Source organism: Haloferula helveola (assembly GCF_037076345.1).
Lineage (GTDB): Bacteria > Verrucomicrobiota > Verrucomicrobiia > Verrucomicrobiales > Akkermansiaceae > Haloferula > Haloferula helveola.
This window is the reverse complement of record NZ_AP024702.1, coordinates 3,338,118-3,568,803: the sequence shown is the minus strand read 5'-3', so window position 1 is coordinate 3,568,803 and position 230,686 is coordinate 3,338,118. Positions and strand designations below refer to the sequence as shown.

Below are 230,686 nucleotides of genomic sequence, written 5' to 3'. Positions count from 1 at the left end.
CGGTGACCCCGTCGCCAACTGGACCAACAAAGGCACCACCGGCGCCAGCAACGCATTCGCCGCGCTTACCGGCGGCAGCGGTGGCACCAACGGCTTTTTCGTCGCTGGCGGCGGCGACGGGCCGCAGGATGCCGTCCAACTCGCCAACACCCGCTACCAGTTCGGCACCGGCAGCGCAGCCGACGAGTGGGGCAACTCTTCGGCCATCACCGCGTATTTCGTTGTCTGGCAGGGGACCTCCTCCGGCGCGAACTCCTCGCTTCTTACCGACTACGGCAACCCGAACTCCAAGCTGCGCAACTTGCGCGTCGCTGGCGGCTCCGCAGGTGCCTATCTCCGCGATTCCGCCAATCAGACGGTGGTGGTTGGCCATGGGGCCGACGACCTCGCCGACCAGGCTTGGACCGTGATCTTCTACAGCTTCGATCCCACCACCAAGACCGCTACTTGGGGGGAACTGGGCAGCACCACGACGGCGACCAATGCCGCCTTCGATGCGACCACCACTTTCGAGACCTTCACTACCTCCGGCGGACCAGTCACACTCTTCGGCTTCCATAACGGCGACAACGGCTTCGACTTCAACGGCTTCGTTTCCGAGGTGTTGATCTACGATCATGTCCTCGATGCTGCCCAGCGCACCATCGTCGAAGACTATCTGGAGGCGAAGAGCGTTGTTGCAGATGCCGATGGTGACGGAATCTCCGACGAGTACGAACTCGCCCACACCGACCCGCCGTCCGCCACCGCCCTCGTCCCGGGAGACGACGACGACGCGGACGGCCTGACCAACGAACAGGAATTCCTCGGACGGGATGCGGCCGATGCCGACCACGGGTACGGACAGACCCTCGCAAGCGTCGCCGACAGCGATGGCGACGGTCTCAACGATGGCCCGGAAGTGGCCGCGACCGACAACGCCAGCGTGAGTCACGGATACGGCTCCACGAATCCAAACGACAACGACTCCGACGGCGACGAATTGCTCGACGGCGAGGAAATCAGCGGTGCGCTCAACGTCGCGAACTCGAACGAGTCCACCGACCCGAACCTCGCCGACACCGACAGCGACCAGATGGACGACTTCTACGAAATCACCTGCAACCAGAATGGTGGCCTCGACCCCAACACCGACGACGCGGCGGGCAACCTCGACGGCGATCCGGGCGTGAACTTGATCAGCGGTCCGCTCACCAACGTCGACGAATACCTCGGCACGACCCTTGGTGTGCAAACACGTGCCGACCTGCTCGACACCGACGGCGACGGTTACCCCGATCACGTCGAAGACAACTTCGGGTCTTGGGATAGCGAGCTGAACACCGGCACCGATCCGACCAATCCTGATACGGACGGAGACGGGCTGCTCGACGGTCAGGAGAATCCGGATCTGGTGGCCAACAACCCGCCCACCCAATACGCCACCGACCCCTTCGGATCTGACACGGACGACGACGGCTACCTCGACGGTGCCGAGGCAGCGGCCGGGAGTGACCCCACCGATGCCGCGTCCATCCCGGCGCAGCCTGTCGGCGTCGCCCTGCAGATCGATTTCCAGCGGGCGGGTGTGACCGGCCAAGAGATTCAAACGGACTGGGCGGTTTGGGAAATCGACAAGCTCTCTCAACCCGTCTCCGCGAGCAAAACGATCGGGGCGACAACCTTCACACTCACCGCTGGCGGCACCGGAGCCTACCTAACCTCTCGCGGTGGCCCAGATGACGACCGCGCTGGCGAGATCACTGGCACCAGCTTTGATGATGCGGTCGAGGACCTGATCGTGGCACGCGGGGGAGACGGCACCCTTACCCTTGATCTCACCGGTCTCCCGCCCGAGACCGACTACACCCTCATCGGCATCCACAACGACCCCTACACCGTTGTCGGAAACGCCGGCTTCGCGGCCGGCAGTCCGATCATTACCCCCTCGGTCACAGTCGGAAGTCTGATCGGTTCATCCGTTCAGGGGCAGACAACCAACATTCGTCCCGGCGCGCGGACCGACGGGGATTTCCTGAACTCCAGCGTGAGCTTCACCACCGATGTGTCGGGCAACGCATCCATTGTTCTGACCAGCGCCAACCAGTTCGTCGTGTTGAACGGCATCCGGTTGCTGGAAGGTGCCGGCGTCTCCCTCGATCCCAAAGTCGTCTCGGTCTTTTTCAACGGTGACGGTCACTTCGAAGTCGTACTCGACAATCTGGACACCTCACAGAGCTACGTCCTGAAGCGCTCCGCCAACCTGACCGACGGCTTTCCGGACACCGTCTTCGGACCATGGACACCGGCGGCATCATCGGAATCAGCGATCGATACCGCTCCTCCGGCAGGCAGGGCATTCTATCGCTTGGAAGAGGCGCCATGACGACCGGCATCGCGCGGCCCGGACCGGATGGAAGGCAGCTGGCCTGAACTGTCATCCACGTTTCCGGCCAGGCCACAACCCGAATGAGGCAACCGCCGTCCAGACTTCAACAGATCCGCATCATGAAATTCGAAAATCGCTCGTTATCTCGGAAATCCGCTCAGAGGCCCATGTGGCTCGCATTGGCGGCCCTCGTGGCCGCTGAGGGCGTGGCAGGGGCCGCTGTGGTCTATCGTATCGACTTCGAGCGCACTCTCTCGGAATCGTCTGGATCGCCCGGGACAAGCGCCATCACCCAATCGGGCTGGACGTCCTCCGCTGCGAACAACAACGCTCCGACGACAACCACAACCGTTCCAACGCCTGCCGGAGTCACGGTGACTGCCGGAGGAGCCGGTGGCTACTTCCAAGGCCGGGGCGGCGGCACATGGGGAACGGTGAGCGTTACCGATGCCGACTGGGACGATGTCGTGGGCGACACGATCGCCGCTCGTGGCGGCGATGGGACGGTCACGATTTCCTTCACGGGGCTGAACACCGCGTTGGACTACACATTCACGGCCTGGCACAATGTCTCCGCGACCGATAGCCCCAGTTTCTCCGCCGGCTTTTACACCATCACTCCCACGATCACGACGGGCACGCTGGTTGGACTCGCTACAGCTGGCGCCGCGTCCAACATCGACAAGAACGCGATCGGAGTGGTCGCAGCTGACTTCAGCAACTCTGTTATTACGTTCACGCCCGACGGATCGGGCAACGCCACGGTTCTTTTGACCAGCGCGAGCGCGAGCCAGTTTCTGACATTGGGCGGGATGGAGTTGGTCTCCGTTCCCGAGCCGTCGTCGATGGTCTTGATGCTCGGAGGAACCATGGTGGCCCTCGTGAGGCGGCGACGAAGCTAAGAGGGCGTCGCGGTGCTTCGGGAGCAACCGAATTCTCGCATCATTGGGACCCTGTGATGATCACTCTACTTAAGCCGATCCGGAGTGACGGCTATTTCTCAAATCGCTCTGGCCGCGTGAGATTGACGCATTGGCTCGTCTGCCTGCTGATGCCCGCCGCGGTCGCCGTGGCAGTTTCGCCGGTGCAACCGGTAGCTCCCTATCTCGACGGCGCCTTCCCTGCGGTCGCACCCGGATCATCCACAGGCTTCACCACGGTCAACGCGTTTCCCAACCTCCAGTTCATCGGCCCGCTTTGGGGCACCCCCTACCCAGGCACCGATGAACTGGTTGTTGTGGGGAAGGCAGGCCACGTCTGGCGCTTCGAGAACCGTCCCGACGTGATGCCCTCCGAGGTCACCGTGATGCTCAATCTCTCGAAATATGGTACCGGGGTCGATCTTCCAGCCGATGTCCTGCCCGATGCCGATCACCAACCCGCCGTCGTGGGACCGGGCTCCGTGGCCAATGCACCGGACATGGCGTTCCACCAGCTGATCTTTCATCCGGACTTCGGCGTGCCCGGAGCAGCGGCCGAGCATCAAGTTTTCGCGTGCTATTCCCACCTCCCCAGCCTTCCGGGGGCCGACGATGCTCACACGTACTTCCGCGTGTCGCGCTTCACGGTGGTCGATGACCCGGTTGAGGGTCCGGTCCTCGACCCCGACTCGGAGTTGATACTGATCGACCAGTTCGATGCGAACCGCAACCACCAGGGCGGCGCGATGTTCTTCGGCGACGACGGATTCCTCTACATCACGACGGGGGACGGTGGTTACGGGAACGGCTACGAGACCGCCGCCAACACTCCCTCGCAGCGGATTGACGGGGCCCTGATGGGCGGCATTCTGCGGATCGATGTCGACATGCGGGGCGGGAGCATCAGCCACCCGATCCGGCGGCATCCGGACGACCTGGCGCTCGATCCCTCGGTCCGGCCACCCGCAGGCTGGCCGGCCAGCTTCTCCGGCAACTACTACATTCCCAGTGACAATCCGTGGGTGGATCCATCGCCGTCCAGCGACGTGTTGGAGGAATTCTGGGCGATCGGGCTTCGAAGTCCGCACACGATGCAGCGCGATCCCGCGACCGGACAGATCTGGATCGGCGAAGTCGGAGGCAGCGCCGAGGAGATCCACCTGGCCCATGCGGGCGACAACTTCCAGTGGCGCTACACGAACGGCGGCGGCACGCCGAAGCCGAACCCGCTGATCGGGGTCGATGCTCCGGCGATTCTCACCATCCCGCGCTCCGTCGGAACCTGTGTGATCGGCGGCTTCGTCTATCGGGGCAGCGAGTTTCCCACGTTGGTCGGCAAGCTGCTTTACGGCGACCACGTCCGGGGCACGGTCTCAAGCCTCGGATACACGCCGGGAGAAGCGCCCGACGTCGACTTCCTTTGCAATTTCTCCCGCATCGGGCTGAAGGCCGGACTCGGGAACTTCTGCCAAGGACCGAACGGCGAGGTCTTCATGCCGGATCTCGGAGGCTTCGACGACGCCACCGACATTGAGGACAACGACGGCACCATCCAACGACTTGCCGCCACGGCGGTCACACCGGACCCACCCGGCCTCCTCTCCGCCACCGGGGCGTTTTCCGACCTCGCGACCCTGACTCCCCACACGGCATTCCTTCCCTACGAACCGCGCTCGCAATTGTGGTCCGACCGTGCGGTCAAACAGCGGTGGATCGCCCTGCCCAACGACGGCACCCACAACTCCACCGCAGAACAGATCGTATTCTCGGAGGACGACCCGTGGACCTTCCCGCCGGGCACCGTGCTCATGAAGCACTTCGAGCTTCCCGTAGATGACGGCAATCCACTCGTCACCGTGCGACTCGAGACCCGCTTCATCGTGTGCACCGAAGGCGGTGGCAAATACGGTGTGACTTATCGTTGGTTGCCGGACCAATCGGATGCCGTTCTACTCAATGCGTCCGAAACCGGGAACTTCACGGTGGCCGAGGAAGGTGGCGGCACGCGGATCGAGACTTGGACCTATCCGGGACGCAGCGACTGCTTCCAGTGCCACAACGAGGCCTCGGGTCAAGCGCTTGGCCTGGTAACGCATGCGCTCAATCATCCTTTCCCTTACCCCGATCAGCCGTCTCCGGTGAACCAGCTCCGGATGTTCAGCGAACGCGGCATGCTGGATCGGACACTCACCGCCGAAGAGATCGAAGGGTTCATCCGCTCCGCATCGCTAGACGAGACGGACGTGCCGGTCGCGCATCGCGCCCGATCCTATCTGGACATGAATTGTTCCCACTGCCACCAGCCCGGTGCGCCCGGCGATGGCTTCGACGCCCGCCTCAGCGTACCACTGCTTTCCCAAAACCTCATCAACGGAATCCCCCAAGGCTATCCGCTGCTCGGCCCGGACAGCCGCTACGTGAAGCCAACGGACGTCGCCGCCTCCCTCGTCCACTTCCGCATGGATCACAGCCTGCCGGATACCGCCGCGATGCCCCCACTCTCGAAGAACCTGGTGGATACCGCTGCGGTACAGGCGATCGAGGGTTGGATCCAATCGCTCGATCCGGCCGACTACCCCGCCACTCCGGTCCATCTCCATCCGGTTCTCGGCGGGCCCACCACGACGACCGGTGATTTTGTGGCAACCCTCGTCTTCGAAGACAAAGTGCTGGATTTCAATATCGGCGACCTAGCGGTCACGAACGGCATCGCACTTCGCAGCGGTGGCAACGGGGATGTCCATCGGGTCACGATCCGCCCCACCGCTGACCCGGTGACGGTCCAGCTGCCGGCGGACTCAGTCACGGGTGCGAACGTCGGGATTTCGAATGAAGCTTCCAACCTCCTGTCCGTTTCATTCTCCGATTCCGAACCGCCCGTTCCCGCCTTCTCCGGAGTGCCGCTCGATGGAATCATCCATGGCACGCTCGCGCTTGGTCTCGATTTCGGGAAGATCGTCACGGGGCTATCGCTCGATGATTTCGTGGTGACCAACGGATCGGTCGACAATCTCTTGGAGGTCAACGGCGTGTTCTCCTTCGATCTCACACCAGGCGGCATTGGCGAAGTGCGGATCGACCTCATCGCCGACGCGGTCATCGATGGCCTGGGCCGCGGGAATGCGGCGGAGACGGTGATTCTTTTCTCCCCCGCACCGTCGCTCGGTCCACCGGAGCTTGCCTACACCACCGGCCTCGATGTGTGGCTCGATGCCTCCGACATCGATGGCTTGGGCAACACCACCTTGGACGACGGTGACCCAGTCGCCACTTGGCTGAACAAAGGCACCACAAGTGTCACCAACGCATTCGCCGCGTCTTCCGGTGGCGGCGGCGGAACCAACGGAATCTTCATCGCCGACGGCGGCAACGGAGCGCAGGATGCCGTGCAGCTCGCCAACACCCGCTACCAGTTCGGCACCGGTTCCGCGGCTGACGAGTGGGGCGATTCGTCGGCGGTGACCATGTACTTCGTCGTCTGGCAGGCTGCCTCGTCGGGAGCCAATGCCTCGTTGCTCACCGACTATGGCAATCCCACCGCCAAGCTTCGAAACCTGCGCGCCGGCGGCGGCTCGGTCGGTGCGTACCTTCGCGACAGTGCCAACCAGACCGTGGTGGTAGGTCATGGTGCCAACGATCTCGCGAGTGAGGAATGGGCGGTTCTTTTCTACAGTTTCGACCCCGCCACCAAGACCGCCACTTGGGGTGAACTTGGCAATACCGCGACGGCAACCAATGCCGCCTTTGACCCGACCACCACCTTCGAAGCTTTCAGCGGGGGGCCGGTCACCCTCTTCGGCTTTCACGACGGCAACAACGGCTTCGACTTCAACGGCTACGTCTCCGAAGTACTGATCTACGACCATCTCCTCAACGCCGACCAGCGGGCCGAGGTCGAGGGATACCTGGCGGGCAAAGCGAGCAACACCGAGGGGGACGCGGATGCCGACGGCATCCCGGACGCTTACGAGCTGGCCAACACCAACCCACCGTCCAGCACCGCCCTCGATCCCCTGCTGGATGACGACAACGATGGCTTGAACAATCTTCAGGAATACCTCGGTCTCGACGCGGCTTACCAAGCGCACGGCTTCGGGCAAACGCTCGCCAATGCCTTTGACAGCGACGGCGACGGTTACGGCGACGGTTTCGAAGCCGCGACGGGCAGCAACCTCAACGATCCCGGATCGATCCCGGCCCAGCCCGCCGGCGTCGCCATGCGGATCGACTTCCAACGCCTTGGTGCCACCGGGCAAGAAATTCAGCCCGGATGGGCGGTGTGGGAAATCGACAAGTTCGCCCTGCCCAAGACCGTCAACCGCACCAGTGGAGACGTCACGCTCACCCTGACTGCCGGTGGAGCAGGAGGCTACTTCACCTCACGGGGAGGCCCCGGCGACAACCGGGACGGGGATATCACCGGGACATCCTTCAATGAGGTCGTGGAAGACTTCATCGTGGCGCGAGACGGCGATGGCACCGTTCTCCTATCGTTCGAGGGACTCATACCCGGAGCGGCCTACGTGCTCAGCTCCTATCACAACGACCCATACGATTACTCGAACAATCCAGGATTCGCGACCGGGGATCCATCCATCACCCCAGTGGTGACCACCGGAGCGCAAGTCGGCCTCCCGACCGACGGCCGCATCACCAACATCCGCCCCGGCAACCGGACGGACTCCGACTTCTTCAATTCGGTCGTAAGCTTCACCGCCGACGGTTCCGGCCACTCCACCGTGGAACTCGCCAGCACCAACTCCTTCGTCGTCCTCTCCGGCCTGTCGCTCACCGACTACGGCCCGATCGCGCCCCTGCGCATCACCTCCATCGGCTTCAACGCAAACGACGAGATCGAGCTCGTGGTGGACGGTCTCGACCTCGGACGCAGCTATATCCTCAAGCGGTCAGCCAATCTCGCCGATGGCTTCCCCTTCACCGTTCTCGGCCCATGGACTCCCGCAACTCCGGCCGAACTGCTCATCGATCCCTCCCCGCCACCAGGCGAGGCATTCTACCGGGTTGAGGAAGCGCCTTGAGCCGCCTATTTTGTCGCCCCCGGGCCCCACAGAGGTTCCGTCAATTCGCTCTCCCAAGCGTCGAGTTGGGCGAGCATCTTCTTCACCTGCTCCGGCTCCTTCCCGGCGAGGTCGGTTTTCTCCCCGATGTCCGCCGACAAATCGTAGAGCTCGGGCTTCAGGCCGGCCTTGCGGTTGTGGTGGAGTTTCCAATTCCCGAGGCGCATCGACCGGTTGCCAGAGCTGCCGTGCTGGCGCCAGAAGAGCGGGCGCTCGGCCAGGGCTTCGCAGCCTTGGAGGCGCTGGGTCAAAGGAACGCCATCAAGTTTCCATGAGTCCTCGATCGCCGCGCCGGCCGCCTCGACGAATGTCGGGACGAGATCGAGCGAGATGATCGGGTCATCAATCACGCTGCCGGGCTTGATCTTGCCCGGCCAGCGGATTGCCCACGGCACCCGCACGCCGCCTTCGGTCAGCTGCCCCTTCTTCCCTTTGAGCGGGAAATTGTTGGCGCCGAGCTGGGTCTGGCCGCCGTTGTCGTTGGTGAAGATCACGATGGTGTTGTCTTCCAAACCCTCGGATTTCAGGCAATCGAGCACCTTGCCGACATTCGCATCGAGCGAGACCAACAGGCCGGCGTAGTTTCGGCGTCCCTTCTTTTCGATCGATGACAGCTTCGCGGCATCTTCCGGCTTCGGCTGGAGCGGGCCGTGCGGTGCGGTGAAGGACAGGAACACGAAGAACGGCCGCTCCTTGTTGGCCTTGATGAAGTCGCAGGCGGCGTCACCGAGACGGTCGGTCACATAGCCGATCTCGTCGGTCGGTTTGCCATTGCGCTGGATCACCCGGTGAGGCGTCGGCTTCGGCATCGGGAAATAGGGACGCGATCCCTGCAGCAGTCCGTGGAAGAGGTCGAAGCCCCGCTTGTTCGGATGGTACTCGTCCGGATACCCGAGGTGCCACTTGCCGATCAGCGCGGTCTCGTAGCCGAGCTTCTGAAGTCGCTTCACGCCGAAGGTTTCCTCCAGTGAAAGCCCGCTCTCGGTGCCGGGCGGCAGGTTGTTGTCGTAGCCGAATCGTCCTTGGTAGCGCCCCGTCATCATGCCCGCCCGCGACGGCGAGCAGACGCAGCCGCTCATGTAGCCGTTGGTGAGCCGCACGCCCTCCTTCGCGATGCTCGAGATCCGCGGGGTCAACTGCTTCACGTCGTCGCGGCAGTTCGGCTGGAACCCGAAATCGGCGAAGCCGGCATCGTCGGAGTAGAGCAGCACGATGTTCGGAGGCGTGTCCGATGCGGCAGCCGACAGCAGCAGGGTGGCGAAAATGGCGGAGAATCGCGTGAGTTTCATGGATGGCCCGGATACGCACCGGTAATCCGGAATCGTTAGCAAAAATGCGCATGCTTGCGTTTTTTCCGGCGAAACTCCGGGTAGCCGGTGAAAAACCCGGGATTCGCCAATCGAAAATCGGAAGCAAGCCCCCCGGCGACCGACAACCGGATTACCGGTCCGCCGGCAGACCCTCCCCGGACCGACCGATGACATACTCGCGGACCACGCGAAGACACTCATCGCTGTCGGCCTCCTTCAATCCGAACTCCGCCGATACCAAATTGATCATACTTTGCTCGATGAAGGTCCCACTGGCCCTCCGGCTGCTCATGACATAGACAAGCAGATACAAACCGCCTTTCTCCTTCTTCAGCCAAACGGTGATCGGTTCGGCATCGATGCCCTGAAACGCATTTTGTTCAAAAAGTAGCGACGCGGCCGCCAAGTCGTCAGAGGTCAACGAATCTTTGAGAAACCATTCCGCGAAGCTGGAGAGACTCTCAGGCAAATTGGCCCTGTCCGCCGTCTTGTGTTCGACCGTCAGCTTCAACTTCTGATCGCGACTCAAAGTTTCATAACCCCGTCTCAGAACTTCGTGATAATCGTCCGATTCGCCCTTGAGGCTCGGGTCGCCAGCCTGCCTCGCCGTCTCGGTGAATTCCCTCCAGACCTCCAACATCGAGTCGCTTGCCCTCAATTCGAGGAAACCGAGAAGCGAGAGCAGCAGGGGCAGCCATTTCACACATCCATCAGTCTCAAAACGGAGGCCCCCTCGCAATGATCGAGTTGCTCTCGGGGAAGGTATGATAGCCGCTCGCCACCGAACCGGAGTCGCAGCGCAATGGATACCGTTCCACGCTTCCCTCAGACGGCGCCGGGCGATCAGACGCCGGAACCGTGAAGGCAATACGCTGCTTCGGATTGAAAGACGACCGATCCCTCACGTTGTGGGAGCTTCGGACGGTTCGATCAGGTTCGGACAGTCTCCGAGGTTGGCACGACTCCAAATGGACCGGAGCTCCCAAGGGGTGCTCTGCTTCCGCCGGTGTGCTTGTCAAACGACGGTCATCTCAGTTGCTCCAAGCGTGGAATTGCGCTCCCCTCGGCGCATGACCGCCGACGAAATCGCCTCCTCCGCCGCCCAAGATGCCACCTATCCGACCGGGCTGACCGATACCGAAAAGGTGCTGTGGCTGGCCAAGGCCGGACGCTGGGACGAAGCCCATGACCTGTGCCAGGAATTGCCGAATCCGGCAGGTTCATGGATCCATGCCTGGCTTCACCGGCAGGAGGGCGACTACGGCAATGCCTGCTACTGGTATGCCCGTGCCAACAAACCGGCTCCCGCCTCCGGTGCCCCGCTGGAGGACGAGTGGTTCCAGATCGCCCGCGAGCTCGCGCGCTAGGCGGAATACCGGGCGATATCGCTGCTCGTTCGACTGCGATTTGCGCCACCAAAACCGGAAATCGGGTCAGATTTCTGGCAGTACCATTCCCTTCTGGGGTAAAGCTTGCCCGAACGATTCCGATGGCTCCGCATCGGGCAAATGCGTTTCTTTTCCCGAGAAACGTGGCACTATGGGCGGTTAGAACACCGCAAGTGCCTCCGGAATGGCGATCTCGCCACCGCCTGCCCCCGGAGAGGGCCGGATTTACCGTAAAACCTAGCATTGCAACGCGGATTTCCGGCCTCAGAATACATTGCAAACACACGACCCCCTGAAGACCCACACTCTTCCGAACGTCTGATGTACAAAATCCCGCATATGAGATCCTTCTCGTCTCTGGCAAAAAGCTCCCGACGCCAAGGCTTCGCCCTGGTCATCACGGTGACACTGATGCTGCTGCTCACGCTGCTCGCCGTCGGACTGCTTTCGCTTTCGACCATCAGCCTGCGCGCCTCCGGCCAGAGCGACGCGATGGCGCTCGCCCGCAGCAACGCCCGGATGGCCCTGACCATCGCGATCGGCGAACTCCAGAAGCACGCCGGCACCGACAAGGCGGTGACCGCTCCGATCGAACTGGTCGAGCAGTCCCCGGCCTCGCCGCGGCTCACCGGCGTTTGGAGCGCATGGGATCCGCTGTCGGCCGGCGACGGCCTCGCACCGGACTACATCGGGGCAAAAGAGGACCGTTTCGGGAGGTGGATGGTTTCCGACTCCGACCCCGACGCGGTGCTCCGGAAGAACTACGGCGGCCCGAAGGACGAGAAGATCCAGCTCGTTGGCGAAGGTTCCCTCGGCACCAACTCGCCGGATCCCGACGATGAGGTCTTCGCAGGCCGGGTTCCCGTTTCCGCCGACGACCGCTCCGCCGGCGCCTACGCATGGCACGTCGCCGACGAGTCGATCAAGGCGCGCATCAATGCCTACCGCAATCCGGACCCGGACGACTACCTGTGGCGGAAATCATCCCTCGTCGCCGGCCACCGCCCGAGTCCGCTCGACGTGCGCGCCTCGAACGGAGCCACCCTCGACTTCCTCCCGGGCGACACCACCGAGGCGGAGTATCGCGAGGCCGAGACCCTCGTCGGAAAACTGCCGACGCTCGGACAGTTCTCGCTCATGGATGGTGGCGAGCCGATCGGTCCGTTCCGGCATCATGTCACGCCCTACTCCTACGGACTGCTCACCAGTCCGACCCACGGCGGCCTGAAGTTCGACCTGAGCTCGATGTTCGAAATGCAATCGATGCCCGGTCCCTACCGCGGCACCCGGCTCTACGAAACGACCAACGGAATCAGCGGACCTTCCGACCCGTATTGGTCGGCGCTCCAGAGCTACTACGACGTCTTCAAGGACTCGTCGATGAGGTCGCCGACCCCGCTCTACTACAACTCGCCCACCGAGCGGGTCACGCTCGACGGATCCAACGACGCCCCGCGCCAGTTCTTCGCCGGCCCGGTGATCGCCCGGGTCGAAATGCTGTTCTCCGTCGTTGTCCGCGAGGCGCACGGACCGTGGTCGCAGCAGAGCACCGGCCTCCCGCAGGGAACCCGGATGATCCACTTGCTCTACGCACCGATCGTCACGCTCCACAATCCGTACAACGTCAGCATCAAGTTCGACAAACTCGACCTCGACATCAACGGCATCCCGATCGCCTTCAACTTCTACGTCAACGGCCAGGCGCAGAACCGCGATACCGTTCCCTACAACCAGATGTACGTGAACCTGAACGACCGCGCCAAGAAGTCGTTCAACATCAGCATCTCGGACTGGCGCAGCTTCAATTCCGATTCCACCTCACCGATCACCATGCGACCCGGCCAGAGCCTGGTCTGCGGTCCCTACATCGACGGCAACGCGATCTTCGGCAATGCCGGTCACGAGGGCTCGCGGGTGTTCTTCGACTACAGCAACAACCTCACCGGAAACGAGAACCAGCGGGCGAAATGCGCCCCCGGTTTCCTCGGCAAACAGGTGGCCTTCGATATCGACTGGCTCACTCCGGACAATGCCCCCTACTCGACCGACAACCGTCGCGGCGTGCTCATCGTGAAGCCGCGTGACCGGTTCTACATCGAGTATCAGGTCAAGCCGAACGAGTGGGGAGGACGGGTCACCGACAAGATGACGGTCGACGCCAAACTGAAGGCCGGACGCCGCGAGCTTGAGATCGGCGGCCTTGAATTCGCCTTCGACGACCGTTCGATCCGCCGGCACTTCCCGACCGTCTACCGCTACCCCGACTCGCGCAGCCGCCCCAACGAACTGACCGTCGAGAGTCTCTACGAGCCGAACAACAAGCCGATCCGGAACCAGACGAACGTCCGTTCGTTCGCCCTGCTGTCCGCCCGGGCCCGCACGGCCAACGGCGGCGTCTACGACTACGTCAGCCGTGACAAGCTTCCGCGCGGCCAGAACCTCCTGAACGACGGCCGCCTCGCCGGCAATCCGCTGCTCCACCACAACCCCGCGCGGACTCCCACGGTGGTCGACCTCAAGCGCGACCTTCCCGGCCGCTACTCGCACGAGCTCAATCTCGAACCGCTGACCGGAGGCGTCGAAGATATCTACGACATCGACCGTACCAACCGCGGCTACCTTCTCACCGGGAACACCGTCTTCAACGGCGTGAAGTCGGGCAGCTACCTCGAACTCCCGACCGGGCCTCTGCAGACGATCGCCGACTTCCGCCGGTCGAACGCCCTCACCTCGTCGATGCTGCCGAACTTCGTCCAGCCGGTGGCCAACTCCTACTCGTCGCCGCTGATCTCGACCGACAAATATTCGCAGTCCGGCGTGGTTCCCTATCCGCTGCTCGACCACTCGGTGCTGGCGAACAATGCCCTCTACAACCGCTTCTACTTCTCGACCCTGTCGAACTACGGAACCAACCGGACGCCGGACAAGGTGTTCGCCTCCTTCATCGATGGCGAGCAACCGCTGGCCGCGCAGTCGTTCACTCCCTACCTCCCGAGCGGCAGGACCGCGGACAAGGCGAAGTCCGAGCTCTACAGCGGCGGACGCCCGACCGAGGAGGCTTACTGGAAAGCAGCCGGCTACCAGCTGGTGAAAACGCCGTTCAACGTGAACTCGGTCGACGTCCAGGCATGGAAGGCGGTCCTTTCCGCGACCCGCGGCAGTGCCGTCCAGCAGCTCTGGGCAACCAGCGAAAAGCGTGACGAGGACATCTCCGACTGGGTGCCGATGCCCTCGATGTCATTGGTCAACGGCGGCGTGGTCGGCGAATTCGACGCCGCACAGGATGGTCCGAACATCGACAACCAGCTGACCAACGACGTCAACGGCTACCGCGAGCTGGATCCGACCGAACTCGAGCAACTGGCGACCGAGATCGTCGAGGAGATCCGCGCCCGAGGCCCGTTCCTCTCGTTGTCGGAATTCGTCAACCGCAGGGTCGGCCCGGATTCGGCCGAATCGCTCGCCGGCGCGCTGCAGACGGCCATCGATGAGTCGGGCATCAATGACAACTTCCTCGCCGGCTCGGTGATCGACGTCCGCGACGCCGATGTCTCCGACCGCTCGGTCTACAATTTCGCCAACCCGGTGGCCGCCACCGGAAACCCGGCCGCCGGCGCTTCCGGCTGGCTGACCCAAGGCGACCTCATGGACATCCTCGAACCGGGCGCAACCGTCCGCGGCGACACCTTCGTGATCCGCACCTGCGGCCAGGCCCTCGACAGCCAAGGCGACGTCAGGGCGACCGCTTACGCCGAGGCGGTGGTCCAGCGCTACCCCGAGTATGTCGACCCGCGCGACGAGGCCTTCGTCAATGTTTGGGACCCGAATGGCGGCGGCAGAAAGGACACCGAGGTCAACCGCATCTTCGGCCGGAGGTTCGAGATTGTCTCGTTCCGCTGGCTTTCACCTGAGGAAATCTGATAGCCGTCACCCATGATTCGGTTCGCTGTCTTCCTTTCCTCGCTGCTCTGCGGTCTCGGCGCCTTCGCCCAGGACGCGGGTGGCAAGCTCCGCCTGCGGTCGGTCCTCCATGACCCGCTCAGCCCGCAAGCGGACCTCTACGTCCAAGACGAAAAGGGCGCGCTGGTTCCGCTCTACCTCGCGCTTGAAGGACTGACCGAGGCCCAGAACGTCCGGATCACCAACGGCAAACTGCAGCTTTTCGACTCAGCGGAATACGATCCCGAAAAGCCACTCGAGCACTTGGCGGCATCGGTCACCGTGCCTGAACGCACCAATCGCGCGATCGCCTTCCTTTTCCCCGCCGGCGAGGGCGCCAAGCTGCCCTACCGCATCCTGATGCTACCGGACGACTCGGGGGCATTCGGCAAGGGGGAGAGCCGGGTCATCAACATGACTCCTCTTGCCATGGCCATGAAGGCCGGGGAGCACAACGTGAAGCTTCCCTCCGGGAAAGTCGCCGAGGTTCCGAAGGTCACGAAACTGAACGACCTCAACCAGGCGCACACCTCGTTCTACCGGAAAGGTGAAGGTGAGACCGAATGGATCCTGATCGCCGAGCGGCCGATGCAGTTCGACAACTCGATCCGCAACATCGTGCTCGTTTATCCGATGCCGAATACCGGCATCCCGCGTTTGCGGACGATCATCGATCACGAGCTGGCCGCAGAGTAAGCGCGCCTCAATCGAAGAACCCGCGCCGCTTCTCGATCTCGCGGCGCTTGCGTTTGGTCGGTCTCCCCTGCTCGCCCTCCTTGCGGTGGCTCCGGTCGGCCTGCCACAGACGGCGCAGTTCGATGACATCTTCAGGCGTGATGTCCTCGCATGCCTCCCGGGCCAACGGCGCGCCGACCCGTCGTTCGATCAAACCGAGCACCCTCACCACCCGCGTGCCCGGGCCGTCGGAATAAGGAAGCTCCAACAACTCCCCTCCACGCAGCGTGGTCGAGGCTTTGAGCACCCGGCCGTCGCCCTTCACCCGGCCGCTCTCGCAGGCTTTCGCCGCAAGACCGCGGGTCTTGAACAGCCGGACCGCCCACAGCCACTTGTCGAGACGCACGCCCTCCATCAGGCGAGCCTCCGACGTTTCGCGGACCACCGGCGCACGCCTTCATCGGCAACCACACCGAGCAGGATCACCAGCCCGATGACCGCGAACTCGACCTGCTGCTGCTTGGGAAAGACCAGCACGATCATGTTCTTGATCACCTGCATCAGGGCGGCGCCGAGCACCACACCGAGCACCGAAACCTCGCCGCCGCGCAAGCTGCAGCCGCCGATGACCGCCGCGGCGATCGCGTAGAGCTCGTAGAAATTCCCGAAGTCACTCGGCTGGGCCGAGCCGACTTCCATCACGAACAACAGCCCGGCGATCCCTGAGAAGACCGCGCAGACGACGTAGGCGAGGATCACCAGCCGGTCGGTTGCGATCCCGCTGAACCGCGCCGCCTCCTCGTTGTTGCCCAAAGCAAGCAAGTGCCGGCCCGGAACCGTCCGGTGGAAAAAGATCGCGGCGAACACCGAGGCCACAGCGAGGATCAGGCACGGCACCGGCAGCAGGAAATCCTTGGCCCGGACCCCGATGGAAAGCGCGACCACCAAGGCCCCGAGCAACCCGAAGGTCAGCGCCTTCACATCCCGCCTGCCCTTGAGCGCCCGCCACACCGCTAGTCCGACAAGCACCAGCCCGATCGCGAGCAGGGTGAGAAACACCGGCATCGTCGGCAGCTTGCCGGTGGCGAACCACCGCATCGCCTCGAAATCACTGCCGAATCCCTGCGACTGGCTGTTGGTGACACCGCGCATCAGCCCCCGGTAGACGAGCAGACCGCACAAGGTAACCACGAACGGCTGCAGCCGGAGCTTGGTGATGAGCAGCCCATGAATGAAACCGACCAGCGCGCAGGTCGCGATCAGTACGCCAATCGCCGTAGTAGGTGACCATCCCTGGCGCGTCAGCAGCCACGGCAGCCCGACTCCGGCGAGACAAACGACCGACCCGATCGACAGGTCGATACCGCCGGTCACGATGACGAACGCGACTCCCACACCGATCAGCCCGAACAGACCGATGCGCTGCGTGAGGTTCTCTAAATTGCCCGTGCCGAGGAAGGCCGGGCTGAGAGCGGCCGTCACGCCGCACACGATCAAGAGTACCACCAGAATTCCCAATACCTTCTTCATGCGTTCCGGGTTTGTGATCCGTTTGCCGGCGACACTCCGGTCGCCAGAGCCATGACCGACTCCTCATCGGCTTCGTCGCGCGACAGCTCGCCGGCGAGACGCCCCTCGTGCATCACGAGGATGCGGTCCGCCATACCCAGCACCTCGGGAAGGTCGCTCGACACGAACAGCACCGCCTTCCCCCGCTCGGCGAGGTCTTCCATCAGGGCGTAAATCTCGTGCTTGGCACCGACGTCGACCCCGCGGGTCGGCTCGTCGAGCAGCAGCACCTTCGGTTCCATCGCCAACCACTTGCCGAGCGCGACCTTCTGCTGGTTGCCGCCGGAAAGCAGGCCGACCCGCTGATCGGGCGAGGCTTTGATCCGCATGGCGGCTCCGAGCTCACCGGCCCGCTCGCTTTCCTTCCTCGCGTTCCGGAAACCACCGGGTAACCGGTCGCCCCACGCGCAGGCCAAGCTCAGGTTCTGCGGCACATCCATTCCGAGGATCACGCCTTCGGCTTTCCGGTCCTCCGGGACCAGCGCCAGCCCCGCCGAAACCGCCTCACGCACCGAGCCACCGCGCAGATCGCGACCATCGACCGTGACCGAGCCGCCTTCGCGCCGGTCGATCCCGAAAAGCGCCCGAAGCACCTCCGTGCGACCCGCACCGACCAGCCCCGCCACACCGACAATCTCACCGGCCTTCACATCGAAACCGACTTCGTGCTCGGGGTGCGCAGGCGTGCGCAGGCCTCTCACCTTGAGCAACGGCTTGCCGGCAGTCTGAACGCGCCGCGGATAGAATTCATCGAGTTCCCTGCCGACCATCAGCGACACCATCGCATCATGGCCGATCCGATCCTTCGGCAGCCCGCCCGCGTTCCGCCCGTCGCGGAGCACCTCGACCCGGTCGGCGATCACCTCGACCTCTCCGAGCCGGTGGGAGATGTAGATCACCGCCACGCCGCGTGACTTCAGATCGCGGATCACCTCGAACAGACGCTCGGTCTCCGCCAGCGATAGCGACGATGTCGGCTCGTCCATGATCAGGATCCGGGCGTCGACCGACAGCGCTTTCGCGATCTCGACCTGCTGGCGTTTGCCGATCGGCATGCTCGCCAGGTTCGAGTCCGGGTCTCCGTCGAAGCCGGCCATCCTCAGGAACGGCTCGGCCTCGCGATGCATCCGGCCGCGGTCCACCCAGCCCAGACGTCCCGGCTCGCGACCGAGAAAGATGTTCTCCGCCACATCGAGATTGGTCGCGAGATTCAGCTCTTGGTGAATCAACGCCAAGCCCGCCGCCATCGCATCGGCCACCGACCCGAAGCTTACCGGTTCGCCATCGAGGAGGATCTCTCCTCCGTCCGGCGGTTGCACGCCGGCGAGGATCTTCATCAACGTGCTCTTGCCCGCGCCGTTCTCGCCGAGCAAGGCCAGCACCTCACCGGAGGCAAGCTGCAGGCCGACATCCTGCAGCGCCTGCACGCCGCCAAACCGTTTGCCGACGCCACGAACCTCAAGCAGCGGCGCCGAGGCCATCACTTGCCGAGCTTCTGATTCAGGTCGGCCCAGAACTCCTCAACGTTGTCCTTGCGGATCATCCGGGCAGGAACGGAGATGAAGCCGTTCTCGGGAATCACCGAGTCGTCGCCCTTGGCCAAGGCATCGAGCACCTTGATCGACTGGTAGCCATACTCGTAGGGATTCTGGACCAGCGTGCCGTAGACGTGGCCGTCGATGATCCCCTGCAGCGTTTCGTCCGCTTCGTCGAAACCGACGACCTTGACCTGCCCGAGCTTCCCGGCGGACTTCAGCGACTCGAGAATCAGCGGCGGATTGAACACGAACAGGCCGACCGCGCAGCCCAGATCCGGATGGGCGGAAAGGGTGTCATCGACATTCTGTTTGCCACGCACCCGGTCGAACTGGTCGGTCAAAGTACCGAGGATCTCGTACTTCCCTTCCTTGGGAACCTGCCCCGGAGGATCGAATCGGGTCGGATCGGGATCGCGATCGAGCAACTCGTCGATCAGCCCCTGACGACGGCCCTTGGCGTTGTCCTGCTCCAGACGGCCCATGAAAATCATCACCGAGCCACCGTCGGGAAGCGCCTCCTTCACCAGCTGGCCGCACATCCGCCCGGCCTCGTAGTTGTCCATGCCGAGGTAGAACATGCGGTCCGACTTCGGCGCATCGGAGTCGGCGGTGATCAGGCGGGTCTTGGCCGCCGCCTCGTTGATGGCGGACACCTGGTTCTCGGCGTCGATCGGGCTGATCGCGATTCCCTCGACGCCGCGGATCACCACATCCTCGAGCATTTGGTTCTGCTGGACCACACCATCGGGCATCAGCACCGAAACCTCGACACCCAGATCCTTGCCGGCCGTCTCGGCTCCGACCTTGCAGATGTCCCAGAACGACGCGACGCCATTGGTCAAAAATGCATAGGAGCGCTCCGAACCACCGTCTTCGGATTTTCCGCAACCGGACACCAATGCACCGGCAACCAAGGCCGAAAGGCCTGCAATCAGGGTTTTTTGCATGTCAAAAAACAACCGGAACACCCCGCGGGCGTCGAGCCGTTTCCTTTGTGAATTCCCTGATGTTCCGTGGAAAATCGGTCGCCGCGGCTAACGAGAATCCCCTCGCTGCCGTTTGATGGGTTGCAAGGCCCCGGACCGGGGTGATTTTCTCTCATCCGCCGTTGCCCTAGGACGGCTGAAAACCCATTCCATGACCATCCGCCAACTCTTCCCGCTGACGGCCGCGCTGACCTTGCCGCTGCAAGCCACCCAGATCGGCATCAATTTCCACAACTCGGACGTCGGCAGCGGCCATACGGTGACGGCAGGCGACGACGCCGGCCTCGCGCCCATGGACGGCTCGCTGTGGAACCAGTTCGGGTTCGCCTTCGGGGTCGCGACGCTGAATTTCAGCTCCGCCCTCAGCGACAGCGACGGAACCCCGAACGCGGCGACGGTTTCGTTCAATCTCAACCAGTCGTACGTCGGGAACAGCGGCTCCAGCGGCGGCAATCCGGGCGACCGTTCGCTGATGGCATCCTACCTCTCGTGGGATCCGGTCGATGGCACCAACCCGGAGGACACCGGCAACATCGCCATCACCGGACTCGGCAGCGACTTCACCGGTCCCGGATACGACGTCTACGTCTACTTCGACTCCAACGTGAACGACCGCACGTTCACCTTCACCCTGAACGGCGTCGCTTCCACTCCTTGCGCCGACGCCTCGACATGGAACGGAACCTACCGTGGGGCCGACGGCTTCCCGACCGATGGCAACGTCGCGGTCTTCCGCAACCTGTTGGCCACCGATCTCACGCTGGATGCGGACTCGGACACGGGCCGGGCGGCGGTCAACGCGATCCAGATCGTATCGAAAGACCATCCTGGATTCGACGCGATCCATATTGCCTTCCACAACGGCGGAACCACCGCCACGGCCATGGAACCTGCGCAGGCTCCCACCTTGCAGGGTAGCGTGGTCAATACCATCGACGACTACTGGAACAACGTCGTGAACAACGGCGGCGTCACTCTCTCGTTCACCGACTTCCCGCTCACCACGGCAACCGGTCTCGGCTCCGGCTCCGATGTCGACGGCCTCTCCGGCTACAGCGGCTTCAACGGCAACAACTGGGCCAACGGCAGCAAGGACCATGTGATGATGGAGGGTTGGTACGGCTTCCGGGACACCGAGTTCCTTCAGTTCGACAATCTGCCGGAGTCGGTGACTTCCGGTGGCTATCACGTGGTGATCTACGGTGATCCGGGCGGAGCCTTCCGGTCGATGGACTACACCATCGACGACGGCGGTGGCCCGGTGACCGGAAACCTGACGGACAACGCGGTGTTCGCCGGGAGCTTTGACGACGGAGTGAACACCGTCGTTTTCGCCGGCCTGACGGGGTCGTCCTTCAGCCTCGTCGGCAATCCGGGCGCAGGCGACCCGCGCTCGGCAGTCAACGGGATCCGGATCGTTGCCGGCGATCCGCCAAACCCTCCCCAGATCGACACCTTCGCCGCGGATGACCACTACGTGTCCCCGGGGACCACGGTCACGCTCCACTGGAATGCACCGACCTTCGACACCCTCACGCTCTCGTTCGATGCCACGACGATCGATGCCGCCGCACTCACCGCGGGTGGCCTCGGTTCCTACTCCTTCGCCGCGACGGACACGGAAGAGTTCACCCTCACCGCGACGAACGAGGAAGGAAGTGTCAGCCGGACCATCCGTGTCGGGGTCGGCCCGCCACGACCGAACATCCTGTTCTTCCTCGTCGACGACATGGGCTGGCAGGACACCTCCGAGCCGTTCTACTACAATTCCAGTGGCGTTCCGGTCGTCACCCCGCTCAACAACCGCTACCGCACACCGAACATGGAGATCCTCGCCGACCGCGGGATGAAATTCACCACCGCCTACGCGATGCCGGTCTGCACCCCGACCCGCAACTGCTGGATCACCGGGCTGAACTCGGCCCGCCACCACGTGACCAACTGGACGAATCCGGCCGGCACCGAGACCACGCAGAACTCGACGACCACCCACAACTCCCCGACCTCTTGGGAGCGCGGTGGACTTTCCGACACGCACACCACCCTGCCCTCCCTGCTCCAGAATGCCGGCTACCGCACCATCCACGCGGGCAAAGCCCACTTCGGAGCGACGGCTTACGCGAAGGAGCCGCTGAACATCGGCTTCGACGTCAACATCGCCGGCTCGGAAATCGGCCATCCCGGTTCGTATTCCGGCGACTACGGCCAGTCCTCATCACGCCCGGTCCCGGACCTTGAGGAGTATCACAACACCGGCACCCACCTCAGCGAGGCCCTGACCCTCGAGATCAACAAGGCGATCGAGGCCTCGGTGAACGATGGCTCCCCGTTCTTCGCCTACATGGCGCACTACGCGGTCCACACTCCGTTCCAGACCGACCCACGCTTCTCAGCCAACTACCCGGGCCTGTCCGGCCAGGAACTCGCCTACGCGACCTTGATCGAGGGCATGGACAAGTCGCTCGGCGACATCCTGACCAAGCTCGACCAGCTCGGCGTGGCCGAGGACACGCTGGTGGTGTTCATGTCCGACAACGGTGGAGACGCCCCATTTGCGAGCGTCAACGACTCCAATGCTCCGCTGCGCCACAAGAAGGGATCGAAATACGAGGGTGGCGTTCGCGAACCGATGATCGTCTCGTGGGCCCAGCCCGATGCCGGAAACTCCTTCCAGGCCGGGCTGACGATCCCGTCAGGCTCGCGCGAGGATGACATGGTCGCGGTCTTCGACTTCTTCCCGACCTTCGCCTCGGTGTCGGGTGTGCCATTCACCGGCGACATCGACGGCCACGACCTCACCCCCTACTTCCGTGCCGATCCGGGAACCCACCGGCCGCAGGAGCTGTTGATCCACTTTCCCCACGACCATCGCTCCGACTACTTCACGATCTTTCGCGAGGGCGATTGGAAACTCATCTACAACTACGCGAGCGACAGCTATGAGCTCTACGATCTCGCCAGTGACATTTCGGAAGGCACCGATCTTTCCGGTGTAGAACCAGAGCGTGTGATGGCGATGTCGCGCAAGATGGCCCGCCAGCTTGCCGATGCCGGAGCCCAATGGCCGACCTTCTCTTCGGGTGGACCCGATGATCCATACGCCGCGCCGAACCTGCCGGCGGTCGATGTCGACGGCGACGGCATCCCCGACAACATGGAGGATCCGAATTTCAACGGCCTCGTCGATCCCGGCGAGACCGATCCCGACAGCGACAACACCGACGGCGACCCGACGCTGGATGGTGACGAAGTGCGGACCGGAACCGATCCGCTGGATCCCTCGAGTTTCTTCCGGGTGATCCCCGAGCAGGTGGACGGTGATCTGATTCTCGAGTGGCCGTCGGCACCGGGAGCTCTCTACCGGATCGAGTCCGCCGACACACCCGACGCCGCGATCTGGGACGAGATTGCCGATGACGTCCCGGCGTCCGCTGGCACGGAGACGACCTACAATCTCGGAGCCCCCGGCCCCGAGCCGCGGAAGTTTTACCGGATCGTTTTGAAGTAGCCCGAGTGGATCTGCCGGACCGGCAGTTCCAGAAGCCCCGAAGGTGCGCAGGCGGAGCGTGCATCCTGTTGCATTCGCGGAGAGCCGCGAGGCGCCCCGCCCCTAGAAGCCCCGAAGGGGCGCAGGCAGTTAGCCACGGGGTTCACCCCGTGGTTCCGTCCATGCGAAAACATTGGAGCCCCGGAGGGGCGAGGGCGGTGCGGGACAAACCGGTTGCTCGCGACTCCGCCTGCGCCCCTCGCGGGGCTTCATGAATCTCCGAACCATCGATCCACGGGGTAAACCCCGTGGCTAAATGCCTGCGTCCCTCCGGGACTCTACGTGGCGAACGTCCCCGTCACGTCCCAATCCAATCTTTGGATCGAAGTTCGTGAGATCGTCATCGGTATCGAAAACTCCATCCGGACCTGCCGATCGCAATTCCCACTGCGGGTACGGCCCAAGTCCGAGGTAGGTATAGCGATAGTGCTTGTGCCATGGATCGTAGGGCAATTCATCGAGCATCTTGTTCCAGCGCTTCGGCTGTGGCGTATCCGTCGGTTCCACAATCAACGCCTCAAGCCCTTGACTCGTTGTCGGATAGCGTCCGGCATTGATCTCGTACATCCGCAAGCACGCCTCCAGAACGTTGAAATCGACGTCGACACGCGAGCTCTTCGTCGACACGTGAACGCTCCCGTGCCACTGCCCGATGCTATAATACCCAAGCGCCACAAACGAATCGAAGACCGCTGCGAAGGCCGCGAACTTCGCCAACTTCCTGAAGGTCGTCTTCCTCATGCTTCCCCGCGGATAAAACCCGCGGGGAACCGGATTCGCCGGTCAATCCCTCCGCGTCGCCAACTGCCCGCACCCGGCGTCGACGTCGATGCCGCGGCGCTGGCGCACGGTCGACGGCAAACCGGCGTCCTGCAGGATCCGTTGGAAGGCAACGACATTGCCCCACTCGGGCTCGCGACCGTCGTAGCCCTCCGTCGGATTCAGCGGGATCAGGTTCACGTGCACATCCATGCCCCGCAACAGTTCCGCGAGGCGATGCGCCTGCTCGGTGCTGTCGTTCACACCACCGATGAGCGTCCACGCGATGAACACCCGCTGGCGTTTGATCGCCGAGTATTCGCGGCACGCCTCCATCAACTCCGCCAACGGCCAGCGCTTGTTGATCGGGATCAGCGCTCCACGTTCCTCATCGGTTGCTCCGTGGAGGCTCACCGCCAGCGAGTAACGCTTCGGGTGCCGCGCCAGCTTGAGAATGCCGGGCACATGGCCCACCGTACTGATTGCCACCCGCGCCGCGCCGATGTTGAGGCCGCGCGTGTCGGTGATGTTGCCGAGCGCCGCCATGGTTGCGTCGAAATTGTGCAGCGGCTCGCCCATGCCCATCATCACGATATTGCGCAGCTTCTCGCCGTGGTCGCGCTCGAGGATCGCGGCGACAAGCCGGGCCTGCGCGACGATTTCCGCGGCGCTCAGGTGGCGGCGGAAACCCATCTGCCCGGTGGCACAGAACACACAGCCCATCGCGCAGCCGACCTGGGTGCTGAGGCAGGCGGTGAACCGGCCGGGGAAGCCCATCAGGACCGACTCGATCTGCTGGCCGTCGGGAAGCGCGAGGAGGAACTTGCGGGTCGTGCCATCGGCGCTGCCGGTTTCGGACACCGGCTCGAGATCCGTTTTCACACCGCCTCTCGCCGCGATCCACCGCTCGAGCGGCCCGAGGAATTCGGCCGGTTTTCCGGTCTGCAACCAGCGGAACAGCGGCAGCGTGTGCGCGGTGCTCACACCGTCGGCCCGCAGGGCGGCCGCCAGATCATCGAAAGCCAGACCCTCGAGCCCGGCGCCTTCATCTACGACATTCATCGTATCAGGACTTCCTGCCGCCTTGGCGGAAACGCGAGGGCGGCACCCGGTGGACCGACTTGAACACCCGCGAGAAGTGGAACGGGTCGCTGAAGGAAAGCTCCTCGGAGACCTGCTTCACCGAGACGTCTCCCTCAAGCAGGCGGCGGGCGGCGTGCTCCATACGCAGGCGGGTCAGGCACTGGTAGGGTGTCTCGTCCTGGAAGCGGGAAAACAGGCGGCACAGGTAGGCGGCATCGAGTTCGCAACTGCGGGCGATCTCCTCAAGCGTGGTGACCTTCAGGTGGTTGTCCTCGATGAAATCACGAACGCGGCAGAAAGTCCGGAACGCCCGCGTGTCCGCGAGACCGGCGTCGATCGCGTCCTCCTTCGCCATCACCAATGCCTGGCGGACGAGCAGGTCGCACAGCTCGTGCGACCACTTCGACCGGCGCTCGCCGCGCGAGATCATCTCGTCGAGCGCCCGCCGCATCGCATCGATCCGCGTCGACTCGAAGAGGCTGCCCGCCGGCAGCTCCAGTTTCTCAAGAAGTTCGCTGAAACCGTCGCCCCGGAAAACGGCGAAGTACTTCCGAAGGTGATGCTCGGAATCGCTGACGATCTCGTGGGGAACCCCGGGGCCGTAGATGAAACCGACTCCAGGGCGCAGCGCGGTTTCGCGATCGCCAAGCTTGAGTTTGCCGCGTCCGCCGACCACGAACTCGAGCGAATACCACTGGAATCCGGGGCGTTCGATCCGGTAGTCGGACGCGCAGCACTCGTAGCCTCCGGAGACGACGCTGCAGGATTCGCCGTCCGGATTGAACCAAAAGAGGCGGGACGACTCGACCTGCCGGGACACGTACTGCGGTGCGGCGGGATCGACGATCGCGTGGGTTGGAGAAACGCTCAAGGCAGTGGAGGTTGGGGCACGCGCCCGGTTCTCGCGGAGCGCTCGGGCGATTTTCCGATACGGACCCCGGAAGTCAAATCAATCCATTTTTGATCTTTTGAGGGATCTTCGACTCCGCTGATCATCCGGTTTCCCTCGCTATCGGCGTGACTCAACGGACGGATGCCCCAAACTGGCCGCCATGGAGGAGGAAGCGCCCGCGACACCCGGTCTGTGGCGACTGTTCAGGGCAACCTGGCGCTCGATGTTCGTGCTGCAGCTTGCTGTCCTTCTGATCGGCGCCGCGCTCGCCGGCCCGTTCCTCTCCGGATTCACCAGTCTGGCGGTCCGGGCATCGGGCAGCCCGGTGATCAATGATACCGACATTGCCGAGACCTTGCTCAGCCCCGGCGGCGTGCTGCTGATGATCCTCGTGGCGGCGGCGTGGCTGACCGTTCTGCTGTTCGGCTATGCGGCCCAGCTCGTGGCCGCCCACCGGGGAGTCCACGGTGGCGACACGCGGGCGCTGTCCTGCCTCATCTTCGTCGCACGGCACATCCGAAGCGTCACGCTGCTGTCGCTTCGCTTCATCCTTCAAACCACCGCGCTGGCCCTTCCCTTCCTCCTGCTGATCATCGGGGTGCTCTACCTGCAGCTCCGGCAACGGGATATATCGTACTACATCATCGAGCAGCCGCCGGAGTTCCTGCTGGCAGTGGCACTGACCCTCCTGCTGGCGGTCGCGATGCTGTTCGTCCTGATCCGCCACACGATCGACTGGCTCCATGCGCTGCCGCTCGTGCTTTTCCGGAACGAGACGCCGGCCAAGGCGCGGATCCACAGCAAACGGCTCGTCGCCGGCAAACGGGTGAAGCTGTTTTTCTCGCTGCTGCTCTGGGTCGTTCTCCCGCCCCTGCTGATGGCCGCCGCGAATCTTCCGTGGCCGCCCCTCCTCCTCTACTGCGCGGAGTTCGCCGAACACCGGGTCGGCCTGATTTCACTGCTGTTCGCCGTGATCCTCGGCCTGTCCGCCGGCATCGGATTCCTCATCCACTTCCTGTTCATCGCCTTCTTCGCGCTCTATCATACACGCCTCTTCATCCGGACCGGGCACGACCGGAAACCCGAAACCGCCCCCGATGAGCCGCGCAAGTCGCGACTCCCGTGGCAGATCGGAATCGCCGCCGCGGTCGTGATCCTCGGCCTCACCGCCCTGCACACCTACGACTGGCTGGAAGACCTGAAAAAGGATCGGCCGACACTGGTGATCGCCCACCGCGGAGCCTCGTCGGAAGCCCCGGAAAACACGCTGGCCGCCGTGCAGGCGGCGATCGATGCCGGTGCCGACTGGGTCGAGATCGATGTGCAGGAACACCGGAACGGCGAGATCTACGTGTTCCATGACAAGTCGTTCAGCCGCATCTCGGGAAGCGAGTCGCGTCTGCGGGAAGCGAGCGACGAGGAGCTGGCGGATACCGATATCGGGTCGTGGTTCGACAAGAAGTTCAGCGACCAGCGGACGCCGACCCTTCGCCAGGTCCTCGAGCTCTGCCGCGACAAGATCGGCGTGCTGATCGAACTGAAGTACTACGGCGGCGAGGAGAAGTTCGAGGAACGCGTGGTTTCGATCGTCGAGGCCAGCGGCATGTCGGAGCAGGTCATGCTGATGACCTTCGAGCAGGACGGACTGAAGAAGATCCGCAAGCTGCACCCGGAGTGGCCGATCGGCCTGCTGACCACTGTCAACATCGGCGATCTGTCGCAGCTGGATGTCGATTTCCTCGGCATCGGCCAAGGCGCGCTGGGCACCCAACTTGTCCGTCGCGCGGAGAAGGCCGGCATCGACATCTACGTGTGGACGGTCAACGAACCGATCGTCATGTCGTCGGTCATCAGCCGTGGTGCCGACGGACTGATCACCGACCGGCCGCGGGTCGCCCGCCGGGTCAAGGCGGCGCGTTCGGACCTGAACCCGAGCGAGCGGATGCTCATCGACCTCGCAGGTCGCTTCGGCCAGCTCGAGGCCCATCTTTCCAAATGAACCGACTCCTCAAGTTCGCGATCCCCACCCTGTGCTGCACCATCCTCCCGTCCTGCAAGCTTCTGCAGGCACCGGTCCGGGTGGCGGGAGGACTGGCGAGAGGCACGGCGCAGGTCACCGAAGCGGCCTTCAAGGCACCGGGCGAGGCGATGGAGAAGCGCAAGCAGCGGAAAGAGGCCGAAGAACGCGGGCGCGAGGCGCGCGAAAGCGCATCGAGGGGCAGCGGACCTTCGCTGTCGGGCTCCGGGGGCGATTTCGGCGGCAGTCCGTCTTTCGGCAGCGGCGGTGCGACTTTCGGCGACGGCACTCCGATCGAGGGACCCACCTCGCTCGATCCGGGTCTGCCGACGATGCCGGTACGCCCTGACGATGCACCGCTAGTCCCGGTCGGCGACGAATAGCGTGTGGGTGAACCGCTTGGCCTGCGGGTAGGCCTTCGCGCCGACTGAATCGACCCGGCGGAAATGACGGCCCAGCTCGCGGGCGAACGCCTTGTCGCGATTGGCCGACCAGAAGACGACCCTCCCGCGGCTGGCGAGCGCCGACTTCACCCGACGCAGACCGTCGCGACCATAGAGCTTGTCGTTGTCGCCCTGGACCAGCCCGTCCGGGCCGTTGTCGACGTCGAGCAGGATCGCATCGAAGCCGCCACCGGAGGCCCGGTCGATGCACTCCGCCACGTCTCCGACCCGCACCTCGACCCGCGGGTCATCCAGCAAGGCGCCATTCACCTCTCCCAGGTGCTCGCGGTTCCACTCGACGACTTCCGGCAGCAACTCGGCAACCGTCACACACACGTCCGGGCCGCCGATTTCGAGCACCCTGCGCAGAGTGAACCCGAACCCGAGCCCGCCGATCAGAACCCGTCGCGGCTTTCGCTCGCAGGCCAGCTCCGCCATCCGCTCCTCGGATGCGGTGGCGATGGTGCTCATCAAAGTGACGCCGCCAATCTTGAGGAAGTGGTCGCCGTCGTGCTCCTGCAGCACCATCGGCGAGCCGTCGGGTGAACGACAACTCGCCAAGGTCGTGGTCGGCTTCATCCGATCGCCGCAAACCCCTCAGGGCTTCTTTTCCCGCTCGTGCGGAATCGGAGCCGGCTTCATCGCGCGGAACTTCTCGAGGTCCGGCAGCGGGATCCGCGGGTTCGGCTTGTTGTATTTGTCGAGGTTGGCGTTCAGCTCGTCTTCGGTGAGCGGTTTGGAATTCACGCCGGCCTCGGGGACATCCATGCCCGCCATCCAGACGACCGCGTTGAGCACCACCGTGCGGAACGAATCGATCGCCCAGTTCTGGTGGTAGTGACCGCCGGTGAATCCGACACCGCGTCCGCCGTCCTCGCGCTCGATGCCCCACATCAGGGTCTGCGGCTTGCCCATGCCATCGGCTCCGTACCAGTTCCACATGTTGATGTAGCGCTTCATCCGCTCGCGGGTCGGCACCGCGGTCACCAGGTCGAGCACCTTGTCGCGGTCATCGAGGAAACGCATGTGGTAGTAGAATTCGTCGAAGCTCTCGAACTTCCCGGGCACCCCGCGGGCGATCGGGTGGCCGGGCATCACTTCCAGTTCCGCCAGCCAGTGCGGGTTCACCGACCAGTTGTCCTCATGGCAGGCGCCGATCCAGCCGCGCTGGTACTTGTCGGCCATCTCCTTGCTCGGGTGCACGGCGTAGTGCATGCACATGATGCCGGTCCCCTTCTTCGCGAGTCCGTCGAGATACTCCCACTCGCCCTGGATCGCGCTCGATGCATCGCAGTAGATGACGATGCCGTCCGCGCCATCGAGGACCTCCTTGTTTTTCGCCCACTCGACACCGACCACCTCGGCCTTCACGTCCAGCCCGCTCTGCTCGTTGAGGGCCTTGGCGAGAAGCATGCTCCCGGCGCGGAACTCATGCTCGCCGGAAGCGTGGCTGCGGTTGCCCGCGATGAAGACGATCTTCGTGGTCTCGGCCGCGGCGAAGGGACTGGCAGCAAGCACCGACAAGCCGATGGACATCAGGAATTTGGGAACGGTCATGGGGCTGATTCTTACGCCGCGAATCGGCCGTCCTTCCAGCCCCGATCGTCACGAAAACACTTTTCCTCCTAGCCATCCCCCGGGATCGGATTGAATATGTAAGCGCTCAATTCGTTCCAATCCTTAGAATCATGAAATACAAAATCCTCACTCTCGCTGCCGTCGCCCTGATGCCCGTGACCACCAACTCGTGCATGACGACCTACGACCAGTACGGAAATCCGGTCCAATCGGTCAGCCCCGGCGGAGCGGCCGCAATCGCCGCCGGCGCCGCCGCACTCGGTGTGGCTGCCGGACGCAGCTACCGCGGCAACGACGTTTACTACTACGGCGGACGCCCTTGCTACTACCGCGGCGGACGCCGTTACTACGTGCCCCGCGGTCACCGTTGGTGATCGGCCTCAGGCCAACCTGCACAGAACTTCCGCGCCTTCCCGAAGCTTGTCGTCGGGAACGGTGTAGCAGATGCGGAAGTGCGTGTCCTGCTCGCTGAACACCCCGCCCGGGATGATGAGCACGTTGTTGGCGATCGCCTGCTCGACGAAGCTCGTCCCGGTGTGTCCGTCCGGTGCCTTTGCCCACAGGTAGAAGGCCCCGTCGGGCGGACCGATCTCGAAATGCTCACCGAGAATCCCGACCATCAGGTCGCGCTTGTCGCGGTAGGCATCGATGTACGGATGCAGGTCGACCTGCGGGCACGCCAGCGCGGCGAATTGCGTGACCGCCGGCGCGCACACGAAACTGTACTGCTGCACCTTGGTCATCGCCTGGATCACGTCGGCCGGACCACAGGCGTAGCCGAGCCGCCAACCGGTCATCCCGTATGCCTTCGAGTGGCCGGCGAGCACCAGCGTGTCCTCGTAGATCTCGGCCATCGAGACCATTTCGACATACGCGAAGCGTCGGTAGATTTCGTCGCTGACCACCAGCACGCCATGCTTCCGGCACACGGTGGCGATGCCCTCAAGCTCCTCACGGGAGAAAATCCGGCCGGTCGGGTTGCCGGGTGAATTGAGGAGCAGCAACTTCGTCTTCGGAGTGATCAGCGACTCCAACCGCTCGGGATCGACCCCGAAATTGCTGCCGTAGGTGTCGAGATAGACCGGCTTCCCGCCGAACAATCGGACGAGGTGCTTGTACATCACGAAATACGGATCGGGCACGATCACCTCGTCGCCCTCCTCCACCAAGGCGAGCAGTGCCAGGAACAGTCCGCCGCTGACGCCCGAGGTGACCAGCAGTTCCGACTCGCTCCACTCGCGACCGGTGAATTCCTTCTCCTCCTCGAACAGAACCTGACGCAGCTCCGCGGCGCCTTGGGTCGGGGTGTAGGCATTGCGCCCTGCATCGATCGCCTCGTGGGCCGCCTTCTTGACTTCCGGCGGCACGTCGAAGTCCGGCTGGCCGATCGAAAGGTTGATCGGATTCTTCATCGACCTCGCCAGATCGAAGACGCGACGGATTCCGGAGGCATCGATGCGGTTGGTACGTTGGGCGAGTCTGGACATGTCCGCTCTCTGCCATGTCGCGCGCCGCTTGACCAGTCCGTCCCCCGCTATCGCGGAGTGGCATCACCGGCTTCCGCTGATATTCTGCGCCCGCACCCCCTCCTCGCACTCCCCTTGCGTTTCCTTCCCGTCATCCCCTGCCTGCTGGCCAGGCTCGCGACCGCGGCCCCGGTGATCGTCAATCCGGGCTTCGAAAGCGATCTCGACGGATGGACGCATTCAGGCGTCGCGATTGAGACGACCGATGTCCACGAGGGGCTCAAAAGCGTCGATCTGCAAGGCGGCTGGATCGAGCAGGCCGTGACCGGCTTGACCCCCGGCCAACCCCACCTGCTCTCCTTCGCGTATCAGGACACCACAGAAAGCAGCAACGTCCTGTCCCACGCCGCCATCACGATCGACGGGATCGAGATCGCCACGATCCACAACGGGCAGAGCAACGACACCGCTTACGGCAAGGAAAACGAGTTCGTGAGTTGCAACGTCTTCGAGTTCGTTCCGGCATCCGCCACCGCGACCCTGCGGGTGGAGACGCTCGACTCCGCCAGCGAGGGATTCCGGGTCGATAGCTTTTCGGTGACCTCAGGCACGACGCCGCTGCCGCCATCGGCACCGTGGGCGTCGCTCGACGTCATGACGGACGCACGCGGCGGCCGGCAGCTGGTCAACGGCGGATTCGAAAGCACGCTGGCCCCCGCTGCGGGAGATCCGTGCAATGCGGGCCCCGACTACAACCCGCACGTCTCCGGCTTCGCCCTGCCCGGCTGGCGGGTCACTCAGGAAAATGTGGATGTGCTGTTCGCCAGCGGCTCGATCACGGTGGCCGAAGGAAGCCGGGCATTGGACGTCGGCGGTCACGGTCCCGGCGGCATCGCCCAGACCGTTACCGGACTCGTTCCGGGCGCCGTCTACACACTGTCCTTCGAGCACGCCCGTCACATCTACTGGGGAACCGACGACATGACCGGCGAACTCCTCTCGAACGGCCGCATCGTCGCCGATTTGGTCCGAACCATCGACCAAGACTGGAACGATGGATATGAAATCAGGGAAGTGCCGATGCTCGCCGACAGCACCGGCAGCCTGACTGTCGAGATCCGTTCCACCGTCACCGACCGGGGCGGCAACATCATCTACGACGACATCCGCCTGAGCGAAGGTGGGGACGCCCTATCCGCATGGGCCGCGTTTCACGGAGTGACTCCGGATGGAGCGAACCACGACGATGATCCTTTCGACAATGTCTTCGAGTTCCTCCTCGGGCTCGATCCACTGGCAAGCGATTCGCTGATCGTGCCACAGGCCAACGGCGGCGCCATCACACTTGAGATACCGCTCAACGGGGCCGCGCTGGATCAAGGCTACGACCTCCAACTGCTCGCCAGCACCGACCTTGTGAGCTGGCCGGACGCCGCCACTCTGGGCGTTACCGTTTTCAGTGACACTTCCGGGCCGAGCACCAGCGGCAGCCGCACCTATCAGATGCCTTCCGGATCCGGGCGGTTGTTCCTGCGCATGCAGAGAACCGATCCGTGATCAGGAGACCACCGCAAGCGCCCCGGCAAGGTCGCCGAGCGCGCAACCGACGGACTTGAAGAAGGTCACCTCTTCTGCGGTCTTCCGTCCCTGGGCCGAACCGCGACAGAGATCGGCAAGTTCGCCTTCGACCCGGTCGAGATCGAAGACTCCCTCGGTGACCGGGACAAGGATCTCGCCCGCCTCTTTGAAACAGTTGGCGCGTGTGTCGACAAACACCCGCGACTTGAGAACCAGATCGGTGTCGCACTCCCGCTTGTCGGCGTGGTGGTTTCCGAGACAGTCGACATGAGTGCCCGGACGGATCCAGTCGCCGCACAGCAGGATGTCCGGCGAACCGGTCGCCGCCACCACGATATCCGCCACCTCGCAGGCCGGTTCGATGGCCTCGACACCGACAATCTCGACGCCCTCGATCTCCGAATCGAGGGCGCTCGCCAGGTTGCGGGCTTTCTCCGCATTCCGTCCCCAGATCATCACCCGCTTCAGCGGGCGGACACTCGCATGCGCGCGGATCAGATAAGGCACCAGCTTGCCGGTTGCCAGAATGAGAAGGGTCGATGCGTCATCGCGGGACAGGAAGCGTGACGCCAGTGCCGACACCCCCGCAGTGCGCCAGTAGGTGACCGAGGTGCCATCGACCAACGCCAGCGGCGCGCCATGCTGACGGTCGAAGACGAGGATCTTCGAGTACAGCGACGCGTGCGGGGGACGGTTCTCGGGGAAATACGTGAACGCCTTGAGGGCAATCACCCGGTCATTCCAAGCGGGCAGCATCGCGAAGGCATCGTGACCTTCACCGGGTGCCAATGGCAGCACCTGACGCGGGGGCATGGTGAAGTCGCTGGCAAAGGCCTGCTCCAGTTTTCCGATGAAGTCCGGGTAGGAAAGGGCCGCTTCGACGTCCTCCGATGAAAAAATTCTCATGCCCCGGTACAAACGGATCTCCGGCTTCCCGTCAACCGCCGGAATCCATTCCGCCCGCCCGGCTCCCCATCCGATCCGGCCTGCAGCGGATGTGCTCCGAGAATGCCGAAATCCACCAAACCGAGAATGACTCCGCCGGTTGAGCATCTTTCAAACGGAGTGTCCGATATCTATTTGCAGAACTCCATCCGGACGAGACGGTTGTAGTGATGAAAATCCCCCTACTTACCCTCCTGTTGACGGCGACAGCCGCCCTTGCGTCGGACTGGGCGACGCTCTCGAAGATCGGCGACGAGATCGAACTGAAGAAAGGTCAGACGGCCCTGATCGTTTCCGTGTCGGAGCCGTCGTACTTGTCGGTCAAGGACTCGACATGGTCATCGCGTGATCTGCGGGTCCGCCCGTATCGCAAGGACTTCCGTGTCTGGGAGTCGCGTCGCGAGGACTACCCCGGAGAAGTCGAAGTCGGCTGGCGCCAGCCGTTCGTCGTCTCCGGCCCCTGCAAGCTCCGGCTCGGCACTGACTCGGTCGTGACCCTCCGCATGATCGGCGGGCCGCCGCGCAGGTAAGCTCAGCCCCAGCCGAAAGCACGCTCGAAGGTCCAGTAGAGACCGACGAGCGCGATCGCCGCGGAAGCCACCACGGCGACCGGACGCATCCGCTTCTGAACCGCTTGGTCGACGGCATCGGGTCCGTCCGCACGGACCTGCTTGCGCACGATTGCGGCGAGAATCAGCCACACGGCGAATGCGATTGCCAGCACGGCGACTTGCGCCACTTCGACACCTACGTTGAAGCCGACCAACGGAACGAGAAGCGCATCACTCGGCAATTCCAGTTCCTGCATCACGGAGGCGAAGCCCATCCCGTGCAGCAGACCCAGCGCGAAGACGAAGAACACCCGCCAGGGCTTGAGTTCGCGCACCCAGAGGTTCTCGATGCCGACGTAGGCGATGCTCAGCGCGATCATCGACTCGACGAAGCGCGGGTTGATCGTGAAGACCCCGAGCACCACCAATGCAAGCGTGATGGAATGCGCCAGGGTGAAGGCAAGACTCTGAGAAAGCAGGGGGCGGATTCTCGGCTTCAGGAAAAACAGGCCGAGGATGAACAGGATGTGATCGAGTCCCAGAGGAAGGACGTGCTCGAAGCCGGCAACAATCCAACCGAACAGCGCCACTTCTTCCGACTTCTTAGGACCCGCGACCGGATCGATTTCAAGCAACCCGATGGGATCGTCGTGCGGGGCGATCCGCATCACGCGTCGAGCCGGCGGCTTTCCTTCCCTCGGGATGACGACATCGATCGTCAGCGGTTGGTCCTCCGGGTCCTTCCAGACCAACTCCAGCGCCCCGCCGTCACCGGCCGGATAATCGCCCTGCAACTCGATTTGGACCACGGCATTGCCATCCCGATTGAGCTCCAGCTCAGGAGGCACCGATTCGAAACCCGGGAAGGCCATCGAGAAATCGAGACGTTCTCCATTCAGGGTGAGCACCAGGCTCTCCTTCATGAAAACGGACAGCCTCTCACGCATCGCGGTGAAATCCGCTTCATCCAGAGTTGCGAGCCACTCCTTGCCCGCGCTGTTCGGATCGCCCGGCTGGCCCGGCGGCACCTTCGCACCGTCTTCGGGATAGGCCGCCCATGCATCGATCCAAACCGTCGCTTCCCAACTGGAGGGCGATGACTGGATCTCGGCATTCACCTGGTCCATCGAGTGCGCCGAAACCGAACCGACCGACAGCCAACCCATCACGAGCCAGATGGCCGCCCGCCCGATGATCCGCTCCGCCATTTCCATGCAACGACAGGGACGCACGAGCCCACTCCAGCCTTTCGGCCAATCCTCTCATCGTGCGACGCAGGCCGAAGATGATCCCCGTGTCCTCTCAGGGCGATCACCGGACACCGTGCATTCTGAGCGACGGACATAAGTTCCGCATTTCCCTTTCCCCGGTCCGCCGAGCCGCCTAACACAGCGCCCCCATGCAGCAGCAGCCGCGACCCGGACAACGTTGGATCTCGACCTCCGAGCCCGCCCTCGGACTCGGCGTCGTGGTCGAGGTCCCGCACGGCCGCGTGCAGATTGTCTTCCCCGCCGCCGAGGAGACGCGGCTCTATGCGCTGGAGAACGCGCCGCTCGTCCGGGTCCGCTTCAAACCCGGCGACCGGATCGCCGCCCGCGAAGGCGCCGAGTTCACCGTGACCGGTGTCACCGAAACCGACGGCATCCTCCACTACGAAGGTGCCGATACCCCGGTCGACGAAGGTGACCTGCTCGACTCGCTCAGCTTCACCTCGCCGGAAGAGCGGTTGCTCGCCGGCCTGTGCGACGATTATCGCGAGTTCGACCTGCGGCGCCGGGTGCTGAAGTGGAACACGCGAATCCGACGCTCACCGGTGCGCGGCTTCTGCGGCGCGCGGATCGACCTCATCCCGCACCAGCTGGCGATCGTTTCCGAAGCCTGCTCGCGGCTTCATCCACGCGTAATGCTTGCCGACGAAGTCGGTCTCGGCAAAACCATCGAGGCCTGCCTGATCCTTCAGCACCTCCATCTGACCGGTCGCGCGGAACGCATCCTGATCCTCGTTCCCGAGCCGCTGATCCACCAATGGTTCGTCGAGCTCCTGCGCCGCTTCAACCTGCTGTTCGCGATCTTTGATGAGGCCCGCTGCCGCTCAATCACCGAACACCAACCGAAGGCGAACCCGTTCTCCGACTCGCAGCTGATCCTCGCCCCGGTGCCCCTGCTCGCCGAGAGCCCGGAACGGGCCAAGCAGGCGCGCGACGCCGGCTTCGACCTGTTGATCGTCGATGAGGCCCACCACCTCGAATGGTCGCCGGACGAAGTCTCGCCGGAGTATGCGGTCGTCGAAGCGCTGGCCGCCACCACGCCGTCCCTGCTGCTGCTCACCGCGACTCCGCAGCAACTCGGTCCCGAAGGACACTTCGCACGACTGCGCCTGCTCGATCCCGATCGCTACGGCGACCTCGCCGCCTTTCTCGGAGAAGCGGAGGCCTACGCACCGCTGGCGGAGACGGTCGAGGCTCTGAAGTCGGGCGGGATGCCGGAGGATCTCGACGCCATCGCGGAACACTCGCCTGCCACCCGCTCGCTGCTCGACCGCCTGCGTGGTGGCGATGAAACGGCGCGCGACGAACTGGTGTCCGAACTGATCGACGGCTTCGGCACCGGCCGCGTGCTGTTCCGCAACACCCGGCGCCAGCTGACCGGCTTCCCCGGTCGCGAACCGCACCTGCATCCGTTGGAGGAGGGTGAGTCGCCGTATTCGTGGCTGGCATCCTTGCTGAGATCGCTGCCCGAGGACGAAAAGGTTCTGCTCATCACCGGCAGCCCCGAAGCCGCCATCGCGGTGCGGGAAAAGCTGCTGGAGGAAATCCATGTCGAGTCGGCGCTCTTCCACGAAGACCTGTCACTGATCCAGCGCGACCGCAACGCGGCGTGGTTCGCCGATCCGGCGGGCGCACGGATCCTGATGTCATCGGAGATCGGTAGCGAGGGACGGAACTTCCAGTTCGCGCGACACCTCGTGCTGTTCGGATTGCCTCGTGATCCCGAACTGCTCGAGCAACGGATCGGGCGCCTCGACCGGATCGGCCAGACCGGCACGATCCACATCCATGTTCCCTACGGTGTCGGCAGCGCGTCCGAGTATCAGGCGCGATGGTTGCACGAGGGGCTCGATGCCTTTTCGCACCCGCTGCGCGGCGCGACGACCCTCGCCGAGGAACTGCTGCCGGAACTTGACCAAGTGATGCAGTCGCTCGACGCGGCGGCTTTCGACAAACTTCTCAAGAAGAGCCGCAAACGCTGCGGCGAGGTCGCCGAGCAGCTCGACTCCGGCCATGACCGGTTGCTTGAACTGAGCGCGCCGGCTCCGGAAGTCGCGGCCGGACTGATCGAGCAGATTGAAGAACACGACGAGGACGCGTCGTTCGAGCGCTTCGTCATCCGGCTCTTCGACCGCCTCGGTCTCGATGTCTCCGACCTCAGCACCCGCACCTACCAGCTCGCCCGCGGCCAGCGTCTCAGCGAAGCCTTCGCCGACCTGCCGGACGACGGGATCTCCGCGACCTTCGACCGCGAGACCGCGCTCGCCCGTGAAGACCTTCAATTGCTCACCGCCGACCACCCGATGGTGCGCGGATCGGTCGATCATTTCCTGACCTCCGAAACGGGAAACGCGACCTTCGCGCGATGGGAAAGCGGTCTCGGCAAGGGCATCCTGCTCGAGGCGTGCTTTATCCTCGAAACGCTCGCGCCCGGGCGGCTGCACCTCGACCGCTTCCTCCCGCCGACCGCGATCCGCGTCGCGCTGGACCATCAGGGCAAGGACCTCACCGAGGCTCCCAAACCCGCGATGCTGCTGCCTGGCGACGCCCGCCGGCTCGTCACCCAACCGGCCTTCCGCAACGGCATCTTCCCCGAGATGATCAAGCAGGCACGCGCACTCGCCGAGGCCCGCACCGAGGAGCCTTTGGCCAAAGCCCGGGAAGCGGCCGAGTCGCGGATCCGCCACGACATCGACCGTCTCAAGGACCTCGCCGCCCGCAATCCGCAGGTGACGCCCGACGAAATCGCGGGCCTCGAGCACTTCCTCGACGAGACCCTGCAGGCCCTCACCTCCCCGCGTCTCCGACTCGACAGCTTGCGCGTGATCTGGCGAACTTGAGGCTGATGGCCGAGAACCCCTACCGGACTCCGGAAGCCACGCACGTCGAGTCACTCGAGGATATCGGGATCGACAAGTTGCGGCTCGTGGCGATTTGCACGTCGCTTCCGGTGGTCCTCGTTCTCTCGACGCTCCTTGTCGTCCGCTCGAAGTTCGCGCGCATCTTCGAAGAAATGGAGGCAGCCGAATTGCCTTGGCTCACCGTCGCGTTCCTCGGACTTCCGGGCACGATGCTGATCGCGGTCGGCTTGTTTTTCGCCGTCTATCTCTTCGTCCGGGCGATCCGCGGCGAGCCGGTCAGGGGAACCATTCTGACCTTCCTCGTCTTTCTCCTGCTCATCGCCGGCCTCAGCGCCTTCGCCATCTATCTGCCGCTGCAAACGGTCCTTCTCGATGTCGGGCCGTGATGCGGCTCACGCGAGGACCGCGTAGAACTCCGGCGGCTCGGTATTCCAAGTCAGGTGCTTGGTGCCGTAGGCGACCAGACCGCGGCCGTAGCGGCTGCGGGTGCTCACGCCTGAAACCATCCGCGTGATCTGGTTGCTCATGTGCTTTTCCATCAGGGATGGCAGCGCCCACTTCTTGTAGAGCTCGCGGAGTTTGGAGCCGCCTTCGTACATCGAGAACATGCGGCCGTCGTAGAAGTAGTTGATGATCTCTCCCCATGCCTCGTGCCAGTCGAGCATCTCGGCCTCGACCTTGGCGAAGCCCGACGCCAGCCGCTCGGGTTGGTCGAGGACCGCCGGTCCCTTCTTGAACACACGACGGTCCAGCGCGTCCGCCATGTGCATGGCCATGAACAGGCCCGGCGAAAGCATCGGATCGACGAATCCGTGGGAATCCCCGACCGCCACCCAACCGGGGCCGTGCCCGCGTTCGGAGATCAGCTGGTAGTTGGTGTAGGTCATCACGTCGGTGACCCGCTTCCGGCCCTTGCCGGCTTCGCGAAGGATGGGCTCGGCATCGATGATCGATTCGAGCCGCTCTTCCGGCGTGTCTCCGTGCGCCTTGGCGGCCTTGGTGTCGAGCACCACACCGACCGACAGACGGCCCGGCAGCGGAATCCGCCACGACCAACCGTGCTCGAGGATCGAGAGCACCACTTGCCCGTCGACCATGCTCTCGGCTTCGAAATTCTCGTAGTGGGCGAAGTAAGCGACATCGCTCCGTCCTCCGCGCTTCGCCGACAGCTCCAGCGCCCTCGCGAAGAGCCGCGCCCGGCCGGTCGAATCGACCAGCAGCTTCGGGTGTTCGCCACCGAGTTCCGGTGTCGCCTCGAGGGTCTCGGCATCAAGTTGCACCTCACGACCGTTCTCACCGCGTTCCACTTTTGCCCGACGCGTCACGAACTCGACTCCGAGCTCCTCCGCACGGGTCCGGAGCAGGTTGTCAAACTCCGGTCGCGGGATGTTGTACGAGTAGTTCGGCGTCTTCCCGAGCACGCCTTCGGGGAAAAGGAAATCGAGCCGCAGACCGCCACGATGCATGAACGCCACACCGGGCTTGAACTGGGAAAACTCCTTCACCCGGTCCTCGATCTTCAGCCTTCGCATCAGGTCGACCACCGTTGGCAGCAAGGACTCACCGACCAGCAGATCCGGCCGCTTGGCATCGTCGAAAACCACCACGCGAAAGCCCCTCTCCGCCAGAAGCGCGCCCAGCGTGCAGCCTGCGGGGCCTGCCCCGACAATCGCAACGTCCACCGGCTTCTTCACGCCGCCTCCGTATCGCGCCCGCGCCGCTCGCGCAAGTCCCCGCAATCCCCCGTTTGGAACGATGCCGGGTCACCCGGCATTGCCGCCGCCCCGAATCCTGCTTAATTCGCCTCCACATGCTTCGTTTCTCCCTTTTCGGCATTCCGGTCAACGTCCAGCCGTGGTTCTGGATCACCTTGGCCTTGCTCGGAGGCGCCACCGGAATCGACGGCCGCGAGGACGTCCTGAGCGTCGCGCTGTTCGTGCTCGCCGGCTTCGTCTCGGTGCTCGTCCATGAGCTCGGACACGCCCTGACCGGACGCTCGTTCGGTGCCCCCACCCAGATCACGCTGATGGCATTCGGCGGCTTCGCCAGCTTTCCGGCGAACGCCTTCACGCGGAAGCAGGACTTCCTCGTCACCGCCGCCGGCCCCGCCATCCAGATTCTGCTCGGGCTGGTATTCTTCGCGATCTACGCCTTCGTCCCCCTGCCGACCACCGCCGCCAAGATGTTCGTCTTCTGGGGCATGGTGATCAGCATCTTCTGGGCGGTGATCAATCTGGTCCCGGTGATTCCCCTCGATGGCGGCCGCCTCGTCGCCGCGCTGCTGGGCCCTTCGAAACGGGTGCTCGCCCTGCAGATCAGCCTGGTCGCCGCGATCGCAGTCGCCTTGGGAATGTTCTTCCTCATGAAGAGCTTCCTGTTCCCGATTTTCCTCGGCCTGATGGCCTATCAGAACTGGCAGGAGCTGCAGCAGTTCCGGCGTTAGTTCGTCAGATGAGCATCCGCAGCGCCGCCAAGGCCGCGAAGCCGATGATCATCCACTCGAAGACCCGCTGCGGGACCTTTTGCAACAAGCTCTTGCCCAACAAAATCCCGGCCACAATCGCCGGGGCGAGCAGCAGGTTGGTGTAGAGCGTCTGCGAGTCGATCAGACCGAGGTTCCGGTTCAGCGGGACCTTGATCAGGTTCACCAGCAGGAAAAACCGCGCGCCGATCCCGATCAGCTCCATCTTCGGCACCCGCTTCGACAGCAGGTAGAGCTGGAACACCGGCCCGGCGGCATTCGCCAGCATGGTGGTCACGCCCGCCGCCACCCCGGCGCCGGTGCCGAATGCCCGATGCTCGGCGATTTTCTCCAGCACCCCGGGCCGCAGCACGCGTAGCGACTGCAACGCGAGCAGCACGAGGATCGAGATCCCGATGATCCGCTTCGCCACCGGTTCGGGCACGGTTCCAAGGAGATACCAACCGATCCCGAGCCCGACCAGGGTCGCGGGCAAAAGCCGCCACACGTCCTTCCACGAGCCGTGCTTGCGGAAGGCCGGATAGACCAGCAGATCGGCGATGATCAACAACGGCAGCGCAAAGCCTGCCTGGGCCTTGGCGCCGAGCAGGTGGGTGAAGATCGCCACCGAGAGCAGCGAGGTGCCGCTGAACCCGGCCTTCGCCACCCCGATGAAAAACGCCGCCGCCAGCGCCAGCGTCCATGCCTCCGGTCCCTCTAGCACGCCCCTTACCTAAGGAGCGTGCCGGAGCATCGCAAGCGCGCTCACCCGAGGAAGATCCAGAACAGCTGGTTCAGCACGTAAACGATCGGGATCGAACCGAGCACGCTGATCCAGAATGCGGCGATCGCGTAAACACCGATCTGGAATCGTCCGCGCGCCAAAGCCGCTCCCGGAATTCCCAGCAGATGCACGCCATAGAGCGCGAGCACGAAGGCACCGCCGTCATTCGAGTGCCAGACGGCATTCGTGAGCTGACCGACGATTCCGATGATTCCTTCGATCCACATGTAAAGCACCAGCAGCGCGGCGACCGAACCCATGGCGGTTCCGACCACCCAACTCACCTGGGCGGAGCGGGTCACGAGTTCGCTCTCCACCGGGTGCACCGACACCAGTTGCTTCAGCTTCGAATCCGCATCCGAAGGGACGGACCCCGTCACCAGCTTCACGCTGGGGGTGTAGCCGGACTCGCGACGCGGCCGGCGATGCTTGCCGCTCCCCCGGAAGGGGACCGGAGAGGAAGGAATCCCGCGCAGGTTCCTTTGCAGCGCATTGGGCGTATTCATGGCCCCGACATCATCCTCCGACCCGCGGATTCCGCCCATGGGAACCGGATCGTCCTTTTGTAGCACCGAAGGTAGGGACGAGCGCCCCCGCTCGTCCGTGAGGGAAGGGACAGCCTCGCACCCACTGCAAGCGTCGGACGAGCGGGGGCGCTCGTCCCTACCTTCAATCCCCGAGCCGATCCCGAATTTTGAGGTTTGAAATCCGGCATTTCCGCCCTACCCCTCGCCCCGACATGAAGATCGTCGTCGCATACTCCGGGGGACTCGACACCTCCGTCCTCCTTCTCTGGCTCAAGGAAAAGTACAACGCCGAGATCATCGCCTACTGCTCCGACTGCGGACAGGGCGAGGAACTCGACGGCCTCGAGGCCAAGGCGCTCAGCACCGGTGCCTCGAAGTGCTACATCGACGACCAGAAAGAGGAGTTTGCCCGCGACTTCATCTTCCCGATGTTCCAGGCCAACGCGCTCTACGAGGGCCGCTACTTCCTCGGCACCTCGATCGCCCGCCCGTGCATCACCAAGGGCATGATCGATGTCGCCATCAAGGAAGGCGCCGACGCCATCGCCCACGGCGCCACCGGCAAGGGTAACGACCAGGTGCGCTTCGAACTCTCCGCCGCCGCGCTCGCTCCGGACATCAAGGTGATCGCCCCGTGGCGCGACGCCGAGTTCCGCAAGCAGTTCCCCGGACGCGCCGAAATGATCGCCTACGCCGAGGCCCACAACATCCCGGTGAAGGCTTCCATGAAGAAGCCCTACTCGATGGACCGCAACCTCCTGCACATCTCCTTCGAGGCCGGCGCTCTCGAGGATGTCTGGCACGATGCCACCGGCGAGGACGACAAGGACATGTACGTGCTCTCCGTTTCCCCGGAGGACGCACCCGACGCTCCGCAGTATCTCCAGTGCCTCTTCGAAAAGGGCAACGTGATCGGCCTGCAGACCGAAGGCCTTGCCGAACTCATCGCCGAGCTCGGCGACTTCGAGGTGCAGGGCGAGAAGGACGGCTACACGCTGCTCACGCCCTACGGTGTGATGCGGGTGCTCAACGCGCTCGGCGGCAAACACGGCATCGGCCGTATCGACATCGTCGAGAACCGCTTCGTTGGCATGAAGTCCCGCGGCATCTACGAGACGCCCGGTGGCGCCATCCTGATGGCCGCCCACCGCGACCTCGAAACGCTGGTTATGGACCGCGAACTCCAGCTCACCCGCGACACGCTCATTCCGAAATACGCCCAGCTCATCTACAACGGCTTCTGGTTCGCTCCCGAGCGCGAGGCGATCCAGGCACTGGTCACCGAGAGCCAGAAGACCGTCTCCGGCGAAGTCCGCGTGAAACTCTACAAGGGCAACGTCATGCAGGCCGGCCGACGCAGCCCGCACAGCATGTACGACGAACACGTCGCCACCATGGAAGGCGGTCAGGAGGAAGCCTACAACCAGGACGACGCCACCGGCTTCATCGCCCTCAACGCCCTCCGCCTCAAGGCCAACGCCCGCCAGAAGTAAAGGCAGGGTCGGGCGCCCCAGCCCGACCGCCTCCAGCGTCGTCGCTCAGCGGCGTATTCCTTCCACTGATCACCGATCACTGCTCACAGAGCACCTCTTCCCATGTCCAAACCCCAGACCGCCATCACCCCGACCCGTGCCGAGGATTTTCCCGAATGGTACCAGCAGGTCATCAAGGCCGCCGACATGGCCGAGAACTCTGAGACGCGCGGCTGCATGGTCATCAAACCGTGGGGCTACGGCATCTGGGAACTGATCCAGCAGCAGCTCGACCGCCGCTTCAAGGAGACCGGCCACCAGAACGCCTACTTCCCGCTGCTCATCCCGCTTTCCTACCTCGAGAAGGAAGCCGAGCACGCCGAAGGCTTCGCGACCGAATGCGCGGTGGTCACGCACCACCGTCTCGAAACGGTCAAGGACGAGGAGACGGGCAAGACAAAGATGATTCCGACCGGCGAACTCGCCGAGCCGTATGTCATCCGTCCAACCTCCGAGACCATCATCGGCGCCGCCTTCTCGCGCTGGATCCAGAGCTACCGCGACCTGCCGCTGCTGATCAACCAGTGGGCCAACGTGATGCGTTGGGAAATGCGCCCGCGCCTGTTCCTGCGCACCGCCGAGTTCCTGTGGCAGGAGGGCCACACCGCCCACGAAACCGCCGACGAGGCGATCGAGGAGACGCGGATGATTCACAGGCTCTACGCCGACTTCCTGCGCGACCACCTCGCGATCCCGGTGATCCCCGGCGAGAAGACCGAGAACGAACGCTTCCCCGGTGCCGACATCACCCTGACCGTCGAAGCGATGGTGCAGGACAAGAAGGCCATCCAGGCCGGCACCTCGCACTACCTCGGCACCAACTTCTCGAGCGCCCAGGACATCACCTTCACCGGTCGCGAAGGCACGGTCGAACACGCCCACACCACCTCGTGGGGCGTTTCCACGCGGATGATCGGCACGCTGGTCATGGCGCACTCGGACGACGACGGACTGGTCCTGCCGCCGCGCGTCGCCACGCAGCAGATCGTGATCATTCCCGTGACGCCGAAGGAGGATACGAGGGAAGCCGTACTTGAGAGCTGCCATGCGCTGGCCGACACGCTGCGCAACGACCTCGACTTCCACGGCGAGAAACTCCGCGTGCACGTCGATGACCGTGACGTGAAAGGCAAGAAGTGGGAGTGGGTCAAGAAGGGCGCGCCGATCCGGATCGAGATCGGCCCGCGCGACGTCGAGAGCCGCAAGGTCTGCATGAGCCGCCGCGATCGTCCTTCAAACGACAAGGAGTTCCTCGACAAGGAGGAATTCATCCAGCGCGCGCCCGACATTCTCAACGAGATCCACGACACCTTGCTGCACAGGGCCACCGAATTCCGCGACGCCAACATCGCGGACTGCACGGACCTGGATGCCTTCCATGCCCACTGGTCGCAGGACAACCCCGGCTGGCTGATGACCCCGTGGGCCGGCAGCCCCGAGGAAGAGGACGAGCTGAGCAAGAAGCACAAGATCACGATCCGCTGCCTCCCGCTCGACCAGCAGGAGGGCGACGAGGCCGCGTGCATCCTGACCGGCAAGCCGACCAAACAACGCGCTCTCTGGGGCCGCAGCTACTGAGCTTCCCGATGGACCGCGAGCTCCAGCTCGCCCAAGGGTGCGCGGACTTCAGTCCGCTGATTCGGACCGTCGAAGCGGACTGAATTCCGCGCACCATCTCGACGTCCAGCCACGCCCCGAAACCGAGTCTTGGCCGCAGGCGGACCGCGCGAGCCCACTCGCGCATCGATTTGCCAGGGTTCCGGGGCGCGAGTGGGCTCGCGCGGTCCTTCCCTTCCTCAAATTCCACCACCCCCCACTTTTACATTGTGTCACAAAGTGAATTGACTCAGCGTGCCCGCATGTTCCAAAGATTCGGATGGGTGTTCGCCGTCACCCTCATTGTGTTTCCGGCACTCGGACTGCTCGGCGCCGGTGTTTTCGCCTACATCCAGCCCAAAAAATACGAGTCGACGGCGACGGTTCAGGTCCGGCCGGTGAACCCGTCGGCCTTGGTGGTTCCGGGCACCATCACTCCTGCCCCGACCGGAAGCGCCACCTTCTTCCCGACCGAGTTCGAAGTCATCCGCGCGACGAGGACCCTCGATATGGTCATCGAGGATCTCGACCTCACCAACCGCTGGGGTGTTTCGCCAGCCGCCGCCAGACAGCAACTCCAGGGCATGATCTCCACGGAGAACATCCGGGGCACCGACCTGATCGAGATCAAGACGCGGGCCTCCAGCCCACAGGATGCGATCCTGATCAATAACGCTGTGTGCGACGCCTACCGCGAACGGCGGAGGGAACTCGAATACGCCCGTTCCGACGCGGCGATGCAGGACCTTCGGGAAGCCGTGCGCTCGCAGGAGGATCTGGTTGAGGAAAGGCGGAAGGTTCTGACTCAGATGATCCGGAATGAAAAGATCCTCACCACGCGAAACAGCACCAACACACCGGCCGATGGAGCGGCGGAAGCTGCCAAACGCTACGCCCTGCTCGAGTCGCAGCGCATCAAGCTTGAGAGCCAGATTGAGACCCTGCTTCTTTATGACGGCGGGCAGCTCGTCACCTACGCAGCAGGGCTGAACCTTCCGGAAAACGTCGTTCGCACCCTCCACCCTCAGTGGCTCGACGCGAAGCGGCAGTTGGAAGCCTTGAAGCAAGGCGGCCTTGGCGACAGCCATCCGACGGTTCAGCAGCAAACCAAGATCGTCGAAGAACTCCGCGCCGACCTCGACCAAGGGGTCGTCGCGCTCCGTGAAACCCTCCGGGCACAGCTCGCGCTGACCAAGGAGCAGGCCGAAAGACTCAGGGAGAGAAATCCCCCGGAAGAGGGTCTCGTCTTGCCACTTACCCGGCCCCGCCAGTCCTTCGAAGAAGCAAAGTCCGACTTCGACGCCGCGCAATCGCTCCTCGAGCAACTTAAGATCAAGCTCATCTCCGAAGAGATGCAGCGCCGCATCACCGAAGACCCGGTGATCGTCCACTCTGACCCCGTCGAGCCGGAACGCCCGGTTTCCCCGAACATCCCGCTCACCCTCGCCATCGGCGGCGGTGGCGGAATCCTCCTCGGCCTGATCGCCCCCCTCTTCCTCATCCCGATCCTCAACGCCTTCTCCAAGGACGAGGACGAGTAGGCGCCGCAGGCGGACGGCGGGAGCCCACTCCCGCCCCGGAACCCAAGCCGCAGACAAGGAAGTGTCCGAGCGAAGTCCCACATCTGCAAACCCGCGACCGTTGACGCGCTGTCTGACCGGGCTCCTTTGCGGGACCCTCCTCGGCTGGAGCGTCGCACTCTTGGTTCCTCCAGCTTACGAATGTAGTACTCTGCTCCTCAGAAACATCCCGACCGACTCGGTCGTAGCAGGGGAACCTCTCAAGTCCGCCGAGTTGCTCGACCGCATTGTCACCCAACTGGAACTGAGAGACCGGTGGAATCTTGGCCTTGAAGCTGCGGTTGCACGGCTCAACCGGCACGTCGAAATCGAGCTATCTCCCCACTCCCAAGTCATCGAACTTCGGGTGGTGGCCGACGATGCGGGGGATGCCGTAGCCATCTGCGAAGCAGTGGAGCGCAACTTCCGATCGCAATTGGCAGCGTCCATCACCACAAATCGTCAGACGCTCGAAGCCGCGGTGACCGCACAGAGAGCGCGCGTCCGGGAAGAGAGACGAGTCCTTACGCAGATCGAAAGGAACCGCCCATTCGAAAAGGCTAAGGAAGAGAAAGAAGCAGCCCTGCTGAAACTGAGGAACGAAGAACGACTCCTTGCGAACCAGATCGAATGCCTTGAGCAATCCGCCGGTGATGGCTTGGTGTCCTATGCCTCAGCCATCCAACCTGCGGGTCATCACCTTCGTGTTCTCGAAACTCAGCTGCTCCATACGAGGTTCGACATCGCCAATCTCAGGTCAAAAGGACTCTCCGACGGCCATCCCCTTCTGCTCACGTTGAACGCCATTCAGGACGGGGTCGCGACTGATCTTGCGGAAGAGATTGAAGCGATGCGACTTCGGAAGCGGCTACGCCTCACCGAACTGGCCACCGAAATCCAGCAAGTCGAGGCTTCGCCCCCCGATCTTCCTGAGGACACCGGATGCTACGGCTACGACGACCCGGAAGCGAATCTTCTCGAGGCCACGGCCGCGCTGGGCGTGCTGACAGCCAGTCTGGCTCTTGAAAGACACCAACCCGATCCGACTTCGGCTTTTCACAACATCGGCAACTCGTATCTCGTCCCAAAGAGGCTCGGACTTCCCACTTGGATACTCGTCAGCTCCGGAGCAGTTCTCGGAATTATGGTATCTGCCATCGGATGGCAACGGCACAAGATCCACGCCAAGACTTAGGCGCCGCAGGCGGACCGCGCGGCTCCGACCGCGCATTCGATTCGCCGGGGTTCCGGGGCGCGAGTGGGCTCGCGCGGTCCGCCTGCGGCAGCAATTACGCCCCCCATTGGGTGATCATTCCCGAATGACAGCCGCCCTCAGCGCGCCACGGCGCGCTTCTTCGACTTCTTCGACTGCACCTGCGACTCGATCGGCTCACCGCAGTAGATGTCGAAGCAGGCGGCGGCACGCGCTCCGGCCTCGGCGATCTCGCGGGCGTCGAGCCACTCGCAGTCATAGGCGGCATGCATCGCGCCCAGCGCGTACTCGTTGCCCGAGCCGATCGCCCAGAAGCGCTCGATTTCGGTCACCTCGCGGTAGCTGTCGATCTCGTAGATCGCGTCCGGAGTCGCGACACAGAAGCTGAGCTGGGTCGACTCATACGGCTGCCCGCAGCCCCCTTCCGAAGTCTGAAGGTGATACTCGTCCTTCAGGATCTCGTGGACCTTCTGCAGGTCGCGGAAGATCTCGTCCGGGTTCGTGAACCGGAATAGCTCCGGCTTCCGACCGATCAGGTCGCGGATCACCATCTGGTGCGCGCAGTAGCCGACAACACCGAGCAAGTTCCCGTGAGCAGGGATGATTTTCGAGGGTTCGGATTTGTAGGAGGCCGGCTTCTTGGTCGAGCCGGCCGTGCTCTGGGTGTCGGCCGCGATGGCCGTCACCCCCTGTTTCCTGACGACACATACGACGGACATGGTAGTTTGGGGTTCGGTTTGGTTGGAGCCACAGGCCGCATGCCTGGGTCCTGGAGAAATGCCCGGTAGCGGATTCGCACCGCTGCTGCCGCGGTCAAAGCGCGGAGTGCTGACTGTTACACCAACCGGGTCGGTTGTGGAAAATGGCGCACCTGCCGGGACTCGAACCCGGTTCTCCGCGGTGAAAGCGCGGTAGCCTAACCCATAGCTGACAAGTGCATGAAAGTGGTCGCGGCGGCAGGACTCGCACCTGCTATCTCCGACTTCCAAGGTCGGCGGCTCGTCTGTTTCACCCTCGCCACGTGGGGATTTGGTGGGTTCGGAAGGACTCGCACCTTCGTCGGCCGGTTAAAAGCCGGCTGCTCTGCTTGTTGAGCTACAAACCCATGGGATGCGGAAAGTGGAGGAATCGAACCCCTGGGACGCGATGCCCACCCCGGTTTTCAAGACCGGTTGCCGACCCGCCGGCGGCACTTTCCGAAGCGGAGAACTGGGGACTCGCACCCCATCCCTCGAAGGGACCCGACGTTTAGCAAACGTGTCCGGCTCGCTTGTCCGGTTAGCTCTCCCCGACCAGAGCGGGACGGAGCCGGTTGCCTCTGCCGTTGAATGCGGCAACAACAACTCTCAGCCTCCGGAGGAGGAGGCTGGACTTCTGCATGGCCCGAGCGGAGCGAGGGCAACTACGCATGCATTCTTGAAAAGAGGTCCCCTTGGCAGGACTCGAACCTGCAACCTCCCGGTTCGTAGCCGGGTGCTCTGGATCCGCTTGAGCTACAAGGGTATGGATTTGGAGTGCGGCGGCAGAGGGAGTCCTCGACCGGCGGCGCCGCTTTGGGGGCGGTCCGCTCGGGCAACACCTCCTCGAGAGCCGCTCGAAAAGCGGTGTCGCCACCCCTGCCGGGGTTCTGCCACCGCACTCCAAATCTAAACTGGCGGTCCATGCCGGTAACGCTCCGGCGCCTCCTGCCTGACAAACAGGTGTGCTGCTTCTGCACCAATGGACCCGATGGAAAGAGGTAGCGTGCCGGGGTATCGAACCCCGTTCCTCCGGTTGGAAGCCGGACACATCACCTGCAATGCTTGCACGCCATGGCGGCCGGACGGGAGTCGCACCCTGCCCTCGGAGTCTTCAAGACCGCGCTCTCCTGCGTGAGCTACCCAGCCGAAAGTCAGAATGGTACCAGCGCCCGGTACTGCCCCGGGGTCGTCCGCTTATCGGGCGGATGCTCTGCGATTGAGCTACGCTGGAGTTGGTAGGGGCCGGTGGTATCGCGCCACTCGTCGCCTTCCGGACTTCTTTTACGACGGCAGGTTTACAGTCTGCTGACCGGAGCGACCCCTCTGAAAATGGTCGCGGGGACGGGAATCGAACCCGTGTCGAAGGGCTTATGAAACCCTCTGGAGAACCAACACTCTCCCCGCATTTGAAAATCTATAGTGCGACCGCGCCCACATCCGACTGGAGCCTTGATCCCTACGGAGAGCGGCTGATAGGCTAACCCTCTGGCTTCGATCCTCCCATCAACCCAAGCCGCCAAAACCCATGAAATACGGAATCCTCGGGATCTCGACCTGTCTTGCATGCCTTCTCCCCGCCGCCCCCATCACGTGGGGTCCCGCTACCGCTGTCTCGACCGGTCCCGGCAACTCGGCCGATGTCTCGACCAACGGATTCCTCGTCGAGGCCTTCAATGCCCAGGGCGCTTTGGACACACCCGCCACACCGGTGGTGAACAGCGTGCCGTTTGTCGGAGTCGACACCATCCTGCCGGGCGGCAACGGAACAGCCGATGACTTCTGGACGGCAGGGGTGGGAGGTGACAACCCCTACCTCAATCTTCTCAAGGATGTGGATTTCGGCGGCGGCACCAACCTCGTCAGCATATCCATCGGGAGCGGAAACCTGACGGTCGGCTCAACCTACGAAGTGCAGGTCTGGTTCGTCGACGACCGCGCGGCCTTCGACACGCGGGTCACCCCGGTCGGAGATGGCGAAGCCGTTCCAAGCACGGTGGATCTGAATGACCAATATGCGATCGGCACCTTCATCGCGGATGGAACGTCGCAGACCCTCACCCTCGACTCCCCGGGGTTCGGCAACGCGCACATCAGCGCCTACCAGCTTCGTGAAGTCCCGTCGGCCGACGTTTTCACAAGCGCCCTGCTCGACCTGAGCGGCCGTGATGTCGACGGACTCGGTCTGAACGAGTCGAACGGCACCTTCGCCTCGCCGAAAACCTTCGGACCCACCACCGACTTCAGTCTCAACGACGTTCCGTGGTCGCGTGGCGGCCTTTCCGGAAGTTTCGACGTGAGCTTCGTCGCCACAGGTTCGCGCACCAACATCCGTCGCGGCGGCAAAGGAGCTTTCGGAACCGGTGACAGTTCCGGCGACCCTTCGCTGATCGCGCCCGGTGACTCGATCACGCTCGACTCGTTCGTGCTCTCCGATCTGCAAGGGGATCTTGCCGGACGCACGATCGCGGACCTGCGGATTGTCGCGGTCCATCTCGGAAACGAAACCACAGGCGATGGCGCTTCCATCAACGGCGTCAAGGCGGATGGAGCGGGCGGTGGCGACACCAGCGCCGCGATGCGCAACGACATGGTCCCCTCGACATCCGCAGCCATCGTCGGAACGGGCAGCGGCAACGGCTACTCGATCAACGGAATCGAGATCGCCTTCGAGGCTCATCCGAATTCCATCACCTGGGGGCCGGCGACCGACACCACCGGCAAGAGCCAGCTGGTGGAAGGACCCCTGGTGACGGCCCTGAGCGCCGGCGTCGGCGCGACCGTCAGCAACGGCGGAGCCAGCGGGACCTCGAACTACACCTTCGCCGAGGTCGACTACAGCGACCTGGCGTTCGAGCCGACTCCGGGAGCCCGCGTGACCGCCGACATCTCGGAGGGTGCGACAAGTACCGGTGACACCGACTTCGATACGGTTCTCAAGTCGTTCGCCGACTCCGAAAGCGGAATCACCAACGGACTCCAGACCATCGGCGGGCTTAGCGCGGGAACGAACTACTTGGTTCAGGTATTCTACAACGACCAACGGGCCGCCTACAGCTCGCGAGTCATGACCTTTGGCGATGGCCAACCGACGCCGAGCAACGTGGACGTCGCGGCCGCCGGTTCCGGCTGGGGACAGCATGCGATCGGGTCGTTCACCGCGGTCGGACCGTCGGTTCCTCTCAGCCACATCGCCAACGGTTTCGGCAACGTGCATTTCAACGCGATCCTCGTGGTCGAAGCACCTCCCGGACCGACCGCCACCCTTGCAACCGCGAGTGGATCGGTCAGCGGCCCGTTTACGGTCGACCTGACCTTCTCGGAGTCCGTGATCGGACTTGAGGAGTCGGACTTCAACGTGACGAACGGTAGCGTGAACGCCTCCAGCCTGAGCGGCAGCGGCGACACGTGGTCATTCGAAGTGACTCCGACCGCAGCGGGTGCGGTGCAGGTCAATCTCCCGGCCGGGACCGTGACGAACACCGGATTGGACGCCAACAGCGCCTCGAACACCCTGATCGTCACCTACACGCCGCCCGACCTGCCGGAGGCCACGTTGTATGGTGTGAATGCAACCGCGGAAACCAGCTACGAGGTCTTCCTTACCTTCTCGGAAGAAGTTACCGGTCTTGCTGATGGCGACTTCCAGATTACCAACGGCACCGCATCCGGAACTACCGGCAGCGGGCGCTGGTTTTCCACCACCATCACTGCGAATGCTCCCGGAGCAGTCTCGGTGACCCTGCCAGCCGGCTCCGTTACCGATCTCGACGGCGACAGCGCCACCAATCCGGTTTCGAACACGCTCGTCACCCAGTGCAACTCGGACTTCGGGGCACGCTGGACGCTGGACGACCAGTTCACATGGAATTCCGGCACCGACACCACGAGCAATCTCACGATCGTTGACGGCCTCGTAACCCCGACCGCCGATTCGTCCCAGTTCACCAGCATCGTGGCGAGCTACCCGATCCGCCGCCGGCCCGCCTCACTGACGCTCGCGCAGTCTCCCGTGTGGGACAACTGGACCGGGGTTGCCAATGTCGGCCCCGCTGGCGCGGGCGACGCGCCGGTTCTCGTTCCCGTGGGCAACGACAACTATTACTTCCTCGGTTTGGGTGGCACCGGCGGCTACCACGCATGGCACAGCACCGACATGACTACTTGGACCGAGCGCGGTCCGGTCACCCCACCGACCACCGGCCGCTGGGTCACGTCGGCCGAATACAAGGACGGCGAGTTTTACATCTACTCTGACTACTTCAACGACCACACGCCGCGGCTGTTCAAGGACAGCGACCTCGACGACGGCGTCGTCGGCACCGATCTCGGCTCCGCATTCGTGAAATCCGCGAGCGGTTCGGATTGTGCCCTGATCCGCAGTGACACCGACGACCTCTTCCACCTGATCTACGAGGACTGGAGTCCGATCAACGCCTCGACCCATTCGTGGGACTCGCCACTCGCCGGGCACACGTCGAGCAGCGACGGACTGACCGGTTTCTACGCGCACGAGCATCCTTATCCGGTCGACCACCGGACGACTCCGACCGGCACGTTCGGCACCTACAACCATCCGAACGTTCCGAACATCAGCTACGAGATCCACACGCCGGAGCAGGATGCGTTCGGCGATTGGACGGCGATCAAGATCGGTTCGAGGTTCTACCTCTTCGGCGACTACGACGAAGTGGGCGCCGGCATCAAGGTGGCGCGCTTCACCAGCGACTCGATCTACAAGGAGTTCGATCTGGTCGGCTCGCTCGGGTCAGGTCACCCGGACCCGACGGTGGGTTTCGCCGAAGGCCAGTTCTATCTCATCACCCAGCAGAGCACCGACTTTGTCAGTCCGGGCCCGTGGGTGGACGGCGTGGAAGCGAGGGCCGGCGTCGATACCGATGGCGACAGCACCATCGACCAGTGGACCGCGTGGCAACCGGTGGCCGAGCAGTATGACCACACGGCGGGCTACATCCGGGTCGTTACCCTCACCCCGGCGCAACTGGACCTCTCGGCACTGCCGAGTGGATACGGGTTCCAATTCGAGTTCCGGATCGACGACACGGTGGTTGCCACGACTTCGCCCATCATGGATCAGGCCGAGATGGCCTTCGTTCCCACGAACTACGAGTCGTGGGCGGAATCCCAAGGAGCGCCGGTCAACCCGCTGGGTGACTCGAACTTCAATGGGATACCGGATCTCGTCGAGTTCGCGCTCGGACAAGCGACTCCGCCGCAACTCCAACCGGACGGCAGCCTCACGGTGACGACGTCCAGCGACGCGGCGGAGGACGGATACACGGTCGAGATCGAGTTCAGCGAAACGCTGGCACCCGGAAGCTGGCAAACCGCCACGGCCCTGACGACGGAAGTCACGCTCGTCGGATCCACCGTGCTGGGTAACAGCGACGTCGAGACTGAATACGACTTCGACCTCTCGCTCGACAACCTCTTCTGGCGCTTCGTCGTCCGCTGAGGCACTTCTTGGGAAAATTGGTGGAGGATACGGGACTTGCACCCGCCACACCCTGCTTGCAAGGCAGCGTCGCCCCTATGGAACATGCTCCCCCTCTGACGGATCCGTTCTGACCCGGGTCCGCAGGGCACCGGGGGCGGAACTTGCCGCCTCTTGCGTTGCTTTCGCGGACGGTCCGACCTCCCGGTGCGCCGCGCACCCGGGTCCTATGGGGCGGCCGCCATCCGGTTGAACGGCGACCACCCCACGGATACATACCAATTTCGGGAATGATCACCCTTACCGCCCGGGGAGGGCCGTAGCCGCGGGATTTCCCGGCGGACGTTTCGGTGTTTCGTCGGCACACCTCCCAGAAAGCCATTCGGAGCGCCCGCATGGGAGAGCAATGGTATATCTCTTGTTATGAGACATAACTCTCCCGTCGGATCGGAAAGCATAACTTCGGAGCGTCTGTGCGACGCGCGAGAAGCGCTTGCTTTCATGATCCGTGATCCGTTCGTCGATGACCGGAACGGTTCCGGTCGACTGTCGGTTCGGCAGGCTATTTGAAAATCAGGTTCAGGGATCGGATCCCGTGATTCGTGAAAAGTTCGTTTGGATTGAGAATCGAAGAAACGTGGAGACACAAAAAACCCCGCTTCCGGAAGGAGGCAGGGTTCGAAGAAATCCTTGAAAATACGGTATTTCTAGGGCGAACCACTGCCCTGATCATCCTCCATCGCGCCACTCGGGTCCTGAATCGAAGCTCCAGGCTCCGCTGCGGAACCCGGCTTGCGCTCCAGCCCCGCAAAGGCGGCACGGCACACAAGGCCGCCGCCGGGATAAAGCGCCCGGAGCGATTGCAAGCTGTGTGCGTTGGTGAAGGAGTTCATTGAAGGTGGATTCGAAGTGCGCGGATACTTGCTGAAGATATATCTTCCGTCAATACTATATCTCAAATATATCAATTCCCGAAGCGGCGCTCCGGAAGCGGCACGAAACCGGCAGACCCGGGAGCAACCTCATCTCAGTGCACCCGCAGACGCCGGCTGACCTGCATCTCGCGAATCTCGGAGGACCTCAGGTCCGGGGAAAGGAACGAACGGAACATCTCGACCCGATCCTCCATTGCGGTCGATACGAAACCGCGGCCGGTGGCAGGGTCGCGGATTCGGAGACGGCTGCCATCCGTGCGGAGGAATGGCGACAGGTCCGCCGGCTCGCCCTCCTTCCGCGGAGCCACATGGAAGAAAACGCTGCCGGTATCCCCGCAATGACAACCGCAGCAGGTCTGCATCGAAAGCGTTCGCCTGACCTCGGAGTCGCTGAGGCCCCATCCGTCCCAGTGAGCCTCGGCGTCGTTGTCCGGCACGACAGCGACCAGCGTCGCGGTCTTCCACGACTCGCCATTCGCGGAAAAGGAATGGGGCAGTTCGAAGGCATCGGGAAGCTCCCGCAACTCCGGGTCCGGGTTCGTGCGGATCTCCGAAACCTCACGTTTCAGCCAACGGGTCAGCATCCGGTTCGGTTTGCTTCCGCGCTCGAAGAATTCCTCACCCGGCGACCCTGCGAGCACCGCTGGCTTCAGGAAGCCCTCCTCGTCCGGATGCCACTCTCGAAACTCCCAGATCTTGCCCAAAGCCCCATCATTGGTCCGCACCCGCATGAGTTGGGTCGTTTCCTTCCTCGGGATCCGCTCGACAGGTGAACGGGGGCGATCCCCGTTGCCGAGAGCGTGGTTCGCATCGGCATCGACCCGGTCGGTGAACAGGCGCGTGACCTTCGCAAGGCTGGCCCGATAGGTTGCATCCAGATCACCCATCTCACCCAGTTGGTGCCAAGCGAGAGCCCAATCGATCCGGTGCTGATCGGTCGTCCCTTGCAGGCCGTATTCGAAAATCACGGTCAATCCTCCCTCCAGCGGCCGGCCTTGGGCATCCACGGTACAAAAGACCAACCGCCCCTCTCCCATCAGACTCTCGACATCGCTGTCGCTCCCCCCACCCCACGGTCCGAACGCCGGACGCACGGCCTCCTCCACCGGAACTCGACCGAGATCCATCCGGTTCACGATCGCGAGCAAACGGAACGGCGCATTCTCAAGTCTCGGACTCCATGCCAATGGCCCAACCTGATAGCCATCGGCTCGCTTCCAAGACTCGATGATCTTGCTCGTGACTCCGGGACGTGCCGTCACCAACGCAGGATCCTCCGCAGCCGCCGGCCGGCCGCTCGCCCATTCCTCAAGCCACCTCAGCACGACCGTCGGCGCTTCGCTTTTGCCGAAGGCCTCTTCCATCAGGTGACCGAACGACCAAGGCCCCGGATAGAATGCCATCTCGGAATCGACGACTTCCGGCGCGGTGATCAACAACTCCCGATCCATCCGGATCTCGTGCTGTTCCAAGGTCCGAGCAGCGTAGCCCGGTGATGCTGCGCAGACGCAGCCGGCAAGGAGGACGACAAATGACTTCATGGGGCGGTTCAACGAACTCCGAGTGAGTCGTTCGCCGCCGCCCGCTTATTCAAAGCTACCGGGAAATCATTTCTCTCGTCCCGACTTCGCAGCCGGAAGCGACTTGAGCCGGTCCAGTTCCTCCCGTGCGATTTCCGCATGGATCGGATGGAAATTCGGGTTCAGTTCGAGGGCACGATCGAGATGATCCGATGCTTCGGCATGCTGTCCGGAAGCTGCCGCGATCCGTCCGGCGTGATAGTGGAACTCCGGATCCGGAGTCTTGCGCTCCAGGGCCTTCGTCATCATGCGTCGAGCCAACTCGAGCTTGCCCGCTTTGAAAGCGCACCACGCCAGAGCGTCGGCCGACTTCACGTTCGGAAACGCCTCGTAGGCATGTTCCGCCTCATGGAGGGCATCGTGGATTCGCAGGTCTTGGTCGGCCAAAAACTTCGCCAGCTCGTGGCTCCCGTGCCCGTGGGCTCCGTGGGAGTGGGAATGGCCATGCGAATGATCGTGAGCACCATGGAACGCCCTTACCTTGCCCGACCATTCCCGCGCACGCTCCGGTTTCCCGATCAGGGTGTAAAGATCGACGAGCGACGCCAGCGCGGGATGGGTCGGCTCGATTTCGACCGAACGTTCGTAGCACTCGATCGCCTCGGCGTAACGCTTCTGGTTCGCACGCACCGCCCCCATCGCAACAAGCACGCGCGGGTTTTTCGGTGCCAGTCGCATCCCATGCTCGGCCGACCTCTCGGCGGCCGCGATGTCACCGGCGAGGCGCTGCATGTTAGCGAGTTCGGCAAGGCACCATGCCGCATTCTCCGGATAGGGACCACCCATGGCCGCCGCGCGCTCCATCAGTTCGCGGCCCCGCTCGGGCTTGCCCGTCAGCCACAGCAGCTGCGCAGCACGCCCGAGAGTTCCGAGGTCGGTGCGGAGATCGAGCGCCTTCTGATAGTGATCGAAGGCCTTTTCGTAGTCGCCCAGTTCGACCGCTCCATCCCCGATCAAGGCATGGGCCTGTTGCAGGTTCGGATCGACTTCCAGCGCCCGTTTCGCCCACTTCTCTCCATCGGCGAAGCGGTGCTGTGAGTTTCTGACCCAAGCCATCCCCAAGCGGGCCTGCGGATCATCCGCATCGGACTCAAGCGCCTCCCGGTAGGCCTTCTCGGCCTCCGCGAAGTCGTGTCCCACTCGGTCGCGGGCCTGTTGCATCAGACGGTCGCCGCGAGCCACGGGTTCGGATGCGGTTTCCGCGCCGAGCGCATGGCCCGACGCGAAAACCGCGGCAACTACCAATGCCAACAAAAGCACTCTGTTCATCGTATGCTTACAGCTCGGGGTGTGCAGCGACGGAGCAGGATCAGTTCTCGGGCATCGGGGTCTGCCGCTGACTCACGGTCGGACCCGCATGGGGTGTCCCGAGATAGGGGAAGACCTGGTTGTAGAGCTGGTCGTTCTTCGGCACGTTGTCGCCGACGACGATGTTCTCGTCGGTGTAGTCGGGACCGCTTGCCACCGCCGACAGCGCGATGTCGACCACATCGTCCCCGGGACGACGGCCGTTCGGCCAGCCGCCGGCATCGCCACCGAGCACGCTCAGGCGATTGAACCCGTCCTGGCCGGGCAACAGAACCGGTCCGGTCGTCGTGTCCACCCGAATGACATCGGGAATGTAAACCGCGGCGAGATCCGCCCGACCCGAGGTCACCAGCGGGGCCTGCCCGGTCGGATCCTCGAACAGCACGAAGTTGATCAGGAACGCGAGCTCCGAGTTCTCGGCGTAAGTACGATAGTCATCGTCGTTCTCCGGCTCGGTGCGGTTGTAGTTGTCCTTGTCGCGGAGCGGCACGAGAACCTCGTTGAACAACGGATTGGCAAGGCGGTTGACCTGGACCCACGGTCCGCTGGAGCGAGGTGCTCCGTCGTCGCTGATGAGCGTGACCCTTTTCCTGCTCACGGAAGCGTAGACACCGACCCCGGTTTGGGCACCGAGGAAAGGGTTCGCGAAGGCGGCCGGCTCGAGTTCGCTGAGCGGAATCTGGATCCCGTAGCTGAGCACGTTGAAGCCCTTGAATCCGTCAACACCGCCGCCGTCCTGACCGAGTCCGTCCATACCATCACCGTCGTTGTCGATGATCCGTGGATCGAGCAGGTCGAAGATTCCCGGCGTGTCGGCGAAGAATCCGTCCTCCCGGGGACCGGCCCACGCGACCACTCCGTTGGAAAGCTCGCTCACCGCCTGGGCGGTCAACGAATCCAGCTCCATCTCGGATGTCGCGCCGGAAACCGCCAGCCCGTCCTCACCGTTGTAGGCCGGAGTCGTGCGCGGACCGACGTTGGGCGGCGCAACCGGGAGATCGTCGCCCAGCAAGTTCATCTGGACCCGGCCGCCACGCTGACCGAAGAACGAAAAGAACCCAAAGAATCCGCGCCGGCGCGCCCGCGCTTCCGACGGCTTCTCTTCGATCACCGAGTAGGTCTGCGTGTAGTTCTGCTGGGCATCACCGATCATGCCGATCGGCCCGGCGGCGGTGCCGAGCCCGTACGACAGGATCGTATCCGGATTCTTGATGCCGTCGGTGACCGAGGAGAACTCGAAGTCGTAGCGCATCGTTTCCTCACCGGTCACCGGATCGGTGATATGGATGCTGTAGCGCGCATCGTCGGCGAAGCGGTCGTAGATCAGTCCGTCTCCCGGATCGGAAAACGGGCGGACACTCACGATCACATTCAGAACTTCGGTGCTGGGTTCGTCGTACTTCGTGCCGATGAAGGCATAGACGTCGGTGAGATTGGCTTGGGGGTCTTGCTTGATCAGAGGTGCATCGCTGTGGCTGGAGGCCGCGGCGAATCCGGTCAATGCGAGCAACGCGCCGGCGTAGCGGACGGGGCGGAGCTTGCGGGAGGGATTCAGTTCGAGTCGTTTGGTGTTCATGGAATCTTTCGGGTCGGGTTGCGAGGGCAGCAGACCGCTGCGTCCTTCACCCTCATGCAACGAAGGTTCCTCAAATCCGGATTCACCGAATCCAAACGAATGTGAATCGCGTTACTTGAACCGGATGCGACCGACCCTCTCCAACCTTTGCCTGATCGGCGGCATGCTTCTTGTCGCCCTCGCCGTCATGCTTCTCAACTCGCCGGATAGATCCGCGGAATCCGGTCGGCGTGATCTGCAGCCGTCGTCCGTCGCCGCACGCTCCGACCGTCCTTCAAGTCAGCTCCCGACCGCGATTCCCGAACCGATGAGCGCGACCCGCGCGGCCGCACTGACCGAAGCCGAGTGGCGGATTCATTTCGAAACCTACAACACCACCGCCGAAAACCGTCGCAGCATCATCGAACTCTCTGCGGAGATTCGCGATGCGCTGGCAGCCGGTCTCGACCCCGACGGCGAGGATGCCGCGATCTACGGCGAGGCGATGGCGGTGCTGCTGACCGATCGGCCGCGACGCTAGGGATCGCCGAAGGTCGCACTCAAGCGCACCCTCTCTCCTCGCCACCCACCAGTGTCTTCCAGACCGAGAAGTCGGAGTCGAGGATGGCGAGGTCGGCATGGTAGCCGGGTTCGAGTTTGCCGAAACCTTCGAGTCCGAGCGATCGCGCCTGGTTCCACGAGGTTGCCTTGACCAATTGGTGCAGCGGCTGACCGGTCAGCTCCGCCACATGCTTGAGTCCGTGGTTGAAACGCAGCGCCGAACCGGCGAGTGCTCCACCTTCCTTGAGTCGCGCGACGCCGTCAGCCACGACCACTTCCAACCCACCGAGCATCACCTCGCCCTTGTCGATCCACGATGCGGCCATCGAGTCGGTGATCATCATCAGCCGCTCGATCGGCACCCGCTTGAAAAGCAGCCGCAGCATGTCCGGGCAGAGGTGGATGGTATCGCAGATGAGCTCGATCATCAGCTCGTCGTCGAGCAGACCGGCGCCCACCACCCCGATCTCGCGGTGGTGCAGCGGCGTCATCGCATTGCCGAAGTGGGTCAGGTGGGTCAGCCCGGCATCCTTCGCCTCGAACACCTGAGCCGCGGTAGCGGCGGTGTGGGCGGCCGAGCAGGTGATGCCGGCCTCCGATGCCTGGCGGATGAATTCAATCGCCCCCGGGACATCCGGCGCCACCGACACAATCAATGCCGGAGCGATGGCGTGCAGAGCGGCGAGTTCGTCGAAGTCCGGTTCACGGACGAATTCGGGGTTCTGCGCACCGGCCTTGGTCACATTGATGAAGGGCCCCTCGATGTGCAGTCCCGGGCAACGCGTGAACTCGGGATCCGCCGCATACATAGCTACCGTGGTCACAATGCTCTGAAGCTTGTCCTTCGGCTGGGTAAGGGTGGTCGGCAGCCAGGTTGTCACCCCTTCCTGGAGCTTGCGTTTGGCGATATGCCGGACGCCTTCGAGCGAATCGTCGCAGACATCATGGCGGTCGGCGCCGTGGCAGTGGATGTCGAAGAAGCCCGGCATCACCATCCGCCCCCCGGCATCGATCACCGTCTCGGCCGGCCCCAAAGCCTCACCCTCCACCACGCCGGCGATTTTGCCGTCTTCAATCAACAGCGCCCCCGACTCGATCTCACGGTCCGGGGAAATCAGGTGGGCGTTCTGGATCAGCAGGCTCATGGAAGTGTCCGGAAATGCTCCCGATGGCGTCATAAGACGTCAAGGACAAGGTTGGAAGGTGCGTTTCATATCAAAAAGCTGCATTTCATCCCTCCACGGAATGTCGGCTCGCAGCCCCGTGTTCTTGCAGCCCGGGGTCACATGAGAGCCACACGATTCCCAAACCCCAACGGGGTTTTAGCCTGCAGCCCCGGGTTCTCGCAACCCGGGGTCACCCCAGAGGCCCTTGATCCTCGAACCCCAACGGGGTTCTGCCCCGCCTAGTCCCAAACGTATCGCTCGTCCCACTCGATCTGGTATCGCCGGAGCAGCGCGCGGTATTCGTCCTGAAACGTCGTCTGCCGGTGGTGTTCCTCCTGCTTGCGGATGTATTCCGTCGTCTCGCCAATCATCGACTGGCTGACGGAAAAGGCCCCGTATCCCGCCTGCCACGCGAACTTGGAGTCGGCTCCCAGTCGGGATTTTACCCACTGGTTCGACACCCGCTTCAACTCCTTCACCCAATCGGACTGGCGGACGTCCCGACCGAGGCGCGCCAGGAGGTGAACGTGATCGGCCACACCGCCGACGACCAAAGTCGGGCAGCCAAGTTGTTTCGAGACACCTCCGAGATAGGCGTGAAGTTCATCGCGGAGCCCCGGGTTCGAGAAAAACGGGAAGCGTTCCTTCGTCGAGAAGACGAGATGGACATAAACTTCGGAAAGCGACTGGGGCATGGCGGGGGAGGACACAACCCCGTTGGGGTTGATTGGATCGCACGGAAGTTACCCAAGGTAGAGGCTGCGCCTCAACCTTGGGCTGCAATACGGAAACCCGTTGGGTTTCAAACGCCCGACCACCGACCACCGACCACCGACCACCGACCACCGACCACCGACCACCGACCACCGACCACCGACCACCGACCACCGACCACCGACCACCGACCACCGACCACCGACCACCGACCACCGACCACCGACCACCGACCACCGACCACCGACCACCGACCACCGACCACCGACCACCGACCACCGACCACCGACCACCGACCACCGACCACCGACCACCGACCACCGACCACCGACCACCGACCACCGACCACCGACCACCGACCACCGTTCTCGGCTTCGGCTTCGGCTTCGGCTTCGGCGCCTGCCTCGGGTTACTACGGCTCAATGCCGGCTTCATAACCGGCGCTCCATTCCTGACCTCCGTCAGCCGGCGGACTTCAGCAAATTCCGGCCACTCCAGAGATAATTCCCGCCGGAGATCACCGTCAGGGCCAGCGCCAGCCACATCGAGGCGGGCATCAGCCAGCCGCCGAGTTCGGCAGGACGCGCAAGATTCAGTAGCAGTCCGGAAATCGGCCCGGTCTCCGGCAGACGGGAGAACGCCAGCCACACCAGCGCGGTGATGATGAAGATCAACTGGAAGGTCGTCTTCCACTTTCCGAGATGATCCGCCGCCAGCACCTGGCCGGCCTCGATCGCGATCTGGCGCAGGCCGGTGACGAGGAACTCCCGCGCGATGATCACCGCGGTGACCCAGACCGGGGCGAATCCACCGACCGACATGAAGACGAATGCGGCGCAGACGAGGATCTTGTCGGCCAGCGGGTCGAGCAGTTTGCCGAGTGGGGTCACGAGGCCCATCTTGCGGGCCAGATAACCGTCGAGCCAGTCGGTCGCGGCGGCCACGGAAAAGCTGACCAGAGCGGTCATTTTCCCCCCGAGGCCGTCAAATCCCATCGCGACAACAAAGACAGCGGCGAGAATCAGGCGCGACAGAGTGATCGCATTCGGGAGGTTCACGCCGCGAATGTGGGGAATGCATGGCATGATGGCAACAAGGGGTTGCGCCGGAGCCGGGAGTCCCCTACTACGCCGCGGCTGTCATACAGCACAACGTTATGAGCAACAGTGATTTCGGTCTCATCGGCCTGGCTGTCATGGGCCAGAACCTCGTCCTGAACGTCGAGTCCCGCGGCTTCAAGGTGTCCGTTTACAACCGCACGACCTCCATCATGGAGGAATTCGTGTCCGCCCACCCCGACAAGCAACTGGTCGGCGAATCGACTCTCGAGGGCTTCGTCCAGTCGCTCGCCAAGCCGCGCAAGATCATGATCATGGTCAAGGCCGGCGGCCCGGTCGACGCGGTCATCGAGTCGCTCATCCCGCTGCTCGACAAGGACGACATCATCATCGACGGCGGCAACTCGCTCTACACCGACACCGAGCGCCGCGACGCGTGGTGCTCGAAGGAAGGTCTCCGCTTCATCGGCGCCGGCGTTTCCGGCGGTGAGGAAGGCGCGCGCAAGGGCCCGTCGATCATGCCCGGCGGCCCGGCTTCCACCTGGGAAGTCATGAAGCCGATCTTCGAGAGCATCTCGGCCAAGGTCGACGGCGTGCCGTGCGTGACCCACATCGGTCCCGGCGGTGCCGGCCACTTCGTCAAGATGGTGCACAACGGCATCGAGTACGGCGACATGCAGCTCATCTGCGAGGCCTACAACATCTTCAAGGCCGCCGGCTTCTCGAACGAGGAGCTCGCCGACATCTTCGCCGAGTGGAATGCCGGCGACCTCGAGTCGTTCCTGATCGAGATCACCGCGAACATCTTCAAGCAGAAGGATCCCGAAACCGGTAAGGACATCGTCGACCTGATCGTCGACAAGGCCGGCCAGAAGGGCACCGGACGCTGGACCGTGATGGAGTCGGTCGAGCAGGCCGTTCCGTTCTCGACCATCGCCGGCTCGGTGGAAGCGCGGATCATTTCCTCGATGCGCGGCCAGCGGAAGAATGCCTCGGGCATCCTCCAGGGTCCCGACAACTGGGGCTTCGAGCTTTCCGGCATGAGCAAGGAAGACCTTGTCTCGAAGGTCCGCAACGCGCTCTACGCTTCGAAGATCGTTTCCTACGCCCAGGGCCTCGACCTGATCGCCAAGGTCGGCAGGGAGAAGAACTGGAGTCTCGACCTCGGCGCGATCGCCCGCATCTGGCGCGGCGGCTGCATCATCCGCGCGAAGTTCCTCAACCGCATCACCGAGGCCTTCGAGGCCGATGCCGACCTGACCAACCTGATGCTCGCTCCCTTCTTCACCGAGATCCTGAACTCGGGTCAGAAGGACTGGCGTGAGGTGGTGGCACTCGCCGCGACCAACGGCATCCCGGTCCCGTCCTTCGGCGGATCGCTGTCGTACTACGACGCCTACCGTGCCGAGCGCCTGCCGGCCAACCTGCTGCAGGCCCAGCGCGACTTCTTCGGCGCCCACACCTACGAGCGGATCGACAAGCCGGAAGGCGAGTTCTTCCACACGGAAGACTGGCCCGAGCTGATCAGCTGATCGCGCTCACCACGAACCATCCACACAAACGGCCGGGGAGTTCCCCGGCCGTTTTTTCATTCCCTGAAAGTAGTGGTCGCGCGGCGTGCCGTCGAAGTCACCCGACTTCATGCAGCACGCCTTGAAACCGGCGTCCCGAGCCGCAGGGACAGGGATCATTGCGGCCGAGCTTCTCGCTCAGTTCCTTGTCACCGTGAACCACGCGGTGGCCGCGCTTCACGCGGGTTTCGGACGGGAACCCCTTCCGGCGTTTACTGGAACGCTCGTAGAAAGGGGAGGTCTTGGTAGTCTTCGTTCTCGTACATGACGTCCTCCTTGTTAGGTTGAGGCGTCATTTGCCGGTCGATCAGCGCATCCGTCAAGCGCCATGGACCGCGCGAACCCACTCGCGCATCTTCGTTGGCAAAGGCTCCGGGGCGCGAGTGGGCTCGCGCGGTCCGCTCAGCATTACTTCAGCTTCGGAATATTCTCCATTCCGAGAGGCACCCGGCCGGTCGGAGCGCTGCGACCGCTCTCCTTGAGCTCCTTCAGCAGCGCCTGCATCTCCTTTCGCTTCGCCTCGTTCTTGAAATACAGGTTGGTCGTCTCGCCCGGATCCTTTTCGAGGTCGTACAGCTGGCCCGGGGCATCAGGTTCCTTCTCGGGCAACGCGTATTTCGCGAGTTCGCCCTTGTCGTAGCTGTTGCCGCCCGAACCCTTGTGATCGAGATACTTCCACTTCCCTTTCCGGATCTGGAACTCGCCGCGGAAACTCTGTGTGAGCAGATGCGGCCGGACGCTCTTCCCGGACTCCTGCTTGCCGATCATCACCGGCAGCAGGTCGAAACTGTCGACCGCCGCCTTGTCGGGCAGTGGGTAACCGACCACCGAGGCCAGCGTGGCGAAGATGTCGGTGGTGTTGATCATCTGGTCGGTGACCTGCCCGCCGGGAATCCTCCCCGGCCACCGGGCGATGAACGGCACGCGATGTCCGCCCTCCCACGCATCGCGTTTCACACCACGCCAGCCACCCGAAGCATCGTGCTCGTGATCCTCGCGCATCCAGACGACGTGCAGTGTTTCGGGACCATTGTCGGCATTGAAAAGCACCAGCGTCTCGTCATCGACCCCGAGCTGTTCGAGCAGGTCCAACATCCGTCCCACCAAAGTGTCGAGCTCACGCACGAAATCACCGCGCGGTCCCGCCTCGGTCGATCCTTCGAACTCCGGCGCCGGCAGTACCGGCGCGTGGGCGATCTGGGTCGAGAACACCGCGAAGAACGGTTGATCCGGGTGCTGCTTGCGATGGGTGGTGATGAACTCCTTGGTCTTGTCGTAGAACATCAGGTCCGCCTTCACGAACTCGTAGCCGGGCGCCTTCCAGCCTTCGTCGTTGTCCCACCGCCACTTGCCGCCGGGGTTCGGCAGGGTATCGCGTTTGTGGCGCCGGTCGGCCGGGACCGGCACCATTCCATTTTCAATGTAGACGTAGAGCGGATCGGTTGTCGGACAGTTCGGCGTGACGAATGACTCGTCGAAGCCGCGGGCGTTCGGCCCGTCGACCAGCGGCGTGCTCTTCTCGTAATCGATCTTGAGCGAGTTCTCGAACCCGCCACCAAGGCGCTCGCCATTCTCGTCGAGCCAAGTCAGTCCGACGTGCCACTTGCCGAAGATCCCCGTCCGGTAGCCTTTCTCCTTGAGCATGTCTCCCAAGGTGAGCGTTCCGGGTTTCAGATAACTCGGACCGCCCGGCCCTTCGAACGCGCCGCCGCCGCGGCCGGTCGACCGGTAGATCTGCTGCCCGGAAAAAAGCCCGTAGCGCGAGGGCGAGCAGATCGTCGAGGGACTGTGGGAGTCGGTGAAGCGGATCCCCTCGGCAGCCATCCGGTCGAGACGCGGTGTCTCGTAGGCTGACTTCGGGTTGTAGCAGGACAAGTCGCCGTAGCCGAAGTCATCGGCGTAAATAATCAGGATATTCGGCAACTTGCCGTCCGCGGCGAAAAGCGGTCCCGCGACGATTCCAGCCACCACCAGAGCCCGGCCGGCCCCGTTCCATACCTTGCGCATTCCCATGGCCCGATCTAACGAGCGGCCCCGGCACAAGGCAAATTCCGTTTGGGGCCGGTCGGGAGAACCCCTGACGCACAGGGCCGCTGAAACATCGGCTTTCGCGGTCCCGTAGCGGGCCTCGCCCCCCGCGCTCTTGCCTTGCCCCCCTGCAACGCTAAGATTCCGACGCACATGAGGTGGTTCACATTTTCAACGGCAGCCTGGCTGCTGACATCCGCCAGCGCCCGCGCCGCTGAGGAAACCGAGGGAATCATCCCACGCGAGTTCGACTTCATGGAGATCGTCGAGAAGGGCGGGATCATGATGTACCCGCTGGCGGTGCTATCGGTCGCCGCGATGGTGCTGATTCTCCTCTACCTGATGACCATCCGCCGCAACACGGTGGTCAGCGACCGTTTCATGAACACCGCCGAGGCGATGATCCGCAAACGCGACTTCCTCGGGCTGATCAGCTACAGCCACCGGCAGAACCAGTGCATGGCCCGGATCACCCAGAAGAGCCTCGAGTTCATGACCAAAAACAGCTCGGCAACCTTCGGGGAGGTTCGGGAAATCGCCGAGTCGGAGGGCTCGCGCCAGGCCGGCATGCTCAGCTCGCGCATCACCTATCTGGCCGACATCGGCTCGATCGCTCCGATGGTCGGCCTGCTCGGCACCGTGCTCGGCATGATCCAGTCGTTCCTCCACATCTCGCGAGGCGGATTCGAAGGCGTGAAGCAGATGGAACTCGCGTCGGGCGTGTCGGAGGCGCTGGTCACCACCGCCACCGGTCTCGCCATCGGAATCCCGGCGCTGGTCTTCTACTCGCTCTTCCGCGGCCGGGTGCAGAAGTACGTTTCCGAACTCGAGGCCGCTACGACCCACCTGATGGCGATGCTCCATGCGCAGGTCCAGCGGCAGCGTCCCGCCGGCGAAGCCGCTCCGGCGCCTCGCCGAGCCGACGACTATGCGATGCCGGTCCCCTCACCGCTCGCCGATGACCGTCCCGATCTTCACGGCATCTGATGAAATTCCAGAACCGAGAGCCGCAACCCGCGGCGATGCAGATGGCACCGATGATCGACATCGTGTTCCTGCTGCTGATTTTCTTCATCGTGACGTGGCAGTTCTCGCGCGACGAAATGGATCTCAAGATTGCCGTCCCGACGTCCGAGGAAGGCGCCGATCCGAAGCGCGTGCTCGGTGAAATCGTCCTCAACGTCCGCGCCGACGGCAGCGTGTCGGTTTGGGGTGAAACGAAGACCCGGGCCCAACTGAAGGAGACGCTTTCGGCCATCGCGACCCAGCACGAGAACCAGCCGGTCCGGGTGCGTGGCGACTCGACCACGCCGTTTCAGGAAATTGTCGAGGTGATCGACACCTGTCAGCAGGCCGGCATCTGGAACATCTCGTTCGCCACCCAGCGGCCCCAGCCGTCGGAGTAACCGGCTGCGCCACGCCCTCCGAAGACCTCCTGAAGGAGGAACTACAAACATCACTGGCCCGCCACCAGGGTTCGTAGTTCCCCGTTTACGGGGTCCCATGCGGAAAGCCTCCGCAAGGAACCACCACCGACCTTTCGACACCCACCCGAAGGCCTCCTAAAGGAGGAACTACATACATCACTGGCCCGCCACCAGGGTTTGTAGTTCCCCGTTTACGGGGTCCCTTGCGGCAAGCCACCACAATAACCACCGCCGGACCCTCCCACGCGGCTCCAAAGGCCTCCTAAAGGAGGAACTACATACATCACTGGCCCGCCACGAGGGTTCGTAGTTCCCCGTTTACGGGGTCCGGCAACCCCGGCACCGGCACATTTCTTTCGCAAGCGACGGCCCGGAGACCGCTGAGTAGCCAGAGGGGGCGAGGCGTCCGCGCCCGATCCGGGGCCGACCGGGATCGCCCCGTGGCTTGCAAATGCCCTCCGAATCCCGACACTCCGACCCATGCTTCGTTTCGCGATCCTGATGCTCTTCCCGGCCGTTCTGGTGGCCCAGGAAGCGCCCCGGGCACAGCCGGTGGATCCTGCCCTGCAGGGAAATCCCGCCGAGGATTCGTTCCAGCACGCCCGCAACGTCTACGAATCGGCGAAGCGCTCGAACGGAGCCGCACAGCTCGACCTCTACCGGATTTCGGCGGACCGCTTCAGCCGCTACCTGAACCAGTTCCCGGATCACCCGAATGCCGAAGCCGCGTGGTGGTATCTCGGCGAGTCGTTTTACGGAATCGGCCGTGTCGAGGACGCCAAGCGTTGCTTCCACTCGCTGCTCAACCGCTTCGGCAAAGGCCGCTACGCCGCCGCTGCCGCCTACAAGCTCGGCGCCGACCATTTCAACAATCGCCAATACGCGCTGGCCGCCACCCTGTTCGAGAAACTCGCCTCGATCGCCACCAATCCGACCGACCGGCAGCGGGGCCTTTATTACACCGGCAAGAGCTTCGAACTCCAGGGCCGCGACCGCCAGGCCGGGACGTACTACAAGGCCGTCATCGGCGACGGCGATCCGAACAACCCGTATCTCGACAAGGCCCGGATCGACTACGGCAAGCTGTTGTCGAAGGAAGGCAAACTCGATGAAGCGCTCCAGCTGCTCGACAAGGTCGCGGTCTCGCGAGCCTCGCTCGAGTTGCGCGGTGAGGCGGCGCTGCAGGCGGGCGCGGTGGCGGCCAAGTTGGGCGATGCCAAGCGCTCCGACCTCTACTTCGAGATGGTCCTGACCACCTCCGGCATGGAGGAGTTCCGGCCGGACGCGCAGATCGCGATGATGGCCGCGCGCTTCGACCAGAAGCGCTACGACGACGTCATCAGCATCTTCCGCCGCAGTGTCGACCGCAGCGAGGGCGAGCGCGAGGCCCAGCGACTGATGCTGGCCGCCCGCGCCTTCATGATGCTCGACCGCAATGCCGACGCCCTTCCGCTTTTCCGCGAAGTCGAGCGGCTGCAGCCGAAGGAATCCGACCTTGCTTTCGAGGCGACGTACTTCCGCCTGCTGTGCTTCTTCCGGATCGAGGGCCGCCACGTGCTCGACCAGGTCGAGGCCTTCCTCCAGCTCTACCAGAAGACGCATCCGCGCGATCCGAAGATCCACACCGCGCTCCTGATGAAGGCGGAGACGCTCTACTCGGACAAGAAGCTTGCCGAAGCGGCCGACGCCTACCGCGACATCGACCCGGCGACGCTTTCCGAAAAGAACCGCCGCGGCATGCTCTACAAGCGGGGCCGTTGCCTGTCGGAAGCCGGCGACCCGGAAGGTGCCGCCAAGTCGCTCGATGCCTTCATCGAGAAGTATCCCGAAGACGAACGCATCCCGCTGGCCTACGCCGCCCGCGGCCGGGCATCGATGGATCTTGGCCGCACGGCTTCGGCACTGGCGGACTTCCAGAAACTCATCGAGACCACCAAGGACGAGAAGCTGTTGAGCCTCGCCTATCTGGAAAGCGCGGAGATCCACAAGCAGCAGAACGAGCTCGACGCGATGGTGAAGTGCTATCGCGACTTCCTCGGAAACGTGAAGGAGGCCGCCCCGTCTGCCACCGCCAAGGCCTCTTACTGGGCCGGTTGGGGATTGGTGAAGCTCGGCCGTGGTGCCGAAGCGTTGACCTATCTTGAGAATGCCCGGGAACTCGCTCCCGACCTCTACACCAAGCACGCAGGACTGCTGCTGTGCCTGGTCCACCTCGCCGAGAAGAACCCTGAGCCTCTGATCACCGAGGTCGGCAAGGCGATCGAAATGAGCTACGCCGGCGACTTGCCCGAGCCGCTGGTCCGCTGGGCCGCCGACCAGGCATTCAATGCCAAGGACTTCATCAACGCCGCCCGCTTCTACGACCTCATCGCCGATGACGAGAATCCGGAGTTGGTCGTCAAGGAGGTCTGGCGCTTCCTCGGCAAGGCCCGTATCGAATCGGGCGATCCCGGTGGCGCCCTGACCGCGATCGAGCACGCTCTGGCTGCCGAGCAGGATCCGGCATGGCGGGCCGACGGCCTCACCGACAAGGGTCGCGCCCTCGTTAATCTCAAGCGTCTCGACGAAGCCACGAAGGCGGTTGAGGCCGGATTGGAACTGCGCCCGGAGGGTCGGGTCGGAGCCAATCTTCACCTGCTCCGCGGCGATATCCTGATGGCCCAAGGGAAGCCCGATGAAGCCGTCCGCTCGTACATTCTCCCGGTCCAACTGATGGACGACAACGACGAGTTGGTGAAACCGAGAGCGCTCTACAAGCTCATCGATGCTCTGGAGAAATCCGGCAAGGGAGCCGACGCCGAGAAATACCGGCAGGAGCTCAAGCAGAAGTATCCCAAGTGGAAGCCCTGAGCGTTTCCCCAGGACTTCAACGGACAAGCACCCAGCACGTCCAGGCGGCGGCGAGCGCGATCATCACCAGTCCGATCGAACCTGCGATCCGGTCGGTCCCGGTTTCATTCGGCCGCTTGGCCGATGACGACTTCGGAAAAACGGCGAAGGCGTAGAGCATTCCTGCGACCAGTCCGCCGCCGTGCGCACCGTTGTCGATGAAGCGGAACAATCCGATTCCGATCGCCGCGGTGAGGAGCAACGCCGCGAGCAACCGCCGGCGTGAGCTTTCCGGAACCAGCGCCGGATGCATCCACTCGAAGACGAGCAGGAAACCGAGCATCCCCATCAACCCCCCGGATGCTCCCAGCGACGGCATGTTGGGCATGAACCGGCTCGACGCCTCACCTCCGACCCAAGCCGCGAGGATGAAGACCATAACCACGTGCGGCCAACGGACCAGCACCTCCATCCGTCGTCCGAGATAGGCCAGCGCCGCGGCATTGAAAAGAAAGTGGATCCAGTGGCCGTGCAGCATCGGCGCCGTCGCCAACCGCCACCAATCAGCCGGGCGACCGTCGACCTTTGTCAGTCCGCCACGGTCGACCTGCTCCATCAGGTTCGCCGGAGCGAGGATCTGAACGAGCCCGACCGCGACAAGAATCCACAGCATCGTCCTCGTGACCGGCGCCTTCTCATGAATCAGCCACGTCTCGAAACGCAGGGCCGGGACGTCGATCTCCAGACTTCCCTCGACCCACTGCCTGGCCCGGATGAGACGCTTGCGTCCCTGATACCAAGGAATCAAACCGAGAACGATGAACAGCAGCGCCGCCAGACCCAGCGGCCCGAAGGCCAGCATTTCCCTGCCACTGGCCAGCGAGTAAATCGCGATCCCGGCGAAGATGGCCCCGAACAGCATCATCTGACGACGACCCTCGGAGATCTCCCACTCGGCCCAACGGATTCTCGCAGCCTTCAGCGCCGGATGCAGGTCTGCAACTTCCTCGGGCAGGACGAGGTAGTCGGACTGGGGCGTCCAAACCATGTCGACCCGCGCTCCGGCATCGTCAACGATCGCAGCCGAGAGCTCGTCGAAACTCCCCACGGACGTACGGCGGCCTTTGCGATCCACCCAACCCCAGCCTTCGCCAGCCCGCGCGAAAGCGTCGGGACGCGCCCAAACCGGCACTGGAACGGTGGATTCCATCGACATCTCAGGACATCTGTAGCGTCGCACGACCGACAATCTGTCAGCCGTTCGTTGCGACCTACGGCCGGGTGCAGCACGTGCCGCACCAGCATCAGCCTTCGAGAGCGAAGGCCTCAGGGCTGCTCTTCTTCGCCATCGCCCGCAGCAGCAGGCTCTTCCGCCTCACCGGCGGGGGCCTCTTCGGCCGCAGGCTCGCCGTCGGCAGCAGGAGAGTCTTCGTCGCCCGCAGCATCATCCGCCGCCGGCGTTTCGTTCGACTCGTCGCCCGTTCCCTCGGTGGAGGAACCTTCGGACGGAGTCGTCTCTCCCGAGGTTTCGGCCGGCATCTCCTCGTCGGTCGTCGCCGGAGTTTCCTCGGCGGTTCCGCCGTCGGTGGTGTCGGTCGCCGCCGGATCCGTCGACTCATCGGAATCCTCCGTCGTGGCCGAGCCCTCGGCAGGCATCTCCTCGGTTTCTTCGGCAGCGCCTCCGGTCGGATCAACCAGCGATCCCTCGAGGGCGTCTTCAAGCGAACCTTCCTCCTCAGTCGGAGTCTCCTCGACCACCTCTTCCTCGGCCGGTGCCTCGTCCTTGGCGAGCGTCGGCTGGCTCTCGTTCTGGCGAGCGTAGAGAATTGCCAGGGTCAGGGTGAGGACGAAGAAAAGCGTGCCGAGCCACACCGTGCCCTTCTGCAGAACGTCGGTGGTGCGCGCGCCGAACATCTGGTCGGTCATGCCGGAGCCGAAAGCGGCACCGAGACCTTCCTGCTTCGGCCGCTGCATGAGGATCAGCATGCTCATCAGGAGCGCGTCGATTACGAAGACGATCAGCAGCAGCTTGATGCTGATGTCGAGCCAGTCGATAGCGGCGAGAATCATGGGGGCGGGAAACTGTCAGAGGGTTTCCGGGATGTAAAGCGGGCTTTTGCCCTGAAAATCAGGCCGTCGCAGGGCCGGAAAAGCGGGCTCAGCGGCCCGCCCGGACGATCCGGTTCTCGGCGTCGAGGACCAGCTTCACGGGCTCGACCGGCGTCTCGCTGAGAGCGAAAGCCATGATGGTCAGCCGCTCGCCCTGCTTGATCCGGTTGGCGGCGCCGCCATTGACCAGAATCCGCCCGGTGCCCGGCTCGCCCGGCAGCACGTAGGTTTCGAGTCGGGCGGTGGTGTCGATCGAAGCCACCAGCACCTTTTCTCCGGGCCACAGGTCGGCCGCCTCCATGAGATCGCGGGGAATCTCGATGCTGCCCTCGTAATCGACGATCGAGTCGGTCACGACCGCCTTGTAGAGCTTGGACTTGAGAACCTGGCGAAGCATGGCAGGGCGGAACGAATCACCGCGCCCGAAGCGGGTCAAGCGGTAAGCCGGTCGCGACAAAGGTAGCTATATACGGGAATTCGAACCACGAAGGGACGCGAATTCACACGAATCTCGACGAGACCGACGTCCAATCAGGTGGGTCCGCCGTGCCGGAATACCCGGGAGTCGTCGAAGTACGCCGCCGCAAGGCTCCGATGGACCGGCATTTGTGTCCATTCGTGGTTCCCCAAAGAATCCAAGTGAAGATGCCCTGCGATCGCGACAGAAAGCCCCAAGGCCGGACGCAGCCACCGCGTTTGGACCCCGGTGGAGGCGAATTCATCGGCTGCAAACCCCCTGCCGGAGCGGAGAACGAGGCAATCCGAGCCCGGTTCGGCAGAGCTTCGGAGGCCTTCGTCGGACATGAACCGATTCATGACCGAGGACGGTTCGGTTTTCCTGATCTCTGCATGCCCGAGACGCGACCAAAGCGGACTTGCAGGGTTACCCCAGCCAGCGTTTCCTCCCATCCGCCCGATCCACGACGCTGCCCGCGCATGAGAAACCCGATCCTGATCCTGATTCTGGCCGCCTTGCCCGCGGTGGCCCAGCAATCGCCCGACGAGCTTGCCTTCATCCGCAAGGCGAACCAATGGATGACCTCGCTCGAGGCATCGAAACGCCGTGCCGCCTACACCTCGTGGCTGCAGATGGGGCCCGACGCGATGCCGAAGTATCGCGACGCCCTCGATAAGGCCCGCGACTTCCACGACAAGGCGATCGACACGCTGTGCCGCGGCACTCGCGGACGCAGCAACCCTTACGCCGAGCACCAGACGCTGGCCGACCAGCTCGATGCCGAACGCCAGCGGGTCATCCCGCTGATCCGCACCGACTGGAAGAAGGAGCCGAAGAAGATCGCGATGCTACGCGAGGAAATGGACGCGCTCGCCGAGCTCCACACCCGCGTCAACCGTGCCGGCCGCGCGGAAACGAAAAGCTTCGATGCCGCGATCAATGCCCACATTGACGCCATGGTCGAGATCACGCGGGAGATCGAACGATTCGAAGAGGAATCCGAAACCGCCGACCTCTCCGAAGCCGATCTGCGCGACCAGACGGTCCGAAACCACATCGAGGCCCATCATCTGGAAAAGCTCCGGAAACGCTTCAGCAAGACCCGCGAAGCCGTCACGTCCTTCGAAAAGGCCGCCGAAGCCAACAAAACCGCCGGCCCGTGGGCCAAGGGCGCCATGCAGACTTTCGCCGGCATCCTCAACGGCGAACGCGCCGTGCTCGGCCTCGGTCCGCTGCGGCTCGAGGAAAAGCTCTCCGACGCGGCCGAAGGTCACTCGAAGGACATGGTTCGGCTCGGATTCTTCGCCCATGAGTCACCCGTAAAGGACAAGAAGACGCCTTGGGACCGGGCCAGGCTCGCGGGCTTCAAGGGCAACGCCAGCGGCGAGAACATCTACATGGGCTCCGGCAATCCGCAGGCCGCCTACAACGGCTGGTTCGGCTCCGACGGCCACCGCTTCATCATGATGGCCTCCGGCCCCAACGTCCTCGGTGTCGGCATCGCCGGCAACCACTGGACGATGATGACGGGGAGGCAATGAGGAATATCCAATATCCAACAAGGAATTCTCAATTTCCAACGGGTTCGAGGCCGACCTGCATCTGACCTCGGGCACCCTCGGTGGAAGCGACCGTTTGCGGAGCCACGAATCGCCTCCACCACCGGACGCGGTGTCCTTGATCCTTCACCATTCCTTGCTGAATGTTGAATGTTCGAAGGGATCCGATCCCTGCCTACAAGGTCGGCCAAGCTTCTCCCCACTGAAGATTGATCATTCCTTGTTGGATATTGGATATTGATTTGGGCCGTTCCCTGCTTCAATCGCGGGGCCGATGACTTCCTCCACCCGCGAACAACTCCGACTCGAAGGTTTCGAACTGATCGACGAGAACCTGCGGTTTCTCATCGACTGCCTCAGCGACGCCCTCCGTTCGCTCGGCGAGACGGAACTGCTGCCCTACCTGCCATGGTCGGGATCGGTGCCGGAGGAACAGCCGCCGGAAGGCACCCAGCAGCTCTACTCGATCGGCTTCCAATTGCTCAACATGGTCGAGGAACGCGTCGCCGCCGCGATTCGCCGCGAACGCGAGAAAACGCTCGGCCCGGAATCGATCCGCGGCCTCTGGCCTCGGGCGCTGAAGGACATGTCGGGCCTCGGACTATCGCCTGAGGAAATCATCAAGGTGCTTGGCGAAGTCGATGTCCAACCGGTGCTCACCGCGCACCCGACCGAGGCCAAGCGGAGTTCGGTCCGCGAGCGACACCGCGCGCTCTACAACGAGCTCGTCCGCAACGAGTATCCGAAATACACCGAACGCGAACGCCGGCGGATCCGCGAACGCATCGTGACCTCGCTCGAAACGCTGTGGCGGACCGGAGAAATCCACCTCGTCCGGCCCGACCTGTTCCGCGAGCTGCGCGATGCCATCCACTACCTGCGCGATCTTTTCCCCGCCGCGCTCAACCGTCTCGACCTGCACTTCACCGAGGCCTGGCGCGACGCCGGCTTCCCGCTCGAGTCGCTGCGCGCCGCCGGCAACATCCCGCGGCTGTCGTTCGGCACCTGGATCGGCGGCGACCGCGATGGCCACCCGCTGGTCACGCCCGATGTCACCGCGACCGCGCTCAAGATGCTGCGCAATGCCGCGCTGCAACTGCACGCCCGCGAACTCGAGCAGCTCGCCACGCAACTGACGCTGACCCGCCAGCTCAATGAAGTGCCGGAGGCGCTCGACACCCGCATCGACGAACTTGCCTTCGTGCTCGGCGACGAGGCCGCGGCCACCGATCTCCACAACCGCTTCCAGGAAGAACCGTGGCGGCATCTTGTCGCGTTGATGGCCGCAAGGTTGCGCCGTCAGATCGACGGCCACGCCGGTTATCCGAATCCCGAAGCGCTCAGCAAGGACATCGATCTGCTTTCCGACAGCATCCGCGACAGCGGCTGCACGCTCATCGAGGAACAGTACCTGCGACCTCTCCGGCAGAAGCTCGACATCTTCGGCTTCCACCTCGCCACGCTCGATGTACGACAGAACTCGGAGTTCCACGACAACGCGATCTCGCAGCTGCTCGTGGCGGCGGGTGTGCCCGATGGCGAGAGCTACCCGAGCTGGCCCGAGGAGAAGCGTCTCGAAATGCTCAACCGCGAGCTGCAGTCGCCGCGACCCTTCCTTCACGACACCGCCAGCGCCGGCGAACAGGCCGACCTCGTCCTCGACGCCTACCGCGTGCTCGCCACGCACCGCCGCGACCACGGCCAGGGCCTCGGCGCGTTGATCGTGTCGATGACCCGCCAGCTCTCCGATCTGCTTGGTGTGTTCCTGCTCGCCCGCGAGGCCGGACTGACCGAGTCGACCCCGGACGGCCCCGTCTGCCCGCTCGAAGTTGTGCCGCTCTTTGAGACGATGGACGACCTCGAACGAGCTCCGGGCGTGCTCTCCGATTTTCTCAGCCACCCGCTGGTCAAGCGCCGCAAGTCGCCCGAGCAGCAGGTCATGCTCGGCTACTCGGACTCGAACAAGGACTGCGGCATCCTCACCGCCGGTTGGACGCTCCACCGCGCACAAGAGAACCTCAGTGCGGTCGCCAAGGAGTTCGGCATCAAGCTGCGCTACTTCCATGGCCGCGGCGGCACGATTTCCCGTGGCGCCGGCCCGACCCACTGGTTCATGGCCGCCCTGCCCCACGGATCGCTTTCCGGCGGCTTCCGCATGACCGAGCAGGGTGAAACGATCGCGCAGAAGTACGCGAACCTCGCCAACGCCACCTACCACCTCGAGCTGCTGCTCGCGGGCGCGGCCTACACCACCGCCAGCCACAGTCAGCCGGCCTCGCAACCGGATCCGGCCGACCCGCTGCTTCCCGCCCTTTCCGAAGCCAGCCAGCAAGCCTACCAGATGCTGCTGCGCACCGAGGGCTTCATCGAGTTCTACCGCGAGGTCACCCCGATCGACGCGCTGGAGAATTCCCGGATCGGATCGCGACCGGCCCGCCGGACCGGCAAGAAGGGCCACTCGATCGCCGACCTGCGCGCAATCCCGTGGGTCTTCTCGTGGACCCAGGCGCGCTTCTACCTGCCCGGCTGGTACGGCGTCGGCACCGCGCTGGAGTCACTCAAGCAGGAGAGCCCGGAGAAGTTCGACGAGCTCAAGGCCGCCCTGCCCCACTCGACATTCCTCGCCTACACCCTGACCAACGTCGAAACCAACCTGGCCTCGGCCAACCTCGACATCATGAGCGACTACGCCGGCCTCGTCGGAGACGACGCCCTGCGAACCAAGTTCATGGACATGATCGTCGCCGAGTTCGAACGCACCCGCGACCTGCTCGCCGAGCTTTTCGATGGTGAAATGCAGGGCCGCCGGCCGCGCATGGCCAAGACGCTCGAGATCCGCGAGGCACCGCTGCGCGTGCTCCACCGCCAGCAGGTCGAACTTCTCCGCCAGTGGCGCGGGTTGGTGGCCGCCGGCAAGGAAACCGACGCCGAAGTCATGTTCCCCAAGCTGCTGCTGTCGATCAACGCGATCTCCTCCGGCCTCCGCACGACCGGTTGACGTCGGATCGGGAAGCGACAGCGGACCGCGCGAGCCCACTCGCGCCCCGGAACCAAAGGCTTTCCGGGGCCGCTTGAAGCCGGTCCCCACCCAGTTCGAGATCAATACCCCCGTGCACCGGGGCGAGCTGAAGCTCGCGGTCCGTCCTTGGCTTTCCCCCTATCCACAATTCACCCTTTCCCCCGCGGCAATCCCCCGCAAACTTCCCCCCGTGAAAACCCTGCTGCTTCTGCTCGCCCTCGGCATGCCCATCCTCGCCGAGGAAAACCCCATCGCTCCCGAAACTCCCGCCGTCCTGCCCGACGTCGAGGACGGCCCGCTCAAGGAAGCGCTCGAGCTCTTCAACCAAGGCCGCCACACCGCCGGCGTCGAGGCTGCCCGAAAACTCGCCGAAGAAGGCAATGGCGACGCCCTTTTCCTCCTCGGCTACGCTTCCGAAACCGGCCAAGGCATCGAGGCATCGCGAGAGAACGCGCTCGAGTTCTACAAGCAGGCCGCCGCCAAGGATCACAAGGAGGCCACCTACCGCCGCGCGCTGATCCTCCTCAACTCGAAGGACGATGCCGAAAAGCAGACCGGTCGCGAGGCCCTCGAGACCGCCGCCAAGACCGACCCCGGCACCGCCGGTCGGATCCTCGGTGAGGCCTATCTGCGCGGCCTGCTCAGCGAAAAGCCGGACATCGACCAGGCGGTGAAGTGGTGGAGCAGCGCGAGTGAGTCCGGCGACACCGCCGCATTGCTGCTGCTCGCCCGCCTCTACAGCGGCGACTTCGGATTCCCCGAAAAGGCCGACCAGAAGAAGGCGCTCGGTCTTTTCCAGAAGGCGGCCGACAAGGAAGTGGAAGCCGCCTACCTGCCGCTCGGGTCACGCTTGCTGAACGGCGACGAGGAACTGCGCGACGAGAAGAAGGGTCGCGAGTGGCTGGCCAAGGCGATCGAGGCGAAGCAGCCGATGGCTTACCTCGCGCTCGGTGACTTCGAAGAGAACGTGAAGGAGGACAAGAAGGCCGCCTACGCCGCCTACCTCAAGGGCGCGGAAGCGGAACAACCCGACTGCATGCTCCGCCTCGCCGGGATGCTCTTCAACGGTGTCGGCGTCGAGACCGACAAGAAAGCCGCCACCGATTGGCTGGAAAAGGCCGCCGAAGCCGGCAGCGCGACCGCCCACCTCGAACTCGCCCGCCTCGCGTCATCGGTCGAGGAACCGGAACCGCTCAAGATTTACAGCCACCTCGTCGCCGCGGCCGACGGAGGAATCCCGGTTGCCCAGAACGAACTCGGCTTGCTCTACCTCTCCGGCAAGCTCGGCAAGGCTGACGCCCCGGCCGCCGCGGTCTGGCTGACCCGCGCCGCCAAGGCCGGTCTCGCTACCGCCCAGAACAATCTCGCCACACTCTACGAACGCGGCGTCGGCGTGACCGCCAACCTCAACAATGCCGGCGAACTCTACACCCTCGCCGCCAATCAGGGCCACGCCGCGGCCACCGCCGCTCTCGCCCGGATGCACGCTGCCGGCATCGGTACCGAGCCCGACCTCCCGAAAGCCTGGGCGCTGGCCTCGCTCGCCGTGGAACGCGGCGACGAGAACGCCAAGAAGCTGCTTGGCGAACTTTCCGGCAAGTTGACGCCCGAGCTCCTCGCCAAGGCCCAGAAGCAGCTCGAGGCGCTCAAGATGTCGACCCCTGCCGCGGAGGAGGAAACCCCGGCGGAACCCGAGAAACCGGAAGCCGAGGAATCCGCGCCCACGGAACCCTGACCCTTGAAAGTCCTCATCACCGCCGGCCCGACCCGCGAACCGCTCGACCCGGTCCGCTACCTGAGCAACCGGTCGTCCGGCAAGATGGGCTACGCACTGGCCGCCGCCTTCGCGGAAGCCGGACATCACGTGCTGCTGGTCTCGGGGCCCACCGATCTCGACGTGCCGCCCGGCATCGACTTCGTGCCGGTGGAAACGGCGCTCGAAATGTTCGAGGCGGTCGGGCGTCATCTGTTCCGGATGGATGCCGCCGTCTTCGCCGCGGCGGTCGCCGACTACCGCCCGGCCAGCGCGCCCGATCAGAAAATCAAGAAGTCGGGTGAGTCGATGACCATCGAACTGATCCGCAATCCCGACATCCTCGGCTCGGCACGCTCGAAAATGAACTTCACCGGCACGCTCGTCGGCTTCGCCGCGGAAACCGAAAACCTCGAGGAGCACGCGCGCGGCAAACTCGTCCGCAAGCAGTGCGACCTCATCATTGGCAACGACGTTTCAAAGCCCGGCATCGGGTTCGAGTCCGACCGCAACGAACTGCTGCTGGTTTACCCGAACCACAGCGAAGCGATCCCCGAGGACGAGAAGCATCACCTTTCCCATCGTCTCGTCCGCGAAATCGAGGTCCTCGCCGCGACACGGAAAGGGAGTGGCTCCTTGCAGGAGCCATAAGTGGGCGCGGCGGCTTTCAGCCGCGAAGATGCCTCCCGCGGTCGGAGACCGCCGCGCCCACTCATGGCGCTTGGAAAGCGCCACTCCGGGCCGATTTGCCGTTCGACATTTGTCCGTCAGGTCACAGCCTTACGCCGTGACCGTTTTTGAAAGGCCCATCAACGCCTCCCGCTGACCCGGCATGAATTCGACCGCCTCCGAGGAAACTGACCGGGAGTTCCCCTGCCGCAGGAAGGTCCCTCTGCGGTCCTGGATCTGGCAGATCTTTTTCGCCTGCCTGCCGTTTCTCTATTTCGCCATGTGGTTGAACCAGAGAACCGCCACTTACCTGACGTGCACCGTGGTCTTCTCGATCCTTGCCGTCTCCCAGTATAGGACGATGCGCAAGAAACTCGCCGAGCCGTTTCGGGTCGGAACGTTCCGCGCGGGGTTCAGAAATCACATCACGTTCAACTTCGCGGAAGTCTCCAAGATCGACGAAACCATGGATCACATGGACATCCATGCTCCCGGATTGTTCGGGATCACCCGGACCCGTCTGGTGCGCCACTCCTTCCTCCCGACCGATTGGGACGAACTGACCGACCTCGTGGTCGCGCACACCCGCGAGTGGAACCGGACCGCGAAGATCACCCGCGTTGCCGACCGCGTCGACCCCCACCCGTCCGAGAACTGAGGGAGAGCGACCCGGCCGTCATTTGCCGTTCGACATTCGTCATTCACGGCCCAGCCTTTCCCCGTGACCGATCTCGAACTCACTGTCCATGCCGCCACCGAGGCGGGAAAGCTTCTCAAACAGCACTTCGGCAGCGACGCCGCCGTCGACGAGGCCTCGCACCACGACATCAAGCTCGCCCTCGACAAGGAGTCACAAAAACTGATCGAAGGCATCCTGCTCGGCGCCCGCGATGGCGACGCGTTCTACGGTGAGGAAGGCCTGGCCGGGAATCCGGACTCGAATCGCCAGTGGATCGTCGACCCCATCGACGGCACCGTGAACTTCTACTACGGCATCCCGCACTTCTGCGTCTCGATCGCTCTCCGCGTCGATGGCGAGGTTGTCCTGGGAGTGATCCACGATCCGATCGTTGGCGAAACGTGGACCGTCGAGAAGGGCGGGCAGCCGATGCTCGACGGCCGGCCGATCTCCTGCAGCAAGCGCGAGAGACTCGAGGAGTGCGCGCTCTTCATCGGCTGCGGCAAGGACGAGGAAGCCCTCAAGATCGGACTCGAGCGCTTCCGCAAGGCATCGCTCCGCGCCCGCAAGATGCGCATGATGGGATCGGCAGCACTCGGCCTCGCCTACATCGCGAGCGGACGGCTCGACGCCTACGTCGAGTCCCGTATTTCGCTCTGGGACATCGCCGCCGGCAAGTTGCTGGTCGAAGCCGCCGGCGGAAAGGTCGACCTTGCTCCCGCCGACAAGGACGACGTCTGGGCGATCGTCGCAACCAACGGCCTGATCCCTATCGAGGAAGTGCTGTAGAACCCTTTGCCATCGAAGTGCGCGACGGCTTCCAACTGCTCCGGGGCATCCTTCCGGAGAACGAACTCGAGGATCTCCGGGAAGAGGCCGACACGATCCAGAAGGCCGCGGGAAAGCCATGTGTCAGGCGCCTGCTGGCCAAGTCGGATCGAATCCGCCGTCTTGCTCGCGACCCGCGGCTTCTCGGACTCCTTCCCGCGCCTATGACGCCGGTCCGGAGCATCCTTTTCGACAAGACATCCGAGGACAACTGGCCCGTCGCGTGGCATCAGGACCTGACCATCACGGTCTCGGGCAAGCGTGAGATCGACGGCTACGGACCTTGGTCGCGGAAGGACGAGGCGGTGCATGTCCAACCGCCGCTCGAAGTCCTGGAGCGCATGTGGACCCTGCGGATCCACCTCGACGACACCCCCTCCACCAACGGCGCCCTGCAGGTGATTCCGCGTTCGCACAGCGAGGGGAAACTCGATCGTCCGTCGATCGGGCGGTGGGCGGACAAGTCCCCTTTCGTGTGCGAGTGTTCCGCCGGGGACATCCTGCTGATGTCGCCTCTCATTCTCCACGCGTCGGCCAAGTCGACCGCACCGTCGCGCCGCCGGATCCTCCACTTCGAATACGCGGATCCGGACACGCTCGATCCCCGGCTGAGCTTCTCCGAAAGCTGAGCCGCATTGTGGCGACGACATTCGATGCGCGCCCCGACCAAGTCGGGGTTGGACGTTCGATGTTCGATGTTCCAGCCTCCGTCCATGACCGGACTCGGCTACGATATCCACCGTTTCGCGGAAGGCCGCCCGCTGATCCTCGGCGGCGTGGAAATTCCGCACTCCCACGGGCTCGACGGACATTCCGATGCCGACGTGCTTTCGCATGCGATCGCCGACGCCGTGCTCGGCGCGCTCGGTCTGCCCGACATCGGGCATTGGTTTCCGCCGGGGGATCCGTCCTGCAAGGATATCTCGTCGCTGAAAATTCTCGAGAAGGCCGCGGAGCTGATCCGCGACAAGGGCCACGAGCTGGTGAACGTCGACGCCACCCTGATCGCCGAAGCACCGAAGATTCTGCCGCACCGCGAGGCGATGCAGGCCAACATCGGCCAGGCCCTCGGACTGCCGCCCGAGCGGGTCGGCATCAAGGCCACGACCAACGAGCTGCTCGGGGCGATCGGGCGCCGCGAGGGCATCGCGGCGATGGCGGTGGCCGAGGTGAAATAGCGGCAGACCGGCCTCCCAACTTGCCAGGTAGTTCGGCTTTCCGTAGTATCCGCCCGTGGTTCCCTCCCGCCCCCCTCGTCCGTTCCTCGCAAGTTGGCTGCGCCGCACGCGCAAGCAGCTGGCGCCGAGCGGCCGCCTCAGCGAAGTCGCGCTGATCCTTTCCCAGCGCGAGGGCAACAGCGCCGACTACTGGAACGGTTGGCTGCGCCGGGTCCTTGAGGAAGAAGACCTGCTTCCGACTCTCGACCAGCTCACTGCGATCGACGCGATCCTCGCCAAGCCGAAGCCGCGGCAGGTCGCGGCCCCCGAGCTTCTGCTTTTCTGAGAAATCAGAAGATCACGCGCGTCGAAAACCATCCGGTAAGGCCGGAGTAGATCTCCCGGTCCCGCGACTCCAAGCGCTCCCATTCGAGTCCCGCGAGAACCGTCAGGCGTTTCGGGCAGATCGTCCACACGAGTCCGCCGTAGAGCGACTGCAACTCGTCGCCGCGCCCGGCGGCGAGTAACGGAATCCCCTCGTTGGCCGACAGGCCGGCCTCGCGGACATAGCGGCTGGTAAGCTGCACACCGCGCGGCGCCTCGGATCCGACGAATTGATATCGCATCACCGCCTCGAGCCGGTCCTTCACCAACTGATACGATGGCATCACGGTGAATCCGTAGAAGGCTCCACCGGTCGTATTCGACGGGCCTTCGTTCTCTCCGAAAGCGGCACTGACCCTCAATGCCCAGCACTCACCCCGCAGCCTCGCCCACGGGGTGATCACCCACTCCCACGGCGAGTACACCTCGTCACGACCGTCGACGTCCTGCACACCCCCGCCGATCGTGAACAGCGCTTCGTCGAGGCCGAGTTCCTTCGAGAAATCCATCGACCAACCACCGACCAACAGGGTGCCGTCGGTCCAGTTGCCGAACTCGCGCGAGGCATCGGTGGTGTAGAGCCCGACAAGAAACCGATGCCTCCCCAGACTCCCGCTGGTCCAGATCCCGGTGGTGCCGGTGGCTTGCCGAAAAGGCACGAGCTGGGCAGCGAACGACGAGCGCTCGACCGTCAGGATCGCATTGATCGAGGTGTCCATCTCCTCGTTGAGCTCCTTGAGCTTGCGCTTGCCGTAGCCGACCGACCACGTGTCGAGCGGCACGGCTGGCACCAGCTTCTTCAGGTCGAGTTCGGCCCACGCGAGGAACAGGCCTTGGTAGTCGAACTCCACGCCGCCTCCCTTGCGACCTTCGTCCTCGACCACGTTGGCGTGCACGGTGAAGCCGAGGCATCCCAACGCCCAGGCCTGGACCGTGGCACGCATCCGCCGCCAGTCCGATCCGCGGCCATACCAGAAGTCCGATCCGGCGGCTTCTCCGTCGACAAATGCCGAGTGGTGATGCGCGTAGGCACCGAGACGGAGCTGCTGCAACCACGGAGATTCCGGCGAGTTCACCACCACGCCGGCATCCGCGGGAATGCTCCAGCACCAATCGCCTTCGGAGCCGGAAGCGATTCCGACCGCAACGGTCAGAGCGAGCCATGGCCTCATGCGGCGATCCAAGCAGACCCCGTTCCGCAGGCGAAGCGAATGGTCAGATCCCGGCAGCGAATCGCAAAATCTGCCGGATCTTGTCGACTTTGCCCTTCCAAGGCACCTCCGGCCGAAGGATCTCCCAGCCCCGGTCCTCGGCAATCGCCGTCAGCCGCTCGGACGGATTGACCACGGTGCCCTGCTGACAGGCGAGCATCATCGGCAGGTCGGCGGTGCTATCGGTATAACCATGGCTTCCGGCCCAACCCCGCATACCGGGAGTTCCGATGATTTCCGACAAACGTCGTACTTTCTGCTCACCTTTGTGATTCGTCAGGTCGGGGAAGAGCCGCATCGGCCCGTCCTGTTCGACCACGGTGCCGAGCGCGAGGTCGAAGCCAAGGACGCGGCCGACCTCCCGGACGTAAAATTCCGGACTGGCCGATGCGAGCACAGTCAGGTGCCCCGCCGCCTTGTGAGCCTCCAGCTTTTCCACCACAGCGGCGTAGCAGCGGTCGGGCACCCACTCCGCGACCCAGCCACGCACCCACTCCTCGAGCTGCGGCCGTTCGACCCGCCACAGGTAGCTCAGGAAAACCCGCTTCAGACCTTCATCACCGAGGATCTTGTAAAGCGGGGCGAAAAGCGCGAACAGAGCCAGATACGACCGGCGCAGCGGCTCGCGCTTGAGCACGCAGTTGGCGAATATCACCTGCGTATCCCACGGGATCAGCGTCCCGTCGAAGTCGAACAGGGCCAGGCCACGCTGAAACTTTTCGCGATTTTCCTCGGTCACCGCCGCAGGCTTTCAGCCGGGCGCGGACGGGTCAAATCCGGAGAGCGGCTCACTCGCGGACCCTCACCGGAACCGGATCGTCGGCCAGGTTCTGAACCTTCACGTCGACATCTCCGGTGACCGGCACCCCGCCGGGGATCGCCACCATCGGCGCGCGCTCCTCGCTCTCGGTCATGCCATACGGAACTTCCCCGCCCTTTTCCCGGAGGTAATCCTCAACGGTCGGCCACGAGGCCATCCGCAGGTCGATCCGGATCAGGAATACCAGAATCGCCACCCCGACTCCGAGCAGCGCGATTCGCAGTGCGTTGTCGACCGAGGCCGATTTGCTCCAAGGCAGACGCGTCCAGCGAACATCCGTCTCAACAATGTCTTCAGGCCGGATCGTCGCCGGCGGTACATCGCCGGAAACCATCGGCACCTGGATCAGCTTCTTGCAGTGGGGACAGTTGGCCTCTTTCCCGATGTAGCGGGCTTCCACCTCGATGCCTTGCGCACACTCCGGACAGTCGAATCTCATGGGACGCCACCTAGGTAGCGGACAATCCATGGCCACGCAAGCCGACCTCGAAGTGCAACCCTTGGGATAGGAATCGAAAACGGACCGCGAGCTTCAGCTCGCCCCGGAAGTCAGGGAATGCGCCCCAAAACTCGGGGTCCGCACGCAGGTCAACCCATGAAGCCCAGTTTCGAGTAATCCGCCTTCAGCACGGGCTGCGACTTGGTCCGCAGCCAGTCCTCGAGCACCGTCGCGTAGACCGATCGGAAATCGACGTTGAACTTCAGGTCGCCGCGGTCGAGATCGGTCAAACTCGGGTGCTCACCGTAGATGCCCCCCTTCACCGGTGCTCCGGCGACGAACAGGCAAGACGCCTGGCCGTGGTCGGTTCCCTGGCTGGCATTCTGGCCGACGCGGCGCCCAAACTCGGAGAAGGTCATCACGGTCACCCGGTCGGCGTTCCCCTGCGCCTTGAGATCGGCGAAGAACGACTTCAGCGCGCCGTCGAGTTGCCCCAGCAAGCGGTCGTGCGAGTTCGCCTGGCGGTTGTGGGTGTCGAAGCCGCCGTGACTCACGTAGTAAACCCGCGTCGGCATCCGGCCGGCGATCATCCGCGAGACCATGTTAAGGCTGCGCGCGATCGGCGTCCCGTCATACTGCACCTTCGAGCGGTGCTTCGAGGCGATCTCGAGGATCTTCTTCGAGGACACCCGGGCGTCCATCGCGACGCGTTCGAGGAACGCGAGGTTCGACTCGCCAGCCACGCCACCGACCTTGCCCACCGAGGGCTCGGCGATGGAAGCGCCGTCAACCGCGGCATCGGGCGAGTTGAGGGATTCAAAAAACTGCTCGGCCTGCGCCTTCTCGCCGCCACCGTGGATCCACCGGTAAAGCTCCGGCGAACTCAGGCAGACTCCGGGATTCCTCATCGCGCCAAACGACTCCGGCTGGGTCTTGTTGAGCGAGATCCCGACCGTCGGATCCGACCCCGGGCAGGCATTGTCGAAGTAGCGACCGATCCACCCGGTGTTCGAGCGCGCCTGCGGATCCGCGGTTTCCCAAACCGAGGTAGAAACGAAGTGGGAGCGGTTCGGATTCGGATAGCCGACCCCCTGGACCACCGCGAGATCACCTTCCTTGAACATCCTGCCGAGCGTCGGCATCGAGTTGTTCAGCCCGATGCCATCCGCGAGCCTGATCAGGTCCTTCCCCTTCTTGCCGATCTGCGGGCGCGCCTTGTGATAGGCGTCGTCCTCGAAGGGCACCACGGTATTCAGTCCGTCGTTTCCGCCGGCGAGCTGAAGTACGACGAGAATCGTATCATCCTTGCCCGTCACCGCCTGGGTCGCCAGGTCCTTCGCTCCCGCGTGCAGGTCGGCGAAGGTCCGCTCGACAAAAAGCGGCACCGTCCAAACCGACGAAGCACCGAGCATCGTCGACCGCAGGAATTCACGTCTTGTCTTCATGATCTTTTGGAATGGGATCTCAGGTTCGGGAAATCAGCAGAGCTGGTAGCGCGGCGTGCTCATCATGAGGTGGCAGAGCTCGGCAACCTCGTGGTTGGTGAAAACCACGCCCTGCTTCGATTTGGCGTAATCGACAAACGCCCCGCGCTGCTTGTCGCCGGGATCGCTCTGGAAGAAACGGGCGATGAGCGAGCCCACCAGCTTCTCGGGATCCTTCCGCAACTCGCGTGGCGCCAGCTTCTCGTAGTCCGGCCCCTTCCAGTCGCGCATGTTGCGACCGACCAGCCGCGCGACGACTTTCATTCCCGGACCGCCACCTTCGGCCATCTGGTCCATCATGTTCTCCCCGCCGCCCTCGGTGCCCGGCGCATCCACCGCACCTTGGGTGATCACACCGGCGATATTGTAGCGGCTGAGAAGAGTGTTGGTGTTGATCCACGCACGACCCCAGTCCCAGCCGGCCACATTCGGCGGCACGAAAAGCACCTGCCCGAGCTCCCGCTGCGCGAGCTGCTCGTAGCCGCCCGGAAGATCGGGGACCTCGAGTTCCTTGCACATCTGCACGAGGAACTGGATCGGGCTCTTGATCTGGTTGCGGATCACCGTGCTGTCGTAGAAGGCCCGGGACAGGAAGATCTCGCGGAGCAGCGGCTTGAGTTGAAATCCGGATGCCCGGAAGCCTTCGGCGAGTTCCTCGACCACCGCCTTCGGCGGCTCGTCCTCGACGAAGAACATCCACAGCTTACTGGGCAGGTACTCGGCCGCGGCCTGCTGCTCGAAGAGGATGTCAACGACCTGGTCGCCATCGAACTTGCCGGTCTTGCCAAGCACGGTCTTTGATCCGGAGTCCCACTGGAACTTCACGTGGCTCACCTTCCCGTTGAACCGGTTCACGGTGTAGCCGGTGAATGCCCGCGCCGCCTCCTTGATGTCCTTCTCGGTGTAGTTGCCCTCGCCGAGGGTGAAGAGCTCCATCACCTCGCGGGCGAAATTCTCGTTCGGCTTGCCCTTCTTCGACGTCTGCGTGTCGAGGTAGAGCATCATCGCCGGATCCCGGACGATCTCGTGGGTGAGCTTGCGGAAGTCGCCAAGCGCGTATTCCCGAAGCAGCTCGTTCTGGCGCATCATCAACGCCGGCTGACGAACCTTCTGCGACGAGGTCGCGAAGTGGTCATGGAGAAACAGGACCATCTTTTCGCGCAGCGGAGCGCGGGTCCTCATCATCCGGTCAAACCACCATGCGGAGGCCGTCATCAACCGTTGGCGCGCCGTCCTTTGTGCCTCCTGGCGGGCCATCCGCTGCGCTCGCTCGCGCTCCGCAGCCGTCATCGAGCGACCTTCCGTCCGGGACTCGCGCATCTCTTCGAGACGTTCCCGCTGCTCCTCGGCCAGCCGCGCCGGATTGTACCACGACGGCAGCGGGATCGCGTCCTGCGGTTCGTCCGGATCGAGCAGGCTGTCCACCGCCGCCTCGCGCCCCATCGCGTGGATCCGCGCGATCTGGTCGGGTGATCCGCCGAATCCGGCCCGGCGGACGAGGTGCGCCGCTTCCTCGACCGTCCACTCGTTCTTCGCTTTGGGGAGCATGTCCTTGGGTACGCTTGGGTTGCAGGGTGGGTAACAGGCGGCAGCACGGTAAGTTGCGGCCCATCGGCCCGGACCGCCACCCATTTCGTCCGTGCTTTCGCCGGACTCCGGGGTTTTCTTCTCCCGCACCGATGACGACCGACGCCACTCCCGAACTGCTCAGCCCCGCGGGCAACTGGGACTGCGCGCGGGCAGCTGTCGCCGCCGGGGCGGACGCGATCTACTTCGGACTCCCCGCCTTCAACGCCCGGCTGCGCGCCGACAACTTCACCGCCGAGGACCTGCCGGAACTGATGCAGTTCCTCCACCGCCACGGCGTGAAGGGCTTCGTCGCGATGAACACCTTGGTCTTCACCGGCGAACTCGAAGCCGCCGCCGAGCAGCTCCGGCTGATCGCCAGCGCCGGCGTCGACGCCCTGATCATTCAGGATCTCGGCTTGGCGAAAATGGCCCGCGAGCTGGCGCCCGAGGTCGAGCTTCACGCATCGACGCAAATGACGATCACCTCGCCCGAGGGCCTTCGCTTCGTCGAGTCGCTCTTCCCTCTCGACCGCGCCGTGCTCGCCCGCGAGCTCTCGATCCGGGAGATCGAACGCTTCCCGCAATCCGACACGACACCCCTCGAGGTGTTCGTCCACGGCGCGCTCTGTGTCGCCTACTCCGGCCAGTGCCTCACCAGCGAAAGCCTCGGCCAGCGGTCGGCCAACCGTGGCGAGTGCGCGCAGGCCTGCCGGATGCCCTACGAACTCGTCGTCGATGGTGAAACGACCGAGATGGGCGAAGTCCGCTACCTGCTCAGCCCGCAGGACCTCGCTGCGGTCGACGTCATCCCCGACCTCGTCCGCGCGGGCGTGAAATCCTACAAGATCGAAGGTCGGCTGAAGTCCCCCGAGTACGTCGCCGCCGTCACCCGCGTGTATCGCAAGGCGCTCGATGCCGCGATCGACCAAACCGAGTCCGCGGTCACCGATGCCGACCGCTACGCGTTGGAGATGACCTTCTCCCGCGGACTCACCAGCGGCTGGCTGGCCGGCACCGACCACCCGTATCTGACCCACGGCCGCTTCGGCAAGAAGCGCGGCCCCTTGCTCGGCACCGTCACCGAGGCGCAGAACGGATGGATCCGTCTGGACGTCCCGCCCGACGAGCAATCCCCGCCGCTCAAGGCCGGCGACGGCGTGGTCTTCGACGCCGGCGAGAACCGCGACCTCGAACAGGGCGCGTCGATCTGGAAGATCGAGAACGACCGCATCATCTTCCACCGCACCTACAGCGGTATCAATTTCGACCGCATCCGCCCGGGCGTCACCCTCTACAAGACCTCTGACCCAGCCCTCGAGTCCGAGATCCGCAAGTTCTGGAAGAACGCGAAGCTGACGCCAAAGAAGACTGCGCTGCATCTCACCGTCGAAGGCTCGCCGGGCTCACCACTCACTCTCTCCTCTTCCTTCGAAGTTGAGCGTTCGACGTTCGACGTTCGGTGTTCCAGCGAAACGCCGCTCCAGCCCGCGGCCAACCGCCCTCTCGCCACCGAAACGCTCATCGCCCAGCTCGGCCGTCTCGGCGACACCGACTACGAGCTCGCCTCCCTCGACAACCGCCTCCAAGGCGATTGCCACCTCCCGCTCTCCGAACTCAACCGCCTCCGCCGCCAACTCGTCGCGGCACTGCAGTCGGATGGTGCGCGGACTTCAGTCCGCCCCGGAACCCCGGCCGCCACCACCCACCACCATCTCCTTCCGCCTTCCACTTCCCACTCTTCACCCGCCACTCCGGCGGAGCCGGCTTTGTCCGTCCTCTGCCGCACCCTCCCCCAAGTCGAGGCGGCGCTCGAAGCCGGCGTCCAGATCATCTACTGCGACTTCGAAGACCCCCGACGCTACAAGGACGCCGTCGCACTGAAATCCGGTTCGGATGCCGGGCTCCACCTCGCCACACCGCGGATCCTCAAGCCGGGCGAAACCGGCTACCTCAAGCTGATCGAACGCGCCGCCCCCGACGGCCTGCTCCTCCGCAATCTCGCGGGGCTCGAATACTACAAAGACCGTAGCGAGTTCGTGAAGACGGCCGACTTCTCGCTCAACGTCGCCAACCCGATCACCGCCCGCGTCCTGATGGAATCGGCCGGCCTCGACCGGCTGACCGTTTCCTACGACCTCAACATCTCCCAGGTCCTCGACCTGCTGCGCGGAGCTCCTGCCGACTGGTTCGAGCTCACCCTGCACCAGCACATGCCGCTCTTCCACATGGAGCACTGCGTCTTCTGCACCTTCATGAGCGAAGGCACGACCTACAAGGACTGCGGGCGGCCGTGCGAGAAACACGTCGTCCATCTGCGCGACCGCGTCGGCCAGCTCCACCGCCTGCAGGCCGACGTCGGCTGCCGCAACACGCTCTTCAATGGCCGCGCCCAGACCGGCGCGCGATTCCTGCCGGCCCTGCTCGACACCGGGCTGTCGCGATTCCGCATCGAGCTCCTCGACGAGGATCGCGACGCCGCCTCCCGCACCATCGGCGCCTACCAAGCGCTGATCCGCGGCGAACGCGATCCCGCCGACCTCTTGGAAGAAGTCACCGCGCTTGAGAAACTCGGGGTGACCGAAGGGACCCTGAGGTGACCGAGCTCTCCGTCTGGCCGCTCTGAAGGCCCTGACGGTCAAAGCTTCCGGAATTTCGGGCCGGTAAACCGGGAAATGCCCGCCCTTCCTTCATTCTTTCCCCTTGCCATCGCCGAAATTGCCTCCTAGTTTCCGCGCCCCGCGTCAGGCAACCGCGATTTTCCCATGTCCAAGCACAACAGTCTCAAGCTCAAGGGTGGCGCCGAAGGCAAGCGCTCCGTGATGAAGCGCTTCGAGCGCGTCAAGCTCCTCAAGGCCCGTGGCCAATGGAAAGAGGGCCGGAGCCCGATCGGTCTCCCGAAGACCAAGGGCGAGGATTGATCCCCGCCACTCCCGACGATTTTCAAAAGAGCGCGGTTCCCGGTCCGGGGCCGCGCCTTTTCTGTATCGACCCCCGGCCCGATCCGTCCTGACAATCCCTGCCCGCCATGGAATCCGCCACCCGGCTCAACAAGTTCCTCGCCTCCTGCGGCGTCGGATCCCGCCGCGCCTGCGACAAGCTGGTCCAAGAGGGCCACGTCGAGATCAACGGCAAACCCTGCCTGAACCCCGCCGAACGGGTCGAAGAGCGTGACTTCGTCAAGGTCGACGGCCGCAGGGTCCAGCCGAAGGCCACCGGCACGATCCTGATGCACAAGCCGAAGGGCCTCGTCTGCACGAAGTCCGACGAACTCAACCGCGACACGATCTACGCCCTGCTTCCGGGGTCGCTACAGCATCTCCAGCACGTCGGCCGGCTCGATCGCGAATCGGAAGGCCTGCTGGTGATGACCAACGACGGCCAGCTTTCGCAGTCGCTCCTGCATCCCTCGAAGGACCTCGAAAAGGAATACCTCGTCACCTCGAACCAGCCGGTGACCGACGAGCACCTCGACCTGTTCCTCAGCGGCATCTTCACCGAGGACGGAAGGATGCAGGCGAAGGACATCGAACGCGTCTCGCCGCGGCGCTTCCGCGTCGTGCTCACCACCGGCCACAAGCGGCAGATCCGCGTGATGTTCCGGCAGCTCGGCTACACCGTGCAGCGGCTGCTGCGGATCCGCGTCGGCTCGCTCGACCTGCCGGCCATCCCGCCCGGAAAATGGGTCTGGCTCGCGCCGGCCGATATCGAACTCCTTCTCAAGAACCCGACCCGCAAGCGTTCGAAACCCGCGCGCCGACCGGCGAAGAAGGCGGCCAAGAAAGCCGCCCGGAAACCGCCGGCCAAATCGGCGGGATCCGCGCGCTCCGGCGGCTCTCGCGATGGCCGCAAACAGGGGCGGCCCGGCCCGCCGCCCGGACGCGCCCGAGGCTCGCGAAAGCCATCCGGAAATCCCGGGAAACGGCGTAAAAAATGATTCGCGCCCCGGTGCTTTCGTCCTCTAGCGTCGCCCGTCTTTAACCCAGACTCGGAAGACTCCAACCCATGAGCAACAACATCGAAAGCCACCTGGTCGAGGACCGGGTTTTCAAACCCAGCAAGGAATTTTCGAAGCAGGCCCGCATCTCCAGCATGGCCGAGTACCGGCGGATCTGGAAGGAGTCGGTGGCCAATCCCGGGAAGTTCTGGGCGGGTGAAGCGAGCGAGCTCGCATGGCAGACGAAGTGGAAGAAGCCGCTCGAGTGGAAGGCGCCCGACGCGAAGTGGTTCGTCGGCGGCAAGCTCAACGTCAGCGAGAGCTGCCTCGACCGCCACGCCACCGGCGCGCGACGCAACAAGGCGGCGATCATTTTCGAGGGTGAACCCGGCGACAAGCGGGTGCTCACCTACGCGCAGCTCCACCGCGAGGTGTGCAAATTCGCCAACGTGCTGACCGCCCAAGGCGTGAAGTCGAAGGACCGCGTGATCATCTACATGCCGATGATCCCGGAGGCCGCGATCGCGATGCTCGCCTGCGCCCGGCTCGGTGCGGTGCACTCGGTGATCTTCGGCGGCTTCTCGGCGGAATCGATCCTCGACCGCCTCGATGACTGCGGCGCCAAGCACGTCATCACCGCCGACGGCGGCTGGCGGCGCGGCAAGGTGGTCCCGCTGAAGGACAACGTCGATCAGGCGCTCAAGAAGAACAAGACGGTCGAGAGCGTGATCGTCTACAAGCGCACCGGCCAGAAGGTCGCGATGAAGAAGGGCCGCGACCACTGGTGGCACGAGCTCGAGGAAGGTGTTTCCGGCAAGCACAAGGCCAAGGCCTTCGACTCCGAGCACCCGCTCTTCATTCTCTACACTTCCGGATCGACCGGGAAGCCGAAGGGCATCCTCCACACCTCCGGCGGCTACCTCACCGGCGCCTACACGACCTGCAAGTACGTCTTCGACATGCGCGATGACGACGTCTACTGGTGCACCGCGGACGTCGGCTGGATCACCGGCCACACCTACATCGTCTACGGACCTCTGGCGATGGGCGTGACGCAGGTGATGTACGAGGGCGCACCGAACTTCCCCGACTTCGGCCGCTTCTGGCAGATGGTCGAGGAATACGGCGTCAGCATCTTTTACACCGCTCCGACCGCGATTCGCGCATTCATCAAGGCGGGCGACCAGTTCCCGGAGAAATACGATCTCTCGTCGCTGCGCCTGCTCGGTTCCGTCGGCGAGCCGATCAACCCGGAAGCTTGGATGTGGTATCACAACAAGATCGGCGGCGGCCGTTGCCCGATCGTCGACACCTGGTGGCAGACCGAGACCGGCGCGATCATGATCACCCCGCTACCGGGCGCCACCCCGCTCAAGCCGGGCACGGCCACCCTGCCATTCTTTGGCGTCGACGCCGCGATCCTCGATGAGACCGGCCGCGAGTGCAAAGCCAACGAAGGCGGACGCCTCGTGATCCGCCAGCCGTGGCCGTCGATGACCCGCACGATCTACCGCGACAAGGCCCGCTTCAAGAAGACCTACTGGTCCGATTACGACGGGATGTACACCGCCGGCGACGGTGCTCGACGCGACAAGCAGGGCAACTTCTGGATCGTCGGCCGCCTCGACGACGTCCTCAACGTTTCCGGCCACCGGCTCGGAACGGCGGAGGTCGAAAGCGCGCTGGTCGGCCACAAGGCCGTGGCCGAGGCCGCGGTGGTCGGGCGACCCGACGACCTGAAAGGCCAGGCGGTTGTCGCTTTCGTCACGCTGAAAGGCGGGATCGAGGGCTCCCCGGAGCTACTTGGAGAGCTCCGCAACCACGTCGGAACCGTGATCGGAGCGATCGCCAAGCCGGACGACATCCACTTCGCCCCCGCCTTGCCGAAGACACGATCCGGCAAGATCATGCGTCGCCTCCTCAAGGAACTGGTCGGAACCGGAAATGTGACCGGTAACACCACAACGCTTGAAGATTTCGGAGTCCTCGCCAATTTGAAGAAAAGCATCGGCCGCAAAAAGTAGGCCACCCATGACCACGACCCGCTATCTCCTCGCCCGCATCGCGCTTGCCTTCGGCATCAGCCGACGGCAGCGACGTATGGCGGAGGCGGCGAGCGAGACGCACCTGCTGCGCGAAGCGGAGCAGATTCTCGGCGAGCGGGTCTGGGAGCGGGTCGAAACGGTGGAGGAGCTGGGCATCGAGTACTGGACGTTGCGGCGACTGATCGCCGAGAAGTCAGAGCTGCTCGACAAGCACAGCGAGGCCGAGGAGGTCCTGCAAAGCGCCCACGACCAGCGGGCCGCCCTACTCAGCGCGAAGTCGGACGTCACCGACGAACTCGACGAGCAACGGGCTGACCTGCTTGAGGAAATGGACGAGCTCGCCCGGCACCGGGACGACATCGTCCGCCGCGCGCGCGACATCCGCCGGCTCTACGACGGCATCAAGACGAAGCTGGAGGTGCTCCGCGCCGAAAGCCGGGACGACACCCAGACGGTCAGTACCGCCAAGACCCGGATGGAAGAGCTTCGCTTGCAGTTCGAGTCGTTGAAGCACGAGCGGACGGAGATCGCCACCAAGATCGCCAAGCGCAACGAGAAGCTCGACGCCATCGACGAGCGCATCGATGCCGAGCGGAAAAAGCACCGCAGCGAAGCCGCCGAGGCGTTCCAGATGATCGGCGATGCCAACCGCAAGATCTCCTCATTCAAGGCCGAGATCGGCTTGATCGAACAAGAGATGCAGCAGCTCTTCGGCGAGATCGGCCGCCACGTCAGCCGCAACGCCAAGGCCAACCCGGTCTGCCGCGCCGCCACCACCGATTTCCAATCGATGGTCGAAGTCATGAGCGCGCTGCGCAAATCGATCAACCTGAACCACAGGCTGACCGGCGCCTAAGACCGCTCAGAGCGCGAGTCGCTCGAGCAGCTTGCGGTGGATCCCGCCGAAGCCTCCGTTGCTCAACACGGCGACGACATCGCCTTCCACGGCTTCTTTGCCGACCGTCTCGACGATGTCGTCGACTTCCGCGACGTAGCGCCCACGTCCTCCGGGAACCGACTCGGCCACCACCGCGGGATCAAGGCGATCCTCGATCGGCACCTTCTCGGGATCGGGAAGCGCCGAGATGATCGCGAGATCGGCACCGGCCAGGCATTCGGCGAGCTCGCCTTGGAAGACCTTCCGCTTGGTCGTGTTCGAGCGTGGCTCGAAGATCACCCACAGGCGGCCGTCCGGGTGCTGCTGGCGCAGCGCCTCGACCGCTTGCCGGATCGCCGTCGGGTGATGGGCGAAATCATCGACCACCTTCACCCCGCGGACCTCGCCGCGGACTTCCTGACGGCGGGCGATGCCGTCGAAGGATGCGAGCCCTTCCCGGATCTCCTCCGCGGTCAACCCGCCGAGGGTCGCCGCCACCGCGGCCATCGCCGCGTTGCGCACATTGAACTCGCCCGGCATCCGCACCGTGTAGCGCTCGCCTTCAAGCGTGAACGAACTTCCTTCCCGATCATACACCGGGTCTTGGATGCGAAGGTCGCAGTCTTCGCCAAAGCCAACTTTGGTCACCGGACAGGGCGCGTCCGCGACGACGTCGAGGCAGTTCGGATCATCGCCATTGACCACCGCCCTGCCGTTCCTCGGCACCACCCGTAGCAGGCGGCTGAAGGTCAGCTTGATCTCGTCGAGGTTGTTGTAGATGTCGGCGTGGTCGAACTCGATGTTGTTCACCACCGCGACTTCGGGGAGGTAGTGGAGGAACTTCGAGCGCTTGTCGAAGAAGGCGGTGTCATATTCGTCGCCCTCGAGCACGTTGAAGTCGGAGTCGGTGAACTTCGCGCCGCAGCCGAGGTTGCGCGGCAGGCCGCCGATCATCCATCCGGGATCGCGACCGGCGGAGAGGAACAGCCATGCCAGCATCGAGCTGGTGGTGGTCTTGCCGTGCGTTCCGCTGACCACGAAGTTCCGCTTCCCGCGTAGGAAGTGCTCCTTCATCACCTCGGGTAGGGAAACGTAGAGCAGGCGACGGTCGAGCGTCGCTTCCGCCTCCTCGTTGCCGCGGCTGATCGCGTTGCCGATCACGATCGCGTCGGCGTCGGCCGGGATGTTCTCCGCGCGGTAACCTTCGGTCACCTCGACGCCTTCGTTCCGCAGGAAATCGGACATCGGCGGATAGACGTTGGCATCCGAACCGGTGACGGTGAATCCCTTGCGTTTCATGGCCGCGGCCACCGACCCCATGGCCGTGCCGCAGACCCCGACGAAGTGAAAGTGCTTCTTTTCGGGCATGGATCAGAAAGTCGGAGCGGCCACGGTGCCTCGGTCGGTCTCCTCGCGGCGGTTGCGCAGGATCCGGTCGGCGATCTCGCGGACCATCTCGCTCAACAGCAGCCACAGGTGGCTGCCCTGCCGGTAGTCGGCGGGTGCGATGTGCTTCACGCGGTTGGCATGGGCGCAGAGCTGGAAGCACTTGCGGAAGCTGCGGCCGGACTCGTCCTCCGGATTGTAGACCGCGATGCCATGGCCACCATTGCGGGTGATCACCGTGAAGCACGGCACATCGGTCGGACCGTCGCCGACATACACCATGTTCTCGAACGGCACCGGCCGGAGGTCCTGCGGCATGTGGTCGTTCACGTCCTGCGAATACTCGAGCATCCCCTTGTTGATGCGGAACAGGAACTGTGTCTTGGTGGTGTGTGAAATCGCGCGCTTCGGGAACGAGATGTGCCCGGCATCGTTCTCACCGAACTCGCAGCCGAAGATCGCCTTCACCTTGTTGCGCAGCTTCGATCCTTCGAGCAGTTCCTTCAGTCCTGAGGAGATGATGTAGAACTCGATCTCGATGCCCGCCGCCTCGTGGTCGGGCGTGAGGATCCGCGCCGGCAGCTCGTCGAAGATCTCCGGGATGCCGGGGAAGAAATTCAGGCCCGCGCCGAGCTCGCGAAGCTTGGCGTTCGTCACCTGATCCATCTCGAGGTAGTCGAGCAGGCACTTCAGGTAGGCCAGTTCGCCGTCCCACTGCGACTCCTTCACGAGGTTGTTGCACTTCTGCCAGAACTGCGCCGGATCGATCCCGAATTCCGGGAACATCACGTCGTCCTGCATGTAGCGCGGACTCAGGGTCTGGTCGTAGTCGAAGACCAGCGCGATTTTGTTCTGCGGAGCGGCCATGGTAGCGGGAAAAACCCAATCCCCCCGCCGCACGTCCCGCAAGCGCAATCGGCGGGCAACGCCTCGTCATCGATTCGCCCGGCGAGGTGAAGGAACCGCGAAAAACGCGAAACCCACGAATGAATGAATCCAAAGACGTGGGCTTCATCCCGGAAACCCGAACACCGCCGACGCGTTCCGCCGACCCTATCTCCTTCCCAATCCCGTTTTCGCGGATTTTCGCGTTTTTCGCGGTTCCATCCAAGCTACCGAAGGGTCAAACCAGCTCCGCCAACGCCGACTCGAGGGTCGGGTAGCGGAACCGGAAGCCACTGCGGAGCAGGGCATTCGGGACGGCCCGCTGACTGGCGAGCAAGGCGCTGGCGAAATCCCCCAGTCCGAGTTTCAGACCCCACGCGGGCGCATGGAAGAACGCCGGGCGGTTCAGGGCGGAGGCGAGTTTGCGGGTGAATTCGGCATTCCGCTCGGGTTCGGGGGCGGAGCCATTGACTGACCCGTCGAGATCCGCATCAAGCAGATGGACGATCCCTCCCGCGAGATCGGCGACGTGGATCCACGGCATCCACTGCCGCCCGTCACCGAACCGGCCGCCGAGCCCGAAGCCGAAAACCGTGCGCATCTTCTTCCAAGCCGCGCCACCGCTGCCGAGCACCACTCCGGTCCTCAGCTTGACCACGCGGGTCGCGTCCGGGGCCGCGTCGGCAGCGGACTCCCACTCGCGGCAGAGGTCGGCCAGGTAGCCGTCGCCGGCCGCGGCCGACTCATCGAGCACCTCGTCGCCGCGATCACCGTAAAAGCCGACGGCAGAGCCATTGATCAGAACCGGCACCGGCGAGGTCAGCATGGCGCGGGTCAGGATCTCGGTCACCCCGACCCGGCTTTCGTGGAATCGCCGCTTCGCCGACTCCGTCCAGCGCTGGTCGACCGGCTCGCCGGCTAGGTTCACCACCACCCGCAAGCCCGAGAGGTCCGGGACCTCCGACCATTTCCTCCATTCATTGATGCCGTCGCCCGGCTCCTGCGGACTGCGGCTGAATCCGACCACTCGCCATCCGAGGGCCGACGCCTGGCGCGCGACCTCGCCGCCGATGAACCCCGACGCCCCGACGATGCCGACCGTTCGCTTCTCGTCTGCCATACGCCCCCATGATCCCCCGCATCGGGCCGCGCGCAACGCGAACCTGAGTCCGAACATGGAGCGCTCCGCCGCTTTCCACCTTTACTTGAGGCCGGTCTGACCGTCTGATCCTCACCCGATGAGGCTCGCCACCTTCCTGCTTTCCTCCCTGCTCCCGGTCGCCGCCCAGGACCTTCTCCCCGACGAAAACGAGCCCGCTCCGATCGCCCCGGTGGCGCCGGTGCCGCTGCCGACCGATGCCGACCTGCTCGACGCCGAGGAACTCGCACCCGCCAAGCCCGAATCGGTCGCCCTCGAGTTCTCCGGCGGTGCCGATTACAAGAAGGACACCGAGACCCTGACCTCGCGCGGCGCGGTCAGCGCGGTCGCCGACACGGGCATGAGCCTGCGCGCCAACAAGGGCGCCTACGACGGCAAGAACAAGCTGCTCAAGGTTGACGGCAACGTGAAGCTGAAGACCGAGACCGGAGTCGAGATCTTCGCCGATCACGGGGTGCTCGACGACGCCAAGCGCACCGTCACGCTCACCGGCAACGTCAGCATTTACCAAGGTGCCACGCTCCAGCGCGGCGAGCGGGTCGTCTACCTGATGGACCAGAAGAAGATCGACGCCTCGAATCTCCGGACCGGCGTCGATCCGCTGCTGCTCGAAGCCGGCGGCTTCACGGTCGAGGAACGCGACGGTGAGCAGGTCTTCGTCGGCCGCGACGCCGGCATCACGACGCACGATGTCGAGGACCCCGGCTTCTGGGTCCGGGCCGACGAGACGACCGTCTACCCCGACGACCGGATCACCTTCCGCAACATGAAGCTGTATGCCGGAGAGACGCCGATCTTCTGGCTGCCCTACCTGTCGCAACCGCTCGACGGCGACCTCGGCTACCATTTCACCCCCGGTGCCCGTTCGAACTGGGGCGTCTACCTGCTCAACAGCTACGGCATCATGCTGGGCGAAAGTGACAGCGTCAGCGGCGAAGACGCATGGCTGCTCTCGCGGTGGAACTTCGACCTTCGCTCGAAGCGCGGCATCGGCGCCGGCGTCGACCTGATCGACCGCCGCCAGGACGGCAATCCGAACCTCACCGGATTCTCACTATACTACGCCAACGATCTCGACCCGACCCTCAGCCGCACCGGCCTGCCACGGACCGACGTCAACGAGGACCGCTGGCACGCCCGGCTGCAGTACCGCGTGCCGCTGCCTTTCGAGGATGGCGAAACGTGGCGCGTCGACACCAACCTCAACGCGCTCAGCGACAAATACTACCTCGAGGACTTCGACCCGCGCCTGTTCCGCACCGACCCGGCGCCGGATAACACGATCGGCTTGTTCCGCCACAGCGACACCTCGCTCTTCGGCGTCCTCGGCCGCGTCCGCCCGAACGACTTCTACCGCTCCGATTCGCGGGCCGAGATCTCCTTCGACCAGGCGCGGCGCCCGATCTTCGGCAGCCCGATCCTTCACGAAGGCCAGACGACCCTCGGCATCGTCCAGGAGGAAATCGGCAGCGACGCCCAATCGACCGCCCGCGCCCTCCTCGCACTGCCCGCGGCCAGCCCGCTGATCCCCACCCTTTACGACCGCCTTCCCACCTACGAACGCCAGCTCGTGCGCCTGATCCGCGCGCTGCCTCCCGGCAGCCCGGCGATTCCGTCACTGACCACCCAGCTACTGGCTCCGTCGTACAACCGCTTCCACACCTACCAAGAGTTCTCCTTGCCGATGAAGCTCGGCGGGTGGCTGAACTTCACCCCGGAAGTCGGCGCCGGCTTCAGCCGCTACGGCGCTGTCAGCGGACCCGCGACCTCGATCAGCCGCACGCACCTCTACGCCGGCGCCGAAGCGTCGGTGAAATTCAGCCGCGACTTCGGCGACTACCGCGACCGCGACTGGGGTCTCGACGGACTGCTCCACGTCTTCCAGCCCTACGTCCGCTTTTCCTACGTCAACACCGACGACCTCGACGCCCTGTTCCCGGTCATCGACCGCGAGAACTTCACCACCCGGCCGCGGACGCTGGCACCGAACCGCTTCACCGCGATCGATTCGCTGCGCGACTGGTCGATCATCCGCTTCGGCATGCGCAACCGACTGATCACGCGTCGCGACGGCCAGAGCTACGAGTGGCTGTATCTCGACACCTACATGGACGGATTCTTCGAGGACCCCGAGCTGAACCGCAGCTTCTCGAACCTCTACAACGACCTCAACTGGAACCCGCTGCCGTGGCTCGGCCTGCGCCTCGAAACCCAGTTCCCGATTTTCGATGACGGCTCCGGTTTCTCGGAAGTCAGCGCACGGCTCCGCTTCATGCCGAACGAGAACGTCGAGTTCTCGATCGCCAGCCGCAACCTCAACAACCACCCGATCCTCGTCGACTCCAACCGCATCGATCTGCGCGGCTACGTCCGCCTCAACGACAAGTGGGGCCTTGGCGCCACGCAGATCTGGGAGCTCGACGACGGCACGCTCGAAGTCCAACAGTACACCGTCCACCGCGACTTCAACCACTGGGTCGCCTCGCTCGGCTTCACCGCCCGCGACAACCGCGTGGATGAGGAATACGGCGTCGTGCTCGCCTTCACCCTCAAGGACTTCCCGTCCGCCTCCCTGCCCCTCAGCCTCGACGCCCAGTAACAGCGGGGAGCAGGGAGCTCGGAGCAAGGAGTCGGAGATCCGACGGACCGCGCGACTCCGATCGCGCCCCGGAACCCCGGCGATGGAGCGCCGGTTCTGAAACCGGCACCCGTTCGGGTAGAAATTCGATCGCTGGACGACGGAGATTTCCTTCCCGGGCGCGGATACCCACTCCGGTTCTTGACGAATCCCGATGGTATCGCACTTGTCAGTCCAAGGCTCAGCCCTCTTCCCTTATCAAACTCCAAGCTCCTCGCTCCCACCTCCACGCTCGATGTCCCCATCCGATCTCACCACCGCCCTCCAGTGGCGCTACGCCACCAAAGCCTTCGACGCCTCGAAGTCGATCCCGACCGAAACGTGGGACGCACTGCTCCAGTCGCTGTTGCTCGCTCCGTCATCCTTCGGCCTGCAACCATGGCAGTTCATCGTCGTCGAGGACGCCAACACCCGCGCTCAACTGCGCGAAGTTTCGTGGGGACAATCGCAAGTCAGCGATGCCGACAAGCTGGTCGTATTCACCACCCGCACCGACGTCACCCCTGACGACACCAAACGCTGGGTGACGCGTCTCGCCGAAGTCCAGGGGCAAGACCCGGCCGACCTCGAGGGTTTCGGCAAAGTCATCGACGGCTTCGCCAACAACATGACCCCCGAACAACGTCACGCATGGAACACGCGACAGACGTACATCGCGCTCGGCCAGTTCATGACCTCCGCCGCCGTGCTCGGCGTTGACACCTGTCCGCTCGAGGGACTCGATCCGAAAAGCTATGACCGCATCCTCGGCCTCGAAGGCACCGGCTACGCCACCAGCGTCGGCTGCGCCGCGGGCTACCGGTCTCCAGACGATCACTCGATCGAGCGACCCAAGGCCCGCTTCGACATCAGCGAGGTCATCCGGACGGTCTGAAACCCGCCAACCTCCCCGACCATGAGTTCCGATCCCGAGCATCACGAAGTCGATGAACCGGCCGAACGCCCGGGCGCGACCGATGACAAGAAGTTCAGCGAGTTCCTCAAAACCTGGATCACCAAGCTGAGTGACGATGAAGTCACACTCCGCGAGGCCTACTCGAGCCTGATGGAGATCGGCAACTCGCAGGACGAGGTGCCGTTCATCGTACGGCTCACCGAAAACCCGAAGTTCCACCTCGGCGGCCTCGGGTATTTCAAAGGCCGCGTCACGCTCGAGCAGCACGACTACGTGCACATCCTGCTCGGCCGCGGGCTGACACTGATCGACGAGGCCTTCGTGATCGGCTTCACGATGGGAACCACCGACCGAGTGAGCACCGGAGAACGCAACCTCTTCGGGCTGATCAACAAGTACCTTTACCCGAAGCCGTACCGCTTCACCGAGGAGGGCATGAAGGTGTTCAACGACGCGATCGCACTCGCCTACGTGTCCGACTGCGCCGCGCTCGAAGCGGTCGATTTCAAACCGCTCCTCGACCTGCCGCTGCACGAGGTGCGGGAGGCGGTCGGCCTCGAGGTCGATCTGCTGAAGGCCTACTACCGCATCGAGGCGAAACGCTACCCCGACTCGATGCCGAGCCAGCGGCTGCTCGACTGACGGCGGGAGATTTCGGGAATGCGCACCGCGTAACGGGCGTCGAACCGGGCATGAAAGCCATCATCACCTGCCTGCTCGCCGGCACCTCCTGCCTATTCGCCCAGACACTCCAGGACCAGCTCGACGCCCGCTCTGCGGAAGCCGCCAAGAACGGCAACCCGGAGGTCCGCAAGGAATTCGCGAAGGGTATCGAGGCCGTTGCTGAGTCCGGGATCCTCGACAAGGCCGTCGATGTTGGTGACAAGGCGCCCGACTTCACCCTGAAGAATGCAAAAGGCGACGCGGTCACCCTTTCCCACCTGCTCAAGGAAGGACCGGTGGTCCTGACCTGGTATCGCGGCGGCTGGTGCCCGTACTGCAACATCGCGCTGGTCGCGATGCAGGAGAAGCTCCCGGAGTTCAAGAAAGCCGGCGCCCAGCTGGTGGCGCTGAGCCCGGAACTCCCGGACAAAACGCTCAGCACGGCCGAGAAGAACAAGCTCGAGTTCGAGGTGCTGACCGACCTCAACCACAAGGTTGCGAAGGAGTACGGCATCGCCTTCGAACTCACCCCGAAAGTCCGTGAGCTCTACAAGCAGTTCTTCGACCTCACCGAATTCAACGGTGCGGATGCGGGCGACGGCACCCTGCCACTCGCGGCGACTTACGTGATCGACACCGACGGCACCGTCCGCTGGGCCTTTCTCGACGCCGACTATCGCAAGCGCGCCGAGCCCGACGACATCGTCGCCGCGGCACGGAAACTGCAGGAATGACCCGTCGGGGGCGAGAAGCCGGCCCGAAAGTCTTGCGCCGGCCCGGATCTGGGCATTGTCTGTGAAGGTCCAGTCATGAAGCTCGCCATCCTTGTCTCCCTCCCGGTATTGGCTGCACTGCTCCCGTCCTGCACGCCTCTGAGCGACCAGCCGGCGATGCGTGCGGAGCGGGTCATGTACGAATGGCACGACGACTACGGCCCGGGGAAAGTGAAGGTGAACATCGACCTCGGCGAACAGCGGGCGACCTACACCCGCGGCGGACGACCGATCGGCTGGTCCTATGTGGCGACCGGCATTGAAGGCCGCAGGACTCCGTCCGGCACCTTCCGCATTTCCGAGAAGATCGTGGACAAGTACTCGAACCGCTACGGCTGGATCGAGGACGAGTTCGGCAATGTCGTGAACGGCGATGCGACTCCCGGCACCCGCGTCCCGCCGGGCTGCACCTACGTCGCGGCCCCGATGCCCTACTGGATGCGCCTCACCGACTGGGGCATCGGCATGCACGCCGGCCTGATCCCCGAGCCCGGCGAGCCTGCCTCCCACGGCTGCATCCGCCTGCCCAAGCCTTTTGCCCCGATGCTTTTCGAAGCCGTCGACGTCGGCACCCCGGTCCACATCACCCACTGATCTCGGGTACCGCACGCGCTCGTCACAAGGCGCTTTCCACTGGTTCGTAGTTCCCCGTTTACGGGGTCCGCGGAGCACGGAGCACGGAGCTAAGAGCAGGGAGCCAAGCACGGACCGCGCGAGCCCACTCGCGCCCCGCCACGTTGCAACGTTCGCCAAGACTCGACGCCGCCATCCAAAACCCCCTCCTTCGCGACCTTGGCACCTTGGCGGCTCCATCCACAGCAAACGGAAATCGCCCACGCCCTCCCGCTCCGGAAAATCCCTGTCACAATCTCCAATCCGGGCCACAATGCTTTTCCATGAAAGCGTTACTTTGCCTCATCGTCGGCCTGACCCTCCCCGTGATGGCCGCCGACACCGACAAACTCAAAGCCTACCCCGCGCCCGAAGACGGCATGTCCCGCCATGTCATCGACCTTCCGGCGCGGGAGAACGAGGACGATGCCAAGGTCCAGATCATCGTCGGCAAGACGGTCGAAACCGACGGCGTCAACCGCAACTTCTTCGGCGGTGCGCTGGAGCAGCGGACCATCAAAGGCTGGGGCTACAACTACCACATCCTGCCGGTCCTCGGCCCCATGGCGAGCACCCGCATGGCCGCCCCTCCCGGCGCGCCCAAGGTCGAGAAGTTCGTCCCGGTCGGAGGCGAGCCTTACCTGATCCGCTACAACAGCAAGCTGCCGGTGGTCGTTTACGTGCCCGACGGCTGCGAGGTCCGCTACAGGATCTGGAGCGCACCCGCCGATGCCGAACCGGTGCCGGAAGGCTAACAGCCCCTGCGTTGCCAATCTGAAACCGCGAATGGACGGCGATGCACGCGAATGGGAAGAGGTAAGAAGCCCGATCCCGCTCGCCGACTTGCGTCGAATACCAGCACACCGGTCGACCCGAGGCATTTCTGCCCAACCCCATTGGAATTCGCGTCCATTCGTGTGCATTCGCGGTTCTTCACCTCTCTCGTGATGCTCGCTTGCCAACGGCGCCCCCTGCGTTAGGCAAGGGACGCCATGCGTGAAAAGAAGCGACCCTTCCTCGGCCGGCTCGGTGTCGCGCTGCTCGGGCTCCTGATGCTCGTCAGCGGCGCCTATGTCTTCGGCGCCATCTACTTCGACGGACCGCTCGGCACCCCGGCGTCCGCCGGCAACATCGTATTGGCCATCCTTTGGGCGGTGTTGCTGCTGGCGGCCCTCGTTCTGTTCCGGGGCCTCAAACGCCGGCTGCTGGTGTTCGCCTTCGCCTCGGCGCTGGTGCTGGTTCCATGGAGTTTCAAGAAGCCGTCGAACGACCGCGACTGGCGTCCGGAGTTCCGGCAAACCGGATGGGTTGAGGTAAAGGGTGACGAGATCGTCTTCCACAACATCCGTAACTTCGACTACGCGGAGGACGGATCGGAAATCGAACGCTGGGAAACGCGCACCCACCACCTTTCGAAACTCGAGGGTCTCGACTACTTCCACGATGCCTTTGGCGGCGACCTGCTCGCACACCCGATTCTCTCGTTCGACTTTGGCGACGAAGGCCACCTCTGCCTTTCCATCGAGACACGGCGTGAAACCACCGAAGAGTTCTCCACCTTTGGCGGGCTCTTCAAGATGTTCGAACTCCAGTACATCTTCGGCACCGAGGAGGACTTCATCCGCGTCCGCACCAACGTCCGCAACGAACCGGTCTACCTTTACCGCACCCGCGCCACCCAGGCGAAGGCGGCCGAGGTGCTCCTCGAGTCGATCGGCGTGCAGAACGAGCTCGTCGAAAAGCCGCGCTTCTACAACGTCATCACTTCGAACTGCACCACCAGCCTCCGCGCCCAGACACCCGCCGAGGAGCGTGAGAAGTTCGACTGGCGGATGCTGGTCAACGGCAGGCTCGACGAATACGTCCACGAAAAGGGCGCCATCGTCGACGAAGGCATGTCGTTCGAAGAACTCCGTCCGCTCTGCTTCATCAACGAAGTCGCCCAGAAGTCGCCCGGCGGCCCGGAGTATTCCGCCGCCGTCCGAGCCGACCGACCCGGCTTCCGCGAGCCCGCCCCGAGTTCCCGGTGACCCCCATGGACCGCGAGCTTTAGCTCGCTGGTCCGGTCCGGCGAAGCGAGCTGAAGCTCGCGGTCCATCCCCGACCCGCCCCCCCGGAGCCAACCTGATTTCCTCCTCCCCTCCATCGCACCACAACTTCCTTGCGTTCGGTGCCTTCCGCGGTTTCCCAACAACACCCTGCCGTTCCGGAACATTGTAGAGGACAACAGCCATCCCCTTCCTCACCCCTTTGCGACTTCGCGCCTTTGCGGTTCTACCTCCTTTCATCACCCCCGGATTTTTCCATTTTCGCCGTTCCGTAATCCCCCTCCTGCCCTAAACCTCACCCATGCGAAATCTTCTGTGGATTCTCCCCTGCGCGCTCCTTGCCGCCTCCTGTGGCGAAAAGAAGGCGCCTGCCGCCTCAGGCGGATCCGCCCCCTCGGTCCCGCCTCTGGAAGATCCCCACACGCTCGCCAAGTCCTCGGAGTGCATCGAATGCCACAAGGACGCCCACGAAGGTTGGAAGAACTCCCACCACGCGCTCGCCCACCGGAACATCGGCGCGCCGGTCGATGCCGAAGCCTTCGCCGACCGCAAGGTCACCGAAGGCGATGCCGAGTGGGATTTCACCGGCGGCGAAGCGGATCCGATCATCCGCTGGGAAGATAAGAAGGCCGAAGGCGCTGAAGTGATCGAAGGCGAACCGCCGATGGCCATCGGCCTGACCCCGCTGGTCCAGTACCTCCTCGCCCGCGGCGACGGCCGCTACCAGGTGCCGGACATGGCATGGGATCCGGAAAAGAAGGAATGGTTCAGCGTGTACGACGACCAGAACCGGCGGCCCGACGAATGGGGTCACTGGACCCAGCGCGGCATGAACTGGAACTCGCAGTGCGCATGGTGCCACTTCACCGGTCTGCGCAAGAACCACGACACCGAAGCCGACACCTACAAGACGAACTGGGTCGAGCAGGGCGTCGGCTGCGCCCAGTGCCACGGCCCCACACGGCCGGACCACAAGAGCGGCGAGTGCATGGTCGACCCGCAGCAGAAGTTCACCAAGCAGCAGTGGACCGACTCGTGCGCCACCTGCCACGCGCGACGCGAGGAGTTCGATGAGAAGTTCATCACCGGCCGCTCGTTCTTCGACCACTACTCGCTCGCCCTGCCGAGCCAGCCCGGCCTCTGGCATCCCGACGGCCAGCAGATCGACGAGGTCTACAAATACAACTCCCTGCTCATGTCGCGCATGGGTCACAAAGGCATCGGCTGCACCGACTGCCACGACCCGCACGCCGCCGACCCGCTCGGCGGTGACGTCGCGGTCCGCTCGAATGCGCTCTGCATGACCTGCCACGCCGCCGGTGCGAACGAAGCGACGGTCATCGATCCCGCCAAGCACACCTTCCATGACCTCGGAACACCCGGAGCGAGTTGCGTCGACTGCCACATGCCGAAGCGCAACTACATGCAGCGCGACCCCCGCAGCGACCACCGTTTCCCGCGACCCGACCCGCTCCTGACGAAGGAACTCGGCACGCCGAACGCCTGCAACAACTGCCATGAAGACAAGGGACTCGATTGGCAGATCGAGTGGACGCACAAGTGGTACGGCGAGGACATGAACGCCGTCTCGCGCCAGCGCACCCGCGCGATCCACGCCGCCCAGAACGGCAAGACCGGCTCCCTCGACCTGCTCATCGACGCCTGCGAGAAGGAAGAGATCGATGCCTGGCGCGCGACCATGCTGCGCCTGATGGAACCATGGGCGAATGACAGCCGTGTCGTGCGCCTGACCAACAAGGCGGCCGACGACGGTGGCCCGCTCGCCCGCTCCGCCGCCGCGATGCTCATCGCCCGCCGCGGCGAGCCCGGAGCACTGCTCGAAAAGCTGCTCAACGATCCGCTGAAGTCGGTCCGCGCCGAAGCCGCCTGGACCGCGCTCGAGCAGTTGCCTTCCGACCACCCGGCGGTGAAGGAGATCACCGAGATCGCCAGGCACCAGGCCGACCAACCGGGAGGAGCCATGCGGATGGCGCGTCTCGCGATGGTCCGCAACGACATCGCCGAAGCCGAAAAGTGGTTCATGCGCGCCGCCGATTGGGACCGCACCTCACCCGCACCGCGTCGCGACCTCGCCGTCTTCCTCGGAGGTATCGGCCGCACCGCGGAGTCCGTGAAGTGGCTCGAAGACGCCGCCAAACTCGCCCCCGGCAACGCCGAGATCCCCTACCTCGCCGCCCTCGGCTACGCCGAAATCGGTGACACCCTGAAGGCCGAAGCCCGGCTCGGCGACGCCGTGCGTATCGATCCCAACTACGCCCGTGCCTGGTACAACCTCGGACTCCTCTACGCCGGCCAGAACCGCACCGAAGACGCCATCAAGGCCCTGCTCCGAGCCGAGAACGCCGACCCCAGCGGCTCCGACGCACCCTACGCCCGAGCCACCATCCACCTCCGCCTCGGCCAGATCGACGAAGCCCGCGCCGCCGCCGCCGAAGCCCTGCGCCGCAATCCCAATCACCCCCAAGCCGCCCAACTCCTCCAACAACTCGGAGGCTGAACCAGCGGAGAGCGGAGAGCGGAGAGCTCGGGGCCGGGGGTCAGGAGGCAGGAGCCAGGGGTCAGAATGGAGCGCCGGTTATGAAACCGGCATCTTTGGTGAGGTCAAGTCGGTCGCAGGTCGCAGGTCGCAGGTCGCAGGTCGCAGGTCGCAGGTCGCAGGTCGCGGGTCGCGGGTCGCGGGTCGCGGGTCGCGGGTCGCGGGTGGGCGGGATGCGGGATGCGGGATGCGGGATGCGGGATGCGGGATGCGGGATGCGGGATGCGGGATGCCAATAGCCCCGAAGGGGCGACGGCATTTAGCCACGGGGTTCACCCCGTGGATTCGGAGTGGTTGCTGATTCGGAGCCCCGGAGGGGCGCAGGCGGACATGGCTTCATCCCAGAAACCTCGTCTCATGCCGGATCTCCCGGACCTCCAAGACTTCTCAGATCAAGGCGCAGCCTTGATTCATTCCAAACGCTTCGCACTTCGAGTGCGACTTCAACAACTGAGCCGTTCCCGGAACCGAGAACGAGAACGAGAACGAGAACGAGAACGAGAACGAGAACGAGAGGCACACCGCCTCAAAAAGCCCCATCGGGGCTTCATCTCATAGCCCAGGGTAAGCGAAGCGCACCCTGGGTCATCCACCTTCCCGGCGCAGCCCCACTTCTCAGATCAAGGCGCAGCCTTGATTCGCTCCAGACTCCTCGCTCCCTGCTCCAAGCTCTCCGCTCTCATCAAGCGGACTCGTCACTCCGAACCCGTTCGAACCCGCAGCCACGTGCAGGTAGATCTCGGTCGTGGTGATGTCCTCATGCCCGAGCAGTTCCTGAATCGTTCGCAGGTCGGCACCGCCTTCCAACAGGTGCGTCGCGAACGAATGGCGCAACGCATGGCTCGTCACCCGTTTCTCGATTCCCGCATCGACCGCCGCCCGCCGGACCGCATCGCCATACACCTTGGCGAGAAGGTGATGCCGCCGCCGCACACCCGCGTTCGGATCCATCGATGTCTGCTTCGCCGGAAACAACCAAAACCACTCGAAGCTCTCCGCCGCCCGGCGGAACTTCCGCCCAAGCGCACCCGGGATATGGACTCCCGCCAACCCCGCCTCGCGATCCCGGCGCCAGATCTCCCGCGCTGCCTCAATTTGCGCGGCCACCGCTTTCAGCAGACTCTTCGGCAAAATCGTACACCGGTCCTTGTCGCCCTTCCCCTGGCGCACCGTCAGCGTCCCACGTTCCAGATCCACATCCTTGATCCGCAAGCGCACCAATTCCGACCGCCGGAGTCCCGCCCCATACTGCAACCGCGCCGGCAATCCGTAGCGCCCGTCCGACTTCCAAGGCGCTTCGAGCTGCTCGAACACCCGGTGAGTCTCGCGTTTGGAAAGAACCACCGGCACGCGCGTCCCCGACTTGCGTAACTTCACCGCGAAAATCGGATTCTCCACCCCGCACACGTGTTTGAAGAAAAACGCGATCGCATTCAGCGCCTGCTTCTGGGTCGAGTAGGCACAGTCTTCGTCATCCACCACCGACGCTAGGAACCGGCTGGCCGTCGCCACCTGCAGCACTTCCCGCTCATCCCCCGCAAACCGGGCATAACGCGCCGCCCACGCCCCGTAGCAACGCTTCGTGGTCAGCGCCAACCCCCGCCGCGCCCCGGCCGAGCGCACCGCCGCCCGGACCCGCTCGGCCAAACTCCGATGGTCCGCATTCGCCTCCTCGCACGCCGCCAGCCACTTCAGATACCAATGCAGGGCCGATTCCCACTGTTCGAGCTGCCACTGCTCACGCGGGCGACCCTCGCGCAGCACCTCCGTCCGCCAGAACGCCTTCGCCGCATCCCGACCGGCATCGAGCTCGTTCCTCAGTCGGAAATTCTCGAACCATTCGAGCACCAGTAGAAAACCGTCACGCTCCCGCTCCGAAAGCCCGCGGAACTCCGAAAGATCCTTCCTCCAACACCAGCGAACCTGCAACGCGCTCATACCACCATGCCTACGGCCACACCGGTTACCGAGTCAACCGGAAAGTGTTCTTGTGAACACTTTCCCTTGCTCATGTGACCGTCCTCCTTCCGTTCCCGGCAGTCGCCACTTGGAGCGCCGTTATGAAACCGACACCTTCCGTGAGGCAAAGCCAGGGGTCAGGGCCGAGGGGCCAGGGGCTGGAAGTGGAGCACCGGTTTTGAAACCGGCATGTTCTGGGAGGCCGAGCCGGTCATCAGTGGTCGGTGGCCAGTGGTCAGAAATGGAGCGCCGGCTATGAAACCGGCATGTTCTGGGAGGCCGAGCCGGTGATCAGTGGTCGGTGGCCAGTGGTCAGAAATGGAACGCCGGTTATGAAACCGGCATGTTCTGGGAGGCCGAGCCGGTGATCAGTGGTCAGAAATGGAACGCCGGTTATGAAACCGGCATGTTCTGGGAGGCGGCGCCACCGAGATCGCAAGGCACACCTGTTCAAAAAGCCCCATCGGGGCTTCATCCTATAGCCCGGGGTAAGCGTAGCGCACCCCGGGTCATCCATCTTCCGGCACCGCCGCACTTCTCAGATCAAGGCGCAGCCTTGATTCGTATCCCCACCCGTCAGCCCCACCCCAAGGGTCAGATTCCCCCCTGCCCGGGCCGAGTGATATCCAGCCAGACCGAAACTCACGATCCTCACCCTCTGAATCAATCGGATATCACCCTTCCCATTCAGGAATTCCTTGCAACTACAGGACATCCAGCTTCACCCTCCCAACTAACGCCTCCCGGATATCAACCCTCGGGAGGGTATGAATAAATACTGTTCGCCAATAAAATGAAGTATCTCAGCCCAGATGAGATCCGAGGCTTGAAAGAGAGTGGCTACGATCCCGTCCTTCTTGAAGCACGCGCGGATAGCGAACGCTGGGAGGCAGTAAACGGATTAAGAGAGAAGATCGAATCTGCGTTTGCAGGGGTCACACTAGGGGATGGAATAGGACTCATGGAGGGGCGAGGACTCGATGATTACGAAGACGCCGATGTTCTAGCCCAGCTGCATGCCCAAGATGAGCGCATAGACTGGCATCGCTTTTCCTCCGAAACTCTGCTCTCCTACCAGAGTAGCATCAGCTTCACAGATGCCGAGGGCATGCGTTTCCATCTTCCGGCCTGGATGTTTGCCGAATTGCGTGATGACGGAATCGCTGGACTGATTGGGTCGCTTTGTCGTATCTCTCCGCACAATGAGCAGCAGTTCTCGTTGCTTTCACCGGAACAGCGATCCGTTGTCCGGGATTTCCTTGAGTTCATGCGGGACGATCCAGATTACACGCATGAGCGAGCCGAGATTGATGCAGCGATCAAACACATTTGGAGCCAATTGCCACCGCAATAAAATCAAGGCGAACAAGGCGGTGGACTCAACGACCACCCGCCGTCACGCCGCATGCTTGGTCGCTGCGCTCCCGGCATGCGTCGCGCCGTCGGGCAGTCGTGAGTCACCTTGAACGTTCGATTCAGAATGAGATTCCTCATTGCGATTGGGGCCTTGACGTTAGCTTCCTGCGACAAGCACAGCGACGCTATCAAGCAATCGCCGGAGCATCAGGAGGCTCCTTGGGATGAATCCCACCCGTTAGCGTCGCTGTTTTCGTCAGGCGAGGCCATCTACATTGCGCCGGCTGATTCGATTGCCGAGCTTCTTGAGGCGAACGATCTTTTCACGTTTGTCTCTCGGCAGGGACAACTCGCCGGTATGGATTCCGATACAGCGATCATATTTCGATCTGACGGAACCGTAACGCTGTCCGAGATGGGAATGGGCTCGAACGACTATTCGGGAAAGGTGGTCATACAGCCTGACGGCATCATTGATCTCCATCTGCCCCGATACCCAGGTAAGTGGCCGTCAATGAGATTTGAGCGGGTTGGCGACTCCTGTTTTCTCCACCGCGTAGACGGCAAGACGGGGTTCGTTTTTGGCGGGCGATCTGGAGCAGTCACTTCGGGGGACATGAATCCATTCTGGCCTTTCGCACTGCTTGACCACGAGTTCCCGCGCCGGCTGCAACCCAAAGATCAATAATCGAACAAGCCGAAGCAGGGCGACCCCTCACAGCGGCCTTGTCGAATTTCCGCTCAGGTGGTTCCATCAGCTAAGGAGAATCGGGGCCGCCGCCATGAGGGTCGGGGCCGCCTGTTCTCTGACGTTCTGCTGAATATTTCAGAATGAAGCATGCTCTAGCTATTTTCTTCGCTGTCTTGGCGCTACTTGCAATGGTGGATGCGAAGCCGAAGGCTGAGAAGAAGGGCGTTACTTTTTTCGAGCTTGAGTTTCAAGAGAAGCGAGAAGCTATCCGCATCTACAAGATCAAAGGAACGAAGGAGCTCAATCCCACCAATTCTGATCGTATCCGCCGAGCATTTGATGCCAAGGAGCTCGAGCCGCCTGAGCTACTCGATGTGCTTGTCGACTACTTTGCAGTTCGTATTGATGGAGAGCTCCTGTTTGTCGTCGAGATGGAGCATCGGGGCTTTACGGTTTTCCCTGCCAAGGAGTCTGAAGGAGGCATTGAACGACCCATTGCTGGGGCGAGATTACTCGGGAAGCTCCCGAACGTTAAGGATCTTCTGAAGCGTGATTTTCGAGAAGGTGAACCTAAGGATCGGGACAAATGAATGCAGAACAAGTCGGAGATGGCGACACCTTACAGCGGCCTTGTCGAAAATCCGATTTGATGGTTCGTTAGCCTTAATCAGGAAGGGGTGCCGATTTCAGTTCACCGGTGCCGCCATTCCTCTGACGTTCGCTAAAGAAATGTTACCAGGTGTTCCAACGGGCATATTTGCGAGCATCGCCCGATCATCGAAACTTGGTGATCTGCCCGCTATCGTTGCGAGCATCCTCCTTCCGTCCCTCGCGGTCTCCATCTGGATCTCATGGCGAGGAGGGTTGGCGGGCCGAGGTCTCGGGAGGACTTGCACGGAAGCATGGGGTGCATCGCTGCTTTGTGGCTGGGTTTGTGTCTATTTGGTATTGGCCGACTTCCGGAGGACTTCGGACATCATCCTGTCTATCCCGATTGCGGGACTGGTCGCAGGCCTCGGGAGCCTGATTCCTGCTTTCGGCTTTGCACTGATCGGGTATGCTTTCGGCGCCCGGAGGCGGACGTCGATCCACGTCTCGAGGACAGATCCCTCTGAGCACTCTCCCTAGGGCAAACGACAAAGCGAACAAGGCGCTGGTGGACGACCCCTATCAGCGGTTTTGTTGCGTTCTTGCCGCCAGCATCGGAACCTGATTGATTGTCCGTGGCTGCACTGGCGAGGTTACCGGGTCGCCACAGCTTTTACGTTCGCTATCAAAATGAGCCGACCACTTCGGGCAGCGATTCTGGTATGTAGCGTCTTGGGTTTGGTCGCGGCAGTGATCTTCGGGCTGATCCTCCCGAATCGCCCGCTGGACGAGGTCGCAGGTCTTTCGGAATCGACCTTCGATGATGCCGCCCGTGGGGGTTTGCCGCATTCAGCCACAAGGATCATGCGATACACCACCGGGTTCACGGATTCCGCCACATGGACCGCTTACACAGCAGATCGAGCGACGATCGAGAGAGCCAGTGAGGCTCTCACCCGAACGAGAATGGAGGATTGGGCACCGTGGGACCCTCAGCGGGCTCACAGCCTCAACCGACCCGCCCGCGCAGAACGCTTGAACCGTGGTTACTGGGATGTCGACGCCGTAGCCAAGGGCCGCTTTTATTCGTCATTCGACGGCTCGAACGGAGTGCAGGTTCTGATCGACACCGCACGGTGGAGAATCTTTATCCATCAGTTCAGCACCTAACAAAAACAAAGCGAACAAGCCGAAGATGGCGACCCCTCACAGCGGCCTTGTTACGTTTCCGTTCTGGTGGTTACCTACCCCATCGAGAATCGGAGCCCCGCCATGAGGGTCGGGATCGCCATTTCTCTGACGTTCGGCAGAGAATTGCAGACCCGATGAGTGACGATTTGATGTCGAGCGCGTATCGAACTGCCCGAGAGAATCTCAAGGCGGCAGAGTTGGCCACGTTCAAGTCGCTGGATGCCGCGTTCCCATCGGAAGAGTTCGATGCCATCCATCAAGCATCACGGCGCGGAATGCGACTCCGTAGCGAGGCCATAGATCTTGCTCGGAAGGTTTGGGCAGGCTCTATGCAATACGAGAAGGCAGAGGAGATCATTCGCAGCCAGTTCCGAGATTTCCCAGCTCAGACAGTGGATGGTGCGCTGGCTGAAGCATACCAGGAGAACCGATGAAGCAGGCCGCAGTACCCGCAAACGCCGAACAAGCCATGGAAGATCGACGCTTAACCGCCGCCTTGTTGAAAACCGAGCTGGCGGCTCCCAACCTGTCCTTCTCCTCGACCCGCGGCCCTGCGTTCGCGCGTCTTCACTGAGACGTTGTGCCAAAGAATATGACGCGTGATCTCGCAGATCGAGTAAAGCTCGTCAATGAGCCGACCTACTCATTTGGATCCACCGATAATTCGCGGCGCTACGATACGGAGGTCGACCTCACTGATGGATGTCAGCCGTCGTCTATTCACGGTTTGATCATCGATGATCGGCCTACATTGGTAATCGGAGATTCTGGCGGTGCGTCTGGAGTCCATGAGCATTCGCTGCTTCTACTCGAATCACGCGTCTACATTGCGGTCGGGGCGCATATCGTCTGTCTTACCCTCGGGAACCAGGAGCCAGATTGGACGCTTGAGATCGATGACGCCACATGCTTCGGGCTATACTACGCACCAGAGCACGACGCGCTGATCTCCCACGGAGAGCTTGATATTGCGAGATTCAGCCGTAGTGGAGAAGTTCTTTGGTCTGAGGGTGGCGCGGACATATTCAGCGAAGGGGTTTTGTTACATGACGACTGTATCGAGGCCGTGGATTTCAACCACCGGTCATACTTCTTCGATTACGCCACCGGAGAATCAACAAGGCACAACAAGGCGTGGGTGGGCAACCCGCTACCCCGCAGCGAGTCGGAGATTGAGCCGTGACTAGAACCCTTTACCCTGAGTCGGACCGGCGCTCCCGGTAGCGGGTGCCACCACTTCGACGTTGGGCTAGAATTGCGTGAATACCGGCGATGGATGGTGAGAAGCAAGAATGGGACATTCCCGGCTGCGCTGGTGAAGCACGACGTAATACTTGGACCCGGCGCCCTTTCTGGGGTGTTTGGGTGCTGGCCACTCCACTTGCTTGGATTGCTACCGCGGCGTTCACAATCGCCTGCTTCCCAGACCAATCTGGCTTTCAGCTCCTGCCTGATGGCTACGGGTATGCGCTGATCGCTTTGCCGGTATGGGCCCTCGTCTGCATCCTGTTTTCGGCCATTGCTTTGGCTCGGCGGGAACGGCTCGCACGTGCCACCCTGCTTTTGTCAGTGCCGGCTTTGCTCGTTCTCGTCGTCATCGTACTTTGGACTGCAAACCTGATTTGATCGCGCGCCCGAACAAAAAGGCCCAACAAGGCATGGAAGATCGACGCTCAACCGCCGTCTTGTTGAACGCCCCACCGGCGGCTCGCATCGCTCCCATCTCCTCGACGCGCGGCCTTGTGCTCGCGCGTCTTCACTGAGACGTTCGATTCAGAATGAGATTCATCGCTGCAATAGGTGCCTTGGCATTCACTGCATGCGAGAAGCAAAGCGAAGGGCTGCAGCAGCCTGCTGAGGCCCAGGAGGCCCCTTGGGGAGACGACCACCCACTCGGTCCCCTGTTTGCTTCAGGTGATGCTGTGTATGTCGCGCCTGCCGATTCGCTCGGAGAACTCCTTGAATCCAATGAATCGGTGACCTTTCTATCCCGGCAAGGTGAACTCGCCAACATGGACTCGGACACGGCGCTCACTCTTAGGTCGGATGGGACGGTAGTTCTCAGGGAGTCCGGCATCGGATCATTACCATACTCGGGGAAGCTGGTGGTTCGGGCAGATGGCGGAATAGCGCTCGATCTCCAAGGCTATCCCGCGACCTGGCCTCTGATGCGATTCGAGCGCCTCGGCGATACCTGCTATCTTCATCGGGTTGATGGTGAGACAGGATTCATATTCGGCGGGCGAACCGGAGCGGTTACTTCGGCAGACATGAAGCCATTTTGGCCCTTCGCCTTGCTCGACCACGAATTCCAGCCCCAACCCGAATAAGAAACCCAATAATCGAACAAGGCGGCGTAGGTCGACCCTGATCAGCGGCCTTGTTGCGCAGCGAATTGGCGGTTAGCTTCCTCCCAGAAACCAAGGCTGGCCGCCACGACTACCCGGGTCGCCTAGCCTTCAACGTTAGCCATAGAGAATGGGGGGCTCGATCCATGACAACCACCTCGTCGCATACGAAGTGGATAGCCAGGCGAGGAGGATCATTCTTCGGACTGAGTATGCCTACGGGGAGGAGCCGTTTGAGTCGACCGAAGTGATCTTTGGCGGCGTGCTCGACCATCATTTCCGGAATCCTCGAATGCCCGCGATCATCTTTGATGTGATCGAGATTGATCCGCGCGTGATCATCGAGCGCGACAAGTGCTTGATCGACAGCGGACACAAGATCGGCGGATGGCCGTCATTCTGGCGGGATACCGTCGACGCGATGGTGGATGCGATTGCTTCGGCAGGCTGCAAGATGTTCGAGATTTCGTCCTCCTACGGGCTGGATGGCTGGGTTGCCGCTGAGTCGTGCGAGTTCAGGCAAGGCAGCAAATCCCAAGGCTAACAAGGCACGGCTGCCGACCCTAATCAGCGGCCTTGTCGCAGACCGTTTAGGGGGCTAGAAACTGGCCAATGAATCACGCTGGCCGCCATGAGGGTCGGGTCGGCAGCGCTTCAACGTTAGCTCAAGAAAATGGCGGTCGAGTACCAATACGCGAACAAAGAACAGCTTCTCGCTGCCATGCGTGAAGAGTTCGCGTTCCTCGAATCTGAATATGGTTACACTGAACTTGTTGAGCGCCCGGAACGCTACATCAACCCCTATTCGGTTCTATATCGCAAATCGCCTGTAGAGGTTCTCGTCGAGGGAATTAGCTACGGGAGCGGCACGTCGATCATGTTTCGGATCAGGGAGGATCTCAGCCAGCCGCCACAAGATGATTTCTGTGTTTCGTGGATTACCACGATCAGACGCCCGGATTTGCAGGAGTGGCAGTTTCCCGACAAGCGAGGTCAACTCCTCCAACTACCTAGACTGGCGAACGAGCTACGGGCAGTTGCTGACGATCTGCTCCGCGGAGATTTGTCTATCCTCCCCCAAGTCCGGGATGCCATCGCGAAAGCACGAAAGGAAGGAGAGGCTGCTGAGCGAGTTCGGCAGTTTCGCCGCGCGGAGGTTCGATCGCAGGAGGCTTTTCGGAGTGGCGATTACCAACGCGTAATTGAAGAGCTGGAACCCCATCGAGATCTGCTGAATCCGCCATCTCGCAAGCGTCTTGAGATCGCCAAATCGAGAACGTAACAATGAGCTAACAAGGCGGCGCTGACCAACCCGCTACCGCCGTGGAGTCGAAAGCTGAATGAACGCTACATCCCTTAAACACGAGTCGGAGGGGCGCTGCCCGTAGCGGGTGGCAGGCCTTTGACGTTCGCCCTAAAACAAAATGCCTCCGCAACGACTGCTTATCGCTGCCTGTGTCGTTCTCGCAAGCTGCAGCACTGTCTCCGAGCAGACATCAGAGGAAGCACCGACCGAGGGAAGTAGTGGCGACAGAAGCCATCAATACACGACCTATGTAAACCCGCGATTCGGATTCAGACTCTCGTATCCTGCCTCACTACACGCGAGCCCCGAACCTACGAATGGTGCTGGGAGGACATTCACTTCGAGCGATGGCGATTTTAGCGTCTCTGCGCAGGCCCATTTCCTCCAGAACGGCGACGATTTGGACTCGCTCTGGAATGACGCCCGCCGCGATGCAGGATCCTCAGTGAACTACTCACTGAAGCGCCCGACCTTTTTCGTCATTTCCGGATCGGACGCTGGCCGAGAGTATTATCGCAAAGTCTTCACCCGAGGGGGCAACTGGGTGAGGTTCGACATTCTCTACCCATCTTCGAAGCGTTCTCTTTACGACCCCGTCGTCGAGCGGATCGAACGAGATTTTGTTCCATTTCTACCGGGTGACTACGACCGCGCACCGTAATCCAAACAAGGCGAACAAGCCGCAGCACCACAACCGCCTGACCCGCTCCGAGTCGGATTCTCACCGTGATTAGAACCCTCAACCCACAGTCAACGCGCGGCTGCCGTCAGGCGGTTGGTGTGCTATGACGTTCGCCAATAAAATGAAGTATCTCAGCCCAGATGAGATCCGAGGCTTGAAAGAGAGTGGCTACGATCCCGTCCTTCTTGAAGCACGCGCGGATAGCGAACGCTGGGAGGCAGTAAACGGATTAAGAGAGAAGATCGAATCTGCGTTTGCAGGGGTCACACTAGGGGATGGAATAGGACTCATGGAGGGGCGAGGACTCGATGATTACGAAGACGCCGATGTTCTAGCCCAGCTGCATGCCCAAGATGAGCGCATAGACTGGCATCGCTTTTCCTCCGAAACTCTGCTCTCCTACCAGAGTAGCATCAGCTTCACAGATGCCGAGGGCATGCGTTTCCATCTTCCGGCCTGGATGTTTGCCGAATTGCGTGATGACGGAATCGCTGGACTGATTGGGTCGCTTTGTCGTATCTCTCCGCACAATGAGCAGCAGTTCTCGTTGCTTTCACCGGAACAGCGATCCGTTGTCCGGGATTTCCTTGAGTTCATGCGGGACGATCCAGATTACACGCATGAGCGAGCCGAGATTGATGCAGCGATCAAACACATTTGGAGCCAATTGCCACCGCAATAAAATCAAGGCGAACAAGGCGGTGGACTCAACGACCACCCGCCGTCACGCCGCATGCTTGGTCGCTGCGCTCCCGGCATGCGTCGCGCCGTCGGGCAGTCGTGAGTCACCTTGAACGTTCGCTGAAGAGATGTTCTGGAACGGCTTTCGTAACCCTTTGACCGTCGCTTTACTTCTGCAGTTTGCGGTGATCTGCGGAGGGACGCTGATCACCATGGCCATGCTCAAAGTTCATGGCTACCCGGATGCCCCTCATTACATCTGGAATCCGGTTTCAGTGTTCATCAGGAGCTGGGGTTGGTGGGCGATCCTGATTCCGCCCATCTGGCTAGGCGTTCTACTTTGGCGGGGGGCCGATCTAGATGGCCTTCGTGCTGCAATCATCGCCTCGATTGTCGTGGTCGCGTTGATTGCATTCTATTGGTGGACGGCAGCAACCGCTGGGGCGTTCTATTGGACGGCGGGCCGTTGAGGTGTCGGACAATAGACGAAGCGAACAAGCTACTGGAGGGCGACCCCTATCAGCGGCCGTGTTGCGCGCTTGCCGCCACCTTTGGGTGCTGATTGATTGCTCGCAGCGCTCCCGGTGCGGTTACCGGGGTCGCCTCAGTTTTGACGTTCTGCTGAAATGGATGAGCAACCAGCTGTCATTTGTGGTGCGCTCGTCACCGATTTGCGAGGGTGAGCCAGACGCCATCGTGGACTTCGAGATCGATTCCGAGTCCGTTTGGCAGCGTATGAGGCGGCTGGAGCCCCAGCTGATGGCGAGTCCACAAGCGAGCAACCCTGATGGAACATTTGTTGGTGTTTCCGCCTGGATTGTCCGTGGGCGTGAGGATGCCTATCGCACTGGCCACCATCCCGGATACCGAGGGCGCTGGGCTGGCCTACTACCGCTCTTGGCGTGCAGCGACTGCGGTTGGGAGGGCTGCGGCGGGATCTGGACACGAATATTCGTTGGACCGAAGAGGGTGTTCTGGTCCGGGCTAGGCTTCTCCGGCGCTGGAGAGGGATTTAAACCTGTCTATGATCCGACCACGTTCGTCTTCGATCGCAGTGACTACGATGCTACCTTCACGGCGCTCTTGGAGCGTATCCGCTTGGCGGAGTCCGCAGCCGAATAGTCAAAGCAGAACAAGGCGGTGGAGGATCGACGCCGATCAGCGCCCGTGTTGAATCGGAGTCGCCAGACGCGGCCGGATCTGATTGATTCCTACCGGGCGCGGCTTGCGCGTCTCACCTTCAACGTTCGCCAGAAAATGAAGAGCTATCGCGATGCGATCACGGCGGTTTTTGGCAGCGGCCTTATGTTCGGTGCTTTTGGATTCGTCGTCGGATTTCTCCTTGGGAAGTTTCTCCCCGACTATTACCGGACCGTCTTCTCCTCGGGATCGGATCCTGACTTCAACGCAGTTGCAGTCGGAATCGGACAGGGGGTGACGCAAGGCTTCGCGGCGGGGATTGTTGTTGGCATCGTGATCGTGCTGATCAAGGCCTTCGTGGGGCGAGATAGGCCTGGAACAAATGCCACGGACGACTGACACCGGAATCATGAAAGGCGAGCAAGCCATGGAAGATCGACGCTTAACCGCAGTCTTCCATGAGAAGGCAGTCAACTGGGAATTGAGGTTTGCCTCAACATTCGTTCTGGAGTGTTAGGATTGGAAGATGTCCCCCCGCTCCCCGGGGGGACGGGAGGGGCGAAGCCCCCGGATGGGGGTTTGGGGGGGAACCGAGTGTGGTCGAGCTGACCCCAGCTCGGCGGGGTGCGGGGCGGCAGCCCCGTGTCGTTACCGAGCGAGTGCTGCTGCGGCGGTCACGGAATGAAACAAGGCTCCGGGCTTCCATTCGCATTTGTCCGGCCCGCTTCCGTTTGGGGCCGGGTGCATGATTCGATCCTTGCTTCGTTGTTCTCATGGAGAGGGGTGGGACGCTGCCATCTTGTTAGCGCACTCGGGGCCTCTCGGCCTGGTGCTGCCGCGGTGCCGCAGTCGTCCCGAATCTGTTGGGAAGTCGTTTCATCGTGGGAAAAGGGTCGCCGTGCGCGGCGGGTCAGGCCGCTTCGGCGGGTTGTCCGGAATGGTGGAAGGGATCGTAGTCGAGTTCTCCGCGCCAGAGGGTGAGCATCAGGACCGCCAGCTTGCGGGCGACAGCGACGACGGCTTTCTTCTTCGCCCTGGGGCCACCCATGGCGGCAAGTTTCTCCCCGTGGCGTCTGAGCTCGCAGTCGATGCCGAAGTGACCGAGCAAGTATTGTGCGCAACCGATGAGCAGGCGTCTGAGGTAGGCGTTGCCGGCTTTGGAGATGCGCAGTTGCTTGTCGATGTCTCCGGACTGCTCGCGCCGCGGCACAAGTCCGAGGTAGGCGGCGACGTTGCGGTTGGAGGTGAAGCGTTCCGGATCACCGACGACGAGGACGAAGGTCAGGGCGGTGATGGGGCCGACTCCACGAATCTTCATGAGCCGGGCCGTGGCGGGATAGCGTGCGCAGGTCTCCTCGATGGACTTGTCGAGGCGATTGATGCCGGCGTTTAGCGAATCAAGGACCTCCAGTGAGGGTTCGATCATGGCGAGGATCTCCGCGTGTTCTCCGGCCAGGAACTCGCGGCAGCGTCTCGCCACGGCGGGTGTGCTGGATTTCGGAACGCGGATGCCGAGACTCTTGAGGGTCATGCGCACCGAGTTGAGGATGTCGACTCGGCGGGCAACGAGATTGTCACGCAACTTGACCTGAAGGAGGTCGCGCTGCGCCTGCTCGCTACCATGCTCGATGGGGTGGAGCAGCTCGCGGTCGGCGCGTGCGAGGCGGGCGAGCATGCGGGCGTCGTGGCGGTCGGACTTGCGGGTGTTGGCGTAGATGGCGCGAAGCTTGCGCGGGTTGGCGACGATGACCTCGTGACCACGCGAGGCGAGGAAGCGGCTCGTCCACGGACTGTGGGTTCCGACCTCCATGGCGATGGTGGCACCGGGGTGTTTTTCGGAGAGCCTGCGCAGTGACTCGCGATGGTTGGTGATCGTGCGCTCGTCGAGGATCGTGGCTGAGGCGTCGAGCGCGCAGATCGAGTGCTTCCGGTCTCCGAGGTCGATTCCGATGATGGTGGTCGATGATGTGGTATTCATGGCAGCAAGAGCTTACCCTTCTGGCGCTTCCGCGCCCTGCTGCCTTCTCATCTAATCTTGTTGAACAACGTGTTCGCGGCTACGTGAAGACCGAATCCGGAGTCGCACGTACGCTCTAACACTTGAATGCCAGCGCAACGATGAACCTCCGCTCAGTCACCCTCTCCGCCCTGCTCCTCACAACCATTTCGGTCGGTGCCTACTTCCTCGGGAGGTATTCGAGGAACGAAGAAATCCGGGAACTGGAATCCGGGCTGGAATCACTCAAGGACCGGCACCAAGTGCTCCGCGAGCAGTTCGAGAGCCACAACGGCATGAGTTGGGAAAAGCTCGAGTCGATGGATCCGATCACCCGGAAGCACATGATCATGCAGATCTGGTATTCGAGCCAGGCGGCTGGCGACTACTATCTGGGCCGCGAGATGGGACACGAGTGGAGCTCGCGATGGATCCGGAACAACCCGTTGTTCATCCTCGAAGAGCAGACAGACGTCATGGCCGCGTTCCTGAAGGAGTTGAGGGAGTTGGAGAGAGACAATCCTTATCCACAGAAGTATCCGACCGAAGAGACCCGTGATCCGCGGGACGGGTCCCGAATCTACTGGGAAGATTTTCTTGAGTCCGGAGATCCGGAGAACCCCCGGAGGATTTGGTATGGAAAGAGCCGGAACAGTGGGAAATGGATGGCCTTTGAATACGAAACGGGAGTTTTCGAACCCGAGGGCGAGTTGCTGAAGAAGATCTCCCGAGCCGACGAACCACCGGACGAAAACGACGATGTGGACCCGTTCGAACTGTCGGACTGAACCGAACCATCACCCTCGCAGCACCCGCGATTTTCCCGATCATCTGCGGGACCGCGCCTCTGGGCGCGAGCACCTTCAACCTGCGACACCCCTGCAAGAAAGATGCTGATCCGAACGGCTACGAGGCAGGACATGGAGTCCGTGCGTGATATCTACTTGTCCGCTCTCGATGCGGGCGAGCGGGAGTCTATTTCACAACTTGCGGTCGACCTCCTCACACAAGACACCGCCGCGCCGGCTCTCTCGTGGATTGCGGAAGCCGACGGTATCGCGGTCGGCCACATCGCGTTCAGTCCGGTAACGGTCAAGGGGAGCGCGGAGCGCATCGGTTTCATTCTGGCGCCGCTTGCCGTCAGGCCCTCCCACCAGAAGCGCGGGATCGGATCCGAGCTAATCCGCCGGGGTATCGATCGATTGTCAGAAGCCGGACCCGACATCCTGTTGGTGTATGGAGACCCCGGTTACTACGGGAGGTTCGGTTTCGATACCAGCTCCGCCGAGTCCTACATTCCTCCATATCCCCTCACCTACCCCTTTGGCTGGCAGGCGAGGCCGCTGGGAGATTGGACGCCGCCCGCGAGTGCCCTCAGGATCGAATGCGCCGCTCCCCTGAACGAGCCGGCTCTCTGGTGATCCGACATCGCGGATCCAGATTCCATTCTCCTGGCATTGCTTGAGAAAGGCGCGGGGCTCAGGAGCTGTAAACGGATGATGCGCTCCTGTGTCACCATCAGCGCGGCCCTGCTGTTCATCGCCTGCTCCGGGTTTGGTGCCGACGCACCGGCGATCCGGGTCGCAGTGCTGCAGGGAGAAGGCGTGGGACAGAGTTCGGCAAAAGTGGTCGCCACCATGCGAAACGCCAAGGATGGCGGGTTTCAAGTCTCCCGGATCACTGCGAAGGAGATCCGGGAGGGCAAGCTGGGAGAGGTCGATGTGCTGATCCACCCCGGGGGAAGCGGCGGAAAGCAGGCGAAGTCCCTGGGCAAGTCCGGGCGTGAGTCGGTCCGGGCGTTTGTCCGCGAGGGTGGCGGGTTCCTCGGCATCTGTGCCGGAGCGTATCTGGCAACCAATGACTACGATTGGTCGCTGCACCTCATCGATGCGAAGGTGGTCGACCGCCGGCATTGGGCGCGGGGGAAAGGCGAGGTCACGCTCCGTTTGTCTCCGGAAGGCGCGTCGTTCTTCGAAAACGATGGCGATGTGCTGAAGATCTTCTACGCGCAAGGCCCGCTGCTCTCACGTCGCGAGTGGGACGACCCGGAAGTTCCGAACTACGAGTCGCTGGCGGTATTCTCGTCGGAGATCGCGAAGAACGGTGCTCCGGAAGGAGTCATGGCGGGGACATCGGCGGCGGTCCGCTGCAATTTCGAGCGAGGCCGCGTTTTCTGCTTCAGCCCCCATCCGGAGCTGACGGAAGGCTTGGACCATCTGATCCCGCTGGCGGTCCGCTGGACAGCCGGACAAGATGACTGACGCGGCTTGCGAGCGGTGTCGCGGGAGACCCCAGCGCTAAGGCGACACGATCCGCACGAAGTAGACGGGGCCTTCCGTCGAGACATCGATCATTGCCTCGTAGTTGCCCGAACTCGCTGGCGTTTCAGTGATCACCGAGTCGGAGGTCTTATCGTCGGGGAAAGCGTCAAGCGTAGCTCCACCCTCCACCGACCACATCGGCGCCGCCACTCCCGGAGGTCCTGAAAAAGCGACGGAGAGCGAATTGCCGACGCGGGAGACGGAAGTCACCGAGAGCTCGACGGGAGCCGCGACCTGGACGGCTCCGATGGTTGAAGCGGCGATTTCGTATTCGCTTTGCGCGTCACCCGGCATGCCTGGCTTCAACTGGATCGTCTGTCCGACCGTCATCCCGGTCACCGCGACAAAGGTGGTGTCGCCCCAGATTCCCTTGGCGGCGGCGACGTTGTCGCGGGCCCCATCGGCGCCCCAGGCGATGTAGTCGGTCATCGCGGTCGAACTGCCATAGCTTGCGACCGAGTAGAGCCCAAACTCGCCGAGTCCGTCGGGGATGAAGCCGGCCGTCAACTGGAGCGTCAGGACCTGCCCCGGACCCACCGTCAGGGTCGCGGTATCCGAGTTCGCGGCATCGATCTGGCCGGTGCTGATCTGTTGATAAAACGGGCTCCCGTTCTTGCGGTTGCACAGGTAGTAGCCGGTCAGGTCAAAGTTGGCGGCTCCGACATTCACAAGCTCGACCTTGTCTCCCAGAACATCGATCTCGCTGATCACGATTTCGGCCGTGGACGCTGCGGGAAAAGCGAGAAAAACGGCAAATCGGAGCATCTGATTCATTTGGCGGAGGCGTTACTAATGGGTGATACGGAGACGGACGGAATCTGGACGAGTGAATCGAAAGAAAATGCCAGCCCGTCGCCGGGCACCCGGTAAGCGACCGCGATGGGGAGGGATTCTCGCCTGCCTGGTCACTGCCGGACCGGCCATGGCCGACCCCTCGGTGGCGCGGCAGTGGAACGAGGAAAACCTGGCGGCGATTCGGGTCGATGTCCCGAATCCGCCGGTTCACGCGCGCAACCTGTTCCATGTCGCGGTGGCGATGTATGACGCTTGGGCGGCCTACGACACCGGTGGGGCGGTCGGCTACCTGCACCACGAGTCGGCGACGGCGGCCGACATCGAGAGCGCCCGCCGCGAAGCGCTGAGCTACGCCGCCTACCGCGTCCTGAGCCACCGCTACGCCAGCTCCGCCAGCGCGCCGGTGACGCAGGCCTCGTTCGATGCCAAAATGGCGGCGCTGGGTTACGACACCGCGGTCACGGGAACCGCAGGTCCGTCCCCCGCGGCGCTGGGAAACCGCATCGCGGCCTCGATCATTGCTTGGGGGCTCGACGACGGCTCCAACGAGGCCGGGGGCTACACCGACGCGAGCTACACCAACGACCAACCGGAGTTCCGGGTGATCGAAAACGGCGTGCCGCTCGGTGGCTATCCGGCGGGCGCGGATCCGGACCGCTGGCATCCGCTGACTTTCGACGAGGGCTTCACCCAGAACGGGATCGGTCCGATTTTCCTTCAGCCGTTCGTTGGCGTCACCTGGCTGCAAGCCCGGCCGTTCGCACTGCGCCGCGACGACACGGCCGAACCGTGGTTCGATCCCGGCCCACCGCCGAAGCTCCGGGGCGGGCAGGCGGCGGAGTACCGAAGCGAAGCGTTGGATTTGCTGATGAAGAGCCGCCAGCTCGGCGACATGGAGTTGATCGACATCTCGCCCTCGGCGATCGGCAACCATCCGCTCGGCACCGATGACGGCACCGGTCACCCCGTCAATCCTGCCACCGGTCTGCCCTACGATCCGGTCATGGTGCCGCGGGGCGACTACGGCAGGGTGCTGGCGGAATTCTGGGCCGACGGTCCTGACTCCGAAACGCCTCCGGGGCACTGGCACTCGATCGCAAACGAAGTGACCGAGGTTCTGACCGAAAAACGTATCGGTGGCGCCGGGGCGATCGTCAGCGACCTCGAGTGGGACGTGAAACTCTACTTCGCGCTCGCCGCATCGACCCACGACGCCGCCTGTGCCGCATGGTCGCTGAAGCGCTACTACGACTCGCCTCGCCCGATCTCGATGATCCGGTTCATGTCGCTGCAGGGCCAGTCGTCGGACCCGGTTCTGCCGGGCTACCATCCCGAGGGAATGCCGCTCGTTTCCGACTTGGTCGAGGTGGTCACCAGCGACTCGCTGGCGCCGGGTGGCAACCACGAGGGCAGCGGCTTCTCCGTGGGCGAGGTGGTGGTGTTCACCTGGCCGGGCAGGCCGGTGGACCCGACCGTCCAGCGGAGCCTTCCCCGCTGGATCCGGGGGATCGATTGGTTCCCCTTTCAGGACCGAACTTTCGTGTCCCCCGCTTTTCCGGGATACGTCTCGGGCCACAGCACCTTCAGCCGGGCGGCCGCCGAGGTTCTCGCCGCCCTGACCGGCAGCGACTACTTCCCCGGCGGACTCGGAGGATTCACTGCAGGGGCGGGATCATTCCTCGAGTTCGAGTATGGACCGTCGGCCACCGTGGAACTCCAGTGGGCGACCTACTTCGATGCGGCCGACGAAGCCGGGATTTCCAGGCGATGGGGCGGCATCCACCCGCCGGTCGATGACCTGCCCGCGCGCGTGATCGGCTCGGAATGTGGCAAGAGCGCGTGGGAGATCGCCCGGAAGTACTGGGATGGCAGTATTACCGATGAAGCGATGGTCCCCGACATCGCGCGGCTCTCTCCAAGCGTCGCCCGGATCCGCTGGCAGGCTGCTCCCGGGCTTTGGTACCGAGTCGAGAAGACCAGCGACTTCTCCACCTGGCAGACGGTCGAGGGTCCGGTTCAGGCCACCGATCCGGAGATGATTTGGGATGACGGGTCGGCGACGGGGTCGAGCGCGTTCTACCGGATCATCCAGACCGCCGCCCCCTGATCCCCTACCGGCTCCACTTCCCGCGGCGCTTGAGCAGGTCGGCCGGCTTGCCGGAGAAGTAGTCGTAGCCGACCGGGTGGTGCTTCGCCATCTCGTCGAAGCTCCCGTAGATGATCCCGTCGGCGCCGGGGAAAATCGGTTGCCCGGTGACCGGGTCGTAGAACCTCGCCCATCGGCGATCGTTGTCCGTCGTTTCCAGTTCGTGGCTCTCGAACCAGTCGAGTGCCGCTTCGACCGCCTGCCGGACCTCGGGCGACGGGTTCTCCAATCCCATCAGAAAAGCAACCAGCGCGGCGCTCTCTCCGCCACTGAGCGAGGCCGGTTCCATCAGCCGCGCCTCGACCGGCTCAAGCGTGAGCGGGTCGTGCTGCGCGCACCAGACGGTCCGCTCCCCATCGGTCCTGACCTGCGCATCGAGCACACACTCAATCCCCTTCTCGAAGGCCGACCTGACCGCAGCCAGCCGTTTGGGCTCAATGAACTCAGGCGGATCCGCAAGCAGATCGCGAAACAGCTCGAGCACATGCAGCATGGCGTTGTCGTTGAAGGTCACGTGGTCATGATATCCGCCTTCAAGCGGATACACCTGGGGCCAGCCGCCATTGGGAAACTGCGCGACCAGCAGGTAGTCGATGCCTTTGAGAAAAGACTCCTTCGCCGCGGGCAAGTGCTCGGCCACGCCGCGCAACAATTTCAGCTGTTCGGTGGTCGAGCGGTTATCGATCGTCCCGACGTAGTGCCAGCCGGACTCGCCGCCTTGTGCCGTCCAGTGCATCCCCGGCTTGCGTGGCCCCTGATCGAGCCGCACGTGCTTCGACCATCCGCCGGCGGGTGTCTGGAAGGAGATCGCCGCCTCGGCCAACCGGCGGGCCTCGTCGCCAGCAAACCACTTCGCATCCGCCCGCGACCGCAGCTTGAAATCCGGGCCATCCGGAGGAAGCAACGGGATCTTTCGCCCCTCACGCTTCAATTCGGCGGCAAGTGCGGCCCGGTCGGCCTCCATCCGGCGGGCTGATTCGGAAATGTAGCTCTCCCATGCCGGGCGCAGATCGTCCCGCAATGCCGCCACCCTTGCCGGCTCGAGCGTGTGCGGCGCGTCCCATTTCCGCAGCACGCGGTAGGGCGTGACCGAACGGGCCTCGCGATCGGTGAGGGTGCCCGCCCACTTGACGCGCTGCCCGGTGTCCGTACCGCGAGTACGCCATTCGACGTAGCGGGCGGTCTTCTCGTTCTCCGGGTTCCTCCAGTTGTCCCAGCCTTCCGGTCGGACGCGGTCCGACATCTCGCAGTCCAGCCACATCACCGCGCCGTGGGGCCGCCAAGGACGCCCGAGGAAGAACTGCCAGTCCCCTTCGTCCGCGGTGATCCGACATCGGCGGAAGACGAAGCCATACTCGTCCTTCTCCTGCGTCGATGCGGCCGTGATGTAGCCGCTCCCCCGGCAGTGAATCGTGCAGTTCTCGAAGAACGCGGTTGCTTCCCCGAAGATGAAGTCGACGTCGCCTGTGATGAGGCAGTTCTCGAAGTACTGCCGTCCGCGATTGAGAAGCAGGGTGTCCTGGTAACCGACGAAACGGCAGCCATCGAATGCGGCGCGGTCGCCGCTGACATTCACCGCCAGCGCCTGGCTGCCGCGACCGTGGCTGTTTTCGAAGGTCACGTTCCTCGCCCGGAAGCCATCCGACTCGATGAACACGCTCGCGCTACGCGAAGTCCCGATCTTGCGTCCCCGGTCATCCAGTGTCTCCGCGGAGTTGTTGAAAGTGATCACGGTGGTTTCCGCATCATCGCCGAAGAGATGGATCGGTCCCTTGCTTCGCGGGATCATCACCCGTTCCACATAGAGGCCGGGCATCAGGCGGATCCGTATCGCGGTGCTCTTGCCTTCGGGGACTTTGTCGATGGCAGCCTGAAGGGTTTTGAAGTCGCCAAGGCCGTCGGCACTCACCGTCCATGTGTCAGAGGCATCAACGGCGCAGATGGCGAGAGCAAGGGAACAGGCGAATCGGCAGACCATGGAGCCAAGCTACGGGGGCCGATTTCGCGATCCTACAGACCCAAACGGGTTAGCGGGACGGCTGATCCCGAAGGCGGAGCACCTGAGGGGTGCGAGCACTTTGCTCGCCGGGGCTCCGGGGCCGGCTGAAGCCAGCGCTCCATGAACTGCGACACGCAGCGCGACGTGGCGTTCAGGCTCCACGAACCCGGAACCAGCCGGTCACGCTCATGCGGGTGCGCGAAGCCATCTCGACTTCGTGCCAGTGGTCGCCGGCAAGAAAGACGACCAGTGTTCCGAGCTTCGGCTCGACCCACTCCGCCGGCCCCTCCTGCGAGCCGGGTTCGGTCCAGAGCTTGAGGCGTCCGCCGTCCGCGGGCACCCAGCCGTCGTTGAGGTAAAGGATCGCCGTCACCACGCGGTCGGCGGTGCCCCGGTGGCGGTCGAGGTGGGCCTTGTAAAACGCACCCGGCGGATAGACCGCGAAGTGCCCTTCGAAATCGAACAGCCCGAGAAACAGACTGCGGTTGATCGCACTGCGCAGTTCCTCGAGTTTCGCGAGATAGCGTTGCGCGGCGGGACCGGCCGTCCCCGGCTCCAGCCACAGCACGTGGTCGCGGCGGATGTCCTCACGGATCACGCGTTGCTCGCCGCGGCCGACACCGGCCTTGCGAAACTCGCCCGACTCCCATGCTTCCACGCTTTCGGCGGATAGTTCGCGGGCGTCCGTTTCCGAAAGGAAGCCATCAAGGCGCACCCATCCCCGGGCTTGCAGGCCCTCCACCACCGCGGGACTGGAATCGATTGCTGTCGGGCTCAATCAACGGCCACCCGACGGTTGGGTCGGGTCGGCGGACGGCGCTCAAAAACACCCGGCGAAGAATCTTGTCGATCCAATTCGTACGGTGGCCGGGCCGGGCCTGGTCCGCCTTCATGAAATGCCGTCCGGAGATCCGGGCGGAGAAGGGTTGGGTTGGAATGGACCGCGAGCTTCAGCTCGCCCCGTCATGTCGGCAGCTCGGGTTCCGGGGCGAGCTGAAGCTCGCGGTCCATCCGTGCCAGAAAAAGTCAGCTGACTCTTCAAATGTCACATCACTCCGCGAAACATGCAGTCTAGCGGAGGTCGCGAAACGGGAAGGCTCCACCCGCGGCATCCGGGCTCACCGACTCGTCCCGGACCGGCATGTAGCGCGGGGCGACGTTCGACTTGAGCCAGCCCTTGAGCCGTTCATGCAGGCGTGCCGTCAGCTCCGGCATTTCCTTCGAAAGGTCCCGCGACTCGCCCGGGTCTTTCGGAATGTCATAGAGCTCGAGCCGACCGTGCCAATTCCAGATCAGCTTGTGGTCGCCGACGCGGATCGCCGAGTGCGGCGGGAGCGGAATCCCGTCGTCGGGATGCATGACTTTCACATTGAAGGGGTAGTGCCAGATCAAGGTCCGCTCGGCTCCCGGTGAGGACGGATCGGCGAGAAGCGGGAGCATGCTCCGGCCGTCGAGATCGTCCGGGAGCGGGTTGCCGGTCAGCTCCGCGACCGTCGGCAGGAAGTCGGTGCAGTCGACGACCGCGTCGCACCACTTCCCGCCTTCGAAGCGGCTCGGCTGCCAGACAACGGTCGGCACCCTCACGCCGCCTTCGTAGAGGCAGGCCTTGCCGCCCTTGAAGGGTTGGTTGTCGGTCGCAGGAGGATCGGTGTATTCGACGCCGCCATTGTCCGAGGTGAAAATCAGGATGGTGTTCTTCGCCAGCCCGGTCCGTACGAGCGTCTCCCGGATCTCCCCGACCGACGCGTCGAGCCGCTTCACCATTTCCGCGTAGGTCGCGTTCGTCCTGCCGAGGTTCCCACGCTGCTTCTTCGCGTTGAAGTGATCGACACCCGGCTTCGGAGCCTGGAAAGGCGTGTGCACCGCGAAGGGACAGTAGTAGAGGACAAACGGCCGCTCCTTTCCTTTGCGGCTCTCGATGAAGCGCACCGCCCTCAAGCTCAGGTCATCGGTCAGGTAGTCGTGGTCGGTCGGCGGACCGGCCTGCCCGGCTCTGAACTTCCCGGGCATGGTGGGGAAGAAGGGCTTGGTGCGGTTCCAGTCGCCCTGCCAGTTGAAGTATTTCGATCCGCCGGCATCGAAGAACGCGAGTTCGCGGAAACCGTGGGCGGCCGGTTGACGTTCGGGTGCGCCGTGACCACCGAGGTGCCACTTGCCGAGAAAGGCACAGTCATGGCTGCCGAGCACCTTCGGCCACGTCGGGACCGAAGGATCCAGAGCCGTGTTGCTGTGGGCATTGCGCCACGGTAGCGGACCGGGGATCGGGTCCTTGTGGGCGAACGCGTCGTGGGGATCGTAGCCGTCGGGAACCTTCCTACTTTGGTTGTAGTAGGTTTGGGTGTTCGGCGTGGCGGTGGTGACACCGAGGCGCGAGGCGATGCGGCCGGTCAGGATCGCGGCACGCGTCGGCGAGCAGAGCTGGTTCGCATACGACTGCGAGAACGCGATCCCGTCCGAAACAAGCCGATCGAGGTGGGGCGTCTCAAAGTAGAGCTGGCCCTCACCGACCTCGTTGAAGTGACGTGCGTAGGCTCCGATATCGGTGATACCGAGGTCATCCGCGAGGATGAAGACGACGTTCGGCGGATTCTCGGCAGCGCGGACGAGGCCGAGCGTCAGAAGCAGCGGAAGAAGGAGTTTCATGGGTTTCGGGAAAAGAGAAGTGGACTCGATCGGGTGGGCGACCGCTTTCCACACGGCCGGACGACTCCCATGCACTCACCCCTCAGCCCTCACCCTGATACTCAGTGCCGGTGCATTTGGTGCCGTCGTGGAAGCAGCGCCACGGTTCCGGCACACCCTCGACATCGACGTCGATGATGAACGAGTTCTCGCCGCGCTCGGCTTTCTTCACCTTCATCTCTTTCTCGCCCACCATCTTGCGAAGCTCGGCGAGGCAGTCATCGATGACCTTCTGCGGCACCGGTCCGGTCGCTGGCACTTCCTCCGGCTCCGGCTTCTTGTCCGTGACGCGAACGAGCATCTTGTAGTCGGCCGTTTCGCCGCGACGTGCGGCGGCACGGTTCTGATAGACGAGGATCGAATGGTCACCGGTCTTGTAAAGCTGGCCGATGTAGGTCCGCCCGCCGGTCGATGAATTGAAGAGCGCCTCATCGCCCGGTCCCTTGCCGGGGATGAAGATATTGAAATCGGCGCCCTTGCCCTCCGGCAGCACCTGGACCAGGAGGAACTGGCCTTCCTTGGCATTGAGCTTGTAGATCGTGCCGTCGCGGCCGGTCACCTTGCCGGTGACGACAGCTTGGGAGGTGCCGGCCTCGAACTGGATCCGCGTGGTGGCATCTTCGGCAATCGCGGATGCGACCAGAGCGGCGGAAACGGAAAGGGTGGCAAATCGGAGGTTCATGGTAGGTCGGGGGTTTCGGGTTATTCGGCCATGCTCTGCGCCCATGCCGGACCGTTGGCGGCCTCGTACGCCATCACACTGCCGAGCTGCTGGCCGGTGCGGCTGTTGAAGAGCTGCACGGTTGCGGGTCCGTGATTGCCGCGGGACTTCACCACGATCTGCTCCTGCTCGGCATACCAGCGGGTTTCTTCGACGTTCGGACGGGCGGTGGGAATGGTGGCAACGAAGCGGCCACCTTCGCGGATGGTGACGCTTCCGGGGCCGGTCTGAGCAGTCAGAGGCTCGCCGTAGCTCGGCCGTTCGACAGGCGTCAGGCTGTTGTTTCCGGTGGTCGTTTCGGGTTCCTCGACGACGCACTGACAAAGCGGCAGGCATCCGAGAACGGCAAAGGTGGTCAGGAATTTCGATTTCATCACGTGGTCAGGATACAACCCTCCTCAGGGGTAGCACCCGACCGCGATGGCGCCACCCAAAAGCGCGCCTGAGGGCAGTAGTATCCTAGGGTTGGACCACCCCGGCCCTCACGAAGATGCTCGGCACCGGCTGGCTCGGCGCGGCCGTCACCGTGGCAGTCGAATTGTCGATCACTGACGAGATCGTAACGGTCAGGCCGCCGCCCGGACCATCGATGCCGTCACCGGCATACCAATCGGTCAGGTTCGGAGACCATTCGTAGTAGCCGACCAGATCGGTCGGAGGATTCGGGCTGATCGGGTGCGTGAAGCTCAGATTGCCGGCCGTGACCTCGACGCTCGCCAGACCCGGGTTGAACTCGCCCGGATGGGTGCCGAACCACGACTCGAGACCGTTGGCGAGGTTGTCGCCGTCCGGATCGAGATCGAAGCCTTGGTCTCCACCGGCCAGACCAAACCCGGGATCACCGATCCACGTGGCGAATGTCTTCGTCCCGACCGAGTACCAATTGACGATCGCCGCCGTCAGCTCGTTGACGAGCCCCGGATTCGATGCCGAAAGGTCGTTGGTCTCGAACGGATCGATCGCATTGCCGGTCGAGGCATCGAACAGATGATACAGCTCGGCCACACCGGTGGTGAACAGGATCAGCTTCCAGCCGTCGCGGATCGCCACCCGCGACTCGAGCGATTGGCTAGGGTCATTGAGGTCGGCGATGTCATGCGAGCTGTCTTCGGTGAACACCGTGTCGCGCGCGCCGACCGCACCGAGGTCGAGCAGATCGAGGCCGGTCATTTCCGGAGTCGGAACAAGATCGAGCGCGCCAAGGACCGTCGGGGCCAGATCAACCACACTCACCGGCGTGGTAACGATCTGCGGCTCGATCGCGCCGCCCGCCTTGATCTGATCGGGCCAGCGAACGATGATCGGGGTGCGGATGCCGCCTTGGTAAGGCGTCTGCTTCGACCTCGCATCATAGGCGCTGGCATTGTCGCGGTTGATCCAGCCGTTGTCGCAGATCAGCACCACGATCGTGTTGTCCGCGATCCCCGCGGTGTCGAGGTGATCGAGAAGCGCGCCCACCCCGCCGTCGAAGCGTTCGATGTTGGCATAGTACTTCGCGAAGTAGTCGCCCGTCTCGTTCGGCTCGCTGATGAGCGCATCGTACTTGCTGATCAATCCGGTCGGCGGGTCGTGGGGCGTGTGCGGAAGAAACGGCGCGTACCAGAGGAAGAACGGCTGCTCGCCGGTGACCTGGGCATCGATGAAGTCGGTCGCCGTCTGGATCGTGTTGGCGTATGGGATCGGGCTGGCGGGAGCGGCCACGTCGTTCACGTAATCAACCCGGCCGGCCATCAGGCCCCAATCGCCGTGTCTCGCGGTGACGTAGCCCGGCTTGCCGCCGCTCCACTGCGGTGGCTCGGTCCCACCCGCGGTGCTGTTGACGGTGTCGCCGTGGGTGAAGCCGCCGTTGGCGAAGTCGCCTTCCCACCATTTTCCCGTCTGGAAACTCGTGTAGCCCAGCTCGTCGGCAAGCGTCCGTGGAAGCGGATTCATCACCTGCATCCGGTCCTCGACCGCCGTATCCGGCCCGCTCGCCGGATCGTTGCCGGTGATCAGGGTCTGGTGCGGATAGGCTCCGGTCACCATCGAGGCCAGCGAGGGCCGGCAGATCGGCGGCGTGTAACCGTGGGTGAAGACAATGCCCTGATCGGCCAGACTGTCGATGGCCGGCGTCTCGGCGACCTGATAGATCGACGGGTTCATGTTGATCGCCGTCTGCTCGACCGATGGCCGACGCATGAAGCTGTAGTCGTACCACGCCTGGTCGTCGCCGAGGATGAAGACGACATTCGGGCTGAGCTCGCGCGTTTGGAAGTTCCATGTCGTGACGTCCGCATTTGAGATACCGCCGAAGCCGACGTCCGTATAGTTCTTCACCGCGCCCGCATCGATCTGCACCGCATAGGCCCGGTCGGCGCTGAGGAGGGTCGACGGATCGATCGTGAGGACGTTGCCCGAAACGCTGACCTGCGAAGGATCGGTGACCGCGATCGTCTGGGTCGTCGAGTCATCGAACAGGTCCTTGATCACGATGTTGCCGCTGCCGACGAGAATCGGGTCGTCGAAAGTCGCCACGATGTCCGACGCGCGGGAGACATCGATCGCGTCGTCTAGCGGACTCTTGAGCGTGATCACCGGAGCGCTGAGATCCTCCGCAGCGACGCTGAAGGTCCACTGTCCGCCGCTGGTGCCGGCAAAGGAATTCGGTGGCGAGGCGCCGTCCTCGATCGCATCGGCGCTGATCACCACTTCGAAATTGGCGCCGAACTCGAGATTGGTGGACGGATTCACGGTCAGGGTGTTTCCCGCGACCGTAACCTGTCCCGCGTCCGGCAGGCTGATGACCTGGGTGCCGCTTCCATCATCGGTGTCGGTGATCGTGATCGTGCCAAGCCCGGTCAGCACGATGTTCTCGCTGAAAGTCGCCACCAAAGACGACGCGGGATAGACACCCGTATCGCCATCCGGGCTGAGAGCGGTGATCGTCGGAGCCGTGGCATCGGTGTCGTAGCTCTCCGCACCACTGCTGATGATGTTCGCCAGTTCCTGCGTCGTGATGGGGCGGGAGAAAATCGCGATGTCGTCGACCGAGCCGCCGAACGGCAACTGCACGCCTCCCGTGCGCGCCTCGTAGCCGAGGGTCATCTGCCCGACGTTCGTGACGCTGTCGAACCACGCGCTGCCGTTGGTTTCGATCCCGAACGAAGTCACCTCCGCCCCGTCGAGGTAGAGCGTGACGCCCGAGCCATCCTGCACCCACGCGAAGTGATGCCACACGTCGTCGAGGTAGGTGGCGGTCGTCTGGAGCTCAATCAGGTTGCTGTTGTTCTCACGTATGACCAACCGGAGAACTCCGGTGTCCTGAAGTTCGACGACCAGGCGATCCGACGAACTCGTACCTTCGCCGTAGCTGAGAACCGCTCCACGCGTGGCGCTGCTCTTCTTGAACCACCCGCAGATCGAACCTGTATTGAAGCCTCCGAAGGGCGCGAAGTTCGGGACATCGACCCGGTCGAGATCCACAGTGTCGAAACGGTAGGCGGTGCCGAATACCCCCGGCTGGTTGACCGTCGGATCCTCGGTCTCCGCCGAAGCGGAGATGCCGAGGGTTCCCGGACTGGCGCCCGCGGAGTCCGCCGCGGTCTGGCCGCTGGTCTCGTCGAGCTTCCAATGGCTCAACAGGACTTGGGGTGGAGCGTCAAAATTCTCCGCGCCGAACGACATCACGTTCGAGAGCTGCGCGGCATCGAGCACGCCGGAAAAGATCGCGACCTCATCCATCAGGCCATCAAAGAAATCCTGAGCCGCGTCGGCCCGTCCCCCGATCGCGAAATTGGTGGCCGGGGTGTGGGTCGTGCGGGTCGGGTTGGTTCCGACCGGTGCACCGTTGAGGTAGATCGTGGTGCCGTTGGTGCTGTCGACCGTGTAGGCGACGTGCATCCATGTCCCGATGGAGATCGTGCTGTCCGCCGACTCGGTGATCGAGCCTCCCTGCCCTCCGTTCGGCAGAAGATTCAGAAACAGCTTCCGGTCCGTTCCGCCCTGAACCGCGGTGCTTCGGCTCAGGCTGAACACCTCACCTTCACTCCCTCCGCTCTGCCCACCGGCGATCCGTCCGCGATCGTCGCCATCGTCCCAGAAAACCCACGCGGTCAGCGTGCAGTCGGTGATCGGAACCAGCGCACCCGCCGCTGTCGTGATGAAGTCGTCGGCCCCGTCCAAGCTTGCCGCCTGTCCGAACTGCCCGACGGCGTAAGTCATTCCTCCGTTTTCGGTTCCGTCCGCCGACCCCACCGCATCGGTCGCGTCGCCATCGAGCCTCCAATGATGGATCAGACTCTGGGCGGATGCGCTCCCGACCAGCAGAGTCAGCAGAGCGGCACGACCCGCCCTGGGCAGTCGGCGGCGGCGATGGACGAAGGTTCTCATGGGTTGGTCCTCCATACGACGTCCCGCAGCGCGGATCAAGTCACCCTGCCCGAGGCGGAACGCCCGCTTTCCCCGAATCCGGTAGCCGTTCAGTCCCTTGAACCCTGACTCACGGTGCCATCGCCCGCGTCACCCGGTAGAACTCGCGATCCGCGCCGGGAGCTGGCGTGTGGCTGAAGGTGACCGAGGATCCCGTGGGCGGAAGGGTCTCGATCTCGGCCCAGTTCACCGGTTGCAGATCGGGATTTCCCTCGAGCGTATAGACGAATCCGTCAAAGGCCTGATTGACGACGATCTCGAAGCCTCCACCCGGTTGCGGGGTGAATTCGAGCGGCTCAAGGAACGGCCAGAAATCAAGCAGCCACATGGCGGCCCCGTTGCCGATCTGTTGCTGGCCGGTCGCATCGAAGTGCAGGTTGTCCGTCTTCATGCCGAAGCCGTCGGTATCCAGCAGCGCGGTCAGCGAATCCGCCGCCGCGACCGCGTCCTGCGCCGCACGAACCGTCGCGAGACCGCCCGCATTGACCGCCGTTTGTCCGGAGGAAAGCCGGCTGACCACGAACCACAATCCGCTGCCATAGGTCAGGCGAATGTCGGCAATGAAGTTGGTCAGGTTGGTCTCGTAGTTCGCCGCTTCCGACGATCCTGCATCGCGCTCGCCCTGGACCCAAAGCATGCCGGAAACCTCGATCACGGCATTCGGATAGGCCGACGCCAGCGCCGACAGTCCGGCAGTCACCACATTCTGGAAGCCGACGTAAAGCGGGCCGTCGCCGGTCGTTGTGGCGTCACCGCCGGCCACCCAATCGCTGTAGAGATCGGTGCCGCCGCTGGCGTACTTGATGATCGCGACGCGAGTGTCCGGATCACCGCCGAGATTGTCCGCGAGCTTGCGACCCAAGGTGACCTCGGGACCGAACTGCGACAGGGGGCGCAGGGTCGTCAGCCCGCCGGCCTCGTTCTCGTAGAAATCGACGTCGGCCTGCGGTTGCTGGAGATCGACCGGTGAGGTTGGTAGGCCCGACGGATCCGCGCGGCCGTCCGCATTCGATTGACCACCCAGCAGGAACACATGGATGCGCCGGATGTCGGCAGGCCCCGGGAGATCCTCGACCGTGATGCTGGTAGCGGAGGTGATCGCGGAACCCGTGTCCAGAGGGTTGCCTGCCGCGTCATCGAGAGTCGCCGAAGCCACGACTTCGAGCTGAAGGGTTCCGGCGGTGGTCGGCGTGACTTCCACCGTGAAGACACCCGGCGACACCTCGCTGATCGCGCCAATGCTGATGGTCGCCGTTCCGGCGTTGCCGAAGTCGGCGGCATCGACGGTCGACTCGTCCATGTCCTCGCTGAAACTGATCGTAAAGGTGACGGTTGTTCCGACCGTCACCGGTCCACCACCCTGGTCGTCGGAGAAATCACCTGCCCCCAAGGTCGGCGGTGTCGTGTCCGGCGAGTCCACCGTGATCACAGTGGCGTCGGCAATCGCGGCCAGCGTATCGAGTTCGTTGCCGGAGGGATCGGCGAGCACGGCCCCGACATTCACCTGGAGCTGGAGCGTTCCGGCGGAAGTCGGGGTCACCTCCACGGTAAACACGCCGGGAGAGGTCTCGATCACGGCTCCGATGCTGAGTGTCGAGGATCCGGCATTGCCGAAGTCCGCAGCGGTCACGGTCGAATCATCCATGTCCTCACTGAAGGTCACGGTGTACGTCACGAGGTCGCCGACGAGCACCGGCCCGCCGCTCTGGTCATCCACAAATCCGCCCGCCGAAAGCGTCGGAGGATCGGTATCGGGAACGCCGGTGAAGAGTTCGTTCACCTTGGCCGAGTCGATCGCGTTGTCGAAGATGTAAAGCTCGTCGATCTGCCCGTTCATCGAGAACGTCGTGGCACTGTAGGCGTGACCCACCGAAGTGATTGCGAAAGCGCCGCCTTGGAACACGTCGGTCTGTGCCACGTTGTCCCGGTAGGCGGTGATCGTGCCCGCACCGTCCGAAATCACGACCCAGTGATGGTAGCTGCCGTCGTCGGGATAGTCTCCAAAGTCGGCATTTCCCCCTAGGTCATCGCGGAATCTCAATCCCTGCACCTGGCTGGTGCTGTTGGTGGCCCAGATGAAGTCGGTCGTGTTGGTGGTGTCACCCAGAACCATCCCCTGGCGATCGTCCGATCCGGCACGCCGACGCACCCAGAAGGAAACCGACCAAGGGTCCGAAGCTCCGAACGAAAGAGGCGAGATCAGATCGAGAAACTCTTGGTTGGAAGTCGCACTATCGAGGTCCAGCGCTCCTCCGCCGAAGACGTGCTCGCCAGCCGTGGTGGTGATCGTCGGGGTACCGTCCCCCACCACGAGGTGGTTGCCGTTGCCCGAATCATCGCCGAAACCGCTGTCGAAGGAATAGTAGCCAATCACTCCCGGAAGAACCGCACCTGGATCGACCTGGATCGACGTGTCGTCGATGATGGCCGAAGCCGTGTCGAGCGCGTTGCCGGCACCGTCGGTCAGCACCGCTCCCGGATTCACCTGGAGTTGGAGAGTGCCAGTGGAAGTTGGCGAGACCAAGACTTCGAAAACCGCCGGCGAAACCTGGGTCACACTGAGAATGTTGACACCCGATGTACCGGCATCGCCGAAGTCCGTCGTGTCCACCGTCGGAGCCGTCATCTCCTCGCTGAAGGTAACCGTGTAGGTCACCAGACCGTTTTCGATTACGGCAGCACCGCCGCCGCCATCCACAATATCACTGCCGACCAGCGTCGGAGGCGTCGAATCCGTCGCCCCATAGCTTCCCGAGAACAACTCACCCACCGTGGCGACATCGAGGGCCTCGTCGAAGATGTAGAGTTCGTCGATCTGGCCGTCGAAGATCTGGTTGCTCCCGGTGTAGCCGCTGCCAACCGCCTTGATGTCGAAGTCGCTGCCACCGCTCGGCGTGCGGGTGCCGAGGTCGGCATTGTCTCGATACACCCGGATCGTCCCGGTCCCATCAGCGATCACGACCCAGTGGTGGAAGTCAGTGTCGTGACCGGTCGAGTAGTCGTTGTTGTTGCTCGTGCCCACGCCCACCGGGCGGAAGCGGAGTCCCTGGACCACGCTGCTGTTGTCGGGAAGCCAGATGAAGCTGTCGGTGGTTGTATTGTCGCCGACCACCATTCCGGTCGGTGCGGCCGCGCCTGCCCGTCGCTTCGCCCAGAAGCTGACCGTCCAGGAGTCACTGGTGCTGAAACTGAAGTCGGTGGTTGGCGCGAGCCACTCGCTCTCCGCCCTGCTCAGATCCAAGGCTCCACCGCCGAAGACATACTCACCGACAGTGTTCGTGATCACGGGGGTGCCATTGCCCGCCGTGAGATCATTCGATGCACCGGTCGAATCGGTGAAATCGGAGTCGAACGGGTAGTGGGCAAGCAGACCCGCGGAGGCGGTCGATACGCAAAGGGCGGCGAGCCCCGACGACAGGACGTGGAGTTTTTTCATGAATGGAAGTACGGAGAACTTCGTAGTCGGACTCCGCGAAAGGAGGCACGACTCAGCGGCGCCGGCGGACGATCAGAAGTCCGCCGAAAGCGAGCAGCACCAGCGCGCTAGGCTCGGGCACGGCGTTCGAAGAGAAGAGCGAGGAGACCTGTGTGGAGGTCAGGGCCTCGTCGAAGATGTAGAGTTCGTCGATCTGGCCGTCGAAGATCTGGTTGGTCCCGGTGTAGCCGCTGCCGACCGCCTTGATGTCGAAGTCGGTGCCTCCGCTCGGCGTGCTGGGTCCGAGGTCAACGCCGTCGCGGTAGACCCGCAACTCACCGCTACCATTCGCAACCACGGCCCAGTGGTGGAAAGCGGTATCATGCCCGGTCGCGTAGTCGTTGTTGTCGCTGGTACCGACGCCTGCGGGACGGAACCTCAACCCCTGGACCACGTTACTGTTGTCGGGAAGCCAGATGAAGCTATCAGTCGTGGTGTTGTCTCCAACCACCATCCCGGTCGGGGCTCCCGCCCCCGGGCGACGTCGCGCCCAGAAACTCACCGACCATTCATCGGTGGTCGAAAAACCGAAATCCACCGTCGGTTCGAGAAACTCGTTGCTCGCCTTGTCGAGGTTCAGCGCGCCGCCCCCGAAGACATGTTCGCCGGAGGTTGTGGTGATGTTCGGCGTTCCCCCGCCTGTCGTCAGGTCGTTGGAATTGCCCGAGTCGTCCGTGAAATTGCTGTCGAACGAGTAGTGGGCAAGCAGTGCGGCGGAAGCCGGAGCCGCGAGAAGTGCGAGAGCCGATCCGACGAGAGCGGCGAAGGCGGAGGGTTTTTGAATCTGGCGCATGAATCGAAGAGGTCACGGAGCGGACCACCTATCGGTGGAACCTGAACTCCGCAATACCACCCGGCGCTCTCCGAAAACGTTAACAGGCTTTCTCGAAGGTTTTTTCTCCTCCGAAATCCGATCAGCGGCCTTCCGCCGAAGTCACGGTCAGGCGGACCCGGTCGAACCACGCCATGCGTCTGCCGCTCGTAAGCTCGATCCGCAGCGGCAGACCTTCGCCCTGCGGGTCATCACCGGTCAAGAAAGTCGCGCTCCAGCGGACCCAGCGGCCGTCGATCTGCGGCGGAAAGTCGGTCGTTTCGGGATTCAGCAACGCCTCTCCCGGCTTCTCGCCCACGCCCAACCCGAACCCCGGGTTGCCGGGTTCTCCGGCGTAGCCTGCCGCGGCCCGCCAGTCCCCGATGTCGACCGAAAGCACATACGTGCTGTTCGCCTTCAACGGCTCCCCGAGCACCTGGTAGATGTCGCGCTCCGCCGAATAGAAAGTCTGGTCGTTGGCATCGCTGTCCGGAGTCGGAGCGAGGACCTGGCTGAAGAAACTGTCGGGGGCCAACGAGATGATCCCGCCGGCGAGGTCGGGATTCCCCTCCCCATCGCTGAACCGGCGCCAACCCGACGGAACCATGTCTTTGTCGTAGTCGTCCTTGGTGTGGTCCTTCGTCGCCACACTTCCATCGCGGGCAATCACGTCGTCCTCGAAACTGGCATTCGCGATCAGAACCTCCCGGGTGCGGGCCAGTTCCTTCGGGAAAGCCCCCGCCTTCAGGTCCACCGGTTCGAGTACTCCGCCGGCACCGAGACGGAACGCCTCGCCGGCAATCATGACCACGCCGGCCGCACCTTCGGTGAGCGGTGTCGCGCGCACCGACCCCTTGAGCACGTGGACCTCGTCGTCCTTACCGCCACCCGTGACCACCCCGAACTCGGTGCCGAGATCGACGATTTCAAGCCCGGCAGCCTCCACCGTGAATCCGACTGACGAAGGCGGCACATGGAACCACGCCTTGCCCTCGCGGAGCTCGACCTTGTCGGCGGCGGCAACATAGAGATCACACGGCGCCTCGGCGACGAAGTGGACGCCGCCGTCGAACACGCCTTCGATCATTCCGTCGGAAACCCGGACCCGGGAGCCCTCGACGAAACGCCTCCCCTCAGGTGCCTCACCCTTCCCCTCGTAAGTGAGCGAAAACACCGCATCCGACGAGGTCTCGATGGAGCCCAGCTCGACCGGCTTGCGCGGAGCGAGGACCATCCACATCGCGACCCCCGCCAGCACCACGACCGCCGCCGCGGCGATCAACGAACCACGAATCACCCGGCGTTGCTGCGCCGCCATCAAGCGCTTCATCGGGACGATCGAAGCCTTTTGCGAAGCCGTGGCCGCGAAGCGCGATTCGAGCGCGTTGTGAAGCGCCACCATCTCCAAGTAGATCTCCATCGCCGACTCGTCCGCCAGCAGGCGCTCCTCCAGCGCGGCCGTCTCGTCCGGCGACAATCCGCCATCGAGCAGCGCAAGGATCTGGGGTTCGAGCTCCGGCGGGTTCATGCGGCTCCTCCGGCAAGGGTTTCCTTCACGCAGCGGCGCAGCGCCTGGCGGACGCGGTGCAGCGTGACCCGCAGGCTGCCCGCCGTGGTGCCAAGCGTCTGGGCATGAGCCTCAAGCGACTTGCCGGGCGTGTAGCGGTGCTCGATCAGCGCCCTCTGCTTGTCGCCGAGCTTGGCCAAGCACCCCTCCAGGGCCGTCAGCAGCCTCTCGTGCGACGCATCGATCCCCTTCGGCGCGGCGAGGACGTTGATCATCTCGTCCGAAAACGGCAGCTTGGCGTGCTTTCTTACCCGGTCCCGGTGATGCATCACCTCATAGCGCGCGATCCGGCAGGCCCAGGCGAGGAAATTGGTGCCGAGTTTGAACTGCTTCCGCTTCTGCCAAAGCACCAGATTGGTCTCCTGCAAAACGTCCCCGACATCCGGGCTGCCGGGCATCAGTGACAGGATGAACCCGCGCAAGGGCCACTGATGATCGGTCATCAGCTTCACATATTCCTGCAGGAATCCCGCATCTTCATCTCCTCCCGGGCGGCGCATGGATACACCAATCACCCGCGAATCGCGGAAACGTTACAGTTTTTTCATCCCTAGGATCGACATGGGAGCTGCGACACGGGGCATCGCGGAACCCAACGGGGCATTCCGAAGAAAGCCGGTCCGGCCGGGACCCGTTCTCTTCGGAAGCCCGAATGCCCCAGTCTCTTCCACGCCTTTGCCTCGCTCTTCTTGCCATCACGCTTCCGGCGCGGGCCGACGGCGAATCGCTCTACACTCAGACCATCCGCCCGCTCTTCGCGCAGAAGTGCCTGTCCTGTCACGGCGACAAGCCGGAGAAGATCAAGGGCGACTTCGACATGCGAACCCGGGACGGCGTGCTCGCGGGCGGCGAATCAGGGGATCCGGCGGTCGTGCCCGGTCACCCCGAGCGAAGCACGCTGTTGCGGGCGATCACCTGGACGGATCCCGACCTCGAGATGCCGCCCAAGGAGAACGACCGGCTCACCGCGGCAGAGGTCGACGCGGTAAAGAAGTGGATCGAGGCAGGCGCGCCGATGCCGGAGCCCCGGGCCGATCAAGCGGAACTGGCCGCCGGAGAGTGGACGTCGGCCGATGCCTCCGGGCGCGTCCGCATCGGGACCCGTGAGGCCGAAACCGGCGACTGGAGCCGGCGCGGCTATGAATCGGCGTCCGTTTGGGCGTTCCGAACTCCGGAAAGGCAGGAACCGCCCGCTTCCGGACACCCGATCGATGCCTTTCTCAATGCCGCGCTCAAGACCGCTGGCCTGGAGCCGGCCCCGAAAGCGGACGACGCGGTGCTGCGCCGCCGGATCGCCTATGATCTGACCGGATTGCCACCGGCGCCCGAAGACCAGGCACTCTCACCCGACGAGCTGGTCGGGAAGCTGCTGGCCAGTCCCCACTACGGCGAGCGCATGGCCCAGCACTGGCTCGACGTCACGCGTTATGCCGACAGCAACGGCTTCTCGAAAGACGAAATCCGGCACGACGCCCATCTCTACCGCAGCTACGTCATCCGTAGTTTCAACGAGGACAAACCCTACGACCGCTTCGTTCGCGAGCAGATCGCGGGCGACGAACTCGGTCTCGCCGGACAGGAGGCGCTGGCCTTCCTGTGGATGGGCCCGTGGGAAATGACCAACATGACCTCCGACGCCGTGGCGCGGCAGAACTGGCTCGACGACGCGGTCAACACCGTGGGCGTCACCTTCCTCGGCCAGGAACTCCGCTGCGCCAAATGCCACGATCACAAGTTCGACCCGATTCCGATCCGCGACTACTACTCGATGCAGGCGGTATTCGCCTCGACCCTCCACCACCGCAAGGCGGGCAGTTTCGAGATCCGGTCGGCCAAGCCAGATCCGATCCGCATCCTGAAGGGCGGCGCGCTGGAGTCACCGGGCGACGAAGTGCGGCCGGGCGTTCTGAGCGCCTTCGCGATGTCGTCGGAGCATCCCGTTCCGGACGCGGCGAAGGGACGCCGTGCCGCGCTGGCGAACTGGATCGCCGACCCCGCCCACCCGCTCACCGCCCGCGTGATGGCCAACCGCATCTGGCAGTGGCACTTCGGCCGCGGCCTCGTCGACTCCCCGAATGTCTTCGGCGTCGCCGGTTCGCGGCCGAGCCATCCGGAATTGCTCGACTGGCTCGCCGTCCGCTTCATCGAGGACGGATGGTCGGTCAAGAAGATGCAACGGCTCATCCTCTCGAGCGACGCCTACCGCCGCGCCGCCACCCACCCGGACCCCGGGCGACTCGCGAGCGAAGACCCCGACGGCAAGTGGCTTGCCACCTTCCGTCCCCGCCGCCTTGGCGCGGAGGAGATCCGCGACTCGATGCTGGTCGTTTCCGGTGAACTCAACCGCAAGGTCGGAGGCCCCGGCTTCAAGGCGGAGATCAACTGGGAGGTCGCGTTCCAGCCGCGGCTCGCGATGGGAAAACTTACCCCGCCGTGGGAGCCGGAACCGAAGCGCGCCGACCGCCACCGGCGCTCGCTCTACGCGATGAGGATCCGCAATCTCGGGCACCCGCTGATGGAGGTCTTCAACCGGCCGAACACCGAGATGTCCTGCGGGCGACGCGACGACACCACGGTCGTGACCCAGGCCTTCACGCTCTTCCACAGCGATTTCAGCCGCGCCCGGGCACTGCGGCTTGCCGACCGCATCACGAAATCCACCGAGCCCGCCGACCGGATCACGGTCGCGTTCCGCGAAGTGCTCAGACGTTCCCCCGAGACGTCCGAACTGAAGGCATGCGCGAAGCATCTCAACGAGATGTCCGCCCACCACCGCGCCCATCCCCCGGAACGCGACAAGCTGCCGACCAAGGTCGGCCTGCCCGATGTCGAGGAACGCACCGGTCGCGCCAAGACCACCCATTTCACGCTGAAGGGCATGGCGAAATACGAACGCGACCTCCAGGCGTGGGAGGTCGACGCCGAAACACGCGCCCTCGCCGAACTCTGCCTCGTCCTCTTCAACTCAAGTGAGTTTCTCCATGTCTATTGATTTCCATTCCCGTCGCGAATTCCTCTACGGCCTCGGTGCGACCCTCGGCACGGCCGCCTTCAACGCCATGGCCGAGGAGGAGAGGTCGGGACCGCTGGACCCGAAGAAGGGACATCTGCCCGCTAAGGCGAAGTCGTGCATTCTCCTCTACCTCGAGGGCGGGCCGAGTCACATCGACACCTTTGACCCGAAGCCGGAACTCAGCCGGATCGACGGCAAGGGCTTCAAGAACCAGGACAAGCTGACCTCGGGCATGGCCCGCGGCGACCGGCGCTACGTCGGATCGCCCTTCAAGTTCCGCCAGGTCGGCAAAGGCGGACTGTGGATGTGCGAGCACTTCCGCGAGCTGGCCGGCGTGGCGGACGATCTGTGCATCTACCGGGGATGCCAGGGAGAATCGGTCAATCACCCGACCGCCAACCTCCACATGAACACCGGCAACCGGCTCGGCGGTGATCCCGCCATCGGCTCGTGGGTCGGCTACGGCCTCGGCAGCGAGAACCGCAATCTTCCGGGATTCGTCGTACTGCCCGGCACGTACTACCCGCAGTCCGGAGCGGCGAACTGGACGAACGGCTTTCTTCCCGCCCACTTCCAGGGCACCCCGCTGCGGCCCACCGGCGCTCCGATCCTCGATCTCGAAGCACGCGGAAACATCCCGCGAAGCGTCGGGCGCCGGAACCTCGATCTGCTCGCCGAACTCGAGAAGAGCCACCGCGCCCGCCATCCGGAGCACGACGATCTCGCGGCACGCATGCATTCCTACGAACTGATGTTCCGGATGCAGGCCGAGGTTCCCGGATTGCTCGACCTCACCGGCGAGGACGAGAAGACCCGCTCGATGTACGGCTTGGACCGTAAGGAGACGCAGGAGTTCGGCCGCAGCTGCCTGCTTGCCCGCCGTTTGGTCGAAAAGGGCGTCCGGTTCGTGCAGGCTTACTCGTCGGGGTGGGACTCCCATGACGATCTCAAATCCGCCCACGGCGCGAGGATGGCCGCGGTCGACCGCCCGATCGCCGCGCTGATCCGCGACCTGAAACAGCGCGGGCTCCTCGATGAAACGCTGGTCGTGATCCTCGGCGAGTTCGGCCGCTCTCCCGACAATGCGGTCAGCCGCGGCCGGGTCGGACGCGACCACAACCCGAAAGCGATGTCCGTGGTCTTCGCCGGCGGCGGCGTTCCGGCCGGAACCTACGTCGGCCGGACCGACGAGATCGGCGGCGAAGCCGTCGAGGTCGTCCATCCGATCCGCGACCTCCACGTGACCCTCCTCCACCTGCTCGGGCTCGACGACAACAAACTCACCTACCTCCACGGCGGCCGCTTCAAACAACTCAGCCAGACCGGCGGAAACCTCATCCGCGAATTGGTCGGCTAGACCGTTCTCGTTCCAAGCGGATGAAAAAAGCGGCCTCCCGAAGGAGGCCGCCGAAGTGGAAGGGATACCTTCCGGGATCCGGTCACGGATTCGTCCTGCGAACCGTGACGTCGTCGATGTAGAGCCCGATGTAGTTCGCATCGGAGCCCAAGAAGCGGAACTCGAGATAGACGTCGGTGCCGACCGCCGCCGCCAGGTCGAAGGGACCGTAGCTGGTCCAATCCGCCTCGACGGGAGCCACCAGCGGACTGGCGCCGAAGGGCGTGATGGTCGCCAGCAGATTGTCCGTGCCGACTTCACGCACGAGCACCTCGACCGTGTCGCCACCCGCGGCATCCAGCAGAGCCGCGAACTCAAGCTCGGCCCCGGCCGCCGCTGTCAGGCTGATGTCGGGCGAGCGCAGGATCGAATCCGCTGACGCCGTGATCAGCCCGAGATCGCCCGCGCCATCACCGAGGTTCGTCCCCCAGCAATTCACCGAACCGCCGTTGCCGGTCGTGACGTTGGTCAGGTTGACGCCGTTGTCCGAGTTCGGTGCTCCGTATTCCCAATCGTTAGGCGCACCCACGAGCGTGAAGCCGCCGTCGTCGCTCTCGAAGTTGGCGGAGAACACCGTCCCGTCGTTCTGGTTGATCCGGACGAAGAGCGCCGGCGCCGCGAGCAGGCCGGGACTGACGGTTACCTGAACGAGTTCGACACCGTTCGCGTCGGGCCCGGCCGAGTCGTCGAGCACGGCGGCACCATCGACCGTCCACATCTCGAGATCGAAGGAGGTCTCGATATCGGTGAACAAGCCGGTGAGCGCGTCGTCGCGACGGCTGAAGGTGAAGGTGCCAGCGACCGGATCGAACGGCACCTTGATCGGATCCAGATCCGTCGGATCGGTCGGATCGAGTCCGAACTGCCGTTCGTAGTCGTTGCTCTTCCCGTCACCATCGAAGTCACCGTTCGGATCAGCGAGGTCGGCTCCCGGATAAAGGGCCGCCCACGCATCGTAGTCGCCGGATGCGGCGGCGAGACCCTCGACCGCAAAGCTGTCGAAGCGGGTATCATTGGTCGAGTTCGATTGGACGCTGATGTAGTTCTCATCCGTTCCGCTCCACACCGTGGACCCGGTGTATTGCGACACTCCGTTGAGGAAGACCTCGTAGTTCAGGGTGGCGCCGGCGACGGTGTCTTCGCATGTGAAGGTGGCCGACAGCTCGCCGATGCCGCTCGCGAAGGTGACGACATATCCGAGATCCGAGGCTCCTTCATAGATCCGGATCCCGCGCGTGCTGCCGACGTTGTCGAGGTAGACCTGCACGTCCGCAGGATTGCCACCGGTCGACGCACTCGTCTCGCCGCTGATGTCCGCCAGGGTCTGTCCGACTCGGAACCCGGCATAACGGCCGTTTCCACCGGAGCTCTGGGAGGCAATGTCCAAGGTGACCGTGAACTCGCTGAGGCCCGTAAAGTTCTGCTCGACCCATGCCCATGCACCATCGTTGCCATCGCTGTCATCGGTGTTGATCCGCATCGCGTTGCCGTTGATGTCGATCAGCGTCTGCAGGTTGCCGCTTCCCCAGTTGGCGGCGCCATACACGCCGGACTTGCCTTCGCTCGAAGCATTCAGGTCGGTGCTGTCCGGCCGGTTGAAGGTGTCGGCGAAGAGCACCTCGGCGAAGATGCCGGTGGAGAAGTTCCAACTCACGTCATCGGCGAAACCATCGAATGTATTTCCGCTGATATCGGTGACCGCACCATCATCGATCTGCACGGCGTAGTCGGTGCCGCTTCGGAGCCCTCCGGTCGGACTGACCGCCGCGAGACTGATGGTCAGGACGTTTCCGGAGACCGTCACCTGCGAGCTGTCGGTCACCGCGATGACCGACTCCGTGCTCTCCGTCAGGTTCTTGAGGGTGATGTCGCCGGCACCAGCCACGATCGTTTCATCAAAAGTCACGACGAGTTCGGTCACTGCCCCGAGGTCGATCGAGTCATCCGCAGGAGTGAGTGAGGTCACCGCGGGATCGTCGAGATCCTGTGGATCGGTGGTGAAGGTCCACCGCGTGTCATCCGAAATCCCCACGAACGCATTCGGCGTGGAGGCCAGGTCGACAATCGCGTCGGAGCTGATGAGCACCGCGTAGTGGGCGTCGTAGGCAAGACCCGGCGACGGATCGATGGTCAGTTGGTTCTCGTTCACCGTGACCTGCGGGTCCGGCAGCGAGATCACCGTGTCGGTCATCGTGTCGAGATTCCTCAGCGTGACCGAACCGTTGCCGGTCAGGGCGATGAGCTCGGTGAAGGTCGCCACCAGGTTGTCCTCGAAGAACACACCGGTCGACAGGTTCGCTGGCGAGAGGTTGACGTAGGCGGGCGGGAGCGCGTCGGCTCCGGCGACCGCGTCATAGTTCGCCTCGATCTGCGGCTGGGTGAGGATCTGCTGGTCGTAGACCCGGAACAGCCCGATCTGACCGTCGAAGGACTCGGTTCCGGCGTCGCCTCCTCCGAGGCCGCCGGTGTTGGCTTCGCCGCGTCCGCCCAAGCCAACGCCGTCACCGCCGGACCAGCCGCCGCCATTGGCGGCGGTCGCGCTTCCCACGGATTGTCCGTTGATGAACATTTCGGCGGTGCCGTTGGAGGCGAGACGCGTGAGGACGACCTGGAAGAACTCGTCGGTCGCCGGATCGGGAATGAGATCCGAGGGATCGTTCGCCACATCGTAGAAGATCTGCGCGTCGCTAGCGGTCCCGCCATCCTGACTGGTGTAGATTTCACCCGCAGGGCTCAGGAACAGACCGAAGCCGGAGCCGCCGCCATCTTCCCAGATGATCTGCCCGGCAGTAGTCGTCGGAGCGAGGTTGTCCGGCTTGATCCAGAACTCGAGGGTCGCGTCGTTGCTGTGGAAGCCCACTTGGAAGAAGGACTGGGCTTCCGTGGCCAAGCTGCCGTTCGAACCCAAGATAAGCTTGGCGCCGCCAGCGGTTCCCTCTCCCGAACCCAACTGACCTCCGGGCATATCGTAGGCGCGGGTCATCTGGGTCGCGCTTCCGGTCGAGACGCGGTTCACGCCACCGACGGTATCGAGGTAGAAATTGTATCCGGTTCCCTTGACGTCTTCCCATATGTCGTCGCCGTCCGTGTCGAGCCGCGCGTCGACTTCGAAGTCGGCACCACCCGTAGGTCCGCCACCCGGCGGCAGAAGCAGGACGATCTTGCCGTCGATCTCGAAGGTCGACGTGTCCCAGAGACCATCCGGAAGCGTCAGGCTGCCGGCGGATCCCGAAAGCGTGGTTCCGCCCGAGAGGTCGAACAGCGTGAACGCGTCGCCCGCATCCAGGGTTCCCGTCGCCACCTCGACGACCAGGTCGGCGCCGTTGAGGTCGATAACGGATCCGGCGATGTCCGGCGCGTAGCGGTCGGATGCCAGCGTGTCGGCGTTGATCTCGAAGATGTGCTGGATGTTCGCATATTCCCAGCCGCCGCCGAAGCTGCCGTTGGTGAGATCATTCGAGATCGTGAAACCGGACGGACCGTCGGCCGTGAAGTCGGCATCGATCAGCGCGGAGCTTGCCGCGTCCTCGACGAGCACGGTGCCGATCTCCCAGTTCACTCCGGCCGGATAGGTGTTGGCGTCAAAGCCGCTGCGGAATTCGACCGTGACCGTGTCGCCCGCGTTGAGGGTCCCGAGGTCGGCCACGCTCGTAAGCAAAGCCGGCCATCCGAAGCCGGTGGAAGCACCGTGGAAGACTTCCTCGCCGCCTTCCCAGATGGTGTTGTTGACGGTGCCCGTGTAGCCGTTCTGGGTGAACGACGAAGGGCCGAGATAGGTCGCAGGCGCCCCGTTGACGCTGACGAAGACCGCACCACCGTCGTAGTCAGGCTCGAAGTTGTAGCGGTGGGTAAAGGTCAGCGTGACCGGCCCCGTCGCGGTGACGTTGAGGGTCGGGCTGACGATGCCTGAGAACGCGTCGCCGTTTCCGCCATAGGCCTTCCAGTTCGTGTCGACCTGCGTGATCAGCGAGGCGACCCCGCCACCGGTGGTCAGCACTTCGTCGCCGATCACTCCGTCTCCGGCCACCTCCGTGATTGCAGGCGCAACCGAGAAGGTCGCGGTCGAGAAGACCCACTGCGCGGGTTCCGTTCCGGCAAAGGCGTTCGGAGTGGTCGCGGTGTCTTCGATGGCGCTGCCGTCGATCACCACTTCGTAGTTTGCGATCTCGAGATTCGAGGTCGGATCAATGGTCAGCACCGGACCGGCCACCGAGACTTGCGGGTCGGGGAGCGTGATCACCGTGGTGCCCGAGCCGTCGTCAAGGTCGGTCAGGGTGATGGTGCCTCCGGGAACAAGAGCGATGTCCTTGTTGAATGTGGCGACCAAGTCGGCCGCCGGATCGACGGATGCCTCGTCGCTGGGCGTGAGAGACCCGATCTCGACGTGCAGGGTGTCCGCGTAAAGCGTGGCCACGTCGACACTGCTGAGCGCGTTGTCGTAGATCCGCATGTCATCCGCCAAACCCGAGAGAGCCGCTCCGGCGGAAGCATTGTGAGCGAAGAATCGGGAGGCTCCGTCTCCAAGAGTCGACCACGTGCCTGCCCGGCTGGTTTGAACGCCGGCGGTGACCACATCGACATCGATCGCGACGCCATCAACGTACGTGCTGAACTGGCCGGTGCCTCCATCGAGCACCCAGACGAGGTGGTGCCAATCGCCATCGTTCGCGCCCGTTTCGGCGCTGTTTTTCCAAGCGCCGTCCCAGAAGCCCAGACCGTTCTCGGTGCCTTCACCGCTGTTGGTCGTGTTGGCTTCGACCGAGGCGATGAAACGGTTGGTACCTTGGTCGTAGAAATATCCGCTGCCGGTTCCCCTGAACCAGCCCGCGATGGTGTAGGAGCCGGTGGCCGAACTCAGGGAGTCGATGAGGAGACCGTCCGCGCCACCCGTCGCAAGCACGTCTCCCCGGAGCAGGTCGGTCGTGAAACTGCTGCCGGCACCGATCGTGCCGAAGTTGTCGCCGCCCAGCACCGCCTCGGAGTCGGTGGCGGTCGTGCCGGCGTCTCCGTCGAAGGTGTAGTGGACGATCAGGTCGGCGGATCCCGCGGCCGTGAGCCCGCCCCATACGGCGAGCGCCGCAAGCAGGGATCGGCCGGGAAGCCGTTGATTGGATGAAACGCCCGCGGATCTCTCCCGCAGGCCGGTCAGACGCGCCACTCGTGCGGCGCCGGGTTTGGATTTTTTCATGTTGGTGGTTTTTGGATGCCTTCGAAGCTCCTCCCGACGCCTTCAAACCTCAGTTTTCGACGACAAGAATCGTTTCTCTAGATCAGGGCGAGATTCACGAAATCTCCAAACGGAGATCGACTCCTTTTCTCCTTTGAACCATGGCGGTTTACCGACAGGTTGTGCCGTGCTCCCCTTCCGACCCTCTTCCGTGCCGATCCAGGTCGCGCGTCACCTGCGTCGGGAAATCACGGAGGGCCGGCTCAGCGGATCGATGCCGGGCGTCCACACGCTGGCGGCCGAGCTGGGGGTCCATCGGGCCACCGTTGACGCCGCACTTCGCGCGCTGGAGAAGCAGGGGTTTCTGATTCCACAGGGGGTGGGCCGCCGCCGGCTGATCCGACTTCCGGAAGACTCGAGAGCCAAGATCCGACTGCGGGTGGGAATCATGCTCTACGATCCCCAAGACAAGGATCTGCCCTTCATGATCGACCTCCGGCACCGGCTGCTGGAAGCCGGGCATGCGCCCCATTTCGCCAAGCGGACGCTCAGCGAGCTGAGCTTCGATCCGGAGCGTCTGGCCCCTGTCGTAAAGAAAAGCGAGACCGACGCATGGATCGTTCTGGCAGGATCTCGGGAAGTCCTGTCGTGGTTCGCGGAGCGGACGATCCCCGTGTTCGCCATTTTCGGCGGCATGCTCCGGCTGCCGGTGGCGGGAGGCGGTCCCGCGAAGGCATTGGCCTTTCGCCAGCTCACCCGCCGCCTGCTTGAGTTGGGCCACCAACGCATCGTGCTTCTCTCGGACTCTCCCGCGAGCCATGAGGAGCCGGGACTGCTCGCAGGTGCCATTCTCGATGAACTCGCCAAAGCCGGCATCGCGACCGGGCCTTACAACGTCCCCGGCTGGGATGGCTCACCGGATGGTGTCAGGCAGACTTTGGATCGCCTTTTTGCCGCGACCCCGCCGACGGCCTTGCTGATCGACGGCGTCCTTCCATTCGCGACAGCCCAGCAGCACCTGAGTCGCCACGGAATTCACGCTCCGCAGGACGTCTCGCTCATCTGCGCCGATCCCGATCCGCTTTTCGAGTGGAACCAACCCACGGTCGCCCATGTCGGCTGGGACATCGCACCCCTCATCCGGCGCGCGATCCGCTGGGCCGACAACGTCGCCCAAGGAAAACCCGACAAGCGGAAAATCCTGCCCCAAGCGAAGTTCGTCGACGGCGGCACCGTGGGACCGGCACCGCGGTGATGCCGGACAGGGAGGAATGGACTTTACGCTGCTCCGTTAGAGGGCTCCTGCACCTGAAGTTTCCCGGTCAGTGAGTGCCTTTCGCAGCAAGCGGAGTCACCCGCTAGTCCGCCTCTCCGTCTTGCCCGGCACCGTTCATGCGCTTCTGCATGTCGCGCACGGTCTTCTTGAATTCCTCGGGCAGGTTCGGGTCCTTGAGGATCGCGTCGAGGGCGGCGGCGCCATTGCCGCCATTGCCACCATTCGCATTGCCGTTGACCTCGACGTGGACGTCGACCGGCCCCTGATTTCCGTTCATCCTCGCACGGGCGTCCCTCAACATCTCCGCGGCACCGGGCGGCAGTTGTCGCGCGCCGCCTTGGTCATCCTGCGCCGGGCGGGCTTCGAGCGTCACGTCGGTCGTCTTGCGTTCGCCGCGGCGCAGGTACTCCACGGTCACGGTCTGGCCAGGCTGGTGACGCCGCAACTCGGCGCGCAGATCCTCCGCGTCCGAGAGCCTTGCCCCATCAAGTTCGAGCAGGATGTCGTTAGCGCGGATGTCGCCCTTCTCGGCAGGGCTGTCAGCGGCGACCAGTTCCACCACGACGCCCTCGTCCTCCGCCAATCCGATCTGGTCGCGCAACACGCCGGAAGCCTCGGTGACGCGTACACCCAGGTAAGCAGGCCCGTCTCCGGCGTCCTCGTCCGCCTTGTCACCATCCGGATCACCGCCCTCCCTGCGGGTGGTGACCTTGCCATTGGCGTCGGTGATTTCCGTGATCACCTCCTCGCGACCGTTGCGCTCGATGATGGTCTTCTTAATCGTTTGGTTGCCGTTCGAGGTGACGGTCACCGACTTCTTCACGCTCGTCGACTGATTGCCGGATGCTTCCGCGTTTGCCTCGGCAGTGGCTTCGGCAGTGGCGTTCTCCGCCGCCATGCACGGAATCGCAAACAGCCCGAAAGCGAGGACGCCCAGGATGGAAATCGTGTGTTTCATGATTCTTGTTAGGTTAGGTGTGGTGTTGGATTAATCGAAATGAACGGGCCGGCAGACGAGTTCGCGCCGGGTGGTGGCCATCCGCATCTGGATCGGTGAATTCGAGCAGAGCAAGGTGTCGCTGTCCTGCCATTCCTGTTCGGCGATCTCCCACATGCCGCCGTCGTGTTCGAGAACCTCCAGGGTCCGGGTCTCCAACAGCCTTGAATCCTCCATGTGCACGGTGACGACCGGCTGCGGGGCGGAATCGTCCGGCGCTGCGGCGGGCCCGGTGGCATGACGCCAGACCAGGACGACGCAGGCCGCGGCGGCGAGGGTGGAAAGCACGGCCGGCACGCCGCGACGAAGGAATCGCAACCGCGCCGACGTGACGGGTTGCGGCGGCTCGGTCATCCGCGCGGCAAGGTCGGAAGGCAAAGGAGCAGGGACCAGGCTGCGGATCTGTTCTTCAAGTTGCCTGTCGTTCATGGCTGGAGTTCTACAAGGGTTCTGCGCAGGTGATCGAGGGCGTAGCGGTATCGGGAGGTGGCGGTGGGCACGGGAACATCCGTGAGACTTGCGATGGCTGGAAAACTGAGATCACCCCACATTCGAAGGATCAAAACCTCACGCAGGTCATCGGGCAGTTGCTGGATCGATTCAACCAAATGGCGGCGGGTGTCATTCGCATCGAAATCGGGCACGAACCACGAGCCCTCGGGCGTCGCCACGGTTTGCTCCCTGCGCACCCGACGGTCGATGCTGCGTCCCAGATCGATCGAGCGGCGCCGGATGGTGGCCAGAACCACCGCCTTGTCCGGAATCGTGCCCCGGGCCTTGACCCAGGTTTCGACGAGCACGTCCTGAAACACATCCTTGGCATCCGATTCCGAGCGGGTCTGCTGGCGGGCGTAGAGAAAGAACACGGCGCCGTGTTGGTCGAGCCAGGCCTGCCAATCAGGATCAGACGGCGGTTTCTCGGGAGGAACGTTCACGAATGGTTCATCACTTCGGTCTCTCAGTGGGAAGCGGCGCGGCCACCGGAATCGATCTGCGGACCATTGAACCGGCCGACTACTCTTCGATCGTGACCCGCTCTTTATCAGGAGCGCCACCCGCATCCTCGCCCGGCCAGGTCTCGGTGAAGTTGTTTCCGGGAGATCGCCAATCGGCGACGACACTGCCGGTCGAATCACAGACCCGCACCAACACTCCGAGCAAGGTCGAGCGGCCAGATCGCCTGCGCTGCCCGCTCGATGATGACGAGGAAACCGAGATTCCACCGTCTTGCTTCACCACCATCTGGTCGGGATCAAACTCCTCCGTGCTCAGCTTGGCGGTCGCGCCGGACTTGAGCGACTGGGGAACTTCGACGCTCCCCTCCCGCGAGACGGTCTTGTCCATGCTGTTGCGGGCGAAAACCAGATACTTGATCGTGATGCCCTCGACCGGATTGTCCGCCTGGTTCTCGACCTCGATCTGGAAGACGTAGTTCCCGCCGTCTCCCTTCACCTTCTTGGCGGAGATCTCGTAGTCGTGATAAGGGAATGACACCGCGGCCGGCGTTTCCTTCATCCAGCGGCGGATGAACGCCTGATCGTTCTCGGAGAACCTCGACACGGGGACGGTGTGCTTGCGGCCTTTGACCTGGATGACCACCTCGTCGGACGCTTCGCCGGCATGTGACACCAGTTCGGCATCGATGGCGCGCCCCTTGGAGTCATGGAAGGTGCGCGCGGAGAGGCCCGGAACCAGGAGCGATAGCAGGACCGTAGCCCCGAGGATTCGAGCCAATCTTTTCCCGGAGTGTTGGCTTCCGGTGATGGTTCCCGTTTTGGACAGCGAGCGGTTGGTGAGTTTCATGCCTTCAGTCCTAAAGGCGGCACGCCCGGCCGGATCGATGTGCAGATTCTGAAATCGATCTCAACTACTGGATCGGCAGACCGCTCAACCATCCACTCTGGCCGACACGGAGGGATTGCCTGCGCTCCGCTCCGGCCATTCCAGTTTGGGTGCGTGCCACGCACCGGAGGGACGCCGTCGGCATGGCCGACTTTCCGAATTCAAACCCGGTTCGCTGGAGCTCACCAAGCTTCTCAGCCCATCCCAAACGCCATCAGCCCCAGTCCAAACGAGTTGGACTGGGGCTGATGGCGGACAGGGAGGGATTCGAACCCTCGGTACTGTTTCCAGCACACACGCTTTCCAGGCGAGCCCATTCGACCACTCTGGCACCTGCCCTTTGGGAGCGCGGAACCTAGGAAGCACCCGCAGGCTTGGCAACACGAATCTCAGGACGCCGGATGCCAGCAGGACGGGGCGCTTGAGCCACCGGGACGCGACACCCGGACACAGCGCGACAGGCTGTCATGTCCGGGTGCGACACTCTGTCCCTAAATTGGGTGCATTCAGCGGACCCCCACCCTCTCCCTCATCCTGTTTCCCGCTGCCAGTCAGTCAGTTGCGGCGACTCGAAACCCGGTGGCATGGGGTATGCGAAACATTCGGCATCAACTCGTGCCCGCGTGGCGGGCCCAACCATCCAACCTGAAACACGAATTACCCATGTCCAAGATTCTCGGTATCGACCTCGGCACCACCAACTCGTGCATGGCCGTCATGGAAGGCGGCGAGCCGGTGGTGCTTGAGAACTCCGAAGGCGCGCGCACGACGCCTTCCGTGGTCGCATTCACCAAGTCCGGTGAGCGGCTCGTCGGCCAGGCGGCCAAACGCCAGGCCGTCACCAACCCCAAGAACACGATTTTCTCCGCCAAGCGCCTGATCGGCCGCAAGTTCTCGGAACTCTCGGAAGCCGATAAGGCGATGCCCTACAAGATCGTCGAGGCGTCGAATGGCGACGCCCACATCGAAGTGGAAGTCGCGGGCGAAGCGAAAACCTACTCGCCGCAGGAAATCGCCGCGATGGTGCTCGGCAAGCTGAAGTCCGACGCCGAAGCCAAGCTCGGCGAAACGATCACCTCCGCGGTGATCACGGTCCCGGCCTACTTCAACGACTCGCAGCGGAACGCCACCAAGGCCGCCGGTGAAATCGCCGGCCTCGAGGTGAAGCGCATCATCAACGAGCCGACCGCGGCCGCACTCGCCTACGGTCTCGACAAGAAGAGCGACGAGAAGATCGCGGTCTATGACCTCGGCGGCGGCACCTTCGACATCTCCGTGCTGGAGATCGGCGACGGTGTCTTCGAAGTGCTCGCTACCGACGGTGACACGCAGCTCGGTGGTGACGACTGGGACAACGCGCTCATCAAGTGGATCGTCGACGAATTCAAGAGCGACCAAGGCATCGACCTCTCCGGCCAGCCCGACGCGCTGCAGCGGATCAAGGAGGAAGCCGAGAAGGCCAAGATCGCGCTGTCCTCTTCGCAGAGCTACGACATCAACCTGCCGTTCATCACGGCCGACCAAACCGGTCCGAAGCACATCCAGCTCTCCCTGAGCCGCTCGAAGCTCGAGCAACTCACCGACAGCCTGTTCGAGCGCACCAAGAAGCCGGTCACCGACTGCATGAAGGAAGCCGGTGTCAGCACCTCCGACATCGATGAGCTGGTGCTCGTCGGCGGCATGACCCGCATGCCGAAGGTGATCGATACCGCCAAGGATCTCGCCGGCAAGGAGCCGCACCGTGGCGTGAACCCGGACGAAGTGGTCGCCATCGGCGCCTCGATCCAGGGCGGCGTGCTGCAGGGCGACGTCAAGGACGTGCTCCTGCTCGACGTTACCCCGCTGACCCTCTCGATCGAAACGGAAGGCTCGCGCGCCACGCCGATGATCGAGCGCAACACGACCATTCCGGCCAAGAAGTCGCAGATCTTCTCGACCGCGTCGGACAACCAGCCGGCCGTCGACATCCGCATCTGCCAAGGCGAGCGCCCGATGTTCGGCGACAACAAACTGCTCGGCAACTTCCGCCTGGACGGCATCTCCGCCGCCCGCCGCGGCGAGCCGCAGATCGAGGTCACCTTCGATATCGACGCCAACGGCATCCTCCATGTCTCCGCCAAGGACAAGCAGTCCGGCAAGGAGCAGAAGATCTCGATCCAAGGGTCCTCGGGCCTTTCCGAAGACGAAATCGACAAGGCCAAGAAGGAAGCCGAAGCGCACGCCGACGAGGACAAGAAGCGCGTCGAGGCGGTCGACACCAAGAACAAGGCCGAGCATCTCGTCTTCCAGGTCGAGAAGCAGATCGCCGAGCTTCCCGCCGAAGCGCCGGAAGAAATCAAGTCGGGCATCCAAGCCAAGGTCGACGCCCTCAAGGACGCGCTGAAGGACGACGATCTCGACAAGATCAAGACCGCCACCAGCACGCTCGAGAGCGCCCTTCAGGACCTCTACAACGCCGCTCAGGCCGCCCAGCAGGCTGCCGGTGGTGCGGGTCCGATGCCCGAGTCCGAAGCCTCAACACCTGACGGCGAAACCGCGGAGTCGTCCGAACCGAAGCCCGCCAAGGGCAAGGTCGTCGACGCCGAGGTGGTCGACAAATGATGAACCCTTTCCGCTCCCCCCATCCCGGAGCGGCTACTCAACCAACAACCAACAAACCAAAGACAAAACACATGGCCAACATCCAACCACTCGGTCAACGCGTCCTCGTCAAGCGTCTCGATGCTGATGAGGTCTCCGCCGGCGGCATCGTCCTTCCCGACACCGCCAAGGAGAAACCCCAGGAAGCCGAAGTCATTTCGCTCGGCACGGGCGGCAAGGACGAAGATGGCAAGACCATCGAGTTCACCGTCAAGGTCGGCGACAAGGTGCTCATCTCCAAGTACGGCGGCACCGACGTGAAGGTCGACGGTCAGGATCTGCTGATCCTCTCCGAGTCCGACATCCTCGGCATCGTTTCCTGAATCCATCCCCAATCCACCATCAACCATCTCTAAGCATATGGCCAAACAACTCCAATTCGACGAAAACGCCCGCCACGCGCTCCTGCGCGGCGTGGAGAAGCTCGCCAAGGCCGTCAAGGCCACCCTCGGTCCGGCAGGACGCAACGTGATCCTCGACAAGAAGTTCGGTTCCCCGACCATCACCAAGGACGGTGTCTCGGTCGCCAAGGAAATCGAGCTCGAGGATCCCTACGAGAACATGGGCGCCCAGCTCATCCGCGAAGTCTCGAGCAAGACCTCGGACATCGCCGGTGACGGCACCACCACAGCGACCGTGCTTGCCGAAGCCATCTACAAGGAAGGCCTGCGCAACGTGACCGCCGGTGCCAACCCGATCAGCCTGCAGCGCGGCATCATGAAGGCCACCGAGCAGATCGTCGCCCAACTCAAGGCGATCTCGAAGGAAGTCTCCGACACCAAGGAAATCGCGCAGGTCGCCACCGTCTCCGCCAACTGGGACACCACCATCGGCAACATCATCGCCGAGGCGATGGACAAGGTCGGCAAGGACGGCACGATCACCGTCGAGGAAGCCAAGGGCATCGAAACCACCCTCGACGTGGTGGAAGGCATGCAGTTCGACAAGGGTTACCTCTCGCCGTACTTCGTGACCGACGCCGAGTCGATGGAAGCGAACCTCGAGAACGCCTACATCCTCATCCACGAGAAGAAGATCTCGAACCTGAAGGACATGCTTCCGCTGCTCGAGAAGGTCGCCAAGACCAGCCGTCCGCTCCTCGTCATCGCCGAGGACGTGGAAGGCGAGGCGCTCGCGACCCTCGTGGTCAACAAGCTCCGCGGCATCCTCAACATCGCAGCTGTCAAGGCTCCGGGCTTCGGCGACCGCCGCAAGGCCATGCTCGAGGACATCGCGATCCTCACCGGCGGCAAGGTCATCACCGAAGACCTCGGCATCAAGCTCGATTCCGTCGGCCTCGAGGACCTCGGTGAAGCCAAGCGCATCACGATCTCGAAGGAAGACACCACGATCGTCGAAGGCGCCGGCACGTCCGACGCCATCACCGGCCGGGTCAACCAGATCCGCCGCCAGATCGATGACACCACCAGCGACTACGACCGCGAGAAGCTCCAGGAGCGCCTTGCCAAGCTCGCCGGCGGTGTGGCCGTGATCAACGTCGGTGCCGCCACCGAAACCGAGATGAAGGAGAAGAAGGCCCGCGTCGAAGACGCCCTCCACGCCACCCGTGCGGCGGTTGAGGAAGGCATCGTCCCCGGCGGTGGCACGGCCCTCATCCGCGCCCTCACCCTGTGCATGCAAGGTGACGGTTGCTCGGTGGCTTCGAACGCCGACGAGAAGACCGGCATGGGCATCGTGGCCAAGGCCGTCGAAGCTCCGCTTCGCCAGCTCGCCGCCAACGCCGGCCGCGAAGGCGCGCTGATCGTCGAGAAGGTCAAGAACGGTGCCGAAGGCTACAACGTCGCCACCGACACCTACGAAGACCTCATCGCTTCCGGCGTCGTCGACCCGACCAAGGTCACCCGCTCGGCCCTGCAGAACGCCGCGTCGATCGCCGGCCTCCTGCTCACCACCGAGTGCGTCGTCACCGACCTTCCCGAGAAGGAAGAGCCGGCTGGCGCCCACGGCCACGACCACGGCATGGGCGGCATGATGTAACCAAGGAGCGGCACCTTCCAGGTGCCGTCCAACGATTCCAAAAGCCGGACGGGAAACCGTCCGGCTTTTTTTTTGGAGTGCGGTGGCAGAGCCCCGGGAGGGGCGGCGACACCGCTTTGGAACAGCGTTCGGTTCACGTGGCTCGAAAAGCGGTGTCGCCACTCGGAGACTCGCTCTGCCACCGCACTCCAAATTCCTATCTCCCCGCCTCCCAAGTAATCGACCACGCCACCTCGCCACCCTCCCCGGCATCCAAGGTCAGACGTGCGAGCCCGTCATCCCCAACGGCGACTGTTGCCGTTCCCGCCGACGACTTCGCCTCCGCCGGAACCATTCCATTGCCCGCCATCGTGATCACGAACGGCTCACCACCGACCACACTCGCGACGCCGGAGTAAGTCCGTGTGGCGGCATCCCACTTCACGTCCCGCAGATCCAGCATGCCCTGCAGGATGTGGCGGTTCGTCGAAAGGAACTGCGGGTGGTCCACCCTCCGATGAACGGAATACGTCAGCGTCTGCGCCGGCTTCAAAGCCCGCTCGATCGCCTGACCTCCACCGACTTCGCCGACAAACTCGTCGTTCCAGAAGTCATAGACGTAGTAGCTCGCATCCGGATCGTGACCGAGCGATCCGGTATCCGACTGGTCTCCCGATAGCGGCACGCGCAGCTTCATCGGTTGCTCCGAGTTGTTGCACAGGATCACCTGCGACCAGTCCGGATCAACCCGGTAGCAGTAAACCGACGGATCCTTCCGGTCGGGCAGCAGCATGTCCACCGGACGGAACGACTGCGTTCCCCGTAGCACCGGGAACAGTCTCGTGAGGTCATGCTGTTCCTCGGGCGTCATCCGGCCGAAGGAAGTGCCGAGCTCAAGCCGCCCCGAAATCAGTCCTACCACGCTCAGCATCGTCCGCCGCGCGTCCGTATCCATCCCCTTGAACGACTTGCCGTCCGGGTAATAGCCGAACACGCTGCGGTTCTTGTACCAGCGGAGCCCCATGCGTGACGCCATCTCCGGCTCGAAGTGCGACGAGTCGCCCCACACCCGCTGCAAATCGACGATCCCCGCCGTCACATCCAGCCGCGGCGTCCCGTATTCGCCCAGGTTCCGCTCGTGGATGTAGGCATCCGGACCGAGGCCCGCCCGGCACAGTTCGAACACCTTCCGGTAGGCGTTGGTCGTCGAGTATGACGTGTCCTCGAAACCGCCGTCCTTGCACCACGCGGACTCCGGGTAGTCGAACTTGATGCCCTCCAAGCCGTCTTTCCCGAGCCGCGTCCACATCGCCAGCGTGTGTTCCTGGAAACCGGGGTCGGTGAAATCATACTTCACGAACGGCATGTGGTGCCGGTGCTCGGCGTGCAGCCGTGAGATGTCGTTGTTGAGCATCCATTCGGGATGGGCCGCCGCGAAGTCGTTCGACGGCATGTTGCTCTGGATGTAGGTGAACGGGATGCCGCCCATTTCGTGGAGCTTGCCGCAAAACTTGCCGAAGGTCTCGAAGGGCGGCGTCAGCGAGCCGTATTTCGCCCAGTGCTCGTCATCCCACCACCCCTGCTGGGTATCGCCGTAATTACGGTTGCAGTAGTAGTCCGGCTCAAGCCGGATCGCGACCGGCGTGTATTTCAGGATGCCCGATTCCTTAGCGAGATCCATCTGGCCGACGAGATCCTTCGAGTTGTTGATCGGCTTGCCCTCGCCGTAGTGACCGCTCGACACCAGCCAGCCGCAAAGCGTCGGAAAATCGTAGGCATTGGGCTTGGCGTCATTCGCCACCCGCATTGCGAGCCCGTAACGCTCGAGCGACTCGAACGGGTCGGCCGTCGTGAAGTCGAGGAACACCGTGTCGGCCGAGTCGAAGGTCGCGCCCGGCTCAACCGTTTTCCCCTGCGGATCCTCGATGGTCACCGTGAGCTGGTTCTTCTGCCCGTCGAACTGGATGAACCGTAGGAAGTCCCGGTAGCCGAGCCCGCCGACCACGACCGACAAGCGCTTCCCGTCGACTTTCCCGGTGGCGAGAATGTTGTTGTGAGCCTCGATGGCGAGACCGCTTTCGACCCGGTTCGGTTCGGCCCCGGCCCCTCCACGCAGCACTTTCGGGTCTTCCATCTTCTTGCCCGGCAGGAACTTCGCCTTCTCCAGAATGCCGACCCGCGCGATCCGGGCGGGGATCTTGTGAGGATTGGTCACCGAAAACCCGAGGACGGCATACGGGAGCCCGTCGTACACCCGAACATGCAGCGACTTGATCGGCCGGTAGCCGGCGTTGGGCGTCTCGGTGACCGTCAGTCGACGGCCTTTCCCGAACTCGTCCTCGATCGAAGTGGCGCTCCACTCGCGGGTTGCTCCTTCCGGCTGTTTCCAGCCCATTTCATCGACGGTGAACTGCCCGCTCGAGAACACCGTGAGCCCTGCCTTGAGGTCTTCTCCGGAGATCGCGCCCGACTTGAGATCGTAGCCGAGTCGGAAAGATTCGTTGCCGATCAGGACCTTGTTGCCGGACTGGGAAACCTCGACCGCCGATGCTGGAACGGCGCATACCAAGAAAAGCGCTAGAACATGGATTCTCATCATTGGGCTCGATCGATAGGCGAACCGGCTCGGCGAGGCGAGTCGGAAGGGCTCGACCCCAACGCCGCACCATCGGGCGCCGCCCAGCTTGACGGGCGTTGGATTGGAGTGGACCGCGAGCTTCAGCTCGCCCCGGCACTCGAGCTGCCGGACCGACGGCGCGAGCTGAAGCTCGGGGTCCATCGCAGGCAACACGGGTCATGACTCGGGTTCACGGATCCGGCCGCCCGCTACGTGAAGTAGGTGCGGGCCACCCGGATCTGGTCGGCAAAGCCGTCGCCCCCTTCCATCGCCGAGAGTTGCGAGAGCGTTCGTTCCAACTCGTCGGACGAGTCCGCTCCCGCTTCCAGCATCTGCGCCAGTTGGCCGAAACCGACCGCGAGCAATGCTTCGTCCGGCTTTCCGGACTCGGCCGCGCGCTCGCTCGCCGAATCAAAGTGCGCCCGGGCCTTGGCGTGCTCGCCGTGCGCGATGAGCTGTCCGCCGAGCATCCAATGGGCCCGCGACTCGGCAAGCGCTCCACGTTCCAGACTCCGGGCCAACTCCAGATTCCGCTCGGCGGCCCGCAAGCCCGCCTCCAAGGCGTCGGCATCGATCTCGATCCCCGGCTCGTCCCAACCAGGCCACGCAAACGACGCGATGTTGTAGCAAATCGCTTTCGCCTGATGGTGAACCTCCTCCGGAGTCCCCTCCTTCGATTCAAGCATGCGGACGTAGGTATCGAGCGCCGCCCTGCCGACCTTGAGCGCCCCTCCGAGGTCCTTCTTCTCCCAATAAAGATGCATCATCAACTCGGAGCAGAGCTGGATGAAATCTGCATCCCGCTGCAATCCGGCCAGAAAGTGCTCCAACCCCTCCTCGCCGCCCTCATCAAGCGCCTCGATGACTTGGTCCTTGAGCGATTTCATCACTCCTTGCCGAAGTGGAGGATTTGGGGAAAGCCTTCGAACTGATCGCCCGGCTTCGGGGACTTCGCATCGAAGGCATACCGCCACATCTCGATCACCGCCGACTTGCGGTCCGGTGCGATCTTCACGATGCCGTGCCCCGAGCCCTTCAGCTGCGCGACCTTCTCCGGCGGATCGGTGGCTCGCGGATTCAGCCGGTTGCTGCCCTTCTCCGGATTGGCCGCGGCGAGCACGCTGAACTTGTTGCCGAAGGGATCGGTAAAGTCGCCGGTGATGCTTCCACTCTCGGGCCACCACGCACGAGGCCAGCCGTTCGAAGTCCCCGGCACCATCATCGCCCACGGACCGTCACCCCAGTCATCGACCCCTTGCCGCACCAGCAGACCGAGATGCTGGTCGCCGTGAAGCATCAGCGTGTTGTCACCCTTCAGCGGTTCGAGCGCCCGACGCCGGCCCGATTGCGGCCAGCCGTTGCTGTCCCAATCGAAGCGGTTCTTCTTCAACTCCGGACCGGTGTGGGTGTGACCCTTGCAGAAGATCGTCTGCGAAAGAACCAGGCGCACGGGTTCCGCCTCCGTCTTCGTCGACCACTCGCCGAGGAACTTCTCCTGCCGTTCGCCGAGCATGCTCGCGCCCGGAACATCGACCTCCTCCGGCTTCAGCTGCATCCGGTTCTTCGGCAGCACGCTGAGCGGACCTGACTTCCATTTGCGGTCCTCGAGGATCGCGATCGGCACCCCGCCCCAGGTCATCTCGGTGAAATACACACCGATGCCGCCCTTGATCGGCGCCGGATCGACCGGATCCGGCAGGTGCCCGGTCTGGGTGCGCTCGACCGCCTTCACCCATGCCGGCGCCATGATGTAGCCGCCTTCATCAATCCGTTTCACATGGCCACCGCCGGCACCCCACAGGTTCCCTTGGAACACGTCGTGATCGTCCGGGAGAATCACACTCGGCCGGTCCTTCAGAAGCTCACGCCAGGTCCAGCCGAACTGGTAGTACTTCCGAAGGTAATCGAGCGCCGCCTTCTCCACCGGAGCACGCACGACGCCGAATCCACCATATCCCTCGTAGATCTGGTCGCCGGCGAAGAACATCAGGTGGGGATCCTGCACCGCGACGTTGCGGGTCATCGTGGGCAGCGGGAAGGCGTAGCCGTGGTCGCAGGAGAAGACCCCGACTCGGAACTCCCCGCCCTGCCTCGCAGGATCTTCGATAATCCTTCCCGACCACTCCGAAACGCCACCGGCCCATGGGTAGGTCACGCGGTAGTCGGCCGGTCCCTTCGGGACTTCGACGCGGAACAGAGCGGTGCGCGAGAGACCATCGATGGATGCCTTCGCCGCCTCCTTCCACTTGCCGCCTTCCTTGAGCTCCAGAACCGCTTCCTGCGAATCATTCTTCCCCACCGGCCCCATCTGCGCCTGCAGTTTCACAGTCGATCCCTGCCGCGTATACTGCGTCCACAGGATCGGACCGAAGGGTTCGACACCGGTCTCGACCACCCCGTCTCCTCCGACCTTCCAGTCACGGAAGCGCGCAAGGATCGGACCCCGCTTGTCCTCCGCCCTGCGCGGCGACATCGCGGCGAGGCAGAGGTTGCCCTTCAGTTCCGCAGCTTCGCACTTGAGAGAAACGTTCGCCGTCCGCTCACCGCGTGTGCCTTGGAGCGAGAGCTCTCCCGATGCGTAGCGAAGCTCGAGACGGACAGGACCCTTGCCGCCGAGCGGTTTGTCGGAAACCGCCTCCTTGCCGAGGATCAACCGTCCGTCCGCCCGGATCCCCGCCTCGATCCACTCCTTCGCGCCGACCGCGACATGCCGGGGATCGTCCATCATCCCACGCACGCCCACTGCCAGCCCGGCCCAAACCGCGGTCGGATTCGAGACCTTGTCCGGTGGCGCCAAATCGACCTCAACCTCCGCCGAGAAGCCCGTCTCCGCGTTACCGACCTGATGGGTGAGAAGGTGGAGAAGCCGATCCTTGGCGGCATGGGCCACGACGGCACCGTCCTTCGTTTCCCAGTCGTAGAGCGGATTCCCCCAGTATTCCGGGCCGACCCAAGGACGGGTGCCGGACCAATTCGACTTGAATTCGGCGGCTTGGAGAGAAGGCAGCAAAAGGGCCAGCGCGAGGGGGAGGGCTTTCATCATGGCGATTCAATACAGAATCCGGGCCGTTGCGTTAGCGCGAATCGCGACACGATCATCAGGAATCGGGACCAGGATGGATGGGATGGATGGGATTCTGGAGTTTTGATTCGAGAAAGGCTCGGACGAACAACTTCGGACAGCCCCGCATGGGGACTCTCCAAGACCTCCATCAATCTTATCCATCCTGGTCCCCTACCTCCGCTTCATTCCTGCTGGCATCGCGACGCGACCTCGCGCAGGGTCGGGTCATGTGTTGTTTCAGCATCAATGTCCGCTACGTGAACTCGACCCGGATTTTCGCCCGCATGTCGGAGCCCTCGCGGCAGGCGTTGGCCTACCAGATGAACTTCGGTTCGGATGAGGACGTCGCCATGATCCTCCCGCTTCCGGTCCCGCCGGGCACCGGGGAAGACGCGCTGAAATTCATCAACCTGAAGGAATACAAGAGCTTCTTCGGCGACCTCCGCGACGGTTTCCCTTATCCGCGGAGCAAGAAGAACTTCGCCTTGTCCGTGGACGCCGCACCCGAGGCCGGGACCCTCAAGGTCGAGAATGTCGGCAGCTTCGAAGCCTCCTTCGTTCCGACCGCCGCCGACTTCGACCGGCTCGACAAGCGCTTCAGCATTCCGAAGGCGACATGGGACAAGATCCCCGTCTATGCCGATTATGGGTTCGCGGTCTTCAAACTGAAGAAGGGCGAGAACGAAGCGCACCCGATGGCCTTCACCTTCCCGACCCGCCACCCGGACAAGCTGTTCTTCCCCACCGTCCACATCCACGACGGCGAGGTGCACGAGAAGGAGGAGTTCGACCACCAGCTCTACTGCCAGGTGAACCGCACCGGCCTCTTCGCCCTCACCCGATGGCAGGAAAGCGCGAATCAGGCGTCGGCTTTCACCAAGCCGGAGAAGTCAAAGCAGCTCATCATCGCCGACAAGCATGTCTACCGCCGCGAGTATCGCGGCACGCTCGACAACGAGGACGTGTTTCTCGAAACGGCCTGATCACTCGCCCGCTCGGACCCGGGCGAACAGCCGGGGGTCACCGGACGGCAGCGGAAAGGAGATCGGCCCGCCCGTGCCTTCGACGGTTGCCGACTGGTCCCAGCTCGTGAGATCGTCGCACCACTCAATGGTGTAGACGACACCCTCCGCCCCGGGGAAGAGCAGTTCCGGACCACCCGGGCCGTTGCCGACCTCGACCGAGAACTTCGATCCCGGGTCCAGCGGATCGGTGCCGAAGGCCAGCTCTTCCTCGTCCGGCGATCCGTCGTTGTCGTCATCCGGGTCGAAGTCGTCCGCGATCCCGTCTCCGTCCGAGTCCTCGACGAAGGTCAGCGAGACGTTGTCGACCGCCAACCCCTGCGACGGAACACCCGGCGAAACGATGGTCTGACCGTCGTTGAGCGATCCCGGGCTGTGAAAGACCCCCGCATCGAAGCGGACCCACTCGAAATCGCCGGGCGAGGTTCCTGTTCCGGTCCGTCCGATCGCACGCTCATCGACCGGATTGTTCGACGGCTGCGAAACTCCGACGTCCACCGAATCCAGCCCCGACGCCGGCCCGTTCGCCGCTGTGAATGCGCCTTCGTAGGAGATGAATTCGGCCACGGTGCCGCCGATGACCAGCGCCATTCCGTCGGGAGAACCGTTCTGGATGCCCGCGATCTCCTTGGAGAAAACCCGGTGCCCCGATGGCGTCGTATCGCCAAGCAAGAAGGTGTCGAGACCGTGGGCCGCACCATCCGCAAGCCCGTTGGAGCCGTTGTAGAGCTGCAGTTCGACCGTTGCCAGATCTCCGACAAACCCCGGACCCACCACCACTTCGACGAACTCCCCCTGATCGGTACTATCGTTGTCGTAGTGGAACTCGTTGATGAACACGTCTTCCGGAAGCGGCGCGGATCCCTCTCCCGGCACATGGCGGAAGCGCAGGCCGAAAGTTCCGCCGGCAGGAACAGAAAGCCCTTCGATCCGCACCGACTTCGTCTCCGGATTCCCCCCCGCAACCGCGCCTTCGGGCAGATCGGTCCGCGCGACAAACCCGAGTTCCGGAACGGGATAGGCGACACCGCCAAGGATCAGTTCGACTTCAATCGAGTCTTCCGCACCACCCGGCGCCGAACGCCACTGCTCGGCATCGTACGACAAGTCCAGTATCGTAAGGGGCTCCGATGCGCCGTTCGTCACGGTGGTTTCCATCACCACCGATGCCCCCTCACTAAGCACCCCGGGCGCATTCTCGCCGGCACTGCCGTAGGCACGCCCGCCCGGCGTCGCCGAGCCGCCGTCATCGACCCCCTGCCAAGACGGTGCATCCGTCACCCAGGGAGCCGGATCGTGGTCACCCCCGAAGCCGTCGAAGTCTTCGAGCAACGTTTCCCCCGCCTGGGCGAAGGCGTAGCCGGAATCGGCGTCGAGCAGCTGTGCCACGACATCGGCCGAAGCGTAGCCGCTGGCCGACGCCGTGAAGGTAACCGTGCGGGTGCCGTCGATCAGGAAGTTGCGCGAGGTCGAAACGGGCGTCGATGCTCCGGTGCCGCCGACAGGAATCTCGACGCTCGGCAAAACCGGCTCGGCGGCGCTGTCGTTCGATACGAACGTAACCGTGACCGGCACCACCGCGGGTTCCGCGAGGGTCACGGTAAGAATCGCGGCGCTCCCGGAGTCCGACTCGGAGATGGTGGGTGTCGAGATCGCCAGCCCGAGATCGAAGGCCTCCTGATCGAGCTCGAAGTCCGCGAATAAGGCGTAGTGGTCGGAAGCATCCGAGCTGGTCGACGCCGCCAAGGGCGATCCGGTCTTCGGCAGTCCCTCGGAGTTTGAGACGTCGAGGATCGAATTGTAGATCTCGGTGCCGAAGGGACGTCCGGCGAGCCCCGGCGAAACGAGGAACAGGTCGAGGGTCGAACCGGACTGGAAAGTCGCGTCGTCGCCATCGAGTTGGCGCGGATCGAGTCGCGTCGGAACCGGAGTGGTGAAATACGACACCATGTCGGTCGAGTAGCTGACAGGCAGCGAAACGTCCGACCCGAGACTGTAGGTGGTCGGCAGGCCCGAAGGCAGCGAGTTGAAGGTCGTGTTGTTGCCGGACGGGTTGAAATCGCCGAGGACGATGAAGTTTCCACCCGGGGCCAGGGAGAACCCGGCAAGGTACTCGGCCAGCCGCCGCATCTCGATGCTCCTGCGGAAGCGGTCGGACGACGCCGTTCCGGACTTCAGGTGGGTCGAGATGACCAACGGGTCGGCCGTGGTGCCCGGGACATCGACCAGCACCGCCGGACAATGGCGGGCGATCTCCTTCGCGCCGGACGGCGACAGCACCGAGTCGGTCGAGATGAACGGATAACGCGAGAGGATCACGACGCGCAGGCTGGAATCGAAATTGCCGGTATTCGACCCCGGGTGGATGTGGGTCAGGCCCAACACGGCGCCCAAGGCGTCCACATCGCCCTCGTTGATGTCGGACGTGTGAACCTCTTGCAAGGCCACCACATCGGCATCGATCCGCTGCAGGATCGCGGCCACCGAGTCGAAATCGACGGTTCCCGGTTCATCCAGCGCGTAGTCCGGCCATCCGGAGGCGTTCCGATGGGTCTCGATGTTGAAGGTCGCGACCCGCAACTCGACGGCGTGGAGGGCGGTCGTCAGGAGAATCAGGAAAGGCAACCGCCGAAGCATACCGCACCCCTAGCACGAAACGGGCCGCCGTCGATTCCCGGGATCGTGAAACCCCCGTGACGTTCCCAGCGTAGCCCTGCCCCACAACACCATGCGCCGCCTGCTCTTCCTCACCACCCTCGCCCTGTCGGTCGCCCGCGCCGCCGACCGCCCGAACGTCCTGCTGATCTGCGTCGATGACCTGCGGCCCGAACTCGCGTGCTACGGCGTCGACTACATCCACTCGCCGAACATCGACAAACTCGCGGAAGCGGGCCGGCTTTTCGAGCGCCACTACGTCCAGGCCCCGACCTGTGGGGCGTCGCGCTACACGCTCCTGACCGGACGCTACGACCGCAAGAACGGCGGCAACGGCGCTCTTTTCGCAAGGGCCGGAAAGCTGGAAGACCCGCCCGTTCATCCTTCGCTTCCCCGGTTCCTTCTCGATCATGGCTACCAAACCGTCTCGGTCGGAAAGGTCAGCCACCACCCTGGCGGTCGCGGTGGCAGCGACTGGGACGACGACACGAAGCACGAGATGCCCGGGGCGTGGAGCCGGCACCTGCAGCCGACCGGCCCGTGGAAGCATCCGCGGGGCATCATGCACGGCCTCGCCCATGGTGAGATCCGGGTGAAGGCGGGAGACATGGACCTTTACCAAGCCGAGGAGGGCGGCGACGAGATCTACCCGGACGGGCTGATCACCAACACGGCTCTGGGCGAACTCAAGACGCTGGCCGAGGACGACAGGCCCTTCTTCCTCGCCGTCGGCATCATCCGTCCGCACCTGCCCTTCGGCGCTCCGAAGAAGTATCTCGACCTCTACAAGGACACCGAACTCCCGCCCATTCTCCACCCGGAGAAGCCCGAGGGCAAGACGACGTGGCACGGCTCGGGTGAGTTCATGAAATACAACCGCTGGGGCAAGGACCCGCGGAAGGACAACGATTTCGCCACCGAGGTCCGTCGGCACTACGCCGCATGTGTCAGCTACGCCGACGCCCAGGTCGGACGCCTGATGGCCGCGCTCGAGGCGACCGGCGAGCTCGACAACACGATCGTGCTGCTCTGGGGCGATCACGGCTGGCACCTCGGCGAACATGCGATCTGGGGCAAGCACGCGCTGTTCGAGGAATCGCTCCGTTCACCGCTCATCATCCGCTACCCGGACATCCCGCAGCCGGGCAAGAAGGCGAGCGGTGTCGTCGAGACCGTCGACATCTTCGCCACGCTCTGTGACCTCACCGGCCTTGAAGCGCCCGAAGGCCTCGACAGCCGCAGTCTGATGCCACTGATCAAGGATCCCGCGGCAGAAGGAGAAGCCGCGTTGTCCTATCACGGCGGCGCCTCCACCCTTCGCAACGACCGCTACCGGCTGATCGCGCACAAGAATGGCCACTCCGAACTCTACGACCACCAGGCCGACGGCAGCGAGACGAAGAACCTCGCCGAAAAGCACCCGGATGTCGTCAAGGAGATGCGCGCCACGATCAAGGCGCGCATGAAGCCCTGATGCGTGTCCCGGGAATCCCGGTAACCAAACTGTCAGTGCCGGGGAGATTTTGAACCGCAAAGCCGCAAAGGCGCAAAGGCCGGACCGACGCATGTTCCAAAATGAATCTCCCTTGGCGCCTTGGCGCCTTTGCGGTTCACCCATCGGACCGCTCCCTGCGCGCGTTCACTTCTTCTTCCGGCGCTTCGGACCCTCGAGCGCCTTGTAGTTCGGCGACGGAACGTGCTCGCGTTTCATGATCGCCTCGATGCGCTTCACCACGTCGGGGTGCTCGGACGCCACGTCGTCCTTCTCGGCCGGGTCCTTCGAGAGGTCGAAGAGCGTGAGCGTGTCCTTGGTTCCCTGACGGTAGCCCTTCCAGTCACCCATCCGCACCGCCTGCTGGAATGGGCCAGGGCCTTCATAGATCTCCCAGTACATCGCCTCCCGTTTGCTCAGCTCGCCCTTGCCGGTGAGTTCCGGCAGCAACGAGATCCCATCCTTGAGCTCCGGTGGCTTTGATCCTGCGATTTCGGCGCAGGTCGCGAACCAGTCGAGGTGGCCGCAAAGCAGGTCCGACTCGCTGCCGGCCTTCACCGTTCCCGGCCACCACGCGACGAAGGGTGCGCGGATGCCGCCCTCGTGAAGGTCGCGCTTCACGCCGCGCAACCCGCCGGCGCTGTCGAGCGGCTTGACGAAGGGCGGGTTCGGTCCGTTGTCGGACGTGAAGATCACCAGCGTGTCCTTTTCGATGCCGAGCTCCTTGAGCAGGTCGAGCAAGCGGCCGGTGTCGTGGTCCATCAGCGCGACCATCGCGGCGTAGTTCTTCACCATCTGCGTCCACGGCTTCTTGTCGAATGCGGACGCATCGGGGATCACGTACTTGCCATGCGGCGGCGTCCAGCAGGCGTAAACGAAGAACGGCTCGTCCTTGTGCTCGCGGATGAATTTGAAGGTCTCCTCGGCGATCAGCGTGTGGGTGTAGGTCTCCTGCTTGCCTCCCGTGTTGCCCGGCAGCGGCACCTTCTCCGAGTTCCGTATCAGGTGGTCGGGGTAGTAGTCGTGGGCGTGGACCTGGTCGTAGTAACCGTAGAACAGGTCAAAGCCCTGCTTCTCAGGAACGCCCGGCGTCCCGGGATTGCCGAGCCCCCACTTGCCGAAGCCGCCGGTCGCGTAGCCCGCCTCTTTCAGCGACTCGGCCACGGTGAAATCCGAATCGGGCAAGGGAAGCAGACCCTTGAGGCTCTGGTTCGCGCGACGGACACCGTGGCCCGGGTGCTTGCCGGTCATCAGCACGCAGCGGGTCGGCGCGCACACCGCGCTGCCCGAGTAGTCATTGGTAAAGCGCATGCCTTCCGCCGCCATCCGGTCGACGTTCGGAGTCGGGATGTGCTCGCCGCCGTAGCAACCGAAGTCACCGACCCCGGCATCATCGATCATGATGAACACGAGGTTGGTCGGGCGGGCGTCGAGCGACGCGCACAGCGCCAACAGGGAAATCAGTAGGGTTCTCATCATCATGAATCGGCCGCAAGGCTACGTCGCTGTAGCCGCATGTATTGCTGCGTTGCCCGTCAGACAATGCGCCGTCGCCGGCAGCCGTTAGCCGGAAAGGGTGCGGGCCGCTCCCCTGTAAGCCGGATTCTGTCACCTCCGGGGCCTATCCGCCGGAGTGGACGATCATTTGTCTCCCCGCCGAAGCGGGAGCCCCTTGCGAGGCTGCGACTATTACCCGGGGATTCGACGGGCGGGCGACCCTTCCCCTGTTCTGTCTTGCACCGCGCGGGGTTTGCCGTGCCACCGTCGTTGCCTTCGGCGCGGTGGGCTCTTACCCCACCCTTTCACCCTTACCCGCCTTCGCCGAGGCTACGGCGGGCAGGCCCATCGCATCTCGGTTCAAGCAGGCGGTTTGCTTTCTGCTGCACTTTCCGTCCGGCCGCTTTGAAACGTCCGTCCCCCGTTTTCACGAGGCGCGCTGCCCTGTGGTGTCCGGACTTTCCTCGATCCCGCCGAAACGGAACCGCGATCGCCCGGGGAGCGGCGGGCGGAGCTTCGCTCCGGAAGGGCCAAGTTCCAAGGACCAAGTTCCAAGCGGGATTCAAGAACCCCCAGGAGTCCGCACCAAGGGTTCGTAGTTCCGCCTTTAGGCGGTTGGGGCGGTTGGGGAAGACCGCCTGAAGGCGGAACTACAAACTCCTGAAGGTCGGCCGTTTTCGATGCGACTCAACGAACCTGCAGACCACGCCGAAAGAGCCGGTTTCAAAACCGGCGCTCCAAGCGGGCAGCGCTACCCGACGAAGAACACGTCGAAAAAGAACCAAGCGATCATCGCCAGCCCGACGATCAGCTTCACCACCAGCGAAGCCAGCGTGCCGACCGCCGAGCCGACCCCGGACACGACCGCCGGCGCGGTCTCCTGCTTCGCGAAAAGCGCCTCGAAGGCGTAGGCGCCGAGCAACGGCCCCAGAATCAATCCGAAGGGCATGAAAAACATCCCGACGATCCCGCCGACCATCGCCCCGGCCGCACCCCACTTCGTTCCTCCGAACCATCGGGAGCCGGCCGCCCCGCTGATGAATTCGAAGGCTTGGGACGCCGCCAGAAGCGCCACGAGAACCACGAAGGTCCACCATTCCACCCCGGAGTCCGGACGGAAGGCGAAGTAGTGGAAGATCGAGGCGATCAGGATGAACAAATGCCCCGGGATCACCGGGATGAAGCACCCGGCGAGACCGACCAGCAACAGGCAGACCGTCACGGTCCAGCCCCCGACAGCGCCGATTCCGCTCCATCCTTCCCAGCCGACGATCGCGTCCCACATGCGCCGACCGGTAGTCCGGGAGACTCCGAAAGGCAACGGCAAGCTCTCCGGGCAAGCCGGTGGAAATGGCCCGGGATCAACCCTTTACCGACCGTCGTCCAGCACGCCCAACCCGAAGTCGACATACTGGCCACCGTGCGACTGACGGCAGTGGATCGCGATGAGGTTCTCTTCACCCGGCTTGAGTGCCGCCTTGGCATCATCCGGAAGCCGGAACGGCGTGTACTCGGTGACGTAGCCTTCCCGCTGCAACGCGAGCACACCGTTGACATACACTTCCACGTCGTCGTCGTGATAAAGTTCGATCGCCAGGTCCTTCATCTGGTCTTCAGTCAGTTTCGGCAAGGTGAACGAGCGGCGGAGCCAGATGTCCGAGCCATTCCACTCGGTGCCGATCTTGCCGGTTCCCGGCGTGTTCTCCGTTCCGAATCCACCCGGCCGCGCGTTCCACGATCCGGTGTCGGCATCGGGCTTCATCCATCCTTCCGCCGGCTTCTCGAAGGTCACCAGATACTCCTGCGACACGTCGCGGGACGTCGGCACGATGCCGGTAAATTCCGGACCGAACCACTCGAAGCGGTTGGCCTTGGCGATCCACTCGGGGTCGACCTTGAGCTCGCGGTCGTAGGTGAGCAGGCCGTTGATCTCGATCTCCACGTCCGTGAGCTGGGTGTAGATCGCGGCACACAGCCCCTTCTCGTCGCGGAACTCGCGCAACCGTCCGTTGTACTTCGCGTAGAGGTTCTCCAACTCTTCCGCGGTCTCGGTGGTAGTGTAGCCCCAGCCCTTCTTCTGCCACGGGTTGTTGTCGCCGGTCTTGAGCCCGATTCCTCCGTATTCGCCGAGCACGAACGCGACGTGGTCGGGATAATCAAAAGCCCGCGGCGCCGGATACGGATGGAAGTCATCGACATCGCCGACGCCAAGAAACGGACCACCGTGATTCTGGTAACCGCTGTCCTCGTTGACGAGTCGCGTCGGGTCGAGCTTGCGCACCGCCTTCACCAGCTTCACGACGTCATGCTTGCCCTGGCTTTCGTTGAAGACGACCCACATGACAATGGAGGGGCAGTTCTCGAGATGGTCGATCATCTCGCGAAGCTGCGTCTCGTAGGCCTCGCGCTCGATCGCCGGATGCGGATTCGGAGCATCGTAGGAATTGGCGGACGGCATGTCCTGCCACACGAGGAGGCCGAGCTTGTCGGCATGATGGTACCAACGCGCCGGCTCGATCTTGATGTGCTTGCGGGTCGTGTTGAAGCCGAGCTTCTTGGTGACCTCGAGGTCGAACTTCAGCGCCTCGTCGGTCGGGGCGGTGTAGACTCCGTCCGGCCAGAACCCCTGGTCGAGCGGTCCGAACATGAAGTACGGTTTGCCATTGAGAAGCAGCCGCTGCACGCCGTCGACCTCCGCGAGCTCGATCGAGCGCATGCCGAAATAGGTGTCCACCGCATCCACCGTCCTGCCACCGCGGCTCAGCTCGATGGTCATGTCGTAGAGGTGCGGATTCTCGGGTGTCCAGAGCACCGCGTCGGGCACGGGCATGGTGAGCGTGTCACCCGCCTTGCCGCGGACGCTCCGCCCTCCGCAGGTCACGATGAGATCGCCTTGCTCGCCGCCATACAGGTCGACGGTGACCTTCACCGATCCGGACTTGAGATCCGGGACGGCCCGGAAGTCCTCGATGCCGCCCTCGGCCACCGGCTCGAGCCAAGCGGTCTGCCAGATACCTGAAGTCGGCGTATACATGATCCCGGCAGGGTTGAGCGTCTGCTTGCCCCGAGGCTGGCCACCCTGCCGGGTCGGATCGGTGACCTTGACCACCAGATCCTGCTCGCCCGACGGAGTGAGAAAATCGGTGATGTCGAAACTGAAGGGGGTGTAGCCGCCCTCGTGGCCGCCGACCTTGCGGCCGTTGACGAACACCTCGCTGAGGTAGTCGACCGCCCCGAAATGCAGGATCACCCGGTCACCTTTCCAGTCTTCCGGAATCGTCAGGTCGCGCTGGTAATACAGGACCTCGTCCGGCCGGAACGGGCGCTTGACGCCGCTGAGCGAGCTCTCGATCCCGAACGGCACCAGAATCTTGCCCTCCCAGGCATCCGGTTGGTCGGTGCCCGCCGGCACCACCGAGTAGTTCCACAATCCGTTGAGGTTCGCCCAGCGCTCGCGGGTCATCTGGGGACGCGGATACTCGGGCAGGGGCATCGACGGGTCGATGTCCTTCGCCCATCGGGTAAGCATCGGCGGGTCTTTCGGAGCCCACCCCCCATCTGCGGCGGAAATACCGGGTTGGAGGAGCATGGCGAGGGCGGGCAGAATCGGGCAGATTGGGGACTTCATCACGGTGCAGGCTGGGTTGACACGAATACGCGGCGATCGCCTGCCGGGTTTAGCTTCGGCGGTCGAATGACGCGACGGGTGGGCCTCTCACAATGACACAGGTCCGGCGCTAGAGGAAGAGACCTCGAACCGTAAAATCGCTACGGATTGGCCTCGTATCGGGCCACTTCCGTATCCACCGGCCGGAATCAGGAAATCCGCCTGTTCCGGCTAAACTTCATGACCCAATCGTCCGTACCTAGAACCATGCGACTCCCGAAGCTACTCACCCTTCTTCCGCTCACCGCCAGCCTGCACGCAGCCCAGTGGTATGAGGAAATGCAGATCGGCCCCGCGTTCAGCAGCACCTTTGCCGACACCTACCAGGGCGAGGAACGCGTCGCGGCCGTGAAGGGCATCCTGATCGACCTCGGCGACGGCTATCGCGCCCTGTTCGACACCGAAACGCTGCGCTACTCGACCGTCTACAAGGGTGGCCTCCAATGGGGCGGAACCCCGTGGACCGGCGCCCACGGCCAGCTCGTGAAACTCGCCAACGAGGAGGGCAGCCTGCTGACCACCGCCAGCGGCACCGGCTGGGCCGACGGCGCGGGCTCGTTCGAGGACAAGCGCCCGATCATCGAATACACGCTCTACACCCAGAAGCGGAAGGCATCGAAGTCGGAAGGCCCCTACGGCAACGTCGACAACGCCTCGTTCAAGGGCTTCTACCGTCACGGCTCGAAGATCGTCCTCGACTACGAAGTCAACGGCACCCGCATTCTCGACCACCCGGCCGTCGTCGACGGCCGATTCGTCCGCTACCTGCAGGTCGCGCCGCATTCCGAAGCGCTGGTCGGTCTGATCGCCGATGGCAGTGAAACGAAATTCACCACCTCCGACGGAGCCTCGGTCGCGGCCGACAAGAACACGTTGGTGACGATCGCACCGTCGGACAAGCAACTGAACCTGACCATCGCCACCGGCGAGGGTGCCGTGGCTCCGATCTCGCTGGATTCGGCGATCAAGGGCGGCCCGGGTCTGTGGCAAGGCAAGGTCGAGACCGAAGCGGACCTTTCGAAGGACACGAAGTCACCGTGGGTCGTCGACACGATCACGCTGCCCGACGACAACCCTTGGAAGTCGAAGCTGCGCTTCGGAGGGTTCGACTTCATCGACGACAACACCGCCGCCCTGAGCACCTGGAACGGTGACGTCTGGGTGGTGAGCGGCATCAAGGAACCGGGCAAACTCACCTGGACGCGCTTCGCCGCCGGACTGTTCGAACCGCTCGGCGTCAAGGTCGTCGACGGCACGATCTACGTGAACGGCCGCGACCAGATCACCAGGCTCAAGGATCTCAATGGCGACGGCGAGGCGGATCACTTCGAAGCCTTCAACCGCGACGTTACGGTATCGCCGAACTTCCACGAGTTCGCCTTCGATCTGCAGACTGACGCGCAAGGCAACTTCTACTTCTCCAAGGCCGCTCCGGTGCGCCCGGGTGGACGCAATTTCGATGCGATCCTGCCGAACCACGGCACGGTCATCCGCGTGTCGCCCGACGGATCCTCGTCCGAGGTGATCGCCACCGGCCTCCGCGCCCCGGGAGGTGTGGGTGTCGGACCGAATGGCGAGATCACCACCGGCGAGAACGAGGGAACCTGGCAGCCGTGCTGCAAGATCAACTTCATGAAGCCCGACCAGCGCCCGCTGTTCTTCGGCACCGAGCAATCGCGCCAGGACCTCAAGGACGCACCCTACACCGAGCCGCTGTGCTACCTGCCGATGGATGTCGACAACTCCGGCGGCTCGCAGGTGTGGGTGCCGAAAGAAGCCAAGTGGGGACTTCAGGCGGGCGAGATGCTCCACCTTTCCTACGGCCAGTCGACGATCTACCGCGTGCTGCCCGAGACCGTGAACGGAACGCTGCAGGGTGGCGTGGTGCCGGTGCCGGTGAAGCTGCGCTCGTCGGCCATGCGCGCCCGTTTCCATCCGGACGGCTCGCTCTACGTGCTCGGCTTCCGCGGCTGGCAGACGAATGCCGCCAGTGAGTGCGCCTTCCACCGCATCCGCTACACCGGCAAGCCGGTGACGATTCCCGACCAACTCCACGTCACTCCAAAGGGCGTGCGCATCCACTTCGAAGTGCCGCTCGACGAGGAACTCGCGACCGATCCGACGAGCTACTCGGTCCAGCGCTGGGACTACGTCCGCGGCCCGCAGTACGGGTCGGGTGAGTTCTCGGTCGACAACCCGGACGAGGAAGCCCGCAAGGTCGCGCTTGGCAAGGAGTCGAAGGGCCACAAGAGCCGTGACAACGTCAAGGTCACCGCCGCCAAGCTTCTCGACGACGGCCAGACGGTCGAAATCGAACTCGAGGGCCATAAGCCGTCGATGCAGCTCAAGGTCAGCTACGATCTCGAGACCGACGAAGGCGACATCCTGAACTCGTCGATCCACTCGACGGTCCGCGAGATTCCGAACTGATCACCCGGCGACCCGCGTCGTGCCTCGCATGACGCGGGATCACGGCTGACCTCCGCCCGACTTTCGGGTAGGTCAAGGATCCGTGGTTTCCCACCGCACCCCAACGCCATGCGTCTCGCCCTCCTCGCCCTCGCCTGCATTCCTGCCGCCCGCGCCGACCTGACGGCAACGTTCACCTCCGGCGGCGCCACCGACACCCGCACGGACCGCCTGCCGGCAATCTATGTCGAGAAAGGCGAGTCCCCCACCCCGTTCCTCGCCCCGGGTCCCTTCGAGGTCACGTGGACCGGCAAGCTGGTCATCGCGGAACGCCAACGTCTCTACTTCTCCTTTGAAGGCGACGGCTCGGCGGCTCTGACCGTCAACGGTGAGGAGGTGCTCCACGCAGCCGGGCAACTCGCAGCTGAACAGTCGGAGCGGATCCGGCTCAACCCGGGCGAACACGATGTCTCGGTGACCTACAAGTCGCTGGACGACGGCTCCGGGCAGTTCCGGCTGTTCTGGGAAGAGCGCTCGTTCCCCAGGCAGAGCATCCCGCCGACCGCCTTCAAGACGGAATCGAAGTCGTCACCCGAACGGATGGGCCGCGAACTCTTCGCAGCCAACCACTGCGCGAAGTGCCACCTACCGGCCAGCGGACTCGGCTCGAAGCCGATGGCCGAGATGCTCGAGATCGCGCCGATCCTCGCCGACTCCGGCGGACGCCTGACCGAGGAATGGCTGGCGCAATGGATCGCCTCGCCGGCATCGCTCAAGCCGGACACCCGGATGCCCGCGCTCGTCGACGCCTCGACGGATGAAGGCAAACAGCAGGCCGCCGACCTCGCCGCGTGGCTGGTGACCCTGAAGATCGCCGACGCTCCCGCGGCACCCGACGCCGGACTTGCTCAAAAGGGCGGAGAGCACTTCCACCGCTTCGGCTGCGTGGCCTGCCACAACGTGCCCGGTGCGAAGGAACCCGATCCCGGACGCGTGCCGCTCGACCGAGTCGCGCAGAAGTTCCAACCCGGCGCCTTGGTCGATTTCCTGAAGCAGCCCGACAAGTGGTACCCGCACATCGGCATGCCCGACTTCGGACTGAGTGACGACGAAGCGCAGTCGATCGCGGCCTGGCTGCTGGCCGAATCCGGCAAGAACAAGCACAAGGACCACGGCATTCCCGATGGCGACGCCACCAAGGGCGCGGAACTCGCCAAGCAACTCAACTGCGGCGCCTGCCACGCCGGCCTGCCGCTCGATGTCGGCGGCGTTCCATCGCTCGAGGCGATCTTTGAAAAGGACTGGAGCAAGGACGGCTGCCTCACCGCCCGCAAGGACCTGCCGCGCTTCAACCTGACCGATGAGGAAAGTTCCGCGCTGGCGGCATTCTCCAAAACGGGCGCGGAGCCGCTGAAGCGCCACGTCCCGGCGGAGTATGCGTCCGCCAAGCTCGAATCGCTCCGCTGCACTTCCTGCCACGACATCGACGAAGTCCGCTCGCTGCTGGCCACAACACACATCGAGACCAAGGATCTCGTCGCCCACATTCCGGGCGAGAACGAGAAGCTCGACCAGTCACGACCGCACCTGACCTTCATCGGAGAGATGCTGCATGCGTCGTATTTGGAATCGATGATCGACGGCAAAGCCTCGCCCCGCCCCCGTCCGTGGCTCGACATGCGGATGCCCGCGTTCCACTCACACGCCAGCGGCCTCGCTGAAGGCCTCGCGAAGATGCACGGCGTCCCGCCGGGACCACCGGCAAAGCCGGAACCGGATGCGGATCTCGCCGCCATCGGCAAAACCCTGATCAGTGCCGACGGCTTCGGCTGCAACACCTGTCACGCCGTCGGAGACACCAAGGCAACCGCCGCTTTCGAAGTCGAGGGAGTCAACTTCGCTCTGGCCCACGACCGGCTCCGCAAGGAGTGGTTCATGCGCTGGATGGCCAATCCCTTGTCGGTCACGCCGGACACCAAGATGCCCGTCTACAGCGAGAATGGCGAATCGCAACGCACCGACATTCTCGAAGGCGACGCGGCCGCCCAATTCGACGCGATCTGGAACTACCTCCTGAGCGTCTCCGAGTGACTCCGTTGCCGGGCCACTCCAATTCGGCGCCCAATTTCCACTTAGATTCCCGCGGGTTCCGGGGTATCTGTCCACCGACGTGTTCGACGATACCCGCCGCATGCTCCGCCGCATCCCGACGAAACTCCGGGTCGCGTGGCTTCTGCTTGTCGTCGGCATCATCCTGCTCGCGATCGGCCTGATCCGCCACGCGTTGGCCTATGACCTCGCCGGCGCCGCTTGCGTCATCATGGGAATGGGAATCTCGGTGATCGACATGTTTGTCGGCCGCAAGACACGCGGATCCGGCTTCCATGGCGGCATCTTCCTTTCGGCCCTGATCTCCGCGATCGTGGTCGGCTGGATCGTTCTGCCACTCGCCGTCATCGTGTGGGGCATCATGTCGCTGATCCACGGTTTCGAATGGGGACCGACCTTCGGAGTCATCCGCTTCATCGGGATCATCTTCCTCTATCTCACGGTCGCGGGGATCCCCCGCATGGCCAACAACATCGTCGATCCGGTCCTGCCCCAAGCCCGGACCTGACGGTCGACTTTTCCCGACATGGAACATCAAAAGGAAATCTGGAGAACCGTTCGCTGGAGCCTCGTGCTCGGCGCATTCGTGCTGATCGCGTGGCTCGGCGTCCGGTTCTTCCAAGACAGCGCGCGCAGCACCGCGTCCGGAATCGAGCGGGGTCTCGACAAGATCCTCGGCGCGCTGACGAACTCCGACACGCGGATCGTCGAAGGCCGGGCCGAAGTGGTCGAACGCAACGAGATCGCCGAACTCGCGCTCCTCGAACTGCGGATGTCGGCCACGCGCAGCTACGAGAACCAAGCCTTCATCCTGAAGTATGTTTCGGCCGGCACCAAGCAGCTGATCATCCGTGGCGACTACCGTGTGACCGCCGGCTACCGCCTGAAGCCCGGCGTCTCGCTGCAGGTGGTCGACGGCACGCCGGTCGCCAATTTCCCGGAGCCCGAGATCCTCGGCGTGGAACTCATCGACTTCCAGGTGCTCAACGAGAAGGACGGATGGTGGAACGGCGTGACCGCCGAAGACCGTGCGAAGGTGCTCCGCGAGCTCCGACTGCAGATGCGTTCCGAAGCGGAAAAGAGCGGTGCACTCGATGTGGTCGAGGCCACCCTTCGCACCCGCATGAAGGACCTGATCGGCGCCGATCAGGTCCGGATCGAACACGGCACGGAGAAGGAGAGCACCGCGGCCGACTGATCAGACCGAAGCCGGAATCTCGACACCCCTCCGGCGCGCGCGGATCTGGAGGATCACCAGCGCGAAGAAGGCAAACATGGCCAGCATCAACGAGAGCGTCGCGCCCTCGATCAGCGTGGTCGCGAATACCGAGAGGAAGCCGCCGCCGTCACCTCCCGGGCCGAGGACGGGAGAGGAAGCCCCCAGCGACTGGGCGGCACCATTCACCAGCATCACCGCAAACCATCCGGCCCAGAAGTCCGGCGTGAACATGAAAAGCATCGTCACTCCGGGTATCAGCATCGGAAGTGAGATCAGACTGATCGCCATCCGCACCCCCGCTCCGATCCTCACGGCCCTCGATGCCAGTCCGTCCGGATTCGAGAACCAACCCTCGATCGAAGTCACCACGGTGTAGGTCACGATGAATGTGCAGATCGCGAGCACCATGGCCAAGATCGCCAAAGGCGACTCCCACAATTCCAGGTAGAAGAGCGCGATCAAAAAGCTCGGGAGCGCGTTGATCCAGCAGTGAAGGGACCAATAGCGGAGTTGGCGGGGCAGCCGCGCGGTGTCGATTCTCACGGTCGCAGCCTACCGGCGCCACGGTGATCCGCCGATGAAGTTCGGATGAAAAGCAGCCATGCCAGGCGAACGGGCGAATGCCTGATGCTACGGAGCGCCCGCATCTTCCAACTGGAAGAACCGAGCGGCGGCGGAAAGGTCCGTCAGTCGGAACCGGAGCTCCCAGACGTCCCCGCCGAGATCCGTGGCATCGAGGAATTCCAACGGCGGGAAGCTCCAGTTCAGCAGATCGGTCGAGGTCGACGGCACCAGACTGAGGTCATCGCGATCACTCGCCGCCTGAAAACGGAACACCGTCTCATCCGCCGAGAAACCCTCGGCGGTGAGATCCTCGAAGCTGACCTGCTGCGTCGGCCGCGACGTAGGATCCAGCCCGTCCGTGCCAGCGCCGTATTCGCTCCGGTTCGACGCCCCATCGCCATCACCGTCTCCGTCAGGATCGAGCAGCAAGGGGCTGCCTCCGGCCCACGTCGCATAGGTCGTGCCGGACCGGTTGCCCTGCGTTCCGAGGTCCGCGCTCAGCGCGGTCACGACCGACGGGTTGCTTCCCGAAACATCCTCCAGCTCGTAGCGGAACGAGGACAGGTCGTAGAGATCGTAGTCACCACTCGCTTGGATCAGGCGCCAGTCGAGCGTCCGGATGGTCGTCAGCCCACCCCAGCGCGAGTAGGCATGGCTCTTTCCCGGGGCGAACGGATTGCGCAGCATCGGGACCAGCGAGCTGCCGTCCGGGCCGGCCGGCGGCGTGAGCCCGCAAAGCTCGGCGATGGTCGGGTAGATGTCGATGCTCTCCACGACTCCTTCCGCCGGAATCCCGGCAAAGGCCGCCGGGTTGGAGGCCTCGGGCGCGCGGATGATAAGCGGCGACTCGAGCGAACGCTCGAGCACCTTGTGTTTCCCGATCAATCCGTAGTCGTCGAGGCACCAGCCATGATCGCCCCACAGGACCACGATGGTGTTGTCGGCCAGCCCGAGACTGTCTAGCTCGGCAAGCACCTTCCCGACCTGGGCGTCGACGTAAGAAACGCACGCGAAGTACGCGTGACGCAGTAGGTCACGGTCGCCTGCCCCGGTATAGGCATTGATCTCCCCCGAATTGGTCGTGGTCGAAGAATTCGCTCCGGTCGGGACGGACACCGGCACCGGCCCGGGCAGCGTCAGCGGATCGTAGAGATCCCAGTACGCCTTGGGCGCGTTGAACGGCAGGTGGGGCTTGTAGAAACCGACCGCGAGACAGAAGCGCGTGCCGTCGTCGGCGAATTCACGGAGTTTGCCGATCGCGGCCTGCGCCATCTGACCGTCGGGATAGGCCTCGTCAGGCAGGCTCGCGCCACTTCCGTCGACACCGACCTCGTAGGCGGCCGACACATTCCGCACCCGGCCGGTCCCGTCGGCGTACGCGAAGAGCGGATAGCGCTGCGCGCCCCACTTGTCGTGATCATAGATGATCTCATCCCACGAAAAACGCATGTCCGGCAGGGTTGCCCGGCTACGGCCGATGTCGTAGTTGGACGGGAAATCCCATCGGAAGCCGTCCGGCTCGTGGGTCAGTTTCCCCATCGACGCGGTATGCCAGCCATTGCGCCGCAGCAAATCGACCCAGCTCTCCGGATTCGCCGGCAGGCTGGTCGGCATGTTGTTGAAAGCGTTGTTGTCGTCGGTCGAGGAAGTCGGACGAAGGCCGCTCATCAGGGCGTAGCGCGACGCCCCGCAGGTCGGCACCGCAACGTAGTGGTGGCTGAACACCCGACCCTGGCTCGCCAATGTGTCGATGTTCGGCGTAACCATGTGAGAGGCGCCGTAGCACCCGAGATCGGGACGCAGGTCATCAACCGCGATGAACAGCACGTTCGGCTGCTGGGCCAGCGCAACCCCGCTGAAAAGAAGGACGGACAGTAGCGTTTTCATGGCGCCAGGGCGTTGAGGATTTCGAAGCCGTTCATCATCAGGAAGGTGCCACCGCTGCCCGAGTCCGTGGCGGTGACCTGGACCGTCATCGGCCCGGTCCCGTCGTAGCTGAACGGAAACGCCAGTGTCGGGATGTTGCCGTCGTGAATGAAGGTGGTGTTCAAACCCGGCGCACCCAAAGCATTCGTCTGGACCGAGCCCTTCAGGACTCCCCCCACCCGCCCTTCGACGGTGTTCGGCAACAGGTTGGTCGAGCCTTGGGCGAACCCCATGGCGGTCGAATTGAACGGTTCGAGGTGATACGAACGGAACACGTAGTCGCCGGCAGGAAGACCCGTCACTTCGATATCGATCGCACCATCCCGGGTCGCGATCAGGTCGGACACAAGATAGGACAACGAGGTGTCGCCACCGGGAATGTCACGGGAGCCGTCGCCATTCGCTCCGCGGAACTCGAACTCGGTCGACTCCGGCCTCGAGACCGTGACCTGCAGCGCGCCGACCTGCTTGACGTAGGAGTTGGAATTCTCCGCTTGGGTGTTCGATCCGCCGATCACCCGGAATCCCGACTGGCTCGGTGATCCAAGGCTGTCGTTGCGGTTGAAATCGATCGCCACCAACGGCACACCCAGAACACTGGCGGCATCCGTCGGGTCGGTCCCCTGTGCCACCTCGACCCCGTCCGGCGTTCCGTCGTCGTCACTGTCCGGATCGTTCGCATTGGTTCCGAGTCCGCCTTCCTCGGCATCGGTGAGTCCGTCGCCGTCGGTGTCGACCGGCTCGGTGCTGGCAGGTTCGTAGCCTACGCCGTCATACCACGTGCGGGTGTTGCTACCACCGCCGGTCAGGTTGTCGACAAAGACATCGACGTCGTTCCCTCCGGAAACCGTCGCCTGCCCGAGCTTCACGCCGTAGAGCGTGCGCACATCCTCGGTGACCATTGGCGAGTTCGAGAAACTCAGGCCCGCCGCCGCCACCGGGGTCGCGGTGTCACCGGGACCATCGAAGCTGTAGGTCGTCAACGCGCCCGACGCCAAACCGGCCGAGATGGTCCACGTGTTCGAGTTCGGCCCGTCCCAGAAGAAAACCCAGATGTCGTAGTTTCCGTCAGACAGCCCGCTGAGCCGGGTCGTCAGCTCCGGCATCGTGGTGCTGCTGTGAAGCGCCTGGAACACCGTGGCATTGTTGCCAAAGGCGCGGACCTTCCATTGGTCATCGTCGGATCCCGAGCCGGTGTCCGGATTGATCCAAGAAGTGTCGGCTTGAGAGCCGCCCGTGGCGAAAGTGTTTCCCGCCGCACCTTCGACGGCGTCGACGTAAGTGACGTCGCCGCGGACCGGGGCGAACCCGATCGTGACCAAGAGCCCCAGCCGCACGTGGCGACGGAGATTCACGGACTCGGGTAATCCGATCCATCGAATGGGTTTTCTCATGGTGAAGTGTCGGTAACCGTGACGTTGTCGATATACCAGCCCAGATAATCGTCCGTGCCTCCCCCGACGCCGCTCAGACACCACTCGACACGCACCGGTTGGCCGAGGGCGCCGGCCGGAATCGCGATCGGGCCGACGGTTTCCCAGTCAGCCGCCACGGTGTCCGTGTCGGTAATACTGACGATGTCGGAGGCAATCACCGCATCGGTGGTGTCATCGATGATGTTGACGGTCACGCTGTCCCCACCCTCGAGGTCCAAGGCCATGGCAAAGGACAACTCCGCGGCCGTCACCCCGGTCAGATCGATGACGGTCGAGCGCAGGCAGGTGTCGGTCGGGTCGACATAATAGCCGGGGTTTCCGATGCCGGTGCCCCAGCAATTCACCGAACCTCCCGCACCCTCGCTGACCGTCCCGCCGAATCCCGTTGAATCGGGATCACCCCAGGCCCATGCGGTTCCTTGCGTGGTGGCGACGGTAAATCCACCGCCATCGGCTTCGAAGTCGACGCTGAGCAAGGGCGGAGGCAATTGCGCGCGAACGAAGTTCCGGCTTCCTGCCAACGTCATGCGGACGGTGCCGTTGCCGCCACTGTCGGTCGTCAACCGGCGGTCGCCACCGCCTCCCACCGTGCCCGGGTCACCGGGATCGCCCTGCGTCAGACCGGTGACCAAAGCACCGGGATCAAAAACGAGGTTCGCGGACTCGCGGAACTCATACGCGGTGTCAGGAAGCCCTTGAAGCGTCAGCTCCCAGGTCGACCCGCCAACCGGAGTGATCGATGTGATCCGCGAGGAACCGGCAACGAGCTGGTAGCCCACACCGTCGTACCAAGTCCGGTTGATCGACCCATTCGAGAGATTGGAACCGATGTGAACACTGACCGCCGAGCCGCCCGAGACCTCGACCTTCCCGATCTCGACTCCGAACAGGTTGCGGAGGTATTCGGAGCCGTCAAACGCAGCTTCCACATCGACCGGGGAGGTGAAGCTCAAGGCACCGGCATTGATCACGTTGTCGGTCGTCGCGCCTTCCACCTCCGGTTCGCCGGGAGAGCTGTAGGTGGTGAGGGAACCCGAGGTGAATCCCGCCGAGAGCGTCCAATTCTGTGAGTCGCTCACGATCTGATCCCAGTAGAATCCCCAGATGGTGTAGATGCCGTCCGGGAGACCGCTGATCTCGGTGGTCAGTTCCGGCGGCGGGGTCGTGTCGGACAGGCCTTGGTAGAGGTAGTCGCCGTTGGACTCGAGCCCCGAGCGCTCGTTCCACACGGTGTCGCTGCCCCCGCTCGCATCCGGACCGACCCATGTTGTGTCGGCCAGCGTGCTACCGGTCGCGTAGGTGTTGCCCGCGGCTCCCGGGACCGCATCGATGTAAGTGATGTCGGCAAGCGCGGTGACGAAGGTCCAGGCGGTCGATCCGGCAAAACCGGCGAACGCATTGCCCGAAAGATCGGTGAACGCACCGGATTCGACCGTCACGTAGTACGAATTCCCGAGGCCGAGATCGATCGACACCGGAATCGTCACCTGCCCTCCGGCAATCAAGGCCGTCGAGGCGTCGATCGTTTCCACCGGCGTTCCATCGGTGAGATACACGGTAATGAATTTGCCGGAGACCCCGATCACATCCTCGTCGAAGCTCAAGGACAAGTCGGCACCGGGCTGAATCCCGATGGCTCCCGCCAACGGCAGCATGCCGGTGCCGGATGGCGCGGTACTGTCCACGGTGAAGCTCCAAGCCTCGGTATCGCTGATTCCGGGGTAGCCGACCGACGTGATGGCCTCGATCGCATTCGCGTCGATGAGCACGTAGTATTCGGTCCCGGGCACCAGATCATCGGTCGGATCAATGGTTACCGTGTCACCGCTGATCACAACTGTGCCGGGAGGCGTTGTGTCGGTTACCGAGATCACCTCGACGGTCGAATCGTCGCTGGTGCGCTTCAGCGTGACGTTGCCACTCGCCCCGGCCTGGACGGGCACGTCGAAGGTTGCCAGCAGATCCTGCGTCGCCACCGCCGCCGGCTCGTCGTCCACCGGATCGGTCGACACGAGTGCGGGAGGAACGAGCGGCCCGGTGTATTCGTAGCCGACTCCGTCGAAGATCGTGCGGTTGTTGCTGCCAACGCCGAGAAGCTTGTCGACGTAAACCTCGATGGACGATCCGCCCGAAACCGCGACCTGCCCTAGATTGATGCCGAACATGGTCTGGTTGCCTCCGGCCGCGGTCACGCTGGGGGCGTTGCTGAAGCTCAGCGTGTTGGCATCCACCGGGGTGCTGCTGTCGGTGCCGACCACGGGTCCCGCGGAGGAGCTGTAGGAAGTCAGCGAACCCGACGCCAAGCCGGTGTCAATCACCCAGTCCTGCGTTGCCGAAACCGTCTGCTCCCAGAAAAAGACCCAGACATCGTAGTAGCCGTCCGCGAGTCCGGTGATTTCGGTCGTGACCTCCGGAACGGTATTCGGATAACCCGACACCAACGCCTGCATCACGTCGCCTCCGTTGTGCTCGGTCCAGCCCGGACTGCCTCCCGAGCGCTTCATCCAGGCACTGTCATCGACAGCGCTGGCATTGGAAGTGGTGTCGATCCAGCTGGTGTCCGCCAGCGAGCCACCCGTCGCAAAGGTGTTGCCTGCCGCTCCTTCGACGGCATCGACATAGGTGATCTGGGCACGGACAGGCACGAGGCCTGACAGTGCTAGCGAACAGACAGCAAGCAGTGTCTTGGTAATTCTCATGGTCTTGGGTTTTGGATTGGAGTGTTCTGTTAGGCCGGTCATGGACCGGCAACGACCCGCAACCGGACGAACAGCCGGTCGGGAATGCTCGGTCCGCTTGCCGTGGCGGTCACCGTCGTGGTGCCGGGCACGGGCGTATCGGTTGCTCGCGAAAAGCTGACGGTGGTGCCGGAGCCGTCCGTCGCGCCGTCTTCGTGAAAGGTTCCAAGATCCGTCGACCACTGGTAGGCGGCGATCAGATCATCGGCCGGCGTCGGGTTTTCGGGATGGCTGAAAACGAAGTTCGGGCCGCCGGCCGACATCACTTCGAAGCCCGTCGGACCCGACACATCCGGTGGGGTCCCGAGAAAGTTCTCCAAGCCGCTGGCGTTTCCGTCTCCGTCCGGGTCGTCTTCGAACCCGTCCTCACCGCCGACATCATAGTCGCCGATCCAGTCGGCATAATCATTCGCCCGGGCATAGCCGACGCCGTCATACCATGTCCGGTTGCTGCTGCCGCCACCGGGAAGGTTGTCGATGAAGACCTCAACGACTCCCGCCCCGCCGGTCACCGCGACCTTGCCGAGGTAAACGCCGAAGAGATTCCGCAAACCGCCTCCAGCCACCGTCTGAACGCTGGTGGTGAAGCTCAGGGTCGACGCGTTGTAGACCCCATCCGAAGTTGCCCCGGCGACCGCCGGCTCATCCGGAGAGCTGAAGGATCCCAGGCTTCCTGAAGCGAGTCCGGTCGAGACGACCCAGTTCTGCGTGTCGCTGTCGATCTGATCCCAGTAGAAGGCCCAGATGTCGTAGGCACCGTCGGACAAGCCGGTGATGCGGGTCGTGAGCTCCGGCATGTCGTCGCCATCACCTAGATTGTGGATGGCTTGGAAAATCGTGTCACCGTTGCCTTCAACGCCCGTCCGCACCCGCCACTGGTCTTCGTCGGTTCCCGTGCCGCCATCCGAATTGATCCACGACGTGTCGACTGGAGTGCCGCCGGTCGCGAAGGTGTTTCCTGCCGCACCCTCGACGGCGTCGACATAGGTGATCACACGTCCTGTCGGGTCGGGACCGCCGACCGCCTCACCTGAAGGCAGCATATCCCCGGATGTGACCCTGACATTGCTGAAGCTGCCCTCGGTCGCGTTCAGATTGCCGGTCATCAGCAGGGCAACGCTGTCGAAGTCGTAATTCGCGACCGGTTGGTTGAGGAGATTCTGCTCCTGGTCGTACGAGGCGCCATCGGTGAAGCGCGTGATGATATCCAGATTGGCCCCGTTTCGGGCGATCATCAGGCTGAAGTCGACCGGCGTGCCGGCGGGCACCGTGGCGCTTGCCGCCGGCACCGAAGCGAGGACGGTCCCGGATGCCGTCTCGAACGGATGGCTACTGCCGGTGCCGTCGCCGGCGAGAATGCTGGCCGGCGAGGTCGACGGCGCCTCGGACCAGATCCCGACGTAGCCGGTGCCGTCGCCCGCGACCACTGGATCGTCGCCGTCGAAAAGTCCGATGCGGAAGTTCCGCGCCGTCAGCGGAGCATCGAAAGTCACTGATCCCGTCAACCGGATGAACTGGCCGTCCGCCAAGGAAACCGGGGTGAAGTTCGCCGCGATCGCATCCGCGTCGGCATCGGTCGTCACCGGTGACGCGGTCGATCCGCTGCCACCCGAGAACCCCGCATCCCCGAAGATCGCAACCCAGTCGGTGACGTCTTCGGAAGTGCCATGCGGATCGCTGAGATAGCCGAGCGAAACGAGAAACTCGTCCATTTGGAAAACCGTCGCCTGATAGCCGTAGAACGGACCACTCGAGTCACCCGGGACGTCGAAGTTGAAGAAGCTGTGCGGCTCGTCCTGATAAAGATGGAGATCGGAGCGGATTCCCTCGGCCTGCATCAGCGACTGGAAAGTCTCGGCGGTGGCAACGGGGATGAGCGAATCGTTGGTGCCGAGGAAAACCACCGCGGGCGGCGTGGTCGCGTCGATGTTGTTCATCGGCGAGAAGTCCTCCCAGTAGGCCTGCACCTCGGTGTGTTTGTAGCCGCCCGGACCGTTGTCATAGACCGGATTGAATAGCACCATGGCGTTCGGTTTTGAGCTCACCGCCAGGTTCTCCGTCGGCTCGTCGTACGCGGTGAGCGTTCCGGTGGCCGCGGCGACATGCCCTCCGGCCGAACCTCCCGCCGCCACGATCCGGTTCGGGTCGACGCCGAGGGCGGCGGCGTTCTCGCGGACGAAGCGGATCGCCGACTTGCCGTCCCTGACGCATTCTTCCGGCGTCGTGCCGTGGATGCTGCTCACCCGGTATTCGGCGGAGATCGCCACCATCCCACGCGACGCCAGATACTCGCACTGCGGATGGAAATGCGATGCCGACCCGCTGACCCAGCCACCGCCGAAAAAGAACACGATGGCCGGACGGCTGTCGGTCGGTTGGTGACCTTCGGGGTAGAACACGTGCAGATCGAGCCCGACCGGACTGCCCCCGCTATCGACCGTCTGCTTGTACTCGATGATCTGGTCCGGCGAATAACCGGGAATGTCGTAGGCAAGCACGAGCGCAAGCCCAACTGCCAAGGCGCCAACGCCCGCCAATCGAGAAAACTTCATCCAGGGGTCTTTTTCGGGAGACAGGACAACTTGCTCCGGCATCGAACCGGCGCAACAACTGCCCGCTATTGAATCATGTCTCGCCGGCCGGTTTGGTAATCGGCTTTCCTGATAATTCTTCGGAAACCCTCCGAACTCGGTAGCGGGTAAATTTACGAGTTACCTTTTCGCGGCTGCCGACGTGTACTGTCCCGGATGGCCCGTTCTGAAGACTTCGACGAATCGCTGGTGCAGTTGATTGCCGAGCATCAGACGGCGCTGCGCGGCTTCGTGATGGCCATGATGCCGGGCAGTCCGGACGTCGATGACGTCGTTCAGGAGGTCAACGCTCTCGTTTGGCGCAAACGCGGCGAGTTCGTCCCGGGAACCAATTTCAAGGCATGGATGCTCACGGTGGCGCGCTTCCAAGTGCTCAACGCATGGCGACGGCAAAAGAACCGGAAGGAATCGCACGTACCTGAAGAGGTCCTGAACCGTCTGGTCGATCAAGGCATCGAATCCGCGGCCAAACGGGACCAGCCGCGCAAGGAAGTCCTGTGGGAGTGCATCGATGGACTCCGTCCGGTTGACCGGGCCCTGATTCTCAGCCGCTACTTCGATGGAAGGAAGGTCAAGGAACTCGCCGCCGAAGTCGGACGCAGTGCCGAGAGTGTGAAAGTTTCCCTTCACCGGATCCGAACCTTGCTGGCGATGTGCGTGCGACGTCGCCTCCACCTCAGGGAGGAATGCCCATGAACACTTCCGGTCCCAACGATCCGAAAATCGACCTCGCCGCGATGTGTGCGGTCCTCGAGGAGTTCGAGGATGGATCCCTCGATCCTTCACGGACCGACGAACTGATGCGTCTGCTGAACGAGTCGCCCGCGGCGCGTCAGGTGTATCTCGACTACTTCGAAGACTCGGCAGCCCTTCGCGACATCGCCCGCACGCTTGATGAAAAGGGCAAGATGCCGGTGCTCGGCAACGCCTTCACCTCGAAGCGCAATCTCCGTCGCGCGGTGCTCGCCGCGGCAGCCGTCGTGATGCTTGGCGGACTGATTGCAACGATGTTCAAGATCGGGCAGCCGGAGGCACCGGTCGTCGTTTCGACCGCCGCGATCGGAACCGAATGGTCCGTCAACGGTCAGGATCGCGCTTCCGAGGAAGGCGAACTGACGATCCTGCCCGGCACCACGTTGAAGGTCTCGTCCGGGGTGGTCCGCCTGACATTGGACAGCGGGACGCTGATGGTCATCCAAGGCCCGACGACGGTTTCGTTTCCGGCGCTCGACCGGCCCGAACTCCGAAGCGGCTGGCTGTGGGTCGACTCCGGAACCAGCGGAACGGCGCTCACGGTCGACACTCCGAAGTTCGAGGTGAAAGACATCGGCACACGCTTCGGGGTCCGCGTGTCCGACACCGGAGCCACCGAGGTGCATTTGGTCCACGGCAAAGTCGAGGTGACCGCGAAGTCTGACGGAAATGCGGCCAAACTGATGGAGAAGAAGCTGACCGCACTGAGCTTCACCGGTTCTGCGGAACCGAAGGAGCTACCGCTCGGTCTCGACCCGTTTCCCGAACTGGAAGTCCTGCTCGCTGGCGAACCGGGCTACCGGACTACCGTTCTCGGACAATCGCCCGCCGGCTACTGGACCTGCGACGAGATGATCGACCTGAAGCTGGCCAACGAGGTCACGGGATCTTCTACCGGCGGCTGCGGCGAACTGGTGCAGCAGGTCGGCCGGGGTGTGATCCCGCCACAGGGCGGCCACGGGTTCCCTGCGGAAAACCGCGCGCTGTTCCTCGACGGCTCGCCAAACCAATCAGTGGTGTTCGGGATCGACGGACCCAACGGGGTCAGCTCCGAGGAAGGAGCCGTTTCCTTCTGGATCCGACGATCCCCGGAAGAACCCATCCGACACGAGGTCTTGTGGCTGGCCGGAAGCAGTTCCACCGGTGGTCCGATGCCGGAGCGCTCGGTCCTCCACACCCGCCTGAGAAAGTCCGGCCACGTCGAGTTCGTGCTCCGTGGCGCCACCGGGACGACGTCTCTCAAGTCGATCGGCGTCGTGACCGATGGACAGTGGCACCATATCGTCGCCAGCTGGGGCCCGGCCTCCGCTGAGCTCTATATCGACGGCCAGCGCCAAGCCTCCAGTCAGGCACGGGCGGCAACTACAGGCCAACGCCTGAACGGAAGAAATGTCCGCTTCGGAAAACCCAGCTACGATCTGGCCCGCTACTGGGATTCATTCACCGGTTGGGTCGATGAGATCGCCCTCTGGGACCGGCCGTTGGACGAGGCCGAAGTCGCGAGCCAGTTCCGCTCGGCGACCGGCAAAAGGGAGAACTGAAACGGTCCTCCCGACCGGGGAAGCCGAACCTCATGGTCTGGCTTCCCAGCGGAGAAAGGATCAGTGCTCGCGGCAGAACTGCTCGAAGCGCGTGAGACCCTCGTTGAGGATGTCGAGTGTCGTGCAGTAGCTCAGGCGCACGCCATCGTCGTAACCGAAGGCAACACCCGGAACGGCCGCCACCTTGTAGCGCGAGAGGAGCTTGTCGCAGAGGTTCTGCGACTTGATCCCGAGCTGGCCGGTGTAGACGAAGAAGTAGAACGCGCCCTTCGGTTCGACCACGCGGATGTTGTGCACCGCCTGCAGGCGAGCGAGCATGAACTGACGGCGCCCGTCGTACTCCTCGCGGAGGTCGGTGAGGAATTGCTGGTCGCCCTCGAGAGCGGCTACCGCGGCATACTGCGCGAAGCTCGTCGCGTTCGACACCGTGTGGTTCTGGATCTTGTCGATCGCCTCGGCGAGGGCCGGAGGAGCGGCGGTGTAGCCGAGACGCCAACCGGTCATCGAGTAGGCCTTCGAGAAGCCGTTCACGGTGACCGTCAGGTCGTAGAGGTCCTTGCTGAGCGATGCGATCGAGACGTGCTTGGTTTCGCCGTAAACGAGCTTCTCGTAGATCTCGTCGGAAAGGATCACGATGTCCTCGTAGAGCGCCACCTCACCGATCGCGCGGAGTTCCTCTTCGGTGTAGACCGCGCCGGTCGGGTTCGACGGCGAGTTGAGGATGACCATCTTGGTCGCCGGGGTCATCGCCGCTTCGAACTGCTCGGCGGTGAGCTTCCAACCGTCGGACTCCTTCGTTTCGACGATCACGGGCGTGCCGCCGGCGAGACGGACCATCTCCGGGTAGCTGACCCAGTAGGGTGCCGGGATGATGACCTCGTCGCCTTCCTCGACCATCGCCAGGATCGCGTTGAAGCAGGCCATCTTGGCACCGGCCGTCACGCAGATCTGCTTGGCGTCGTACTCGAGGTTGTTGTCCGCCATGAGCTTGGCGGAAAGCGCGTTGCGGAGTTCCGGGATGCCGCCGGCCGGGGTGTACTTGGTGCGGCCGTCCTGGAGCGCCGCGATGCCGGCCGCCTTGATGTGGTCCGGGGTATCGATCTCCGGTTCGCCACCGGCCAGTCCGTAGACTTCTTCGCCACGGGCGGCCATCGCTTTGGCCTGGTTGGTGACCGCTAGGGTGAGGGAGGGATTGACCTTCTCGATTCGGGATGAAATGGAGTCCATGAGAGCGCGCGAATGGTTTAATCGCCGCCGATCGGGCGACATCACATTCTTGTCAGCCCCCCTCCCGGCGGAACGGGGGGCTTTTCTGACGCCCGCCCGCCTCCCAAGCAAGCGATTTCAACCGCCCAATCCGCCTCCCGGGGCGGCTCCGGCCTCAACCGCCCTGCCGGGCGACCAGATCGCCCAGCCAGCCGCCTCTCCCCGGGGGTGGCGGCTGGCGATTGGGACCGGGCTATTCGACTTCCTCGACCTGGATTCGGAAGAACAGCTTGGCGGGATCGCCGATCCGGCTGATGCCCACGCGAGTGGTTCCGGGGACCGGCGTATCGCGCTCGGGAGTGAGGGTCACGGTAACACCATCCGCGAATTCGCCCGAGTCGTGGAAGCTCAGCAGGTCGGTGGACCACTGGTAGGTTGCGACAACGTCGGCGGTGGGCTCCGGCGGGTTCGGGTGCTCCAGAACCAGATCGGGGCCATTGTGAGCCATGCGGAATGCAGCCGGATCAGCCTGGCCTGGGTGGAGACCAAGGAAATACTCGATCCCATTGGCGAGCCCGTCGCCGTCGCCGTCGTCGCCGAAGCCGGTGGGCCCCGGAATGGAGTGATCGCCGATCCATGAGGCGAAGGTCGGGAGAAGTCCTTCCGACACCGGCCGCCCGTCGCCGCCGTTGGAGATGGCGAGAGATTCCACTTCATCGATGGACAGTGCCCGGTTCCAGACCGCGATGTCATCGATGACACCACCCCATCGATAGGCGGAGTGGTTGTAGGAGAACTGCATGACGGTGTCCGACAAGCTGCTGTCGGTGGCATACGCGGGTTGAGCGGATAGCAGCACGCCATCCACGAAGAACCTCTTGCCGGATACCGCGTCCGAACCATCAAAGGCAATGGCGACATGATGCCAGCTGTCGTCATTCTCAAAGCCCGCCTGGGTGGAGGACCAGGGGTTGCCGAATGGACCGAGCTTGAAGTTGTGCAGCCAGATGTTGTTAGTCCAGAAGATCGTGTTGATGTAACCATCCTGTTGCCGAACCCAGAAGGCGATGGTGTAGGTACCGCTGTCGCGGTAGGCCGGCAGCGAGGCGATGCGCACGGATTCCTGTTCCGATTCCTCGAAGTGGAGCGCATTGCCGAATTTCCCGGACTGCCAGTCGGGGGTGCCGCTGAAGACATATCCATGGTTTGCCTGATCGGTCGCGTCGGTCAACTCGGTGCCTTCCGTGGCGTCGAGCGGCCAGTAGCCCACCAGACCGGTGGCGACGTCCTGCAGTTCGTCAGGCGTGCAGGAAGCGGAGGCCTCCGTGGAGAGGTTGCCCGCAACATCCTCCGCTCTGATCTGGTAGAAATATTCGGTTCCGTTGGTCAGACCCATATCGGTGTAGGCGGCCTCGGTGACGCCCGATGCAATCTCCACAAAGGGGCCGCCCGCATCAGGTGCGCGGGATACCCGGTAGCCGTTCAGGTCGGGTTCCGTGTTCGCGTCCCATCGGAGATAGGCACGGCCGAATCCGCCGTCGGCAACAAGGCCGGAGGGGGCGCCGGGTGGCGTGGTGTCAGCTTCCGGCGTGGCCGAAACGATCACGGAATCGCCGGACTGCAGGCCGCCGGTGTCGGTGCTACGAACGAAATAGTAGTAGGTGGTTCCATTACTCAGGCCCTCGTCCTTATAGTCCGTGCCGGTCGTGCTGGCGATCTCGGTGAAGGGGCCGGACTCGGAGAGCGAGCGATAGACCTCGCAGCTCGTGATGTCGGGATCGGTGACCTCCCAGGAGAGAAGCACGGTGCCGGTGGTGGCGGTGGCGACGACCGTGGTGGGAGCGCTTGGTGTGGCGTTGGAGTCCGAGACGGTGTTGCCCGTGCCGCTGTTGTAGAGGAAGCCAATCTCCGCGGTCGTGAGCGGCCGATCCCAGTAAGCGGTGTCGTCAAAGCGCACGTCGGCTTTGTAGTGATCCGCGGAATGGTTGAAGTTGATGGGCGAGTCATTCAAAACCTGGCTCGGATCCGTGGTATCAACATCACCCGAAGCGACCAGCGTTCCATCCACGTAAATCTGTTTGGCTGGGGTGGCGGATGGATCGTAAACCGCCACCACATGGCGCCAACTGTTGTCGTTGCCATTGAAATTGAGGTCGGTGGACGTCCAGGGAACTCCGAATTTCTGCCACTTGATGTCGTTGTTGGAGGCTCCCAGAGCCACAAAGTTCGGCCCCTTGTTGAAGAAGCTGATGTCACGGTAGCAGTCGATGGTGTAGACCCAGAGAGATATGCTGTAGCTGCCGGTCTGGTTGAATTCATCAATGTGAGGGATTTCAACCCGGTCGTCGCGGTAGCCTTTCAGATCGATGGCATTGCCAAATTTTCCGGGGATCCAGGCCGGGGTTCCTTCGATGAAGGATCCATGATTGCCCAACGGACCCTCGTCGGTCAGTTCGGTGCCGCTGGTGTTGTCCATCGGCCAGTAGCCGACCAGCCCCTGAGCAAGCAGGTCCTTGGTATCGGCAAGGGCATAGACGGTGATCTCGACCAGGACGGGTGCGCCGTCCTCCGTCCCGTCGTTGGCGAAGTAGGTGAAGCTGTCCGGGCCGGAATACCCGGGCGTGGGCGTGTAGGTGAGTTCCGCCCCGGTGCCGGACAAGGTGCCGTGCTGCGGATCGGTCTCGATGGCGAATGTCAGGGGGTCTTGGTCTTTGTCGGACCCGAAAAGTTGAACGGCAATGTTGGAGTCCTGCAACAGATACAGGGTCAGGGGCTCCGCCACCGGCGGGTCGTTCACGGAGTTGACGGTGATGTCGATTGTTGCCACGGCGCTGTCCACGAGGCCGTCGTTGACGAGGAAGGTGAAGCTGTCTGCGCCGTGGAAATCGGGATCCGGCGTGTAGGTCAGATCCGGGGCGGTTCCGGAGAGACTGCCGTTGGCGGGGTCGGTGTGGATGGTGAAGCTCAGAACGTCGAGGTCCGCGTCCGAGGCTGTCAACGTGATCGGGAGGGCGACGTCCTCATCGGTCTCCACGTCCTGGCCGTCGGCCACCGGAGGATCGTTGAGGGAGTTCACGGTGATGGAAACCGTGGCGATGTTGCTGTCGTCCTGCCCGTCGTTGATTTTGAAAGTGAACTGGTCGGCGCCGTGGGAATTCGGGTTGGGAGTGTAGGTCAGGTTGGGGGCGGTTCCTGACAAGACGCCGTCTGAAACGTCATCGACGATGATGTAGGTCAACAGGTCGCCCTGGCCATCGCCGCCGGTAAGGGTGATGGGCAGCGCGATGTCCTCGTCGGTGGAGACGCTTTGCGAGTCCGCGATGGGTGGAGTCTGAGGCTGTTCCTGAATGGTTCGGCCAGTGCCGCCGTTGTAGAGCACCAATGATTGGATTTCATCAAGCGACAGCGCGCGGTTCCACATGGCCAGGTCATCCAAAAGCCCACCCCAGCGGTAGGCCGAATGGTCGATTCCCATCCGGATCCATGAAGATCCACTCAGGAGACTGTCGGCGGGCAGGGCGACATTTTCGGCGATCAGCATGCCATCCACATAGAGTTTTTTACCCGTCTCCGGATTCGCCACATCAAAGACGCAGGCCACATGATGCCAGGTGTTGTCGTCGCCGAAGCCGAGCTCGGTATTGTCCCACGCATCTCCGATGGTCATCTTGTGGTTGTTCATCAGGATTCCGGCAGACTCGAGCGGTCTGTTGCCGGATCCGGCCACCTGATTGATCCAGAAAGCCAGCGTGAATGCTCCGGTTTCACGATAGGCGGCAAGGTTGTCGATGAAGACGGACTCCTGCTCCGCCTCAACAAATCGAAGGGCATTGCCGAACTTGCCCAGGACCCAGTCAGGGGAGCCGGTGACGACGTTGCCGTCGTTTTCATTCGCGGTCATGTCCTCGGCCACGGTGCCGATGGCTGCGTCGAGCGGCCAGTAACCGACGAGGCCGGTGGCCACATCCTGATTGGCAAAGGGTTCTCCGCTGATGGCGGCCGGAGCGGATTCATTGCCGGCGATGTCGAGCGCGGTGATCCGGTAGTAATAGGTCGCGCCATTGGCCAGGTTCTCGTCGGTGAAGGATGAATCCGCACCGACCCCACCCAAGAGAGCGAAGGGACCTCCCACGTCGTCGGACCGGTAGACGTTGTAGGAATCGAAGTCGGTTTCCGGGCTGTCGTCCCAGTCGAGATAGACCCTGCGGTAGCCATTCGATGAAGCCAGGCCGGTGGGTGCGGCAGGCGCGGTCGTATCGTCCGCGGGAATCGCAAAGACTTCCGCCGTGGACGCGGAAACTTCTCCGACGACATCCAAGGCGCGGAGGACGTAATAGTAAGTCACTCCGTTGGTCAGTCCGCTGTCGACATAGCTCGTTGCGGTCGTGGTGCCGAGTGATTCATAGGGGCCGCCGGACACGAGAGAGCGCAGTATTTCATAGGAGGCTGTGTCACCGTCGGTGGACTCGTCCCAAGTCAGGACGACGGCCTCGGTCGTGGGCGTGGCGACCAGTCCCGTGGGGGTGGCTGGCGGGTTGTTCAAATCGGAAAGCGTGTTGCCTTCCCCGGTGTTGTAGAGATAGCCGATCTCGTCGGTCGTCAGGGCCCGATTCCAAATGGCGACATCATCATAGCGGGCCGTGGTCGCGTAGGCGGTGGAGTTTGAACTGAAAGCAATGGGATCCGTGTTGAGCGCGGTATCCGAGCCAAGCCCATCCGTGTCGTCCGAGGCCACCAGCACTCCGTTGCAATAGACCTTCTTGGCGGGAGTCGCTGCCGGATCGTAGATCATGACGATATGTTGCCAGGATTCGGCATTGTGCGTGAATCCCAAGGACGACGATGTCCAGGGGCTTCCCAAATGTGACCATCTTGCATCCTGGTTGGTGAAGCCGATCGCAGCCTTGTTCAGGCCCTTGCTGAAGACATTCGCATCCCGGTAGCAATTCACCGGATAGAACCAGAGCGAGATGCTGTAGCTGCCGGTCGTGTTGTAGTTTGCCAAGTGCGGTATCTGAGCCCAATCCTGGCGCTCACTGACGACATCAAGTGCGTTGCCGAACTTGCCGGGCACCCAGTCGGGACTGCCCTGAAGGAAGCTGCCGTGGTTCTCCTGAGCCGTCACATCAATGATGGCGGTCCCGCCAACGCTGTCCATGGGCCAGTAGCCCTGTAGCCCGACAGCCAGCACATCCTTCAATGGAATGAAGGGTGTGGCTTCGACTTCTCTGGAGTTATGGGATTCGTTTCCGCGCGTATTGATGGTGCGCACCACGTAGTGGTACGTGGTGTAGTTGATCGCCGTCGTGTCAGTAAAGCTGGTGCTTGTGAGATCCCCGGAGACCACGGCATAGGGACCCCCGGAAGTTTCGGAGCGATAAACGCGGTAGCCGCCGAAATCGAGGGTGGTGGTGTCGGCATCCCATGAGAGGGACACCTGATCATCGCCCTCCACGGCCGCCAGACCGGTCGGGCGTGTGGGAGGTGTGCTCCAATCGGTCACGATGTTGCCGGCGCCACCGTTGTGGAGGTAGGCGATCTCGGTGGTGGTGATCACCCGGTTCCAAATGGCCACGTCATCGAACAGCGCACTGGATTTCTCGGCATCGTCACTGCTGCCGAAGCTGATGGGATCCGTGTTGAGGGCGGGGTCCGACACGCCATCGCTGTCGCCAGTGGCAACCAAGGCGCCATCCACGTAGAGGTGCTTGGCGGGCGAAGCGTCTTTGTCGAAGGTGAGAACGATGTGGTGCCATGTCGCGTCGCCCATGGAGAAGCCCAGGTTGGCGCTCGTCCACGGAGTGCCGAAGGCGTCAACCGTTGCCGCACTGCCGGTTCCATTGATGGCCACGAGTCCCTCGCCCTTGGCGAACTGGTCGAGCTTGTCGTCACCCTCGACCGAGTGGAACCAAAGCGACAGCGAGTAGGCGTGATTGGCGTTGTAGGCATCGAGGTGGGGAATGAGCGCCCGGTCATCGCGTGCCTGGGAGATCTCGAGCGCGTTGCCGAATTTGCCTGCAACCCAGACTGGAGCGCCTTCGCTGAATGCGCCGTGGTTGGCATAGGGCGATTGATCCCTGACTTCGCTGCCACGGGTCATGTCCATGGGCCAGTAACCCGCGAGCCCGTAGGTGAGTGCGGGATCATCCTGAGCCACGGCCACGGCAATCTCATGCTGATGAGCCTGATCATCGGTCACGCGCAAGGTGAGCTGGCCGAGGTCGCTGATTTCAGCGAAGCCTGTCGTCACCGCTCCCCGGGCGACGAGTTCTCCGTTTGCCTCCCATACGTAGTCATACAGGACGCCTTCCGGATCCGAACTCAGCGAGCCGTCCAGTGACAGCTCGGCCTTGGTCCCCAAGCCACCGATGATGCTAGCCGTTGCCGAGGACGCGTTTGGCGTTTGGCCCGGATAAGGGGTAACCACGCCGTAGGTGGCCTCGTGGAGCGCGATGCTGTTGATCAGCTCGTCGTAGTAGTTCTGAAGCTCCGGGCTGTTGTCGCCTCCGGCGATGGCAGCCGCGATGTCCTCAGCCATCCGCTTCATCGGGTGGATGATGAAGGCACCATCCGCTCCCATGGTGTTCGCCCATCCGTAGAAGCCACGGTGGTAGCTGGGGTTCGCCTTGATCTCGTTCCCTGAAATCCCGGCATCATTGGTCTCCCACTTGGCGAAGTACTGCGCGATGTCGTCCGCGATATCCAGCGGCAGGTCATCCTTGTCGAACTCATCGTAGACCATCAAGGCCCGAACTACCGATTGTGCTTCGGGGTTTGTGTAGCCATCCAAGACTTTGGGCTCATGCAGATCGCGCCCGATGGTTTGAAGGCCTTTGACGTAGTGTTCTCCCCAATCTGCCGGATCCTTGGTCTCGAGAATGAGCGCAAAACCCGCCTGGTAGGAACCCTTGGGATAGACGTGGGCTTCGTTGGCATAAACTTCCGTAAGCCGCAGGAATTCTTCGCCGCTCATGGTGTCTCTCAATCCCGTCATGGCCCAGAATGCGGCTTCGCGCAGCCACCAGTCATCGTGGGTCAGGTAAGGCAGGATGAAGTCCAGATTGTCGCGAACGTCTTCCGGCTCGGCTTTGGACAGGGCCCACAAGGCGCCATCGATTTCCCAGAGGGACGAATCCGGATCGTCGATCACTGCCTTGATCAGGGGCAGGAATTCTTCCGACACGGTTTGAGGCGACAGCGATGTTTTGCTCATGGGTCGAGCCCAACCTTCATACCCCACAATGCCTTCCAGGGCTGCACGGCGTGGCCGTGGATCCGGATCCTGCAGCGTGGCTTTCAACTCGGCAATCGATGCTGCGTCGGCCCGCTGGCTGAGAGTGGTCGCAGCCCTCTGTCGAACCTGCGAATTGGAGTGGTAAAGCAGGCGCCCGAAGTAGGAAGCCGGAAGCTCGTCGGGGTTGTAGAGTTTCCTCCAGATGGCATCGATCCGCTGATCTTCCCCGCCGTAGGCGGCAGGGGGTGCGTCGGCAAGAAATTCGCGGTCGCGCTCGTTGCCCCAGGTGGCGGTGTGGGCTGGATATGGGACGCTATGGGCGGTTTGTGCGGCACCCGTGATGCGCAGAGTCTTGCGAGAGGCCGTGTAAACCATGGCGGCTCCCATGCCATAGCCCCCACCCGTGTACCAGTGACCGCCAATGGTTGTGGGAATCCGGAAGGTGCCATCATGGCGGCGGCAGAGATCGTAATACCAAGTGAGTCGGTCGAGCATGTTGCGGTGCCTGTCCTCATAGGCGGCGGAGGTGTGCATGGCACCGAGTGCCCGCCAGATCACGTTGAAGCCACCGCCAGTGTGACCCACTTCGAGGAACGTGTATGACTCGGCCACGGCCAGTCCGGTGTATTCAGCCGCCGAGACGAAGTCGTCTCCGTCGAGAAGCGACCACAAGCAGGCCACGGATCCATCCTTGCCATTCGAGTTCGGGTCGAACTCGGCGCGGTGATTCCCGTAGGGCACAGGACCATGGCCTGCGTACCGGTAAAGGAAGTCGATCGACTTTTTCCATGTATCCACAGGCACGTTGACACCGCACTCACGCGCCAGCGTCATGCCCAGGACAACGATGTTGCCGGCCTGGTTCAGAGTGCCTCCCTGCACATAACCTGAACTGGGACCCAGTCGGTGACTGTACATGCCCTCGACGTCGCCGGTGTCCGCATGGTCACAGAGTTCCTGAATGCGTGGAAGGACCGTGGCATCACCGGTCCGCAGGTAGTATTCGCACAGGAACACAAGCTGGTAACCGATGGCCCAGCATGAGTCGGAAAGGCCGCCGGCAACCACGTTGTCCGCGATGGACTTCGCTTCGTCGAGGTACTGGTCATCACCTGTTGAGAGCAGGAAGAGCCCGGCGAGCATGGCTTCCAGTTCAATGCCGTTCATGATCGCGCTGTTGCTGATCTCCTGGGCGACCGAGTCGACGATCGCATCCGATTTGGGACAGCTCAGGGGCCACGTTTCCGTGTAGGCGCCGAGCACCGGGATGGTGATCGTCACGTTCATCGGGATGGCACCACGCAGGATGCCGAAGTCGAGCTCACCGTCGAAGGCTTCCGCGGCTCCAATCTGCGTACCCAGGGGAATGCGCGGATCTTCGTCGTCCTGAAGCAAGACGCCATTGACCGAGGTGATGACATCACCCGATTGAAACAGTCCGTCGGAGGGAGACCCCGCCGCGGTGCTGTCAATGGTCACCGTGAAGTCGTCGATCGTGGCCTCGATGCCGGTGACACCGATGATGAAGCCGGTGTAGGTTTTCCCAGACGCGACCCTGGAATCAAGGAAGGTGGGCGCCTGCGCAATGTAGCCGTTTTCGATGACGGCTTCGGCCGCCTTCCAGCCGATTTCCAGAAAGTTTTCCGCGCGGGCATGATAGTGGTAACCACCGCCGGAGGTGAAGGGCTCGCCAGCGTCGTTGTTGCCCCAGTCCTCGCCGATCATGTCGTCGGTGTCGAAGTAGGCTGCGGAGTCGGGGATTTCCGAATTCAGATCGGCAACCGCCGAGATGCGGGCGGCATTCAGCGTGGCGTTTTGGTCCGACGATTCGCCAATGATGATCGGCAGACGATCTGGTATGCGCGGGTCGGCCGCGCGGATCGAGTAAATCAGGTCCTTGAGGTTGTCGGCATACTCGGCCTGCAATTGGGCGGCCGTATATGGGCCACTGTTGAATTGTTCGTTGAAGCCCTGAAACCAGAACACAGCGCACACTTCATAACCGGGCGCTCCGTTGTAGGCATCGAGCACCCCGTTGTCGGCGAGGTCCGTATCGAGGTCATCGAGGAATTCAAGGAAGCGCGTGATGGTATTGCTGTAGTTTACGCCCACCGTGCCACCGCGTGCGGCAACTGCAGTTGGTGGGCGCCAGTCATGACCCAAAGTGGTTCCGCCTTTGTCGGATTTGAACAGAAACAAGGGTGCCGCCACCGAGTCAGCCAGACGATGTCCCATGGACAACTCCGCGCCGAACATCGAGCCGTTGCCTGTCGAGACTCCGAAGCCCGGCGACAGGGGCTGGATGCCGTTGACCAGATCCGCAGGGTCTGATGTGGGCAGGACGTTTTTCAATGTGCTGCTGGTTGAGTCGTAGTGGACGCACCAGGCGTCGGTCCGCGGATCCAGCCATGAGGGGGACAAACTGTCCCCGAATTCGTAGGGCATGTTGCCCAGGTAGGTGGTCGCCGCCGGCGTGCCGCTGAGCAGGAACTCCAGGGACGGAGCGTTCAGGCTCGGATCGGCAAAGGTGAAAGCCTGCCCCTCCATGTTGGACTGGCCTAACAGGAGGATGATCTTGAGATCTCGCTCGCCGGCTTGCGCGGAGAGGCAGAGAGAGGTCGCCAGCAAGGGGACGAAGAGGAAATTCAGGAATCGCAGTCTCATTCTGCTGAGGTGGGTGCGGACAGGGTGAGCTCGCCGCTGCGGGTCTTCTTCGGAACGGCGAAAGACAGGGTCAGCGAAAGCGGCTGTTCCTTCGCGGGAAAGGACTCGGGAAGCTCGGCGCGATAGATGTCGTCGCGGAGATCTCCCGCCGGAAGCTGATGGGCCACGAGCGCCGCGGCGTCATGGATGAGGGGGAGAATGCTGAGCTCGGAGGCGGCAGCGAGCTGACCGTTGGGCATGCTGATCGCCTGGTAGCTCCAGGTGACCGGCTTCCGACCGGATTCTGTAATCCCGATCAGCTCCGGGAGTTGGATCGATCGCTTCCGGTCGTTGGTCGTCCAGCTGAGTTCCGCAGTGACTGGAGTTCCGGGTTTGGCGAAGAGCAACAGCGCGGCGATGTGCAGGCGCGCGGGGTGGACATCGGTGACCAACAGCGATTCGTGGGTCTTACCGTCCGAATGGACGAGGGCGTACTCCAGATCAGCTCGGGTTTCGGCAACGGCGACCGGGATGGTGAGCTGGCGCTTGGCGACATCGATCGTGATCTGGCCGAGACGGAACTTCCCCTCGCCAAGGGGCTCGATTTTGAACTCCTCCGGAATCTGTTCCGCATCAATTGCGACAGGATATTTGCCCGCCCGATCGAGCCGGGCGGGATCAAATCTCGGGTCCCCGGCCGGGTCCTGCGCTCGGAGCGCAACCAGCAACGGGCCGGCGAGCAGCGGAATGAGGAGGATTTTGAGAAATATGGACATAGCGGGCACCTTAACGCCGCTGCTTCTACCATCTTGAATGTTAACAGAAGATGAATTTCGGTCTCGTTCCTGGTTTTCCGAGCCTCTATCTCCCAACCGAGGTCGGGCCTAGGAACTGCTGCCTGCGAAACCCCTGTCTACGCCGGGACAGCCTCGCCGAGGCGCGGATTTGTCGTTGAAGGACGCTCCTTCGGAAGGCGGATCGTGAAGATTGTCTCCCGACCCGGGTTGCTGGCTACGGTGAGCGTTCCCGAATGAGCTGCAACGATGGCCTGGCAAATCGAGAGCCCGAGGCCGATGTTGTAGTGCTTCCCTTTCTTTTGATGGGAGCTGTCCTCCTGAAAAAAGCGGTCAAAGAGCTTATCCAGATTTTCGGGCTGGATGCCGATGCCGTTGTCCACGACTTCGATCACGGAGAACTCCGACTCTTGCCTCGTACGCAACGCAATCATGATCGGCTCGGGATTGTGCTGCAGCGCGTTGTTGACCAGATTGGTGATGACCTGCTCGATCCGGAAAGGATCACAAAAGACATTCCCGCCGTTCAGCTCGGTCACAAGCGTGCTGCCTTTCTCAATCACGTAGGCCTGAAGCTCTTCCGCGAGACCCTCAATGAGCGGGTCCAGTGCCAGCGAATCGCAGCCAAGCTTGTGGCGACCCGAATCGTAGCGCGACAGATCGAGTAGATCTCCGATGATCCGATTGAGACGCTCCGAAGAGCGTTTGCTGCTTTTCAAAATCCCGTCGACCTCGGTCGGTGAGCGGCCCGGTTCCAACGCCAGCGCAAGATTGGCATTCAATGCCGTCAACGGCGTGCGCAGTTCATGCGAAGCGTCGGCAGTGAATCGCACCTGTTTGTCGAAGAGCGACTCGAGTTGCGCGTAGGTCCGGTTCAGTTCGTCCGTCAATTGCACGAGTTCGGCAGACTTGCCCCCTGTGGGCTCGGGAATGCGCTCGGACAGCTCGCCGTTCGCGATCCGCTCCGCCGAGCGCTCGATCACCTGCAGATGTTTGAGCGCGCGGGAGACGAAGAGCCAACCGACGGCGACACCCAAGAGCCAGATACCGAAGGCTCCACCCATGATTCTGCCCCTGAGGGCGGCGAGTTCCTTGTGGAGCCCCTGCAGGTCGAAACCCACGAAAACGATGTCCCGCGGAGTCCGATGCGCGATCTCCCGGTACCGGTTGTCGCGCGTCCGCTTCCAGTACCCGCCCTGTGGAATCGGCGGCGGCTCAATCTCCGGGGCCAGTGACGAGCTGGCCACAACTCCGAGAGACGCGCTGTTCCAAACGATGGCATAGAAGCCATAGTCTCCGAGCTTCTCTTCGAGACTCTCGAAGAGGGTATCGCTGTCTTCGCCGCGGGGTCCGCGCACTTCCAACTGGATGTCGTTGAAATTCACGGCCTCCCATCCTTCGACACCCTTTCTGCTGGCTTCGTCGTCCAGACGGGACCTGCTGACCTGATCTTCGAGACCGGGCCTGCCGGACGGAGGGTCAAAACCGAACGGCGGCCTTCCAGGAGGAGGACGGTCTCCCCTTCCTCCCCTGGGTCCCTTCCTGCCGACCGCGTTCATGATCGGGTGGATCATCTTGTCGAGCGCGTCGTCAAATGCGTCGAGCCTGTGCCGGGACTCGCTACGGTAATAGCCGTAGCTGAGCGCGACCAGAAGCACGGCAAGCATCACCGCATACCAGAGCTGGATCTTCCATTTGAGCGAGAGCGGCCGCATGGACAGTCTTATCTGTGGACTCGATCGATCTGAAAAGCGATTTGCCGCATCTTCCGTGAAACGGGACGCCCGTCACTCAACGGATTCCTCGATCCATATCGTGTAGAAACGCCTGGGCATGCCGGTCTGCGTGTTGAACAGCAACGTGACCCGCTCGTAGCCGTCTCCGAGGTCATCGCTCGTTTCCGACACGGGTTGGTCCGCGCTGTCCAGATCCTCGAGGTCCTCCCAACCGTCCAGATCATCCGAAACGCGGATCACGTAGTCCAATCCGGAACCGACGCCCTGCACCGGCCGAACATAGCGGAGCGAATGCGTGCCTGCGCCGACCTCGAAGCCCGGAAGCCGTGAGCGGTCCACGATCGCATCGCGCGGGTCACCCAACCCGTAAGCGTGGTAGAGAAGGTTCGCGATGCCGTTGCCCGACCAGTCCTCGTCGTCGCCGGAACCGTCGGCGGCAAGGCCATACTGGCTGCGGAACGCGACCAGAGTGGATTCCCCGATGTCCAGAACGGTGACTTCGAGGGTCGCCAAGGGAGATGAGAACCTCCGGTCACTCGCGACCATCCGTAACTCGTAGACGTTATCGCCATCCGCATCACCCGGGTTCTCGAAATCAGGCGCCGAGAGGAACTCCAGCGTTTCCCCATCCGCATGGATCGTGAAAAGGTGGCTGTCGTCACCCCCGGTTATCGTGAAGGTGATGTTGTTGCCTTCGGCATCCGTCGAGAGCAGGGTTCCCACTGTCGTGGTGTTTTCATCGACACTCGTATTGCTCAAGGTTGGCTGTGTTGGCGCGTTGTCGTTCTGATTCCTGACCTCGATCTCGAAGGTCACGCTGGCGGAGTTCCGCACCCCGTCGGTCGCGCGGATCTGCACGGTGTGGAAATTGTCCGCATCGGCGTCCTGAGGGCTCTCGAAGTCCGGGTCGGCGATGAAGGACAGGACGTTCGACTGGATCGTGAACAGTGCGGCATCCACGCCGCCGGTGATCTCATAGGTCACGGAATCGCCATCCGGATCGGTGGCGGCGAGATTGCCGACCGTCCTGTTGTTTTCCTGGATGATCGTGTTGCTCAGCGTCGGCACCGAGGGATCGCTGTCGTTGAGGTTGCCGACCGTGATCGCATACGCCGCAATCGTGCTGTGAACTCCGTCCCACGCATCGACCTGGACTTCGTAAACGTTGTCGCCATTGGCATCCGCGGGAGACTCGGCGTCCGGTGCCGCCACGAAGAACAGCGTGACGCCATCGGGCTCGAGACCGAATTGGCTGCTGTCCGCTCCTCCGATGATCCTGAATTCGGGAGTCGTTCCGTCCCCGTCGGTCGCACTCAGCGCGCCCACGGTCGTCGCACCTTCGTCCACCCCAGTCGCGCTCAGCGCGGGAGCGGTCGGAGCGAATTCGTTCTCATCCAGCACATGAATCGAGAATGCAGCCGGGCTTGATGTGTACTCTGAATCACTCGACCGGACCTGGACATCGTAAACATTGTCGGCACCGGCATCGCCGGGGGACTCGTGGTCCGGAGCGATTTTGAACTGCAACTGGTTCCCGTTGATCTCGAACACTGCCGCATCGTTGCCGCCGACAATTTCAAAACCAACCGTCGCGCCATCACCATCGGTCGCGCTCAGGATCCCGACCGTGGTCGTGTTCTCCGGCAGGCTTGTCGAACTCAACACCGGTACGGTGGGCGTGTTGTCATTTTCATCCAGCACCTGGATCACGAAGGCGGAAACGGAGGAGTTGGTCCCGTCGCTCGCGCGGATCTCGATGTGGTAGCTGTTGTCAGCCCCGGAATCGGCGGGATTCTCGTGATCGGGCGCGGAAGCAAACGAAAGGGCGTTCCCGCTCAGGGTGAAGAGGCTGGCATCGGCACCGCCGTCGATCGTTAGGGTGACACTGTCGCCATCTCCATCCGTCGAGGTGATGGAGCCCACCGCCGTGGTGTTCTCGAGGACCTCGTCACTGCTCAATACCGGCTGGCTAGGAGTGTTGTCGTTGAGAGCTTGGACCGTGATAGAGAAAACAGTGTCCCTGCTATATAGGCCGTCGGTGGCCAAGACCCGGACGCTGTAAACATTGTCCGAGTCATCGTCTGTGGGGGCCTCGAAGTCCGGTGCCGTAATGAACGAAAGCGTTCGGTTGGAAATCTGGAAATGGGCGCCATCGTAACCGTCGGCGATGACGTAGGAGACGGAATCACCATCCGCATCCGTCGACGACAAGGTGCCTACCGACGTCGAGTTTTCGGAAACGGAATCGTTGCTCAGTGTCGGCGCGGTCGGCCGATTGTCGTTATCATTGATGACATCGATATCGAGTATGGCGCTTCTCCCCAGGCCGTGGGCGTCGGTGACAAGGACTTGACATCGATAGCGGTTGTTACGATCGGAGTCCCAAGGCGATTCGTAGTCGGGGAAATCCACCAATTTAAGTGTATGCGTCTCCGGGTCGATCTCGAACCAGTGACTGTCAAAGAGGGTCGTGAGCGAGAAGGAGACCGAGGCCTCGTCCGCTCCATCTGCCGACAGCACGCCGACCGACCTGTTGTTCTCCAGCACGTCCTGGTTGGAGATGCTGATCTCGGGGGTGTCCGCCACCGTCACGGTTCGGTAAACGGTGTTGGTTCGGCCGAATTGGTCGGTCGCCGAGTAGGAGACCTGATAGGTGCCATGGGTCCTCTCTGCGAGTTCCGGGGGAGTAACGGTCGAGAACGTCAGCGGGTTGCCGTAGCAATCGGTCGCGGAGGCGCCCGGCTCCTGGTAGAGGAAAACATCGTAAACCGTCATGGGGTTGTTTCCGCTGAGGCTGATCGTCGGGGCGCTCAGGGAACCGCTGGTGGGATTCTGATGGATGGTCCTGATGGAGCCCGGGCTGGTGGTTCCAGGGCTTTGAAAGAGCCCGGGGGAAACAGCACGGCTGTCGATGTAGCTTCCGCCACCGCCTCCCCAACGCTTGTTGCCCGAATCGTCGTCGTTGCCCGCACCGCCACCGGAAAAACCGCCGCCGCCGCCGCCGCCACAATCGTCGGACGCGGTATGTCCGGCACCACCGCCGGAGAGTCCGAAACCTCCTGCCGGGCCGCTGTCGTGCGGCTCGCCTCCGGTGCCACCGGCGCTCCACCTGTTACCGCCCTGTTGCTCGGCGGCACCGCTATAGATTCCTGCGCCGCCACCGGCCTCGTTTACCCAGCTTCCACCCGCCTCACCATCGGTCGAGCCGGTGGAATGGCTCAAACGCTCACCATCCCTCGTGGTCTTGCCACTGCCGCCCGCGTTGGCAAAGGTGTTGACGACGAGAGTGGACGCCGCCCCGCCTCCACCGCCACCGGCGATCATCAGGATCTCCCACTCCGCTCCCTCAACCGGAGGCCGGTAGAGGATTCCCGTCGCCCCTCCTCCACCTCCGCCAGCCTTGGGGTTTGCGGTCGAGCTTCCGCCCGTGTTTCCAGCAATCACCCTCAATTCCCCGCCCGGCCGAAGGGCGTTTGCCGCTGTCGGATCAACCGTGAATGAGGCCGTCAGCCGTGCCCCGCCGCCACCAAAGGCCGTCTGGTCCGAGCCGACCGATGCCAAGGCTTTGGCAAATCCGCCATCGCCTCCTTTGATGTCAAAGTAGAGCGACCCCGGCCAGGCACTTATCGGAATGTTGTAAATGATGTCCGTGGTGCTCAAGCGACCGGCACCTCCGGTGCTTGTGACGTTGTTCGGAACATCGGGCAAACTGCTGTCGTATGGGAAAGCACTGGCAATCGGTGAGATCAGCAGTGCGGTGAGGATGGAAGCGAGACAATGCGTTGAGCGTTTCATTCGGGACTCCTGGAATCTTGGGGCCGCGGGAGCATGGCTCTCCCCGCGATGCCCATGATAATCAGGAAAGGTGAATGGAAACTAAACCGCCGCCGGTCCGGGAGGCGCCGCCCTGTCGAATCGGCATTGACGCAGGCCCGAGGTTGGACTGGGTAGCCTTGGCCACGCTTGCACCCCGCGATCGAACGGCTGGCACGATTCGACCGGAGAGCCGTCAGGCGTCTGCCGGGATGATGAAACCCTGGCCGCGTTTGTTCTGAAGGAAGTCTCTCCCCAGCCGCTTCCGGATGTTGTAGATGTGCACGTTGAGAACGTTGGAGAATTCCTCTTCATTCTCGATGCCCAACGTTTCGCACAAGTCTTCGCGCGTGACGACGGCGCCTGCCCGACTGGCAAGGTACTCGAGCACGGTGTACTGAGCCTTGGTGAATTTGACCGCTTGTTCATCCTTGAAGACCGAGCGGCTGGCCGTGTCGATCCGCACCGATCCGATCCGGATCTCGTTTTTCACCTGGCCGGTGGCGCGACGGGCAAGCGCACGGACCCGGGCAACCAGTTCCCGGGGCTCGTAGGGTTTGACGAGGTAATCATCCGCGCCGCCGTTCAGGCCCTGAAGCCGGTCTTCAAGCTCGCCTTCCGCGGTCAGCATGAGAACGGGGGTCGTCTTCACTTCCCTCAAGGAAGCCAACAGGTCCCATCCATTCAACCCCGGCAACATGACGTCGAGCAGGATGACCTCATGATTCCAATGGAGCGCCCGGTACAGCCCTTCCGTTCCGTTGTCCGCGACGTCCACACTGAAGCCCGCCTCGCTCAGGGTCCGGACGATCGTCGCACGGACATCGTCGTCGTCCTCAATCACCAATAGCTTCATGCCTCGTTCCGGGATTTGGACGGGCTGGATGCGGTGTTGGAGTCGGCGACCCGCATGAGGTGGCGGAGGTTGAACTATGGCGATCGAACTTCAAGTGTAGAGGCATCTTTCCGGAGTCTCCAAAACTCCGGTCCGGCTCCGCCCGGCCCATGGCACTCGGAATTTTGGCTAGGTCTGCCGGGCGACCAGATCGCTCATCCAGCCTCCGCGGGCCGTCACCCATTTCCCCTTCTTCACCACTTGGGGAAAGCCGAAGCCATGGGCGGCGGCGGCTTCGAACACGTCCCACGCCTGGCTGGCCAGAATCCCCGACAACACGAGATCCCCGCCCGGGCGGACGACTTTGGAAATGACCGGGAACGCCTGAATCAGGACGGTCGAGAAGATATTTGCCAGCACCACGTCGTAGGCCTTGCGCGGCTTCCATTTGAGGATGTCGATCTCCTCGACGCGAATCCCCGGGGTTCCGTTGCGCTCGGCATTGCGCTCGGTGACGGTCACGGCGAATGGGTCGAAATCACAGGCAAAGACCGGATCGGCCCCAAGCTTGGCTGCGGCCACGGCCAGCAACCCGGTTCCACAACCGAGGTCGGCACAGCTCCAGCCCGAGCCACGCTCGCGACCGATATCGACCAGAAACCGCAGGCAGGTGGAGGTCGTCGCATGGTCCCCGGTACCGAAGGCCATCTCCGGCGGAATGCTGATGACCTCCCTCCCGGCATGCTCCTTTGCCAGAGACTTCAGCTTCCTTTCGGAATCCTCCTGGGTGACCAGAAAACGATCGCGGATCTTGAGCGGCGGCGGGACCGTCACCGGTTTCTGCCAGTCAGCATTCTTGAGCCGCTTCACGCGGCCGCCGAAGCGTTCGACAATCGCCTCGGCGTCCTTCTTCGTTTCGCAGAAAACCTCCACTCGGAGGGTCTTGCCGCCCTTGAGCACATGGACCACGAAGTTCGGGTTGCCGTGAAACCGGTCCTCCCAGGCATCGAGCCACTTCGACGCCGACAGTTTTTCCCAAACCCACATGCGCATGGAGTAACCAAGCCGGTGGGGGATTCCAAGCGCGGCGTGCCCGAGCCACCTCGGCTTCCGTCGACCGAGTCGCCATTCATGCAACCCGCGGAGGATTCTGCGCCATTGCCGGAGGATAGCGCGTGCGCTAGTCAGCGGGATGCTTTCGCACCTGCAGGCCGGTCACCGATGCGCCCTCCGTGTCCTCGGCCTGCTCGTGGCCGTTGGTGGTATCGCCGCGGCGCAGGAAAAGGACGCAAGACCACCAAGCGCCCTGTCCGACCTGAAGATCGGCGCCGACACCGCTTCTTGGATGAGTTGCTTCCATCGTGCCGGCAGCGGGCTCGACGGGCTGACCCTCAAGCAGATCTGTATTCCCGGGACCCACGACGCGGGTTCTTACCAGGCCCTCGGAGCCAAAGGGGTCATCGCGTCGCGCTGGGTCATCACCCAGAAGCTGAATCTGCGAGAGCAACTGGAGGCGGGCGCACGACGCTTGGATCTCCGCGTGATGAAGGTTCCGGAAGGAGCGGACGAGGGTGAGCTTGAGGCCGGCTTTTACATCCATCACGGCGGCTTCGCTACCGTCGCGCTCGGCAAGGCCCTCGAACAACTGAAGGCCTACCTCGACTCCGATGCCGCTAGGACCGAAACCGTCCTCCTTGAGTTCAGTCACTTCAAAGGGATGACTCCGGGGCAGAATGAAGGAAGCGACTACGCGGCCTTACTCGGCCAGATTGAGGAAGCCATCGGGAGACACCTTCTGAAGCGACCGGAAGGCGATCATTCCTTCATCGATCTCCCGCTACGCAAGCTCAAGGGCAAGGCGGTGTTGTTGGTCCAAACGGGCTCGTTCTTTGAAGGAGTGCCCGACTCACCGGTGGTCCACCGGCTTCACCGCGACCGGCCGATCTACGACCGCTACGCGAACAAGGACCAGACCGCCGCCATGGTCGCGGATCAGGCGAAAAAGTTCCGGGACTACCAAGCCGACGACAGCCTGTTCCTTCTCAACTGGACCCTCACCCCGGGCCGTTCGCTGCGCTCTACCGGCGGTGTCCGCAATCTCGCGGCCGATGCGAATCCCCAGCTCCTCAAGCACTTCAACGACCCCGCCCTCCCCTTCGCCCGTCCGAACGAAGCGGGTCGGATCATCAATGTGATCAACGTCGACTTCTTCGGCGTCCGCGAGTGCGAAGTCCTCAAGGTCTGCGTCGAAGTGATGCGGAATTCGGCCCGGCCAAGATAGGCCGCCCGGAGCACATTTCCGGTCGCCCCCAATTGGAAAAACCGGCTTCCGATTCCAATCGCGAGGAATGGCTCCGGTGACATGGGTGCGAGGTCCCTGACGGGACTCTACCCAAACCAAGAACCATGATGAAAGTGATTGTGATCGTCGGCCTGCTGGCCGCACTCCTGATCGGCGACCTCTTCGCCGGAACCCTGCAGCCGGACGCCGAGACCCAGAAGAAGTTGACGCCCGAATCGGTGCTCAAGGACCTGATGGCGGGCAATGAACGTTACACCAAGGGCGAACTCAGCGACCCGAACGTGAAGGCACGTGTCGAGAAGGCCGTCGAAGGCCAGTTCCCCAAGGCCTATATCCTGTCCTGCGTCGACTCGCGGGTGCCAGTCGAGCAGGTCTTTGACCAAAGCATCGGCGACATCTTCGTCGGACGCGTCGCCGGTAATGTCGAGGGTACCGACCAACTCGGTTCGATCGAATTCGCCACCAAGGTCGCCGGCGTGAAGCTCGTGATGGTTCTCGGCCACGAGGCCTGCGGAGCCGTCAAGGGCGCCTGCGACCACGTGAAGCTGGGCAACCTCACCGACCTCCTCGCCGAGATCACTCCGGCGGTCGAGTCGGTCGAAGGCCACGAGGACCGCAGCTCGAAGAACAAGGAGTTCGTCGATGACGTGATCGAGGCCAACGTCCGCAAGACCGTCGCCGACCTGCGCGAGCGCAGCGAGGTGCTTGCCGGACTCGAGAAGGAGGGCGCCGTGAAAATCGTCGGCGCCATTTACTCGCTCCACGACGGCAGCGTGACGCTGCTCGACTGAGATTTTCGCGGGCGATTTCCCGGTGGTGAAATGGAAAAGGGCCGCTGGTTCTACCAGCGGCCCTTTATTTGGAGCGGGTGATCAGATTCGAACTGACGACATCAACCTTGGCAAAGTCGCCGAGAACGAAGGAATCAGGGCTGCAGAAGCAAAACTGATGCACGAAAACTGAACTCTTCCCGAAAAAGCACCCAAATTCCGTGGGTAATAGTGTGGATTTTTCGTGGATCTCACTTGCTCCATCGTGTGAAACCAGAGTCTGACCTACAGGATTTGAACCTATGAGGACATCGGCATTCGAGCAGGTCCTTGAGGTAGACATAGAGCGCGATGCCGTGGAGCCGGGCGGTCCCGTCGCGGGTGGAGAGGATGGCCACTTTCTCGCCGATGTTCTCGCCTCCAACAAAGAGCCAGTTCTTCTTGCGGACGGCGGTGGGCCGACAGTTCTCATCTCCCGCTTCTCAACAGGCTGCGGGGCCGAGAGATTTGGGACTATGGCTGCAACGGCTCATTCTTATGGATCGCTAGTTTTCGCTCGATAAAGATGTATTCATTTTTCCGAACCGACTCCCAATCCTTATCGTAACCCTGCGTGACAATCCTGTCAGCGCTTCTGCTCACGACATTCTCGTTAGGACCTAGTCGACTTAAGACCTCTTCGGGACTCATCCCGTAATCTATACCTCGAATGATCGTGGAGTGATTTGAACAAGCCCCCATGACAAGACCGAGGACTAAAAGTAAGGCGAGCCTATACAGCACACCAGGGGCGAATCTTGCTGGGACGCTCACCAGCGAGGATTTGTGGCAACAATGCTTTTTCATCTGCTTAGGAAGCGCTAATATGGTTATCTCTTTAGCTGAAGCCACTCCTCATCTGGCATGCTGACTGAGCCATATTGAGTGCCGTATTCAAATCGTGAAACACCACGAAGAAATACTTCTTGTTCTTTGAACTTCCCATTCAGAAGGATCGCATAAGCATTAACTATTCCCCCCATGCCTGAATCACTCATCTCGACCCTAGAGATCCGAAGATCAGTTCCAGTTTGAACAATGCCAACAACGTTCTTAAAACTTGCCGGATCATCGATATACTGTTTTACGAACGGCTCCGAACCACCTGGTTCACTAAGAGAGAGCTTCTTTCTACCAGTGACTAGCAAGGCAGTCCTAGTCTGATAGACTTGACCAACCCGATAACCTCTCGACAAAACCTCATCGCTTCCTGTTAGGCTCGACAAATCAATTGCGGTGTTTCTAGGTGAACACGAAGCAACGACGAGAATGCCAAGAATGGCGACAAGCCGCGCAATCTCACCAAGGATGCTGTTCAAGATATTTATAATAAGCTCCATCTCCTCCAGATTTTTCGTTCCCAAGTGTATGGCCGCTCACCGGGCCCGACTCTTCTCCATCGGGAAGCCCAACATCCTCTGGACGGAACTTCTCTGCTTCCGGCCCCACCCCCGGAATATCGGATATCTGATTCGGGATTTTCGGGACAATATCTTCAATATTCTCAATATTTCTTGATCCACCAAGCCCATCGGCGCCCACCCTATGCTGCCCACCTAAACCAATGAAGTAGATATTGTCCTTTATGTTTGCTGGGAGCAGCGCAAAGGCTCCCGTTGAGATCGCGGCTCCTTGACTATGAGCCACTAAATGAATTTTGATACACTTCTCTTCACATCCATTTTCAAGCCCTTTTGCATATGCCTTTCTAATTACGTTCGCGAGTCTTTCTGAGGTTATGCTGATCGCTCCAACTGTATCACCAACGATCTGAACGAAGTCACCAAGCCCACCAACCGCCGTCGGGTTGTCGACGTAGGTAGAGTTGGGAACATTCTCGTAGCCCGGAAGTTCTGACGTTCGGTCTCTGTGTTCAGCGTTTCCATTCTCGCTACCGTCACCCTGAGCAACCCCTTTGGTCCGAATTCCGGTTACAGTAATCAGGAACTCACACTGTGTATCATCGAAATTGCTACCAACCACCCGTGCGAGGAATAGATCGCCAGAGAGGATATCGAAAGGTATTCCAAGCATTCTCCGGAGGGCATCCAACGGATTGACGCCGGGCTGACCTTTGGATTTGCTACGCCCGGAAGGGCCACCGTGCCATCCACTACCACCCGGCTTTCTCGGGCTACCCCCAAGAACATCAATCCATCCAATAGGTTCGTTGTATACAAATCCATAGAGATTGATCCCTCCACGTTCTTCAATCGGATCCCTTGATGGCCATCTTCCCATCACCGGGTCGTAGTAACGGTATCCGTAGTAGTAGAGTCCAGTTTGATGATCCAGCGGCTTGGTCGAATACCGGAACCGGAAGAACCCCGTCGCGTCCGTGCTAACGAGCAATGTACCGAACGGATCGTATTCGAAGTGAACCACAACGGCTCCACTCGATTCCAAATATTCGCTGACGTTGCCGTTCCCGTCGTAGGTCGGATAGTAGACCGGAAATGGTGTCGATGACTCGTCACGCATCGAGAGGAGGGCCCCGACCCCACCAGCCCATCGCAACGAACCGTTGAGATCCAGACCCCATGTATAGGTCTTGTCCAGCTTTGGCGCAGAGCTCTCGTCGATAAACTCGAATTCTGCGATCAGATTCCAGCCGTCGTATACGAATACGGTCTTCGTTCCGGCGGCGGTGGCGGTGATCCTCCGGCCCATGTAGTCATACTCGTAGGTAGCCACGACGGCCGAGGAGTCGGCGACCGCGATCAGGCGGTTCTCGGCGTCCCACGAAAGAGTGGCCGTGAAAGCGGTCCCGGAAAGCGACTGAAGCGCGCCGCTGCGCAGCCCACCGGTGGTCAGATTGCCGTCCAGATCATGAACCGGGCTGGACGAAGCGATTGAGCTGTACTGGTTGAGTGCCGTGGGCGTGTAGGCAATGGCTGCTCCGCCTGACGAGCTGGATGTTCCGGACCTCGACTCAAGACGGTTTCCAATCCCGTCGTAGGTGAAGTGGCGGTCATCCGCGGTCTCGCCTGTGCCGGTGTCGCTGTCCGAACTCGTCACCTCGCCATTGGCATTGTAGCCCCAGAGGTAGGTGGGGGCCGAGCTGAAGGCGGTTCCATCGGTCAGGACTCCACCACGTTGTCCGATCTCGTTCACGGTGTGCGCCTCCATGCCTACCACGAAGTCGTAGTCATAGGAAGAACGCAGTGTCGATCCACCGCCCTTGTTCTCCTTAAGCGCCAGAATGTCGCGGCTTGCAAACCAGGAGTTTTCCACCGTGTGCGCAGGGCCTGTCACCTTGCTCAGAAGGCTGGCCGAATTCGTCACGCCATACTCGTACTCGAACGCGTAGGACTTCCCGGTGAGATTCGGAACGCCGTTGGCGGAGATGCCGAGCAACCGGTTGATTCCCGACTCGTAATGGTAGCCCACCGCATGATCCACGTTCGGCGTGTTGGCGGTATCCTGAAGGCTGAAGCCGGATGGGCGGCGGTGGATGCTCGTTCCGGATCCGGACTCGTATGAGCGGTCGATGACCCGGACGAGGTCACCTGCATCGACGGTGTCGTTATCCCCGTTGAGGTCGTAGGAGACCTTCTCGTAATCCAGCAAGAGGTCGCCGGAATTGTAGAAATATTCGTGAGTCTTGACTCCTCCCTGCTTCACCCAATTCATGCGATTTAGGTGATCGTATTCGTACTGTAGATCATCGGTCACGGCGTCATTGTAGGTGACGGTGTGGAGTCGTCCCGCGCTGTCGTAGGTATAGGTTGCCTTTAGTCGTTCGGCCATGGTGGTCGACGGATCTGCCCCATTGATATCCCTCGACCACTCCCTGCTCTTGAGCCGCCCCGCATCCGTGTAGGTATAGTCGATTCCCTTGCCGTCGTCGTACTCCTTGCGGGCCAACCTTCCGAGCGTCGTGTCGTAGAACCACTCGGTGGTCGAGGGACTGTTAGTCGCTCCATAATTCGTGGTGAGCGTCTTCTTGCGCCTAGCATAGTCGTAAGTGTGACTGGTGTCGTACGTTTGGCCACCTGACCGGCTGGCCAAGGTGCCATCCGTGTGGAAACGGCTCGTGATTTCGTTTACGAGGTTGTTCCCAGCTTCATCGTCGGTATCCGGAAGATTCTCTTTCACCATCCGACCTTGGTGGTCGTACGTATATGCTACCGTACCGCGGCCGGGAACAGCGACGCTTGCCACCGTGTCAAGGGTGAGGCTGCTGTAAGTGGTTACGGTCGTCCCGGTCCGGGCATCCGTCACATGGGTTGGACGGTTCAACGTGTCGTAAGTAGTAAAGGTTGTTTGCTCAGTGGGCGTGCCTCCGGCGGATTTGAAGAACTTTACCGTCTCAAGCAGGCCATCTGTGAAAGTCTTCTCCGCGAAAGCATCGGCCGAATCTGTTGAGGTCACCGTCCAATCGCCATCCCCCGCGGTTCCCAAATCGGTAATGGACGAACTCTCCTCGGCATTTGCACCCGGGTAGAAAATCGACCAACTGCCGAGACCGTTGACAGCCACGTCCTCGTGGCTGAGCACCAACGGGGTCGAATCGTCCAACCATACCGTGGTGGCCGTGCGTCGCACCACCGTAGAATGGGCCGAGACCACGGTAGACTCGACGCGGCTGACAATGTCGGTCCCGAGATCGATCCCGTCATTATTGAGATCGATAGCCGTGGTGGTTCGCTCGCCCCTGTCGTTGTATGCGTAGCTGGTCGTCACCCCATCGGCATCGACCGAGCTCAGAAGTTGACCGGTGGTCGAATCGTACGAGTGGCTGGACAGGTGGTCCGGTATCCCGGAATTAGGGCAGGGCCCGCTGTAAACACTGCGACCCAACCAGTCGACGAGCACGATCGAACGTTCCTTCGCGGTGCCGCCGTCGAGATAGGCTTGGGTCGAATATTCGTAGATCCCGGCCGTGGTGGCGGAGTCCACTCCATATTCATAGGTCCTGGCGGGGACAAGGGCGCCCGTCGACTTCTTGATCCTGCCATCCTTGAAGTGATCGGTCGTCTGTGCAGGCCATATGTCCGAACCTCCACTGTCGAGTTCCCGGCGGGTGGTCACCACCCGCATGCCGACGTCACCCTCCAGACCCTGCGTCGGACTGTCGGCCACCGGATTGAGGTAGGTGGTTGTGGAGTCATTGAGTTTGATCAAGGTCCCGGTCTTCGGGGAGACCTGCCGACTCTCCGAATAAGTGCCTGCGAGATTCCGGACACTCCGCGAGATCTCCGTGCCAGCAGTAGGAGCTCCGTTGACCAGAACCCCGGTGTCCACGATCTCGGCATACCGGTGGGTGGACACAGTCAGGCCATCATAGACAGTGTGGGTGGTAACCCCAAGGCGGTTGCTCTTGGTGCGGCGTTTCAGCGCGTCATAGGCGTGGTAGGTGACGACGCCGTAGCGGTCGGTTTCATCGACAACTCCGCAGCAGGCGAAGCTGCGCGAAGTCACGTAGGCACCGCCGAACCACGTATACTCAATCGGGCGCCCCATGGTGTCGCTGTCGGTCACGATGACGTCGTCGGTGATGGCGTTGCTGACTGCGTCGGTTGTCGTCCGGCTGATCAAGTGGCCACCGAGATCGGTGATGGTCAGCGTGGAATCCCCATCGTCGAGCGTGGTGCCGGTGAAGGCTCCGCGCTCCACCCGGACATTGAGATGACCGTTGCCGTCGATAGAGCGGGTGTAGACGGTCCTGGTTCCGTCGGGGTTGTCGACGGAAGCGACCGTGCCGTCGAAGTCGGAGGCATCCCGCCGGAACCACGTGGTCGTTGTCAGGAAGTTGGCAGCATCCGAGTAGCTCTTCACGATTCGGCGCGCGGTCGTCGAATCGATCACAGTCTTGCTCACTATCGTGCTGTCCACCGCCCGGGTCACGGTGGTCTCGTCGCCCACGATCGAGGTCGTCACCTTCTCTTCCAATGTGGATCCGTATTTCCGTTTCACTTCCGTGCCGGTAGTGGTGTAGCTATAATCGGTTGTCTGGCCGGTCGGCTCGACCATCCGCATGACTCGTCCGCGGGCATTGAAGGCAGCCGTCGAGGGGTAGTAGGACCACGTCGTCGTGAGGGCGGCACCGTCCGGATCAATCACCTCTTTGGTCTTGCGATAACCATACGCCTCGGACTTCCACGTGATCAACTTATCGGAGACCGTCTGGCCTGCCTCGATCACCTTTATACGGGTCAGGTAGCTGCTCGGCGTCACCGAAAGCTTCTCCCAGATCGTGGTCCTGAGGCCTTCCTCGACGAGCACGCGTTTCGTGGGGGATACCTCGAAATATTGGTCAACCTCAGTAGTCACCGCGGCGGTGTGGCTATTCGTCCGCGTGATCTCCACCATGTCATAAGTGCCGTTGCCCCACGTTCCGGATTTTTGTTCATACGCAACCTCGTAAAGCAGGGTTCCGCCCGGAGCCGTGTAGGTCTTCGATGTCACGGCCGTCGCACTGACCGGCCCCGCCGTCGTATACCAGTCACCAGTGACGGTGAAGAATAGGCCTCCACCGGGGTTCTTGTCCACCGAGTAACCCTGCCCGGAAGTGCTCACTTCAAGATCGTCGGTATCGGAGGCGTCGCTCCGGAAGGCGTCGACGTCCGACACCTCGGCGGTCACGGCGGCACCCCCGTCGACCCCAGTCGAATCGGAGCCGGCTCCGGTGCTGATCTCGAGGCTTCCGTCCGACTCGTTGATCGACGTCTCGGTAGATTCGCAACTCTCCCCGTCGCACGAATCACAACGGCAACAGAACTCGTAGCGCTTGCAGACGCTCTTGCTGGACGTCTGGCTCCCGAGATAGACAATCTCGATCTCGAACTTGCCCGACTTGTGGATCCGGTTCAGGTCGACCTCGATCGTCGTATCGATACCGTCCGGCGTCATCGGGTCTCCGTCACCCTCGGGGAACACACCACCACCCACCTCGGCACCACCGACGACCACTCGCCAGCCATAGTCGTTGGAGTTGTAGTAACTCAGAATGTCATTGGTGACGATGTGATGGGATGACTGGCCTGTCATCCCCACAGCCTTGAACTCGATCAGGCCGGTATCGTCCTTGCGTAGCTTGTTGCACTCGCTGGATTCATTGGTCGTTTCCATGCGGCCTCCGACGTCCGGATCATCGCGATGCAGCTCGAAAGTGAAGTAATCGCACGGATCGTCCGGGACGACATTGTTGGGGCCGAACTGAGCCCTCAACGCGGGTGCCGCGACGATCAGGGCGATAAATGGCAGGGTTCGTAGAAGATGACCGACGGGTTTCATGGATTCGGGTTCAGGGATTCGGAGAGTTGCGGGGTTGGGTAAAGCTGTAGAGGAAAGACCGCATCGCGAGCGGCTGGCCCGGATCATTGCCCAGGGAAGCGGCGAGCGCGTTGCCGCGTGCAGGATCCAAACGGGCAACGACGGTGACGGCGGCGATTCGGGACGAGACCGAGGATCCGGTCGATGCGAGCTCTTCGGCGAGTGTGAGGAGTTCTTTCGAGCCCGTTGTCAGGGCTCCCTCGGAGGATGCCCGTTGCAAGGACATGAGAGCAGACCCAGCGAAGACACCCTTTCCGACACGGACAGCCTTCAGGAGAGCTTCTTCCGCAATACCACCCGCATGCCCCGCTTCCAGCAGGTGCCCCAGATGCTGTGCAGCGTAGTCCCTTACATTTGGATCCGTTGTGGCGGAGTCGAGGACCTCGGCAAACGCGTTCTCCAGCACCACCGGTGCCGGATCCTGTGCCCGGAGGGCGTTGAACACCTCGTCGGCGAACCAAAGTTCGTGACCAGGGAGGTTCTTGGCTTCCTTGAGGAATCCGAGCATCAGCCCGGCCTGCGACTCATCCAGCCCTTGGAAGGCCATCTCCCGAAGCATGCTGATCCGGCCCACCACGCTCGGTCCGGCTTCGGAATCAGGGGGATAGAGTAGCTCCGGGAGCACTCCCGTATCCACCGCCTCCACCGGCAAAGCCGAACGCAAGCGCCTAAGTTCCGCCTCCGGGTCACGGGCCGGCACCGGTACACCGTCCGCGGTTGCCAGAACCCATGCGTCGGAAAGCGGGCGGGGTTTCCCGCTCTCCACCCGCTTTGTCTCCGGCCCGACGGTTCGCACCCGCTCTTCGATGACGGGCCGCTCGACCGAGTCCCGCGATGGTTGCTGCTTGGTCGGAGCGGGTCGTTCGAACAGGTGAAGCCCGGCAAATACCACAGCGACGACGATCACCAACCGGCCGACCGGATGTGCGAACGCACGACGCCAATGTGATCCCCTGCCCATCATTCCGACCGCTCGAATCTTTCCCGATCAGTTGAAGTAGGCGATCCGCACACCGTCCTGATACACCGCGAAACGGTGGCAGTTGGTGCTGTCGGCTTCCGGGACGAAGTAGTCCAGGTTCATGAACCCGAACTCATCGAACTCCCCGGGGTCGATCGTGTAGCTCGTGGTTCCGTCCAGGAACGTTACTCCTGCCCGGAAGATGTCGGACACCACACTGAGATCCCCGACCGAACCGGTCAGGAATACCGGCATTCGCAGGATGAAGCTTCCGTCATTGAAAGAGTCGACCACTTCCACCCCGGTCTCGGTGCCCGAGTGGATTCCCACTCCCCGGATGTCCGTGGCGGCCAGAATCGGGCCGTGGTAGCCAAGGCGCACGATGGCTTGCCGGGTTTCGGCCTCGGTGACCGCGATGTTGTAGGAGTAACCGCCGCTCGCGAGTTCCACACCATCGTTGACCGAGACCCGGTCATCGATCTGGACGAGGCAACCATCGGGTATTCCCGCGAGCTCGAAGGGACGCTCGAAGCCGACAATGCACACCGGACTCGGAAGCACCGGGCGCCCGACGACCTCGACCGTCAAGGTGCCGGTGCTCAGGAAGTTCGTGTTCCCGTTCGCATCTCCACGGCGGTATCCCCAGTCAATGACGTGGATGCCGGGCGCGTCGAAGTCCACCACCAGCGGATCGTCGATCCCGATGTTGAGATGCTCGACTCCACCGACGGTGATGTCGGCCCGGTGGGCGTTGTTGTTGTTGCCGACCGTCCATGCCGCAATACGCAGCGCGTCACCCTGCCGAATCCGCAGCGTGTCGAGTTCGAGGAGATTGGTGGTTTCCCAAGTGACCGCGAATTCTTCCGAAGCCGCCCCGTTCTCATAGTCGAGCGAGACAAACAGCGGTTGGCCGTCGACCGGGAGCTCCACGTCCGAGAACCATGTTCCGTTCGGGGCCGGGGAAATCTCAAGCGACGCACTGGTGGCAACCAGCTCAGGGTAACGCCCCCGGCCTTCAAGGCAGGCCGGGGAGGTTCGGCTCGACACCTCGGAAAGTTCGGGAACCTCACCCCGGCTCGCCAGAGCGGGAGTGCCGATTCCGTTCTGGAGGCCGATCCTGACCTCGACCCAGTCGGGCGTGCCGCTCGAATCCGAATCGACACCGCTTGCCTCGAGGAACCTCAGTTCGCCGATGCCGAAACGGCGGGAGAAGCGGGTGCTTTCGATATGCATCCGGACGGTATGGTTACCCGCCGACAGCCACGGCGTGATGACCCGGGGAGTGCCGACACCCTGAGCATCAACGGTGACCGGCAACCGCTGCACCCGGGCCCCGTCAATGGAGACGATCAGGTCACAAGCGTCCGCCGTGCCGTCGTTGATCTGTTCGATGAAAAGGGTTTCGAGGGCGTAGACTCCCGGGTCGGTGACCGTGACCTCATACTCGGCCCAGCCGTTGGGCCGGTCTTGGAAGATCCCGTTCGATTCGACGCTCCACTGGTTCCACGTCGCCACCGCACTTGTGCCGGGAATGGTGAACGAAGGGACGAATTCACCGACGTCACCGGCCAAGGCGTCGGAATGGAAGAAGTTGATCTCGTCGTAGTCGGAGATGCCATCGCCATCAGTGTCCGCGAGATCCGGATGGGTGCCCGCGAGATACTCCTCGCGGTTGTTCAGACCGTCACCGTCCGGATCACCGAAGAGACCGCCCTGGTCGAGCGGATACTGAAGCAGTCCATTCGCGGTCTCCCAAGCATCCGGCAATCCGTTGGCGTCCTGGTCACCGGTCGTCGGAAGCACGTGGAAAATCCCGCGGTGCTTCGGAATGAAGTAGCCCACGGTTTCGGCAAGATTGTGAAGGACCTCGTCATCCTGGGACTGGTCCTCGAAAAGCTTCAGCTCGACCTGGCTGTCGGTGATGTTGCGGTACCGGAGAACCGCGGTATCGGTTCCGTTCAGGGTCTGGATGGTTGCGAGGAACGAGGGAGCCACCACCATCCGCTTGTCGAACGTGTAGGTCTTCCACTGGTGGGTAAGACCGGTGAAGAAACCCGCCTGACGGCGGCCGAAATTGTCCTGCAGGAACCCGGGCTCGATGGCCATCCAGGCGACGTTCTCGGTCTTCTCATGGGGACGGAGGCTCTCCTGATCCTGAAGCACCACGCTGAATCCGGCCGGGCTCGTATTGTAGGCCCGGGTCTCGGTCCCGTGGGTGCCGTTGTAGGTGATCGCCTCAGCGAGAACGACCGGCGTGGTCGAGAACGGGCTTGAGAAGGTAAAGGGCGAGCCCTCGGAGGTCACCGGGCCGATTCCCGCCTCGAGTGCGAGACCGTTGCCGAGCACGGTGCGACCTGCCTCGACCACCAGCCATGAGACCTTGATGTTGCCGTTCTCCCAGTCGCCTGTGTCGTATTCGAAACGTTCGAGTTGGAATTCGAAGGAGCGCGGGCCGACGTTCCTCACCCGGGTGATCAGCGGGGAATTCCATCCTCCGCGTTCGGCGGGTCCCACAATCACCACAGGATTCTCGTAGACGCCCTCCGTCCGAATCTTGTGCCAGTACTGCCCGTCCGGCTGGGACACCGTTACATCGCCAACTTCTCCCACGGACTTCGGGTCGAACTTCAGTGGATCCGCACCCTTCTGCCACTCCACGAGCGTCGTGAGATCGTCCAAGTCGTCGTCCTCAGTCCCGGCGCGGGCGGTGATATCACCAAAATGCGCCACCTCCCACTCGTCACTCATGCCATCGCCGTCGGAGTCGGCCGGGTCCCAGTAAGCCCTGCCGTCGATGGAGGCGGTGGCCCACGGATCGTAGTGCATTGCAAGTCCAACAAGGCCGGCCAGCGCCGCACCGCTCGCCAACATCAACGAGGATTTCTTCGGGGTCATGGGTTCGATGGATGTAGGTGTTCAGAACTCGCAGCCCGGTGAGGCTTTTATTCTGACGCACCGATAGGTTGGAGCTTACATCGATCACGTGTTAGATGGTCGAGAGAAAAGAAGTGTCAATTTCCTGCTAACGATTGTCACACAGGGCTCATGCGAGCTTCGAACCCCTGATCGCAATCTGCACGATTGCAGAGTGCTCTCTTGGAACCCGAATAGATGCTGGCCTGCTTCAAGCATCCGCTCGACTGAGGTTCCCAAGGCCTAGAAAGGCGGAACCGAACTGGCCCGGATCAAAGCTTTGCCCAATGCGAGCGCTCGGCGTGTGTCACGCTTCCGGAATATCCCAAATTGCAGGTGATACAGGCTACCGTGGTCGGTCGGCCTCTTAGCGACTTGCTTCAATCGTCGGACTTGAGACAAACAGGTTTGCGCAACACGTAAAACGGCAGTCAGCGATACGAATCAGGAGGTAGCAACCGCAGCCGGAATCGACGGGATGGTGCGGGCGCAGCGCAGCGAGCCACGGTCACGGCGATTGGGGTTGCGGGCGCGGGAGGAGGGAGCCTCTTAGCCCGGGGGCAGATCCTCTTCGCCTCCGAATCCCGCGCAGGCGGGTTTCGGTGCCTCGGCGGGAGGGTGGAGGCGGCACGGGTTGGCCGTCCGGCTCAGGAGCGAGGCACGAGCGAGAGAGCGGCGGACAACCGGTGCCGGTGGCGCGGTGGGTCTTCGGGGCGTTGCGGGGTATCCCCGCTCGATGGGGTAGCGGCGCACGGAGTAGCCGTGAAGGGAACGCTTTTCCCTCTAGGATCAGACATCTAGCCGACAACAGCCCACCACTGGAAATGGTTGTTCCACACTGGCTGAGTCAAAGCTTTGGCAACAACTCGACTTTGGACGCCAATGGACAGGTTCCATCAGGACAGTGGTGATGATTCCGAGAGCTCTACGCGATGGGTGACGACTCAGCTAGGAGTGCCGCAGAAGCACTGAGTCACCTCTATGATCTGCTCGATCAGACCCGAGGAACCCGTTTTAGAAAAAGAAGAAGCGGGCATCCGCTGGGCAACCTTCTACCGGTAACTTCAAGTTTGAAGTGCATCAGTCGGAGCTTTCATGAAGACTTAGGCGGGCGGCGCCGGAATTTGATGAAGAGGGACCTGGCGAGCGACTCGATCACGGAGCCCGACCCGCCTCCATGGGCACTCCGACAGAGTGTCCACCGGCCCACCATCGGCAGTCCAACTTCTCGAACAGCTGAGTCCGGGCATCCTGAGATAGTTCATTCAGAGCACTCCGCTTTCCGCCCTAGGGACATGCCCGACGATCGAGAGACTTCCCTCGAATCCTAGAATTCTTGTTCCGGATGGGTGAGTCGAGTTTCCGCGGAAGAACTTGCCATGCGAACACGACTGAATCGCTGTAGATGCATACCCCACTTTCTAAGCGCTTTTGCTGCCACGCCACCTTTCGAGCTGGTCCGCCATCCGGCCTTCGGCTAATCAGCTAGGCGATCATCGGCCACCCGGCCGATATCGCCTGACCCCCAATCCAACATGACATGTTCACACAACACATTCTGATCGCCTCTCTCTTGGCAATCCTCCAAGTTCCTTCAGTTGCCGAGCCGGTAGCGGCCCGTGACAAGAGCCGGGGCGTGGTCTTGCTCGAACGGGACCCTGCGGAACTCCTGAAACTGAATCAGAGGGCCGCACCCAGAAACTCCAAGCGATCCGCCCTGTTCCCTCC

160 protein-coding genes, 10 tRNA genes and 1 other RNA gene (2 of these 171 only partly in view) are annotated in these 230,686 nt (G+C 63.1%); 82 read left to right on the top strand and 89 right to left on the bottom strand.

The genetic code is table 11. The annotated features are described in order from the left end of the window. The 3 genes from HAHE_RS13455 to HAHE_RS13445 form a co-directional block, all read left to right on the top strand. Window positions 1-2,365 carry the 3' portion of a hypothetical protein gene (locus HAHE_RS13455; RefSeq protein WP_338685132.1) on the top strand. 146 nt of this gene lie to the left of the window's left edge, so 2,365 of the gene's 2,511 nt are visible here — the last part of the coding sequence; its start codon lies beyond the left edge, outside the window; its stop codon occupies window positions 2,363-2,365. Window positions 2,366-2,535: 170 nt separating this feature from the next. Next, entirely contained in the window at window positions 2,536-3,270 is a 735-nt protein-coding gene (locus HAHE_RS13450) for a PEP-CTERM sorting domain-containing protein (protein ID WP_338685131.1), read from the top strand. A gap of 116 nt (window positions 3,271-3,386) precedes the next feature. Continuing rightward, a complete protein-coding gene (locus tag HAHE_RS13445) occupies window positions 3,387-8,327 on the top strand; it encodes a PQQ-dependent sugar dehydrogenase (RefSeq protein WP_338685130.1) in 4,941 nt (1,646 codons plus the stop codon). Window positions 8,328-8,332: 5 nt separating this feature from the next. On the opposite strand, the gene HAHE_RS13440 is transcribed toward HAHE_RS13445, so the two are convergent. Both HAHE_RS13440 and HAHE_RS13435 read right to left on the bottom strand, forming a co-directional pair. Next, the gene (locus tag HAHE_RS13440; protein ID WP_338685129.1) at window positions 8,333-9,655 is read right to left on the bottom strand and encodes a sulfatase-like hydrolase/transferase; all 1,323 of its coding nucleotides are present in this window, start codon (window positions 9,653-9,655) and stop codon (window positions 8,333-8,335) included. 151 nt (window positions 9,656-9,806) lie between these two features. Continuing rightward, window positions 9,807-10,316, bottom strand: a complete 510-nt coding sequence (locus HAHE_RS13435; RefSeq protein WP_338685128.1) for a hypothetical protein — start codon at window positions 10,314-10,316, stop codon at window positions 9,807-9,809. Window positions 10,317-10,746: 430 nt separating this feature from the next. Between HAHE_RS13435 and HAHE_RS13430 the strand changes: the two genes are divergently transcribed. The 3 genes from HAHE_RS13430 (at window position 10,747) to HAHE_RS13420 (ending at window position 15,699) form a co-directional block, all read left to right on the top strand. Further along, the gene (locus tag HAHE_RS13430; protein WP_338685126.1) at window positions 10,747-11,043 is read left to right on the top strand and encodes a hypothetical protein; all 297 of its coding nucleotides are present in this window, start codon (window positions 10,747-10,749) and stop codon (window positions 11,041-11,043) included. A 360-nt stretch (window positions 11,044-11,403) separates the two neighbouring features. Beyond that, complete coding sequence (locus HAHE_RS13425; protein ID WP_338685125.1) at window positions 11,404-14,985, top strand: hypothetical protein; 3,582 nt, start codon at window positions 11,404-11,406, stop codon at window positions 14,983-14,985. A gap of 12 nt (window positions 14,986-14,997) precedes the next feature. Continuing rightward, on the top strand, window positions 14,998-15,699 hold the full coding sequence (locus tag HAHE_RS13420; RefSeq protein WP_338685124.1) for a hypothetical protein: 702 nt from the start codon (window positions 14,998-15,000) through the stop codon (window positions 15,697-15,699). A gap of 7 nt (window positions 15,700-15,706) precedes the next feature. Here the strand turns inward: HAHE_RS13420 and HAHE_RS13415 are convergent, their stop codons facing one another. From HAHE_RS13415 to HAHE_RS13400, 4 genes are read right to left on the bottom strand one after another with little or no spacing between them, the layout of a single operon-like run. Beyond that, window positions 15,707-16,123 (bottom strand): RNA-binding S4 domain-containing protein, encoded by a 417-nt coding sequence (locus HAHE_RS13415; RefSeq protein WP_338685123.1) that lies wholly within the window; start codon window positions 16,121-16,123, stop codon window positions 15,707-15,709. Next, entirely contained in the window at window positions 16,093-17,208 is a 1,116-nt protein-coding gene (locus HAHE_RS13410; protein ID WP_338685122.1) for an ABC transporter permease, read from the bottom strand. The genes HAHE_RS13415 and HAHE_RS13410 overlap by 31 nt, the downstream gene beginning before the upstream one ends. Beyond that, on the bottom strand, window positions 17,205-18,728 hold the full coding sequence (locus tag HAHE_RS13405; RefSeq protein WP_338685121.1) for a sugar ABC transporter ATP-binding protein: 1,524 nt from the start codon (window positions 18,726-18,728) through the stop codon (window positions 17,205-17,207). Before HAHE_RS13405 ends, HAHE_RS13410 begins: the two co-directional genes overlap by 4 nt. Further along, window positions 18,728-19,732 (bottom strand): sugar-binding protein, encoded by a 1,005-nt coding sequence (locus HAHE_RS13400; RefSeq protein WP_338685120.1) that lies wholly within the window; start codon window positions 19,730-19,732, stop codon window positions 18,728-18,730. Before HAHE_RS13400 ends, HAHE_RS13405 begins: the two co-directional genes overlap by 1 nt. A 190-nt stretch (window positions 19,733-19,922) precedes the next feature. On the opposite strand from HAHE_RS13400, the gene HAHE_RS13395 reads away from it, so the two are divergent. After that, window positions 19,923-23,279: a sulfatase-like hydrolase/transferase gene (locus HAHE_RS13395; protein WP_338685119.1), complete on the top strand. Its 3,357-nt coding sequence runs from the start codon at window positions 19,923-19,925 to the stop codon at window positions 23,277-23,279. A gap of 291 nt (window positions 23,280-23,570) precedes the next feature. Here the strand turns inward: HAHE_RS13395 and HAHE_RS13390 are convergent, their stop codons facing one another. From HAHE_RS13390 to HAHE_RS13380, 3 genes are read right to left on the bottom strand one after another with little or no spacing between them, the layout of a single operon-like run. After that, window positions 23,571-24,059 carry a type II secretion system protein GspG gene (locus HAHE_RS13390; protein ID WP_338685118.1) on the bottom strand — a complete coding sequence of 163 codons (489 nt, stop codon included), beginning with the start codon at window positions 24,057-24,059 and terminating at the stop codon, window positions 23,571-23,573. A gap of 42 nt (window positions 24,060-24,101) precedes the next feature. Beyond that, a complete protein-coding gene (gene rlmN / locus HAHE_RS13385; protein WP_338685116.1) occupies window positions 24,102-25,139 on the bottom strand; it encodes a 23S rRNA (adenine(2503)-C(2))-methyltransferase RlmN in 1,038 nt (345 codons plus the stop codon). A 4-nt stretch (window positions 25,140-25,143) separates the two neighbouring features. Next, window positions 25,144-26,031, bottom strand: coding sequence for an AraC family transcriptional regulator (locus tag HAHE_RS13380; protein ID WP_338685115.1), 888 nt, complete (start codon window positions 26,029-26,031; stop codon window positions 25,144-25,146). Window positions 26,032-26,212: 181 nt separating this feature from the next. On the opposite strand from HAHE_RS13380, the gene HAHE_RS13375 reads away from it, so the two are divergent. Both HAHE_RS13375 and HAHE_RS13370 read left to right on the top strand, forming a co-directional pair. Beyond that, window positions 26,213-28,051 carry a glycerophosphodiester phosphodiesterase gene (locus HAHE_RS13375; protein ID WP_338685114.1) on the top strand — a complete coding sequence of 613 codons (1,839 nt, stop codon included), beginning with the start codon at window positions 26,213-26,215 and terminating at the stop codon, window positions 28,049-28,051. Then, window positions 28,048-28,452: a hypothetical protein gene (locus HAHE_RS13370; protein WP_338685113.1), complete on the top strand. Its 405-nt coding sequence runs from the start codon at window positions 28,048-28,050 to the stop codon at window positions 28,450-28,452. The genes HAHE_RS13375 and HAHE_RS13370 overlap by 4 nt, the downstream gene beginning before the upstream one ends. Here the strand turns inward: HAHE_RS13370 and HAHE_RS13365 are convergent. Continuing rightward, entirely contained in the window at window positions 28,429-29,091 is a 663-nt protein-coding gene (locus tag HAHE_RS13365) for a hypothetical protein (protein ID WP_338685112.1), read from the bottom strand. The two genes, HAHE_RS13370 and HAHE_RS13365, sit on opposite strands and share 24 nt — an antisense overlap. 18 nt (window positions 29,092-29,109) lie before the next feature. Beyond that, complete coding sequence (locus HAHE_RS13360; RefSeq protein WP_338685110.1) at window positions 29,110-30,069, bottom strand: ThuA domain-containing protein; 960 nt, start codon at window positions 30,067-30,069, stop codon at window positions 29,110-29,112. Between the two features lie 131 nt (window positions 30,070-30,200). Here HAHE_RS13360 and HAHE_RS13355 point away from each other — a divergent pair, with 131 nt between their 5' ends. Continuing rightward, window positions 30,201-30,464, top strand: coding sequence for a hypothetical protein (locus HAHE_RS13355; protein ID WP_338685108.1), 264 nt, complete (start codon window positions 30,201-30,203; stop codon window positions 30,462-30,464). Between the two features lie 6 nt (window positions 30,465-30,470). On the opposite strand, the gene HAHE_RS13350 is transcribed toward HAHE_RS13355, so the two are convergent. Continuing rightward, on the bottom strand, window positions 30,471-31,577 hold the full coding sequence (locus HAHE_RS13350) for a pyridoxal phosphate-dependent aminotransferase (protein WP_338685107.1): 1,107 nt from the start codon (window positions 31,575-31,577) through the stop codon (window positions 30,471-30,473). A gap of 114 nt (window positions 31,578-31,691) precedes the next feature. Between HAHE_RS13350 and HAHE_RS13345 the strand changes: the two genes are divergently transcribed. Continuing rightward, window positions 31,692-33,113, top strand: coding sequence for a hypothetical protein (locus HAHE_RS13345; RefSeq protein WP_338685106.1), 1,422 nt, complete (start codon window positions 31,692-31,694; stop codon window positions 33,111-33,113). Here HAHE_RS13345 and HAHE_RS13340 read toward each other — a convergent pair whose 3' ends face one another. Then, entirely contained in the window at window positions 33,114-34,040 is a 927-nt protein-coding gene (locus HAHE_RS13340) for an ornithine cyclodeaminase family protein (RefSeq protein ID WP_338685105.1), read from the bottom strand. A 209-nt stretch (window positions 34,041-34,249) separates the two neighbouring features. Between HAHE_RS13340 and HAHE_RS13335 the strand changes: the two genes are divergently transcribed. After that, window positions 34,250-34,609: a hypothetical protein gene (locus tag HAHE_RS13335; protein WP_338685104.1), complete on the top strand. Its 360-nt coding sequence runs from the start codon at window positions 34,250-34,252 to the stop codon at window positions 34,607-34,609. A gap of 2 nt (window positions 34,610-34,611) precedes the next feature. Here HAHE_RS13335 and HAHE_RS13330 read toward each other — a convergent pair whose 3' ends face one another. Next, the gene (locus HAHE_RS13330; protein ID WP_338685103.1) at window positions 34,612-35,862 is read right to left on the bottom strand and encodes a HupE/UreJ family protein; all 1,251 of its coding nucleotides are present in this window, start codon (window positions 35,860-35,862) and stop codon (window positions 34,612-34,614) included. Window positions 35,863-36,029: 167 nt separating this feature from the next. On the opposite strand from HAHE_RS13330, the gene HAHE_RS13325 reads away from it, so the two are divergent. Both HAHE_RS13325 and HAHE_RS13320 read left to right on the top strand, forming a co-directional pair. Continuing rightward, entirely contained in the window at window positions 36,030-38,738 is a 2,709-nt protein-coding gene (locus tag HAHE_RS13325; RefSeq protein WP_338685101.1) for an SNF2-related protein, read from the top strand. A 5-nt stretch (window positions 38,739-38,743) separates the two neighbouring features. Continuing rightward, window positions 38,744-39,145, top strand: coding sequence for a hypothetical protein (locus HAHE_RS13320; protein ID WP_338685100.1), 402 nt, complete (start codon window positions 38,744-38,746; stop codon window positions 39,143-39,145). A gap of 6 nt (window positions 39,146-39,151) precedes the next feature. Here HAHE_RS13320 and HAHE_RS13315 read toward each other — a convergent pair whose 3' ends face one another. Further along, window positions 39,152-40,453 (bottom strand): NAD(P)/FAD-dependent oxidoreductase, encoded by a 1,302-nt coding sequence (locus tag HAHE_RS13315; RefSeq protein ID WP_338685099.1) that lies wholly within the window; start codon window positions 40,451-40,453, stop codon window positions 39,152-39,154. 116 nt (window positions 40,454-40,569) lie between these two features. On the opposite strand from HAHE_RS13315, the gene HAHE_RS13310 reads away from it, so the two are divergent. Next, window positions 40,570-41,202, top strand: coding sequence for a site-2 protease family protein (locus HAHE_RS13310; protein ID WP_338685098.1), 633 nt, complete (start codon window positions 40,570-40,572; stop codon window positions 41,200-41,202). Between the two features lie 4 nt (window positions 41,203-41,206). On the opposite strand, the gene HAHE_RS13305 is transcribed toward HAHE_RS13310, so the two are convergent. Beyond that, window positions 41,207-41,944, bottom strand: coding sequence for a sulfite exporter TauE/SafE family protein (locus HAHE_RS13305; RefSeq protein WP_338685097.1), 738 nt, complete (start codon window positions 41,942-41,944; stop codon window positions 41,207-41,209). A gap of 41 nt (window positions 41,945-41,985) precedes the next feature. Further along, on the bottom strand, window positions 41,986-42,510 hold the full coding sequence (locus HAHE_RS13300; protein WP_338685095.1) for a hypothetical protein: 525 nt from the start codon (window positions 42,508-42,510) through the stop codon (window positions 41,986-41,988). Window positions 42,511-42,743: 233 nt separating this feature from the next. Between HAHE_RS13300 and HAHE_RS13295 the strand changes: the two genes are divergently transcribed. The 4 genes from HAHE_RS13295 to HAHE_RS13280 all read left to right on the top strand — a co-directional run bounded on the left by HAHE_RS13295 (window position 42,744) and on the right by HAHE_RS13280 (window position 48,413). Beyond that, window positions 42,744-44,024 (top strand): argininosuccinate synthase, encoded by a 1,281-nt coding sequence (locus HAHE_RS13295; protein ID WP_338685094.1) that lies wholly within the window; start codon window positions 42,744-42,746, stop codon window positions 44,022-44,024. A gap of 102 nt (window positions 44,025-44,126) precedes the next feature. Continuing rightward, a complete protein-coding gene (gene proS, locus HAHE_RS13290) occupies window positions 44,127-45,641 on the top strand; it encodes a proline--tRNA ligase (protein ID WP_338685093.1) in 1,515 nt (504 codons plus the stop codon). Window positions 45,642-45,922: 281 nt separating this feature from the next. Continuing rightward, window positions 45,923-47,200, top strand: a complete 1,278-nt coding sequence (locus HAHE_RS13285) for a hypothetical protein (RefSeq protein WP_338685092.1) — start codon at window positions 45,923-45,925, stop codon at window positions 47,198-47,200. A 253-nt stretch (window positions 47,201-47,453) separates the two neighbouring features. Next, the gene (locus tag HAHE_RS13280) at window positions 47,454-48,413 is read left to right on the top strand and encodes a hypothetical protein (protein ID WP_338685091.1); all 960 of its coding nucleotides are present in this window, start codon (window positions 47,454-47,456) and stop codon (window positions 48,411-48,413) included. A gap of 137 nt (window positions 48,414-48,550) precedes the next feature. Here HAHE_RS13280 and HAHE_RS13275 read toward each other — a convergent pair whose 3' ends face one another. The 10 genes from HAHE_RS13275 to HAHE_RS13230 form a co-directional block, all read right to left on the bottom strand. Next, entirely contained in the window at window positions 48,551-49,150 is a 600-nt protein-coding gene (locus HAHE_RS13275; RefSeq protein ID WP_338685090.1) for a hypothetical protein, read from the bottom strand. A gap of 59 nt (window positions 49,151-49,209) precedes the next feature. Beyond that, window positions 49,210-49,280: transfer RNA gene (locus HAHE_RS13270), tRNA-Gln, on the bottom strand. Window positions 49,281-49,294: 14 nt separating this feature from the next. Continuing rightward, window positions 49,295-49,369: transfer RNA gene (locus tag HAHE_RS13265), tRNA-Glu, on the bottom strand. A 7-nt stretch (window positions 49,370-49,376) separates the two neighbouring features. Next, a tRNA-Pro gene (locus HAHE_RS13260) sits at window positions 49,377-49,453 on the bottom strand. A gap of 8 nt (window positions 49,454-49,461) precedes the next feature. Further along, a tRNA-Lys gene (locus HAHE_RS13255) sits at window positions 49,462-49,536 on the bottom strand. Window positions 49,537-49,544: 8 nt separating this feature from the next. Continuing rightward, window positions 49,545-49,629: transfer RNA gene (locus HAHE_RS13250), tRNA-Ser, on the bottom strand. 229 nt (window positions 49,630-49,858) lie between these two features. Continuing rightward, a tRNA-Arg gene (locus HAHE_RS13245) sits at window positions 49,859-49,934 on the bottom strand. 149 nt (window positions 49,935-50,083) lie between these two features. Next, window positions 50,084-50,157 (bottom strand) — tRNA-Asp (locus HAHE_RS13240). Window positions 50,158-50,243: 86 nt separating this feature from the next. Continuing rightward, a tRNA-Phe gene (locus HAHE_RS13235) sits at window positions 50,244-50,317 on the bottom strand. A 184-nt stretch (window positions 50,318-50,501) separates the two neighbouring features. Further along, window positions 50,502-50,576 (bottom strand) — tRNA-OTHER (locus HAHE_RS13230). Between the two features lie 120 nt (window positions 50,577-50,696). Between HAHE_RS13230 and HAHE_RS13225 the strand changes: the two genes are divergently transcribed. Continuing rightward, window positions 50,697-54,644 (top strand): Ig-like domain-containing protein, encoded by a 3,948-nt coding sequence (locus HAHE_RS13225; RefSeq protein WP_338685089.1) that lies wholly within the window; start codon window positions 50,697-50,699, stop codon window positions 54,642-54,644. A 1,006-nt stretch (window positions 54,645-55,650) separates the two neighbouring features. Here the strand turns inward: HAHE_RS13225 and HAHE_RS13220 are convergent. The 3 genes from HAHE_RS13220 to HAHE_RS13210 all read right to left on the bottom strand — a co-directional run bounded on the left by HAHE_RS13220 (window position 55,651) and on the right by HAHE_RS13210 (window position 60,022). Beyond that, window positions 55,651-57,099, bottom strand: a complete 1,449-nt coding sequence (locus tag HAHE_RS13220) for a hypothetical protein (protein ID WP_338685088.1) — start codon at window positions 57,097-57,099, stop codon at window positions 55,651-55,653. A gap of 66 nt (window positions 57,100-57,165) precedes the next feature. Further along, window positions 57,166-58,407 (bottom strand): tetratricopeptide repeat protein, encoded by a 1,242-nt coding sequence (locus HAHE_RS13215; protein WP_338685087.1) that lies wholly within the window; start codon window positions 58,405-58,407, stop codon window positions 57,166-57,168. Window positions 58,408-58,447: 40 nt separating this feature from the next. Continuing rightward, on the bottom strand, window positions 58,448-60,022 hold the full coding sequence (locus HAHE_RS13210; RefSeq protein ID WP_338685086.1) for a DUF4331 domain-containing protein: 1,575 nt from the start codon (window positions 60,020-60,022) through the stop codon (window positions 58,448-58,450). A 124-nt stretch (window positions 60,023-60,146) separates the two neighbouring features. Between HAHE_RS13210 and HAHE_RS13205 the strand changes: the two genes are divergently transcribed. Beyond that, window positions 60,147-60,542: a hypothetical protein gene (locus HAHE_RS13205; protein WP_338685084.1), complete on the top strand. Its 396-nt coding sequence runs from the start codon at window positions 60,147-60,149 to the stop codon at window positions 60,540-60,542. 19 nt (window positions 60,543-60,561) lie between these two features. Here HAHE_RS13205 and nagA read toward each other — a convergent pair whose 3' ends face one another. From nagA to pgsA, 3 genes are all read right to left on the bottom strand, one after another. After that, window positions 60,562-61,707, bottom strand: a complete 1,146-nt coding sequence (gene nagA, locus HAHE_RS13200) for an N-acetylglucosamine-6-phosphate deacetylase (RefSeq protein WP_338685082.1) — start codon at window positions 61,705-61,707, stop codon at window positions 60,562-60,564. Between the two features lie 260 nt (window positions 61,708-61,967). After that, window positions 61,968-62,423: a transposase gene (locus HAHE_RS13195; protein WP_338685080.1), complete on the bottom strand. Its 456-nt coding sequence runs from the start codon at window positions 62,421-62,423 to the stop codon at window positions 61,968-61,970. A gap of 480 nt (window positions 62,424-62,903) precedes the next feature. Continuing rightward, window positions 62,904-63,527: a CDP-diacylglycerol--glycerol-3-phosphate 3-phosphatidyltransferase gene (gene pgsA / locus HAHE_RS13190; protein ID WP_338685079.1), complete on the bottom strand. Its 624-nt coding sequence runs from the start codon at window positions 63,525-63,527 to the stop codon at window positions 62,904-62,906. A gap of 71 nt (window positions 63,528-63,598) precedes the next feature. Here pgsA and gnd point away from each other — a divergent pair, with 71 nt between their 5' ends. Next, the gene (gnd, locus tag HAHE_RS13185; RefSeq protein WP_338685077.1) at window positions 63,599-65,032 is read left to right on the top strand and encodes a decarboxylating NADP(+)-dependent phosphogluconate dehydrogenase; all 1,434 of its coding nucleotides are present in this window, start codon (window positions 63,599-63,601) and stop codon (window positions 65,030-65,032) included. A gap of 97 nt (window positions 65,033-65,129) precedes the next feature. Here gnd and HAHE_RS13180 read toward each other — a convergent pair whose 3' ends face one another. After that, the gene (locus HAHE_RS13180; protein WP_338685075.1) at window positions 65,130-65,252 is read right to left on the bottom strand and encodes an SEC-C metal-binding domain-containing protein; all 123 of its coding nucleotides are present in this window, start codon (window positions 65,250-65,252) and stop codon (window positions 65,130-65,132) included. 227 nt (window positions 65,253-65,479) lie between these two features. After that, window positions 65,480-67,084: a sulfatase-like hydrolase/transferase gene (locus tag HAHE_RS13175; protein ID WP_338685073.1), complete on the bottom strand. Its 1,605-nt coding sequence runs from the start codon at window positions 67,082-67,084 to the stop codon at window positions 65,480-65,482. Between the two features lie 168 nt (window positions 67,085-67,252). Between HAHE_RS13175 and HAHE_RS13170 the strand changes: the two genes are divergently transcribed. The 3 genes from HAHE_RS13170 to HAHE_RS13160 all read left to right on the top strand — a co-directional run bounded on the left by HAHE_RS13170 (window position 67,253) and on the right by HAHE_RS13160 (window position 71,376). Beyond that, on the top strand, window positions 67,253-68,086 hold the full coding sequence (locus HAHE_RS13170; protein WP_338685071.1) for a MotA/TolQ/ExbB proton channel family protein: 834 nt from the start codon (window positions 67,253-67,255) through the stop codon (window positions 68,084-68,086). Next, complete coding sequence (locus tag HAHE_RS13165; protein WP_338685069.1) at window positions 68,086-68,505, top strand: biopolymer transporter ExbD; 420 nt, start codon at window positions 68,086-68,088, stop codon at window positions 68,503-68,505. The genes HAHE_RS13170 and HAHE_RS13165 overlap by 1 nt, the downstream gene beginning before the upstream one ends. 501 nt (window positions 68,506-69,006) lie before the next feature. After that, window positions 69,007-71,376, top strand: a complete 2,370-nt coding sequence (locus HAHE_RS13160) for a tetratricopeptide repeat protein (protein WP_338685067.1) — start codon at window positions 69,007-69,009, stop codon at window positions 71,374-71,376. A 16-nt stretch (window positions 71,377-71,392) separates the two neighbouring features. Here the strand turns inward: HAHE_RS13160 and HAHE_RS13155 are convergent, their stop codons facing one another. The 3 genes from HAHE_RS13155 to HAHE_RS13145 all read right to left on the bottom strand — a co-directional run bounded on the left by HAHE_RS13155 (window position 71,393) and on the right by HAHE_RS13145 (window position 73,861). Further along, complete coding sequence (locus tag HAHE_RS13155; protein ID WP_338685065.1) at window positions 71,393-72,571, bottom strand: rhomboid family intramembrane serine protease; 1,179 nt, start codon at window positions 72,569-72,571, stop codon at window positions 71,393-71,395. A gap of 110 nt (window positions 72,572-72,681) precedes the next feature. Next, window positions 72,682-73,425 carry a preprotein translocase subunit SecG gene (gene secG / locus HAHE_RS13150; RefSeq protein WP_338685063.1) on the bottom strand — a complete coding sequence of 248 codons (744 nt, stop codon included), beginning with the start codon at window positions 73,423-73,425 and terminating at the stop codon, window positions 72,682-72,684. Between the two features lie 88 nt (window positions 73,426-73,513). Next, the gene (locus HAHE_RS13145; RefSeq protein ID WP_338685062.1) at window positions 73,514-73,861 is read right to left on the bottom strand and encodes an aspartate 1-decarboxylase; all 348 of its coding nucleotides are present in this window, start codon (window positions 73,859-73,861) and stop codon (window positions 73,514-73,516) included. Window positions 73,862-74,400: 539 nt separating this feature from the next. On the opposite strand from HAHE_RS13145, the gene HAHE_RS13140 reads away from it, so the two are divergent. The 9 genes from HAHE_RS13140 to HAHE_RS13100 all read left to right on the top strand — a co-directional run bounded on the left by HAHE_RS13140 (window position 74,401) and on the right by HAHE_RS13100 (window position 83,931). Beyond that, window positions 74,401-75,462, top strand: a complete 1,062-nt coding sequence (locus HAHE_RS13140; RefSeq protein WP_338685061.1) for a CAP domain-containing protein — start codon at window positions 74,401-74,403, stop codon at window positions 75,460-75,462. A 292-nt stretch (window positions 75,463-75,754) separates the two neighbouring features. Next, window positions 75,755-78,478 carry a phosphoenolpyruvate carboxylase gene (locus HAHE_RS13135; protein WP_338685059.1) on the top strand — a complete coding sequence of 908 codons (2,724 nt, stop codon included), beginning with the start codon at window positions 75,755-75,757 and terminating at the stop codon, window positions 78,476-78,478. 211 nt (window positions 78,479-78,689) lie between these two features. Further along, complete coding sequence (locus HAHE_RS13130; protein WP_338685057.1) at window positions 78,690-80,234, top strand: hypothetical protein; 1,545 nt, start codon at window positions 78,690-78,692, stop codon at window positions 80,232-80,234. A gap of 3 nt (window positions 80,235-80,237) precedes the next feature. After that, the gene (locus HAHE_RS13125; protein ID WP_338685055.1) at window positions 80,238-80,903 is read left to right on the top strand and encodes a phosphopantothenoylcysteine decarboxylase; all 666 of its coding nucleotides are present in this window, start codon (window positions 80,238-80,240) and stop codon (window positions 80,901-80,903) included. Between the two features lie 181 nt (window positions 80,904-81,084). Then, the gene (locus HAHE_RS13120) at window positions 81,085-81,579 is read left to right on the top strand and encodes a hypothetical protein (RefSeq protein ID WP_338685054.1); all 495 of its coding nucleotides are present in this window, start codon (window positions 81,085-81,087) and stop codon (window positions 81,577-81,579) included. 63 nt (window positions 81,580-81,642) lie between these two features. Next, complete coding sequence (locus tag HAHE_RS13115) at window positions 81,643-82,389, top strand: inositol monophosphatase family protein (protein ID WP_338685053.1); 747 nt, start codon at window positions 81,643-81,645, stop codon at window positions 82,387-82,389. Window positions 82,390-82,406: 17 nt separating this feature from the next. Continuing rightward, window positions 82,407-83,057 (top strand): phytanoyl-CoA dioxygenase family protein, encoded by a 651-nt coding sequence (locus tag HAHE_RS13110; protein WP_338685051.1) that lies wholly within the window; start codon window positions 82,407-82,409, stop codon window positions 83,055-83,057. 66 nt (window positions 83,058-83,123) lie between these two features. After that, complete coding sequence (ispF, locus tag HAHE_RS13105; protein WP_338685050.1) at window positions 83,124-83,606, top strand: 2-C-methyl-D-erythritol 2,4-cyclodiphosphate synthase; 483 nt, start codon at window positions 83,124-83,126, stop codon at window positions 83,604-83,606. A 55-nt stretch (window positions 83,607-83,661) separates the two neighbouring features. Next, entirely contained in the window at window positions 83,662-83,931 is a 270-nt protein-coding gene (locus tag HAHE_RS13100; protein WP_338685049.1) for a hypothetical protein, read from the top strand. Window positions 83,932-83,935: 4 nt separating this feature from the next. Here the strand turns inward: HAHE_RS13100 and HAHE_RS13095 are convergent, their stop codons facing one another. From HAHE_RS13095 to HAHE_RS13075, 5 genes are all read right to left on the bottom strand, one after another. Further along, a complete protein-coding gene (locus HAHE_RS13095; protein ID WP_338685048.1) occupies window positions 83,936-85,141 on the bottom strand; it encodes a hypothetical protein in 1,206 nt (401 codons plus the stop codon). 43 nt (window positions 85,142-85,184) lie between these two features. Continuing rightward, entirely contained in the window at window positions 85,185-85,919 is a 735-nt protein-coding gene (locus HAHE_RS13090; RefSeq protein ID WP_338685046.1) for an HAD-IB family hydrolase, read from the bottom strand. 49 nt (window positions 85,920-85,968) lie between these two features. Then, a complete protein-coding gene (locus tag HAHE_RS13085; protein ID WP_338685045.1) occupies window positions 85,969-86,439 on the bottom strand; it encodes a hypothetical protein in 471 nt (156 codons plus the stop codon). A 149-nt stretch (window positions 86,440-86,588) separates the two neighbouring features. Then, window positions 86,589-87,884 (bottom strand): DUF1501 domain-containing protein, encoded by a 1,296-nt coding sequence (locus HAHE_RS13080; protein ID WP_338685043.1) that lies wholly within the window; start codon window positions 87,882-87,884, stop codon window positions 86,589-86,591. Between the two features lie 33 nt (window positions 87,885-87,917). After that, on the bottom strand, window positions 87,918-89,471 hold the full coding sequence (locus tag HAHE_RS13075; RefSeq protein ID WP_338685041.1) for a DUF1800 domain-containing protein: 1,554 nt from the start codon (window positions 89,469-89,471) through the stop codon (window positions 87,918-87,920). A gap of 131 nt (window positions 89,472-89,602) precedes the next feature. On the opposite strand from HAHE_RS13075, the gene HAHE_RS13070 reads away from it, so the two are divergent. The 5 genes from HAHE_RS13070 (at window position 89,603) to HAHE_RS13050 (ending at window position 96,327) form a co-directional block, all read left to right on the top strand. After that, window positions 89,603-92,089, top strand: coding sequence for a U32 family peptidase (locus HAHE_RS13070; protein WP_338685039.1), 2,487 nt, complete (start codon window positions 89,603-89,605; stop codon window positions 92,087-92,089). A gap of 165 nt (window positions 92,090-92,254) precedes the next feature. Next, window positions 92,255-92,410 (top strand): small basic protein, encoded by a 156-nt coding sequence (locus HAHE_RS13065; protein WP_338685037.1) that lies wholly within the window; start codon window positions 92,255-92,257, stop codon window positions 92,408-92,410. 107 nt (window positions 92,411-92,517) lie between these two features. Next, window positions 92,518-93,426 carry a pseudouridine synthase gene (locus HAHE_RS13060; RefSeq protein ID WP_338685035.1) on the top strand — a complete coding sequence of 303 codons (909 nt, stop codon included), beginning with the start codon at window positions 92,518-92,520 and terminating at the stop codon, window positions 93,424-93,426. Window positions 93,427-93,494: 68 nt separating this feature from the next. Next, window positions 93,495-95,450: an acetate--CoA ligase gene (gene acs, locus HAHE_RS13055; RefSeq protein WP_338685034.1), complete on the top strand. Its 1,956-nt coding sequence runs from the start codon at window positions 93,495-93,497 to the stop codon at window positions 95,448-95,450. 7 nt (window positions 95,451-95,457) lie between these two features. Further along, window positions 95,458-96,327: a hypothetical protein gene (locus HAHE_RS13050; protein ID WP_338685032.1), complete on the top strand. Its 870-nt coding sequence runs from the start codon at window positions 95,458-95,460 to the stop codon at window positions 96,325-96,327. Window positions 96,328-96,333: 6 nt separating this feature from the next. On the opposite strand, the gene mpl is transcribed toward HAHE_RS13050, so the two are convergent. From mpl to HAHE_RS13035, 3 genes are all read right to left on the bottom strand, one after another. Beyond that, the gene (gene mpl, locus HAHE_RS13045; RefSeq protein WP_338685030.1) at window positions 96,334-97,716 is read right to left on the bottom strand and encodes a UDP-N-acetylmuramate:L-alanyl-gamma-D-glutamyl-meso-diaminopimelate ligase; all 1,383 of its coding nucleotides are present in this window, start codon (window positions 97,714-97,716) and stop codon (window positions 96,334-96,336) included. A 3-nt stretch (window positions 97,717-97,719) separates the two neighbouring features. Beyond that, window positions 97,720-98,601, bottom strand: coding sequence for a haloacid dehalogenase-like hydrolase (locus tag HAHE_RS13040; RefSeq protein ID WP_338685029.1), 882 nt, complete (start codon window positions 98,599-98,601; stop codon window positions 97,720-97,722). Window positions 98,602-98,857: 256 nt separating this feature from the next. Next, window positions 98,858-99,739: a TIGR01777 family oxidoreductase gene (locus HAHE_RS13035; protein ID WP_338685028.1), complete on the bottom strand. Its 882-nt coding sequence runs from the start codon at window positions 99,737-99,739 to the stop codon at window positions 98,858-98,860. A 118-nt stretch (window positions 99,740-99,857) separates the two neighbouring features. Here HAHE_RS13035 and HAHE_RS13030 point away from each other — a divergent pair, with 118 nt between their 5' ends. From HAHE_RS13030 to HAHE_RS12995, 8 genes are all read left to right on the top strand, one after another. Beyond that, window positions 99,858-102,377, top strand: a complete 2,520-nt coding sequence (locus tag HAHE_RS13030) for an LPS-assembly protein LptD (protein WP_338685026.1) — start codon at window positions 99,858-99,860, stop codon at window positions 102,375-102,377. A 274-nt stretch (window positions 102,378-102,651) separates the two neighbouring features. Beyond that, a complete protein-coding gene (locus HAHE_RS13025) occupies window positions 102,652-103,290 on the top strand; it encodes an NAD(P)H-dependent oxidoreductase (RefSeq protein ID WP_338685025.1) in 639 nt (212 codons plus the stop codon). Between the two features lie 21 nt (window positions 103,291-103,311). Then, window positions 103,312-103,953, top strand: a complete 642-nt coding sequence (locus HAHE_RS13020; RefSeq protein WP_338685024.1) for a hypothetical protein — start codon at window positions 103,312-103,314, stop codon at window positions 103,951-103,953. Window positions 103,954-104,003: 50 nt separating this feature from the next. Beyond that, window positions 104,004-104,708 (top strand): peroxiredoxin-like family protein, encoded by a 705-nt coding sequence (locus HAHE_RS13015; RefSeq protein WP_338685023.1) that lies wholly within the window; start codon window positions 104,004-104,006, stop codon window positions 104,706-104,708. A 75-nt stretch (window positions 104,709-104,783) separates the two neighbouring features. Further along, entirely contained in the window at window positions 104,784-105,341 is a 558-nt protein-coding gene (locus HAHE_RS13010) for a L,D-transpeptidase family protein (RefSeq protein ID WP_338685021.1), read from the top strand. A 302-nt stretch (window positions 105,342-105,643) separates the two neighbouring features. Continuing rightward, window positions 105,644-106,114 carry an ecotin family protein gene (locus HAHE_RS13005; protein WP_338685020.1) on the top strand — a complete coding sequence of 157 codons (471 nt, stop codon included), beginning with the start codon at window positions 105,644-105,646 and terminating at the stop codon, window positions 106,112-106,114. Between the two features lie 237 nt (window positions 106,115-106,351). Further along, complete coding sequence (locus tag HAHE_RS13000; protein ID WP_338685019.1) at window positions 106,352-107,389, top strand: DUF4105 domain-containing protein; 1,038 nt, start codon at window positions 106,352-106,354, stop codon at window positions 107,387-107,389. A gap of 319 nt (window positions 107,390-107,708) precedes the next feature. Further along, window positions 107,709-109,925 (top strand): ammonia-forming cytochrome c nitrite reductase subunit c552, encoded by a 2,217-nt coding sequence (locus HAHE_RS12995; RefSeq protein WP_338685018.1) that lies wholly within the window; start codon window positions 107,709-107,711, stop codon window positions 109,923-109,925. Window positions 109,926-110,579: 654 nt separating this feature from the next. On the opposite strand, the gene HAHE_RS12990 is transcribed toward HAHE_RS12995, so the two are convergent. After that, window positions 110,580-111,902 (bottom strand): integron integrase, encoded by a 1,323-nt coding sequence (locus tag HAHE_RS12990; RefSeq protein ID WP_338685016.1) that lies wholly within the window; start codon window positions 111,900-111,902, stop codon window positions 110,580-110,582. Between the two features lie 814 nt (window positions 111,903-112,716). Between HAHE_RS12990 and HAHE_RS12985 the strand changes: the two genes are divergently transcribed. The 14 genes from HAHE_RS12985 (at window position 112,717) to HAHE_RS12920 (ending at window position 122,305) form a co-directional block, all read left to right on the top strand. After that, entirely contained in the window at window positions 112,717-113,277 is a 561-nt protein-coding gene (locus HAHE_RS12985; protein ID WP_338685005.1) for a DUF6714 family protein, read from the top strand. Between the two features lie 126 nt (window positions 113,278-113,403). Beyond that, the gene (locus HAHE_RS12980) at window positions 113,404-113,967 is read left to right on the top strand and encodes a hypothetical protein (RefSeq protein ID WP_338684825.1); all 564 of its coding nucleotides are present in this window, start codon (window positions 113,404-113,406) and stop codon (window positions 113,965-113,967) included. 143 nt (window positions 113,968-114,110) lie between these two features. Continuing rightward, window positions 114,111-114,560, top strand: coding sequence for a hypothetical protein (locus HAHE_RS12975; RefSeq protein ID WP_338684808.1), 450 nt, complete (start codon window positions 114,111-114,113; stop codon window positions 114,558-114,560). 1,033 nt (window positions 114,561-115,593) lie between these two features. Continuing rightward, the gene (locus HAHE_RS12970) at window positions 115,594-115,728 is read left to right on the top strand and encodes a hypothetical protein (protein WP_338685015.1); all 135 of its coding nucleotides are present in this window, start codon (window positions 115,594-115,596) and stop codon (window positions 115,726-115,728) included. A 155-nt stretch (window positions 115,729-115,883) separates the two neighbouring features. Beyond that, complete coding sequence (locus HAHE_RS12965) at window positions 115,884-116,183, top strand: hypothetical protein (protein ID WP_338685014.1); 300 nt, start codon at window positions 115,884-115,886, stop codon at window positions 116,181-116,183. Then, on the top strand, window positions 116,180-116,323 hold the full coding sequence (locus HAHE_RS12960) for a hypothetical protein (protein ID WP_338685013.1): 144 nt from the start codon (window positions 116,180-116,182) through the stop codon (window positions 116,321-116,323). The genes HAHE_RS12965 and HAHE_RS12960 overlap by 4 nt, the downstream gene beginning before the upstream one ends. 18 nt (window positions 116,324-116,341) lie before the next feature. Next, window positions 116,342-116,932: a hypothetical protein gene (locus HAHE_RS12955; protein ID WP_338685012.1), complete on the top strand. Its 591-nt coding sequence runs from the start codon at window positions 116,342-116,344 to the stop codon at window positions 116,930-116,932. 89 nt (window positions 116,933-117,021) lie between these two features. Then, window positions 117,022-117,375, top strand: coding sequence for a hypothetical protein (locus HAHE_RS12950; RefSeq protein ID WP_338685010.1), 354 nt, complete (start codon window positions 117,022-117,024; stop codon window positions 117,373-117,375). 152 nt (window positions 117,376-117,527) lie between these two features. Further along, window positions 117,528-118,079 (top strand): hypothetical protein, encoded by a 552-nt coding sequence (locus tag HAHE_RS12945; protein ID WP_338685008.1) that lies wholly within the window; start codon window positions 117,528-117,530, stop codon window positions 118,077-118,079. A 148-nt stretch (window positions 118,080-118,227) separates the two neighbouring features. Beyond that, a complete protein-coding gene (locus HAHE_RS12940) occupies window positions 118,228-118,641 on the top strand; it encodes a hypothetical protein (RefSeq protein ID WP_338685007.1) in 414 nt (137 codons plus the stop codon). A gap of 129 nt (window positions 118,642-118,770) precedes the next feature. After that, entirely contained in the window at window positions 118,771-119,379 is a 609-nt protein-coding gene (locus HAHE_RS12935; protein ID WP_338685006.1) for a hypothetical protein, read from the top strand. Between the two features lie 827 nt (window positions 119,380-120,206). Then, complete coding sequence (locus tag HAHE_RS12930) at window positions 120,207-120,767, top strand: DUF6714 family protein (protein ID WP_338685005.1); 561 nt, start codon at window positions 120,207-120,209, stop codon at window positions 120,765-120,767. A gap of 127 nt (window positions 120,768-120,894) precedes the next feature. Next, the gene (locus HAHE_RS12925) at window positions 120,895-121,236 is read left to right on the top strand and encodes a hypothetical protein (protein WP_338684816.1); all 342 of its coding nucleotides are present in this window, start codon (window positions 120,895-120,897) and stop codon (window positions 121,234-121,236) included. A gap of 787 nt (window positions 121,237-122,023) precedes the next feature. Beyond that, window positions 122,024-122,305, top strand: a complete 282-nt coding sequence (locus HAHE_RS12920; RefSeq protein WP_338685004.1) for a hypothetical protein — start codon at window positions 122,024-122,026, stop codon at window positions 122,303-122,305. Window positions 122,306-122,816: 511 nt separating this feature from the next. Here HAHE_RS12920 and HAHE_RS12915 read toward each other — a convergent pair. After that, window positions 122,817-123,884: an IS110 family transposase gene (locus HAHE_RS12915; protein WP_338684835.1), complete on the bottom strand. Its 1,068-nt coding sequence runs from the start codon at window positions 123,882-123,884 to the stop codon at window positions 122,817-122,819. Window positions 123,885-124,024: 140 nt separating this feature from the next. Between HAHE_RS12915 and HAHE_RS12910 the strand changes: the two genes are divergently transcribed. From HAHE_RS12910 to HAHE_RS12900, 3 genes are all read left to right on the top strand, one after another. Next, window positions 124,025-124,690 (top strand): hypothetical protein, encoded by a 666-nt coding sequence (locus HAHE_RS12910; protein ID WP_338685003.1) that lies wholly within the window; start codon window positions 124,025-124,027, stop codon window positions 124,688-124,690. Between the two features lie 102 nt (window positions 124,691-124,792). Continuing rightward, complete coding sequence (locus HAHE_RS12905; RefSeq protein WP_338685002.1) at window positions 124,793-125,323, top strand: N-acetyltransferase; 531 nt, start codon at window positions 124,793-124,795, stop codon at window positions 125,321-125,323. Window positions 125,324-125,398: 75 nt separating this feature from the next. Beyond that, window positions 125,399-126,163, top strand: a complete 765-nt coding sequence (locus HAHE_RS12900) for a BPL-N domain-containing protein (protein WP_338685001.1) — start codon at window positions 125,399-125,401, stop codon at window positions 126,161-126,163. A gap of 36 nt (window positions 126,164-126,199) precedes the next feature. On the opposite strand, the gene HAHE_RS12895 is transcribed toward HAHE_RS12900, so the two are convergent. Then, the gene (locus HAHE_RS12895; RefSeq protein ID WP_338685000.1) at window positions 126,200-126,997 is read right to left on the bottom strand and encodes a hypothetical protein; all 798 of its coding nucleotides are present in this window, start codon (window positions 126,995-126,997) and stop codon (window positions 126,200-126,202) included. Between the two features lie 67 nt (window positions 126,998-127,064). Between HAHE_RS12895 and HAHE_RS12890 the strand changes: the two genes are divergently transcribed. After that, window positions 127,065-129,125: a vanadium-dependent haloperoxidase gene (locus HAHE_RS12890; protein ID WP_338684999.1), complete on the top strand. Its 2,061-nt coding sequence runs from the start codon at window positions 127,065-127,067 to the stop codon at window positions 129,123-129,125. A gap of 4 nt (window positions 129,126-129,129) precedes the next feature. On the opposite strand, the gene pelA is transcribed toward HAHE_RS12890, so the two are convergent. The 10 genes from pelA to HAHE_RS12840 all read right to left on the bottom strand — a co-directional run bounded on the left by pelA (window position 129,130) and on the right by HAHE_RS12840 (window position 145,326). Continuing rightward, a complete protein-coding gene (pelA, locus tag HAHE_RS12885) occupies window positions 129,130-131,142 on the bottom strand; it encodes a pectate lyase (RefSeq protein ID WP_338684998.1) in 2,013 nt (670 codons plus the stop codon). Between the two features lie 172 nt (window positions 131,143-131,314). Then, window positions 131,315-131,941, bottom strand: a complete 627-nt coding sequence (locus tag HAHE_RS12880; protein WP_425510991.1) for a 2OG-Fe(II) oxygenase — start codon at window positions 131,939-131,941, stop codon at window positions 131,315-131,317. Between the two features lie 293 nt (window positions 131,942-132,234). After that, window positions 132,235-133,806 (bottom strand): sulfatase, encoded by a 1,572-nt coding sequence (locus HAHE_RS12875; RefSeq protein WP_338684996.1) that lies wholly within the window; start codon window positions 133,804-133,806, stop codon window positions 132,235-132,237. 82 nt (window positions 133,807-133,888) lie between these two features. Further along, window positions 133,889-134,527 (bottom strand): hypothetical protein, encoded by a 639-nt coding sequence (locus tag HAHE_RS12870; RefSeq protein ID WP_338684995.1) that lies wholly within the window; start codon window positions 134,525-134,527, stop codon window positions 133,889-133,891. Between the two features lie 20 nt (window positions 134,528-134,547). Further along, window positions 134,548-134,940 (bottom strand): hypothetical protein, encoded by a 393-nt coding sequence (locus tag HAHE_RS12865; protein WP_338684994.1) that lies wholly within the window; start codon window positions 134,938-134,940, stop codon window positions 134,548-134,550. 85 nt (window positions 134,941-135,025) lie between these two features. Continuing rightward, complete coding sequence (locus HAHE_RS12860; RefSeq protein ID WP_338684993.1) at window positions 135,026-138,934, bottom strand: sulfatase-like hydrolase/transferase; 3,909 nt, start codon at window positions 138,932-138,934, stop codon at window positions 135,026-135,028. Between the two features lie 109 nt (window positions 138,935-139,043). Beyond that, window positions 139,044-142,409: a sialate O-acetylesterase gene (locus HAHE_RS12855; protein ID WP_338684992.1), complete on the bottom strand. Its 3,366-nt coding sequence runs from the start codon at window positions 142,407-142,409 to the stop codon at window positions 139,044-139,046. Window positions 142,410-142,461: 52 nt separating this feature from the next. Next, window positions 142,462-143,241, bottom strand: coding sequence for a LamG-like jellyroll fold domain-containing protein (locus HAHE_RS12850; protein ID WP_338684991.1), 780 nt, complete (start codon window positions 143,239-143,241; stop codon window positions 142,462-142,464). 121 nt (window positions 143,242-143,362) lie between these two features. After that, window positions 143,363-144,787, bottom strand: coding sequence for a FecR domain-containing protein (locus tag HAHE_RS12845; protein WP_338684990.1), 1,425 nt, complete (start codon window positions 144,785-144,787; stop codon window positions 143,363-143,365). Further along, window positions 144,784-145,326: a sigma-70 family RNA polymerase sigma factor gene (locus HAHE_RS12840; RefSeq protein ID WP_338684989.1), complete on the bottom strand. Its 543-nt coding sequence runs from the start codon at window positions 145,324-145,326 to the stop codon at window positions 144,784-144,786. Before HAHE_RS12840 ends, HAHE_RS12845 begins: the two co-directional genes overlap by 4 nt. Before the next feature lie 152 nt (window positions 145,327-145,478). Between HAHE_RS12840 and HAHE_RS12835 the strand changes: the two genes are divergently transcribed. Both HAHE_RS12835 and HAHE_RS12830 read left to right on the top strand, forming a co-directional pair. Then, window positions 145,479-147,818 (top strand): PSD1 and planctomycete cytochrome C domain-containing protein, encoded by a 2,340-nt coding sequence (locus tag HAHE_RS12835; RefSeq protein ID WP_338684988.1) that lies wholly within the window; start codon window positions 145,479-145,481, stop codon window positions 147,816-147,818. Then, window positions 147,808-149,196, top strand: a complete 1,389-nt coding sequence (locus HAHE_RS12830) for a DUF1501 domain-containing protein (protein ID WP_338684987.1) — start codon at window positions 147,808-147,810, stop codon at window positions 149,194-149,196. The genes HAHE_RS12835 and HAHE_RS12830 overlap by 11 nt, the downstream gene beginning before the upstream one ends. Before the next feature lie 82 nt (window positions 149,197-149,278). Here HAHE_RS12830 and HAHE_RS12825 read toward each other — a convergent pair whose 3' ends face one another. After that, the gene (locus tag HAHE_RS12825) at window positions 149,279-154,423 is read right to left on the bottom strand and encodes an Ig-like domain-containing protein (RefSeq protein WP_338684986.1); all 5,145 of its coding nucleotides are present in this window, start codon (window positions 154,421-154,423) and stop codon (window positions 149,279-149,281) included. Window positions 154,424-154,613: 190 nt separating this feature from the next. Here HAHE_RS12825 and HAHE_RS12820 point away from each other — a divergent pair, with 190 nt between their 5' ends. Next, entirely contained in the window at window positions 154,614-155,657 is a 1,044-nt protein-coding gene (locus HAHE_RS12820) for a substrate-binding domain-containing protein (protein WP_338684985.1), read from the top strand. Between the two features lie 103 nt (window positions 155,658-155,760). Here the strand turns inward: HAHE_RS12820 and HAHE_RS12815 are convergent, their stop codons facing one another. The 5 genes from HAHE_RS12815 to HAHE_RS12795 form a co-directional block, all read right to left on the bottom strand. Beyond that, the gene (locus HAHE_RS12815; protein WP_338684984.1) at window positions 155,761-156,636 is read right to left on the bottom strand and encodes a PDZ domain-containing protein; all 876 of its coding nucleotides are present in this window, start codon (window positions 156,634-156,636) and stop codon (window positions 155,761-155,763) included. Window positions 156,637-156,666: 30 nt separating this feature from the next. Continuing rightward, a complete protein-coding gene (locus HAHE_RS12810) occupies window positions 156,667-157,104 on the bottom strand; it encodes a hypothetical protein (protein WP_338684983.1) in 438 nt (145 codons plus the stop codon). Beyond that, a complete protein-coding gene (locus tag HAHE_RS12805; protein ID WP_338684982.1) occupies window positions 157,101-157,610 on the bottom strand; it encodes a sigma-70 family RNA polymerase sigma factor in 510 nt (169 codons plus the stop codon). Before HAHE_RS12805 ends, HAHE_RS12810 begins: the two co-directional genes overlap by 4 nt. Before the next feature lie 79 nt (window positions 157,611-157,689). Continuing rightward, entirely contained in the window at window positions 157,690-158,478 is a 789-nt protein-coding gene (locus HAHE_RS12800; RefSeq protein WP_338684981.1) for a hypothetical protein, read from the bottom strand. Between the two features lie 288 nt (window positions 158,479-158,766). Continuing rightward, window positions 158,767-158,856: transfer RNA gene (locus tag HAHE_RS12795), tRNA-Ser, on the bottom strand. A gap of 324 nt (window positions 158,857-159,180) precedes the next feature. On the opposite strand from HAHE_RS12795, the gene dnaK reads away from it, so the two are divergent. The 3 genes from dnaK to groL all read left to right on the top strand — a co-directional run bounded on the left by dnaK (window position 159,181) and on the right by groL (window position 163,155). Continuing rightward, entirely contained in the window at window positions 159,181-161,118 is a 1,938-nt protein-coding gene (dnaK, locus tag HAHE_RS12790; protein WP_338684980.1) for a molecular chaperone DnaK, read from the top strand. Between the two features lie 71 nt (window positions 161,119-161,189). After that, window positions 161,190-161,480 carry a co-chaperone GroES gene (locus HAHE_RS12785; protein ID WP_338684979.1) on the top strand — a complete coding sequence of 97 codons (291 nt, stop codon included), beginning with the start codon at window positions 161,190-161,192 and terminating at the stop codon, window positions 161,478-161,480. A gap of 37 nt (window positions 161,481-161,517) precedes the next feature. Next, window positions 161,518-163,155, top strand: coding sequence for a chaperonin GroEL (groL, locus tag HAHE_RS12780; RefSeq protein ID WP_338684978.1), 1,638 nt, complete (start codon window positions 161,518-161,520; stop codon window positions 163,153-163,155). 196 nt (window positions 163,156-163,351) lie between these two features. Here the strand turns inward: groL and HAHE_RS12775 are convergent, their stop codons facing one another. The 3 genes from HAHE_RS12775 to HAHE_RS12765 all read right to left on the bottom strand — a co-directional run bounded on the left by HAHE_RS12775 (window position 163,352) and on the right by HAHE_RS12765 (window position 168,794). Next, complete coding sequence (locus tag HAHE_RS12775; protein ID WP_338684977.1) at window positions 163,352-165,733, bottom strand: hypothetical protein; 2,382 nt, start codon at window positions 165,731-165,733, stop codon at window positions 163,352-163,354. A gap of 227 nt (window positions 165,734-165,960) precedes the next feature. Continuing rightward, the gene (locus HAHE_RS12770; RefSeq protein ID WP_338684976.1) at window positions 165,961-166,638 is read right to left on the bottom strand and encodes a hypothetical protein; all 678 of its coding nucleotides are present in this window, start codon (window positions 166,636-166,638) and stop codon (window positions 165,961-165,963) included. After that, on the bottom strand, window positions 166,638-168,794 hold the full coding sequence (locus HAHE_RS12765) for an alkaline phosphatase D family protein (protein ID WP_338684975.1): 2,157 nt from the start codon (window positions 168,792-168,794) through the stop codon (window positions 166,638-166,640). The genes HAHE_RS12770 and HAHE_RS12765 overlap by 1 nt, the downstream gene beginning before the upstream one ends. Window positions 168,795-169,042: 248 nt before the next feature. Here HAHE_RS12765 and HAHE_RS12760 point away from each other — a divergent pair, with 248 nt between their 5' ends. Continuing rightward, the gene (locus HAHE_RS12760) at window positions 169,043-169,798 is read left to right on the top strand and encodes a hypothetical protein (RefSeq protein ID WP_338684973.1); all 756 of its coding nucleotides are present in this window, start codon (window positions 169,043-169,045) and stop codon (window positions 169,796-169,798) included. On the opposite strand, the gene HAHE_RS12755 is transcribed toward HAHE_RS12760, so the two are convergent. Then, entirely contained in the window at window positions 169,799-172,474 is a 2,676-nt protein-coding gene (locus HAHE_RS12755) for an endonuclease/exonuclease/phosphatase family protein (RefSeq protein ID WP_338684972.1), read from the bottom strand. A 91-nt stretch (window positions 172,475-172,565) separates the two neighbouring features. Between HAHE_RS12755 and HAHE_RS12750 the strand changes: the two genes are divergently transcribed. Further along, window positions 172,566-173,966: a sulfatase gene (locus HAHE_RS12750; protein ID WP_338684971.1), complete on the top strand. Its 1,401-nt coding sequence runs from the start codon at window positions 172,566-172,568 to the stop codon at window positions 173,964-173,966. Window positions 173,967-174,131: 165 nt separating this feature from the next. Here HAHE_RS12750 and HAHE_RS12745 read toward each other — a convergent pair whose 3' ends face one another. The 4 genes from HAHE_RS12745 to HAHE_RS12730 all read right to left on the bottom strand — a co-directional run bounded on the left by HAHE_RS12745 (window position 174,132) and on the right by HAHE_RS12730 (window position 179,109). After that, the gene (locus HAHE_RS12745) at window positions 174,132-175,466 is read right to left on the bottom strand and encodes an arylsulfatase (protein ID WP_338684970.1); all 1,335 of its coding nucleotides are present in this window, start codon (window positions 175,464-175,466) and stop codon (window positions 174,132-174,134) included. A gap of 96 nt (window positions 175,467-175,562) precedes the next feature. After that, window positions 175,563-175,987, bottom strand: an RNA gene (rnpB, locus tag HAHE_RS12740) — RNase P RNA component class A. Window positions 175,988-176,232: 245 nt separating this feature from the next. Next, window positions 176,233-176,766: a DUF456 domain-containing protein gene (locus HAHE_RS12735; RefSeq protein ID WP_338684969.1), complete on the bottom strand. Its 534-nt coding sequence runs from the start codon at window positions 176,764-176,766 to the stop codon at window positions 176,233-176,235. A gap of 84 nt (window positions 176,767-176,850) precedes the next feature. Further along, complete coding sequence (locus HAHE_RS12730; RefSeq protein ID WP_338684968.1) at window positions 176,851-179,109, bottom strand: glycoside hydrolase family 2 protein; 2,259 nt, start codon at window positions 179,107-179,109, stop codon at window positions 176,851-176,853. A gap of 246 nt (window positions 179,110-179,355) precedes the next feature. Here HAHE_RS12730 and HAHE_RS12725 point away from each other — a divergent pair, with 246 nt between their 5' ends. From HAHE_RS12725 to HAHE_RS12710, 4 genes are all read left to right on the top strand, one after another. Further along, complete coding sequence (locus HAHE_RS12725; RefSeq protein WP_338684967.1) at window positions 179,356-181,578, top strand: DUF6797 domain-containing protein; 2,223 nt, start codon at window positions 179,356-179,358, stop codon at window positions 181,576-181,578. A gap of 108 nt (window positions 181,579-181,686) precedes the next feature. Next, complete coding sequence (locus HAHE_RS12720; RefSeq protein WP_338684965.1) at window positions 181,687-183,648, top strand: c-type cytochrome; 1,962 nt, start codon at window positions 181,687-181,689, stop codon at window positions 183,646-183,648. A 79-nt stretch (window positions 183,649-183,727) separates the two neighbouring features. Continuing rightward, complete coding sequence (locus tag HAHE_RS12715) at window positions 183,728-184,174, top strand: hypothetical protein (RefSeq protein ID WP_338684964.1); 447 nt, start codon at window positions 183,728-183,730, stop codon at window positions 184,172-184,174. Between the two features lie 18 nt (window positions 184,175-184,192). Then, a complete protein-coding gene (locus tag HAHE_RS12710) occupies window positions 184,193-184,864 on the top strand; it encodes a DUF4230 domain-containing protein (protein WP_338684962.1) in 672 nt (223 codons plus the stop codon). On the opposite strand, the gene HAHE_RS12705 is transcribed toward HAHE_RS12710, so the two are convergent. The 5 genes from HAHE_RS12705 to HAHE_RS12685 all read right to left on the bottom strand — a co-directional run bounded on the left by HAHE_RS12705 (window position 184,865) and on the right by HAHE_RS12685 (window position 194,101). Then, the gene (locus tag HAHE_RS12705; RefSeq protein WP_338684961.1) at window positions 184,865-185,428 is read right to left on the bottom strand and encodes a hypothetical protein; all 564 of its coding nucleotides are present in this window, start codon (window positions 185,426-185,428) and stop codon (window positions 184,865-184,867) included. Between the two features lie 87 nt (window positions 185,429-185,515). Beyond that, a complete protein-coding gene (locus HAHE_RS12700) occupies window positions 185,516-187,336 on the bottom strand; it encodes a sulfatase (protein ID WP_338684960.1) in 1,821 nt (606 codons plus the stop codon). Continuing rightward, window positions 187,333-188,769, bottom strand: coding sequence for a hypothetical protein (locus HAHE_RS12695; RefSeq protein ID WP_338684958.1), 1,437 nt, complete (start codon window positions 188,767-188,769; stop codon window positions 187,333-187,335). Before HAHE_RS12695 ends, HAHE_RS12700 begins: the two co-directional genes overlap by 4 nt. Then, complete coding sequence (locus HAHE_RS12690) at window positions 188,766-191,510, bottom strand: Ig-like domain-containing protein (protein ID WP_338684956.1); 2,745 nt, start codon at window positions 191,508-191,510, stop codon at window positions 188,766-188,768. Before HAHE_RS12690 ends, HAHE_RS12695 begins: the two co-directional genes overlap by 4 nt. A gap of 38 nt (window positions 191,511-191,548) precedes the next feature. Next, the gene (locus HAHE_RS12685) at window positions 191,549-194,101 is read right to left on the bottom strand and encodes an alpha/beta hydrolase (RefSeq protein ID WP_338684955.1); all 2,553 of its coding nucleotides are present in this window, start codon (window positions 194,099-194,101) and stop codon (window positions 191,549-191,551) included. Window positions 194,102-194,296: 195 nt separating this feature from the next. Here HAHE_RS12685 and HAHE_RS12680 point away from each other — a divergent pair, with 195 nt between their 5' ends. Continuing rightward, window positions 194,297-194,836 (top strand): sigma-70 family RNA polymerase sigma factor, encoded by a 540-nt coding sequence (locus HAHE_RS12680; RefSeq protein WP_338684954.1) that lies wholly within the window; start codon window positions 194,297-194,299, stop codon window positions 194,834-194,836. Then, complete coding sequence (locus HAHE_RS12675) at window positions 194,833-196,434, top strand: LamG-like jellyroll fold domain-containing protein (protein WP_338684953.1); 1,602 nt, start codon at window positions 194,833-194,835, stop codon at window positions 196,432-196,434. The genes HAHE_RS12680 and HAHE_RS12675 overlap by 4 nt, the downstream gene beginning before the upstream one ends. A gap of 60 nt (window positions 196,435-196,494) precedes the next feature. Here HAHE_RS12675 and HAHE_RS12670 read toward each other — a convergent pair whose 3' ends face one another. From HAHE_RS12670 to HAHE_RS12640, 7 genes are all read right to left on the bottom strand, one after another. Further along, entirely contained in the window at window positions 196,495-197,661 is a 1,167-nt protein-coding gene (locus HAHE_RS12670) for a pyridoxal phosphate-dependent aminotransferase (protein WP_338684951.1), read from the bottom strand. A gap of 232 nt (window positions 197,662-197,893) precedes the next feature. Continuing rightward, on the bottom strand, window positions 197,894-207,538 hold the full coding sequence (locus tag HAHE_RS12665; protein ID WP_338684950.1) for a DUF6288 domain-containing protein: 9,645 nt from the start codon (window positions 207,536-207,538) through the stop codon (window positions 197,894-197,896). Next, window positions 207,535-208,293, bottom strand: a complete 759-nt coding sequence (locus HAHE_RS12660; RefSeq protein WP_338684949.1) for a hypothetical protein — start codon at window positions 208,291-208,293, stop codon at window positions 207,535-207,537. Before HAHE_RS12660 ends, HAHE_RS12665 begins: the two co-directional genes overlap by 4 nt. A gap of 137 nt (window positions 208,294-208,430) precedes the next feature. After that, window positions 208,431-210,026, bottom strand: coding sequence for a HAMP domain-containing sensor histidine kinase (locus HAHE_RS12655; protein ID WP_338684948.1), 1,596 nt, complete (start codon window positions 210,024-210,026; stop codon window positions 208,431-208,433). A 72-nt stretch (window positions 210,027-210,098) separates the two neighbouring features. Further along, the gene (locus HAHE_RS12650) at window positions 210,099-213,842 is read right to left on the bottom strand and encodes an immunoglobulin-like domain-containing protein (protein WP_338684946.1); all 3,744 of its coding nucleotides are present in this window, start codon (window positions 213,840-213,842) and stop codon (window positions 210,099-210,101) included. A gap of 214 nt (window positions 213,843-214,056) precedes the next feature. After that, window positions 214,057-214,716, bottom strand: coding sequence for a response regulator transcription factor (locus HAHE_RS12645; protein WP_338684945.1), 660 nt, complete (start codon window positions 214,714-214,716; stop codon window positions 214,057-214,059). 168 nt (window positions 214,717-214,884) lie between these two features. Next, window positions 214,885-215,748: a 50S ribosomal protein L11 methyltransferase gene (locus HAHE_RS12640; protein ID WP_338684944.1), complete on the bottom strand. Its 864-nt coding sequence runs from the start codon at window positions 215,746-215,748 to the stop codon at window positions 214,885-214,887. 139 nt (window positions 215,749-215,887) lie between these two features. Between HAHE_RS12640 and HAHE_RS12635 the strand changes: the two genes are divergently transcribed. Together HAHE_RS12635 and HAHE_RS12630 are read left to right on the top strand one after the other, a co-directional pair. Further along, the gene (locus HAHE_RS12635; protein ID WP_338684943.1) at window positions 215,888-216,976 is read left to right on the top strand and encodes a phosphatidylinositol-specific phospholipase C domain-containing protein; all 1,089 of its coding nucleotides are present in this window, start codon (window positions 215,888-215,890) and stop codon (window positions 216,974-216,976) included. A gap of 125 nt (window positions 216,977-217,101) precedes the next feature. After that, window positions 217,102-217,788 (top strand): carbonic anhydrase family protein, encoded by a 687-nt coding sequence (locus HAHE_RS12630; RefSeq protein WP_338684941.1) that lies wholly within the window; start codon window positions 217,102-217,104, stop codon window positions 217,786-217,788. Between the two features lie 848 nt (window positions 217,789-218,636). On the opposite strand, the gene HAHE_RS12625 is transcribed toward HAHE_RS12630, so the two are convergent. The 4 genes from HAHE_RS12625 to HAHE_RS12610 form a co-directional block, all read right to left on the bottom strand. After that, window positions 218,637-219,125: a hypothetical protein gene (locus tag HAHE_RS12625; protein ID WP_338684940.1), complete on the bottom strand. Its 489-nt coding sequence runs from the start codon at window positions 219,123-219,125 to the stop codon at window positions 218,637-218,639. After that, window positions 219,106-225,045, bottom strand: a complete 5,940-nt coding sequence (locus HAHE_RS12620) for an RHS repeat-associated core domain-containing protein (RefSeq protein ID WP_338684938.1) — start codon at window positions 225,043-225,045, stop codon at window positions 219,106-219,108. Before HAHE_RS12620 ends, HAHE_RS12625 begins: the two co-directional genes overlap by 20 nt. Before the next feature lie 10 nt (window positions 225,046-225,055). Then, complete coding sequence (locus tag HAHE_RS12615) at window positions 225,056-225,991, bottom strand: hypothetical protein (RefSeq protein WP_338684937.1); 936 nt, start codon at window positions 225,989-225,991, stop codon at window positions 225,056-225,058. A gap of 81 nt (window positions 225,992-226,072) precedes the next feature. Continuing rightward, on the bottom strand, window positions 226,073-228,940 hold the full coding sequence (locus tag HAHE_RS12610; protein ID WP_338684936.1) for a hypothetical protein: 2,868 nt from the start codon (window positions 228,938-228,940) through the stop codon (window positions 226,073-226,075). A gap of 1,558 nt (window positions 228,941-230,498) precedes the next feature. Between HAHE_RS12610 and HAHE_RS12605 the strand changes: the two genes are divergently transcribed. Continuing rightward, a protein-coding gene (locus HAHE_RS12605; protein WP_338684935.1) for a matrixin family metalloprotease crosses the window boundary here: on the top strand, window positions 230,499-230,686 show its 5' portion. 967 nt of this gene lie beyond the right edge of the window; the window shows 188 of its 1,155 coding nt (coding positions 1-188); its start codon is at window positions 230,499-230,501; its stop codon lies off the right edge, out of view.

Excerpts from the sequence above, each read along its gene's own strand:
- HAHE_RS13365 (WP_338685112.1), bottom strand. The coding sequence starts at position 29,091 with ATGAAGCCGACCACGACCTTGGCGAGTTGTCGTTCACCCGACGGCTCG.
- HAHE_RS13160 (WP_338685067.1), top strand. The coding sequence starts at position 69,007 with ATGCTTCGTTTCGCGATCCTGATGCTCTTCCCGGCCGTTCTGGTGGCC.
- HAHE_RS13035 (WP_338685028.1), bottom strand. The coding sequence starts at position 99,739 with ATGGCAGACGAGAAGCGAACGGTCGGCATCGTCGGGGCGTCGGGGTTC.
- HAHE_RS13025 (WP_338685025.1), top strand. The coding sequence starts at position 102,652 with ATGTCCCCATCCGATCTCACCACCGCCCTCCAGTGGCGCTACGCCACC.
- HAHE_RS12735 (WP_338684969.1), bottom strand. The coding sequence starts at position 176,766 with ATGTGGGACGCGATCGTCGGCTGGGAAGGATGGAGCGGAATCGGCGCT.
- HAHE_RS12950 (WP_338685010.1), top strand. The coding sequence starts at position 117,022 with ATGGATGGTGAGAAGCAAGAATGGGACATTCCCGGCTGCGCTGGTGAA.
- HAHE_RS12770 (WP_338684976.1), bottom strand. The coding sequence starts at position 166,638 with ATGAAATCGCTCAAGGACCAAGTCATCGAGGCGCTTGATGAGGGCGGC.
- HAHE_RS13410 (WP_338685122.1), bottom strand. The coding sequence starts at position 17,208 with ATGAAGAAGGTATTGGGAATTCTGGTGGTACTCTTGATCGTGTGCGGC.
- HAHE_RS12865 (WP_338684994.1), bottom strand. The coding sequence starts at position 134,940 with ATGAAATCGAAATTCCTGACCACCTTTGCCGTTCTCGGATGCCTGCCG.
- HAHE_RS13210 (WP_338685086.1), bottom strand. The coding sequence starts at position 60,022 with ATGAACACCAAACGACTCGAACTGAATCCCTCCCGCAAGCTCCGCCCC.
- HAHE_RS12905 (WP_338685002.1), top strand. The coding sequence starts at position 124,793 with ATGCTGATCCGAACGGCTACGAGGCAGGACATGGAGTCCGTGCGTGAT.
- HAHE_RS13355 (WP_338685108.1), top strand. The coding sequence starts at position 30,201 with ATGAAATACAAAATCCTCACTCTCGCTGCCGTCGCCCTGATGCCCGTG.
- HAHE_RS12660 (WP_338684949.1), bottom strand. The coding sequence starts at position 208,293 with ATGTCCATATTTCTCAAAATCCTCCTCATTCCGCTGCTCGCCGGCCCG.
- HAHE_RS12910 (WP_338685003.1), top strand. The coding sequence starts at position 124,025 with ATGAACCTCCGCTCAGTCACCCTCTCCGCCCTGCTCCTCACAACCATT.
- HAHE_RS13220 (WP_338685088.1), bottom strand. The coding sequence starts at position 57,099 with ATGAAGTCATTTGTCGTCCTCCTTGCCGGCTGCGTCTGCGCAGCATCA.
- HAHE_RS12610 (WP_338684936.1), bottom strand. The coding sequence starts at position 228,940 with ATGACCCCGAAGAAATCCTCGTTGATGTTGGCGAGCGGTGCGGCGCTG.
- HAHE_RS12745 (WP_338684970.1), bottom strand. The coding sequence starts at position 175,466 with ATGATGATGAGAACCCTACTGATTTCCCTGTTGGCGCTGTGCGCGTCG.
- HAHE_RS12710 (WP_338684962.1), top strand. The coding sequence starts at position 184,193 with ATGGAACATCAAAAGGAAATCTGGAGAACCGTTCGCTGGAGCCTCGTG.
- HAHE_RS13085 (WP_338685045.1), bottom strand. The coding sequence starts at position 86,439 with ATGAGATTCGACTGTCCGGAGTGTGCGCAAGGCATCGAGGTGGAAGCC.
- pgsA (WP_338685079.1), bottom strand. The coding sequence starts at position 63,527 with ATGCCATGCATTCCCCACATTCGCGGCGTGAACCTCCCGAATGCGATC.
- HAHE_RS13325 (WP_338685101.1), top strand. The coding sequence starts at position 36,030 with ATGCAGCAGCAGCCGCGACCCGGACAACGTTGGATCTCGACCTCCGAG.
- HAHE_RS12815 (WP_338684984.1), bottom strand. The coding sequence starts at position 156,636 with ATGAAACACACGATTTCCATCCTGGGCGTCCTCGCTTTCGGGCTGTTT.
- dnaK (WP_338684980.1), top strand. The coding sequence starts at position 159,181 with ATGTCCAAGATTCTCGGTATCGACCTCGGCACCACCAACTCGTGCATG.
- HAHE_RS12775 (WP_338684977.1), bottom strand. The coding sequence starts at position 165,733 with ATGATGAGAATCCATGTTCTAGCGCTTTTCTTGGTATGCGCCGTTCCA.
- HAHE_RS12725 (WP_338684967.1), top strand. The coding sequence starts at position 179,356 with ATGCGACTCCCGAAGCTACTCACCCTTCTTCCGCTCACCGCCAGCCTG.
- HAHE_RS13430 (WP_338685126.1), top strand. The coding sequence starts at position 10,747 with ATGACCGCCGACGAAATCGCCTCCTCCGCCGCCCAAGATGCCACCTAT.
- HAHE_RS12825 (WP_338684986.1), bottom strand. The coding sequence starts at position 154,423 with ATGAAAAAATCCAAACCCGGCGCCGCACGAGTGGCGCGTCTGACCGGC.
- HAHE_RS12670 (WP_338684951.1), bottom strand. The coding sequence starts at position 197,661 with ATGGACTCCATTTCATCCCGAATCGAGAAGGTCAATCCCTCCCTCACC.
- HAHE_RS13320 (WP_338685100.1), top strand. The coding sequence starts at position 38,744 with ATGGCCGAGAACCCCTACCGGACTCCGGAAGCCACGCACGTCGAGTCA.
- HAHE_RS12695 (WP_338684958.1), bottom strand. The coding sequence starts at position 188,769 with ATGAGAAAACCCATTCGATGGATCGGATTACCCGAGTCCGTGAATCTC.
- HAHE_RS13020 (WP_338685024.1), top strand. The coding sequence starts at position 103,312 with ATGAGTTCCGATCCCGAGCATCACGAAGTCGATGAACCGGCCGAACGC.
- HAHE_RS12810 (WP_338684983.1), bottom strand. The coding sequence starts at position 157,104 with ATGAACGACAGGCAACTTGAAGAACAGATCCGCAGCCTGGTCCCTGCT.
- HAHE_RS12765 (WP_338684975.1), bottom strand. The coding sequence starts at position 168,794 with ATGATGAAAGCCCTCCCCCTCGCGCTGGCCCTTTTGCTGCCTTCTCTC.
- HAHE_RS12675 (WP_338684953.1), top strand. The coding sequence starts at position 194,833 with ATGAACACTTCCGGTCCCAACGATCCGAAAATCGACCTCGCCGCGATG.
- HAHE_RS13095 (WP_338685048.1), bottom strand. The coding sequence starts at position 85,141 with ATGAGGCCATGGCTCGCTCTGACCGTTGCGGTCGGAATCGCTTCCGGC.
- HAHE_RS12990 (WP_338685016.1), bottom strand. The coding sequence starts at position 111,902 with ATGAGCGCGTTGCAGGTTCGCTGGTGTTGGAGGAAGGATCTTTCGGAG.
- HAHE_RS13285 (WP_338685092.1), top strand. The coding sequence starts at position 45,923 with ATGTTCCAAAGATTCGGATGGGTGTTCGCCGTCACCCTCATTGTGTTT.
- HAHE_RS12875 (WP_338684996.1), bottom strand. The coding sequence starts at position 133,806 with ATGAAACTCCTTCTTCCGCTGCTTCTGACGCTCGGCCTCGTCCGCGCT.
- HAHE_RS12730 (WP_338684968.1), bottom strand. The coding sequence starts at position 179,109 with ATGAAGTCCCCAATCTGCCCGATTCTGCCCGCCCTCGCCATGCTCCTC.
- HAHE_RS13275 (WP_338685090.1), bottom strand. The coding sequence starts at position 49,150 with ATGTCCGTCGTATGTGTCGTCAGGAAACAGGGGGTGACGGCCATCGCG.
- rlmN (WP_338685116.1), bottom strand. The coding sequence starts at position 25,139 with ATGAATGTCGTAGATGAAGGCGCCGGGCTCGAGGGTCTGGCTTTCGAT.
- HAHE_RS12860 (WP_338684993.1), bottom strand. The coding sequence starts at position 138,934 with ATGAGAACCTTCGTCCATCGCCGCCGCCGACTGCCCAGGGCGGGTCGT.
- HAHE_RS13065 (WP_338685037.1), top strand. The coding sequence starts at position 92,255 with ATGTCCAAGCACAACAGTCTCAAGCTCAAGGGTGGCGCCGAAGGCAAG.
- HAHE_RS13080 (WP_338685043.1), bottom strand. The coding sequence starts at position 87,884 with ATGAAGACAAGACGTGAATTCCTGCGGTCGACGATGCTCGGTGCTTCG.
- HAHE_RS12890 (WP_338684999.1), top strand. The coding sequence starts at position 127,065 with ATGCCAGCCCGTCGCCGGGCACCCGGTAAGCGACCGCGATGGGGAGGG.
- HAHE_RS12755 (WP_338684972.1), bottom strand. The coding sequence starts at position 172,474 with ATGCTTCGGCGGTTGCCTTTCCTGATTCTCCTGACGACCGCCCTCCAC.
- HAHE_RS13040 (WP_338685029.1), bottom strand. The coding sequence starts at position 98,601 with ATGGCCGCTCCGCAGAACAAAATCGCGCTGGTCTTCGACTACGACCAG.
- groL (WP_338684978.1), top strand. The coding sequence starts at position 161,518 with ATGGCCAAACAACTCCAATTCGACGAAAACGCCCGCCACGCGCTCCTG.
- secG (WP_338685063.1), bottom strand. The coding sequence starts at position 73,425 with ATGATTCTCGCCGCTATCGACTGGCTCGACATCAGCATCAAGCTGCTG.
- HAHE_RS12720 (WP_338684965.1), top strand. The coding sequence starts at position 181,687 with ATGCGTCTCGCCCTCCTCGCCCTCGCCTGCATTCCTGCCGCCCGCGCC.
- HAHE_RS13225 (WP_338685089.1), top strand. The coding sequence starts at position 50,697 with ATGAAATACGGAATCCTCGGGATCTCGACCTGTCTTGCATGCCTTCTC.
- HAHE_RS12895 (WP_338685000.1), bottom strand. The coding sequence starts at position 126,997 with ATGAATCAGATGCTCCGATTTGCCGTTTTTCTCGCTTTTCCCGCAGCG.
- HAHE_RS12640 (WP_338684944.1), bottom strand. The coding sequence starts at position 215,748 with ATGCGCATGTGGGTTTGGGAAAAACTGTCGGCGTCGAAGTGGCTCGAT.
- HAHE_RS12645 (WP_338684945.1), bottom strand. The coding sequence starts at position 214,716 with ATGAAGCTATTGGTGATTGAGGACGACGACGATGTCCGTGCGACGATC.
- HAHE_RS12915 (WP_338684835.1), bottom strand. The coding sequence starts at position 123,884 with ATGAATACCACATCATCGACCACCATCATCGGAATCGACCTCGGAGAC.
- HAHE_RS13050 (WP_338685032.1), top strand. The coding sequence starts at position 95,458 with ATGACCACGACCCGCTATCTCCTCGCCCGCATCGCGCTTGCCTTCGGC.
- HAHE_RS12995 (WP_338685018.1), top strand. The coding sequence starts at position 107,709 with ATGCGAAATCTTCTGTGGATTCTCCCCTGCGCGCTCCTTGCCGCCTCC.
- HAHE_RS13295 (WP_338685094.1), top strand. The coding sequence starts at position 42,744 with ATGAAGATCGTCGTCGCATACTCCGGGGGACTCGACACCTCCGTCCTC.
- HAHE_RS12650 (WP_338684946.1), bottom strand. The coding sequence starts at position 213,842 with ATGAAACGCTCAACGCATTGTCTCGCTTCCATCCTCACCGCACTGCTG.
- HAHE_RS12870 (WP_338684995.1), bottom strand. The coding sequence starts at position 134,527 with ATGAACCTCCGATTTGCCACCCTTTCCGTTTCCGCCGCTCTGGTCGCA.
- HAHE_RS12620 (WP_338684938.1), bottom strand. The coding sequence starts at position 225,045 with ATGAAACCCGTCGGTCATCTTCTACGAACCCTGCCATTTATCGCCCTG.
- HAHE_RS12690 (WP_338684956.1), bottom strand. The coding sequence starts at position 191,510 with ATGAGAATTACCAAGACACTGCTTGCTGTCTGTTCGCTAGCACTGTCA.
- HAHE_RS13155 (WP_338685065.1), bottom strand. The coding sequence starts at position 72,571 with ATGTCGATGGAATCCACCGTTCCAGTGCCGGTTTGGGCGCGTCCCGAC.
- HAHE_RS13390 (WP_338685118.1), bottom strand. The coding sequence starts at position 24,059 with ATGAGGAAGACGACCTTCAGGAAGTTGGCGAAGTTCGCGGCCTTCGCA.
- mpl (WP_338685030.1), bottom strand. The coding sequence starts at position 97,716 with ATGCCCGAAAAGAAGCACTTTCACTTCGTCGGGGTCTGCGGCACGGCC.
- HAHE_RS13300 (WP_338685095.1), bottom strand. The coding sequence starts at position 42,510 with ATGAATACGCCCAATGCGCTGCAAAGGAACCTGCGCGGGATTCCTTCC.
- HAHE_RS12830 (WP_338684987.1), top strand. The coding sequence starts at position 147,808 with ATGTCTATTGATTTCCATTCCCGTCGCGAATTCCTCTACGGCCTCGGT.
- HAHE_RS12685 (WP_338684955.1), bottom strand. The coding sequence starts at position 194,101 with ATGAAGTTTTCTCGATTGGCGGGCGTTGGCGCCTTGGCAGTTGGGCTT.
- HAHE_RS13310 (WP_338685098.1), top strand. The coding sequence starts at position 40,570 with ATGCTTCGTTTCTCCCTTTTCGGCATTCCGGTCAACGTCCAGCCGTGG.
- acs (WP_338685034.1), top strand. The coding sequence starts at position 93,495 with ATGAGCAACAACATCGAAAGCCACCTGGTCGAGGACCGGGTTTTCAAA.
- HAHE_RS13000 (WP_338685019.1), top strand. The coding sequence starts at position 106,352 with ATGCGTGAAAAGAAGCGACCCTTCCTCGGCCGGCTCGGTGTCGCGCTG.
- HAHE_RS12635 (WP_338684943.1), top strand. The coding sequence starts at position 215,888 with ATGCTTTCGCACCTGCAGGCCGGTCACCGATGCGCCCTCCGTGTCCTC.
- HAHE_RS13135 (WP_338685059.1), top strand. The coding sequence starts at position 75,755 with ATGACTTCCTCCACCCGCGAACAACTCCGACTCGAAGGTTTCGAACTG.
- HAHE_RS12940 (WP_338685007.1), top strand. The coding sequence starts at position 118,228 with ATGGGGGGCTCGATCCATGACAACCACCTCGTCGCATACGAAGTGGAT.
- HAHE_RS12785 (WP_338684979.1), top strand. The coding sequence starts at position 161,190 with ATGGCCAACATCCAACCACTCGGTCAACGCGTCCTCGTCAAGCGTCTC.
- HAHE_RS12760 (WP_338684973.1), top strand. The coding sequence starts at position 169,043 with ATGTGTTGTTTCAGCATCAATGTCCGCTACGTGAACTCGACCCGGATT.
- HAHE_RS12925 (WP_338684816.1), top strand. The coding sequence starts at position 120,895 with ATGTTCTGGAACGGCTTTCGTAACCCTTTGACCGTCGCTTTACTTCTG.
- HAHE_RS12855 (WP_338684992.1), bottom strand. The coding sequence starts at position 142,409 with ATGAAAAAACTCCACGTCCTGTCGTCGGGGCTCGCCGCCCTTTGCGTA.
- HAHE_RS13005 (WP_338685020.1), top strand. The coding sequence starts at position 105,644 with ATGAAAGCGTTACTTTGCCTCATCGTCGGCCTGACCCTCCCCGTGATG.
- HAHE_RS13435 (WP_338685128.1), bottom strand. The coding sequence starts at position 10,316 with ATGTTGGAGGTCTGGAGGGAATTCACCGAGACGGCGAGGCAGGCTGGC.
- nagA (WP_338685082.1), bottom strand. The coding sequence starts at position 61,707 with ATGAGCCTGCTGATCCAGAACGCCCACCTGATTTCCCCGGACCGTGAG.
- HAHE_RS13440 (WP_338685129.1), bottom strand. The coding sequence starts at position 9,655 with ATGAAACTCACGCGATTCTCCGCCATTTTCGCCACCCTGCTGCTGTCG.
- HAHE_RS12920 (WP_338685004.1), top strand. The coding sequence starts at position 122,024 with ATGAAGAGCTATCGCGATGCGATCACGGCGGTTTTTGGCAGCGGCCTT.
- proS (WP_338685093.1), top strand. The coding sequence starts at position 44,127 with ATGTCCAAACCCCAGACCGCCATCACCCCGACCCGTGCCGAGGATTTT.
- HAHE_RS13010 (WP_338685021.1), top strand. The coding sequence starts at position 104,784 with ATGAAGCTCGCCATCCTTGTCTCCCTCCCGGTATTGGCTGCACTGCTC.
- HAHE_RS13360 (WP_338685110.1), bottom strand. The coding sequence starts at position 30,069 with ATGACCGTTCCCAAATTCCTGATGTCCATCGGCTTGTCGGTGCTTGCT.
- HAHE_RS12980 (WP_338684825.1), top strand. The coding sequence starts at position 113,404 with ATGAGATTCCTCATTGCGATTGGGGCCTTGACGTTAGCTTCCTGCGAC.
- HAHE_RS12630 (WP_338684941.1), top strand. The coding sequence starts at position 217,102 with ATGATGAAAGTGATTGTGATCGTCGGCCTGCTGGCCGCACTCCTGATC.
- HAHE_RS13060 (WP_338685035.1), top strand. The coding sequence starts at position 92,518 with ATGGAATCCGCCACCCGGCTCAACAAGTTCCTCGCCTCCTGCGGCGTC.
- HAHE_RS13425 (WP_338685125.1), top strand. The coding sequence starts at position 11,404 with ATGAGATCCTTCTCGTCTCTGGCAAAAAGCTCCCGACGCCAAGGCTTC.
- HAHE_RS12655 (WP_338684948.1), bottom strand. The coding sequence starts at position 210,026 with ATGCGGCCGCTCTCGCTCAAATGGAAGATCCAGCTCTGGTATGCGGTG.
- HAHE_RS12965 (WP_338685014.1), top strand. The coding sequence starts at position 115,884 with ATGAGTGACGATTTGATGTCGAGCGCGTATCGAACTGCCCGAGAGAAT.
- HAHE_RS12900 (WP_338685001.1), top strand. The coding sequence starts at position 125,399 with ATGATGCGCTCCTGTGTCACCATCAGCGCGGCCCTGCTGTTCATCGCC.
- HAHE_RS12845 (WP_338684990.1), bottom strand. The coding sequence starts at position 144,787 with ATGAACCCGCCGGAGCTCGAACCCCAGATCCTTGCGCTGCTCGATGGC.
- HAHE_RS12955 (WP_338685012.1), top strand. The coding sequence starts at position 116,342 with ATGACGCGTGATCTCGCAGATCGAGTAAAGCTCGTCAATGAGCCGACC.
- HAHE_RS12835 (WP_338684988.1), top strand. The coding sequence starts at position 145,479 with ATGCCCCAGTCTCTTCCACGCCTTTGCCTCGCTCTTCTTGCCATCACG.
- HAHE_RS12700 (WP_338684960.1), bottom strand. The coding sequence starts at position 187,336 with ATGAAAACGCTACTGTCCGTCCTTCTTTTCAGCGGGGTTGCGCTGGCC.
- HAHE_RS13375 (WP_338685114.1), top strand. The coding sequence starts at position 26,213 with ATGGAGGAGGAAGCGCCCGCGACACCCGGTCTGTGGCGACTGTTCAGG.
- HAHE_RS13075 (WP_338685041.1), bottom strand. The coding sequence starts at position 89,471 with ATGCTCCCCAAAGCGAAGAACGAGTGGACGGTCGAGGAAGCGGCGCAC.
- pelA (WP_338684998.1), bottom strand. The coding sequence starts at position 131,142 with ATGGTCTGCCGATTCGCCTGTTCCCTTGCTCTCGCCATCTGCGCCGTT.
- HAHE_RS13400 (WP_338685120.1), bottom strand. The coding sequence starts at position 19,732 with ATGCAAAAAACCCTGATTGCAGGCCTTTCGGCCTTGGTTGCCGGTGCA.
- HAHE_RS13070 (WP_338685039.1), top strand. The coding sequence starts at position 89,603 with ATGACGACCGACGCCACTCCCGAACTGCTCAGCCCCGCGGGCAACTGG.
- HAHE_RS12750 (WP_338684971.1), top strand. The coding sequence starts at position 172,566 with ATGCGCCGCCTGCTCTTCCTCACCACCCTCGCCCTGTCGGTCGCCCGC.
- HAHE_RS12935 (WP_338685006.1), top strand. The coding sequence starts at position 118,771 with ATGGCGGTCGAGTACCAATACGCGAACAAAGAACAGCTTCTCGCTGCC.
- HAHE_RS12665 (WP_338684950.1), bottom strand. The coding sequence starts at position 207,538 with ATGAGACTGCGATTCCTGAATTTCCTCTTCGTCCCCTTGCTGGCGACC.
- HAHE_RS12840 (WP_338684989.1), bottom strand. The coding sequence starts at position 145,326 with ATGCGCCGCCCGGGAGGAGATGAAGATGCGGGATTCCTGCAGGAATAT.
- HAHE_RS13340 (WP_338685105.1), bottom strand. The coding sequence starts at position 34,040 with ATGAGAATTTTTTCATCGGAGGACGTCGAAGCGGCCCTTTCCTACCCG.
- HAHE_RS12930 (WP_338685005.1), top strand. The coding sequence starts at position 120,207 with ATGAAGTATCTCAGCCCAGATGAGATCCGAGGCTTGAAAGAGAGTGGC.
- HAHE_RS13370 (WP_338685113.1), top strand. The coding sequence starts at position 28,048 with ATGAACCGACTCCTCAAGTTCGCGATCCCCACCCTGTGCTGCACCATC.
- HAHE_RS13335 (WP_338685104.1), top strand. The coding sequence starts at position 34,250 with ATGAAAATCCCCCTACTTACCCTCCTGTTGACGGCGACAGCCGCCCTT.
- HAHE_RS13420 (WP_338685124.1), top strand. The coding sequence starts at position 14,998 with ATGATTCGGTTCGCTGTCTTCCTTTCCTCGCTGCTCTGCGGTCTCGGC.
- HAHE_RS12985 (WP_338685005.1), top strand. The coding sequence starts at position 112,717 with ATGAAGTATCTCAGCCCAGATGAGATCCGAGGCTTGAAAGAGAGTGGC.
- HAHE_RS13450 (WP_338685131.1), top strand. The coding sequence starts at position 2,536 with ATGTGGCTCGCATTGGCGGCCCTCGTGGCCGCTGAGGGCGTGGCAGGG.
- HAHE_RS13195 (WP_338685080.1), bottom strand. The coding sequence starts at position 62,423 with ATGCCCCAGTCGCTTTCCGAAGTTTATGTCCATCTCGTCTTCTCGACG.
- HAHE_RS13395 (WP_338685119.1), top strand. The coding sequence starts at position 19,923 with ATGACCATCCGCCAACTCTTCCCGCTGACGGCCGCGCTGACCTTGCCG.
- HAHE_RS13145 (WP_338685062.1), bottom strand. The coding sequence starts at position 73,861 with ATGCTTCGCCAGGTTCTCAAGTCCAAGCTCTACAAGGCGGTCGTGACC.
- HAHE_RS12945 (WP_338685008.1), top strand. The coding sequence starts at position 117,528 with ATGAGATTCATCGCTGCAATAGGTGCCTTGGCATTCACTGCATGCGAG.
- HAHE_RS13030 (WP_338685026.1), top strand. The coding sequence starts at position 99,858 with ATGAGGCTCGCCACCTTCCTGCTTTCCTCCCTGCTCCCGGTCGCCGCC.
- HAHE_RS13015 (WP_338685023.1), top strand. The coding sequence starts at position 104,004 with ATGAAAGCCATCATCACCTGCCTGCTCGCCGGCACCTCCTGCCTATTC.
- HAHE_RS13350 (WP_338685107.1), bottom strand. The coding sequence starts at position 31,577 with ATGTCCAGACTCGCCCAACGTACCAACCGCATCGATGCCTCCGGAATC.
- HAHE_RS13215 (WP_338685087.1), bottom strand. The coding sequence starts at position 58,407 with ATGAACAGAGTGCTTTTGTTGGCATTGGTAGTTGCCGCGGTTTTCGCG.
- HAHE_RS12680 (WP_338684954.1), top strand. The coding sequence starts at position 194,297 with ATGGCCCGTTCTGAAGACTTCGACGAATCGCTGGTGCAGTTGATTGCC.
- HAHE_RS13205 (WP_338685084.1), top strand. The coding sequence starts at position 60,147 with ATGCGACCGACCCTCTCCAACCTTTGCCTGATCGGCGGCATGCTTCTT.
- HAHE_RS13170 (WP_338685071.1), top strand. The coding sequence starts at position 67,253 with ATGAGGTGGTTCACATTTTCAACGGCAGCCTGGCTGCTGACATCCGCC.
- gnd (WP_338685077.1), top strand. The coding sequence starts at position 63,599 with ATGAGCAACAGTGATTTCGGTCTCATCGGCCTGGCTGTCATGGGCCAG.
- HAHE_RS12960 (WP_338685013.1), top strand. The coding sequence starts at position 116,180 with ATGAAGCAGGCCGCAGTACCCGCAAACGCCGAACAAGCCATGGAAGAT.
- HAHE_RS13405 (WP_338685121.1), bottom strand. The coding sequence starts at position 18,728 with ATGGCCTCGGCGCCGCTGCTTGAGGTTCGTGGCGTCGGCAAACGGTTT.
- HAHE_RS12800 (WP_338684981.1), bottom strand. The coding sequence starts at position 158,478 with ATGAAACTCACCAACCGCTCGCTGTCCAAAACGGGAACCATCACCGGA.
- HAHE_RS13165 (WP_338685069.1), top strand. The coding sequence starts at position 68,086 with ATGAAATTCCAGAACCGAGAGCCGCAACCCGCGGCGATGCAGATGGCA.
- ispF (WP_338685050.1), top strand. The coding sequence starts at position 83,124 with ATGTTCCAGCCTCCGTCCATGACCGGACTCGGCTACGATATCCACCGT.
- HAHE_RS12975 (WP_338684808.1), top strand. The coding sequence starts at position 114,111 with ATGAAGCATGCTCTAGCTATTTTCTTCGCTGTCTTGGCGCTACTTGCA.
- HAHE_RS13140 (WP_338685061.1), top strand. The coding sequence starts at position 74,401 with ATGAGAAACCCGATCCTGATCCTGATTCTGGCCGCCTTGCCCGCGGTG.
- HAHE_RS13120 (WP_338685054.1), top strand. The coding sequence starts at position 81,085 with ATGAATTCGACCGCCTCCGAGGAAACTGACCGGGAGTTCCCCTGCCGC.
- HAHE_RS12850 (WP_338684991.1), bottom strand. The coding sequence starts at position 143,241 with ATGCGCCAGATTCAAAAACCCTCCGCCTTCGCCGCTCTCGTCGGATCG.
- HAHE_RS13175 (WP_338685073.1), bottom strand. The coding sequence starts at position 67,084 with ATGGGAATGCGCAAGGTATGGAACGGGGCCGGCCGGGCTCTGGTGGTG.